General features: G+C 49.5%; 203 protein-coding genes, 5 tRNA genes and 1 rRNA gene. 55 read left to right on the forward strand and 154 right to left on the reverse strand.

The genetic code is table 11. The features are described 5' to 3' along the window. Positions 1 to 172 precede the first annotated feature (172 nt). Positions 173 to 1,180: a DsrE/DsrF/DrsH-like family protein gene (locus tag QOL41_RS03585; protein WP_283428681.1), complete on the forward strand. Its 1,008-nt coding sequence runs from the start codon at positions 173 to 175 to the stop codon at positions 1,178 to 1,180. 9 nt (positions 1,181 to 1,189) lie between these two features. Further along, positions 1,190 to 2,137, forward strand: a complete 948-nt coding sequence (gene bioB, locus QOL41_RS03590; RefSeq protein WP_283428682.1) for a biotin synthase BioB — start codon at positions 1,190 to 1,192, stop codon at positions 2,135 to 2,137. On the opposite strand, the gene pdxT is transcribed toward bioB, so the two are convergent. Further along, positions 2,126 to 2,725, reverse strand: coding sequence for a pyridoxal 5'-phosphate synthase glutaminase subunit PdxT (gene pdxT / locus QOL41_RS03595; protein ID WP_283428683.1), 600 nt, complete (start codon positions 2,723 to 2,725; stop codon positions 2,126 to 2,128). The two genes, bioB and pdxT, sit on opposite strands and share 12 nt — an antisense overlap. Then, entirely contained in the window at positions 2,725 to 3,603 is an 879-nt protein-coding gene (gene pdxS, locus QOL41_RS03600) for a pyridoxal 5'-phosphate synthase lyase subunit PdxS (protein ID WP_283428684.1), read from the reverse strand. The genes pdxT and pdxS overlap by 1 nt, the downstream gene beginning before the upstream one ends. A gap of 140 nt (positions 3,604 to 3,743) precedes the next feature. On the opposite strand from pdxS, the gene pdxR reads away from it, so the two are divergent. Continuing rightward, positions 3,744 to 5,168 (forward strand): MocR-like pyridoxine biosynthesis transcription factor PdxR, encoded by a 1,425-nt coding sequence (gene pdxR, locus QOL41_RS03605; RefSeq protein WP_283428685.1) that lies wholly within the window; start codon positions 3,744 to 3,746, stop codon positions 5,166 to 5,168. 6 nt (positions 5,169 to 5,174) lie between these two features. On the opposite strand, the gene thiF is transcribed toward pdxR, so the two are convergent. The 3 genes from thiF to QOL41_RS03620 are packed head-to-tail and all read right to left on the reverse strand — an operon-like array spanning position 5,175 to position 7,586. Continuing rightward, positions 5,175 to 5,984 carry a thiazole biosynthesis adenylyltransferase ThiF gene (gene thiF, locus QOL41_RS03610; protein ID WP_283428686.1) on the reverse strand — a complete coding sequence of 270 codons (810 nt, stop codon included), beginning with the start codon at positions 5,982 to 5,984 and terminating at the stop codon, positions 5,175 to 5,177. Positions 5,985 to 6,008: 24 nt separating this feature from the next. Further along, complete coding sequence (locus tag QOL41_RS03615) at positions 6,009 to 6,611, reverse strand: dimethylsulfonioproprionate lyase family protein (RefSeq protein WP_283428687.1); 603 nt, start codon at positions 6,609 to 6,611, stop codon at positions 6,009 to 6,011. A 15-nt stretch (positions 6,612 to 6,626) separates the two neighbouring features. Next, on the reverse strand, positions 6,627 to 7,586 hold the full coding sequence (locus QOL41_RS03620; protein ID WP_283428688.1) for a 50S ribosomal protein L11 methyltransferase: 960 nt from the start codon (positions 7,584 to 7,586) through the stop codon (positions 6,627 to 6,629). Positions 7,587 to 7,829: 243 nt separating this feature from the next. Between QOL41_RS03620 and metK the strand changes: the two genes are divergently transcribed. After that, complete coding sequence (gene metK / locus QOL41_RS03625) at positions 7,830 to 9,020, forward strand: methionine adenosyltransferase (RefSeq protein ID WP_088626771.1); 1,191 nt, start codon at positions 7,830 to 7,832, stop codon at positions 9,018 to 9,020. A 279-nt stretch (positions 9,021 to 9,299) separates the two neighbouring features. On the opposite strand, the gene QOL41_RS03630 is transcribed toward metK, so the two are convergent. From QOL41_RS03630 to QOL41_RS03650, 5 genes are all read right to left on the reverse strand, one after another. Next, positions 9,300 to 10,328, reverse strand: coding sequence for an ABC transporter substrate-binding protein (locus tag QOL41_RS03630; protein WP_283428689.1), 1,029 nt, complete (start codon positions 10,326 to 10,328; stop codon positions 9,300 to 9,302). Positions 10,329 to 10,394: 66 nt separating this feature from the next. Beyond that, positions 10,395 to 11,738: an O-acetylhomoserine aminocarboxypropyltransferase/cysteine synthase family protein gene (locus tag QOL41_RS03635; RefSeq protein ID WP_283428690.1), complete on the reverse strand. Its 1,344-nt coding sequence runs from the start codon at positions 11,736 to 11,738 to the stop codon at positions 10,395 to 10,397. Between the two features lie 152 nt (positions 11,739 to 11,890). Next, the gene (locus QOL41_RS03640; RefSeq protein ID WP_283428691.1) at positions 11,891 to 12,604 is read right to left on the reverse strand and encodes an ABC transporter ATP-binding protein; all 714 of its coding nucleotides are present in this window, start codon (positions 12,602 to 12,604) and stop codon (positions 11,891 to 11,893) included. Next, a complete protein-coding gene (locus QOL41_RS03645) occupies positions 12,601 to 13,821 on the reverse strand; it encodes an ABC transporter permease (protein ID WP_283428692.1) in 1,221 nt (406 codons plus the stop codon). Before QOL41_RS03645 ends, QOL41_RS03640 begins: the two co-directional genes overlap by 4 nt. After that, positions 13,808 to 14,218, reverse strand: coding sequence for a DUF4418 family protein (locus tag QOL41_RS03650; RefSeq protein ID WP_283428693.1), 411 nt, complete (start codon positions 14,216 to 14,218; stop codon positions 13,808 to 13,810). Before QOL41_RS03650 ends, QOL41_RS03645 begins: the two co-directional genes overlap by 14 nt. Before the next feature lie 221 nt (positions 14,219 to 14,439). Here QOL41_RS03650 and QOL41_RS03655 point away from each other — a divergent pair, with 221 nt between their 5' ends. Next, on the forward strand, positions 14,440 to 15,744 hold the full coding sequence (locus QOL41_RS03655) for an O-acetylhomoserine aminocarboxypropyltransferase/cysteine synthase family protein (protein WP_283428694.1): 1,305 nt from the start codon (positions 14,440 to 14,442) through the stop codon (positions 15,742 to 15,744). A 138-nt stretch (positions 15,745 to 15,882) separates the two neighbouring features. Here the strand turns inward: QOL41_RS03655 and QOL41_RS03660 are convergent, their stop codons facing one another. The 13 genes from QOL41_RS03660 to QOL41_RS03720 form a co-directional block, all read right to left on the reverse strand. After that, the gene (locus QOL41_RS03660) at positions 15,883 to 17,247 is read right to left on the reverse strand and encodes an aminotransferase class III-fold pyridoxal phosphate-dependent enzyme (RefSeq protein WP_283428695.1); all 1,365 of its coding nucleotides are present in this window, start codon (positions 17,245 to 17,247) and stop codon (positions 15,883 to 15,885) included. A gap of 108 nt (positions 17,248 to 17,355) precedes the next feature. Next, positions 17,356 to 18,156, reverse strand: coding sequence for an ABC transporter ATP-binding protein (locus tag QOL41_RS03665; protein WP_283428696.1), 801 nt, complete (start codon positions 18,154 to 18,156; stop codon positions 17,356 to 17,358). An 8-nt stretch (positions 18,157 to 18,164) separates the two neighbouring features. Then, positions 18,165 to 19,142: an ABC transporter permease gene (locus QOL41_RS03670; protein ID WP_283428697.1), complete on the reverse strand. Its 978-nt coding sequence runs from the start codon at positions 19,140 to 19,142 to the stop codon at positions 18,165 to 18,167. 63 nt (positions 19,143 to 19,205) lie between these two features. Then, complete coding sequence (locus QOL41_RS03675; RefSeq protein ID WP_283428698.1) at positions 19,206 to 20,252, reverse strand: ABC transporter substrate-binding protein; 1,047 nt, start codon at positions 20,250 to 20,252, stop codon at positions 19,206 to 19,208. An 85-nt stretch (positions 20,253 to 20,337) separates the two neighbouring features. Then, positions 20,338 to 20,892, reverse strand: coding sequence for a carboxymuconolactone decarboxylase family protein (locus QOL41_RS03680; protein ID WP_072801392.1), 555 nt, complete (start codon positions 20,890 to 20,892; stop codon positions 20,338 to 20,340). A gap of 160 nt (positions 20,893 to 21,052) precedes the next feature. After that, positions 21,053 to 22,213, reverse strand: coding sequence for an iron-containing alcohol dehydrogenase (locus QOL41_RS03685; protein ID WP_283428699.1), 1,161 nt, complete (start codon positions 22,211 to 22,213; stop codon positions 21,053 to 21,055). A 112-nt stretch (positions 22,214 to 22,325) separates the two neighbouring features. After that, positions 22,326 to 23,609, reverse strand: a complete 1,284-nt coding sequence (locus tag QOL41_RS03690) for an O-acetylhomoserine aminocarboxypropyltransferase/cysteine synthase family protein (RefSeq protein ID WP_283428700.1) — start codon at positions 23,607 to 23,609, stop codon at positions 22,326 to 22,328. Positions 23,610 to 23,981: 372 nt separating this feature from the next. Continuing rightward, positions 23,982 to 24,446, reverse strand: coding sequence for a type IV toxin-antitoxin system AbiEi family antitoxin domain-containing protein (locus QOL41_RS03695; protein ID WP_283428701.1), 465 nt, complete (start codon positions 24,444 to 24,446; stop codon positions 23,982 to 23,984). Between the two features lie 311 nt (positions 24,447 to 24,757). After that, positions 24,758 to 25,234, reverse strand: coding sequence for a hypothetical protein (locus QOL41_RS03700; protein ID WP_283428702.1), 477 nt, complete (start codon positions 25,232 to 25,234; stop codon positions 24,758 to 24,760). 123 nt (positions 25,235 to 25,357) lie between these two features. After that, positions 25,358 to 26,596, reverse strand: coding sequence for a Wadjet anti-phage system protein JetD domain-containing protein (locus QOL41_RS03705; protein ID WP_283428703.1), 1,239 nt, complete (start codon positions 26,594 to 26,596; stop codon positions 25,358 to 25,360). Then, positions 26,593 to 29,832 carry an SbcC/MukB-like Walker B domain-containing protein gene (locus QOL41_RS03710; RefSeq protein WP_283428704.1) on the reverse strand — a complete coding sequence of 1,080 codons (3,240 nt, stop codon included), beginning with the start codon at positions 29,830 to 29,832 and terminating at the stop codon, positions 26,593 to 26,595. The genes QOL41_RS03705 and QOL41_RS03710 overlap by 4 nt, the downstream gene beginning before the upstream one ends. Positions 29,833 to 29,834: 2 nt before the next feature. Beyond that, the gene (locus tag QOL41_RS03715; RefSeq protein ID WP_283428705.1) at positions 29,835 to 30,488 is read right to left on the reverse strand and encodes a DUF4194 domain-containing protein; all 654 of its coding nucleotides are present in this window, start codon (positions 30,486 to 30,488) and stop codon (positions 29,835 to 29,837) included. Continuing rightward, positions 30,475 to 31,878, reverse strand: coding sequence for a Wadjet anti-phage system protein JetA family protein (locus QOL41_RS03720; RefSeq protein ID WP_283428819.1), 1,404 nt, complete (start codon positions 31,876 to 31,878; stop codon positions 30,475 to 30,477). The genes QOL41_RS03715 and QOL41_RS03720 overlap by 14 nt, the downstream gene beginning before the upstream one ends. Before the next feature lie 163 nt (positions 31,879 to 32,041). On the opposite strand from QOL41_RS03720, the gene QOL41_RS03725 reads away from it, so the two are divergent. From QOL41_RS03725 to QOL41_RS03740, 4 genes are all read left to right on the forward strand, one after another. After that, a complete protein-coding gene (locus tag QOL41_RS03725; protein WP_283428706.1) occupies positions 32,042 to 33,004 on the forward strand; it encodes a metallophosphoesterase in 963 nt (320 codons plus the stop codon). Further along, a complete protein-coding gene (locus QOL41_RS03730; protein ID WP_283428707.1) occupies positions 33,001 to 33,234 on the forward strand; it encodes a hypothetical protein in 234 nt (77 codons plus the stop codon). The genes QOL41_RS03725 and QOL41_RS03730 overlap by 4 nt, the downstream gene beginning before the upstream one ends. Positions 33,235 to 33,412: 178 nt before the next feature. After that, positions 33,413 to 33,973 (forward strand): type IV toxin-antitoxin system AbiEi family antitoxin domain-containing protein, encoded by a 561-nt coding sequence (locus QOL41_RS03735; protein ID WP_283428708.1) that lies wholly within the window; start codon positions 33,413 to 33,415, stop codon positions 33,971 to 33,973. Between the two features lies 1 nt (position 33,974). Further along, positions 33,975 to 34,835: a nucleotidyl transferase AbiEii/AbiGii toxin family protein gene (locus QOL41_RS03740; RefSeq protein ID WP_283428709.1), complete on the forward strand. Its 861-nt coding sequence runs from the start codon at positions 33,975 to 33,977 to the stop codon at positions 34,833 to 34,835. A 68-nt stretch (positions 34,836 to 34,903) separates the two neighbouring features. On the opposite strand, the gene QOL41_RS03745 is transcribed toward QOL41_RS03740, so the two are convergent. The 4 genes from QOL41_RS03745 to QOL41_RS03760 form a co-directional block, all read right to left on the reverse strand. Further along, complete coding sequence (locus QOL41_RS03745; protein WP_283428710.1) at positions 34,904 to 35,815, reverse strand: PLP-dependent cysteine synthase family protein; 912 nt, start codon at positions 35,813 to 35,815, stop codon at positions 34,904 to 34,906. 1 nt (position 35,816) lies between these two features. After that, positions 35,817 to 36,977 carry a trans-sulfuration enzyme family protein gene (locus QOL41_RS03750; RefSeq protein ID WP_283428711.1) on the reverse strand — a complete coding sequence of 387 codons (1,161 nt, stop codon included), beginning with the start codon at positions 36,975 to 36,977 and terminating at the stop codon, positions 35,817 to 35,819. 294 nt (positions 36,978 to 37,271) lie between these two features. Continuing rightward, on the reverse strand, positions 37,272 to 37,943 hold the full coding sequence (locus tag QOL41_RS03755; protein ID WP_283428712.1) for a histidine phosphatase family protein: 672 nt from the start codon (positions 37,941 to 37,943) through the stop codon (positions 37,272 to 37,274). Next, a complete protein-coding gene (locus tag QOL41_RS03760; RefSeq protein ID WP_283428713.1) occupies positions 37,922 to 38,455 on the reverse strand; it encodes a phosphatase PAP2 family protein in 534 nt (177 codons plus the stop codon). The genes QOL41_RS03755 and QOL41_RS03760 overlap by 22 nt, the downstream gene beginning before the upstream one ends. A gap of 64 nt (positions 38,456 to 38,519) precedes the next feature. On the opposite strand from QOL41_RS03760, the gene QOL41_RS03765 reads away from it, so the two are divergent. Continuing rightward, positions 38,520 to 39,692: an acetate/propionate family kinase gene (locus tag QOL41_RS03765; protein ID WP_283428714.1), complete on the forward strand. Its 1,173-nt coding sequence runs from the start codon at positions 38,520 to 38,522 to the stop codon at positions 39,690 to 39,692. A gap of 141 nt (positions 39,693 to 39,833) precedes the next feature. Here the strand turns inward: QOL41_RS03765 and QOL41_RS03770 are convergent, their stop codons facing one another. After that, positions 39,834 to 42,554, reverse strand: a complete 2,721-nt coding sequence (locus QOL41_RS03770) for a cadherin-like domain-containing protein (RefSeq protein ID WP_283428715.1) — start codon at positions 42,552 to 42,554, stop codon at positions 39,834 to 39,836. 142 nt (positions 42,555 to 42,696) lie between these two features. Continuing rightward, positions 42,697 to 44,493 carry an ATP-binding cassette domain-containing protein gene (locus tag QOL41_RS03775; RefSeq protein ID WP_283428716.1) on the reverse strand — a complete coding sequence of 599 codons (1,797 nt, stop codon included), beginning with the start codon at positions 44,491 to 44,493 and terminating at the stop codon, positions 42,697 to 42,699. Positions 44,494 to 44,554: 61 nt separating this feature from the next. Here QOL41_RS03775 and QOL41_RS03780 point away from each other — a divergent pair, with 61 nt between their 5' ends. Both QOL41_RS03780 and QOL41_RS03785 read left to right on the forward strand, forming a co-directional pair. Continuing rightward, complete coding sequence (locus QOL41_RS03780; protein ID WP_283428717.1) at positions 44,555 to 45,583, forward strand: porin family protein; 1,029 nt, start codon at positions 44,555 to 44,557, stop codon at positions 45,581 to 45,583. Positions 45,584 to 45,698: 115 nt separating this feature from the next. Further along, positions 45,699 to 46,499, forward strand: coding sequence for an outer membrane beta-barrel protein (locus tag QOL41_RS03785; RefSeq protein ID WP_173654257.1), 801 nt, complete (start codon positions 45,699 to 45,701; stop codon positions 46,497 to 46,499). An 81-nt stretch (positions 46,500 to 46,580) separates the two neighbouring features. Here the strand turns inward: QOL41_RS03785 and QOL41_RS03790 are convergent, their stop codons facing one another. From QOL41_RS03790 to QOL41_RS03805, 4 genes are all read right to left on the reverse strand, one after another. After that, entirely contained in the window at positions 46,581 to 49,574 is a 2,994-nt protein-coding gene (locus tag QOL41_RS03790) for a spermine/spermidine synthase domain-containing protein (RefSeq protein WP_283428718.1), read from the reverse strand. Between the two features lie 79 nt (positions 49,575 to 49,653). Further along, positions 49,654 to 50,055, reverse strand: coding sequence for a P-II family nitrogen regulator (locus tag QOL41_RS03795; protein ID WP_173654255.1), 402 nt, complete (start codon positions 50,053 to 50,055; stop codon positions 49,654 to 49,656). Further along, positions 50,052 to 50,468: a hypothetical protein gene (locus QOL41_RS03800; RefSeq protein WP_088626750.1), complete on the reverse strand. Its 417-nt coding sequence runs from the start codon at positions 50,466 to 50,468 to the stop codon at positions 50,052 to 50,054. The genes QOL41_RS03795 and QOL41_RS03800 overlap by 4 nt, the downstream gene beginning before the upstream one ends. A gap of 8 nt (positions 50,469 to 50,476) precedes the next feature. Beyond that, positions 50,477 to 52,009: a DUF1538 domain-containing protein gene (locus tag QOL41_RS03805; protein WP_283428719.1), complete on the reverse strand. Its 1,533-nt coding sequence runs from the start codon at positions 52,007 to 52,009 to the stop codon at positions 50,477 to 50,479. A 62-nt stretch (positions 52,010 to 52,071) separates the two neighbouring features. Between QOL41_RS03805 and QOL41_RS03810 the strand changes: the two genes are divergently transcribed. The 3 genes from QOL41_RS03810 to QOL41_RS03820 are packed head-to-tail and all read left to right on the forward strand — an operon-like array spanning position 52,072 to position 53,727. Next, positions 52,072 to 52,671 carry an RNA polymerase sigma factor gene (locus QOL41_RS03810; protein ID WP_283428720.1) on the forward strand — a complete coding sequence of 200 codons (600 nt, stop codon included), beginning with the start codon at positions 52,072 to 52,074 and terminating at the stop codon, positions 52,669 to 52,671. 2 nt (positions 52,672 to 52,673) lie between these two features. Beyond that, positions 52,674 to 53,030: a hypothetical protein gene (locus QOL41_RS03815; protein WP_173654253.1), complete on the forward strand. Its 357-nt coding sequence runs from the start codon at positions 52,674 to 52,676 to the stop codon at positions 53,028 to 53,030. Between the two features lie 4 nt (positions 53,031 to 53,034). Further along, the gene (locus QOL41_RS03820; protein ID WP_283428721.1) at positions 53,035 to 53,727 is read left to right on the forward strand and encodes a Spy/CpxP family protein refolding chaperone; all 693 of its coding nucleotides are present in this window, start codon (positions 53,035 to 53,037) and stop codon (positions 53,725 to 53,727) included. A 164-nt stretch (positions 53,728 to 53,891) separates the two neighbouring features. On the opposite strand, the gene QOL41_RS03825 is transcribed toward QOL41_RS03820, so the two are convergent. Then, positions 53,892 to 54,998 carry a GTP pyrophosphokinase gene (locus QOL41_RS03825; RefSeq protein WP_283428722.1) on the reverse strand — a complete coding sequence of 369 codons (1,107 nt, stop codon included), beginning with the start codon at positions 54,996 to 54,998 and terminating at the stop codon, positions 53,892 to 53,894. Positions 54,999 to 55,006: 8 nt separating this feature from the next. Beyond that, a complete protein-coding gene (locus QOL41_RS03830) occupies positions 55,007 to 55,570 on the reverse strand; it encodes an HD domain-containing protein (protein ID WP_283428723.1) in 564 nt (187 codons plus the stop codon). A gap of 75 nt (positions 55,571 to 55,645) precedes the next feature. Between QOL41_RS03830 and pgi the strand changes: the two genes are divergently transcribed. The 4 genes from pgi (at position 55,646) to QOL41_RS03850 (ending at position 62,721) form a co-directional block, all read left to right on the forward strand. After that, complete coding sequence (pgi, locus tag QOL41_RS03835) at positions 55,646 to 57,310, forward strand: glucose-6-phosphate isomerase (protein WP_173654250.1); 1,665 nt, start codon at positions 55,646 to 55,648, stop codon at positions 57,308 to 57,310. Positions 57,311 to 57,589: 279 nt separating this feature from the next. Further along, on the forward strand, positions 57,590 to 58,894 hold the full coding sequence (locus tag QOL41_RS03840; RefSeq protein WP_283428724.1) for a hypothetical protein: 1,305 nt from the start codon (positions 57,590 to 57,592) through the stop codon (positions 58,892 to 58,894). A 12-nt stretch (positions 58,895 to 58,906) separates the two neighbouring features. Beyond that, positions 58,907 to 61,054 (forward strand): FISUMP domain-containing protein, encoded by a 2,148-nt coding sequence (locus QOL41_RS03845; RefSeq protein WP_283428725.1) that lies wholly within the window; start codon positions 58,907 to 58,909, stop codon positions 61,052 to 61,054. A 92-nt stretch (positions 61,055 to 61,146) separates the two neighbouring features. After that, the gene (locus tag QOL41_RS03850) at positions 61,147 to 62,721 is read left to right on the forward strand and encodes a glycosyl hydrolase family 8 (protein ID WP_283428726.1); all 1,575 of its coding nucleotides are present in this window, start codon (positions 61,147 to 61,149) and stop codon (positions 62,719 to 62,721) included. Positions 62,722 to 62,772: 51 nt separating this feature from the next. On the opposite strand, the gene QOL41_RS03855 is transcribed toward QOL41_RS03850, so the two are convergent. Then, positions 62,773 to 63,768 (reverse strand): bile acid:sodium symporter family protein, encoded by a 996-nt coding sequence (locus QOL41_RS03855; protein ID WP_283428727.1) that lies wholly within the window; start codon positions 63,766 to 63,768, stop codon positions 62,773 to 62,775. 90 nt (positions 63,769 to 63,858) lie between these two features. Here QOL41_RS03855 and QOL41_RS03860 point away from each other — a divergent pair, with 90 nt between their 5' ends. Both QOL41_RS03860 and QOL41_RS03865 read left to right on the forward strand, forming a co-directional pair. Beyond that, entirely contained in the window at positions 63,859 to 64,440 is a 582-nt protein-coding gene (locus QOL41_RS03860; RefSeq protein WP_283428728.1) for a xanthine phosphoribosyltransferase, read from the forward strand. Between the two features lie 12 nt (positions 64,441 to 64,452). Continuing rightward, entirely contained in the window at positions 64,453 to 65,757 is a 1,305-nt protein-coding gene (locus QOL41_RS03865; protein ID WP_173654244.1) for a nucleobase:cation symporter-2 family protein, read from the forward strand. A 99-nt stretch (positions 65,758 to 65,856) separates the two neighbouring features. Here the strand turns inward: QOL41_RS03865 and leuS are convergent, their stop codons facing one another. Then, on the reverse strand, positions 65,857 to 68,544 hold the full coding sequence (leuS, locus tag QOL41_RS03870; RefSeq protein ID WP_283428729.1) for a leucine--tRNA ligase: 2,688 nt from the start codon (positions 68,542 to 68,544) through the stop codon (positions 65,857 to 65,859). A gap of 471 nt (positions 68,545 to 69,015) precedes the next feature. Beyond that, positions 69,016 to 70,293: an O-acetylhomoserine aminocarboxypropyltransferase/cysteine synthase family protein gene (locus QOL41_RS03875; RefSeq protein WP_072800043.1), complete on the reverse strand. Its 1,278-nt coding sequence runs from the start codon at positions 70,291 to 70,293 to the stop codon at positions 69,016 to 69,018. A 214-nt stretch (positions 70,294 to 70,507) separates the two neighbouring features. Here QOL41_RS03875 and QOL41_RS03880 point away from each other — a divergent pair, with 214 nt between their 5' ends. Then, positions 70,508 to 71,422 (forward strand): DMT family transporter, encoded by a 915-nt coding sequence (locus QOL41_RS03880; RefSeq protein ID WP_283428730.1) that lies wholly within the window; start codon positions 70,508 to 70,510, stop codon positions 71,420 to 71,422. On the opposite strand, the gene QOL41_RS03885 is transcribed toward QOL41_RS03880, so the two are convergent. From QOL41_RS03885 to QOL41_RS03915, 7 genes are read right to left on the reverse strand one after another with little or no spacing between them, the layout of a single operon-like run. Beyond that, the gene (locus QOL41_RS03885; RefSeq protein WP_283428731.1) at positions 71,419 to 72,381 is read right to left on the reverse strand and encodes an FISUMP domain-containing protein; all 963 of its coding nucleotides are present in this window, start codon (positions 72,379 to 72,381) and stop codon (positions 71,419 to 71,421) included. The genes QOL41_RS03880 and QOL41_RS03885 overlap by 4 nt on opposite strands. Before the next feature lie 14 nt (positions 72,382 to 72,395). Continuing rightward, the gene (locus tag QOL41_RS03890; RefSeq protein WP_283428732.1) at positions 72,396 to 72,635 is read right to left on the reverse strand and encodes a DUF1653 domain-containing protein; all 240 of its coding nucleotides are present in this window, start codon (positions 72,633 to 72,635) and stop codon (positions 72,396 to 72,398) included. Position 72,636: 1 nt separating this feature from the next. Further along, complete coding sequence (locus QOL41_RS03895; RefSeq protein WP_283428733.1) at positions 72,637 to 73,506, reverse strand: patatin-like phospholipase family protein; 870 nt, start codon at positions 73,504 to 73,506, stop codon at positions 72,637 to 72,639. Then, positions 73,506 to 74,039 carry an NUDIX hydrolase gene (locus tag QOL41_RS03900; protein ID WP_173653308.1) on the reverse strand — a complete coding sequence of 178 codons (534 nt, stop codon included), beginning with the start codon at positions 74,037 to 74,039 and terminating at the stop codon, positions 73,506 to 73,508. The genes QOL41_RS03895 and QOL41_RS03900 overlap by 1 nt, the downstream gene beginning before the upstream one ends. Beyond that, positions 74,023 to 76,524: a response regulator gene (locus QOL41_RS03905; protein ID WP_283428734.1), complete on the reverse strand. Its 2,502-nt coding sequence runs from the start codon at positions 76,522 to 76,524 to the stop codon at positions 74,023 to 74,025. The genes QOL41_RS03900 and QOL41_RS03905 overlap by 17 nt, the downstream gene beginning before the upstream one ends. Further along, on the reverse strand, positions 76,508 to 77,605 hold the full coding sequence (locus tag QOL41_RS03910; RefSeq protein ID WP_283428735.1) for a BMP family ABC transporter substrate-binding protein: 1,098 nt from the start codon (positions 77,603 to 77,605) through the stop codon (positions 76,508 to 76,510). The genes QOL41_RS03905 and QOL41_RS03910 overlap by 17 nt, the downstream gene beginning before the upstream one ends. Continuing rightward, positions 77,602 to 80,238, reverse strand: a complete 2,637-nt coding sequence (locus QOL41_RS03915) for a hybrid sensor histidine kinase/response regulator (RefSeq protein ID WP_283428736.1) — start codon at positions 80,236 to 80,238, stop codon at positions 77,602 to 77,604. Before QOL41_RS03915 ends, QOL41_RS03910 begins: the two co-directional genes overlap by 4 nt. Positions 80,239 to 80,292: 54 nt before the next feature. On the opposite strand from QOL41_RS03915, the gene QOL41_RS03920 reads away from it, so the two are divergent. Beyond that, positions 80,293 to 81,366, forward strand: coding sequence for a serine hydrolase domain-containing protein (locus QOL41_RS03920; RefSeq protein ID WP_283428737.1), 1,074 nt, complete (start codon positions 80,293 to 80,295; stop codon positions 81,364 to 81,366). A gap of 17 nt (positions 81,367 to 81,383) precedes the next feature. After that, a complete protein-coding gene (locus QOL41_RS03925; protein ID WP_283428738.1) occupies positions 81,384 to 82,157 on the forward strand; it encodes a sulfite exporter TauE/SafE family protein in 774 nt (257 codons plus the stop codon). On the opposite strand, the gene QOL41_RS03930 is transcribed toward QOL41_RS03925, so the two are convergent. The 4 genes from QOL41_RS03930 to QOL41_RS03945 all read right to left on the reverse strand — a co-directional run bounded on the left by QOL41_RS03930 (position 82,158) and on the right by QOL41_RS03945 (position 85,971). Then, complete coding sequence (locus tag QOL41_RS03930; RefSeq protein ID WP_283428739.1) at positions 82,158 to 83,108, reverse strand: tetratricopeptide repeat protein; 951 nt, start codon at positions 83,106 to 83,108, stop codon at positions 82,158 to 82,160. 46 nt (positions 83,109 to 83,154) lie between these two features. Further along, positions 83,155 to 83,505, reverse strand: a complete 351-nt coding sequence (locus QOL41_RS03935; protein ID WP_283428740.1) for a GIY-YIG nuclease family protein — start codon at positions 83,503 to 83,505, stop codon at positions 83,155 to 83,157. Beyond that, a complete protein-coding gene (gene nhaA, locus QOL41_RS03940) occupies positions 83,505 to 84,851 on the reverse strand; it encodes a Na+/H+ antiporter NhaA (RefSeq protein ID WP_283428741.1) in 1,347 nt (448 codons plus the stop codon). The genes QOL41_RS03935 and nhaA overlap by 1 nt, the downstream gene beginning before the upstream one ends. 235 nt (positions 84,852 to 85,086) lie before the next feature. Continuing rightward, positions 85,087 to 85,971 carry a hypothetical protein gene (locus tag QOL41_RS03945; protein ID WP_283428742.1) on the reverse strand — a complete coding sequence of 295 codons (885 nt, stop codon included), beginning with the start codon at positions 85,969 to 85,971 and terminating at the stop codon, positions 85,087 to 85,089. A gap of 114 nt (positions 85,972 to 86,085) precedes the next feature. Between QOL41_RS03945 and QOL41_RS03950 the strand changes: the two genes are divergently transcribed. Further along, a complete protein-coding gene (locus tag QOL41_RS03950; protein ID WP_173653301.1) occupies positions 86,086 to 86,976 on the forward strand; it encodes a DUF58 domain-containing protein in 891 nt (296 codons plus the stop codon). On the opposite strand, the gene QOL41_RS03955 is transcribed toward QOL41_RS03950, so the two are convergent. From QOL41_RS03955 to QOL41_RS03975, 5 genes are read right to left on the reverse strand one after another with little or no spacing between them, the layout of a single operon-like run. Continuing rightward, on the reverse strand, positions 86,973 to 88,934 hold the full coding sequence (locus QOL41_RS03955) for a GTP-binding protein (protein WP_283428743.1): 1,962 nt from the start codon (positions 88,932 to 88,934) through the stop codon (positions 86,973 to 86,975). The genes QOL41_RS03950 and QOL41_RS03955 overlap by 4 nt on opposite strands. Before the next feature lie 6 nt (positions 88,935 to 88,940). Beyond that, on the reverse strand, positions 88,941 to 89,288 hold the full coding sequence (locus QOL41_RS03960) for a hypothetical protein (protein WP_173653299.1): 348 nt from the start codon (positions 89,286 to 89,288) through the stop codon (positions 88,941 to 88,943). A 34-nt stretch (positions 89,289 to 89,322) separates the two neighbouring features. Next, entirely contained in the window at positions 89,323 to 89,538 is a 216-nt protein-coding gene (locus tag QOL41_RS03965) for a hypothetical protein (protein WP_283428744.1), read from the reverse strand. After that, positions 89,531 to 90,919, reverse strand: coding sequence for a Y-family DNA polymerase (locus tag QOL41_RS03970; protein ID WP_349362389.1), 1,389 nt, complete (start codon positions 90,917 to 90,919; stop codon positions 89,531 to 89,533). The genes QOL41_RS03965 and QOL41_RS03970 overlap by 8 nt, the downstream gene beginning before the upstream one ends. A gap of 3 nt (positions 90,920 to 90,922) precedes the next feature. Then, positions 90,923 to 92,299: a sensor domain-containing diguanylate cyclase gene (locus QOL41_RS03975; RefSeq protein WP_283428746.1), complete on the reverse strand. Its 1,377-nt coding sequence runs from the start codon at positions 92,297 to 92,299 to the stop codon at positions 90,923 to 90,925. A 151-nt stretch (positions 92,300 to 92,450) separates the two neighbouring features. Here QOL41_RS03975 and QOL41_RS03980 point away from each other — a divergent pair, with 151 nt between their 5' ends. Then, positions 92,451 to 93,005 (forward strand): DUF1353 domain-containing protein, encoded by a 555-nt coding sequence (locus QOL41_RS03980; protein WP_283428747.1) that lies wholly within the window; start codon positions 92,451 to 92,453, stop codon positions 93,003 to 93,005. Here QOL41_RS03980 and QOL41_RS03985 read toward each other — a convergent pair. The 4 genes from QOL41_RS03985 to QOL41_RS04000 all read right to left on the reverse strand — a co-directional run bounded on the left by QOL41_RS03985 (position 93,002) and on the right by QOL41_RS04000 (position 96,821). Then, on the reverse strand, positions 93,002 to 94,075 hold the full coding sequence (locus QOL41_RS03985; protein ID WP_283428748.1) for an expansin family protein: 1,074 nt from the start codon (positions 94,073 to 94,075) through the stop codon (positions 93,002 to 93,004). The genes QOL41_RS03980 and QOL41_RS03985 overlap by 4 nt on opposite strands. 43 nt (positions 94,076 to 94,118) lie before the next feature. Beyond that, complete coding sequence (locus QOL41_RS03990) at positions 94,119 to 94,787, reverse strand: hypothetical protein (RefSeq protein ID WP_283428749.1); 669 nt, start codon at positions 94,785 to 94,787, stop codon at positions 94,119 to 94,121. Then, positions 94,787 to 95,524 (reverse strand): tetratricopeptide repeat protein, encoded by a 738-nt coding sequence (locus QOL41_RS03995; protein ID WP_283428750.1) that lies wholly within the window; start codon positions 95,522 to 95,524, stop codon positions 94,787 to 94,789. Before QOL41_RS03995 ends, QOL41_RS03990 begins: the two co-directional genes overlap by 1 nt. A gap of 94 nt (positions 95,525 to 95,618) precedes the next feature. Beyond that, on the reverse strand, positions 95,619 to 96,821 hold the full coding sequence (locus QOL41_RS04000) for a M18 family aminopeptidase (RefSeq protein WP_283428751.1): 1,203 nt from the start codon (positions 96,819 to 96,821) through the stop codon (positions 95,619 to 95,621). 96 nt (positions 96,822 to 96,917) lie between these two features. Between QOL41_RS04000 and QOL41_RS04005 the strand changes: the two genes are divergently transcribed. The 5 genes from QOL41_RS04005 to QOL41_RS04025 all read left to right on the forward strand — a co-directional run bounded on the left by QOL41_RS04005 (position 96,918) and on the right by QOL41_RS04025 (position 105,243). Further along, the gene (locus QOL41_RS04005) at positions 96,918 to 97,922 is read left to right on the forward strand and encodes an MlaD family protein (RefSeq protein ID WP_173653293.1); all 1,005 of its coding nucleotides are present in this window, start codon (positions 96,918 to 96,920) and stop codon (positions 97,920 to 97,922) included. Further along, a complete protein-coding gene (locus QOL41_RS04010; RefSeq protein WP_173653292.1) occupies positions 97,916 to 98,686 on the forward strand; it encodes a hypothetical protein in 771 nt (256 codons plus the stop codon). Before QOL41_RS04005 ends, QOL41_RS04010 begins: the two co-directional genes overlap by 7 nt. 324 nt (positions 98,687 to 99,010) lie before the next feature. Next, positions 99,011 to 101,581 (forward strand): amidohydrolase family protein, encoded by a 2,571-nt coding sequence (locus tag QOL41_RS04015; protein ID WP_283428752.1) that lies wholly within the window; start codon positions 99,011 to 99,013, stop codon positions 101,579 to 101,581. A gap of 9 nt (positions 101,582 to 101,590) precedes the next feature. Continuing rightward, complete coding sequence (locus QOL41_RS04020; RefSeq protein WP_283428753.1) at positions 101,591 to 102,562, forward strand: hypothetical protein; 972 nt, start codon at positions 101,591 to 101,593, stop codon at positions 102,560 to 102,562. 20 nt (positions 102,563 to 102,582) lie between these two features. After that, entirely contained in the window at positions 102,583 to 105,243 is a 2,661-nt protein-coding gene (locus QOL41_RS04025; protein ID WP_283428754.1) for a P-loop NTPase fold protein, read from the forward strand. 74 nt (positions 105,244 to 105,317) lie between these two features. Here QOL41_RS04025 and QOL41_RS04030 read toward each other — a convergent pair whose 3' ends face one another. The 10 genes from QOL41_RS04030 to QOL41_RS04075 all read right to left on the reverse strand — a co-directional run bounded on the left by QOL41_RS04030 (position 105,318) and on the right by QOL41_RS04075 (position 116,668). Beyond that, on the reverse strand, positions 105,318 to 106,166 hold the full coding sequence (locus tag QOL41_RS04030; RefSeq protein WP_283428755.1) for a hypothetical protein: 849 nt from the start codon (positions 106,164 to 106,166) through the stop codon (positions 105,318 to 105,320). A gap of 2 nt (positions 106,167 to 106,168) precedes the next feature. Continuing rightward, positions 106,169 to 107,062: an orotidine-5'-phosphate decarboxylase gene (pyrF, locus tag QOL41_RS04035; RefSeq protein WP_283428756.1), complete on the reverse strand. Its 894-nt coding sequence runs from the start codon at positions 107,060 to 107,062 to the stop codon at positions 106,169 to 106,171. Continuing rightward, the gene (locus tag QOL41_RS04040; RefSeq protein WP_283428757.1) at positions 107,062 to 108,300 is read right to left on the reverse strand and encodes a TrmH family RNA methyltransferase; all 1,239 of its coding nucleotides are present in this window, start codon (positions 108,298 to 108,300) and stop codon (positions 107,062 to 107,064) included. Before QOL41_RS04040 ends, pyrF begins: the two co-directional genes overlap by 1 nt. Further along, positions 108,297 to 110,165, reverse strand: coding sequence for a 1-deoxy-D-xylulose-5-phosphate synthase (gene dxs / locus QOL41_RS04045; RefSeq protein ID WP_283428758.1), 1,869 nt, complete (start codon positions 110,163 to 110,165; stop codon positions 108,297 to 108,299). Before dxs ends, QOL41_RS04040 begins: the two co-directional genes overlap by 4 nt. After that, on the reverse strand, positions 110,165 to 111,052 hold the full coding sequence (locus tag QOL41_RS04050) for a polyprenyl synthetase family protein (protein ID WP_283428759.1): 888 nt from the start codon (positions 111,050 to 111,052) through the stop codon (positions 110,165 to 110,167). Before QOL41_RS04050 ends, dxs begins: the two co-directional genes overlap by 1 nt. Before the next feature lie 137 nt (positions 111,053 to 111,189). Continuing rightward, entirely contained in the window at positions 111,190 to 112,887 is a 1,698-nt protein-coding gene (locus tag QOL41_RS04055; RefSeq protein ID WP_283428760.1) for a carboxypeptidase-like regulatory domain-containing protein, read from the reverse strand. Continuing rightward, positions 112,884 to 113,726: a TIGR02147 family protein gene (locus tag QOL41_RS04060; RefSeq protein ID WP_173653284.1), complete on the reverse strand. Its 843-nt coding sequence runs from the start codon at positions 113,724 to 113,726 to the stop codon at positions 112,884 to 112,886. Before QOL41_RS04060 ends, QOL41_RS04055 begins: the two co-directional genes overlap by 4 nt. A 46-nt stretch (positions 113,727 to 113,772) precedes the next feature. Then, positions 113,773 to 114,153, reverse strand: coding sequence for a hypothetical protein (locus tag QOL41_RS04065; protein WP_283428761.1), 381 nt, complete (start codon positions 114,151 to 114,153; stop codon positions 113,773 to 113,775). A gap of 41 nt (positions 114,154 to 114,194) precedes the next feature. Further along, on the reverse strand, positions 114,195 to 115,484 hold the full coding sequence (locus QOL41_RS04070) for a GGDEF domain-containing protein (protein ID WP_283428762.1): 1,290 nt from the start codon (positions 115,482 to 115,484) through the stop codon (positions 114,195 to 114,197). Between the two features lie 164 nt (positions 115,485 to 115,648). Beyond that, a complete protein-coding gene (locus tag QOL41_RS04075; RefSeq protein ID WP_283428763.1) occupies positions 115,649 to 116,668 on the reverse strand; it encodes a GDSL-type esterase/lipase family protein in 1,020 nt (339 codons plus the stop codon). Between the two features lie 187 nt (positions 116,669 to 116,855). Here QOL41_RS04075 and QOL41_RS04080 point away from each other — a divergent pair, with 187 nt between their 5' ends. Beyond that, positions 116,856 to 117,332 carry a c-type cytochrome gene (locus QOL41_RS04080; protein ID WP_283428764.1) on the forward strand — a complete coding sequence of 159 codons (477 nt, stop codon included), beginning with the start codon at positions 116,856 to 116,858 and terminating at the stop codon, positions 117,330 to 117,332. Here the strand turns inward: QOL41_RS04080 and QOL41_RS04085 are convergent, their stop codons facing one another. Next, a complete protein-coding gene (locus QOL41_RS04085; protein ID WP_283428765.1) occupies positions 117,333 to 119,186 on the reverse strand; it encodes a hypothetical protein in 1,854 nt (617 codons plus the stop codon). 69 nt (positions 119,187 to 119,255) lie between these two features. Beyond that, positions 119,256 to 120,161 (reverse strand): LysR family transcriptional regulator, encoded by a 906-nt coding sequence (locus QOL41_RS04090; RefSeq protein WP_283428766.1) that lies wholly within the window; start codon positions 120,159 to 120,161, stop codon positions 119,256 to 119,258. A gap of 116 nt (positions 120,162 to 120,277) precedes the next feature. On the opposite strand from QOL41_RS04090, the gene QOL41_RS04095 reads away from it, so the two are divergent. Together QOL41_RS04095 and QOL41_RS04100 are read left to right on the forward strand one after the other, a co-directional pair. After that, positions 120,278 to 120,844 carry an FISUMP domain-containing protein gene (locus QOL41_RS04095; RefSeq protein ID WP_283428767.1) on the forward strand — a complete coding sequence of 189 codons (567 nt, stop codon included), beginning with the start codon at positions 120,278 to 120,280 and terminating at the stop codon, positions 120,842 to 120,844. 20 nt (positions 120,845 to 120,864) lie between these two features. Continuing rightward, a complete protein-coding gene (locus QOL41_RS04100) occupies positions 120,865 to 122,547 on the forward strand; it encodes a putative transporter (protein ID WP_283428768.1) in 1,683 nt (560 codons plus the stop codon). A 113-nt stretch (positions 122,548 to 122,660) separates the two neighbouring features. Here QOL41_RS04100 and QOL41_RS04105 read toward each other — a convergent pair whose 3' ends face one another. From QOL41_RS04105 to QOL41_RS04125, 5 genes are all read right to left on the reverse strand, one after another. Beyond that, on the reverse strand, positions 122,661 to 123,416 hold the full coding sequence (locus QOL41_RS04105; RefSeq protein ID WP_283428769.1) for a hypothetical protein: 756 nt from the start codon (positions 123,414 to 123,416) through the stop codon (positions 122,661 to 122,663). A gap of 139 nt (positions 123,417 to 123,555) precedes the next feature. After that, complete coding sequence (locus QOL41_RS04110; protein ID WP_283428770.1) at positions 123,556 to 124,344, reverse strand: hypothetical protein; 789 nt, start codon at positions 124,342 to 124,344, stop codon at positions 123,556 to 123,558. A gap of 115 nt (positions 124,345 to 124,459) precedes the next feature. Then, a complete protein-coding gene (locus QOL41_RS04115; protein WP_072800029.1) occupies positions 124,460 to 125,626 on the reverse strand; it encodes a ribose-phosphate diphosphokinase in 1,167 nt (388 codons plus the stop codon). A 158-nt stretch (positions 125,627 to 125,784) separates the two neighbouring features. Then, positions 125,785 to 127,047 (reverse strand): diaminopimelate decarboxylase, encoded by a 1,263-nt coding sequence (gene lysA, locus QOL41_RS04120; RefSeq protein ID WP_163437957.1) that lies wholly within the window; start codon positions 127,045 to 127,047, stop codon positions 125,785 to 125,787. A 173-nt stretch (positions 127,048 to 127,220) separates the two neighbouring features. Then, the gene (locus QOL41_RS04125) at positions 127,221 to 127,670 is read right to left on the reverse strand and encodes a glycogen-binding domain-containing protein (protein WP_173653274.1); all 450 of its coding nucleotides are present in this window, start codon (positions 127,668 to 127,670) and stop codon (positions 127,221 to 127,223) included. A gap of 76 nt (positions 127,671 to 127,746) precedes the next feature. Between QOL41_RS04125 and rpe the strand changes: the two genes are divergently transcribed. Next, positions 127,747 to 128,397, forward strand: coding sequence for a ribulose-phosphate 3-epimerase (rpe, locus tag QOL41_RS04130; protein WP_283428771.1), 651 nt, complete (start codon positions 127,747 to 127,749; stop codon positions 128,395 to 128,397). On the opposite strand, the gene QOL41_RS04135 is transcribed toward rpe, so the two are convergent. The 11 genes from QOL41_RS04135 to QOL41_RS04185 all read right to left on the reverse strand — a co-directional run bounded on the left by QOL41_RS04135 (position 128,387) and on the right by QOL41_RS04185 (position 141,720). Next, complete coding sequence (locus QOL41_RS04135; RefSeq protein ID WP_283428772.1) at positions 128,387 to 130,066, reverse strand: DUF4832 domain-containing protein; 1,680 nt, start codon at positions 130,064 to 130,066, stop codon at positions 128,387 to 128,389. The genes rpe and QOL41_RS04135 overlap by 11 nt on opposite strands. 123 nt (positions 130,067 to 130,189) lie before the next feature. Further along, entirely contained in the window at positions 130,190 to 131,926 is a 1,737-nt protein-coding gene (locus tag QOL41_RS04140) for a glycoside hydrolase family 9 protein (RefSeq protein ID WP_283428773.1), read from the reverse strand. A 74-nt stretch (positions 131,927 to 132,000) separates the two neighbouring features. Beyond that, complete coding sequence (locus tag QOL41_RS04145; RefSeq protein WP_173653272.1) at positions 132,001 to 132,429, reverse strand: hypothetical protein; 429 nt, start codon at positions 132,427 to 132,429, stop codon at positions 132,001 to 132,003. Between the two features lie 23 nt (positions 132,430 to 132,452). After that, positions 132,453 to 133,448, reverse strand: coding sequence for an N-acetylmuramoyl-L-alanine amidase (locus QOL41_RS04150; protein ID WP_173653271.1), 996 nt, complete (start codon positions 133,446 to 133,448; stop codon positions 132,453 to 132,455). 141 nt (positions 133,449 to 133,589) lie between these two features. Beyond that, positions 133,590 to 134,402, reverse strand: coding sequence for an ABC transporter ATP-binding protein (locus QOL41_RS04155; RefSeq protein ID WP_173653270.1), 813 nt, complete (start codon positions 134,400 to 134,402; stop codon positions 133,590 to 133,592). Beyond that, positions 134,392 to 135,390 (reverse strand): ABC transporter ATP-binding protein, encoded by a 999-nt coding sequence (locus QOL41_RS04160; RefSeq protein WP_072800039.1) that lies wholly within the window; start codon positions 135,388 to 135,390, stop codon positions 134,392 to 134,394. The genes QOL41_RS04155 and QOL41_RS04160 overlap by 11 nt, the downstream gene beginning before the upstream one ends. Before the next feature lie 11 nt (positions 135,391 to 135,401). Beyond that, positions 135,402 to 136,247 (reverse strand): ABC transporter permease, encoded by an 846-nt coding sequence (locus tag QOL41_RS04165; protein ID WP_072800040.1) that lies wholly within the window; start codon positions 136,245 to 136,247, stop codon positions 135,402 to 135,404. A 2-nt stretch (positions 136,248 to 136,249) separates the two neighbouring features. Next, positions 136,250 to 137,608: an ABC transporter permease gene (locus tag QOL41_RS04170; protein ID WP_283428774.1), complete on the reverse strand. Its 1,359-nt coding sequence runs from the start codon at positions 137,606 to 137,608 to the stop codon at positions 136,250 to 136,252. A 35-nt stretch (positions 137,609 to 137,643) separates the two neighbouring features. Next, positions 137,644 to 139,467 carry an ABC transporter substrate-binding protein gene (locus QOL41_RS04175; RefSeq protein WP_283428775.1) on the reverse strand — a complete coding sequence of 608 codons (1,824 nt, stop codon included), beginning with the start codon at positions 139,465 to 139,467 and terminating at the stop codon, positions 137,644 to 137,646. A 404-nt stretch (positions 139,468 to 139,871) separates the two neighbouring features. Next, complete coding sequence (eno, locus tag QOL41_RS04180; RefSeq protein ID WP_283428776.1) at positions 139,872 to 141,272, reverse strand: phosphopyruvate hydratase; 1,401 nt, start codon at positions 141,270 to 141,272, stop codon at positions 139,872 to 139,874. A gap of 172 nt (positions 141,273 to 141,444) precedes the next feature. Beyond that, positions 141,445 to 141,720 carry a hypothetical protein gene (locus tag QOL41_RS04185; protein ID WP_283428777.1) on the reverse strand — a complete coding sequence of 92 codons (276 nt, stop codon included), beginning with the start codon at positions 141,718 to 141,720 and terminating at the stop codon, positions 141,445 to 141,447. Between the two features lie 132 nt (positions 141,721 to 141,852). Here QOL41_RS04185 and QOL41_RS04190 point away from each other — a divergent pair, with 132 nt between their 5' ends. After that, positions 141,853 to 143,001: a glycoside hydrolase family 26 protein gene (locus QOL41_RS04190; protein WP_283428778.1), complete on the forward strand. Its 1,149-nt coding sequence runs from the start codon at positions 141,853 to 141,855 to the stop codon at positions 142,999 to 143,001. A 131-nt stretch (positions 143,002 to 143,132) separates the two neighbouring features. Here QOL41_RS04190 and rpsG read toward each other — a convergent pair whose 3' ends face one another. The 17 genes from rpsG to QOL41_RS04275 all read right to left on the reverse strand — a co-directional run bounded on the left by rpsG (position 143,133) and on the right by QOL41_RS04275 (position 158,719). Then, entirely contained in the window at positions 143,133 to 143,609 is a 477-nt protein-coding gene (gene rpsG / locus QOL41_RS04195; protein WP_173821806.1) for a 30S ribosomal protein S7, read from the reverse strand. Between the two features lie 16 nt (positions 143,610 to 143,625). Next, a complete protein-coding gene (gene rpsL, locus QOL41_RS04200) occupies positions 143,626 to 144,015 on the reverse strand; it encodes a 30S ribosomal protein S12 (protein WP_072980597.1) in 390 nt (129 codons plus the stop codon). A 66-nt stretch (positions 144,016 to 144,081) separates the two neighbouring features. After that, positions 144,082 to 148,527 (reverse strand): DNA-directed RNA polymerase subunit beta', encoded by a 4,446-nt coding sequence (gene rpoC, locus QOL41_RS04205; RefSeq protein WP_283428779.1) that lies wholly within the window; start codon positions 148,525 to 148,527, stop codon positions 144,082 to 144,084. Between the two features lies 1 nt (position 148,528). Continuing rightward, on the reverse strand, positions 148,529 to 152,800 hold the full coding sequence (gene rpoB / locus QOL41_RS04210) for a DNA-directed RNA polymerase subunit beta (protein ID WP_283428780.1): 4,272 nt from the start codon (positions 152,798 to 152,800) through the stop codon (positions 148,529 to 148,531). A 131-nt stretch (positions 152,801 to 152,931) separates the two neighbouring features. After that, positions 152,932 to 153,303, reverse strand: coding sequence for a 50S ribosomal protein L7/L12 (gene rplL, locus QOL41_RS04215; protein ID WP_072980602.1), 372 nt, complete (start codon positions 153,301 to 153,303; stop codon positions 152,932 to 152,934). 51 nt (positions 153,304 to 153,354) lie between these two features. Continuing rightward, the gene (gene rplJ, locus QOL41_RS04220) at positions 153,355 to 153,891 is read right to left on the reverse strand and encodes a 50S ribosomal protein L10 (protein ID WP_072980604.1); all 537 of its coding nucleotides are present in this window, start codon (positions 153,889 to 153,891) and stop codon (positions 153,355 to 153,357) included. A gap of 8 nt (positions 153,892 to 153,899) precedes the next feature. Continuing rightward, positions 153,900 to 154,586, reverse strand: coding sequence for a 50S ribosomal protein L1 (rplA, locus tag QOL41_RS04225; RefSeq protein WP_072801176.1), 687 nt, complete (start codon positions 154,584 to 154,586; stop codon positions 153,900 to 153,902). A gap of 39 nt (positions 154,587 to 154,625) precedes the next feature. Next, a complete protein-coding gene (gene rplK / locus QOL41_RS04230) occupies positions 154,626 to 155,051 on the reverse strand; it encodes a 50S ribosomal protein L11 (protein WP_072801175.1) in 426 nt (141 codons plus the stop codon). Between the two features lie 29 nt (positions 155,052 to 155,080). Continuing rightward, complete coding sequence (gene nusG, locus QOL41_RS04235; protein ID WP_073322889.1) at positions 155,081 to 155,620, reverse strand: transcription termination/antitermination protein NusG; 540 nt, start codon at positions 155,618 to 155,620, stop codon at positions 155,081 to 155,083. A 5-nt stretch (positions 155,621 to 155,625) separates the two neighbouring features. After that, positions 155,626 to 155,814, reverse strand: a complete 189-nt coding sequence (gene secE, locus QOL41_RS04240) for a preprotein translocase subunit SecE (protein WP_072980610.1) — start codon at positions 155,812 to 155,814, stop codon at positions 155,626 to 155,628. 19 nt (positions 155,815 to 155,833) lie between these two features. Then, a tRNA-Trp gene (locus tag QOL41_RS04245) sits at positions 155,834 to 155,906 on the reverse strand. Positions 155,907 to 155,918: 12 nt separating this feature from the next. Further along, positions 155,919 to 156,071, reverse strand: coding sequence for a 50S ribosomal protein L33 (gene rpmG / locus QOL41_RS04250; protein ID WP_072801172.1), 153 nt, complete (start codon positions 156,069 to 156,071; stop codon positions 155,919 to 155,921). Between the two features lie 12 nt (positions 156,072 to 156,083). Next, positions 156,084 to 157,268, reverse strand: a complete 1,185-nt coding sequence (tuf, locus tag QOL41_RS04255; protein ID WP_072981006.1) for an elongation factor Tu — start codon at positions 157,266 to 157,268, stop codon at positions 156,084 to 156,086. A gap of 22 nt (positions 157,269 to 157,290) precedes the next feature. Beyond that, a tRNA-Thr gene (locus tag QOL41_RS04260) sits at positions 157,291 to 157,362 on the reverse strand. A gap of 46 nt (positions 157,363 to 157,408) precedes the next feature. Next, a tRNA-Tyr gene (locus QOL41_RS04265) sits at positions 157,409 to 157,491 on the reverse strand. A gap of 10 nt (positions 157,492 to 157,501) precedes the next feature. After that, a tRNA-Thr gene (locus QOL41_RS04270) sits at positions 157,502 to 157,574 on the reverse strand. A gap of 236 nt (positions 157,575 to 157,810) precedes the next feature. Next, positions 157,811 to 158,719 (reverse strand): hypothetical protein, encoded by a 909-nt coding sequence (locus tag QOL41_RS04275; protein WP_283428781.1) that lies wholly within the window; start codon positions 158,717 to 158,719, stop codon positions 157,811 to 157,813. A gap of 88 nt (positions 158,720 to 158,807) precedes the next feature. Here QOL41_RS04275 and QOL41_RS04280 point away from each other — a divergent pair, with 88 nt between their 5' ends. From QOL41_RS04280 to QOL41_RS04290, 3 genes are all read left to right on the forward strand, one after another. Next, entirely contained in the window at positions 158,808 to 159,215 is a 408-nt protein-coding gene (locus tag QOL41_RS04280; protein ID WP_173654678.1) for an acyl-CoA thioesterase, read from the forward strand. 205 nt (positions 159,216 to 159,420) lie between these two features. Further along, entirely contained in the window at positions 159,421 to 160,245 is an 825-nt protein-coding gene (locus QOL41_RS04285; RefSeq protein ID WP_283428782.1) for a TIGR02147 family protein, read from the forward strand. A 10-nt stretch (positions 160,246 to 160,255) separates the two neighbouring features. Further along, positions 160,256 to 162,079, forward strand: a complete 1,824-nt coding sequence (locus QOL41_RS04290; protein WP_283428783.1) for a hypothetical protein — start codon at positions 160,256 to 160,258, stop codon at positions 162,077 to 162,079. Positions 162,080 to 162,147: 68 nt separating this feature from the next. On the opposite strand, the gene QOL41_RS04295 is transcribed toward QOL41_RS04290, so the two are convergent. Beyond that, a complete protein-coding gene (locus QOL41_RS04295) occupies positions 162,148 to 164,136 on the reverse strand; it encodes a histidine phosphatase family protein (protein WP_283428784.1) in 1,989 nt (662 codons plus the stop codon). Between the two features lie 153 nt (positions 164,137 to 164,289). Here QOL41_RS04295 and QOL41_RS04300 point away from each other — a divergent pair, with 153 nt between their 5' ends. After that, positions 164,290 to 165,579, forward strand: a complete 1,290-nt coding sequence (locus QOL41_RS04300) for a replication-associated recombination protein A (RefSeq protein WP_283428785.1) — start codon at positions 164,290 to 164,292, stop codon at positions 165,577 to 165,579. 12 nt (positions 165,580 to 165,591) lie between these two features. On the opposite strand, the gene QOL41_RS04305 is transcribed toward QOL41_RS04300, so the two are convergent. The 9 genes from QOL41_RS04305 to QOL41_RS04345 form a co-directional block, all read right to left on the reverse strand. Further along, complete coding sequence (locus QOL41_RS04305) at positions 165,592 to 166,647, reverse strand: M48 family metallopeptidase (protein ID WP_349362388.1); 1,056 nt, start codon at positions 166,645 to 166,647, stop codon at positions 165,592 to 165,594. 24 nt (positions 166,648 to 166,671) lie between these two features. After that, the gene (locus QOL41_RS04310; protein WP_283428787.1) at positions 166,672 to 167,232 is read right to left on the reverse strand and encodes a LemA family protein; all 561 of its coding nucleotides are present in this window, start codon (positions 167,230 to 167,232) and stop codon (positions 166,672 to 166,674) included. 124 nt (positions 167,233 to 167,356) lie between these two features. Continuing rightward, on the reverse strand, positions 167,357 to 168,112 hold the full coding sequence (locus QOL41_RS04315; RefSeq protein WP_283428788.1) for a YggS family pyridoxal phosphate-dependent enzyme: 756 nt from the start codon (positions 168,110 to 168,112) through the stop codon (positions 167,357 to 167,359). Next, complete coding sequence (gene lon / locus QOL41_RS04320; RefSeq protein ID WP_173654683.1) at positions 168,112 to 170,466, reverse strand: endopeptidase La; 2,355 nt, start codon at positions 170,464 to 170,466, stop codon at positions 168,112 to 168,114. The genes QOL41_RS04315 and lon overlap by 1 nt, the downstream gene beginning before the upstream one ends. Before the next feature lie 80 nt (positions 170,467 to 170,546). Further along, positions 170,547 to 172,307, reverse strand: a complete 1,761-nt coding sequence (locus QOL41_RS04325) for a pectate lyase family protein (protein WP_283428789.1) — start codon at positions 172,305 to 172,307, stop codon at positions 170,547 to 170,549. A 218-nt stretch (positions 172,308 to 172,525) separates the two neighbouring features. After that, positions 172,526 to 173,839: an ATP-dependent Clp protease ATP-binding subunit ClpX gene (gene clpX / locus QOL41_RS04330; protein ID WP_283428790.1), complete on the reverse strand. Its 1,314-nt coding sequence runs from the start codon at positions 173,837 to 173,839 to the stop codon at positions 172,526 to 172,528. Beyond that, positions 173,839 to 174,429 (reverse strand): ATP-dependent Clp protease proteolytic subunit, encoded by a 591-nt coding sequence (locus tag QOL41_RS04335; protein WP_072799965.1) that lies wholly within the window; start codon positions 174,427 to 174,429, stop codon positions 173,839 to 173,841. The genes clpX and QOL41_RS04335 overlap by 1 nt, the downstream gene beginning before the upstream one ends. 12 nt (positions 174,430 to 174,441) lie before the next feature. After that, positions 174,442 to 175,701 (reverse strand): trigger factor, encoded by a 1,260-nt coding sequence (gene tig, locus QOL41_RS04340; RefSeq protein ID WP_283428791.1) that lies wholly within the window; start codon positions 175,699 to 175,701, stop codon positions 174,442 to 174,444. A 38-nt stretch (positions 175,702 to 175,739) separates the two neighbouring features. Continuing rightward, a tRNA-Leu gene (locus tag QOL41_RS04345) sits at positions 175,740 to 175,819 on the reverse strand. A 173-nt stretch (positions 175,820 to 175,992) separates the two neighbouring features. Between QOL41_RS04345 and QOL41_RS04350 the strand changes: the two genes are divergently transcribed. Further along, on the forward strand, positions 175,993 to 176,910 hold the full coding sequence (locus QOL41_RS04350; RefSeq protein ID WP_349362390.1) for an acyltransferase family protein: 918 nt from the start codon (positions 175,993 to 175,995) through the stop codon (positions 176,908 to 176,910). Here QOL41_RS04350 and QOL41_RS04355 read toward each other — a convergent pair. Then, complete coding sequence (locus QOL41_RS04355; protein WP_283428793.1) at positions 176,874 to 177,977, reverse strand: acyltransferase family protein; 1,104 nt, start codon at positions 177,975 to 177,977, stop codon at positions 176,874 to 176,876. The two genes, QOL41_RS04350 and QOL41_RS04355, sit on opposite strands and share 37 nt — an antisense overlap. A gap of 63 nt (positions 177,978 to 178,040) precedes the next feature. On the opposite strand from QOL41_RS04355, the gene QOL41_RS04360 reads away from it, so the two are divergent. Together QOL41_RS04360 and QOL41_RS04365 are read left to right on the forward strand one after the other, a co-directional pair. Further along, positions 178,041 to 179,117 (forward strand): glycosyltransferase family 2 protein, encoded by a 1,077-nt coding sequence (locus QOL41_RS04360; protein ID WP_283428794.1) that lies wholly within the window; start codon positions 178,041 to 178,043, stop codon positions 179,115 to 179,117. 41 nt (positions 179,118 to 179,158) lie between these two features. Next, the gene (locus QOL41_RS04365) at positions 179,159 to 180,634 is read left to right on the forward strand and encodes a lipopolysaccharide biosynthesis protein (RefSeq protein ID WP_283428795.1); all 1,476 of its coding nucleotides are present in this window, start codon (positions 179,159 to 179,161) and stop codon (positions 180,632 to 180,634) included. On the opposite strand, the gene QOL41_RS04370 is transcribed toward QOL41_RS04365, so the two are convergent. From QOL41_RS04370 to tuf (QOL41_RS04525), 32 genes are all read right to left on the reverse strand, one after another. Continuing rightward, entirely contained in the window at positions 180,599 to 181,885 is a 1,287-nt protein-coding gene (locus tag QOL41_RS04370; protein ID WP_283428796.1) for an O-antigen polymerase, read from the reverse strand. The two genes, QOL41_RS04365 and QOL41_RS04370, sit on opposite strands and share 36 nt — an antisense overlap. A gap of 15 nt (positions 181,886 to 181,900) precedes the next feature. Further along, positions 181,901 to 183,106: a GumC domain-containing protein gene (locus tag QOL41_RS04375; RefSeq protein WP_173654691.1), complete on the reverse strand. Its 1,206-nt coding sequence runs from the start codon at positions 183,104 to 183,106 to the stop codon at positions 181,901 to 181,903. 1 nt (position 183,107) lies between these two features. Then, entirely contained in the window at positions 183,108 to 184,271 is a 1,164-nt protein-coding gene (locus QOL41_RS04380) for a polysaccharide biosynthesis/export family protein (protein WP_173654692.1), read from the reverse strand. Between the two features lie 152 nt (positions 184,272 to 184,423). Beyond that, entirely contained in the window at positions 184,424 to 184,888 is a 465-nt protein-coding gene (gene rplQ / locus QOL41_RS04385; RefSeq protein ID WP_088626649.1) for a 50S ribosomal protein L17, read from the reverse strand. 2 nt (positions 184,889 to 184,890) lie between these two features. Next, positions 184,891 to 185,865: a DNA-directed RNA polymerase subunit alpha gene (locus tag QOL41_RS04390; RefSeq protein WP_072799957.1), complete on the reverse strand. Its 975-nt coding sequence runs from the start codon at positions 185,863 to 185,865 to the stop codon at positions 184,891 to 184,893. A gap of 18 nt (positions 185,866 to 185,883) precedes the next feature. Then, positions 185,884 to 186,324, reverse strand: a complete 441-nt coding sequence (gene rpsK / locus QOL41_RS04395) for a 30S ribosomal protein S11 (protein ID WP_083564584.1) — start codon at positions 186,322 to 186,324, stop codon at positions 185,884 to 185,886. An 11-nt stretch (positions 186,325 to 186,335) separates the two neighbouring features. Continuing rightward, positions 186,336 to 186,704 (reverse strand): 30S ribosomal protein S13, encoded by a 369-nt coding sequence (gene rpsM / locus QOL41_RS04400; RefSeq protein WP_072799956.1) that lies wholly within the window; start codon positions 186,702 to 186,704, stop codon positions 186,336 to 186,338. A 9-nt stretch (positions 186,705 to 186,713) separates the two neighbouring features. Then, on the reverse strand, positions 186,714 to 186,830 hold the full coding sequence (rpmJ, locus tag QOL41_RS04405; protein WP_014546097.1) for a 50S ribosomal protein L36: 117 nt from the start codon (positions 186,828 to 186,830) through the stop codon (positions 186,714 to 186,716). A 28-nt stretch (positions 186,831 to 186,858) separates the two neighbouring features. Then, positions 186,859 to 187,077 carry a translation initiation factor IF-1 gene (infA, locus tag QOL41_RS04410; protein ID WP_014546098.1) on the reverse strand — a complete coding sequence of 73 codons (219 nt, stop codon included), beginning with the start codon at positions 187,075 to 187,077 and terminating at the stop codon, positions 186,859 to 186,861. Then, entirely contained in the window at positions 187,077 to 188,438 is a 1,362-nt protein-coding gene (gene secY, locus QOL41_RS04415; RefSeq protein ID WP_088626648.1) for a preprotein translocase subunit SecY, read from the reverse strand. Before secY ends, infA begins: the two co-directional genes overlap by 1 nt. Further along, complete coding sequence (rplO, locus tag QOL41_RS04420) at positions 188,438 to 188,881, reverse strand: 50S ribosomal protein L15 (protein WP_072799954.1); 444 nt, start codon at positions 188,879 to 188,881, stop codon at positions 188,438 to 188,440. The genes secY and rplO overlap by 1 nt, the downstream gene beginning before the upstream one ends. Position 188,882: 1 nt before the next feature. After that, the gene (gene rpmD, locus QOL41_RS04425; RefSeq protein WP_072799953.1) at positions 188,883 to 189,062 is read right to left on the reverse strand and encodes a 50S ribosomal protein L30; all 180 of its coding nucleotides are present in this window, start codon (positions 189,060 to 189,062) and stop codon (positions 188,883 to 188,885) included. A gap of 13 nt (positions 189,063 to 189,075) precedes the next feature. After that, complete coding sequence (rpsE, locus tag QOL41_RS04430; protein WP_072799952.1) at positions 189,076 to 189,558, reverse strand: 30S ribosomal protein S5; 483 nt, start codon at positions 189,556 to 189,558, stop codon at positions 189,076 to 189,078. Between the two features lie 11 nt (positions 189,559 to 189,569). Continuing rightward, positions 189,570 to 189,941: a 50S ribosomal protein L18 gene (gene rplR / locus QOL41_RS04435; protein ID WP_072799951.1), complete on the reverse strand. Its 372-nt coding sequence runs from the start codon at positions 189,939 to 189,941 to the stop codon at positions 189,570 to 189,572. A 9-nt stretch (positions 189,942 to 189,950) separates the two neighbouring features. Continuing rightward, positions 189,951 to 190,490, reverse strand: a complete 540-nt coding sequence (gene rplF / locus QOL41_RS04440; RefSeq protein WP_072800078.1) for a 50S ribosomal protein L6 — start codon at positions 190,488 to 190,490, stop codon at positions 189,951 to 189,953. A 2-nt stretch (positions 190,491 to 190,492) separates the two neighbouring features. Further along, positions 190,493 to 190,888, reverse strand: a complete 396-nt coding sequence (gene rpsH, locus QOL41_RS04445; RefSeq protein ID WP_072799950.1) for a 30S ribosomal protein S8 — start codon at positions 190,886 to 190,888, stop codon at positions 190,493 to 190,495. Between the two features lie 13 nt (positions 190,889 to 190,901). Continuing rightward, positions 190,902 to 191,087, reverse strand: coding sequence for a type Z 30S ribosomal protein S14 (locus QOL41_RS04450; RefSeq protein WP_072799949.1), 186 nt, complete (start codon positions 191,085 to 191,087; stop codon positions 190,902 to 190,904). A 9-nt stretch (positions 191,088 to 191,096) separates the two neighbouring features. Next, positions 191,097 to 191,636: a 50S ribosomal protein L5 gene (gene rplE, locus QOL41_RS04455; RefSeq protein WP_073322857.1), complete on the reverse strand. Its 540-nt coding sequence runs from the start codon at positions 191,634 to 191,636 to the stop codon at positions 191,097 to 191,099. A gap of 9 nt (positions 191,637 to 191,645) precedes the next feature. Next, complete coding sequence (gene rplX / locus QOL41_RS04460) at positions 191,646 to 191,945, reverse strand: 50S ribosomal protein L24 (protein ID WP_072980634.1); 300 nt, start codon at positions 191,943 to 191,945, stop codon at positions 191,646 to 191,648. After that, positions 191,945 to 192,313, reverse strand: a complete 369-nt coding sequence (gene rplN / locus QOL41_RS04465) for a 50S ribosomal protein L14 (protein ID WP_072799946.1) — start codon at positions 192,311 to 192,313, stop codon at positions 191,945 to 191,947. The genes rplX and rplN overlap by 1 nt, the downstream gene beginning before the upstream one ends. Before the next feature lie 21 nt (positions 192,314 to 192,334). Then, on the reverse strand, positions 192,335 to 192,589 hold the full coding sequence (gene rpsQ, locus QOL41_RS04470; RefSeq protein WP_088626646.1) for a 30S ribosomal protein S17: 255 nt from the start codon (positions 192,587 to 192,589) through the stop codon (positions 192,335 to 192,337). 18 nt (positions 192,590 to 192,607) lie between these two features. After that, on the reverse strand, positions 192,608 to 192,799 hold the full coding sequence (gene rpmC / locus QOL41_RS04475) for a 50S ribosomal protein L29 (protein ID WP_072799944.1): 192 nt from the start codon (positions 192,797 to 192,799) through the stop codon (positions 192,608 to 192,610). After that, a complete protein-coding gene (gene rplP, locus QOL41_RS04480; RefSeq protein ID WP_072799943.1) occupies positions 192,799 to 193,212 on the reverse strand; it encodes a 50S ribosomal protein L16 in 414 nt (137 codons plus the stop codon). The genes rpmC and rplP overlap by 1 nt, the downstream gene beginning before the upstream one ends. A 2-nt stretch (positions 193,213 to 193,214) precedes the next feature. Then, on the reverse strand, positions 193,215 to 193,874 hold the full coding sequence (rpsC, locus tag QOL41_RS04485; protein ID WP_072799942.1) for a 30S ribosomal protein S3: 660 nt from the start codon (positions 193,872 to 193,874) through the stop codon (positions 193,215 to 193,217). A 5-nt stretch (positions 193,875 to 193,879) separates the two neighbouring features. Continuing rightward, a complete protein-coding gene (rplV, locus tag QOL41_RS04490; protein ID WP_072799941.1) occupies positions 193,880 to 194,227 on the reverse strand; it encodes a 50S ribosomal protein L22 in 348 nt (115 codons plus the stop codon). After that, on the reverse strand, positions 194,227 to 194,511 hold the full coding sequence (rpsS, locus tag QOL41_RS04495) for a 30S ribosomal protein S19 (protein ID WP_072980626.1): 285 nt from the start codon (positions 194,509 to 194,511) through the stop codon (positions 194,227 to 194,229). Before rpsS ends, rplV begins: the two co-directional genes overlap by 1 nt. Before the next feature lie 3 nt (positions 194,512 to 194,514). Beyond that, positions 194,515 to 195,345, reverse strand: a complete 831-nt coding sequence (gene rplB / locus QOL41_RS04500) for a 50S ribosomal protein L2 (protein ID WP_283428797.1) — start codon at positions 195,343 to 195,345, stop codon at positions 194,515 to 194,517. Between the two features lie 2 nt (positions 195,346 to 195,347). Continuing rightward, a complete protein-coding gene (rplW, locus tag QOL41_RS04505) occupies positions 195,348 to 195,656 on the reverse strand; it encodes a 50S ribosomal protein L23 (RefSeq protein WP_283428798.1) in 309 nt (102 codons plus the stop codon). Continuing rightward, the gene (gene rplD / locus QOL41_RS04510) at positions 195,656 to 196,276 is read right to left on the reverse strand and encodes a 50S ribosomal protein L4 (protein ID WP_283428799.1); all 621 of its coding nucleotides are present in this window, start codon (positions 196,274 to 196,276) and stop codon (positions 195,656 to 195,658) included. Before rplD ends, rplW begins: the two co-directional genes overlap by 1 nt. Beyond that, a complete protein-coding gene (rplC, locus tag QOL41_RS04515; RefSeq protein WP_072980618.1) occupies positions 196,276 to 196,893 on the reverse strand; it encodes a 50S ribosomal protein L3 in 618 nt (205 codons plus the stop codon). Before rplC ends, rplD begins: the two co-directional genes overlap by 1 nt. Positions 196,894 to 196,898: 5 nt before the next feature. After that, the gene (rpsJ, locus tag QOL41_RS04520) at positions 196,899 to 197,207 is read right to left on the reverse strand and encodes a 30S ribosomal protein S10 (RefSeq protein WP_088626645.1); all 309 of its coding nucleotides are present in this window, start codon (positions 197,205 to 197,207) and stop codon (positions 196,899 to 196,901) included. 9 nt (positions 197,208 to 197,216) lie between these two features. Beyond that, positions 197,217 to 198,401: an elongation factor Tu gene (gene tuf / locus QOL41_RS04525; protein ID WP_072981006.1), complete on the reverse strand. Its 1,185-nt coding sequence runs from the start codon at positions 198,399 to 198,401 to the stop codon at positions 197,217 to 197,219. Positions 198,402 to 198,955: 554 nt separating this feature from the next. Here tuf (QOL41_RS04525) and QOL41_RS04530 point away from each other — a divergent pair. The 4 genes from QOL41_RS04530 (at position 198,956) to QOL41_RS04545 (ending at position 204,873) form a co-directional block, all read left to right on the forward strand. Then, positions 198,956 to 200,455: a glycosyl hydrolase family 5 gene (locus tag QOL41_RS04530; protein ID WP_283428800.1), complete on the forward strand. Its 1,500-nt coding sequence runs from the start codon at positions 198,956 to 198,958 to the stop codon at positions 200,453 to 200,455. Positions 200,456 to 200,655: 200 nt separating this feature from the next. Next, the gene (locus tag QOL41_RS04535) at positions 200,656 to 201,966 is read left to right on the forward strand and encodes a hypothetical protein (RefSeq protein WP_283428801.1); all 1,311 of its coding nucleotides are present in this window, start codon (positions 200,656 to 200,658) and stop codon (positions 201,964 to 201,966) included. A gap of 204 nt (positions 201,967 to 202,170) precedes the next feature. Next, a complete protein-coding gene (locus tag QOL41_RS04540) occupies positions 202,171 to 203,796 on the forward strand; it encodes a glycosyl hydrolase family 5 (RefSeq protein WP_283428802.1) in 1,626 nt (541 codons plus the stop codon). An 84-nt stretch (positions 203,797 to 203,880) separates the two neighbouring features. Beyond that, positions 203,881 to 204,873, forward strand: a complete 993-nt coding sequence (locus tag QOL41_RS04545) for a GDSL-type esterase/lipase family protein (protein WP_283428803.1) — start codon at positions 203,881 to 203,883, stop codon at positions 204,871 to 204,873. An 11-nt stretch (positions 204,874 to 204,884) separates the two neighbouring features. On the opposite strand, the gene QOL41_RS04550 is transcribed toward QOL41_RS04545, so the two are convergent. Continuing rightward, the gene (locus tag QOL41_RS04550; protein ID WP_283428804.1) at positions 204,885 to 205,826 is read right to left on the reverse strand and encodes an alpha/beta hydrolase; all 942 of its coding nucleotides are present in this window, start codon (positions 205,824 to 205,826) and stop codon (positions 204,885 to 204,887) included. Between the two features lie 269 nt (positions 205,827 to 206,095). Between QOL41_RS04550 and QOL41_RS04555 the strand changes: the two genes are divergently transcribed. Continuing rightward, positions 206,096 to 206,413: a hypothetical protein gene (locus QOL41_RS04555; RefSeq protein ID WP_283428805.1), complete on the forward strand. Its 318-nt coding sequence runs from the start codon at positions 206,096 to 206,098 to the stop codon at positions 206,411 to 206,413. Here the strand turns inward: QOL41_RS04555 and QOL41_RS04560 are convergent. Further along, positions 206,410 to 207,006: a CAP domain-containing protein gene (locus QOL41_RS04560; RefSeq protein WP_283428806.1), complete on the reverse strand. Its 597-nt coding sequence runs from the start codon at positions 207,004 to 207,006 to the stop codon at positions 206,410 to 206,412. The two genes, QOL41_RS04555 and QOL41_RS04560, sit on opposite strands and share 4 nt — an antisense overlap. An 82-nt stretch (positions 207,007 to 207,088) precedes the next feature. Between QOL41_RS04560 and QOL41_RS04565 the strand changes: the two genes are divergently transcribed. Then, complete coding sequence (locus tag QOL41_RS04565; protein WP_283428807.1) at positions 207,089 to 208,957, forward strand: ABC-F family ATP-binding cassette domain-containing protein; 1,869 nt, start codon at positions 207,089 to 207,091, stop codon at positions 208,955 to 208,957. Between the two features lie 38 nt (positions 208,958 to 208,995). On the opposite strand, the gene QOL41_RS04570 is transcribed toward QOL41_RS04565, so the two are convergent. Next, the gene (locus QOL41_RS04570) at positions 208,996 to 209,388 is read right to left on the reverse strand and encodes a co-chaperone GroES (RefSeq protein ID WP_173654595.1); all 393 of its coding nucleotides are present in this window, start codon (positions 209,386 to 209,388) and stop codon (positions 208,996 to 208,998) included. Positions 209,389 to 209,430: 42 nt separating this feature from the next. On the opposite strand from QOL41_RS04570, the gene QOL41_RS04575 reads away from it, so the two are divergent. Continuing rightward, positions 209,431 to 210,366 (forward strand): lysozyme family protein, encoded by a 936-nt coding sequence (locus tag QOL41_RS04575; RefSeq protein WP_283428808.1) that lies wholly within the window; start codon positions 209,431 to 209,433, stop codon positions 210,364 to 210,366. On the opposite strand, the gene QOL41_RS04580 is transcribed toward QOL41_RS04575, so the two are convergent. Both QOL41_RS04580 and QOL41_RS04585 read right to left on the reverse strand, forming a co-directional pair. Next, the gene (locus tag QOL41_RS04580; RefSeq protein WP_283428809.1) at positions 210,367 to 211,197 is read right to left on the reverse strand and encodes a M23 family metallopeptidase; all 831 of its coding nucleotides are present in this window, start codon (positions 211,195 to 211,197) and stop codon (positions 210,367 to 210,369) included. It abuts the gene before it with no gap. Continuing rightward, positions 211,184 to 211,465 (reverse strand): hypothetical protein, encoded by a 282-nt coding sequence (locus QOL41_RS04585; protein ID WP_173654598.1) that lies wholly within the window; start codon positions 211,463 to 211,465, stop codon positions 211,184 to 211,186. The genes QOL41_RS04580 and QOL41_RS04585 overlap by 14 nt, the downstream gene beginning before the upstream one ends. A gap of 63 nt (positions 211,466 to 211,528) precedes the next feature. Here QOL41_RS04585 and QOL41_RS04590 point away from each other — a divergent pair, with 63 nt between their 5' ends. From QOL41_RS04590 to QOL41_RS04605, 4 genes are all read left to right on the forward strand, one after another. Continuing rightward, positions 211,529 to 211,681: a hypothetical protein gene (locus QOL41_RS04590; protein ID WP_173567060.1), complete on the forward strand. Its 153-nt coding sequence runs from the start codon at positions 211,529 to 211,531 to the stop codon at positions 211,679 to 211,681. Further along, positions 211,682 to 212,794: a DNA polymerase III subunit beta gene (dnaN, locus tag QOL41_RS04595; RefSeq protein ID WP_173654599.1), complete on the forward strand. Its 1,113-nt coding sequence runs from the start codon at positions 211,682 to 211,684 to the stop codon at positions 212,792 to 212,794. Between the two features lie 113 nt (positions 212,795 to 212,907). Continuing rightward, the gene (locus QOL41_RS04600) at positions 212,908 to 213,630 is read left to right on the forward strand and encodes a tRNA 2-thiocytidine biosynthesis TtcA family protein (protein WP_283428810.1); all 723 of its coding nucleotides are present in this window, start codon (positions 212,908 to 212,910) and stop codon (positions 213,628 to 213,630) included. Between the two features lie 58 nt (positions 213,631 to 213,688). Continuing rightward, complete coding sequence (locus QOL41_RS04605) at positions 213,689 to 215,134, forward strand: hypothetical protein (protein WP_283428811.1); 1,446 nt, start codon at positions 213,689 to 213,691, stop codon at positions 215,132 to 215,134. A 41-nt stretch (positions 215,135 to 215,175) separates the two neighbouring features. On the opposite strand, the gene QOL41_RS04610 is transcribed toward QOL41_RS04605, so the two are convergent. Both QOL41_RS04610 and QOL41_RS04615 read right to left on the reverse strand, forming a co-directional pair. Further along, the gene (locus QOL41_RS04610; RefSeq protein ID WP_283428812.1) at positions 215,176 to 217,983 is read right to left on the reverse strand and encodes an SbcC/MukB-like Walker B domain-containing protein; all 2,808 of its coding nucleotides are present in this window, start codon (positions 217,981 to 217,983) and stop codon (positions 215,176 to 215,178) included. After that, positions 217,980 to 219,167, reverse strand: coding sequence for an exonuclease SbcCD subunit D (locus tag QOL41_RS04615; RefSeq protein WP_283428813.1), 1,188 nt, complete (start codon positions 219,165 to 219,167; stop codon positions 217,980 to 217,982). The genes QOL41_RS04610 and QOL41_RS04615 overlap by 4 nt, the downstream gene beginning before the upstream one ends. Before the next feature lie 165 nt (positions 219,168 to 219,332). Here QOL41_RS04615 and QOL41_RS04620 point away from each other — a divergent pair, with 165 nt between their 5' ends. Continuing rightward, entirely contained in the window at positions 219,333 to 220,343 is a 1,011-nt protein-coding gene (locus tag QOL41_RS04620) for a tetratricopeptide repeat protein (RefSeq protein ID WP_283428814.1), read from the forward strand. A gap of 637 nt (positions 220,344 to 220,980) precedes the next feature. On the opposite strand, the gene rrf is transcribed toward QOL41_RS04620, so the two are convergent. Next, positions 220,981 to 221,064 (reverse strand): 5S ribosomal RNA (gene rrf / locus QOL41_RS14235); the annotation flags it as partial.

The following is a 221,064-nucleotide window of genomic DNA, read 5'->3' on the forward strand; positions in this document are numbered from 1 at the left end:
TGAAGTCGCAAATTGCGACTTCACCGCGCAGGGAGCAGCCTTACGCTATAAAAAGCTATAAAAAAATTGTATATCCCGAAATATTGCACCGTTTAGGTGCAATTTGTATTTTTGCTTGTCACACTTTTAACTCTGTGAGTCACCACCACTAAACACTTTTCTATACGACAAAATGTCCGAAGTCAAAAAAATTCTTGCAAAAGATTTCTACAAGATTGATTCCCAAAATTCAACGCTACTCGATGTCCGCGAAGCGAGTGAAGCCATCGTGCGCCCTGTGAACGGGGCGCTGCAGGTTCCGTTCTTTGAATTGTCCAAGAAGATAGATAGCATCCCGAAAGACAAGCCCGTTTATGTGTTCTGCTCCACGGGAGATCGTTCCGAAGAGGTTGCCGAAATTCTCGCCGACCGCGATTATGACGTGTACAATGTGGAAGGCGGGCTTGACGCCATCCCGAAAATTCACTTCGTTGACGCCAAGGGCCTCAAATGCCCGGGGCCCATCGTGAAGGTGGACGAAGCGGTCAAAAGCGTGTCCATCGGCGAAGAAGTCCAGGTGGAAGCGACCGAGAAGGCGTTCTTCTCGGATGTGGATGTCTGGTGCCAGCGTACCGGCAACGAGTTGAAATCGCTTGCCGAAAAAGACGGCGTAATCTATGCGACCATCGTAAAGCGCGACGCACCCAAATCTCTTGAAAATCGTGAATTTGAACACGGCAAGACATTTGTCGTTTTCAGCGGCGATTTGGACAAGGCGATTGCCTCGTTCATTATGGCGAATGGCGCTGCCGCCATGGGTCGCCCGGTTACCATGTTCTTTACTTTTTGGGGTGTAAGCATTTTGCGCAGGCCCGAAAAGGTGCGCGTCAAGAAATCGCTCATCGGGAAAATGTTCGGGTTCATGATGCCCCGCGGTTCCAAGAAACTCGGACTTTCGCGCATGAACTTTGGCGGAATCGGCGCCAAGATGATTCGTGCAGTCATGAAGCAGAACGGCGTTTCTTCGCTAGAAGAACTGATTGAAAGCGCAAGGCAGAAGGGCGTGAAGTTTGTCGCCTGCCAGATGTCGATGGAACTCATGGGAATCACAGCCGAAGAGTTGATTGACGGCGTGGAACTCGGCGGTGTTGCGACCATGCTCGGTTCCGCCGAAAAGTCCGACTTGACGTATTTTATTTAAGGTCCCGTTATGATAAACAGACAAACTGCTCTTGAAATTTTGAACGCGAACGCAGATTCGTTACCGAATCTTATTGAACAGGCATATCAGCTGCGTACCAAGTACAAAGGCAACCGCGTAAGCATTCAGTTGCTCACCAATGTCCGCAGCGGAAACTGCACGCAGAACTGCGCCTATTGTGCCCAATCGCGCGATTCTGCAGCTCCGATTGAAAAGTATCGTTATGTAGAAGACAAGAAACTTTACGGTGACAACGACCTCGTTGACGAAATGCATTTGGCGAGACATTGCATCGGGCTCAGCGGCATCCGTTTTGCGGATGGCGATATCGAAAAACTCGCCGAGCGCATCCGCAAGATGAAAAAGAACGACACGCAAATCTGTTGCTCTATCGGGTTCCTGACCGAAAAGCAGGCTTTGATTCTTAAAGAGGCGGGCCTCAATCGCATCAATCACAACCTGAACAGCAGCCGTCGTTTTTACCCGAGCATTTGCACCACGCATACTTACCAGGAACGAATCGACAACCTGAAAATGCTGAAGGGCCTCGGTTTCGAAATCTGCTCCGGCGGCATCATCGGCATGGGCGAAACGCCTGAAGATGTGGTGGACATGCTTTTTGAGCTGCTGGAGATTAATCCGGACTCGGTGCCCATCAATTTCCTGCTCCCGGTAGAAGGCACGCGCCTTGCGAAGCGAGATATTTCGGCGCTGACGCCCGAATACTGTATCAAGGTGCTTTGCCTTGCGCGCCTGATGCTCCCGAAATCGGATATCCGCTGCGCCGCCGGCCGCGAAGTGTATTTCAAGGGTCACGAGAAGACGCTCTTCAAGGTAGCCGATTCCATATTCGCGTCGGGCTACCTCACCGAAGGCGGCCAGAGTCTCGAAGAAACATTCCGTACCATCGAGGCTGCCGGCTTCACCTGGCAAGTGGAAAGTGAATCATCCCACTAATTTCAAGAAATACTGGTGAATGCTTGTGTCGCTATTGAGTTCCGGATGGAACGAAAGCGCAATCTGGTTCTTGTAGCGAACGGCAACGATTTGCTCGGGAGCATCTGCAGTATTTGAACTTGCCGTACGCGAAAGAACTTCGACGCCATCGCCGACCGATTCAAAGAAGGGCGCGCGAATAAAGGTCTGCGGGACCTTTCCGACGTGCGCGACTTCGTTTTCCGTAAAGAAACTGCCAAGCTGCCTTCCGTAAGCATTCCTGCGAATAATGGCGGGGAGTGTCGCGAAATGCGCCTTGTTTTCGCCGGCAATTTTTTCGGCAAGGAGGATTGCGCCGGCACATGTTGCAAGCACAGGCAGGCCTTCGACAATCTTTTTACGAAGAGGCTCGAAAAGCCCTAAGTCGTGGAGCAGTTTTCCTTGCACGGTACTTTCTCCACCGGGGAGTACGAGACCGTCTAAATGGCGGTCAAGGTCGCGTAACTGCCTGATTTCAAATACTTCGGCACCCAACGATTTGAGGATGCGTTCATGTTCAATGAACGCCCCCTGCACCGCGAGTACGCCAATTTGCGGTTTAATTTCCATTACTTTCCCCTTTCGGCCATCAGCAGCGCGATTTCCTGTTCGTTGATACCGACCATGGCTTCGCCCAAGTCTTCAGAAAGTTTGGCGATAAGCTTTGCATCGGTGTAATTGGTAACTGCCTGTACGATGGCGGCGGCACGTTTGGCGGGGTTGCCCGACTTGAAGATTCCAGAACCTACGAAAACGCCTTCGGCACCGAGTTGCATCATGAGGGCGGCATCGGCGGGGGTGGCAACACCACCGGCAGCGAAGTTCACCACGGGGAGTTTCTTGTTGTCGTGAACGAAGCGCACTAGGTCGTACGACACCTGAAGTTCTTTGGCGCGATTGAAGAGTTCATCTTCGCGCATGCTCGAAATGCGTGCGATTTCCTGGTTCATCAGGCGCATGTGTCGTACGGCCTGGACGATGTCGCCCGTACCCGGCTCGCCCTTGGTACGGATCATCGACGCGCCTTCTTCGATACGGCGCAGCGCTTCGCCCAAATCCTTCGCTCCGCAGACAAACGGTACGTCGAAATCGCGCTTGTTGATGTGGAAAATGTCGTCGGCAGGAGAAAGCACTTCGCTTTCGTCGATGTAGTCTATTTCAATCGCCTGCAAAATCTGCGCTTCGGCAAAGTGGCCGATGCGGCATTTTGCCATCACCGGAATAGAGACGGCATCCTGAATGCCCTTGATCATCTTGGGGTCGCTCATGCGCGATACACCGCCCGCGGCACGGATGTCGGCAGGAATGCGTTCCAAGGCCATCACGGCGGCGGCACCTGCGGCTTCGGCGATTTTGGCCTGTTCGGGGGTTGTCACATCCATAATGACGCCGCCCTTGAGCATTTGGGCTAGATTTTTATTGAGTTCGTAACGATTCTGGTCAGACATGTAAATCTCCTTGGTTGTGGAATGGTTTAATTTCAGGCTGTAATTTAAAACATTCGCTTGACCTGCACAATATTCAGTTTTTTACTATTTTTATAAGGTCAGTTAAATATCAGATTAGCAATACTAATAAGGTCAGTTTCATGTTCACTTACGATATGTCCAAGGCGGGAGCAAATAGCCTCTACCATTACCTTTACCAATGCATCAAAAAAGATATCGTAAGCGGAAACGTCCTTGCCGAAGAGCAACTCCCTTCCAAACGCAACCTCGCGCAGAATCTCGGCATTAGCGTCGTGACCGTTGAAAACGCTTACGCCCAGCTTTTGGCCGAAGGCTACATTTACTCGCTCCCTAAAAAAGGCTTCTTTGTTGCAGACATCAACGCAACAGCGGAACCTTGTGTTCAACGCAAACGCAAGATGCCGCGTACCCGCAGGCTCCGCGCAGAACTCACCGACGAGTCAGAACATATCAACCCGAAATACATTGCCGACTTTGCAAGTAACGGTTCCGATATCGAGGCGTTCCCCTTTACCACTTGGGCAAAAATCACTCGCGAGGTCCTTTGCGAAAGGCAAAATGATTTGCTGCAAGTTTCTCCGGGAATGGGCTCGCTAGAACTTCGCCGAGCCATTGCCCGCATGCTCCGCGAATTCAGAAATATCCAGGTATCGCCCGAACAGATTGTCATTGGCGCCGGAACTGATTACCTTTATGGCTTGCTAGTACAATTGCTCGGATTTGACAAGTGCTATGGCGTAGAAGACCCGGGATGGAGTAAAATATCAAAACTGTACAGCCAATACGGCGTCAAGGTGTGTCATATTCCCATTGCGGCAGAAAGTTTCGTAGACTCCGTCAAGAAATCCGACGTCGATGTCGTACATATTTCGCCAGCGCACCATTTTCCGACCGGGATGGTGATGCCTGTCGGCGAACGCTATCGCCTGCTCAGTTGGGCTGCCGAATCTCCCAATCGCTACATCGTCGAAGATGACTATGACAGCGAATTCCGCATGACCGGAAAGCCCATCCCCGCATTACAGAACATTGATGTTACCGAAAAAGTGATTTACCTGAACACCTTTTCCAAAACGATGACTTCTGCGATTCGCCTCAGTTATATGGTGCTCCCGCCGCATCTTGCCGAGAAATTCCATAACAAACTTTCGTTCTATTCGTGTACGGTTTCGAATCTGGACCAGTATGTGATGGCAAAATTCATCGATCTCGGTTACTACGAGACGCACATCAACCGCATGCGCAACCTGTACCGTGCCAAGCGCGATATGCTTCTGTCGACTATCCACAAGAGCAAACTTTCAAATGTCGCCCGAATTTACGAAGAAGATGCCGGGCTCCACTTTATCTTGGAAGTGGACACGAAATGTTCCGATATTGAATTCTGCAACCATGCCCGATTTCGCGGGGTAAACATCCGCGCCCTTTCGGAGTATTATTTTGAGGCGAAGCCATCGCAGCACAAGTTTGTCGTGAACTACTCGTCGGTAGATAAAGCGAGCATGCAAAAAGCAGTGCAGATACTCGCGAGCCTGTGCAACTAAAAAGTTTTAATGTTTCAAATCGCAAGCAGCCTGTTCGTAGTCAAAGAGCTGCGTAATGGTCGGGTGTGTTCCGCAAACGGCGCAGTCGTCGTTATGACTCGGGAGCTTCACCTTGCGGAATTCCGCCGTGAGTGCGTTGTAGGTGAGTAGGTAGCCTGTCAATAAATTGCCTACGCCAAGAATATACTTGATTGCTTCCATTGCCTGCAAACTTCCGATTACGCCTGCGATTGCCCCAATCACGCCTGCCTCTTTGCAAGTCGGCACAGAACCTTTCGGGGGCGGTTCCTCGAAAATGCAGCGGTAGCAAGGCCCTTGCTCCGGCACGTATGTCATCAGCTGCCCTTGAAATCCGACAATGCCTGCATGAGAAAAAGGCTTCTTCGCCATGACGCAGGCATCATTAATCAAGAACTTCGTCGGAAAATTGTCGGTGCCGTCAACGATAAAATCGTAATCCTTAATGAGGTCGAGAATGTTTTCACTCGTTACGAAAGTATGGTAAGCGATTACATTCACGTCAGGATTCATCGCTTCCATGGTTTCTTTGGCAGATTGCACCTTGGGCTTACCCACATCTTGCGAGGCGTGTATTATCTGACGTTGTAAATTTGAAAGGTCAACCACATCGGCATCGGCAATGCCGATCGTGCCCACGCCGGCGGCGGCAAGATACATAGCCACAGGAGCGCCAAGGCCACCCGCACCAATGACGAGTACTTTCGCGTTCAAGAGCTTCTTTTGGCCCTTTACGCCGACATCTTTAAGAATAATGTGGCGCGAATACCGTTCCAGTTGTTCGTTGGTAAAAGCCATTTTTCTATTGGATTTTCGGCCTCATCACACGTACTTCGAGAGCGTCACGACATCTTCGCCGCTCCATGTGTAAAGCGCAAGCAACGGCTCGTCTTTTGTTTGCATGGAATGGACGTGGTTCGATGGGTGCAGAATAAATTCTCCGGGACCGCGAACTTTTGAAACGCCGTCTAATGTCCAAACGGCAAGGCCCGAAAGCACCACATAAAGTTCCGTGGCAGGGTGATAATGCGCCGGGTACAAGGTATTCTTTCCGAGAAGCGTAAACCCGAAACAAAAATGTTCGTCGTGATACGGCGCTTCGGGCCCGAGGATTTCTCCCCAGCCCATACGGTTTCCCAAATCAGGCATATCGGCGCGCGGCTCGTAATTATACTTCCACGGCAAAAAAGGGAGTGCGGGCTTTAGCGCTTTCAGCAAATTTGCAGTCTCTGAACTTCCATGTTTTGCGGAGTCTTCAATCCAGCGAATCAACGGAGAATCGCTTTTTTCGAAAGTCCCACTCGGGGCAGGGATTTCACGCGCTACAAACTTGGCTGCCTCTTGACCGATATCATCGTCAATTTGGGCGCGTTCATTCAGAATTCGCTTCGATTCTTCAATTAAACGGGCGATAAAATCTTGCATCAAAATACACTCGTTTTACTTCAAGCTTGATTTCAGTACGGCAACCGTGTGGCCAATCACTTCGCCCTTTAGGAATGCTTCGTAAGCTTCTTTAGCAGTAAGCTTCGAAGATTCCAGCGACTTTTCGATTTCGAAAGCGTTCTTGCCGGATTCCTTCACCGAAATATCGGCGAATGCTTTTTGCAAGTCGCTTGCGCGGTAGAATCGGAACGGCCCGAGCCCCGCCTTTTCTTGTGCGGCATAACCCGAAATCACGTCTTCGGGTTCCGCCTGCACCTTCCAGGAATACGTGAAGATTTCAGAAGAAAGGCCCGCCAATTCGCCGAGCTTGATAAACGCACTGAGCGGCACGCGGCCTCCGAGTGTCGAATAGACCGCACCCTTGTCGGCCAGGTAATCGCGGGCCTGCTTAAGCGCCAGATAATGCAAATCCAGCATCTGTTCGTGCACAAATTCCGGAATCACTTCGGCGCGCTTTTCCAGGTAATGACCGCTATTTCGTTTGTCTTCAATCTTGGTATTGTCTGTCAGCGGAACGTTGGGCAGGTTTTCATAAATCACATCGTAACGGCGTTCGCCATTTTCAAGAGGTTGCAGAAGGTCGCCCGCACCATATTCAAGTTTCACCGAATCGGCATCCTTCAAATTCTTCTTGATGTTTTCGGCAGCGGCATCTACCACACTTTTCTGCAAATCGGTAAAGCCCACGCGCTTCGCGCCCAAGAGTTCAACACCCGTCAAGACATCGATACCGGAACCTGTACCAATCGAAGCGAATGCATCCACATCGTGCCCTAGGTTTTCACGAATCAGCTTGAATGCAGGGGCGGCAATATAGGCTACCCAGTCGCTAGTAATATCTTCGGTTTTTGGCAAATAGGCGTGATCCGTTACCGCCACAGAAAGATAATCTTGAACACGCTTCGGCGCACTATTTAAAGACAGATACTTTTTAACATCGACTAAAATACTCATTATAGTTTACCTCACTTTTTTTGAGTGCAAATATAGATGTGGACTATAGCCGCGTCCAATACAAAATTTCTAGCGCTCGCTATCAATTTTTTGTATAAGTAAAAGGCCGTTTTTCGCTTGACAAAGTTTATGCATTTATGTAGATTTATGCATAAGAAATTTAAACCACGTTTTTTCAGCGCTTGGGAATGCTCAAAAATGCGACGTTCTTTTCGGTGCTGTTAACAAAAGGAGCCTTATACAATGGCACATTATCTCTTTACTTCTGAATCGGTGTCCAAGGGACACCCCGACAAAGTTTGCGACCAGATCTCGGATGCAATTCTCGACGCCTGCCTCGCCCAGGACCCGAACAGCCGCGTGGCTTGCGAAACGCTCGCCAACACCGGTCTCGTCGTGATTTCTGGCGAAATTACCACTAAAGCAGTTATCGATTACCAACAAATTGCCCGCAAGACTATTAAGAGCATTGGCTATGTGAACCCGGAACTCGCTTTTGATTATAAGGGTTGCTCCGTACTCGTTGCAGTCGATAAGCAGTCTCCCGATATCGCTCAGGGTGTTGACGCCAAGGCTGCCGAAGGCAAAGAAGATGACAAGCAGGGCGCAGGAGATCAGGGCATGATGTTCGGTTACGCCGTGAACGAAACCAAGGAATTGATGCCGCTTCCGATTAGCCTCGCCCACAAGCTCATGGAAGAAATCCAGAACCTCCGCGAATCCGGCAAAATCAAGTGGCTCCGCCCCGATGCAAAATCTCAGGTGACTGTCGAATACGACGAAAACGACAAGCCCGTGCGCGTCGATACCGTGGTGGTCAGCACCCAGCACGATGAATTCGTGAACGGCAAGGAACTCAAGCATTCTACCATCGAAAAGGAAATCATCGAAAAGCTCATCAAGAAGGTGATTCCGGCAAAGCTTTTGGACAAGAAGACTCGATTCCTCATCAATCCGACGGGTAAATTCGTGATTGGTGGCCCGCATGGTGACTGCGGCCTGACCGGTCGTAAAATTATCGTAGACACCTACGGTGGCATGGGCCGTCACGGTGGTGGCGCTTTCAGCGGCAAGGACCCTTCCAAGGTGGACCGCAGCGCTGCTTACGCAGCACGCTATGTAGCAAAGAATATTGTCGCCGCGGGCCTTGCAGACCGTTGCGAAGTGCAACTCGCTTACGCCATCGGTTATTCCAAGCCGGTGTCCGTGCTGGTGAATACGTTCAAGACGGGCAAGATTGATGACCGCAAGATTGAAGAAATCGTGAAGAAGACCTTCGACCTTTCTCCGGCAGGCATCGTGAAGATGCTCGATTTGAAGAAGCCCGGCTACCAGGCAACTGCCGCGCTCGGCCACTTCGGCCGCACCGGCGCTCGCTTCACTTGGGAAAAGACGGACAAGGCTGCAACTTTGAAGAAACTCGCCAAAGCATAAGCGAATTCTCTCTAGCAAAAAGATTAAGGCTCGTCAAACGACGAGCCTTTTTTTGTACACAAAATAAAAATGCCCTAGATTCTTCCACATAGTGGATAACTCCACTTTGCCACTAAAGTGTCTAGTGTCGTATATCGACTTCGGCGTTTCACGCCTTCGCTCAGAATGACACTTTCGCTTCGAATGATGTCCGCTCTATAAAAAACACCCTCGGCAACTAATGCTGCCGAGGGGTCCCTGCGCGGAGAGTAGTGCACAGGAATTTAGGGGTACAAATTATTACTTATGCCAGTCGACTTCGCGATAGATTTTTTCGGTGAATTCGTCGGCATTCAGCTGCAAGTATCCGACTTTATGCAGTAGGTCTGCAAAGTAGTGCAAGTCGGCTTTCAGGTTGCGGCCACTCTTTGCCTTTTGTTCAGGGGACTGGTATTCATACGACTTGATGAGTGCGGTTGCGAATTCCTTGTCTTCGATAGCGGAGTGCTTGCCTGCCTGCATGAGTTCCACGGTTTCTTCCGGGTGTTCGCTGATCCAGGTGTGAGCCTGTTCAAGAGCGCGGAGGAGAGCCTTGATCTTTTCCGGTTCCTTTTCCAGAAGGATGCCCGAAACATAATAGAAACAGCAATAGCGGCCTGCAAAAACAGGGTCCGTTGCCAAATCCATCAGCACATCGGCACGGCCATCAACAGCGGCGAGGCTTCCCAGCGGGTCCCAAAGTGAAACCGCTTCGACCTGTCCGCGTTCCAAGGCTTCGAGCGCCAAGTTGCCATCGGCATAGGGCAAGAATTGAACATCGTTTATGGCAGAGACTCCGTTTGCTTCAAGCCAAAGCGTGGCGGCCTGGTGCGGGGTTGCCCCAATGGCGTTCACGGCAATCTTTTTGCCCTTCAAATCCTGCGCGGAGCGAATCGGCGAGCCCTTCTTGACGAGCAAATGAATGCATCCGACGTGGAATCCTTCGACCACCTTGATGTTCACGCCATTTTCGACGGACTGGAAAAAGGCGAAGTCGGAGTTCGTAATCGGATAGGTTCCGTTGTTGAGCCCGATTTTGCGGGTTTCCGCATTCGCCGACACGAATTTCACATCGACACCTTCCTTGGCGAAGAAGCCTTTTTCTTTGGCGACAAAGAACGGCGCAATGCAAAGGGTTCCATCGGAAACGGGAATTTCGACAGAACCGTATTTAAAAGCGGGTTCATTGGTAGCGGCGTTTTTTTCAGTTTTTTCTTCTTCGCAGGCGATGAGTGCAAATCCCAAAGTAAATGCGGCTGCGAAAGACAGTAATGTTTGAATGAATTTCATTTAAAATCTCCTATGATTAATTTTTTTAGATCCTTCACTGCGTTCAGGATGACACGATGAGGATGTTTAATGCTTTGTTGTACTTGCCTTAATTGCCTGTTCGAAATCGGCGATAATGTCGCGCGGATCTTCGATACCGACGGATACGCGAATCATGTCGTCAGGAATTCCTGCGGCAAGTCTATCCTTCGGTGAAAGCTGAGAATGTGTACTTGTTGCCGGGTGCAGCACGCTTGTGCGAGCATCGCCCACATGCACCACCAAGGCAGCAACTTTCAAAGCCTTCACGAACGAGCGAATGGCAGCCTTGCCTCCCTTGAGGCCAAAGGTCAGCACGCCGCTTCCGCCCTGGTAATCGAAATACTTGCGAATGCGCTTGTTATTCGGGCTAGATTTGAGCGCCGGATAGTTGACCCAGTTTACCGCCGGATGCTTGGAGAGGTATTCCGCCAAGGCCAAGGCATTAGAACTGTGCTGCGGCATGCGCAAATGCAGAGTTTCAAGACCCAAGTTCAAAAGGAATGCGTTGAACGGGCTCTGGGCGGCACCGAAATCGCGCAAAAACTGGGCGCGGGCCTTGACAATGTAGGCGGCACGGCCGAATTTTTCGGTGTAAGAAGTGTTTGCGTACTGCGCATCGGGATTGACGAGATCCGGGAACTTTCCATTATTCCAGTTGTAATTGCCACCATCAATCACGACACCGCCCAAGGCAATGGCGTGGCCGTCAATGTACTTGGTCGCAGAGTGAATGACGACATTCGCCCCATGCTTCAAAGGCTTCACCAAGAACGGCGTTGCAAGCGTGTTATCCACAAGGAACGGCACGTCGAATTCCTTGGCAAGCTTCGAGAACTTTTCGAAATCCAGAACGCCAAGCGCCGGGTTACCAATCGTTTCGCCAAAGACCAATTTTGTATTCGGGCGGAAAGCCTTGCGAAGTTCTGCAATAGGGGCTTCCGGGTCAATAAAAGTCGTTTCAACGCCGAGCTTAGAAAGTCGAACATCAAGCAGCGTGTAGGTTCCGCCATACACCGCCTTAGAGGCTACGATATGATCACCTGCCTTGACCAAATTCGAAATAGCGAGCAATACGGCCGACTGTCCCGAAGCCGTTGCGACAGCGCCCACGCCGCCTTCCAACTCGGTAATTTTTGCTTCAAAAGCCGCTACCGTCGGGTTGCCCGTACGCGTATACTTATTGCCCGACTGCTTGAGGGCGAAAAGACGTTCTACTTCGTCAACGTCTTCGTACTTGTAGGTGGTTGACTGAAAAATCGGCAAAACGCGGGGCTCGCCCACTTTCGGCTTCCAGCCCGCCTGCAGACACTTGGTGCCGAAATTCCAATTTGCCGGATTCGTAACATCCGCTGAGATTTTACTTGACTTTTTCGATGTTTTAATTGACATGTGAATCACTCTCCTTATAAATTTCAATGCGAAAAATAGAAAGGGACTTACAGTTTTTCTAATACTTTGTTTTTATGCTGAATTATCAAAAATTTTTATAACGAAAATGCCCCCGACCGAGTCGAGGGCAACATCACTTAATATTGATTTATTTATAATCCGCCGTAATCAGATTCACCGTTCGGCAAGAGTCTCCCCTTGTGCATGGTGTAAATGCGGTCGCCATACTTGAAGCCGCGAGGATCATGGGTAGCCACAAGAACCGACGTTCCCGACTGCGCAAGTTCCCCCAAAAGGTCAAAGACAATCTTGGCATTAGTTTCGTCAAGGTTGCTGGTCGGTTCGTCAGCAATCACGATATCGGGATTGTTGACAAGAGCGCGCACAATCGAGGCTCGCTTGAGTTCGCCACCCGAAAGTTCTGCCGGCATTTCGTTCACCAAATGGGCAATGCCGAGGGTTTCGAGTTTTGAATGAATATTGATATCGACCAATTCCGAAATATCCCTCACCTCAATCTTATTGCCCTCGCGAATCGCCCGCGGCAAGAAGATATTTTCAAGCACGGTAAATTGCGGCAAGAAAACGGATTCTTGCGGAATGTAGCCAATTTTATCGTTACGAATCGCGGAAAGTTCGGCATCTGTCAAACTTGCAAAATCAACACCATTAAAAATGATAGAACCCTGCGAGGGGCGATTGATTCCCGAAAGCAGCGACAAAAGCGTACTTTTTCCGCTTCCCGATTCGCCATAGATTACCGAGAAATCACCGGACCAGGCAAAAAATTCCACATTATCGACTGCGTTAAATTCTTCGCCGCGACGGATATAGGTTTTATATAAATTAGATACGTTTAAAATCAATGTTCTACCTCCCTCAAAGCGGCGTAGGCATCAATCTTGCTCACCTTATTTGCCACACCATAAACAGCCAACGGCCCCACCGAATGCAAAAGCAAAACTACCACAGCGTAAACAGCCGCGATTTCGGCATTTCCCGGAACAATGAAGGGCACGTTCACATGTTCGCCAATCCAAATTTTAAAAGTGAAAAATGCCACGCTCGAAAGCAGCAAGCCAATGTACGTTCCTACCGCCGACACCAGCAGCGATTCGCCCAGCACAAGAGTCCTCAAACGCTTGCGGGCATAACCCACAATTCGCAAAAGCGCATATTCACGCCTGCGTTCGCGAGTCGAAAGTGAAAACGAAATCACAATCGCGGCAACCGCAATCACCAGGAAAAGAGACACAATCGACCACACCACAATCTGCAAGAAGTTCGCCGACTTTTCAAGACCCGAGAACAAATCCTTGCGGGTGCGAATTTGCACGCCGTCAAAGCGGGTATGAATTTCTCGAGAGAGGCGCTCGATATCAGCCCCTGCGCGCAATTTAATTAAAACGCTGGAATAAATCGGCGAATCCGAACCTTCGGATTTGACATCCTGATGCAAGAAAATCACGCCCTTGGCCTTAGCTGCCTCGCGGATATCGGCAAGCGTCGCCACATCTACAAAAACGGCCTGGTCTAACTTGTTGCCGACCGGTTCAAGACTCGCTGCCACAGGGTATTCATGGTCAAAGAACTTGACAGTCTTTTTCTCGCCCACGCTAATGTCACCGCCCACCACGATAGCACCCTTAGGGAGGTTATCCGTAAGGACTTCGTGAATCCAAGGCTGAATCACAAAATCAGAAGCCGGCTCGAAACCGATAATCATGACCTTCTGATCGCAGCAGCTAGAACTCAACGTGGTCAAAAAATACTGCGGTGTCGCAATTTCTACGCCGTCAAGGCCACGAATAAATTCCAGCGAGCCCTGCGGCAAATAGGTGTACTTGGAATCGCCCTGCAAAAGTACAGTCTGGTCATTGATTTCGCTCCCCTGGGGAATCACGATTACGTCGGCTCCCAAGCGAGACGAAAGGCGATTCAGACCCTTCGAAAGCGAAAACGACAAAAGTCCGCCCACCAAAAGTACCGAGGCGAGCAAAGCGATCAAAAGCGAAAGCCCAAAACTACGGAAAGGGTTTCGCAAGTAATTTTCAATAATCAAATTCAAATCAGTCTTGTTCATTTCGTCTCCTCAATTTCAAATAAATCAAATTCAGCGCCGCAAAAAGCGCAATCAGCACACCAAAAACAGCAAGCACCGGGCCCGTAATCACGTGACATGCCATTTGAGCGTGTTGGCATGTTCCGACAATTACCGTCGGCACAAGCGAAACAAAAACACCGAGCACAAGCGTTACTACAGAAAGAATGACATGCGCGTTCTTTTTAAGGAGCCCCGCAGCAACGACGGCATTTGCAAGCAAAGCAAGTCCTAAAAAAGCATCTACCGTCGTCGAAATTTCACAGCTCATGGTTCCGCCATCAATCGGATGACAAACAGGCAAAATCAACTTGGTAAGCACAATCAGCAATACGCCGAAAATAAGATTAGCAACAACAAATACTTTGTACTGTTTCATGGCACTCTCCTTAAAAATTTTCGGTGCATAAATTAAAAAGGTATACCGAAAATGTCCAATACTATATCACTATGATTTGTTATAGGTTTTTATTATAACACAGGCAAATTCAACAGCGCCGCGCTTATAGAAAAAATCAATAATTCAGCATAAGAATTAAGTATTGGACGCTATCAAAAACCACATCTATATTTGCTTTCAAAAAAATTAAGGAGAGTATAATGTCAAATCAATTTTCTTTTGATACGCTTAAGTTGCACGCAGGCTATAATCCTGCTGAACACAACCACGCCGTTTCGGTACCCATTTACCAGACAACTGCTTTTACGCTCGACACCGTAAAGCGTAGCGACGATCTGTTTTATTTCGACAGCGCCGAAGCACTTTATACACGACTTTCTAATCCGACAACGGATGTACTTGACGCGCGCCTTACGGCACTCCACCCGGGAGCAACCGGTGCTGTCACGCTTTCTTCGGGCATGGCAGCGGTTACGTATTCGCTTTTGAACGCCACAGCAGGCAAGGGCAGAATCCTTGCAACAGCTCGTTCTTACGGCGGATCTTTCGATAGTTTCGAACAAATCTTCGGAGAGACGGGCGTCAAGTATGACATTGTAGAAAACCCTGACGATCCGGCAAATTTCGAGGCACTCGTCAAAGAAGACACCAAGGTAATCTACATCGAATCGATCACCAACCCGAACGCCACCATCCTTGACATCGAAGCGATTGCAAACATCGCCCACAAGCACGGAATTCCGCTGATTGTCGACAACACGGTGGCAACCCCCTACTTGTTGAATCCGTTTGATTTCGGCGCCGACGTAGTCGTTTATTCGGCCACCAAGGGCCTTACGGGTCACGGCAACGTGATTGCCGGTGCCATTGTAGAAAACGGCAAGTTCAACTGGAAGAACGGAAAATTTCCGCAGTTCGATGGTCAGCCGCATTTCTTGGTGTCGCAACAGGGCGTTCCCCGCAGCTTTTACGATGTTTTCCCCGACACTCCCTTTACGGGCCGCATTCGCGCCATTCACCTGAATTATCTGGGCGGCGCAATTGCCCCGTTTAATTCTTACCTGGTGCTGCTTGGCATCGAAACTCTTTCGGAACGAATTTCGAAATCGGTGAAGTCCGCTGAAAAGATCGTGGAATTCCTGGAAAACCGCCCCGAAGTCGCTTGGGTCAACCACGCCCACGCCAAAAACAGCAAGTACAGGGCTCTCGCCGCCAAGTACCTCCCCAAGGGCGCCGGCGCAATCCTCAGCTTTGGCCTTAAAAAGAAAGACCGCGCCAGCATCATCAAGTTCCTAGAAGCCGTAAAGGTATTCAGCTTCCAGGCAAACATCGGTGATGCCCGTTCGCTCATTATCAACCCGTCGACAACGACCCACATCGAGCTCCCGGAACATGCTCAGGAATTGGCCGATATCCATACCGAAACCATCCGACTTTCGATTGGTCTTGAAGATGTAAACGATTTGATTGCCGACCTGGAACAGGCCTTCGCCGCAATCCAATAGCGCGAAGGCGTTCCGCCTATTTTCGATCCATAGTAAAACCTAAAAGGTGGCTGCATTTAGCAGTCACCTTTACTTTATGGCACAAAGAAATTTAAATGGCGGACCCAATCGGGTCCGCCATGATAGAATTGGAGATGATTATTTTACTAAACCGTCGGCATATTCGGTTATCGCCTTGTCGAGACGAGCAAAGATCTCTTCGATTTGGGCTTCGTTGATAATCAGCGGAGGAGCCACAATAATCGTGGAGCCGCCGCCCATCGTGAGAATGCCGTAATCGTTGCGGAGCTTCGTGATAAAGTTTCCGAGGAACGGTTCGCCAGCCGCATTCTTGCGGATAACATCCTTGTGATCCTTACTGTAACTGAATTCAATCGCGCCGAACAAGCCTACAGAACGAACGTCGCCTACAGAGGGGTGCTTTGCCTTGAGTTCCGCAAGCTTTTTCTTCAAAATGGGTTCCTGTTTTTTCACATTGCCCTTGACATCCAAGCGGAAATATTCTTCGATACAGGCAATCGCTGCCGCAACGCCCAGCGGATGCGCATTATAGGTAAGCCCTGCGGTAAAGGCATTTTCCTCATAATAATTCGCAATCTTTTCGCTAATGAGCACGCCGCCGAGCGGAGCGTAAGCGCTGTTCACACCCTTTGCAAAAGTAATCAGGTCCGGTTCCACGCCATCGGCCTGGCAGGCGAACCATTCACCCGTGCGCAAGAAGCCACTCATGACTTCGTCGCACACCATCAAAATTCCGTACTTGTCGCAGATTTCGCGGACACCCTTCAGGTATCCCTTGGGGTAAAGATAAACGCCATTAGAACCGGTGACCGATTCAATGAACACAGCCGCCACCGATTCCGGGCATTCCTGCTGAATCTGATATTCCAGGCGAGAAAGGAAATGCTTGGTCGCTTCTTCTTCGGTCTTGAACTTGATATCGTAACCGTAAAGGTGCGGAGCCGGATACTTGATGAATCCGGGAATCGTCGGGAACAGCGAAGCGCGTTCGCTTTCGCCCGTCAAGCTCGACGCACCGTAAGTGCTTCCGTGGTAAGATTCATACTTCGAGAAAATCTTGTCGCGGCCCGTAAACGCCTTCACAAAACGGATGGCAAATTCATTCGCTTCGGAGCCACCCAGCGTAAATAGCACCTTCTTGAAATTCTTCGGGGCAATCTTTTCGATCAAGAGTTCGCTGAGTTCGCCCGCTTCGGCAAAGGCATGACGCGGAGCAATGTAGGCCAAGCGTTCCACCTGTTTTTGCACCGCTTCAATAATGTGGCGGTTATTAAAGCCGATATTCACGTTCACCAGTTCCGACGCGATATCGATGTATTCCTTGCCTGCACCATCGTAAACGTAGATACCGTCGGCATGGTCTACAAAGAACGGCTTGTAATCTTTATGGGGGGCATTTGCGAAAGAAAACAGGTTATACTTTCGTGCCTTTTCATATGAGGCGGCATTTTCTCCCGCCACATAACTAACGTTATTTGACATAGTACTCTCCTTAATTTTGTGAACAAATATAGGTGCGATTTTAGTCGCTGTCCAATACATTGTTTTTAGCGCTCGTTATCAATTTTTCCGATAACAAATCCATCTAGACTAAATGACGTATTCCGGCGCCGTATTGGAACGAGCAAGATTAAAGCGTTCCAAAATATTGCGGCGTTTTTCCAGGAACTGCGCCGAGCCTCTTTCACGCGGGAAGCTGTCGCGAATTTCAAGCACTTCGCTAATGCGCCCCGGACGCGGCGTCATGATGACGATACGGTCAGACAAATAAAGCGCTTCGTCAATATCGTGGGTCACCAGAATCATGGTGGTGTTGCGTTCCTTGCGAAGCTCCAAAAGCAAGTTCTGAATGTCTGCACGGGTAAACGAATCCAGCGCCCCCATGGGTTCATCGAGCAACAAGATTTCAGGATCATTAATCAACGCACGCGCAATTGCCACGCGCTGCGCCATACCGCCACTAATCTGGTGCGGGAAATTCTTTTCGAATCCGCCAAGACCGATTTTTTCGATAAAATCGTGAACCTTATCCTTATTTTGCTTATAAACGCCACGAATCTTGAGACCCATCGCGATGTTATCTTCTACCGTGAGCCACGGGAAAAGGCAACCCTGCTGGAACACATAACCGCGCTTGGAATCTGGCCCATGCACCGGTTCACCATCAAGAATAATCTTGCCCTCTTGAACCGGGTCGAGCCCCGCAATCAAGCGCAAAAGCGTCGTCTTACCGCAACCCGATGCACCCAGAATCGAAATAAATTCGCCCTCAAAAACAGAAAGATTGATATCTTTCAAAATCTGTCGCGGTTCGCCCGTGCGTTCATCGATAAAAGAGCGGTTTACATCGCGAATCTTCAAGATTTTTTCTTTATCTAAAATATCCATCATCACGCCTCCTATCGCACAACGCCTTTCTGCCAGCGAAGCACATAACGCTGTACCACGCCAACCACCTTCAAAATCGCCGAGAACAGCACAGCCATCACGACAATCGCCGCAAACACCTTGTAATAAGCGCTCCAGACTTTTGAAGTGTTAATGTAGTAGCCAAGACCGCCCGGCTGCCCCATCATTTCGGCCATCACGAGCGTAGTAAAGCCAAACGCAGCCGCCGTCATAATGCCCGTAAAAATCTGCGGCATTGCATGGGGAATCGCAATATGGAAAATCTGGTACAGCTGCCCCGCGCCAAAAGTGCGCGAAAGTTCAAACAACGACTTCGGCGTACCCTGCACCCCGTCGGCCGTCATGGTCGCCACCGGGAACCAGGAGCAAATCGCAATCAAGAAAGTCGCCGCCGCAAACGAAGTCGGAAAAAGCGTCAGCGCAAAAGGCATCCACGCCACCGCAGGAATCACACCGCAAATGTTGAGCACCGGCAAAATCCAGTAACGAGCCCTCGGATACCAACCGATCAGTACCCCCGTCAACACGCCTGTCACTACACCCACCGAAAATCCGGCCACGAAAAGGCGCAACGAGTAAAGCGTATTCTGCCAAATGAATTTGGTATCGCCAATAAAGGCGTCCATAATAATCGCAGGCCCCGGAAAGAACGGCTGCGGCAAAAACAGCAACTTGGTTCCGAGAATATCCCATGCCGCAAGAGCCAAGCCAACCGCGAAACGGAACTTCGCGCCCGCGAAAAATTTTGCCACCTTATCTGCACTCGCCTTGCGGGCAAACAGCACCACCGTATAGACCGCGTAATAGGCAATAATGGCAAGCAAAACTAAGCGGTATGCCAAATTGTCGTCAACTCTAAACCCGCCAAAAACATATTCCTTGATTCGCACATTTTCGGCCACCTGCGGAAAAAGCAAGTTTACCAAGAAGGCAATCAGGAAACCTGAAATCGTCAAAACAATGTTCATTCAACTCTCCGTAAAATTTTTAAAAATGCGCCCTTGCGGGCGCTAAGCAACAAGGAATTTCGATTACTTGTTCAAATCGACTTCTTCGTACAGGTTCGCGACAAACTGGTCGGGATCCTGCGTGAGGTAGCCAATCTTCTTGAGCTGTTCGCTAAAGTAACGCAAGTCGCCCTTCACGTCGCGGCCAAGAGTCTTGCGCTGTTCCAGCGAAGTGTACACATAGCTCTTGATCAGTTCAACAGCCAGCGGCTTGTCTTCGATTTCGGAATACTTGCCTTCGGCAATAATGTCAACCGTTTCTTCGGGGTGTTCAGCAATCCAGGCTTCGGCCTTGTGAATCGCACGCAGGAGTGCTGCAATCTTTGCCGGTTCTTCCTTCAGAATCTTGGCAGACACATAAATGAAGCAGCAGTAGCGACCGTCAAACACCGGGTCCTTCGCCACATCCATAATCACGTCGGCCTTGCCCGACTTTTCGTAAGCAGAAGCGAGCGGATCCCAAATGGCAGCGGCATCAATCTGGCCCTGTTCCAAAGCTTCAAGCGCAAGGTTACCGTCGGCATAAGGCAAGAACTGCACCTGATTATCTTCGGGTTTGGTCGAAACGCCACCCAGCGAGAGCCAAAGGCTTGCAGCCTGATGCGGCGTGCCACCGATTTCATCGACAGCAATCTTCTTGCCCTTCAAATCAGCAGCAGTCTTGTAGGGCGAACCCTTCTTTACAAGCACCTTGATGCAACCGATGTGAATACCATCGACAATCTTAATGTCTACGCCGTTTTCAATTGCCTGGAAAAACTGGAAATCAGAATTCGTGAGCGCATAAGTGCCCTTGCTAAGGCCCAGCTTACGCGTTTCGCCATCAGCGGCAATCAACTTGGCATCAATTCCTTCTTCGGCAAAGAATCCCTTTTCCTTAGCCACGTAGAAAGGCGCACCGCACAAGGAACCGTCCAAAATCGGGAGTTCCAAAGTACCGAACTTGAACTGGGATTTTTCTGCCTGCGGAGCTTCCTGTTTTTCCGCTTTTTCGTTACCGCATGCTCCGGCCAACAGGGCAAAGCCAAATGCGAGCAGGGCGGTCAAATAAACTTTGTAGTTGTTCTTCATCGCAAATACCTCTTTCAAAAAAAAGCGCCCCTGAAAATGGACTTCGAATATTTCCAGGAGCGCCGAGTTGTACGGAGAGTACAAATTACTTGATATTTTCTCTCCAAGTTGCCGGCTTGAACAATTCCTTCAAGGGCAACAGACGCTTGTCAACGTCGACACCCAAGACAGAATTGAAGTTGTTCGTCGCCTGCATCTGAGCGCCAAAGCCCACGATAATGATGATCTGTTCGTCGGTATAGAACTTGCGGAGACCTTCGAAAAGTTCGTCCGGAACCTTTGTCGGATCCTTCACAATCTGCTGACCCAGCTGCTGCAAAAGTTTCTCGTTTTCCGAAGTTTCGAAGTTGTTCGGATCGAGACCCAGAGCCTTCAAGTCGCTAATGAAGAACAGCGAGCAGAGAAGGCAGCCGTTCGTCGTAGAAACCGAGTGGGCAAAAATCGTTGCCGCACGCAGACCCACTGTCTTTTCGAGGCTTTCCCAAGCATCGTACCAGCCCATGAATGCCTTGTAGATGCCGTAATCCTGGAGCATCACCAACTTCATGTTGGTCACCTTGCCAGCAGCTTCCAACTTTTCGTAAGCGGCCTTTGCTTCGCCAGTCAACTCATTCGGTTGTTTTAAATGTACTCTAGCCATTGTTTATACTCTCCTTGTGGTGCGTAAGCACCGATTTTTTGTTTTTGATTTTTGTTGAAATCTTTTTTTTGATGTGCTAAATATAGAAGCGTATTTGCGCGCTGTCCAATACTTAATTTTTATGCAGAGTTATCAAATTTTTTGATAGCTCACAGGCTTTCTACAAAGCGATTTTCAAGATATCCTTGATCGCCGCAGCATCAAGCGGAACATAGTGTCCAACCTTGCCGTTACGCGTTGCGCGTGCAGCCATCGCGTCAAAGTCCTTGTTGTCAATCTTGAGTTCTGCCAGGCTCGTTGCGAGGTGCAGCTTCTTGAAGAATGCTGCCAACTTTTCAGACAAAATGTAAGCGCGTTCCGTTTCGCTATAGTTAAACGAATCCACGCCGAAGACTCTGCTCGCAAGGAGCGCAAGCCTCCAAGGCTTTTTCTCGGCCATGTACTTGGTCCAGGCAACAGTCACCACAGCCATGCCTTCGCCGTGAGTGATGTTGTACTGTGCCGAAAGTTCATGTTCGATTCGGTGCGATCCCCAGTCCGCGCGACGACCCGCATCCAGGAATCCACCGTGGGCTACACTGGCGAGCCACTGGATTTCACCACGGGCATTGACATCCTTCTGATCTTTCAAGAGTTTGTCCGCATTCACGAGCAAAGCACGAATCGCGCCTTCAATCAGGTAATCAGTCGTGTCGGAATATTTTTCGTCCGAGAAATAGCGTTCCAGCAAGTGCGAAAGAACATCTGCAATTCCCACGAAAGTCTGGTACGCCGGCAGGCCTACCGTGTATTTCGGGTTCATAATGGCGAATTTCGGAATGATTCGGTCATCTTCAAAACCAAGTTTCCATTCACCGCTCGAAAGGATTGCCGCGTTCGAAGTCTCGGAACCGCTCGAAGCTGTCGTTGCAATCACGCCAATCGGCAAAACCTGCTTGGGCGAGATGCCTTTTTCAAAGAAATCCCACACGTCGCCATCGTACGGAATGCCAAGCGCCACCGCCTTCGCCGTATCAATGGAGCTTCCGCCACCCACGGCGAGCACAAAGTCCACCTGATTTTCCTTGCCCTGTTTCACAAGTTCGCGTACCAGGTCAATCGAAGGATTCGGCACCACGTTCCCGTTTTCGGAAAAACGAATCCCGAGTTCCTTGACAGCGTCCTTGATCACGTCATAAATGCCGAGCGCCTTGATAAAGTCTCCGCTGTAAACAAGCTGGAGCGACTTCACGCCGTACGCAGCCAAAAGCGACTTTAACTTCTGTTCACTATGTTCGCCAAAAACAATCTTTGCTGGATTATAATATTCGAAGTCAATCATGTAATACTCTCCGTTACCGCCTTAGGAGGCGGCCTTCAAAAAAAGAATCCAGTCCGACGAACGTTTCCTAATGGTGAAAACGCGCTCGGAACTGGAAACTCAATGCAAACTATTAGATAGCTGCGAAACCGTTTTCGAGGTCAGCGATAATGTCTTCGTAATGTTCCGTACCGATAGACACGCGGATCGTTGCCGGGGTAATTTCGGCGGCAGCCAGTTCTTCCGGAGAAAGTTCGGCGTGCGTGGTGGTGTACGGGTGAATCACGAGGCTCTTCACGTCGGCAACGTTTGCAAGCAGACTGAAGATCTTCAGGCTATCGATGAACTTGAAGGCTTCTTCCTGACCGCCCTTGATGTCGAAGGTGAAAATGGAACCGCCACCATTCGGGAAGTACTTCTGATAAAGCTTGTGGTCCGGATGATTCGGGAGGCTCGGGTGGCTCACGCGGGTAACCTTCGGATGCTTGGTGAGGAACTCGATAACCTTCTTGGTATTTTCCACATGGCGATCCAGGCGGAGAGAAAGCGTTTCGACACCCTGCAACAGGAGGAATGCGTTGAACGGAGAAATTGCAGCGCCTTCGTCGCGGAGGAGAATCGTGCGAACGTAGATCACGTAAGCAGCGGCGCCCGTTGCGGTGAAAGGAATACCGTAGCTCGGGTTCACTTCGGTGAACTGCGGGAACTTGCCGGATGCAGCCCAATCGAACTTGCCGCCGTCCACGATGATACCGCCGAGAGTCGTGCCGTGGCCACCGATAAACTTAGTAGCGGAATGCACCACAATGTCGGCACCGTGTTCAAGCGGGCGAATCAGGTACGGAGTACCGAAGGTGTTGTCGATGACCAGAGGAATCTTGTTCTTGTGGGCGATTTCGGAAATGGCTTCGATATCCGGGATGTCGGAATGCGGGTTGCCGAGCGTTTCGATAAAGATAAGCTTCGTGTTGTCCTTCACGGCAGCTTCGACAGCCTTCAGGTCGTGCGTATCAACGAAAGTCGTTTCGATACCGAAGTCGCGGAGCGTGTGCTGCAGCAGGTTGAAGGTACCGCCGTAAACCGTACGCTGTGCAACCACGTGGTCACCCTTGCGGGCGAGAGCCGTGATGGCGTAGGTAATGGCAGCTGCACCGGAAGCGACGGCGAGAGCGGCAACACCACCTTCGAGGGCAGCGATACGTTCTTCGAGCACGCCCTGCGTAGAGTTGTTGATACGGCCATAGACGTTACCGGCGTCCTTCAGGGCGAAACGGTCAGCGGCATGCTGAGCGCTATGGAACACGTAGGAAGTGGTCTGGTAGATGGGAACTGCGCGAGAATCGGTTGTGGGATCTGCATGTTCCTGGCCAACGTGAACCTGGAGAGTTTCAAAATGGAGCTTATTCTGTGTTGTCATGGTAAAAATTCCTTTTAGGTTGCAGCAAGCAACGGGGTTTTTCGCTGACCCTTGCTTACTAAAATTTTTTCTGGGGTGTCCTTTAGGCTTGTTTTTCTAACCTGCAAAGCCTTAAGGACGTAAGACTTTCGGCTAGTTCGTTTTCAGAATGCCTCTCGGCATTCGACAGTCACTTATCATAGGCGCTCCTTCGAATGCTTAGGGTTCACAAACCATTTTGTTTTCCCTATCAATCTTGTAGGCAATAAGATAGAATAAGATTTTCCCCCTGTCAAGCCATAAACGCATACTATTTAACTATTGTTTGCTATAGAATTTGACTATAACTCAATAAATACAGGCTTTTAAGCCTCTTTACTGATTATGTAGGGATTAAAATACCTCTAACCGCAAGGCCTGTTCAATCATAGCGGCCTTGGGGTATTCCTGAATATAGTCTTGAATGGTTTGCAAGTCAAGGCTTTGAACTTTCCGTCGAAAGTTCAGCAAAATTTCTTTGTAGTAGTCAAACGGCAAGCTGTTTTTATTTCGCAGAAGTTCCAGCAACATGCGTTCCTGATTGTACATCACGACCTTGACACCACCGTAATCCACTTCGATTGCACCGAGATGCAAAATATTGCTGTTTTCGAATCTTTGGACTACACGACAATCAGTGATTTTCTTTGCGCCCCGCCCAGTCACCAAATAACACTTGTCCGGAATGACATCAGTCAACCCGTAATGATAAAACGCAGAATTCATCGTGAATACGGCTTGGGGATACTTGGCCGCAACAATCGCGATGTCGGAGACATTCTTCTTGTCCGAATAAACGCCTTTTTCAATCTTATACAACGCGCCCTCGGCCACTGCCTTGGACAACAGATAATTCGACCCGAACCTTTCTACGCCTTGTCTATGCGTTAATACCATATTTCACTAATTGCATGTAATTTTGTGCTTTTTACATACTTTTAGTCAAATATAAACACTTATATCCGAAATGTCAAGTTTTACGAATCACCCCTTGTGGAAATGGGCGTTTCCCGCGCCACTGCGCGGGCCGGGCTATATTGCAAGGCCCCGCGTGCGCACAATCAGCACGTCCGCGTGGCTCTTGCAACGGCGCCTTGCAAGCAAGTCGCCGCCCCAAGGGGTCATTATCCCTAACGCAAATGACTTCGATCACCCCATTGTTTCTGAAAAGAATGCAATGTATTTTGCATCATTTCATAATCTTCATTAAAAAACGCAAGCGCATTTTTGATGATTACGCATTTGGTCTTCAAATCTGCATAAGCCTTTTTGCACAATTCTTCGTTAGTCAAGTCACAATCTCTTGCGAAATAATGGACAAGATAATTACGAGCATCAATAAATTTTTTGAATTTAGTCTTTGCTCGACGATATCGACCTTTCCACTCAATTTTATAATCTAGTTTAAAAACAAAAAGATGCTTCCTTTCCGCAGCCTCTATATCTTTGTCACTCCGAGGAGTATAAATCGCTTCTAGCATTTCTTGACCTATCGGGCCTAAAGACACCTTATTTCCTTTCTGCTGTTGTTCTACAACCCTCTTCAATTTACCTAGGAGTTCTTCAAGAGTTTTACCCGTCCAAATACCACCAATATGCTTATGCATCCAGCGAAGTCTAAGTTCAATAAAGTTGCACACATACAGCGCTCTACCCAACAATTCGAAAATCTGGGATTGGGTGGGGGCATTTGTTTTCGAAGTCTTTTTTGGCATTTTACAAACGGTTAATTAAATAGATATTTCAGGATTCATCCAACTGATAATTTCCTGTTCTAGCTTGACCTTATTATTTAGCATATATGTTGCAATATCAACATATTTTTCAAGTGCAATTAAAGACTCCGCCTTTTTGAAGTCATTTGATTCAAAAGGCTTGGCGTAATTCCGATATTTTTCCAAATTTTCAACATCCATACAATAGGGCTTAAAATCTATTCCCGTCTTTTTCCTAAGATTTTCAAGAATATAAAACCCGTCGGGATCAATGTCTCCAAAATGATAATACGAAACATTTTTATGTTGATTTTGGTCGAATATTTTCTTCAGCAATATCTGTTTGACACTGTTATGATAACCACTCAAATACAAGAAGAATACATTTGTTCCACGAACCCGATTAAAAGAGGTCAAGTTTTCGACTGTCATCACAGATTTGTTGAGAATGTCAATTTCATCAATGGCGCTAACTTCTGTTGAGGGCAAGGCCAATGCCTTATTTTGCGCAACGTTTATTATTCTACCATCTGCAAACTTTATTTTCGCATTTCCTTTGAAATAGATATAAGAGGGATTTTTATAAACGTTCAAATTTTCCAAAATCGTGTCATAAATTTCTTTGGTTTCCTCCAAACCATCTATGATTTCATGAAAACTCCCGCTTTCTTGAAGAATTTTGCAAACTTTCGTACGATAGATTTTTTCCCATTTCTTGGAATCATGGAGAACTTCGATAGAAAGTTCTCGCTCTAGTATTTCAGGATGATCAGAAAGGATGTAATCAAGCAAATTTATGATATTAGCCGATTCTTCCAAAGGGTATGCGGCCTTTTTATCCGCCTCGATACGACTGATTTGCGTTTTGCAGAAATCGACAATCACAGAATTCTTTGAGAGAAAACTTCTGAAAAAATCAAGCTCTTCTTGTTGTTGAAGTTTTCTTTCTTTTACACCCAGAATATTGCGCACTTTTGGCCAATAATCATCGGTCGAATTGGCTATAATTTTTACAATATGCCGGTCCCTGCTTTCTGTAGAAATCAGGTTTTCAGATTCAAGATTCTTTAACTCTTTTTCAAAATCCTCTATTAAATTTACATCTTCAAAATCATCGTTATATTTGGGATAAACATCTGTCGGCAATATGGAAAACGTCTGACGAACAGAATTTTCGCCTTTATAGGTTTTGCTAGACTCATACTTATGCAAAAGCTTTTCAAGAATCAGTTTTTGGCGACTATTTAAATTCATACTACAGCCTTTTTCAGCCCTTCTTCAGCAATGGTATATTTTCCATCAGAATACAGAGCAACCGTATTATCAATATGGCTGCCAATGCTATCTATTTTTTCAGGTGGAGCGGCATAGAATACCTGGAAGTGATTTTCCTCTAGGAATCGGACCATTTGTTCAATACGTTCCTTAGACAATGCGGAGAACGCTTCGTCTATAAAAGCCAATCGAGCGCAATTTTTATCCTTTGGATAGAATTGCATCAAACTGGCGGCAAGAATGATGAAATAAGGAGTTTGCTTTTCACCTCCACTTGCAGAGCCCTGTTTTTGGGAAAGATTCATTTCTTCACCAGTTTTACGACGAATACTCATATCGTAAACAAAATAATTTCTATAGTCAGAATATTCCATTTCGTCGGAACCCTGTTGCAGAATATCATCTAGAAATTTCTGCACATCCGCATGGAACTTTTCTTGAGAAACCTTTTGTGGGTTGAAAATATCAATGTTGATATAGCTTTCAAGATTGTTGCAAATATCAAAGAAAATCTTTCGATCAGGCCGTTCTTCCATTTTGAATTGGTAATAGTCAATACCAAAAGGAATTTTTTTCAATTCCCTATTGATGATATCGATTTCTTCTTTGGCTTTTTCAATATTTTCTTTTAATTCTGCGATAAAATCGTGGAGAAAAGCAATGCGAAGCTTTTTAGACGCTTCGTCCAGTTTATTCTTTGCCTCATCAAGTTTTGCATTAGCAATGTCAAGATATTCTTCTCGATAAAACGAGATAAAGGCAACACCACGTTCATTCAGATCCTTTCCAACTAACTTATTGTATTCAAGCTGGATATTCTCTAAAAACTTTTCTTTATCATTCAATTCAAAACCGGCATTTTTTACCGTCTTTTCTGCAATAACGAGTGCATTATTTTGCTGTTTCGTTAACTGATTATACAAATCAAGCATTTCCTGCTCAAGTTCAAAATTCGCATGCACTAATCCGTTATACTCATCCGTTCGACTTTCTATGCTTTGATTCAGATTTTGAATCGACGAATTATTTGTTTCTTGAGCGGTTTCGTTCTTTCCCAATTCTCTGTCAATCCGAGAAAAAGTTTGTTCGAGGGTTTTGACTTTTTCCTCCGCCATTTCAATTTCTTGAATGGCACGAAGCATTTCAGGGCTATTCTTCAAAATATCAATTTCATTGGTTATCTTTCCGAGTAATTCCTTTTGTTGTTGTATTTTTTCAATAGCTTCAAAATCGTATTCTTCGGGGGCCCATTCAATGTTGTCACACAATTGTAGCAAATCTCCCAACACATTTATGTGATCGATAAATTTTTGCAGTTCTTTTTCAGTTTGTTTCCAATTTTGCTGTTTCAACGCAAGCTGCATTTCAATTGCATTTTTACCCAAGTAAGGCACAACATCACTAACTTTCATCATTGTCGCCGCATAGCTTTTGGCCAACATGCCATCCACCATCAAACCGCCTTTAGGATGCTCATGAAGTTCCTCGATACTATTACAAAGATATATCCCATTCAGCAAATAATTCGCATATTTTCGTGCAGCCTTATTTTTTATTTCGAGAATTTCAGCTGCAGAATTTTTTTCAATCTCACTTTCTGGGATTTTATCCGACAAAACAACGTTAGCATTGATAAGATTCTTTTCTTTCAAAATCCTTAAGGCCAATCCGCAATATTTATCGTCAACAATTAAATAAAAACGTTTACGCCCAAGGAAAGTTTCTATGGCCTTACGCCAACTTTCGTCCTTGATTTCTTCCACTAGTTCTGCAAAAAAACGAACATCAGCGTTTATGGAGCGATTTTCAAACTCCGCCTGAATGATGTGTTTGGCATTTTCTGCATCATGTGGAAATATGATTTTCTTTGCTGATAATTTCTTAATATCACTTTCGATATCCGCAAGATTTTCTCTGCATTTGTCTCGTTTGTCTTCTAAACGAACTTTATCTGCGGCATATCGCGTGCGAACTATTTCGATTTGATTTCCGAATTCAATAAAACGGCTCTGCTTTTCAGAAGGAGCTACGCCCTTTTCGGCTAGATTTTTAAGCACTTTTTGAGACTCGTTTGAAATCTGAATCTCGTCTTCTGTTTGAAGAATTAATTGCGTTATGGCAATCTGAAGTTCTTTTAATTTTCCAATAGAAGTTTCGCATTTTTTGATTTCATCGTTACACTTATTCAATTCTTCATTTTTATCTTTTAGCGAATCACTAAGCGTCCTGTTGGATTCCTTAACTTTTGTAAAATTGTCACGAGCCGTTTCTAATTCTGGTTTGACCTTTTCTTGTTTTTTTTCTAAGTTTCTCTTTTCAAGTTTAAGCGTTTCGGAACGAATCATACGTTGTTCCAAATCCTGCTTGTCTTTTTGAAGGAACTGATAGGAATACATCATCTTACGAATTTCCATGTATTTCAGTTGTTTTTCGTAGGCAGATGTTGCTGCTTCAATTCTTTCCAAAAGTTCCTTACGCTTTTGGTTATTTTCAAGCATCAGAAGAGCTTCGTTATAATGATTTTTTTGTTCTCTCAAAGATTGCAAAGAATTTACATCATTCTGTACAAGTACGGAATCCTTCACAAATTTTTCCACATTCTTTTCAGGCTTAAAGGCCATCATCTTTAAAATCTTTTCGACGTATTTTTTCAAGTCGCCATCACTAACTCGAAGCCCTAATGCTCTTGCAATTGCCGGTTTTGCCTTTTCGCGAGGCATCATTTCCGAAGATTTTACTGGCGCACCCTTTCTAGTGAGGTTTTTCCCACTGACAATACTTAGTTTCCCATTCTCAATAGACCTAAAATTAAAATCCTCAATTTTTGCATTCTGAAAAATAAACCATTTAGGTTCTGGAGGATCTTGTACAGACCGAGATTCGATATTCACGCCAACAACAAAATCACCTTCTGTCGGGGAATTAAATTCCATTACAATATAACAGACAACAGCATCTTTTCGGAGGTATCGGTCGGTTCCATTTGACTTTCTGTCACCATGAATATAGGCATTTACCGTTCGTTCCTTATCGTCGGCAGCACGATTAAACTGCGTATTGGCGAATAGCAAATACGACATTGCGTCAAGTATTGTAGTTTTTCCAGTACCATTAACGCCTGTAAACAAGGTGGAACTACCCAACTCAATGCAAACGTTCTGAAAGCAAGACCAGTTTACCAGCAGAAGTTTCTTTGCTGTTTTGCGGAATTCCATTATTATTCCTCCTCGCCTTCTGCATCAAAGCGTTCATCGACAACATCCTCGTTTTGAGAATCTGCATTTGACATTCTTTCTCTCACAACCGTAACAAATGCAGCGAATTCAGACTCATCTAAGGCAAATTGAATAGATGGATAAAGAACTATTACACGTTCATTGTCTGGCGCATTCCAGTTGACAAATATTAAATTGTACCTAGCAAAAAGTTGCAACGCTGTCTTTATATCTCTTTTAATATCAAATGCACCCTTGAATTCAAATTTTTCAAGTTCTGCATTCAATTCTGGGAACGATACCGTTATTTGTTTTGATAAAGATCCTGATTGAACCTTGTCCATGTACAACGTCCATAAACAGCAAAGAATGATACTTTGAAATTTACTGAATTTCTGCTTAGAAATAACAACATTGGAATCATTATTTTGAAGCATTACAATCCCATTGTCCTTCACCACAAGCTCAAAGCCCATTAAGTTCAAGTAATCCGAAAAAAGTGCTTCATTTGCTTTGATAAAGAAAAATAGTTTACGATTATCATCATCTTTATCACGGACAATGAAGGTTTCTTTCAAAAGTCGGCGACAACTTTTTTTAAACACTAACTGTTCAGAAGAAGTAAGGTCATCCCACATTTCATTAATTGTTGACATTTTTCTTCGCCCTCCAATGTCGAATCTTAAATTCGTCTGATTCGACAAAGTCTTCATCAATTTCTATCAAGTACCCATTTTCACGAGCATATGTCACTGCAGCCATAGATGCAAGAACATCTTTTTTCTCGTTCAGGCTAAGATTAGAACTATCAATTTTACCATTGATTTCTTGACTATCCAAGAATTTTCTCATCAGTTCTTTGGAATATGGATTATACGATTCCCTCTGCAATTGCCGTTTCTGGCGTTCTCGTTCTTCAGCGCTCATCTCGACAACCTCAGCCTCGATATTCGATTGAATACTCTGGTTCTTATGCGGATATTGCAGAGAAGTTTTGTCCACAAATTCGTAATCATGAATATGGAAAAGATACTGGATTTCTTCGTCTATCTTATTCAACCCATCTTCATCAAAATTTTGAACTAAATATCGTATAGTTTCTTCTACATTTCCACGATTATCCTTACCCTTATTTCGAAGAATACGTTCTCGCGCAACAGCAATTTTGATATACGCATTAATCTGGTCCTTAATACGTTTCATAATCTTATTGTAATCATCATGGATAAAACGCCTTGTACTATCTAGCATCCTTATAACCTTATCTTCCGCGTCAGCTCTGGCACAGCCATCTTCATCCATTACACTTTGCGTAAGAGCTCCAAAATATCCAATTCCCTTAAAGTCCTCTAACCGCCTAGATATTTTTTCTCTATACAAATGAATGTTTTGCTGCTGAACAAGGCGCGAATACTCCTTAATAAAGTCACCATCGCAATATTTGATGATGTTTTCTGTCAAGCTAACCAAGGAGCCTTCTCGAAGCATACCCTCAATTATTTTTTTGATAGAAGTGGCAAGTTTCTTTAGAGCTGAGGAAAGTTTGCGAGCTTCGTCATACACAGGCGTCAAAATTAACTTATAAGGATTTTGTTCCCCTTGAGCCCAATGTTCTATAGTATTAAAAATAGTATAGATGGAAACAGAAAATTCCAACCGAGTTGGACGCTTCAGTTTTTCAATAAATTGGGCCAAAGCAATGCCATTATCGGGCATAACAATCATCTTTTCAAGTGTTGTATCATCCGTATCTTCTTCTAACCATCCAGCTTGAACAAAACGCCTAATAACAAAATTTGCCTTTATATTCCAGTCAGACTCTAAACCCAATTCCGTGGCATCTTCGCCTTGAATTTCAATATGATTTTCCAACAGATATGCGGCAATCGTATCACGAACAATATCTCGAAGAATTCTATATGAAATTTCATTATCAAATAGGTTATAAATCTTTAGTAGCAATTCTGAATATACGGCTTGATTTCGGTTCTTGCTACCAAGAATCGTAAAAAAGTCGCTAGGAACAACATCAAAAACGCTAAGCATATTCACAAGAAAATATATGCAAAATTTTTGACACTTTAGTGACAAAAACCTTTTTTTTGACCGAATCCCCGTATTTTCACCTCCAAGCGCCGCATTTTTTTGCATAAATCGACCCGCAGTTCAAACGCTTGACGCCCAAAAACAGCGAGTATAGATTTAGGGCATGACTTACTATTTTATCAGTGATCTACATCTCGATTTCTATGTGTCGCCGGTATTCCGTACCATCGACATGCTGCGCATGGAATTTGAAGTATTCTTTGAACGAAATTTCTTGCCTGCGGATGCATGCTGCATCGCGGGCGATATCGCAAATGACTACTTCAATTACATGGAATTCCTGAAGTTCATTGCCGAGAAATACAAAACCGTTTATGTATGCCTGGGAAATCACGACATCATCACCGAACGCATTGGGGAATTCGGCTCCGATAGGGATTTTCTCACCTCCGAGAGCAAGATAAAATACTTTCTTGCCGAAACCAGAAAAATCCCGAATCTTCAACTGCTTGAAAACCGTATCGCAGATGGTATTGCAGGTTGCATGGGCATGTGCGACTTCAAGTATAAACATGTGCCTTCTGCATCCGAGATGGTGAACAAAATCCTTTGGGCTACGCGCTGGTTCGATGGTCGGCATTGGAACTACAAGTTGAATAATGCCGACAAACTCTGGCGACACTATGATAGGGTGTTCCGCAAGCTCACCGCGCTCCGTCCGAAAATCATGATGTCGCATTTTCTGCCGCTAGAATTTGGCATGGCCGAACGCTATAAACAAGACCCGTGCTCAAACTTTTTCTACTTCCACGGAGCTAAATACCTCAAAAACATGGATGATGGAAGTATTTGGCAAGCAGGGCACACGCACACCGCCATCAAGCGCGAATACACCGACAAACTCGGCAAAAAACACCTGTTGCTTTGCAATCCCGTTGGTTACCCCGACGAAAACCCCTATGCAGAACATGGACTAAAGCGAGAAGACTTTTTGATAGATCTCGACTCCCCCAACGACGAGGCCGTCGCCGCCATGACCGAAGCAAACAAAATCGCCAGCGGCAAGCGTAAGACCCGATCCTACAAGAATGCAAAGGCAATGATTAAAGACATTCTAAGCGAATGATAGAACCCCCCGAAATTAGCAACCGCTTTGATGCAGAAGATATTCGCAAACTGCGCGAATACAATTCCCTAAAGCATTCCAAGATGTCCCACAAAGAAATTCTGGAAGATATCCGACAGGGTGCTGAATCCTTTATGTCAGAATTCAGTAGTTGCGTTGCTGAAAAATTTATCGCCGACAAAATTCAAAATCGGCGACAAAGTGGCGATAAATTTGAAAAACGGCGATAAAAGTGGCGATAAACATCCCCAAAATCGACTCGCAGTTCAAACGCTTGACGCCCAAAATACGCGAGTATAGATTTGGGGCATGAATAATACAATCCAACAGCCACTAAACAGCATAAATAACGCAATCAACATGTACGAACCTACTACAATTATATATATTTGTAGTAGGTTCGTACAGATGCGCAAGAAGAATTTCATAACCGCAGACACAGTCTGCAAGCAAGGGCGAGCACAATACTACGCCACTCTACAAAAAGCGAAACAGGGTCAACTGGTTCGTGTTAAGCGCGGCGTGTACGCCAAAGAAATCGCGCTAGCCGACACCATGGTAGATATCGAAGCCCTGATTCCAGGAGGAATTCTCTGCATGTTCTCTGCTTGGGAGTACTACGGCCTCACAACGCAGGTTCCGCAGCAGTACGACATTGCTATAAAAAGGGGGCGCAAGATTGTTGTACCCCAATACCCAAATTTCAAGCTCCATAACCTCTCTGACAACGCCCTGAATCTTGGCGTTACAACAGAAACTATTTCTGGCTACAAGGTCAAAATTTTTGATCTTGAAAAATGCGTCTGCGATGCCGTAAAATTCCGCAACAAGATAGGCATCGACGTTTGCACAGAAATAATCAAAAACTACCTTAAACGCCCCGACCGCAATATCGCGAAACTCATGAAGTACGCGAAATTTCTGCGAGTTGCCAAGATACTAGAAATGTACCTGGCCATGGGGGTGTAATATGGCAAAAAACATTGCCCATTCCGTCCGGGAACGGCTGCTTAACACAGCCAAGAAACTCGGCGTGGATTATCAAGTGATTCTCACGCGTTATTTTCACGAGAGATTCCTATACAGACTTTCCCAAAGCCCTTACAAGGAAAACTTTTGCCTAAAAGGCGGCACGCTACTGTTCGCCTACGAAAAATTCTTGGCCAGACCCACTTTGGACATGGATTTCAGCGCAAACAAGATTTCCAATAACATGCAAAACATTCGTAATGCCGTTGCAGAAATATGTCAAATAGAATGCTCCGAAGACGGAGTCATTTTCGACACAGATTCTGTTTCTGCAGAATCAATTACAGAATTCAAAGAATACCACGGCGTACGCGTCCATTTTAAAGGATTCCTTGGTTCTATTCGTCAGCAAATTTCCATAGATTTTGGATTTGGCGATTCCATTTTTCCAGCACCACAGGAGCTGCCGTTTCCTAACATTCTGGCAGACACTCCAACCGCGACCCTCATCGCATATCCGCTAGAAACTGTTATCGCCGAAAAGTTTCAAAGCATGATAGAGCTTGCAGATCAAAATTCAAGGATGAAAGATTTTTTCGATATCTACAACATTCTGATAAATTACACTTTTGACCAAGACATCTTGGCCAGTGCAATTCAAAAGACATTCCAAAACAGGAATACCGTCGTGACCTCAGATAGTATTCTTTTTGATTCTGATTTTGGAAACAGCGAGAAAATGAACCGTCTGTGGAAAGCTTTCTTGGAAAAAATTCACTCTAAAGACAATCTTGAATTCAACGATGTTTGGAATTTTATCAAAGGACACCTATCCCGCTTTGTTGAAACAACTACACGATAGCTAGCTACTAAAAAAACTCCCCCAGCTGGAGGAGTTTTGAAGACAGAGGTAATATCAACTAGTGACTTTTACTCGTACAATCCTTTGCTAAAGTAGCGGTCGCCGCGGTCGGGGGCTACGAACACGATGTTTCCGCGGGCACCCGAGGCGATGAGCTTTTTGGCTGCGGTGAATGCTGCGCCCGAAGAGGAGCCTGCAATGAGTCCTTCTTTCTTGGCGAGTTCGCGAGCGCCGCCAAAAGCGTCGTCATCGTTAATCTTGATGACCTGATCCACAAGCGACATATCCATGGTGTCGGCGATAAAGTCATTGCCGATTCCTTCGATGTTGTAGTCGCCATGTTCGCCGCCGCCCATAGTAGAACCTACGGGGTCTGCGAGCACACCCTTGATGTTCGGATTGCGTTCCTTGAGCGCCTTGAGAATGCCGCTGAAGGTACCGCCACTTCCTGCGCCTGCCACCACGTAGTCGATTTGTCCGTCCAAATCTTCGTAGATTTCGGGGCCGGTGGTTTCGTAATGGGCCAGCGGGTTGGACATGTTGCGGAACTGCCTGAGCGAAACAGAGCCGGGAATTTGAGTCAAGAGTTCTTCGGCTTTCTTTTCGGCACCGAGCATGCCGTCTTCACGCGGGGTGTTGATGAGTTCTGCTCCGAGAGCGCGCATGAGCGTCTGCTTTTCTTGCGAGAACTTGGTGGGCACCACGAATATCACGCGGATGCCGCGGTTGAGGGCAGCGAAGGCGATGCCGAGGCCGGTGTTGCCTGCGGTTGCTTCGACAATGGTTCCACCCGGTTTCAGGAGACCCTTTTCAATCGCGTCGTTCACCATGTAAAGGCCGGTGCGGTCCTTCACGCTACCCGAGGGATTCCAGAGCTCGAGTTTGGCAAACAGGTTTACACCTTCGGGGAGTCCCACGTGCGTAAGCTTTACAAGCGGAGTCTTCCCGATTAAAGATTGCATTGATTCATAGTAATGCATATTATGCTTCCTTCGCGGCGTTAATACCGGCGTTCAAATCCAAGATAATGTCATCGACTTTTTCGATACCTACAGACAAACGAATCAGTCCGTCGGTAATGCCCACCTTTTCACGAATTTCCTTCGGAATAGAGGCATGGGTCATGGTAGCCGGATGGCAAACAAGGCTTTCGACGCCGCCCAAACTTTCGGCGAGAGAAATCAGCTGCAGGGCCTTGAAGAATTTCTTGATGTCGTAACCTTCGTACAGTTCGAACGAAATCATGGCGCCACCGTTCTTGGCCTGTTTCTTGTTGATTTCGTAACCCTGAGCGGTCGGAAGGCCCGGATAATAAACATGTTTCACGGCTTCGTGCTGTTCCAGGTAGCGGGCAATGCGTTCTGCGTTTTCGGTATGGCGATCGAGGCGCACACCAAGAGTCTTGATACCGCGAATCAAGAGGAACGAATCGAAGGGGCCGAGCACTGCACCCACGGCATTCTGGTTGAATGCGAGACGATCGGCAATTTCCTTGTTGTTGGTCACTGCAAGGCCAGCCACCACGTCGCTATGGCCGCCCAGATACTTAGTCGCAGAATGCACCACGATGTCGGCGCCAAGTTCCAGCGGACGCTGCAAATAAGGAGTCATAAAGGTGTTATCAACAATGGTCAGAATTCCATGCTTCTTGGCGATGGCAGCAACACCTGCCAAATCCGTCACGGTCAGGAGCGGGTTTGCCGGGCTTTCGATAAAGAAGGCCTTCACATCAGGCGTCACCTTGGTATCGAGCGCTGCCAAATCGGTCGTATCTTCAATAGAATAGGTAATGCCGAGGTTCTTGAAAACTTTGTCCAGAACGCGGAAGGTACCGCCATAAACATTGCTAGAGATAATAATGCGGTCACCCTGCTTAAAAAGCGAAAGCACCGTAGAGGTTGCAGCCATGCCGCTACCGAAAGCAAAGCCTGCTACACCGCCTTCGAGGTCAGCAATCAGCGCTTCGAGCGCTGCACGCGTGGGGTTCCCCGTGCGGGAATATTCCCAACCGGTATTTTCGCCGAGACCCGCCTGCTTGTAGGTAGAAGTCTGGTAAATAGGAACGTTGACAGCACCCGTAACGCTATCGCCATCGATACCACCGTGGATGAGTTTCGTTTCAATGTATTTTGAATTCGACATTTTTGAAGTCCTTTAGCGCCTTGCGCCTTTTAATGTTTAAATTCGAATAAAAAATCCCGCTCCGGAGACAAAACCGAGCGGGAATCTGTTTTAGATAAAAGCCTAAAAACTAGTCGCCCGTTCGACATCGACCCCAACAGCAACAACACATGTTCATCAAGTTTTGAGTCATTTCTTATTTTCCTATAATTTACGTAGGGATAATATAGACAAAAACAATAACGCTGTCAACCAAAAATGGGTTATTTGGTTATACTATTTTTCTTTGGTTCGTTATAGGTTTTAGCTATAAGTCTAAAATTCGAGCCAGCCGGTGTCAAGGCCAGTCACAGGCACAATACGCTTCACATTCTTCTGCGCATCAGTAACCACGGCCATTCCCGTCAGGTAATTCATCCAGCGCTGAGGCGTAAAGGTCATCTTGCAAAAGTGCGTGAGGCACGGAACCACCCAGGCATCATGCGTTGCAAAAATGTTGAAACGACAATTTCCCTTTTCAAGCATCATCGAAAGCATCTCTTCGGAACGGGCAGGCAGCGGAGCAAAAGCTTCTTTATCGCCACGCGGGTTACCCTCAGCCTCATTCTTTAGCCATTCGCAAATGCCTTCGTAAAATCCGGCGCGCAACACCTTGGTATATTCATCGTAATCTTGAACAAAGTATTCCGCCAAGCAATCGAGCTTTTCGATATGCGGATTTTCAACGCCACGGCCCTTGCCTATGAATTCAGCCGTTTCGACACAGCGACCTACCGGGCTTGAATAAAAGCAGATATCGCCTTCGGCAGGAATGCACTTACCCAGCGACAAAGCCTGCTCGCGTCCGCGCTCCGTAAGGCCAACATGCGCACCGAAGTCAGGATCGTTGGGTGTAATATGGTTTCGTTCACCGTGACGCACCAACAGGAACACACGTTCGTCAGACGCAAGCGAAGCAAAGAAATCTACAGCGGGAGTAAAATCCATACCGCATGTCCGATGACAAAACTCAAGATGCCAAGCAGGAATCCGCAAATAATATCAGTCAGCCAGTGCACGCCAAAGTACACGCGCAAAAGTCCCCATGTGAGCGGCAAGAGCATCATGATCCAGCCGTACTGCGGAACCGCATAAAACACCGCCGAGGCCACCGCCAAGTTGTTCATGGTATGGCCAGACGGAAAACTGTACTTGTCGAGAGGCGGAACTTCCGCCTTGATTTGCGGATTCGCCGCAAATGGCCTCGGCCGCTTGGTCGAAAGCTTAACGCCCTCGTACAAGGCGAGCGCCACCACCAAGGCAGCAAGCGCCTGCGCCAAAATCGGCCAAAAATTGGTCCAGCCCAAATGCAAAAAGAGCACCATCGCAAACGCACCCCAAATGTATCCGTCGCCCAGGCGCACGTAAAACTTGAGGAACTTATTCACCTTCGGCGAAAAATGCCGATTCGTCCAATAGACCGAAACCCGGTTGTCAAACTCTGCAATTTTCTTGAACATCGGCGTAAATGTAGTTAATAAAATTCCTATTTTATTAGCCGTTAAAACTAAAAAGGAAACTACAATGCGCGTACTCGTTCTTAATTGCGGCAGCTCCTCGGTCAAGTTCGCCGTTATCGACACCCAGACCAAAGAATCCATCTCCAGCGGCCTCGTCGAAAATATCGGCGTGAATGGCCATGTGAAGGCCAAGGGCCCGGAAGGCAATATCGATTTCAATTTCGATTGCCCGACCCACGCCGAAGCAGTTGCCGAAGTGCAGAAGTTCCTCGCCGAACAGAAGCTCACCGACACCATCGAAGCCATCGGCCACCGTGTGGTGCTCGGCGGCAAGTACGTCAAGAGCGAAAAGGTGACGCAAGAAGTCATCGACTATATCCGCAGCATCACGCTGTTCGCCCCGCTGCACGAACCCGCACACGCCACCGGCATGGAATGCGCCACCAAGTTCTTCCCGGGCCTCCCGCAGGTCGCCGTGTTCGACACCGCCTTCCACCAGACCATGCCGCGCAAGGCCTACCTCTACGGCATCCCCTACAAGTTCTACGAAGAAGACAAAATCCGCCGCTACGGCGCCCATGGCACAAGCCACCGCTTCGTGACCGGCGAAGCCGCCAAGATTCTCGGCAAAAAGCCGGAAGACTGCTGTTTTATTACTGCTCACCTCGGTAACGGTTCCAGCTGCTCCGCCATTTTGAACGGCCAGTGCGTTGACACCACCATGGGCTTCACCCCGCTCGAGGGCCTCATCATGGGCACCCGCTCCGGAAGCATCGACCCGGCAGTGCTCTTCTTCATCAGCAAGAAGTACGGTTACGATATCGACCGCCTCGACAAGCTCGTGAACAAGGAATCGGGCCTGCTCGGTCTCTCCGGACTCAGCAACGACATGCGCACCCTGACGCAGGCCGCAAGCGAAGGCCACGTCGGCGCACAGATTGCCCTCGAAACGTTCGCCTACAGGCTCACCCGCGAAATCGGCGGCATCGCCATGGCACTCCCGCGCATCGACGCCCTGGTGTTCACCGGCGGTATCGGCGAGAACAGCAAGCTTGTCCGCAAGATGGCCATGGACAACCTCAAAATTCTCGGCTACCAGATCGACGACGCCCGCAATGAAGACAACGGCAAGAACTCTGGCCACATTATTTCGAAGGACGGCACGCCGACCGCCATGGTCGTCGCCACCAACGAAGAACTCCTCATCGCCCTCGACACCGAAGCACTGGTGAAGTAAGCTAGGAATTCGGAGTTCGGAATTCAGATTTGATTTCCGAACTGAATTTTCAATATTTATAAATTAAATGCTCCGCTTTAGCGGAGCATTCTTTGTTAATCCTGAATTTTTAATTCCGAATTCTGACTTCTGAAATCTGAACTATTTAATCGTCCATGTCTGCTTGTTCACCTGCAGGATCTTTCTGCCCTGCACCTGAGCGGCAGCGTTACGCACGTCAGCTTCGCTTACCGGGAGCTTGGCCTTCCACATCACGCGGCCCTGCATATCGAACAGTGCCACAGCACCGCGGTTTGCAAGGATTGCGCTCTGCCAGCTGGCCTTCGGAGCAGCGGCAATCGTCGGCCTGATAGAGGTCTTCGGATCAGCACTCAAGATCAAGCGGATAACGCTAGAGCTGGAATCCGTGCCATCTTTTCCGATAAGAGTGAACTGGAACACCGAGCCAACATCGTGTGTTTGACCGGATTTCGACTTCACAATCATGAGGCTGTCCTTAATTTCCCATTCAAGCACCTTTTCGGCAGCCTTCGACAACATCGAGAATTCCAGAGTATCGCCATCGGGGTCGTACATATACTTCTTCAAGTTGATCGTATCGAGCACGACTTCCTTGGCGCCAACATACACCGTATCGATACTCTTGTTGGCCCTGGGCTTATCGTTAACGCATTCAATGCTTGCCGGAATCACAAGTTCAGTCGTAGCACCCTTGGTATCCGTCGCAACCAAAATCAGTTCGGCTTCACCGCAAGCATCTGCAACAGAATTCACCATCAAGTTTCCGCTGTTGAACGTCGGAGCAAGCAGGCTATCGTCGCTTCTTGCCGTAAACGTCAGCGCAGTCACCTTGTCGGTATCATCGGTAAACCAGCTCTGAATTTCAGCCTTGGTATACTTCTTGGCAATCAGGAAGTCTTCCTTGAGGGCAGCAAGGCGCGTGCCCACCGTATCAGCTACACCCTTTACAATAGACGGAGCCTTGTTCTTGTACACAATGGTCAAGTTCACAATCACCGGTTCAGAGGTATCGCCTTCGGCATTCACCACCACATAGACAAACATGTCTTCGCCTTCTTCTTCGGGAGCGGCGTAAGTGAAGGAGCCATCTTCAGCAAGTTCAACCTTACCGTATGTGGCATCTTCAACCAGAACTGCAGTGAGCAAGGACTTTGCGTTGTCGGGGTTCTTATCGTTTGCAAGCACGCCCTTCTTCGCGGTAATTGCATTCACGGTATCCTGCATGACTTCGTAAGCGTCAGCCACAGCAATCGGCGGGTCTGCCACCGGAGTTACCTTCACATAGAAGAACACACTTGCAGTATCCTTACCGTCTACAGCAAACATCGTCACCTTGGCAACACCGTTTGCATTTTCAATCGGTTCCAAATCAACCACATGGTCCGTACCAAATTCGGCATACGTCACTTTGATAATGCCGCTAGACTTCACCTTAACAGGCACGGTTTCGCCTGCAGCGACATCCGGATCAGCGAACTGAAGGTTTGCAAGCGGAATCATGACCGACACCGGATCGAAATCTTCGGCCACCACAAGGGTATCACCAAGCTTATACGAATCTTCGCCGAGAGTCAAGGTAGAATCAGCAATCACCACGGTGAGCGGGTCATCTACATTGGTCACCTTAATGGTAACCGTTCCAATGTTACCCGTTTTCGGGTCATCTTCCTTGGATTCCACAAGCTGGTAGGTAAACACATCTTCGCCAAAGAAATCCTTTTCCGGCGTATAAGTGAATCCACCCGTCTTTCCGTCAAACGTCAAGGTTCCGTGAGCCGTCGGTTCAACAAGTTCAGCCGTAAAGGCATCACCATCCGGGTCGTAGTCGTTAGCCATCACGCCTGTGATAACAGTAGCCTTGGTAAGCTTGGTTTCTTCCTTAACCGTATAGGCATCGTCCACAGCAACAGGGGCGTTTTCACGGTCCACCGTTTCAATGGAGAATTCATAAGCAACCGACTTTTTCGTGGGATCGGTAGCCGTAATGGTGACAGCCGTAGAACCTTCCGGATTCGACTTCGTAATCAAATTGAGAATCTTGGTCTTTTTGTAGAGCGTATCGGCAAACAAGACGAGCTTTGCGTTTTCAATTTCTACCGCATAGGTGAGCTCTTCTTCGTCGGCATCGACAAACACCTTGGTAAGGTCGAGTTTCAAGGTGTCGCCTTCGTTCAGAATCACTTCGTCACCAGCAGCATAACCGGTACCAAGTTCCGGAGCATGCTGTTCGCAATTAGAGCCCAGCCATACTGCAGAAACCGAAATGGTATTCGTTGTTCCGTAGTCAGCTACAAAGGCCTGCTTGTAACCGAACTGGAGAGCCTGTTGCTTGGTAAGGTCCAAGGCCTTTGCTGTACCCCAGCCTTCCTGTTCCAAATCTGCGAACGCGATAAAGGTCGTCGTCATTTTTGTCGCAGCCGGAACCATTGCTCCGTAAAAATCGTAATCCTTAATGGTCGACTGTTTGAATTCCAGTCTGAACGGGACTTCCGCGGTATAGGTCAAGCACACGCCCGCATAATCTTCGAGCGAAATCACCCCGTTGCTTTTTGCCCAGGCAAAGCCCATGCCGGCAGCGCTGCTTTCATTAGTCTTGCTCACAGACAAAGTAAGCACTTTGCTCTTGTCTGTCGCCGTTGTAAGCGTAGCCTTTGCGCCAGCCGCTTCAGTTGCGGTAGCCTTTGCATCGGGGTAAGAATACCATCCGTTCACCGGAGGCACCATACCGTTTCCATCAGCTGCACTCCACACCGTTGCAGAAGCAGCGTAGGCAGAACCTGCCAAGGCGCACAATGCACCCATCCACGAAATCATCTTTTTCACCATAATCGACCTCTTCATGATTCCCAATTCAATCCATCATTCCAAATCTATATTCTGTTAGTTAATAATGCAACTTGGAATAATATGATTTTAAGGCTTTTTTATCCACGAATGTAAACTTTCCGAAACAGACTAGAACCGCTAGTCCGCCCCAAAAACGTTAACCTAACGCGTCGAGTTCTTCGTAGCGTTCGTAGGCTTTTTCGAGTTCGGCTTCGCGGTCCGAAATTTCCTTTTGGAGTTCCACAATTCGGGCTGCATTGGTGAACACTTCGGGCTTGGAAAGTTCCGTCTGGCGTTCGGCGATTTCGGCTTCAAGCTTTTCGATTTTTTCAGGGAGGGCAGCGTATTCACGTTCTTCGTTGTAGCTGCGCTTTTTCTTTTTGGCAGGGGCCGCAGCGCTTGCAGGCGCAGAGGCTACAGTCTCTTTTTCAGCTGCAATACGGGCTGCGTTTGCGGCTTCTTTATCGCGGACTTTCTTTTTGGCTTCGTAGTCGCTATAACCGCCTACCGATTCAAACACGTTTCCGCCGTCTTCAATCGCCAAAATGCTTGTCGCGACAGAATCTAGGAAGGCACGGTCGTGGCTTACGGTAAGCACGGTTCCCTTGTAGTCGGCCAAGAGTTCTGCGAGCAGGTCAAGCGTTTCCATGTCCAAGTCATTGGTGGGTTCGTCAAGCACGAGCACGTTACTCGGGTGGCTAAAAAGGCACGCGAGCAGCAGGCGGTTGCGTTCTCCACCGCTCAAAGCACTAATCGGGCCACGGGCGCGATCTGCCGAGAAAAGGAAGTCTTGCAAATAACTTAACACATGGCGCTTGACACCGTTCAGCACCACGTACTGCTGTCCATCGGCAATGTTTTCAACAAGCGACTTGTCTTCGCGAAGGCGGGTACGCATCTGGTCAAAGTAGGCGATTTGCAGGTTCGTTCCAAGTCGCACATCACCTGTATCGGGCGTGAGTTCGCCCAAAATCAGGCGCAAGAGCGTCGTCTTTCCCGAGCCATTCGGGCCCACAATACCAATGCGGTCTCCGCGGGAAACTTCGGTCGTAAGCCCGCTAATCAGCGGCGTTCCATCGTAAGAATAGCTCACATCGCTGAGTCTTGCCACCAGGCGCCCCGAACGGTCCGCCTCGGTAATCTGCATATTCACATTGCCCGTTCGGGTGCGGCGCGCTGCACGTTCTTCGCGCATTTTAATGAGCGCGCGCACGCGGCCCTCGTTACGGGTCCGCCGCGCCTGGATTCCTTTGCGAATCCAGACTTCTTCTTCGGCCAAGCGCTTGTCGAAAAGCGCATTCGCCTTGTCCTCTTCGGCCAAGGCCTGATCGCGGAACTGCACAAACTTGTCGTACGGAAAATCCCAACTGCGAACACGACCGCGGTCCAAGTCAAAAATACGGGTAGCCACGCGGCGCACAAAGGTGCGGTCATGGCTCACAAAAAGCAAGGCACAATTCAGGCGGGTCACGATTCCTTCGAGCCACTGGATTGCCGGAATGTCCAAATGGTTCGTGGGTTCGTCCAGCAGCAACAAGTCCGGGTCTTGGGCCAAAGCCTGCGCAAAAAGAGTGCGGCGTTTCTGGCCACCGCTCAAACTGTCATAAAGAGCCTCAGGATCAATCCCCGTTTTGCCCAAAATCGCCTCGGCATGAGTATCGTGGGTGCCGTCTTGCATGACCCCCGCCATGACCACGTCGCGGACCGTGCCCTCGATATGGGCCGGAATTTCCTGAATCATGCGCGAAATCTTAAGGCCAGACTTCTTAACAATATCGCCCGACTGGGCCTCGGCCTCGCCCGAGAGCACTTTCAGCAAAGTGCTCTTGCCGCAACCATTGCGGCCGACCAGACAAATCCGGTCGCCGGCCTCGATGTCAAAGCTCACATTGTCGAGCAAAGGGGCGTTCGCCCCGATGCGTAAAAGAAGGTTCTGGGCAGAAAGAATCGGCATAACCCAAATGTAGAATTATATTTATCTACCTTTTTACTGATTTTTTATTATAATTAAAAGTATGAAAACATTTTCGTTATCGAATCGTTTCGCAATCGCACTTATCGCAGGTAGCCTCGCCGCCTCTACCGCACTTGCACAAGGTGAATTTGAAGGTTCAGGCGAAATTGCCGACCCGAACTGCGTTGGCGACGGTTGTGGCTATATCTCAGCAGACCAAGTCTCAGAAGACCAAGCAGCCGTTCCTAATGACGAAAACGCCGAAAGCTTCTCTTACAGCGAAAACGGCGCCACCTCCGAAGAAGCCTGGCCAGACACCACGGAACAAGCCGCTGCAGAACCCGCAGACGAAAGCGAACCTGCCGCAGAGACTGCCGAAGTCGCGACCACGAACATCGACGAAGAAGACGAAGAATCCCAGCACTACGTTGCCGAAAACGCCGCCGAATACCGCGCCCGCAAAGAAGGTTTTTCAAAGGGCGTTCAATTCGGTATTCGCGCTACTTTGGGCGTAAACAAGAACTTGGGTAAAGGCGCCAGCGACTGGAACATCGGCCCTGAAATTGGCGGCGGCCTCATGGCCAAGCTCCCCCTCGGCAGAACCTTTGCCATTTCAACCGAACTCAACTTCAGCTACCGCCTGTACAGCTACGAAGGCAAGTCCGAATACGGTCAGAAAGACACTGACAGCAAGGACAAGGCCTACAGCAATAACGAAGCTAGCATCAACGAAGCGCTTTTTGAAATTCCGGTCATCGGTCAGTTCATCTTTGACGAAGACGGATTCTTTATTGGCTTGGGGGTAAACCTCGGGCTAAAGATGAGCGGAGATTCCGAATACAAGCAGAGCATCGAATACGAAGGCGAAGTCACCGACGACAAGCGTTCGAACACCGTTCCTACTGTAGGAGTGGAAGTTGGCGGCCTCTTCGACTTGGGCTATTCCGTGAACCGCTGGCTCGTTGTGGACCTTCGAATCATCCAAAACTTCACAAATTTGCTTGATTTAGACCTGATTGCAGAATCTACCTTGATGAATTCCAAGCTCTATACGATGCACATCGGTGTCGGAGCCACACTCCTGCTTTAAAATCGGGGCGTTTCGTTACACCCCAACGTAAGTAAAAAAAATTTTCTGCACTATTTTTACACGTTGAATTTATTTTATAGCCGGTGTTCACATGCTCATTTATTATAATTAGGCTATGGATTTAAAGAGATTGAGTGTAATTTTCGCCATGGCGCTGGCATTTTCTGTGCCTGCCATGGCTCAAGATAATTCCGATGACGACGGTTGGGTTAGTTCTTCTAATGAGAATTCGACTTACGAAGGCTCTGCGGATAGCGAATTTGCTAACGACGAAGAATACGCAAGTGCCTACGCCCGTTATAAAGCGGAAACTACTAAAAAATCCGAAATCAACCGCCTAAGAAACGAAGGATTCCAGCGTGCCGTGTTGCTCGGCATTCGCGTTCAGGGTGGTATCAACACCTTCTTGGGCGAAAATTCCGACGGTTGGAAGATTGGTTACCAGGGCGGTGGCGGCCTCTTGCTCAAGATGAACTTCATGATCAAGAACTTGAGCCTTGTTCCCGAACTCACCTTCAACTACAGACATTACTCTTACGAACAGGACATGGATGCCTACACCAACGAAGCCAGCATCGATATCTTCATGTTCGAAATCCCGATTATTTTCCGCTACACCTTTGAAGACTACGGCTTTTATGTGGGCCTCGGCGTGAACATGGGCCTTAAGTTGAACGGTTCGTCTGAATTCAATACTAGCGGTGGCAAACGCGAAAATACGGTCGCAACCTCCGGTATGGAAGTGGGCGGCGCTTTAGACATCGGCTATATGCTTACTCGTTGGGTCAGCGTGAACATCCGCGTGGTGCAGTGCTTTACGAGCCTCTTGAACAAGACGCTTGTTGCAGAAGAAGCCTTCTATGATTCTTCGCTCAACACGTTCTATACCACTCTCGGTATCAACTTCATGTTCTAAAAAAAGCTTAATAAAAAAAGCAGCCCTGAACTTTAAAGTTCAGGGCGTTTTTGTTTAGGGCATTTGCATGCCCAAGATTCTCTACTTCTTTTGCTTGATGCCGCGTGCGCGCTGGATTTCGCGTTCAATCAGGCGCTTTTCAACCGCGAAGAAGTCTTCGTTCTTCTGGATTGCATTCTTGTAGATGACATCGGCAAGTTCCGGTTCGCCAGCAAGGAGCGAAATCACGATGCAGTTGCGCAGGAATATGTCACCCATTTCGTTGATTTCGTAATGGTCAAAGAAGTCCGCTATCAGTAGTGCAGCCTGCTTGTAGATCCCCTCGCGGGCAGCTTCTAGAATATTGAACTCATCGGCAAAGCTACGCGGGAAAGCATTCTTAGCAACAAGCTCGCCTACCCTGTTATAAACTTCGTCAGAGTCGCGGGCTTCCATCGGAATGGCACGAATCCATTCGACATAGTTTTCGCGGAACTTCTGGTAACCGATAGAGGTTTCAAGCGCGGCCAGGCGCGGATTTTCAGACACGACGCTATCCAAGATAATGCTGTCGCCCTGGACAATCGTATCGACCTTGACAAGCACGCGAGAGAACGAATCCTTGGCCGCAGCCGCTTCAAGTTCTTGCATGTAAGAGAGCAACGACGTTTTCTTGAAATCGTCCTTCGGTTCAGCAAGCATCGCCTTCACGCGGGCGGGGCGGCGAAGCGCATAGTCTTCGGGATCCAAGTACTGTTGCCAGCAGACTTCGCAACTGTCGAACACATTCACAATGTGCGCTTCGGAATGAACGAAGCGGGCTTCTTCGGCCTTGTTGTCAACCATCGGAATGAACAGGCTATTCGGCTTCACGCCTTCGAGCAGCGACTTCAGCATCTTGTTCGTGAACAGGAAGTTCCTTTCGCCAAAGAATTCCGGATCGCGGTGAATGCGGTTGAATTCAGCCACAAGTGCTGTATCAGTCGAGAAACGCCCAATGCCTTTCTGGAATACCGGCTGGTCACTTGCAATCATGATGATATCAGGTTCATCGGTCGACTTGTACAAGCTCACGTACGGGAACACCGTATCGAGCGCCTTCAGAATATTCAGGAACATCAGGTCGTTGAATTCATAAGTCTGAATCCACTGCACCCAGAGGGCACCCGGTTTCATGTAGCGGCGCATCTTGGCATAGAACTCATGAGCGAAGAGTCCTGCCACGCCACTCACCCACGGGTTGCTGGGCACGCTGATAATCATATCGTACTGACGGCGGTTCGTATGGAAGAACGTGGTCGCGTCGTCAATATAGATATGGATGCGCGGGTCGTCATAGCCGCGGTAGTTCCACGGATAAAAGCCCTTCGCCAAATCCATCATGGCTTGCTCGATTTCTACGCAGTCAAAGTCCTTGAGCAACGGGTCAGCGAGCAAGTAATGCGCGCCCATGCCGCTACCGAAGCCCACCATGGCGGCGTCGTACGGTTCCGTCTTCACAGCCATCGGCATGAAGGCGGTTGCGGCCTGCGTCAGTTCATCGCTTGAAATCGGAGATTCGCGGTCCTTGCTCATGCTCGCATCGGCCTTACCGTTCGTCTTCACGTAGTAATGCACCGGCGATTCGTGGAAGCTAATCGTTGCCGTCTTTCCATCAATCACTTGAATTTTTTCATTCGGGTGCATGTTCTTGTAACTGCGGAACACGCCAGACGTAATGAGCGACGGATCGAACTTCACAAAGATAGCCGGCATAATCATCACGCACACCATGATGTAGAACATCACGCTGTAGCGGAAACGCTTGCGGTAAATCACCAGCAGCAAGAAACCAATTGCAAAGTCAAGCAATGCAGCCGTCACAAGTGCGCCCTTGAGCTGCAGAACCGGCAACAGCACAAGTCCACCGCCTGCAGAACCAATGATAGAGCCCAGCGTATTCCAACCGTAGACCTTACCAATCGGGGCTTCGCTCTTGAAGGCGCGAGTCAGAATCAAGGTAATCAGCGGGAGCGTCATGCCTGCAAAGAAACTCGTGGGAATCATCCACAACATCGAAAGCGCATACTTGAACAGGCTCCAGCAAACGTAACCGTCAGAGGTCGGATTGAAAATCTGGTTTGCCTCATTCATCATGCCCCAGAAGGGCTGATGGAAGTACAGCGTGCAAAGTGCAAAGAAAGCCATGAAAATCTGCGCCATCGAAAGCACAATCAAGCTGTCTTTCTTAAGCAGCTTGCCGCTTACCGCAGAACCAAGCGCAAGGCCCAAGATGAAGGCCGAAAGCATCTGGTCAAAGCTATGGCTCGAAGAACCCAACAACAGCGACAGCAAACGAATCCAGACAATTTCATAGACAAACGAAGTAAGGCCAGTAATCGCCGCAATCCAGAACCAAGTGTTCTTCGGCGGCATGGCAAGCTTGTGTTCGGCCACGTAGTCTTCGTCATGAACTTCGGGCGCATCGTCATCTTTAGGCGGCACAGGCGAAGTCGCAATGCCGATAAAGCTAAACACCGCAGCCAGCAAGAAGTTGATAGAGGCGGCCACGCACAAGGTAGCGTGGTTACCGATTTCAGGAATCAACAGGTAGCTTGTCGCCAGAATACCGATGGCAGAGCCCAAGCTGTTGGTAAAGTAAAGCATCGGGAGCGAAACTTCGGCGCCACTCTTGCGCATAAGTCCCGCTGCAATAAAGGGAAATGTCATACCGACCGCAATCGCAATCGGGAGCGTCGAACCCGTGGCAAGCACGACCTTCGCAATTTCTGCACCGCGCGGCGTCAGCGAAGCCGTCCATGCAGAATCGTAGAATATTCCCGTAAGCCAAATGTACAGCGGGTGGTACGCAACACCGCCAATACCGATAGCCAATTCCACCAAGCCGTATCCCAAGAGCGGGCGCTTGGTTTTCTCGACCATCTTGCCTGCAATAAAGCTACCTATGGCAAGGCCGCCCATGTAAATGCAGAGCGTGAGCACTTGGCCGTAGCTAGAATGCCCCAAGAAGAGTTTAAGGTAACGAGCCCACGAGCCTTCGTAAATCAGGCCCGCAAACCCGGACAGGGCAAACAGGAAATAGACTAGGATATTCATATCCTAATTATAGTAAGAAGTAGACAGTAGGAAGTAGGAAGTATTTAGTTTGGTCGTATAACTTGAACAAACGCGTTTTTTACTTCTTTTCAGCTTTTTCGACGGCGACTTCGGCTTTTTCTGCCGCTTTTTCGGCTGCAGCCTCGGCAGCCTTGATTTCGGCCTTCCACGGGGTAAGGCCTACCACATTATCGACCGGGAGCGAAAATGCGATTCCCTGGCCCATGGTGTCAAGCCCCGCCTTCTGGTAAAGGGCGTGTAAAACGGCATCCTTGATCTTGGCATCCACCAAAATCATCACGATTTCCTTTTCAGGCTGAATCGCGATATGGAAAAACGACTCGGCTTCCTTGTTCGCCGTACCGCGGGCATTCAGAATCGTACCGCCGCGGGCACCGGCATCTTTCGCCGCTTCCATCACGGTTTCAGAGAATCCGGTATTCACAATGCAAAAGATGACTTCGTGATTGAATCCGCTCATTTTTCGTTTCTCCGTACCGCATCGCGGTTGTCGCTTAAAAAGTTAAAAATGGACTTGCCAATAATGCTTGCCATCGGAATCGTATAGGCAATACCCTTGCCGCCCACAATCGTATTGAACTTCTCGGCAAGGCTGTCAAGAGCTGCGCGCAGATTGTTCTCGCCAATAATGCTGATAATCACGGCGCGGTCCGAATCGGCAAGGCCCATGGCTGTTGCAATTTCACGCGGAGCAGTACCTTGGCCAAACAGCACCATCTGCATGTTCACGCCAAAAGACTGGATGTGGTCCATGTAAAAGTCCGCCTTGGCACGGCTCACCACCGTAATCAAAATCTTGAGGCGGTTCATGGAAACCTTGGCACGCGTGCTCCCGCGCAACACCCTGTTTCTTATTTTCTTTTCTACATCCATGGCGCCCCCTACATAAAGTCGATAATCTGTTCGTCGTCGGCATCCTGAATGCGACGCATCATCATGCGGTTACGGAGCGCCGTCGAAACGGTAGCCCTGAAACCGAGCACCTGTATAGTAATCAAGGGCGTCATCGCGACCATCGCGACAATACCGAAAGCATAATTCAAAATGGAATCGCCTCCGTCACGCAGGCCCGCGCATGCACCAATCGCCAAGGGCAGAATAAAGCTAGAAGTCAACGGACCGCTCGCCACGCCACCCGAGTCAAACGCAATCGCGGTATAAAGCTTAGGCACAAAGAACGAAAGTCCAAGCGAAATAAAGTAACCCGGAATCAGGTAATAAATAATCGGGAACCCGACAATAATGCGAATCATCGAAAGGCCAATCGAAATTCCCACACCCACTGAAAGTGCAATCAGCATCGAGCGCTTGGTCACCAAGCCACCCGTTACCTCTTCGACCTGCTTGTTCAACACATGCACCGCAGGTTCTGCAAGCACCACCACCAGGCCAAGCACAAAACCAGCCACCACAAGCGCACGTGGCATGGCACCCAGTTGCTTGCCCAATTCAAAACCAATCGGCATGAATCCGACCGCTACCGCCGTCAAGAAAACTACCAGGCCCACAAACGTGTACACAATGCCGAACGCCATCGGGATAATTTTGGCCCAAGAAAGGCGAAGCACTGTAATCTGGAGCAGCATAAAGAACACCACAATCAAGCCAAGCGCCACAAGCACTTCTTTTGCAACGCCTAAAATGACCGGCAAAAAGTTCATACCGAGACTTGCGTCAATCGAATACGCCGACTCCGAAAGCTGGTACGTCAAATCGCCCTTCGAAAAAATCACGAGCCCCATGAGCGCAATAATCGGGCCCACCGAGCAAAGCGCAATCAGGCCGAAGCTGTTTTCATTCGCGCTTTTACCGCCAATAGCCCCAGCCACACCCACACCGAGTGCCATAATGAAGGGAACCGTAATCGGGCCCGTGGTCACGCCACCCGAATCAAAAGCCAACGGCACGAACATGTCCTTCCCGAAGGAAAGCATGAGCATGCCAAACATGAAAAGCATCAAGTAAAAGAAGATAATAATCGTCGAAAGATCGCGTTTAAATACAATCTTGATAATCGAAAGCGCCAAAAAGCAACCCACGCCAACGCCAATTGTCGTAATCAAGAGTGTCGGTTCCACCGCCGCACGCACCTGTTCGGCAAGCACTGACAAATCGGGTTCTGCAACCGTAATGAGCACACCCATCACAAAGCACACCGAAACAAGCAGCTGCAGGCGCCTGGATTTGGTAAGACCCGACCCCACATGTTCGCCCATCGGGGTCATGGCAAGGTCGGCACCCAGGTTAAAAAGCCCAATGCCCACAATCAAGAAAATCGCACAAATCGAAAAAACAGCAAGTTGCTTAAAGGACAGCGTCACCAGCGGTGTGCATGACACCGCAAGTACAATCAGCGTAACCGGCAAGACCGAGCCAAACGCCTCTTTCAACTTGTCCAGCAAAATCTTAAACATTTGCGGGAAATATAGAAAAACGCAAGAAAACGCAGATTTTTATAATTATTTTTCTAAAAAACATGCAACCAATGCAACTTTCGGGGCATCTAAAGGGTACAATGGACGAAAAAGTGATTCTTCAACACCTTAAGAGCGGCAGCCGCGAAGCGTTAAGCCTACTTTGGCAGGCGCAAAGCGCGAATGTGCTGAATTTGGCATTCCGAATGCTGAAAGACCGCGACGAGGCCGAAGACATTATGATGGACATTTTTGTGCAGATTCCAAAGAAAATTCAGGGTTTTCAGGGGCAATCGGCACTGGCAACGTGGCTTTACAGGCTCACCGTCAACGAATGTCTTATGAAGCTCAGGGCACAAAAGCGCCACCGCGAACTCGAAGAAGAACACATAGACGTCATCGTAGAAGACGCTCTCGGCAAAATCGAGGGCTTTGACACGAGCGATTTCGATCCGGAACTTTTAGAAATGGGCCTGAACGCGCTCAACGCCGAAACGCGAAGCATGCTCTGGCTCAAAGATGCCGAAGACTTAGACGTGAAAGACCTGGCGGAAATTTACAAGAAGCCCGAAGGTACCATCAAGGCACGCCTCAGTCGCGCAAGAGCTTTTGTTCGCAACTACTTGAACGAACGCAAAGAAAACGCAAAAAAAGGAGCTTAACCATGTCTACTAAAATTGACTTTTCGAAAATGGAGCGGCTCACTCCTCGGGCAGACTCGTGGGACAAAGTTTGCGCCCGCCTCGACGCCGAAAACGCAAAGAGCAAGATTATCTCTATCAAGAGCTGGTACAGCGCTATTCCACTGGCTGCAAGTTTTGTGCTTGTGAGCCTGACTGCGGTTTTGCCGTCTTTCACCAGCGATATCGAACAAGAAAATTCTTCCGCCGAATATGTTTCGATCAACAATTCCGCACCGTCCGAAGTTTTGAGCTGGTATGAAAGCCTCGGCAATTCGGCAAGCGACGAATTCGAAACTTTGGAAGAAACTGTTGGCTTTAGCTATTTAATAAAGGAGTAACTCTATGAACGGAAACAAGCTCTTCGCGGCAAGCATTGCGATTCTTGCCCTCGCCCTGGGATTTTTCCTAGGAAACCTCCATATTGGAGGCTGTTGCTGTAGCGGCATGGGTATGTCTTGTTGTAAAAAAGGCGCCCCTTGCGAACACAGCGCCATGAACGCCCCCTGCGACTGCACCAAGGGTCTGCCCTGCTCTTGCGAAAAGAACGGACAGCCCTGCCATTGCCCGAACTGCGCCAAGCACGGCCATAAAGGTCCGCATGAAGGCCCGCACGGTGACTTTGACAAGGGTCCCGGCCCGAAATTCAAAGGCCCGAACTTTGAAGCAATTGATTCTCTGCTGCAGGTAACGCCGGAACAGAAGGCCGCCATCGAAGCTAACCGTGTGAAGGGTGATTCCATTTTCAAGGAACTCCGCAAGAACAAGCACGAAGCCGAAAAGGCTCTGGGCGCCGCCCTTGAAAGCAAAGATGCCGCAAACATCGATGCCGCCAAGGCAAAGGTGCTTGACGCCGACAAGGCTTTGCTCGAACACCGCATTAATGGAATGGCTGCCCTCGGCAAAATCTTGACAGCCGAACAGTTCGAAAAGTTCACTGCCTTCCATAAGGAACAGATGAAGAACTTCCGTGGGCATAGGAAAGGACCGCACCACGGCCCGCACGGCAACCCGCCTCCTCCGCCTCCGGCTAACTAAAATTTGACTCCCTCAAAAAGCAAAAAGTCCTCGGCATCGCTGTCGAGGACTTTTCTTTATTTCAGCTAGAGATCCTGCTCCTACGAACCTAATTCAACTATGGCTCTAAAGAGCCAAGTTTCATATATCGACTCGTTACACTCGCTCAGGATGACACGTTCGTGTCATTTCTTCATAAACGAGAGATTCTGCGCGACTCGGAAAATGCCTTCGGCGCGGTGCTTGTTACTGGCCGACACGCCGTTGAATGTTTCCAGGAACCTAGTCAGTTCAAACACGCCACCACCCTGCTTAAGCACATGGACCGCGCAAAGCGAAATAACGCCGAGCGAAGAGTTAATGATATCGAGGTCCGTATTTGCCAACTGGAATACCGCAAGCTGGTAGGCATCTTCGGTATTTCTCTTGATAAGCCTGTCGATATCACCCAGCGTCTTGAATCCAAACGAAGCGAATACGCTCAAAAATCGCGTCAGCGATGTCTCGTGGATTTCGGCCTGATTGATGGAGGCGATACGCTTGTTTAACATATCGAACGGACGCAATTCCAGATAGTTTCCGAAGGAATCACCGTTGAGTTCGACTTCGTCAAAACAACCCGAACTCACCAGGGATTGCACATGGCGGCGGTAATCGTTGATGCCTGAACGAATCAAGCAGAATTGTTCGTCAATCAATTCCAGCATTCCCGCCAAGCGGTTCAAGTTGCGCAGGTATTCCTTGGGAACTTCGAAGCCGGACTTGTAACCCGTATCGTGATCCAGCACCGCCCACACATGCTGTAAGGCCGTACGCATCTGCACTTCAAAACGGACCTCGTTCATTTGCGGATAGTCGGGATCAAAATATTTTTCTTTGGGCAAGCGGCAAATGTAATGCAGCGAATTATAGCCGAAACTGTCAATCTCGTGCATCTTGCGCTTATCGATACTATTTTCCCAATCGATTTCGAAAAGGCGGCCCACAAGGGCGGCTACTTTATCGACTTCATCGCTGTAGAACGTAATGACGCGAACGCCTAGAATATCCGTCAAGTCTGAAAGAGAATTGTACTTGCCCGACTTGCGTTCGAGTTTGCCCGCAAGGCTGTCTTCGGCCTTAACGCGACCTTCGATGGCGTTGATGTAGATTTTATTTTCTTCGATACTTTCGCGAAGAATGCGCTTGACTACCCGCAAAAGCTTTTCAAAAACGATATGCTGTTCGTGATATTCTTCTAGAATCAAGGTTTCTTTAGGCGGTAGACGATAGTCCTTCTTTTCTGCGTCCATGACTCACCTTACTTCTTGAAAACCTTGTCGATGGTTTCAGTGAACTCATCGTAAGCGAATGTTCCCTTGAGGCTAGCAAGAGCACGTGCAAGCCCGCGGAAATGCCATTCGTGCGAAGCCTTGTCTTTGACGCAGAACAAGTCCCACACCTTGTCGCCAATCGCTTGGTAGTCGCGATAGATAGCACGGATATTGCTTAATTTATCTGCAAGCGCTACAATTTTGACATCGTTCGTTGCCGTCGAGAGGCGTTCAATCGCTTCTTCTTTACGCAGGCGCCAACTTTCCTGACGGCTCTTGCCTTCAAATTCAATGTCGGATTCTGCCTCCACAAGTTCTGCAATGCGCTTGCCGAATTCGCGTTCGACATCCTTGAGCGTCACGTTGGTATCTTCTACCGTATCGTGCAACACTGCAGCGGCCAAAAGTTCCTGGTCGTTGGTCATGGTGGCAGCAATCGAGACCGCTTCCATCGGGTGAACAATGTAGGGGAACGCCTTCCCCTTGCGTTCCGCCCCCTGGTGAGCCTTGACTGCAAAAACAATCGCTTTGTCGAGAATTGAAGTATCCATGACACTAAATGTATATAAAAATTTTTCTAAATTTACCCTCGCAACAAATACCCGCGCAGCGGAAAGGATTAATCTATGTCGAAACTGACTGATTCTACGGAATGGAAGGCACTTGAAGCCCACGCCGAAGTCGCCAAGACCTGGCACATGAAGGAACTCTTCGCAAAGGACCCGGCTCGTGCCGACAAGTTCAGCGCCGAAGCCTGCGGCCTTTTCCTGGACTACTCCAAGAACATCATCACTGACGAAACCATGGCCAAGCTCCAGGACCTCCTGAAGTCTGCCGGTTTCGAAGACATGCGCAAGAAGTACTTTGCTGGCGAAAAGATTAACACCACCGAAAAGCGCGCCGTGCTCCATACCGCTCTGCGCTACAAGGGTAACGATCCGATCTGCGTCGACGGCAAGGACGTGATGCCCGAAGTTCGCGCCGTGCTCAAGCACATGGAAGAATTCACCAAGCTCGTACGTACCGGCAAGTGGAAGGGCCACACCGGCAAGTCCATCAAGTACGTGGTGAACATCGGTATCGGCGGTTCCGACCTCGGTCCGGTGATGGTGACTGAAGCCCTCAAGCCGTATGCTGAAAAGCCGGCTGCTGGCGAATACTCTCCGGAAGTCTACTTCGTTTCTAACATCGACGGCACTCACATGGCCGAAACCCTCAAGAAGGTGAACATCGAAGAAACGCTCTTCATCGTTGCTTCCAAGACCTTCACCACTCTTGAAACCATGACCAACGCCGAAACTGCTAAGGCTGCAGTTCTCAAGGCTTTCAATGGCGACGAAAAGTCCATCGCCAAGCACTTCGTGGCTCTGTCCACCAACACCGAAGCCGTGTCTGCCTTCGGTATCGACACCGCCAACATGTTCGAATTCTGGAACTGGGTGGGTGGCCGTTACTCCCTGTGGTCTGCAATCGGTCTTTCCATTGCTCTCCGCATCGGTTTCGACAACTACATGAAGCTCCACCAGGGCGCCTACGAAATGGATCAGCATTTCAAGACTGCTCCGGTCGACAAGAACCTCCCGGTTATCCTCGCCCTCATCGGCGTGTGGTACAACAACTTCTTTGGCGCTTCTAGCTACGCCATGCTCCCGTACGACCAGTACCTGCACCGCCTCGCAGCCTACTTCCAGCAGGCCGACATGGAATCCAACGGTAAGACCGTTGATCGCGATTCCAAGCGCGTGAACTACCAGACTGGTCCGATCCTTTGGGGCGAACCGGGTACGAACGGCCAGCACGCCTTCTACCAGCTGATCCACCAGGGCACCAAGATGATTCCTTGCGACTTCATCGCCCCGGCAAACAGCCACAACAAGGTCGGCGACCATCACCAGAAACTCCTCTCTAACTTCTTTGCACAGCCCGAAGCCTTGATGAACGGCAAGACCCTCGCCCAGGCTCAGGAAGAACTCCGCAAGGACGGTAAGTCCGAAGAAGAAATCGCATTCCTCGCCCCGCACAAGGTGTTCGAAGGCAACAAGCCGACCAACTCCATCATGATGGATTACGTTTCTCCGGAAACGCTCGGCGCCCTCATCGCCATGTACGAACACAAGATCTTCACGCAGGGCGTGATCTGGAACATCAACAGCTACGACCAGTGGGGTGTTGAACTCGGTAAGCAGCTCGCCAAGAAGATCCTCCCGGAACTTGCCAAGGCCGATGCCGAACTCAACCACGACAGCTCCACCAACGGTCTTATCCGCTGGTTCAAGGCTCACCAGAAGTAAGCTGAAGCAAAGCACTAGCCGTGACCCGAGACGACAAGTATTAACGAGTCGTTGAGGGGAGAGTGAGCGAGAGTCCAAAGGATCATCCTTGGACATCGAGCGAACGGTATGTAAGGCCGCGACATAAAAGTCGCGGTCTTTTTTATGTATTCGCCCCTAGCATTTTTCTTGTAATTTGTTATAATTTTTACATTGGGTTATCAAGAAAGGAGATTGCTTGCCATGTTTGCATGCAAAACATTTACCCCGCGAATTATTTCTGTATTAGCTGCTTTTTCGATGGCAGGTTTTTTCCTATGTTCCTGCGGCGACGACGAGACCAAAACCATTACCTCGACCGAGCCAATCAAAGAAGAACCTGCTCCCGACACAACAACAGCTTCTAAGGCTGATTCTACAGACAAAGCTTCTGCCGATTCCACCACAAGCACGCCTGATTCAGCAGCTACAGTCGAAACAACGCACACCATTTTCGGTTACGCCAACCGAGGCCAATACTTTATCGGGAGCGAAATCGTGCTGCGCGAATTAGACAGCACCCTTGCGCAAACCGGTATCGTCCACCGTTCAGTCATCGCAGACACTTTAGGCGCATTTATCTTTCCTGATGTCAAGCTGACTCAACCTTACGTCCATATCGAAGTCTTAGGCAAGTTCAATTCCGTTTGCTACGAATCTTCCTATAACGGAAGCAATTTCTTAGGATCAATCGAAACCTACGCAGACGTTCGCAAAGGCGACACGATCAACCTGAACGTTTTAACGCAAATGCAAGCCAAGCGCCTCCCTCGCTATATGGACAAAGGCTATTCATTCGATTCCGCCATGTCTACGCTTCAATCCGAAATTTCTGCGCTCTTAATGCTTGATACGTTGCATACAGAATTCAACAAACTGAACTTGGTAACAGAGCAAAGCGAAAGCTATTACCTGTTAGGCGCCACCATTCTTGCCGAAGCTTATATCCATGAAGACAAATACTTTGACCAAATGCTTGACCATGAGGTTCTAAACGATTCCGTTACGTCAGGATTATGGAAACAGGCATACAGCGCCGCCAACGACAAAGACTGTTGGAAAATTACGGAGAATTCTAGAAAATACGGCTACCACTTTATCATCACTGACGCCAAGAAATACCTCAACCAAGTTTGGGTTGCAAAATACGCTCTTGGTGAATGCACCGCCGAAAACCAAAACGAAATCAAATCCCCCGCATTCAGCAGCCACGCATACAGCTTAATGTATTGTGACTCTACCAAGTGGGAACAAAGCTCCGGAAATTGCGGCACACTCGATAAAATTGCCTTAAGGACTTTTGAAGGTGATACGATTGCCGGGCACCTGAACCCAGCTCCTTACTGTGAAGATGTTTATTACTACTGGGGTACTTTCCAGGGTGAATACATGTGGAGAAAAGCCGACAACATCGAAACAGGCCTTAATCTCGCCTGCGTCGATGGCACCCGCGGTCTTTACGGCAAGAGTGGCAAAAAGTGTTACTACTGCGACGGAAACTACTGGCGAGATAAAGAAATGACCGAATGCGATGAACACATTGTTTCTGTCGGGCATACAAATTAATTGGGGGACACGATGAAAAGATTGATCACAGGTATTCTTTTGGTAGGCGGCCTCCTGGCGGGCTGTGGCGAAGATTCTTCAAGTGAACCGCAAAACGAACCCACAAACGAACCTACACAGAACGATGAAAAGGGCAAAGACGAAAAGGATTCTAAATCTGATTCCTTGGCAACCTCCGATTCGCTTCCAACCGCAGATTCAATAACGCTGTTTAAAAAGGACAAGTTCACACTAATCACCGCACACTCAAAATGGACCGAAGCATCCATACTCGAATTGAATTCGGCGCTGGATCTTACAGGTCGCGAATTCATGGTCAAGGCAGAATGCGACTCTTGCGACTTTTTATTCAAGAACTTAAAATTGCAATCGCCATACGCTCTCTTGAAAGTCGAAAAAAGAACTTCCAACACCGTTCCCGAAATGAGTTTTATAGACCTGAGCAGAATAGATACAGCCTACGTCAATTTGCTCACCTTGTTCGAAAGCAAAAGAATCCTGAAGCTCATGAAGGACGGGCTCCCAGCAGATTCTGCAGAAAGAAAAGCCCAGCAAGAAGTCTTGAGTGATCTTCTCGGCGAGACATTCGATATCAAACTTTCAAATCAAATTTCTCGTAACGATAAAGATTCCCTAACCCAGAATATCGTAAAGGCATTCTCTATCGGCAACATCTATTACCATACCGGCCTTGAAAGCCTATTCGAAGAGACCGGCAAATGGGAAAAAGACAGCCTTAAACTCATATTCGCCGACTATGCAGCCCGATTCTTCGGATACCTGTACAATAATGAAGAACCCAAGCCCGAACGGAAAATCGGGTCGCGTATTTACGGCCTAATCTACGGCTTTGGAATATGCGACAGCAAAAACATCGATTCCGTAAAAGTCAATGCGGATTCCAGCAGCGAAAACTTCAAAGAAGCGTTCTTGTGCAGCGAAGAATATGGTTGGCATATACCTAGCATTTATTTCTCTAACACCTACGGCTGGGAACCTGGCTACGATGGAGAAATAAGACCCGGAAACGCAGATGACTTTTTTAGTTACGCCTACGATTCTATTCAAGGCAAATGGATTTCGCCCAGCATACAAAACGGCATAGCCTGCGTTACCTCAATCCTAGGAAAAGTCATAATAACAAGTGATTCATTAGTTGGTTTCTATTCTATGCCCTACAGAATATGCGAGGATTTAGGCTATCAGTTATTCTGGAACACGGCAACCAAAGAACAATATTACTCGCAGGGAATCGATTGCGACTCCGCCTACACAAGACGCCCGAGCCTCATCGATTCTACCGTACAGGTTCTTTGCTACGAAGGCAAATACACCGTAATCATGCCGACAGAACCTGATGAGCCGAAAGAAGAAACCTTGCTTGATAAAGAAGCAAAACTGATTTCCTGTGGCGAAGACGAAGAATCGTTCCATAAAGGCCAAATCGACACGACCATCTATTACTACTGTTACAAAGGCGACGTGGCCGTAGCAAACGAATTCGACATGATTATGGGGCACGGTTGCCACGCAGAACACAAGGGCTATTACACATACCAGAATTCTATTTATAACTGCAACGGCTTCTCTTGGAGATTCGCAAGCGATTCCTTGGTCACCGGCACTGTAGAAGACGAACGCGACGGAACCGTTTACGGGACCATCGGCATTGGCGACCAGATTTGGCTTTCGGAAAACATGAACCTGGCGATTGATTCTAGCTGGTGCCCCGAAGACAGTCTCGCAAACTGCAACAACTTCGGACGCCTGTACCGCTGGGATGTAATCCTCGGCGAAAACGCGCAGGTAGATAACATTTGCCCTGAAGGATTCCGCATTCCCACTAACGAAGAATTCGAAAAGCTCGAAAAATTTGGAAAGACTTGGTTCAAGAACAAGAGGGACACCCAGATTTTCCAGACCAATAATTTCAGGCCCGGCGAAGACTTGCTCGGATTCTCGCTTTATTTTGCCGGAAGCCGTAATCTTAATGGCAACTATAACGGATGGCGTTCTAGCACCAACTTGTGCAGCCAAAACCATTCCGATGCAGACTCAACCGCTTACGTTTACAGGCTTAGTAGCGACAACAGCGGAGATTTTATCCTCACCAAGCAAAAGCAGTACCTCAGCTGCAGCGTAAGGTGCATTAAAGACTAAGAGATTGAAATCACACAAAAGGAGCGCAGTTTTCTCAACTGCGCTTTTTTATATATATTTGCAAAGGGGAGTTTGAACATTCTGGAGATGTTATGAAGCTATCAAAGATTTTACCCCTTTGCATTGCCGGAGCATTCAGCAGTTCCTTTGCAGTGCTAGATCTCCCCAACGCACAACCGAAGGTTGACGAATCGTACTGGAAGGCAGCCCTCGACAGCACCTGGCAAGGACTTGTGCGCAGGAACATCAATCCCTATTCCGCAGGCAAAGGGCTCATTCACCGCCCCAAGAGTGAAACGCCGGGCGATGCCGTGAGCGAAGCCGTCGGATACGGCATGTTGGTCGCCTTGTATGCCAACGACCAGGAGCATTTCAACAGCATTTGGGACGCCGCCAACGAAAAGATGTGGGACGGTTGCTATTACAACTGGCAAATGGGACCCGACGGAAACATTAGCGGCGAAGGCGCCGCCACCGACGCTGAAGAAGACGTTGCGCTCGCCCTGATTTTTGCGGACAAGCTCGTTTCCGCCGGCAAATGGCAACCTTACACATCGACAAAGTTTAATTACGGCTACGCCGACCACGCCAAGAAAATTCTTGATTGCATGTGGAGTTCCCAGCAGATTACCAGCAGCGGAATTTTGGCACCGGGCGCAGGCTGGGGCGGCGACAATTTTGTGAACCCCGGCTATTTCTCACCCGCATGGTACAAGATTTTCGCCAAGTTTGACAGCAATGGCGATCGCTGGAACATGGTTGTCGACAAGACTTATGAGATTTTGTCAAAAAGCCCCGGCTACAGCATGGGCTTGATTCCTGACTGGATGCGCCCCGATGGCAATTGGGCCGGAAGCCTCGGCTACAATGCCTACTTTAACAGCCGCGCCTTCTTCAAAGACGCTATCCGTATCTTGTGGCGAGTGGCAATTGACGCCGTATGGTTCGATGAATCGCGCGCCAAGGACTTCCTCAAGAATTCGCTCGCCTTCATTAACAGCAAAGGCGGAGCCGCAGCTTCGAACTTCTACCAGATTGAAAAAGCGGGCGAACTTTTGCCAGCTGACGACATTTGGACCGATTTTAATGACAGCAAGAACGAAAGCACTTGGCGTTACCGCCGCGAACACAGCCACTTGACCGTTGGTATGTGGTCAACCGCAGCGCTTGCCGTAGGCGAATCTGCAGACCGTATCGCCTTCAGTGAAGAACTCGGTAAATTCTACGAAGGCGGAGATTTCTTTGGAAATGCCGTAGACCCCACCGGTGGAATCGAAGACACACTCCACAACGAAATGTACTTTGACCAGTTCCTCGCTTGGTTTGGTGCCTCTATGATGAGCGGAACTTTCATGAACGTGATTGACGCCATCGACAATCCCAAGGCAGCAACTGCGGGCGATTCGTCTTCATTGACCAAACCCGTAATCGGAATTGCTCACAGCCGAATCAAAGCAAGCGCAGACATCCGTTTAACCCATATGGGGAACGCCATTCTGTTCACGCTTCCCGAAGTCGCTGAATGGAGCCTTTACGACATGAACGGACACAAAATTGCAGAAGCCCGCGGCTCCAATTTCTTGTGGCAAAAGGGCAACCAAGGCGTCTATATTATAAAAGCCCGTTCCAAGGGAACGAGCTACATGCGAAAAGTCGCAGTCCGTTAAAAGGTTTTTCAGAAATCTCTCTTTGAATAGAACCGTGGTTTTGCCACGGTTCTATTTTTCCTTTTTCTTGTCGCGCCAAGCGAAGATATTCGCGAGTACCGTTCCGCTGATGGAATGGTAAGCGCAGCTCAAGGCGCAGGGCACCATGCAAAGAACGGCAGCTGGGTTCCTCGCCACATTTTCAGGGTTCGCAAAGAATGCCATGGCAAGCACCGTTGCCATGCCTGCATTCTGCACACCGACTTCGATAGCGATGGTCCGCTTCTTGGCGGTATTGAACTTGAAGAGTTTACCCACGCTGTAGCCAAGCACATAGCCCAGCGCATTGTGGCAGAACACCACTGCAAGCACCAAGAAAATCAGGCCGAGGCCATTTGCAAACAATTGCGGACGCACCGTCACAACGACACCGCCCACAATCATCATCAGGCCAATCACGCTCACTGCAGGCATATTCGACTGGATTTCTTTAAATACGGCGCGCTTGCCCAAGAAGTAGTTGCAAAGGAACCCGATGGTAATCGGCGCAATCGTCACATAAAGAATATTCAGGAACATCCCTTTCGCATTCACGTCAATGCTTGTGTCGGCAAGCCACAGCACAAGCAGCGGCGTCATGATAGGAGCAAGGAGCGTGCTGACCATGGTCATGCTCACCGAATAAGTCACATCGCCGCGGGCCAAGAAACTCATGACGTTACTCGAAACACCGCCCGGGCAGCATCCTACCAAAATAATACCCACAGCCAGATACGGATCCAGCCCGAACACCTTCGAAAGCCCGAAAGCGACAAACGGCATAATCGTGTACTGCGCAACCGCACCAAGCAAAATATGGAGCGGCTGTTTCATCAGGTTGCGGACATCGTCTGTCGAAATCGTGAGACCCATGCTCAACATGATGACACCGAGAATGATGGAAGATACATTCCCGTGAACCCAGCCGAAAGCGACCGGAACGAAGAATGCGACTACTGCGCTTGCGATAACAAAGGGGGAAGCGTAGTTAGAAAGCAGACAGCAAAAAGCCTTAATTACCTTAAACATGCTTTAAATATAAAAATACCCGTTCAAACGGGCAATTATGTAAGAAATTCAAATCCTTGCTAAAAATGGGTATTTTGCTAGATTTTTCACATGAACTTTCTTGAGCAGAAAATCCTTGCCGATGGTGTTGTCAAACCCGGCAACGTTCTTAAGGTTGACAGTTTCTTAAACCACCAGATTGACATTCGCCTGATGCAAAAGATTGGCGAAGAATTCAAACGTCGCTTTGCTGACGTGGAATTCAACAAGGTGCTCACCATCGAAGCAAGCGGAATCGCCATCGCGGCATTCATTGCATACCTAAACGATGTTCCGGTGGTATTCGCCAAGAAAGGCCAAACCGTCAACAGCACCGACGACAAATACGTCGCCAAGGCATATTCTTTCACGCACAAAAAGTTCAACGATATTTTCGTATCGCGCCCATACCTCAAGCCGACCGATAAAATCTTGATTGTCGACGACTTCTTGGCAGACGGCGAAGCAAGTAAGGCGCTCATTGACCTTGTAAAGCAAGCAGGCGCCGAACTCGTCGGCGTTGGCATCGCTATTGAAAAGGGCATGCAACCCGGTGGCGCAAAACTCCGCGCCGCAGGCATACGCCTGGAATCCATTGCCATCGTCGACAGCATGGACGCTGAAACCGGATTCATCAAGTTCCGCGAACAGTAATCGAGGCCCGCCATGAAAACTTCGAACAACATTTATCAGCTTGACGGACGCGTTCCCCTTTTGCAGGCAATTCCCTTCGGTTTGCAACACGTTCTCGCCATGTTCGTGAGCAACATTACGCCGATTATCATTCTCGCAAATGTCGTCGGAATCGAGAAGGGCCTTACTGCCTCGCTAATCCAGAATTGCATGATTATTGCAAGTATCGGCACCCTCGTGCAACTTTACCCCATCTGGAAAATCGGCTCTAGGCTCCCCATCGTCATGGGCATCAGCTTTACGTTCCTCTCCGTTTCCATTTCTATCGGCACGTCGCAAGGCATGGGCACCCTCATGGGCGCCGTTATCGTCGGCGGCATTGTCGAAGGGTTACTCGGTCTCTGCGCAAAATACTGGCTTAAGTTGATTCCGCACATTGTTGCCGCCACCGTCGTGACCTCCATCGGATTTTCACTCTTGCCCATCGGTGCAAACTCATTTGCCGGCGGCCAGGGTGCAGCAGACTTCGGCTCTGCACAGAACTGGATTGTCGGTAGCGTCACGCTCCTCACCTGCTTACTCACGCAAGTTTTCGCCAAGGGATTCCTCCGTTCGCTCTCTGTGCTGGTAGGCCTTATTGTTGGCTACATTCTCGCGCTCTGCATGGGAATGGTTGATTTCTCTGGGCTCACGAGCAACGGCATTGTCGCGCTCCCCCAATTTCTCCCATTCACTCCGGAATTTAATTTAGGCGCAATCCTGTCCGTTATCGCTATCTATCTTGTGTCCGCCACAGAAACCGTCGGCGATTCTAGCGCCCTTTGCAGCGGCGCCCTCAAGCGTCAAATTCACAAAGTTGAAATGGGTGGCGCCATCAGCTGCGACGGCTTTGTTAGCACCATCTCCGGACTTTTCGGCTGCACTCCGATTACATCGTTTAGTCAGAACGTAGGCCTCGCCTCACTCTCTGGCGTAGTGAACCGTTTCGCCATCGCCACAAGCGCAGGCATCATGCTTCTTGGCGGTCTCTTTCCGCCCATAGGCACGCTCCTCACAACCATTCCGCAAGCAGTTCTCGGTGGTTGCACCATTATGATGTTCGGTTCCATTCTCTTCGCCGGATTCGGCATGATTGCTAAAAGCGGATTCTCGCAGCGCAACATGATTATCGTCAGTTTGTCCTTAAGCACCGGCCTCGGATTCACTTCGGCATCTAAGATGTTCCAAATTTTCCCGCAGATTATTCAGACCATCTTCGCCGAAAACTGCGTCGCCGTGGTATTCATTCTCGCCGTCGTCTTGAACTTGGTATTGCCCAAAGAGAAAGAAGAGAAGTAAGCTTAAGAAGCAATCTTCCCATTTAAACAAAAAATCCTGTCTCTTTTTAAGGAGACAGGATTTTTTTAGATCCTTCGACTTCGGCGCAGTAGCTTGCGGCTACTTCACCACGATGTTCACGAGCTTGCCCGGAACGACGATGGACTTCACGACAGTCTTGCCGTTCATGAATTCCTTCATACGATCATTTTCCATGGCGAGTTTTTCCAGGGCGGCCTTGTCCATGTCCTTGGCGACACTTGCCTTGGCGCGGACCTTGCCGTTCACCTGGAACACGACTTCGACGGTGTTTTCCACGGCCTTGGAGTGGTCGGCTTCGGGCCAGGCGACGTTCGTGAGCGATTCGTTGTGTCCGAGGATGCTCCACATTTCTTCGGCGATATGCGGGGCAAACGGGTGCAAGAGCTTGACGAACGTTTCGCACGGTTCGCGGTAGCGCTTGTCCATCTTCATCATTTCGTTGTTGAAGATCATCAGCTGGCTAATCGCGGTGTTGAAGCTCATGTTCTCGATGTCGCTCGTGACCTTGATGACGGTCTGGTGCATCACCTTTTCGATAGCTTCCGGAGCGGTTTCGTCAACGTAAACCGGAGCAGCATCGTCATCGCCCACCACGGAGCGCCAAGCGCGGCCGAGGAAGCGGTTCATACCTTCGATGCCCTTGGTCTGCCACGGCTTCACGGCGTCCAGCGGGCCCATGAACATTTCGTACAAACGAAGACTGTCAGCACCATAGTCGCGCACGACGTCATCGGGGTTCACCACGTTCTTGAGGGACTTACTCATCTTCGCCACGATCTGCTTGAGCTCGATGTCGGTACCCTTCTTGAAGAACTTGCCGTTCTTTTCTTCGACTTCGTCGGTCGGGACCTTGGAGCCAGCGGCGTCTTCGTAAGCGAAGGCGAGAATCATGCCCTGGTTGAAGAGTTTCTGGAACGGTTCGTCGGTAGAGACGAGGCCGAGGTCAAACAAGACCTTGTGCCAGAAACGGCTGTAGAGCAAGTGAAGCACGGCGTGTTCGGCACCACCCACATAGAGGTCAACCGGCATCCAGTACTTTTCAAGTTCCTTTGCCACAAATGCATCGCCGTTGCAAGCGTCGATGTAGCGGAGGTAATACCAGCAAGAACCAGCCCACTGCGGCATGGTGTTCGTTTCGCGGATACCCTTGCGGCCGTTCTTATCGACGACCTGGAGCCATTCGGTAGCGTTGGCGAGCGGAGACTGACCGCCGTCACCCGGCTTGTAGTCCTTGAGTTCCGGCAAGAGCACCGGAAGTTCGGCATCATCGACGGTAGAGATTTCGCCATCTTCCCAGTGGATAATCGGGAACGGTTCGCCCCAGTAACGCTGACGGCTGAAGAGCCAGTCGCGAAGCTTGTAGTTCACCGTGGCCTTACCAATCTTGTTGGCTTCGAGCCATTCGATCACCTTGGCGATACCCTGCTTCTTGTTGAGACCGTTCAGGCAGAGCGTTGCATTTTCGCTATTGATGTAGGTGCCGTCGGCAGCCCAGCAAGCTTCGCCAGCGAGAACCTTCGGGCGAACATCTTCGGGGCAACTTGCATCCGGTTCCATAATGCAGATAACCGGGAGGTTGAACTTCTTTGCAAAGTCAAAGTCGCGAGTATCGTGAGCCGGCACAGCCATGATAGCGCCAGTGCCATAGCCCGTCAAAACATAGTCAGCAACCCACACCGGAATCTTCGTGCCGGTAAGCGGGTTCACGGCATAAGAACCAGTGAACACACCGGTCTTTTCCTTGGCAAGTTCCGTACGGTCGAGGTCGCTCTTCAAAGCGGCGGCGTGTACGTAGGCTTCTACAGCAGCCTTCTGTTCAGCAGTCGTAAGTTCCGGCACCATAGCGTGTTCCGGAGCCACCACCATGTAGGTTGCACCGAACAACGTATCGCAACGGGTTGTGTAGACGCGGAGTTTCTTTTCGGTCGGCTTGCCGTTAGCGTCGGCAATGGCAAAATCCACTTCGGCACCGAAGCTCTTGCCAATCCAGTTCTTCTGCATGTCCTTCACGCCCTGCGGCCAATCGAGCTTGTCGAGGCCCTTCAGCAAGCGGTCGCCATACAGAGGAATACGCATGAGCCACTGCTTGAGGTTACGGCGTTCCACTTCCTTGGTGCCGCACTTTTCGTGAGAACCATCGTTCAAAACTTCTTCGTTAGCGCAAACAATCTTGCAGTGCTTGCACCACCACACCTGAGCGTCGGCGTAGTAAGCGAGGCGCTTAGAATCCTTGTACTTGCGGACTTCTTCCTTGCCCTTTGCTTCCACGTCGGCAGGAATCGGGAGTTCTTCGATGGGGCGGCCCTTCTGCTGGTCTTCATCGAACCAGGTGCCGTAAAGGCGCTTGAAAATCCACTGCGTCCACTTGTAATACTTGGGGTCGGTGGTGTTGACTTCCTTGTTCCAGTCGTAGCTGAGGCCAAGGCGCTTGATCTGGCGGCGGAAATTGTCGCAGTTCTTCTTGGTGGTAATGGCCGGATGCGTACCGGTCTGGATGGCGTACTGTTCGGCAGGGAGGCCGAAAGCGTCCCAACCCATCGGGTGCAACACATTGAAACCGCGGCTGCGCTTGTAGCGGCAGATGATGTCCGTTGCGGTGTAACCTTCGGGGTGGCCCACATGGAGGCCTGCGCCACTCGGGTACGGGAACATGTCCAGGCAGTAATACTTGGGCTTGGACTTATCGGTGCCCGTCTTGAAAGTCTGATGTTCTTCCCAGTAGGCTTGCCACTTGGTTTCGATCTCTTGCGGATTATACTTAGCCATTTTTTATACCTCTAGTAGGAGCTGCAAGGTATGAGGTTTGAGGTCGCCGAGCCCATACCTCATAGCTCTATAATTTTTCGGGGGTAAAGATAGAATTTCTTACACATCGTTTACACATCCACACGGCAAAAGACGCCCATTTAACGGCTTTCTTATACTAAAAAAGGAGGCCCCACCACTTGCGCAGCAGGACCTCCCGAGGTGTTTGATGGACTCCTAACCCTCAAAACTTGTAAACAAAATTACAATAAAGGGTACCCCTTTTCAAGGGGTACCCTAGAATTTATTTTATACAAAAAACTTACACTTTGTCTAGCCTTTTTCAAGACTCTATTTTTCGCACAAATTAAAAATTTCACTTTTTTTGTACAAATAAAAATTTTTTTTGAGATTTGCTCAATTTAAAAGAAATTCTAGACAAAAGAAAAAAGTCCCTAGCACACTAGGGACTTTTTTCGTCTAAATCAGCTATTACACTTTGTCGAGAGCCTGAGTCAAGTCGGCAATAATGTCTTCGACATTTTCGATACCGACGCTGAAACGGATCAAATCAGGTGCAACACCAGCTTCAATCAACTGTTCGTCGCTAAGCTGACGGTGAGTGTGGCTTGCCGGGTGCAGCACGCAGCTACGAGCGTCAGCCACGTGAGTCACGATGCAAATCATCTTGAGGCTATCCATGAACTGGATAGACTTTTCACGACCACCCTTGATGCCGAACGTGAGAACGCCGCACGGGAGACCGCCCTTAAACTGCTTCTGAGCGAGTTCATAGTACTTATCGCCTTCGAGGCCAGCGTAGTTAACCCAAGCAACCTTCGGGTGATTCTTGAGGAACTTGGCGCAAGCGAGAGCGTTTTCGCAGTGGCGCGGCATGCGGAGGTGCAAGGTTTCAAGACCCACGTTCAGGAGGAAAGCGTTCTGCGGCGACTGAATGGAGCCAAAATCGCGCATGAGCTGAGCCGTAGCCTTCGTAATGAAAGCACCCTTGCCGAAAGCCTTCGTGTAAGCGAGGCCGTGATAGCTCGGATCCGGTTCAGTGAGGCCCTTGAAACGGTCGTGGTTTGCTTCCCAGTCGAAGTTGCCGCTATCCACAATGCAGCCACCCACAGCCATAGCATGGCCGTCCATGTACTTGGTGGTAGAATGCGTCACGATGTCCACGCCGAATTCAATCGGACGGCAGAGAATCGGAGTCGGGAAGGTATTGTCGACAATCATCGGAACACCGTGCTTGTGAGCAAGGTCAGCAAAACGCTTGAGGTCAAGCACCTTACCAGCCGGGTTTGCAACGGTTTCGCCGAAAACGCACTTGGTGTTCGGGCGGAAAGCCTTTTCGATTTCTTCGTCAGAGGCATCCTGGTCAACGAACGTGCATTCGATACCGAGCTTCTTCATGGTAACGCTGAAGAGGTTGCTCGTACCGCCGTAAATAGCGGAAGTGCTGATAAAGTGGTCGCCGGATTCGCAGATATTGAAAACGGCATAAAAGTTAGCAGCCTGACCAGAGCTCGTGAGCATAGCAGCAACACCGCCTTCGAGAGCGGCAATCTTGTTAGCGACAGCGTCGTTGGTCGGGTTCTGCAGACGGGTGTAGAAATAGCCCGAAGCCTTCAGGTCGAACAAGTCGGCCATATCGTTGGTGGTTTCGTACTTGAAAGTAGTGCTCTGATAGATGGGGAGCACGCGCGGTTCGCCGTTTTTCGGCTGCCAGCCGCCCTGAATGCACAAGGTTTCGATTTTAGACATTTTAGCCTCTTGTTAAAAACTCTTTTAAATATAGCCAGCAGCCCATTTTGCGCCGACTTACATATTTTTTATATAGGTAAATATAGAAAATCACTATTGCTTGTCAATGCGTTTATGCAAATACCCGCATACATAATTCCGATATCTACCTATAGTTTTTTACTATAACTAGAATTTCACTAATAAACACCATAAAAAGCTATTTTTGTGTTCAATGATCCCCTCTCGCAACAGTCTCGCCTTTTGGCATTTGCTCGCCATTATTACCATCACCTTTTGGGGCACGAGCTTCGTAAGCACGAAGGTGCTCTTGAATCATGGTTTTTCGGCAGTGCAAATCTTCTCGTTGCGTTTTGCGATTACCTACTTGATCCTTTTGGCGGCAAGTCACAAGCAATTCCGCAGCCAGAACTGGAAGCATGAACTGATTCTGTTCATCAGTGGCATTACCGGATGTACACTTTACTTTTGGACCGAAAATACGGCGCTTTCGTTTTCGCCATCAAGCAACGTGGCGCTCATTATTTGCGCGAACCCGTTACTCATTCTGATTCTCGGAAGCATTTTCTATAAAAGCGAACGACTCGGCAAGCGACAAGTTCTAGGCTGTCTTGTCACATTCGTTGGCATGGTATTGGTGGTTCTAAACGGCAAATTCGTCTTGAAGCTTTCGCCCGTGGGTGATCTGCTCGCCTGCAGCGCCGGAGTCATGTGGGCAATCTATTCGCTAGTCGTGAAGCAGCTGAACGGCAAATACAATTCACTGTTCATTACGCGCAAGATGTTTTTCTACGGCACCCTGATGTCTATTCCCGCCCTGTTTATCGAAGCGCGAGGCGATGTGTCGAAAGTGCTTGATATTCCGTGGCAGAACTTTATGGAACCCGTCGTCGCTTTTAACTTTTTGTGCCTTACAGTATGTTGTTCCCTGTTCGGATATCTTATTTGGAACAATGTGCTGAAACAGCTCGGCACAGTTCTTGCGAGCAACTACGGCTATGTAGCACCCTTGATTACCATGATTACGGCTGCAATTGCTCTTGGCGAACGCATTACGCCTATAGCCATCGTGGGTGCCGCCGCCATTATTGTGGGAATGCTTTTGGCGGAATTTAAGCGCAAGGCTTAATTCTTGATACAGCGGATAGAATAGGCGAAATAGCCCTTGCGGCCCGAATCCCTATCCAAATCATACTGGTTCGAAAGTATCCAAGCGTATGTAAGCGTGTTGCTACTTACTCCCCAGAAATAGGCCTTGGTGCCTTCGCCATCGCATTGACCGGTACTTGCGCGGTAACCACCCGGAACAGCAGAGAATCCAGTTGCATTCGTAGCGACAACATTGTCTCCGAAAATCGTATTTTCCCAAACATCGAGCGCACGCAGGGAACCGTTCTGGTCGCCGAATTCATCCTTTGCCGCATTGACCAAGTCCCACCAATCGCGTTCTGTGGGCAACGACCAGCCATCGGGGCAAGCCTCCTCGGCATCGAATTCTTGATAAAGGCGGCCATACTTCGTGCAGTTTGCGGGAATGTCATCATAGCAGAAGCTGGAATCCGTCACAAAGTTCAAGTTCTCGGCCATCCAAGTCTTGCCGCCGATAATGACAGTCTTGTAGCTCTTGCCGTCGCGGGAATCAGAGAGCGTGCCGTATTCTACAGCGGGGACTGTTACGGACGAACTTGATTCAGGCTCATCGATTTCGCAAGGAGGCATGTCGATTTCGATAAGCGCATCTCCTTCGCACTTGTATAGAATCTGCAAGTCGTAATCGTATATTGTGTTGCTATTCGGGCAGCTAATCGATTTACGTTCCATATTGCGCACGGTAATGTTTGCCATGCCATTCGTGAAGCATTCCTTCGCGGCAGAACTTGTAGGGAGCGTCGCAGAACTCGCGGGCAATGCCGCAGACGAAGAGGAAAGCGGTCCCGCCACATCGCCAGAACTTGCAGGCGTATTATCTTGTGAGTTTGTCGGCACCGGGTCGCTTTGCGGGCCAGAAGACGAATCCGAATCGCATGCGACAAGCGCAAGCCCCAAAGCAAGTGCTGCAGAGGCAGCAGAAAGTTTCTTGAAATCCATTTGTTTTCCTCCCTTTAAATTTCAGTAAAGCGGTCTACGACAGTGCCGTCAGAAAGCGTCACCTTGCTTTCAAAATCTTCGCGGTTGCGCACCCATAAGGTTCCCTTCGGGTGGTCAGGTGTTTCGTATTCACTGCGGTAAACCACAAGCGGTTTGACCGATTCACAATCGAGAGCGTCGGCGGTAACGACGGTGTAAATCATCGTTTCTTTTTTGTAATGGCGGTAGCGGTGATTGGCGATTGCTTTCGACATATTATTTCTCAAGGAACTCGAGCAGCTTGGGCATGAGCGCGGTCGCATCTTTTACGCCCATGTCGTAAAGTTCCACAAGCTTTGACTTGTCCTTTTCGAGGCGCGAAATCTTAAATTCGGCGCTCGGACGAATCATGAACGCAGAGCCCTGAGCGACACGTTCCTCTAGCGTGCGCAAGCACTGGTTGTAACGAATGTGGCGGTTCCTTGCCGCTTCGATAAACTTCGGGTACTTGCGGTAGAAAAGCTTGAACAGGGGAATCATGGAGTTCGGCTTCTTGACAAAGCCTTCGGGCTGTGTGACGATAACGACCTGCTTTTTGTAGCCCATGCCCGCAAATACTTCGAACGGAATGCTGTCGCCGACACCGCCGTCCAAGAGTTTCATGCCATCGACTTCTACGATATGGCTCATGAGCGGGAGTGAGGCCGAGGCGCGAATCTTGTCCATGTCTTCGGACTTATCCAAATCGCGGGTAAGCAAATATTCCGGGCCACCTGTTTCGAGATTCGTCGCGACTGCGTAGAATTTTGTTTCGGCTGTATTCTCGCGGAACTTTTCGAAGTCAAACGGATCAATGACACGCGGGATTTCGTTATAGCAATATTTGATTTCGAAAAATTCACCGGTGCGAATCAGGTTGCCCCAGCTCATGTAGCGCTTGCTCGCCGAATGAATGGTGTCGAGGCGCTTGTTGCGTTCGCGTTGTTCCGATAAATAGCTGCAAAGGTGCGTTGCACCTGCAGAAGTTCCGGCACATGCTCCAAACTTGATTCCGTTATCTAAAAATACATCCAGTACGCCAGCCGAATACGCACCACGCATGCCGCCGCCTTCAACAGCAAGCGCAATGTCCTTATACATCGCCATTAGGCATTCTCCATAAGCCACAAGAAATCTTTCGGATGTTCCACAAATTTTTCAGGATGCAACTTGTGCTTGGCAAAAAATTCTTCGCGAGTCATCCAGGTAAAGCTATCGACTTCGCCCGGCTGCGGCACAAGCGAATTCGCTTCGTCGTCGCTAAGGGAAATCTTGTAGACATCGTAGTATTCGTTGTCGAGGTAAGAGCCGCCGTTAAGCACGCTTTCGTGCTTAGCCTCGAATAAATATTCGAGGTCGCGCGAACTCTTGTGCACACCCAGTTCTTCGCGCAGTTCGCGCACGGCGGCATTCACGCTAGAATCTCCGGCCGAAATATGGCCCGCGCAACTTGTGTCAAAAAGTCCTGGATTGTTTTCTTTTACGCGACTGCGCAACTGGAACAGAATGCGGCCTTTGCTATCGAAAGCCCAAATATGCACCGTACGATGCCACAGCCCCTTGGCGTGAACTTCGGTGCGCCCGCGAGCATAGCCCGCCGGCGTTCCGTCCGCATTCAACACATCAATTTGTTCTTCCATTCATGACCTGTTCTTTAATCGCCATAACTATGCGTCTGTATTCGCGCATCAAGTCGTCATGACGCACACGCACATGGTCGTAATCACCTTCGTTGCAAGCATATTCCATCGACTTGGCGATACTTGCAATTTCTACCGCGCCAATAAACAACGACGCGCTCTTCAAAGCCTGCACCATCAAACGGTAACTTTCAAAATCTTCGTCTTTGAACAGCTTATTCAAAACAACGTCAAACTGCTTATCGACATAAGTCATCATTTTCTTGCGGTAAAGAGCTTCGTTGCGTTCGCAGCAGTATAGACCGACTGAAACATCCAATACATCGCTCGGCAAGTTTTCGTGTTGTTTTTTAGGCTCTTGCACCACAACCTTCTTGGCAGTCTTATCTTCAACCAAGGGCTGTACCGATATATCTTCTTTTTTCGGAACTTCATCGATACGGTGCACCAATTCCTTAGGCAAGTATTTCAGCAAAATCGCGAACAGCGCATCTTCATGAACCGGCTTTGTCAAGAAGTCCGCAAAGCCCATGGTTTCACAAATCGTCTTCGCAGAAGCGCTATCATCTGCCGTAAGCATCACAATCGGCGTATGCTTATTCGGATGATCGTCAAGCGTCTTCATAATCGTCAAAATATCCAAGCCATCGATAATCGGCATCGTATGGTCAAGGAATATCACATCGTAATGATTTCGTCTGAAGTTTTCGATTGCTTCCATTCCGTTCGAAACAGAATCGAACTTGGCAAGCGTTTCCTTCATAAGTCCGCTCATGACGCGCAAATTCATCGGAAGGTCGTCAATGGCAAGAATCGATGCGTTGGGAGCAAAGAAGTGAATGGATTCATTTTCAGTGGCCTGCACAAACTCATTATAACGAGTCTTGAAATCACCCATCAATTCATTCTTTACCACTTTCTGCGGGATAGCGATTTCTATTACCGGCAAACCATCTGCAATATGATCGCTCTTGATTGTACCGCCAAGTGCCACCACCAACATTCTAACAAGCGTAAGCGAAGCACCTGTCCAGCTGACACCTGCATCTGGGACATCAATTATCAGGTCAATCTTTTGCGTATTCTCTTCGCCATTTTCGTCTTCTGCCCAGCGGTAACCAATCTGGATAATATTCGCCCCATTCACCACAAGGCGTTCCGCATTGAACAAAATGTTGCTTATAATCTGCCACAGGCGCGATTCATCGCCTTCGAGCTGGGTCGGAATCGAAGAATCCACCAGCAATTCAAATTCCTCTGATTTCTTACGATGGCGTGCAGAACTATAGCAATCACAAAGAACCGCGAACAAATCATATTCCTTAATTGAAATGTCGAGACTGTTCGTGCGAATCTTGTTCATGTCCAAAATGTCATTCGACAGCAACAACAGTTCCTGACCAGACGCACGCATTTCAGAGACGTATTCATTCAAAGATGCATCCGAAGATTCTCTCAAGACTATCGCACCCATATTCAAGACATTCATCGCCGGATTGCGAATATCCTGACCTACGGATTCCATCATGCGCAAGCGATCCAGTTCATCGCTCAGCAAATGATTTTTCAAATTGTACTCGCGATGTTTGCGGACCAAGAAGAATCGAATACCAAGCCCTGTCAAGAACAGAAGCATCAAAAGGCCAACAACCCAGAACACCAAGAAAGACAGGCGATCTAGTCCGTTAGCAACATCTTCACCGGCAACCATTCCCACCAAGATAAAGTCATCTTGTTTAAGCTTGGCCATGTAGAAATAAAATACTTCATCGCCAATTTGAACATTCTTGGAAGTTGCAAGACCGCCACGGTCCATATCCTGGCGGAGCCAACCGTAAACTTTATCCACATCAAAATCGACCCAAGCAGAATCTTGCCGCCAGCTTCCAGTGTTATTCTGAATTAAGACCCTACCATCGTTATCGATAATCTGCGCAAAACATTTCTTTTCAAAGCAGTCTACATCAAAGAAATTTGTAATAGGAATATCGTTGTACTGTACGTACAATACATAGCGCACATTGTAGCGATTGTACACAGGCACGCCAAGCACAATTCCCATCTTGTCGCTATAGCAAATCGATTGATTGCCACGGAAAGATTCCATAATGCAACGGTAGCTTTCATCGGGCAAAGCAAACACTGATTTTTCCGTATATACCGTACCATCTAGCGCAATCAACCCGTAACTCGACTTTCCATTTTTCAAATCCGAAAGCGCCATAAAATCTTCGACATGTGAACCATCAGCCTCAATCTTACGGGCAATCATCGAAAGCGCATTCAAGCGCATGTGCAATTTTTCATTGGCAAGGTCTGCAATCAATTCCGCCTGCTGAGACACCTGCTTTGTCACATAGACATTCAAGAGTGCATCGAGCTTTACACGCAGCAAGACACAGACAAGGCACAGCACAAACACGACGATGGCAAGCCACACCACCATCTTGATGTTGATTCTTGTAGTTCTAGGGGTTAATTCCATCGACTACCCCCTCGACAAACCAATCGAACCGATGCAACATAGCATCATCTGTCATGCTTTCGCCCTCGCCCACGCGAACTTCGCCATGGTTATCAACAACCGGGCCATAAAACACATCGAACTTTCCTTGAAGGAGTCGAAGTTTTTCTTCTTCAACTACTTGACGAATCGGATCTTCTACATTTCGAGTCAATGGAGACAATTCCATAATTTCGCTTTCAAGGCCAAGCCAATAAGCCTGTCCTTCAAACTTATCCTGAATTACCTCGCGAATCTTCGGGATGTAGAAATTTTCCCAGCGCCAAACAGGAGCAGTCAAGAACCGATCCGGAAACCTCTTGGAATTGTCTCTGTTATAACCAATAATCCATATTTTATTATTGTCAGCAATTTCATACGGCGACAAAGCATCCACATGTGTCGTCATGACATCGATGTTGTGTTGTTCAAAAAGCGAGCGCGTCGCATCGGCAGACATCGACTCGTCGGTCCAAGAACCACTCCAACTGACATAAACTTTTGCATTCGGGTTTACTTTTTTCACGCCGAGCGTAAACGCGTTAATTCCACGAACCACTTCAGGAATATTAATCGCGGCGACATAACCGATTTCATTCGTTTTCGTCTTTAATCCAGCAACAAGCCCCGAAAGGTAACGCAGCTGGTACATACGGCCAAAAAAGGTGGAAAGATTCGTTGTCGTCTGCAATCCTGTCGCATGGAAAAATTTTGTCTCCGGATGGTTTCTCGCCTCAATCAACGCAGGCTCGCCATATTCAACAGAAGTTGCCACAACAATTTTCGCCCCATTCTTGATGGCCCGTTCCATCACTTCGCGCGCCGAATAATCGGTAGGGACATTTTCATAATAGGCGACTTCTAGATTCAGAACCGATTCGGCCTTCTGCAAAGCCTCGTAATGAGTTTCATTCCAGCTATGGTCATTGCGAAGCCCAGGCATAATCACAGCCACACGGACTTTTTTCTGTTCTTCCTGAAATTCCGTTTCCGGCCCGAACATGAGCAGAACGCCAACAATCATCAAAAGAGCAATCGTCGATGTTAGAACAACCCACCTCATCGATCCTCAAGCCCCCTCTGGATGTTTTCAATCAGTTCTGCATGCAAGGCCATCGCCAGTTCATGATTTTCCTGAATAACTTTCATTCGAGATTCGCGACTTGCATTTTCCAAATTGCGGAACTTGTCAGCCATCGACAATGCACCAATGGCAACAGACGAATCATAAAGAACATGCATGTAGAAACGGTAATTGTCCCAGTCCGAATTCTTGTAGCAGTTATCCACATTTCTGCACAACGGCGAACCCACATATTCCTGCAACATTTCTACATAAATTTCTTCGTCATCAGCGCAGTAATTCAAGCCAGCCTTCACATCCAAGAATTCTTCAAACTGTTTAAAGCGTTCGACTAATGTCGGGGCAGTAACAGAGCGCAATTCAATTTCATCATCGTCGTACACGCCTTTATTCTTTTGGTCAGGCGCAACCACGCCATCCATCATATTCGTAGAAGGCACCATAGGTTCCGACAAGTCTTCAAGCGTGAGTACAAGCTGCTTGGGCAAATACCACTTCATCGCACGGAACAAATCACGTTCCTTAAGCGGCTTAATCAAGTAATCCGCAAAGCCCTCGCCAAGGAACGAATCCTTCGTAAACGATTCCCCTTCCGACACAAGTGCAATAACAGGCGTGTCTTTATTCGGAGACTTCTCCATCATCCTCATTTTTCTATAGACATCTATACCGTCCATCACCGGCATCATGTGGTCCAAGAAAATCAAGTCGTAATGCCTAGATTCCACCAATTGCAAGCACTGGTGCCCGCTCAACGCCTCGTCAATTTTCATCTGCGAATTCTTCAAGAATCCACGGAACACCTTGAGGTTCAATTCCACATCGTCGACAATCAAAATGCGCGCTTCGGGAGCAAGGAACACATCGGCAAGGTCCTTATTCTTGCGAGTGGCATTCCTGTAACGCATTGCAAAGTCGCCCATGGGTTCGGTATTCAGCACCAGCTGCGGGATTTCTACCAAGAACGAAGAACCTTCGCCATAGCGACTGCTAACCGTCATCTGCCCGCCGCATTTTTTCAGCAGTTCCTGCGTAAGGCTGAGTCCAAGGCCCATTCCTTCGACGCTCTTATTTTCATTAGAATCGTCGGTAATGTATTTCCTGAAAATAGAGCCACGGTCTTCTTTTCGAATGCCAACCCCCGTATCCTTGACGGCGAGTTTCAGCATGATATAGTCATCTGTACGAAGCGAACCCATCGGAGGCAAGTTGTCAAAGCCCACCGACAAAGACACTCCGCCCACTTCGGTAAACTTGATTGCATTCGAAAGCAAATTGTTGATTATCTGGATAATGCGATTTTCATCGCCCCACAAGCAAGACGGAATATCCGGGTCGCAATCCACATGGAACGCAAGCCCCTTGGCCTTGGCCTTCGGTTCGTTTTCATTGAAACATTCCTGCAGAACCGAGAACACATCGTATTCCATTGATTCAATGCTCAAACGGCCCGATTCAATTTTCGAAACATCCAAGACATCATTTACAAGCGAAAGAATACTCTGTCCAGCACTTTGAATATTGTTGGAATACTCTTTCATGCTGTCGTCATGCAAATCTTTCTGCACAATGGTATTCATGCCAAGAATACCATTCATTGCCGAACGGATTTCATTACTCATGCTCGTAAGAAAAGCCGTCTTAGAACGGTTTGCGCGAATCAGCCTCATGTACTTTGAATACAGCGCCGTCAGCAACAATGCAATTAGCACATATATCAAGACAATAATCATTGCATTGCGCAAAATGGTCAAATGCAAAGGTGCCCAAAGCCCACGTTCTTCAACCAATCGGGCAACATACCATTCCCCTTGCACCAACGTCGAAAACACGCGATAGTCTTTGCCACGCAAATTGATTACAAACGGATCACCGCTCGCATACGAAATCGAATTGGCAAGCTTTTCTTCATCTGAGCCCCAGAAATCAGACGACTTGTAATTCCTACCGTTCTGGGCAATGTCAGTATGCGAAATAACCACGCCTTTTTTATCGATAATCACCAACATGTTAGACAAGTCGCTCTTCTTGACTTTAGCAAGCAAGTCCTTCAAATACATGTCTACAGCAAGAACACTCTTCCTATCCGAAAGGCGCAAGCTAATAGTCACCACCTGTTCGCCCGTATGCGGGTTTAAGTGCGTCGGAATCAATGCGACCTTGTCCTTTTCCATAGGAGCATTCTGGTACCAAGGACGATTCGAGGGCACATAACCTACGGCAGGAGTCCAACGCCCGCCATTAAAGAATTCTTCGCGCAGAATTCCGTACATATTGCACAAGGTAAAATCATCCGAGTGCTTGTAATATTCTGCTTCGGAAACGAGCAGAGATTCTATCTGCGCCTGCTTGGCACCATGATCCAAACTCTTTTCTGCAATGCGAGTAGTCACTCTTAATATAGATTCGCCCCGCGCCAAGAATCCATCGATCGCTTCGGCGTCTCGTTCATTCGAAAGCGAACCCGCATTCAAGATTTCTTGTTGAACCGTTTCGACGTAATCTCCAAAGACATACGCGCTGACTGCGGCAAAGGTTAGCCCCACTGCCACAAGAATTATCCCGTACAAAGCCCTTACGCGTTTTTCGCTTTCTATTGTCTTTGAGAACACAATCAAAATATAAGATATTTCGGGACAAAAATTCACTATGCTATATTTCTATACATGAAGTTCGAAAAAGATACATTGGAAGGCCTGCTCAAGACGGCAGAATCCGAGGGAATTTTCAACAAGGCGGTCGCCGGGTTTATTTTACCCGACGGTTCCCGCGAAATTTTGACGCTAAACACGCCTGAAAATACGGTTTTCGACATTGCAAGCCTTACCAAGGTATGCCCCACCTCCACACTCACCCTGAGTTACATTCTAGAGGGCAAGCTTTCGGTCGACACCAAGGTCATCGACTACATTCCAGAACTTCAGACCAATTTCCGCGAAGACATTCGCGTATTCCACTTGCTCACGCACAGCCTTGATTACCGCGTGCCCATGAAAACTTTGCGCACGCTGCCTGCCGAAGGAATTCTAGACGCCCTTTACACCTACCAGTTCGAAAAGGCGCCCGGCGCAGATTTTAATTACGGCAACCCTGCCAGCGTATTACTCGGAATCATCTTGCAACGCCTTACCGGCAAGGACTTGCAGCAGCAAGGCCGCGAGCGTTTCTTTATTCCGCTCGGCATGACACGTTCCGGCTGGGATCCGCTCACCCGCGACTGGAATCCCATCCCGAAGGCAGAAATCTCGCCCACTGAAATTTGCAGTTTCAGAGGTCGCGAAATCCAAGGCGAAATTCACGATGAAAGCGCTTGGGTACTACGAAAGCTGTTCCCCGTTGGTAGCGCAGGCATGTTCAGCTGCGTGCCCGATTTGCTAAATTTTGTACAAACTATTCTAAAAGACGGTATCGCAAACAATGGCAAACGCGTTATGCCCGCAGGCATTCTAAAAATGGTCAGCGAAAACGCCTTTGCGCTCGATTCGGCCAGCAAGTACTCTACCGCCAAGGACGCTTGCACCGCCCTCGGCTGGGAACTGAATAGCACCAAGTTCATGGGCACCAAGATTTCGCCACATACCTTCGGGAAAACGGGATTCACCGGCGCAAGCATTGTGGCAGACCCCGACAAGGGTGCCGCCGTCGTGCTGCTCAGCAACTTCACCTACCCGCACCGCGAAGCAAACGCCGATCGCATCCACGCCTTCCGCGCCAAGCTCTCCGACGCCTTCTTCGGATAATTCTATATTTGGGCGCGATGAATTTCGAGCCTACAGCACTTGCACTTTACGCCGCCTACTTCGTCTTAGGCGCAGTGGTAAGTCTTATCAACAGCATCGCGGGCGGCGGCTCTACCTTGAGCCTTCCTATCATGATTTTCCTCGGAATGCCAGCCACTGTTGCAAATGGCACGAACCGTATCGGGCTCATCATCGGAAATTTCAGTAGCGCATTCAATCTGGCGCGTCACGGCTATTTGAATAAGCGCATTTTCTTTCAACTGCTCACGCCCACCATCCTCGGTGCCCTTCTTGGAGCATGCTTCTTGGTACACATTGGCGACAAGCTATTCCAAGCAATTCTTGCAGTCGTCATCTGCCTTGTGGTTGTCATGAGCAACCTGAACAAGAATGTCCTGGGAAAACCGCCTGAAAATCCGCCTGAAAAGTTGACTTTCAAAGGAGCACTTGGATTTTTCGCCATCGCTGTTTACGGTTGCATCGTGCAAGTGGGCGTGGGTTTCGTACAAATTTTTGGGCTCACGCGCTACACCGGTCTTTCGCCCATCCAAATTAACGCCCTTAAAAATTCGCTCACCAACGTTTTCCTGGTGGTCAGCACTATTGCGCTCGGCGTGACCGGCAAAATTAACTGGCCCATCGCCGTGATTATGGCAGGTGGTGCCTGGGTCGGCGGCTATTTCGGTAGCTTCTTGCAGCGCAAAAAAGGCAACAAGTTCATCCAGCGATTCATTAGCGTTTGCAGCATCGGCATGGCAATTGCGCTTGTTGTGGACTTAATTGTGAAATAATCAACTCTTGATGTTCTTGTAGTGTTCGACTAGCTGCTTTAAGTTGAAAGCCTCTTTCTTTTCCTGTACGGTTTTCAATCCCGACATGATTTCGGCGAAGTAATTCGCCAAATCCGCATCGCCTGCCAAAAAAGCTTTTTCGCAATTCTCTTTCGCCACTGCGACAACATCTGGATTAAACCCGAGTGTAACGCCAAAGCGTTTTAAAGAGTCCGTCACGCTTTCGTCATTCGATTGATCATTTTCGACATCAACCATCTTGGCATAGCCCAAAATATCATCGACGATTTCATTGAGCACGCTGCTAGAATCCGTATAATTCAACCGCGCAAAACTGCAGTATACAGCTTCCAGATACATCTTTTTATACAAGAAATAATTGCGCAAGAATCTAAAACAGATAATCAAATCGCTCGCTCTGTAAGCCACCTTCAATGCAGTCACCGCGTCTTCGGCCACTTTTTCCCATTGCCCTTGGTCACTATGGATTCTCGCAAGCATCAGCCTGTATTTTGCCGAAGCCGGGTTCCACTTTGCCGCATTAGACATTCCCTTTTCTGCGTCAGGGTAATTCTCCAAATACAATTCCAAAAGCCCCGCCTGTCGCCAAATAAATTCCATCGGGCAACAAGAATGAACGTTCTTCACCAATCGATTTGACGGAGTCTCAAAATAATGGTGGTAAAGCGCGCGCTCCATTCTGCTAGAAATCGAAATATATTCAACAGAATCGTCAGAAACAAACGGATGATCTTCGGCCACCTTCGTCAAAGGCCTGATCATATCCAAAGCAGTTTGATAATCCTTTTCGCCAGTTTGCACATCAAGCGATTCCTGCAAAAGGCTCATCACGCCATCTCGGCCTTCAAAAACCTGGAGTTTTTTCCCAAAAATAGCCGCCCGGACACGAAACAAAGCTTCAGTCGTATTTGTTCTGTCAGCAAAAAACATATCATCCCCTATTTTGACAGATTCATTCTTGCAGAAATATACAATATCAATCGTCGTGAGAGGTAATGTTTTCCCGTTTTTCGCGACGCATGCGTGCACGACATTCTTCAAGTGTTTCGCCGAGGCCTTCAATTAATTGCGCCGCCAAGGCTTCGTCGCCGGCGGCGAGCAGTTCTTTTTGCGGGCGTGGCAGTTTCTTGATGCGTGCTTCCAGGCGCAACGCCTCTTCGTGGCTATTTAATTCAAATTTTCTTAAAATACATTCCGGCGGGAACGCCTTGGTAAACTTGGCTCCCTTGCCGGATTTATGTTGTTCAAAACGAGCTTCTACATCGACGGCATACCCCGTATAAATGCGGTCCCCCGCACAACGGAGCATGTACACAAAGTGCGGCATTACGATTCTTCGTGATGCGCCTTCGACACCAAGTTCATGTAGATGGTGCCAAGGATTGCGGCACAGAAGCTACCCAGCAGAATACCGAGCTTGGCGGAATCCTGACGGTCGCCCACCTCGAAGGCGAGGTTTGCCACAAACAAGGCCATGGTAAAGCCGATACCGGCAAGCATACCACCGCCCCACAAAACCTTCCAGCTGTAGCTCGGCTTCACCGACACGCCCACCTTTACGGCGAGCAGGCTGAACAGGAAAATGCCGATCGGCTTACCCAGAATCAAGGCCAAGGCCACCGCACCCATTACAGGCACTTCCACGCCACCAAGCTTGATTTCGACACCCGCGTTGCTGAGCGCGAACAGCGGCATGATAAAGAAGTTCACCCACGGTACGAGCGGCTTGAAGAAACGTTCCTGCATCGAGATACTTTCGCGAGCTCCGCGCTTCAAAAGCGTAAACACTTCATACTGTTCGTTGCGGTCCTTCGCTTCGCCCGAAAGAGCACCACCCACGCTGCCAGCGAAATGAGCAAGCTTGCCCTTCGCGAGCACAGGCTTTGCCGGCACCGAGAGTCCGAGCAACACGCCCGCAATGGTCGGATGCACGCCGCTCTTCACAAAGAAAGCCCACACCGCAATACCAATCACGCCATGCAACAGCAGGTTACGCACACCAATGCGGAACATCACGTTGATCAAGGCGAGCAGGGCAAATCCCGTACCAAGCGCAACAAAGTTCACGCCGTCGCCGCTCGGGTAACCGATCGCAATCACCAAAATTGCACCGATATCGTCGGCAATCGCCAGAGTCAAAATCATCACACGCAGGGCATGCGGCACCTTCTTGCCGAGAATGGCCATGCAACCCACCACAAACGCAATATCGGTCGCTGTCGGAACGCCCCAACCATGAGCCGCACTGTGTTCGCCATGCGGGCAAAGCAGCAAGTAAATCAAAGCCGGGAACAACATACCGCCAGCCGCCGCGATAATCGGGAGGCTCGCCGCCTTCGGGTTCCTGAGTTCGCCGTAGGTCATTTCGCCCTTGACTTCAAGCCCGATATTGAAGAAGAAAATCGTCATCATGGCGTCGTTAATGAGCCAATGCAAATCGGCCGAACCGACCCAACTGCCAATCGTCAAGGCAAACGGCATGTGCCAAACATGATGGTAAGATTCAGGACTGACATTCGCCCAAATCAGGGCCGCAATCGTCATGATAATCAAAACGATGCCACCGGTCGTTTCCACCTTCATCAACCGTTCCATCGGCGTGATGATTTTGCGGATGGGGGTTTCCGGGAACAAATCTTCAATCTTGTCGCTGCTCGTTACTTTTGCCGACATAGCTACCTGTAAATAGGGTTGTGTGATTCAGCCTTTCGCCTTACAAAATAATCATTTTTTTTGCGCGTGACCGCTCCAAGTTGCTTATTTTTCCATTTTTTGTATATGAAAGGGGGACGCCTCCCCCTCGTTCGCACCGCGCAAGCGCTGTTGCTCCCTACCCCCACTACGGGGAGGCCCCCGTAACGCCCCAAAAGTCGGCAAAACGACACTCAAGCGAATCGTTTCACCCTATTCAAAACAAGAATGAAGTCTTGCTTTCCAAATTCCAGATGTGTTCGCTAAAGGCATTGCCAAAATAGACTTTCGCACCTAGAGACTGCTGAATATGCTTTGTAAACAAATAACTCGCACCAAAATACTGGGCAAATATGTAGGGAAAATCAAACGCCAACGAACAATCTTGGGACCCGTTTTCATAGCACCTTATATCGCTATAAAGCCAAGGCGAAAAGACCGACGGAGCATAAGACAGGGAGAATTTCTTCGTCGGAAAAACATTTATATACGCTCCAAAATTTCCGTTCAATTTCCATTCGGAGCAATCGTCGCAATATAGACTATCAACCCACACGGAATTACCCCCCGCCATGTTACCTAGTTCCATATAGTTGACTTGGCTCACGGAGTAACTAACATTTGCATATCCAAACGAAACAAATCCTCCAACCTCGAAATAATCGCTATTGAATCCTACAGAGGACCGCATGCTAGGATAAGGGCTAAAGGCAACCCCAAATCCAATGAGGATACGCTTCACGTTAAGAAAATAATCCATCGCCCCCGTTACCGGGAAGGACTTGAAATGATAGCTTAGATCGGCCTTTATGTTTTCATCTTTAGGACATTCCTCACAATCTAAATAGAAGGAATTATTTTGTGTTTTATCATATCTGTTTTCCATTCCATGTAATTGCAGATGCCTATCGCTATAGTTGCGAACAGAAATATTCGCCTTCCAGACACCAGTCGAGTCATCCCCTATGGGGTATGCCAGTCCAGTAAATGTTTCAGGTACAAAGGCCTCAAAGGATCCTTTTTCAATATAACTGTAACTGCACCCCGCAAAAAGGAGAGCTAAAAACGAAAAAACAAGTCTTTGGAGCATTTTCACTGACATTTGTTCTAAAAATAACAACGTGATGCATCAATTTTCGCCAAAAGTCGAAAAAAAACGACTTTCTCCGGCATTTCATTTTTTTGTATATTCTTAGCGTAAAAAAGAGACTTTGAGATGTTAGATAAAGAAGTTTTAAAGACCGTCAGCCGCATTGAACTTAGCGTTCGCGGCACGCTCGACACCGTGATGACCGGCGCTTACCACAGTTCCTTCAAGGGGAACGGTATGGAATTTAGCGAGGTCCGCGAATACATGCCGGGCGACGACGTGCGTACTATCGACTGGAACGTGACGGCGCGTACCGGCACGCCGTATGTAAAAAAGTTTATCGAAGAGCGCGAAATGACCATGCTTTTGATGGTTGACGCCTCCAGCAGTTCGGAGTTCGGGTCCGGCAAGCAGATGAAGGGCGAAGTCATGGCGACTTTGACCGCACTCCTCGCATTCGCCGCCATCAAGAACAACGACAAGGTCGGCCTGCTGATTTACACCGACCAGGTCGAGCTTTTCATTCCGCCGGAGAAAGGCCGCAAGCACGTGCTGCGTCTTATCCGCGAAATTCTTTACTTCAAGCCGCAGCACCACGGCACGAACACTCAGGTGGCACTGGAATATGCCGGCAAGATTCTGAATCGTCGTGCCGTTGTCGTGGTGATGAGCGACTTCCTCGACGAAGGTTTCGAAAACGCCTTCAAGATTCTCCGTAAGCGCCACGACGTGCTTGCGGTCTCTGTCGTTGACCCGCGTGAAATGGAACTTCCGCCCGCAGGCCTTGTGGAACTTGAAGACCCCGAAACCGGCGAAACGCTCTTGATTGATACTGGTGATGCCACCTTCCGCGAAGCATTTGCCCGCGAGGCCAAGCGCCAAGGCAAGGCGACCAAGGAACTGTTCCAGCGCATGTCCATCGACTTCGTGCGCATCGAAACTCACGACGACTTCAAGGAAACAGTCGCCCCGCTTATCGAGCACTTCCGCCGCAGAGCGAAGGCCGCCCGACTCTAAACTGTCGCTGGTCTATACCCGAGCAACTTCATGCTATAAAGCGCAGTGCCCTTGCTGATGCTACGGACACCTGTAGCGTATCCGAAAATCTTACGCAGCGGGACTTCGGCCTTCAAGAAATGCGTCTTGCCATCGCCACCGATTTCTTTCACCTTACCGTCGCGAGACTGAATGTCGCCCGTCACAAGGCCTGCAAAATTCACAGGGCATTCCAGCGAAAGTTCCATCACAGGTTCGTACAACTGAACATCGGCAGGCTTGATAAGCTTGGTGACGGCATCGGCGCATGCCTTCTTGATCATCGGCGGCAAAGCGCCCTCGGTCCAAGTGAATTCATGAACTTCAAAGCACACGCCTACGAGCGGGCCCTTGCCGAGTACGCCGATTTCCGTAGATTCCAGAAGCGCAGAACGCACACCTGCCAAAATTTCGCGCGGGGCCGTTTCCAGGAATTCAGCCGAAAGGCGGATATCGTGAGCGTCGCTGTCGAGCGGTGTCGCCGAAAGCTTGATGGAAATCTTATGGGGCCCTAGCTGGAAGGTATTTTCGACCGGGCCCACGTTACGGCACAGGCGTTCTTGCCAACGGACTTCAGGTGATCCCGCCTTGACTTCGCAACCGAATTCACGCTTGAGTCGGGCTAGCAATACGTCGAGTTGCACTTCGCCTACCGTATGCAAATACCAGAATCCGCCATCGTCTTTTTGCACGCGGAAAGAGGGATCCATGCGGGCGAGGACATTCAAACTCTTTTCCACATGATGGTAATCTTCAGCCCCCAAGCATTCCACGCGAGTCTGCAAAAGCGGCTGGTACTTGTCACGGAGGGATGTTGATTCGTCATGGATTGCTTCGCCTTCGGCTCGCAATGACGTTCCGTCTAAATAAATCACCTGGCCAAGTTCAGTCTCAAACGGGCTACGCATGGCATAAATATCGCCCGAACGGATTTCGTCAACAGGCTGCAACAAGTTTGCTTTCAAGCGAGAAAATTCAAAACCAGCAGGCCATTCCTTGCGTTCCATATTCGTGTGGCTACGGAACAGCGAAATTTCGCCCACGCCTTTAAAATGTCGCAGTCGAATGACCTGGCCTAATTCATTTCCGCCAAATTCAGGTACATCGGGCAAGAAGAACGATAGCGCCGTTGTCAGGCTGCGTACCCCGAAGCCTTCGATAGCCGAACCTGCATAGCAAAGCGCATAGTCGCTATTCTTCGCCAGTTCTTTGAGCCCGCGCAAAAGCGTCTTGGGAGGAACCGGCTTCCCTTCAAGCGCAAGCTGCAAAACTTCATCATCAAAGTTGCTCGCGAATTCCACCGCCTCGGCGTAATGCTTCTTGATTTTCTCGGTGGAATCACTCACCTCACCCGATTGCGGCCAAGAATCGTCTACGACTTCTTCGCCCGAATCCGAATGAATCAAGCGACTTTTACTAAGCACATCGAGCACGCCCGACATGCGTCCGCCCTTGTATTCAGGGAGCGTCATGAGCACCGGGCGCACGCCCAGAACTTCTTCAATATTAATCAGCGTTTCGTCAAGGGAATAATCGGGATTGTCAAGCTTATTGACGAATAAAATCGTCCGCACGCCCGCTTCGCGCAGTTTACGGAAGGCGGCTACCGTTTGCGTTTCCACTCCGCTCGCGGCACTCACCACAAGCACCGCGCCCTCGACGGCTGTCAGCGCCGTGTCGACTTCGGCGCCAAAATCTACATGGCCCGGTGTATCGATAAAATTGAACCAGGTGTTCTTCCATTCGAAATGCGCCACGCCGCTTTCAATGGTAATGCCGCGCTCTTTTTCTTCGGGCATATAGTCCATGGTGGCAAGGCCTTCTTCTACCTTGCCTGGCCGGCGAACCTCACCCGCCGCAAAAAGAATACGCTCCGAAAGAGTCGTCTTTCCGGCATCCACGTGGGCAAGGATTGCAATATTTCGAACAGGCTGAGTCACGACGCCCTACTTTTTCAATTGTTCTTCAAGAGCGGCTACACGTTGCGACAATTCGGCACAAAGCTTTTCAAGCGCATCCAAACGAGCATCATGTTCACGGTCCTTTTCCGATTGACGGTGCAATTCTGAATCCTGCATTTTGTTGATGCTGTCTACAGAATTCAAGCGGAAATCGTGCTCTGCATCTTTGGCCACCTGAGCCTTCAATCTAAAATCTTGTTCGCGTTCCTTGCTGTACAATGCATCAATGCGAACATCATGTTCGTCATCCTTTTCCTTTTGCATATCCAGGCGCGCATCATGTTCCTGGTCTTTACGCTGCAGCTCGCGGATACGTTCTTCATCAAGACTCATGGTAACCTCGGGTGAAAGGATTTACATAGTTAATTTAGAAATTTTCGTCTAGCGTGAGCTCGTTCGCGACCGCCTCTTGCTTGCGTTCGGCTGTTGCATCAAGCGCTTCAGCATGCCCGCGCAACGCCGCAAACGGGTGGAAAATCTTCGCGCGGTCTTCCATGCTCATACGCGGATGCTTAATCAAGAAATTCCAATCGTTCCGCGGATACGGCAAATCAATAATATCGCTATAATCAAAATTAGGCACGATGTCCTCCGATTTGTCCGTTGCGTTCAATGGTAGTAGCACCCTCTTGCAAATCCATTCCCTTCACAATGGCGTTCTTGCCGAAGCGTTTCTTGATGAGGAGTTCTGCTTTCAGGCGTTTCTTTTCGCGCTCCTGCTTTTTCACATCGGTAAACAAGTCGTACTGTTCATGACTTGCATCCACAATGTCGGCGGCCACCAAGTTCAAACGACGCACTGTTAATTTCGGGTCCACAATGCGGTCAAAAAGTTTCATGACTGCATCCGCCATCACTTTTTGTGAGCTGGTATAATAACCAATATTTGCCGTGCCGTGCGCAGGCTTCGGAATCGTGCGTCCGTAAAAGTCCGTTACAGTTACGCCGTGGTAAATTCCCTTGTCCACGTTTTCGCGGTCGTAACCTACCGTGAGCACCATCGCATTTGTCACCAAGTCGTGGGCAATCAAGGTCATCGAAACCGTATCGACCATCTCGCGCACCACAAGACGCGCCTTGTCAAACGGATACGGATCTTGCAACACTTGGCCTTCGCCCGTGCTTCTGTTCCGCGGTTTCGCCTTCTTGATGTCCGCAATCGTGCAAGGCTCGTAACCCCAAGCATGGTCAATCAAAATCTCTGCGTTCACGCCGAAAAGCTTGTACAGCGCATCAGGATTCTTGACGCTTACGCGAGCAATGTCACCCATCGTGTAAATGCCGCGTCCCGCATTCAGCCTACAATTTTCCAAGCGCTCTGCTATGCCGCGACCCACTTGCCAAAAGCTCGTAATCGGTCTGTGTGACCAAAGTTGTTTACGGTAACTCATCTCGTCAAGTTCCGCAATGCGCACGCCATCATCATCCGCATCCACATGCTTCGCCATCACATCCATCGCAATCTTGCAAAGGTACAGATTCGTGCCGATACCGCCCGTGGCCGTGATTCCCGTAGTCGTAAAGACATCTTGGATAATCGTCTTCACCAGTTCACGGGCAGTCTTTTTATAAAGCTTCAAGTAGCGCGTCAAATCTAAAAAGCATTCGTCAATCGAATACGCATGAATATCTTCGGCACTCACATACTTCAAGTAAACGTTGTAGACCTTCGTGGAATATTCCACGTACTTCGCCATTTGCGGCTTTGCGATGGTGAATTCAATCTTTTCGCCCGTACGCCGCAGTACCTCGCGCACCTTCTGGTTCACCTCGAAAAGTCGCGCACGTCCTGGAATCCCGTAAGCTTTAAGAGCCGGCGTCACCGCCAAGCAAATCGTTTTTTCAGTACGACTTTCGTCAGCCACCACAAGCTTTGCCTTAAGCGGATCAAGACCTCGGAGAATACATTCCACCGAGGCAAAGAACGACTTCAGGTCAATCGCTGCGTATGTGCGTCCCACAATTTTTTACCTGTATTTTAATTCAGGGTGTTCGGCGTAGAAAAAGTTTTTATCGACGTACATTCGTTCGTCTGCAATATGCATTGCCCTACGAACATCAGGATCACCATAACAGGTGCCAATGGAGAATCTCACATTTTCAGACAGCTTCGCCATCGTGCGGATTTTAGCAATACGAGTATTCAATTCATCTTCCGTAATGTTCGAGGCAAGCACCATAAATTCGTCGCCACCGGCACGGTATACATCTTCTTCTGGGAAAACGTATTGCAAAATTTCTGCAGCCGAACGCAGCACCTTATCGCCAAAACTGTGTCCCTGTTCGTCGTTTGTATGTTTCAGTCCGTTCAAATCGGCAAATACAACGGCTTTAGGAGTCGGTTTACGACCTGCCACAATTTGATCGATACTGTGGTTCATCACATTGCGATTTTTTACACCCGTCAGCGAATCAATCGTACTCATCGTTTGAAGTTTGTTCAAAAGCAGGTAGCTTGAAATTTCAGACGCAATAAGGAACGTGGTGACTTCAAGCGTCTCCTTAATCTTCAGAGTATCATTGACGTTAAAATTAACCGTCCACAAGTAGCCGAGCAATTCGCCGCCATGACGCAGCGGGAAAAGCACAATCGTCTTTACACCCGAAAGGTCAAGCATCGAGCCCCAAATCGGATTGGCCAAGCGCAGCTTTTCCATATCGCGTTCGTCTTTCACAATAATGCATGTACTGCCGGCAAGCGTTTCCGGCCATGTTTCTGCAATCGCGTAAAAGCCTTCGACATATCGAGACATCGGCTGTACTTTCAGACCTTCTCGAGTCGATTCTACAAAAATGGAGCACTCGCGATTTTCAGCATCGGTGAGCAAAATGCAGCATTGATCGGATTCGCAAAAATTACGGATATCCTCGACCACTTCCTGGAAAGTCTGCTTGACATTGTCCGCACCGCGCAACTTGATACAAGCCTTGAGAACGTTCGAAGCCGTGTCTCCGGAAAGGTCTGCCATGGCCGAAGAATCAGCCTTGGGCGCCACATCGTAACAGTAAATGCAGTAACCGACATTTTCGCGGTCAGAGTCCAGCGGCATCAAGAACATGTTCAGCCAAAGGCCCATCATGTAAAGGTCAACATAGGCGTGGAGTGGCTTGCCCGACTGCACGCAGCGGAAACAGTGGTCTTCGAAGTTCTGGTTTTTCGGGAAGCAAAACTCATACGGACAATCCGGCACAAACGGGCGCCCCTGAGTCGATTCCATTTCTTCGCAATGAGCCTTGTTTCCTGCCACCACGCGAATGTTACCGTAAGAACCATCCGGATAGAGGTCCACGGACATCACGCAGGCATTCGCTCTATAATGCGACAGAATCTGATCAAAATCCATACAACTTTGCCCTCCCTCGGCATTTTGTATTCTTTTTTTACAATCAATTTAAAAAGATTATCAAATAATCACACAATTATCAATAAATTAATTACATAAATATTATCTTTTAAGAAGCACGCATCATCTCCGATGCGTCCAAAGGGAGCCTATGTCCATTTTAAAAAAATATATCGACAAACTGCAGAGTCGCAAATATCTGCAAAAAGACCGTAATTCCATTACCGTGGATGACATCACCATTGATTTTCCGCTCGTTTTTGACGGCAACGGAAAAATGTATTTCTTCAAGCTTGACCGTTACGTTTACCTCAAGGGTACACGCTACACCAAGGCCGACGGTAAAACCCGCGATTTCTTAATGACATGCCTTTTCAAAAGAGGTTTCATGTCCGATGGCGCATCGGCTCCGTCATTCGCCCAATGGCTCGTCCCCGATATCAAGAAGGGCAATGACGTCTATAACTCCGCACCGTTTATCCACGACGGGCTTTACATGTACAAGGGAACCATCAACGGCGCAGACCTCACACGTGAAGAATGCGATGACATCCTTCGTGGCATCTGGAGAATTTCCGGCATGGACCGCGTAGTAGCAGGCGCCGCAGACCTCGGCATCAAGGCTTTTGCAGGTTCATCAAGCCACTGGGGCAATGACTCCAACAACTGCAAGCACCTGTTTATCGCCAAGTTCGAATACCGCTAATCGCGGTGTTCGTACAGATACAGATTCGCCTCAGGCTCCGCAAGTTCGGAGCCTTTAATTTTCCATTCGTCATCGGTTCCGGAGCGGTACTTTACTACGATGCGGTAGCGATTGTCCGTCTGCAAAATTTCCGGCGGAACAGCCCAGAAGTTTTCGGTACCTACAACCATTTCAAGTTCATAAAAGTCACGTGTGTCAACGCCGTAAATCGTGATGGACTTGACCATATCTTTCGGATTACGCACATGGATGATGCTCCAGAATTCGCTGGCACCTTCCTTGACCCAAATCGAGGTGGAGTCGCCCCACACACCCTCAACGCCTTCGCAGCTCACGAATTCCCATTCGCCGTAGTAACGGCCCACTTGAATTCCCATGATGTCGCTAGCAGGAGCACCGCCCAAGTCCACGCCGCAATCCGCATCAGGGCAGCGATCAGTAATACGCACAGTCACCCTTTTCCAGCCATCGGGCGTTTTCGCTTTCACGCGCACGCAGCCACCGCAAGCGGCGCCACCATTCCATGGTCCCTTTTCATCGCCCGGCGAAACGTTCACGTGTATTGCAGCGTAATACTGAATATTCGTTTGTCCATAATTGCAGGCGCCGCCGAGACTCGTTTCCTTCGCCGTAATGCTTCCGTATGTGGTCACGGAACCCTTGCCACCGTTTTCGGTAAGTACGGGGTCTGCCGCAGTAAAGCTGTCGCAATTCGTGCACTTGCCGTCACCTTCATCTTCTTCATTACTCGAAGATGCCGGCACAGAATCAGAAGACGAAACCGCCGAAGAAGATGTCGCCGAAGATTCCGGCACCGTTTCAGAAGAAGTCGCAACCTTTTCAGAGGAACTAGATTTTGCATCAGATGAAGAAGGCTTTGAATCCGAAGACGTTTTTTCCGAACTCGAAGACTTGGCTCCGGCAGAGTTATCTACCGAAGAACTAGACGTTAGCGAACTTTCGCTCGAAGGCGTATCCGTGGCATTTGTCGACGACGAATCGTCACCGCAAGCGACAATGCCTGCGCCCACCAAGGCTCCAAAACAAAAAACAAGGGCAAGATTTCTCATACCCTTGAATATATATTATTTATGGAGAAAAAGACTATTCGGCTTACCAATCCTTAACCGGTCTTGCTTGGCCGCGGATAGGTTTCCAAGGCTTGCGTTCGCCGTTCTGTTCGTCGAAATCCTTCAACAGCTGTGCCGCGTCCTCAGGACTCATTTCACCCATCTGTGCAGGCTGTTCCTGTGGTTCTTCGCCACCATTGCTGTCGCTAGAATTTTCTTCAGGCTGCTGCGGCTCGGGCTGTTCACCAGCACCGCCATTGCTGTCGGAACTGTCTTCGCCTTGGCTGCTGCTAGACTGACCGTCTTGACCATTCTGCTGATCTTGATTCTGGTCCTGATTCTGCTGGTCCTTATCTTGATCTTGCTGATCTTTGTTCTGATCTTGGTTTTGCTGATCCTGATTTTGATCCTGGTTCTGGTCCTTGTTTTGGTCTTGGTTATTATCCTGATTCTGATCTTGGTTCTTGTCGTTCTTCTTGTTTTCGTTCTTCTGCTCGTCCTTGGCCTCGTGAATACGGTCTAGGAGCATTTGCAGTTTCTGGTCGTTCGGATAATATTGCAGACCTTCGTTACAAGTAATTTCTGCCGAGGGCAAGCGGTTTTCGATATACTGGAATGCCGCATCGCTATAATAAGCGCTCGCAGACTTCGGTGCCGCAAATGCCGCCACAGCAAGGAACAAGACCGCAACTATAGACATAATCTTTTTCATTAGATTACCTCCAAGTCGTTATCGGTGTTGCTGGCATCAATCTTTGCCTTGGGCTTGCGACCCGCCTTAATTTCAATGACGTCATCAATGCGCTGCACGTGTCCGCTGAGCTGACCAGCGGTTTCGTCTTCGGCAATCAGGTTCTCAAGCATTTCCTTTGCTTCGGCGTACTTGCCGTCTTTGCAAAGCTGCAAGGCGCGGGCCAGAACTTCCTTAGCCTTGTCACTCAAAGGCGGCTGCTTTTGGTCGTTATTCTGGTCCTGATTTTGATCCTGATTCTGCTTTTGCTTGTCGAGTTCTTCTTTCAGTTTGCGCTGAACGATTTCCACGTTCTTCTTCGCATTTTCGAAACTGTTGTCGAGATCAATCGCCTTCTTTAAGTAAGCGACCGATTCGCGCCAAGCGGCAATGCGTTCGCTGCCTTCGGCAGCTTTTTCACCCATGCGGAAATGCGTATTCGCCAAATTGTAGGCAGCCTTTGCAGCCATTTTCTTGTCGGGCATACGCACCGCACTTTCGAGTTCCTTTTTCGCTTCGTCGTAATTGCCAAGCTTGTACTGGCAAGTTCCGATGTTATAGAACAAGAGCGGGTTTCCGGGTTCCGCTTCACGGGCCTTCATGTACTTTTCGAGAGCGCCGGCATAGTCGCCGTTCTTAAACAATTTATTGCCGTCATTAATGGGGCGCGCCCACAGGGCCGCCGACAGCATGCACAACAATATCACAAACAATCGCATTTTCAAGCCTTCACATTAAGTTAGCTAGAATATACAAAACTAGACGCGAAAAAGGCCACCCTCAAACGGGCTACCTCCACGACTATCGAGATTTTCAGCCGTAAAATGCCTTCACCAGTTTCGTCATGCTATCGTGATCCTTGACAGCCGTCATTTCACGAATGCTATGCATACTGAGCATGGGTTCGCCAATGTCCACCGTCGGGATTCCAAGAGAAGCCGAAATTGCAGGGCCAACCGTCGAACCGCAAGGCATATCGTTACGCATTACGAATGTCTGGTACGGAATATTATTTTGTTCGCAAATCAGTTTAAACTGAGCATTCGAAAAGACATCGCTTGCATAGCGCTTTTGCGAATTCACCTTCAGAACAACTCCCCCGCCCAAAACAGGAGCATGGTTAGGTTCATGCTTTTGCACAAAGTTCGGATGGCAAGCGTGCGCCATATCTATGGACAGCGCAAAGCTAGAAGAGAGCGCGCTCGCAAGCTCGCTACTGGCAAAAGTCGAGACAGACTCCAGCACACTCTTCAAGAAATTGCCGGCAGCACCTTCGCGAGTTTCGGAACCAACTTCTTCGTTATTGAAGAACGCCGCAACGATAAAGTCCTTTTCAAGCGAACCAGCCTTGGCAAAAGCCTCTGCAATCGCATGGCAACTGCTCAAGTTATCAAGCCTGCCCGAATAAATCCACTCGTTTTCAAAACCGCCAAACTGCGCAGGTTGCGCATCAAACAGCTGGACATCGAAATCCAGAAGTTTCGCACCCGCAGGCAATTCCACCGCCAAAGCGTCTGTAAAGTTTTCCTTACCACCGACGGCGGTCCAAAGTGCATTCAAGTCTGTCTGCGGGTTAACTTTAAGACCGTCCTGATTCACGCCACGATTCAAGTGCACAGCAAGCTGCGGAATACGGAATAACTTATCGCCTCGAATCAACTTGGTCTCAACCTTTCCATCAAGCTCATAGGCCAGCAAACCCGCATAACCCAAATCTCGGTCCAGCCAGCTCGTAAAAAGCGGGCTTCCGTATACCTCGGGATGCAGCGTACGCACACCCGCAGCAAGGCCATCAGGGTTCGGAGTAATTCTCAAAGTCGGGAAATCCGTATGCGCAAGGGCAATCCTAAACCGCGAGTCCGAACAAACTTTCTTTGGGGTTCGCACGGCAATCAAAGCACCACCACGTTCAAAAAATTGGGCATTTTCGTCACATTCAGCCCCCAAAAGCGCCTTCAGGGTCGCAACAGTATGGTACGGAGTCACCGATTTATTCAAAAATTCAAAGTATTCCATGCTCTAAAGATAGATATTACAACGATTTACAACAATTTTGCGTGAAAATTTTTACCAAGTGATTTTATTATTACATCTATAATCTATATTCTTGACATGGCATTTAAACCATTAAAACGAATCAACTGGATGGAAATTTCCGGCCTTCTGGTCGGTGTCTTCTTTACCGTTGCCGTTATGGTTTTTGGCTTTGTACTTTATTGGAAACTATTCTCGTCGCACATGATTGGTGTCGAGGAATACCATCTGCAAAGCCGCTTCGAAAAAGCTTTCGGCCTACACATAGGCACCCGCGTTCAGATTAGCGGCGTGGACGTCGGCCAGATTGACAGTATGGAAGTCAAAGATTCTGGCGTTGTCATGCATTTCCTTATCCGTACACAATACCAGAACCTGATTACTGACAGCGCCCAAGTGTTCGCCATGCGCGACCAGAACATGATTTCGGCACGTATCATCAATATCGACATCCGCAAAAAAGGTAAAGTTCTTGAAGACGGAGCATTCCTGCCCCCCGGAGAAGCTCAAGATATCGAAACCGTTATCGAAACCGCCAACGAACTCTTAGGACGTGTTAACAAACTGATTGATGCCGCAGATACTATTCTCGGCATGGCCATGGATACGGGAACAACTATTGGCGCCCTATTTGGTTCCAGACTTTTGTATGACAACTTGAACCGACAGCTCACACGCTTGGACGACATTACCTACCAAGGCAAAAAAGTTTTGTACCAGGCCTCGGACTTGTTCGACACCATGCAATACCACATTCCCATCTTACTTGATAAAGTGGATACCATTGCATCGGATGTATCTGGCTTAATGGGAGATATCAAGCCCCTGCCGCAAAAGGTGGACAACCTCATGACCGGCGTCGACAAGATGATGGGCAAGGTCGACAATACGTTTGGACGTGTCGACGGGCTCCTGAACGAAGTAAGCCTTGTGACTTCGGGACTTTCAGACTTCATGGAAGCAACCGAACAAACCTTGCAGAATGCAGACGACTTGATGGCAGGCGTTTCGAACATGTGGATCGTCAAGCGTTCCATGCCTAACAAAGATTCCGTTCCGTTCATTGTGGAGACGCTATGGTAAGCAAGTTTAAAATTGCCATAACGACTTTACTTGCCGCAGGCGCCATTGCTTCGGCTTCGGATTCTGGCGTGTATTCTTTCCGCGCCCAGCGTTCTTTCGACAACGGAAAATTCGCCAAAGGTTACAACCAACTTGAACGCGCGCTAATTGCAAGCCGCAAAGAAGCAGACCTACTTTCAGAAGGTCGCGTGCTGATTGCCATGGCACAGATTCGTACCATGAGCCTCGACTTGGATTTTGCAGATTCGCTCTTGACCGTTGTCCGCAAAGAAGTTCTCGACAACAACACGATGGTGCAATTTTCCAAAGCAAAGATTGCGCTCTTGAATGCACGCAATAAATTCAACGACGCTGTAAAAGCTTGCGACGCCATCGATGAAAACATTCTCAAGAAAGCCGACGAAACCGCACAGGCTGCCTTCTATGGCGAATGCGCTATTGCCCAAGCCGCCACACGCGACTCCCGCGCCCAAGAATCTTTAAAGATGGCAGGCAAACGTTCTGACAAAAAAGGCGGCTTTTACGCCTTTACCGCCGCACGCATGGCAGACCTTTCCGGCAGCAGCGAAGCAGATTCCCTCTACCGCACCGCCGAAGAAAAAGCCATCAAGGCAAACAAGCCCTACAACACGGCAACCGTTCTTTACTACCGTTCACAACTCAAGAGCACCTCTAAAAAAGAAGCAGCAGATTTAAAACTCCGCTGCAAGAATGCCTTTGAACTGATGGGCCTCCCGAACAACGCCAAGCGCTGCGCGGAGTAAATTCTGAATTCAGATTTCGGAATTCGGATTTCGGAATTCGGATTTCAGAATTCGGAGCCTATGTCATTGGGCAAGGCGCATGACTACCAAGGTGGGGGTCTCCTTTTTTATATGACGAGAAAATTCGTATTCGCGCATTATTTTGCAAAAAATTCCTTGTGTAGTAGTCGAATGAAGCGTTCTGCAATTTTATTAAATCGAAAGTAAAATACAATGTTGTAAGAAATAAGTATGAATTATTTCTTGTTTAATTTGTTTTTCTTGAACAAAATAAAATAAATTGTGAAACAAGATAACAAATTTCAAAAATCGCGAAATATTTGAATGAACAATCTTAGCCTTATCCTCAATACCTATTTTGTCGATGCCGATTTTGACGAGATTATACATTCTTTCTGGAAACTTCAAAATTCTGCAAAAATCGGCATGGACGAAGAAAATTTTGCGAAGCGTTTTCTAAAACAGGAAAAAGCTTATGGCTATGATGTTGTAAAAAACATTAATCAGTTTGCTATGGATTGTTGGATAACGGACAAGAACGGGAAGAAAAACGTTTTCAACATTTGTGCCAAGGCGGCCGAAGATATGTTAGTTTACGAAAATGACGAACCCGTATGCCGTCAACAAGAATATTTGAGGTGGAATGAAATTTCAAGAATTGTAGGCGAAGATTTGTTAATTCTTTCTCATTTAGCAAAAAATATTTCTCGAACAAAAATTCATTCATTTGCTTGGAAACCTTTCATCAAATCCGATTCCATAACCATAAACAATATTCTAGAAAAAGGACTTCACGAACTTCATTCACATATGAATGGCGCGTCGCTCAACTTTGATATTAATTGGCTAGGAATAATGAATGCCGCCGAGTTCAATTCAAGCGATTTAAAAAAAGTATTAAAAGCTGGTTTTTCGACTGAATTGATGAATGCGGAAAAAGCGATTGCAATTCGACTATACTTGTATTCAAAAACAAATGGAATTACTAATATCGACAAGAAACAGTTATTCTCACTTTTGAAAAGCAATAATTTTTTAGAAATCCAAAGTCAACTCACGGACTTTAAACGCAGTATTCTGATTCAGAAACAAAATAGTTTTAAATTTGGGAATGGCAGAATTGATTACGCTATTCCCAAATGCATAACTTCTAAAGATACCTCGCGTTATTATAACGTTCCTTTAATTGGCGAACGAAAATTTTTATACGATGTCCTGCAAAAAATTTACTTTCCAGAATCTAATGACAATGAATACGGCGATCTTCTTTATGCGTATATCGTTGCAAAAAATAATTTCAGGAAAGTTATTGTTCAATACGATCAAATTAAAGGTTTTGGCTATTTTGACAAAATTCAAGATCGCAAAATGCTCCTTAAAGAAGGATCCATTTATGAACGTTTAAGCCCTTACATGGCCGTACATAACGTCGTTTGCAATCAGCCTATAAAAAGCATGGAAATGCGAATTGCTCCCAAAAAAGAATCTCAGGAGCTTTTAAAAGCCGTAAAAAGATATAACCGAAACGTAAATGAAGACAGCTTTCGTTTTTTTCAAAAAAGCAAGATTCAGGAAGGTGTCAAGTTAGGCTACATCCTGCACTTTATCAAACAAGAAGATAAGGAGTTAAATAAATTAAAAAAAGAAGACTGGTTCAATGGCGATTTGTATTGCCGTAACTACAAGGTCCGCAAAATTATTGACAAACAGGCGAGGGCAATTGAAACCCTAATTAAGGAAAGCAATCCCTATGTTATTGGTGGATATAAAAAGAAAAAAAAAACTCTTTTTAAGAACGCAAACCAAAATAATAACGTTCTTTGTCGCATAGTCGGGATAGATGCTGCTAATTCCGAATTTTTCTGTCGCCCAGAAGTCTTTGCTCCTGTTTTCCGACGTCTAAAACACGTCAATCGCCGAACACAACTAGATTTCCTAATAGAACACACCGATGCCCAACTTGGACGCACCTTCCATGCAGGAGAAGATTATTATGACATTGTTGACGGTTTAAGAGCCATCGACGAATGCATTACCTTTATGGAATTTGGAGAGGGAGACCGTATAGGCCATGGAGTCGCTCTTGGTACGAATGCAAAAAAATATTACGAAAATCGCCAAAATAGAATTATTTTGCCCAAACAAACATTACTTGACAATATTGTGTGGGCATACATAAAAATAGAGGAATTCGGTATTGAGGACCGAAGTGGTTTGAAAAGACGTCTTTTTGAACAATTTCATGAGTTGTATCGTGAAATTTATGCAGATGTTATAAAAAATGACAAAAAAATGTACCAATGCGTAAGCATTTCTGACTATTATGATTCTTGGAAACTAAGAGGTGATAAACCTAAATTCAATTCTAAAAGCCGCTATTTTAAACCATACGAGCAAAGAGTTGCAAACGGTTTAGATGAAATACGAAACACCCCAAAATTAGAGGGACTTTTCCGCGCATATCATTTTTCAGGACAAGCCAAGATAAAAGGAAACGAGAAAACGGAATATCGTCTTGAAGAAAAAGATTTTAAAATTATCGCAGAGCTTCAAGCAAATATGCGAAAAACTATTGAAAAGAAGCATATTTCCATAGAAACGAACCCGACATCGAATCTCCAAATAACAGATGTTGAGATGTATTGCGAGCATCCCGTTACTGTTATGAACGACACTTTCCTATCAACAAATCCAAAGTCCGCAATAGACGTATCCATTAACACAGATGACCAAGGTGTTTTTGCAACATCTCTTGAAAAAGAATTCACCTTGATGGCTCTCGCTCTAGAAAAAGAGACAGATGCGGATGGAAATCCAGTCTACAAGAGAACCGACATTTACCAATGGCTAAATATGATCCGCGCATCAGCAGAACCAAGAAGTTTTTTAGCATAGGAGTAGAACATGAAACCGGATTTTTCTCTACCATTTAATACATATGATTTTTTTGGTTATTTACTGCCAGGGACATTATTCTCATTAGGATTAGTGGGTATATTTAATGAGGAAGTTTTAAATATCCTAAAAAACAATCATATTCAAAATTTGCAGCCATATTTTGCCATTATTTTAGCACTAATTGTTTGCGCCGGATTATATTTCGTTGGCCAAATTATTGGTTGTATAGGACATATAATCTATGATAGATTAATTGTTCGAAATATATTAGGATACCCATTTTATACTATTCTAAATTGGAAACACAAAATGAATGAGATATTCCCATGGTTTTCTCATATAGTCATATTAACAAGTCTGTTCCTTATTTTATTTCCTTTTTTTATTTACACATCTATCATTCCAATTTGTTTTTGGATAATTTTTTCCCTTGTACTGTTTTTAAATAGGGAAAAATTAAAAAATTACAATCAAGACAACAAGAAAGAATTTGCTAAAGCATGCTTAAATAAACTTTCCAAAACATTCTGTAAGCTTACCGCAACCGATTGCAAAGTCAACGACAGTTTAAAAAAATTGTTTGAAAAAAAATTAGATGATCGTCTTCAACTAAAAGAAGATGATTTTCAAGAATATAATTCTGATATTTATTGGATTACATATATTGATTTAATGAAAATGAAAAATACATGTCATGAAAGAAAAATCAGCAATTGGTTGGATATGTATGGTTGTTTGAGAAATTACAGTTGCGTATTCCTTCTTTTAGCCGTCATAGAGTCTTTGCATTTGTGGAAAAATGTTTTCGATTATGGTTCGGGTAGTTTAGACGGCCGCAATTTATTCGTCTTGGTGTTTACGTTATTTTTTAGTCTTATTCTTTTTATGCGGTACTGGATCATGTATTATTCATACTATTCCAAATACATTATTCGAGCGTATGCGTTAGAAGATTTTAATTCGAATGAAAACAATTAAACAAAATAAAGGATTAAAGTATGTCTGAAAAAAAATTTAAGTTCTACATTGGCGACGAATCTCGCGTTGTAATCGAAGATATTGATAAAAGAAAGGAATCAATATTTAGCGAAGTATATGCCAAAACCTTTAAAGTTATGAACGACACCCTTGGCCTCATCTTATCCGACAAGAACCTGATAAAGAAAAAGAATCAAGAAGATAATACATGTCCTAGCAACATATATGCTTTTGTCGGGGATCGCGGAACAGGTAAAACCTCATGCATGCGCTCTGTCGCAGAAATGCTCAAAAGCAACAATTCTTTTGGCAAGCTACTCCCTAATTTTAGTGAAAAAGAATTTGAAGTTTTAGATTCAACCGACCCTTCTTTTTTCACTAACGATAGAAATATTTTAGACATTTTCATAGGAAGACTTTTTTCCAAATTTAAATACTATGTTGAAAAAAATGGTTCCGAAAAAGAATATGAAAAAAATGAAGTTTTCAAAGCATTTGAATGCGTAAAAGAATCCTTAACACGAATGAGTAAAAGGAACTTATGTGATGATGATACTGTTGATCAATTAATGGGATTGAGCGCTTCTGTTGAGTTACAAAACAATATACATAAATTAATCAATCTGTATTTAAGCTACATCAATAAAGATTTTCTGGTCATTCCTGTAGATGATATTGATTTGCATACCATTTACGCTTTTGATATGGCGGAACAAATTCGAAAATATTTGACACAAGAAAATACTGTTATCTTAATGGCGCTAAAAATCGAGCAATTGGAATATGCTATAGAAAGACATTATTTGAGGCATTATAAGGATATGATTGAAAAAGGATTTATTGATGGAACGAAGATATCCGACATGGCTTCAAAATATATGATAAAACTTATCCCACAAGCTCATCGATTTCCCTTAAAATCAGTCGAAGAACTTGTAAATGAGCCTGTGGAAATAATTGAAAACGGGAATATTATCCCATTTAAAGAATCTATTTTGAAAGATATTATAACAGCACTTATTTTTAAAAAAACTCGTTATCTATTTTATCATTTGCAACGAGGAAATAGCCCTATTATTCCTCACACGTTACGAGAAGTCCGTCACTTACTAGATTTTTTATATAGAATGCCTGATTATAATGAAAATGAGGACGGCAACTATAACAAACGGCAATTTGAGGATTATTTCTTTAACATATGGATTCCTCATAATTGCGGGGCTTACAATAGTAGCATTCTAGTAGAATTTTTTAAATGTCAAGAAATTGCTTCTTTCAATAGAAATGTTATTCAAAATCTAAAAAAAATATTTTTTGGTGATAATGATAACAATAGGGTCTCTCTTTATAGGACCATGATTGACGATGATGACGATGATGGAAATAACTTACACAAAATTATAAATGGATTAAACAATGCATACAATATTTCTATTGGAGATGTTTTCGCAATCATTCGCTATTGTGAGAATGTCTTTACGGATAAGTCTGCGTTTTTCTTTGCTTTGAAATTTATATATTCATTGAAATTATATAACAGTTACAATAGACTTGTTGATGAAGTTAGTGAAGGATGTTCCGAAAAGGAAGGCCTAAGAAAAAATTTAGCTAGAGATAGATTACCCGATTATAAAATACTTGTTGGAGGATCGTTCTTTAATTTTGATAAATTAAATGCGAATAATAGTACGAATCGTTTCGACTATAGGGCTATTAGTATTTTCGAAATTAGAAGTAAACTTGATTTATGCGTGGGAAAAATGCATGAAATAAAAAATGAAGATTTATTCCACGTGATTGAATTTTATGCTCTTTCGTTAAGCCGTAAATATTATTGGGAAAATGAAGCCTCTTTTAGAAAGTCAGAAGATTTTATATATGATAGTAAATACGCCATTGACGATTACGCCATCTTTGATACATTCAGCATATTTGCAAATATAACTGATGTGAAAAGGTGTTATGAAAAAATTAGTCCAATCTTGTGGGAAGCTGCTAAAAAAGAGACAAATAATTCCCTATATAATAAAATAAAAAAATATTGTGAGAATGATAGAACATCTCAAAATCCATTCCTTTCTTGTTGCTGTATTAGAAATGTTGACATTCTCGATAGTTTAGATGTATCTTTAAGAAAAATAGAACCGTCCTATCAAGATGAATTTATTGATAAAACATTTCTTGATTATCAAGTGCATGATGAACTTTGTTACAATTTAATAACTGATGCTTATGCCATAATAGCATCTTTTTCTAAAAAAACATATGATTTGAATAATAATGGAGAGTATTTTGAAATAAAGTTTTTGTTTGGGCCGGCAATATACGAGTGTCTTGTGCAAAAAAATGATAAAGATGAAATTGTCGGAGGAAATGAGAATTTTAAGAAAGAGTTTTTAAAAATTTATTCTGGAACAACTTTGGTAAAACAAAAAATAATAAATAAGATAAGCGAAATTTTAAAAGGAAAAATAGAATCAAATCCTGAAGTTCTTGATTCTAGAGGTGCGATGAGCTCGCTAATACAAGATATTCCTCTTCGCAGAAGTATGCCTGCATTGAAGAAATATATTCGAGAAGACGTGCCTTATTTAACAAGACTTCGTTCCATTGAAGCAAAACGAGACCGATTTGTCAATGATGTTGTCGGATTCCTTCAATCCCTCCCCGTAATAGACTAAAAACAAAACTCCTATAGAATTTTAATTCGATAGGAGTTCAAATATTGTATTCCCAATGTTAGTGCATTGGAATTTTAATTTTTTAAGGCAACGGAATCCGCAATTACTGTGGAACCCGCAGCCGTCTTGGCTTCTTCAACAGCCTTCTTTTCGTCTTGAAGCTTTTTCATGGCAAGCAGTTCACGATAGACAACTGCCGGATGGATTTTGCCATCGGCCATGCCATCGACGAGTGCTTTGATTTTCTGGTAATCTTCGTTCTTCTCTAGATCTTCGCCGAAGAGTTTGTAACCGAGCAACTTGGTAATCTTTGTGTAGAAGCTCTTGCGGAACTTCTTGAAGCGCGGCTGCATCACATCATTCAAGATTGTTTCGAGTGCGGTTTCCGTCTGCATGGAATCCAGTTCGAAACTGCGGTAAATCGTGCGAATGTGATCGGGAATGGTCGTATCCGGGCTATCGAAATACTTGCGCATCACGTTAGCAGCTTCAGTCCTGTTCGGGTAAGGTCCGCGAGCAAGGCGAAGCGCATAGTAAAGCGACAGGCGCCAATTCTCGGGGTAAACACGGCTTGCGCGACGCAGCACCGAGAAGTCAGACGTGTCGGGAGCATCAACCGGAGTCACACCACCGACAAAGTAATACGGCGTGTAGAACAGGGAATCGAGACTGGTAGAAAGTTCAGCCACGTGACCGAGGTAAGCATATTCCCTACCCGTCAAGTAGCTTTCGCCAAGTTCAGTCAGACCCTTAATCCAGAAAAGCCCTGCCACCGATGCGTCATGCCCTGCAGCCACATAATGCACCGTCGATGCCTTCGGCAAGAACGACTCGTCGAAGTTCGTACCGGGAAGCGGCTTTGCGAAATGGAAAGCCGCTGCGACAATCGCGATAGCAACGATGATGGCTGCAAGAAAACGCATACTTAAATCTGGCAGGCCTCTGCGAGTTTTTCGAGAGCGTCTACACAATCGCTTGCGAAGTTTTCAGGATGACCGCTGCGCTGGTAAGCAAAGTTCAAACCACTGGAGCTGTTGAGCACGTGGAACTTGCGCTTGCCACCGCCGTTGGCGATAGCCGTAAGCACGGTCTTTGCGTCACCGCCCTGACCGCCCGGAACACCAGGAATAGACACGCCCGGAATCAGGAACGGAATTTCGTGCTTGTGAGCAACCGTGTAAGCGGTAATCTTTTCGAGTTCTTCAGGATGCGTTGCACCGACAACGGCACCGAGGTAGCCGAGGTTAGCATCCCATTCCATAATCTTGTCTGCTACGGAATAGAAGGCTTCGGCAACATCGCGCGGGTCATCGCCACGGACAACCGGCAAATCCTGGAAGTCATGGGCACCCTTGTTGCTCGTGCGGAGCAAAACGTAAGCACCGTTTTCAGAATTTTCGCGAATGAACGGGCCCACGGAATCGGCACCCATCCAAGGAGAAACCGTCACGGCATCAGCCTTGTACACATCGTAAGCGGCGGTTGCGTAAGCAGCGCTCGACTTACCGATGTCACCACGCTTGGCATCCAGAATCACGGGAATACCAGCACTACGGTAGTCGGCAATCAGCTGCTGCAGCACGAGCATGGCCTGCACGCTCACGCATTCGTAGTAAGCGCTATTCGGCTTCACCACGGCGGGCGTCACGTTACGCTTGAGGCAGCTTTCCAAAATTTCAGAATAAAAACGCTTGATCTTGTCTTCGGCGCTACCTTCGGGGCAGCACGGGTCGATCAACTTCATGACCGGATCCATGCCGAGGCAAATCGGGTTACCGCACTTAGCGATACGTTCTTCTAAGCGAGCCTGAAAGTTCATTACTTAAGGTCCTCTTGAATCTGGGCTGCTTCGTAGCTAAGGATACCGTGAGCAACAGCGACGTTCAAGGATTCGAGCTCGCTGCTCATCGGAATCTTCACCGTTTCGTCGGCAAGTTCAATGAAGTACGGGTTGGTGCCTGCACCTTCGTTACCCACGAGGAACGCCATCTTGCGAAGCTTGTTCTGCGGAATCTGGCGCAGGGACTGCTTGGCGTGCAAGTCAGTTGCAATGATGGTGTAACCCTTGCTGCGCAAGAAGTTAATCTGGTCAACGAGATCGACATCGAATTCGAAAGGCACGCGGAGGAAGGTGCCCGAGGAACCGCGCACAACCTTCGGGTTGAACGGGCTCACGGTGCCGCGGCCAAGAATCATGCCGTCGGAACCAAAGCCGAGGCTCGTGCGGAAAATCGTTCCGAGGTTACCTGGATCCTGCACGGCGTCCACGAGCGTAATCACGCTGCGGCTCGATTCATAAACCGGCTTCTTGCTTGCAATGCGGGCAACGGCAATCACACCCTGCGTGGTCATGGTCGAAGACAGACGCTTCATCTGTTCGTCGGTAAGCACATTCAGTCTGATTTCGGCTTCGTTAATTTGTTCAACCAAGGCTTCGTCGTTAAAGGATTCCGTCACATAGACGCCCATCACGAGTTCGCGATGGTTGCTCACGAGTTCCTGCACCACATGCACGCCTTCGCCAAGGAACTTACCTTCGCGTTCGCGGCCCTTTTCGGTCGTAAGAGCCAAAAGCTTCTTGTACCAAGGCGGATTGAAGTTGGAATCTTCAGAAGCTTCTGCCTGAGCCACGCGGGCTTCGAGTGCGGCTTCGTCCAATACTTCTTCGACTTCTTCCTTCTGTTCTTCAGGGCGCTGGCGGTAAATCGGAGCGCCGGCAGATGCAAATTCGCGGCGCGGGCGACGGTCGCCACCAAAGCGACCCCTATCCCCCGAGCGTTCACCAAACGGACGGCGACCTTCGCGGCGACCAAAGGAGCCACGGTCATCACCGTCGCGACGCGGACGGCGTTCACGGTCAAAGCGGCCTTCGCGGTCACCAAACTTCTTGTCGCCAAACTTGCGGTCTCCACGGTCGCCCCTGCGATCGTCGAAAGAACGGCCACCGCGTTCATCGCGGTCATCGTCACGGCGCGGACGACGTTCAGGCTTTTCGCTCACTCCGAACTTACGGTCCAGAGTCATCTTTACGGTGCGTTTTTTATTTTCTTCGCTCATACTTTTTCCATGATTTGTTTGGCGACGGATTCTCCGTCAATTTTCAAAAGCTTGAACAAGGCAGGAATTTCGCCCTGTTCCACAAAATGATCCGGCAAGCCAAAGCGCAACAGGCGCTTATCGGTGTAACCGAGATCAGCAATGAGTTCAGCCACGGCTGAACCGAAACCGCCCACCAACGTGTTGTCTTCGAGCGTCACGATCGTCTTGTGAGCATCAAAGAGCTTGCGGTAAGCTTCGGTATCCAGCGGCTTGATAATGCGAGCATCCACGACTGTGGCGTTCTTCCCGTTTTCGCGGAGAACGGCAGCCGTCTTCTTGAGTTCGTTGGTCATGAAGCCTGCACCCAAAAGCAAGATATCCTTGCCTTCTTCCAAAACCTTCGGGAGCTTCACGTCCACGGTTTCGGGAGCGGGTTTCAGGTGTTCTTCAAGGGCGGTCCCGCGCGGATATCGGATCGCGACAGGTCCCTTCATGTCGATAGCCGCGCGCACCATGTCGCGCAGTTCGTTTTCGTTGCTCGGCGCCAAGATGGTAATACCCGGCACCGTGCGCAAGAATGACAAGTCGAACGCGCCATGGTGAGTCGGGCCATCGGCTCCGACCAGGCCCGCTCGGTCAAGCACCATCACCACATGCAAGTTCTGCAAGGCGATATCGTGCATAATCTGGTCATAAGCGCGCTGCATAAAGCTTGAATAAATCGCAACCACCGGAACCACGCCATCGCAGGCAAGGCCCGAGGCAAAGGTAAGCGCATGTTCTTCGGCAATACCCACGTCAATCACGCGGTCAGGAAGTTCACGGGCCACAATGTCCATACCGCAACCGGTAGGCATCGCAGCCGTAATGCCGATAATGCGGTCATCTTTCTTAGCGAGTTCAAGCAAAGTATTTCCGAACACATGCGTCAAAGACGGGTTCGGTTTTCCCGGAGAAAGCGGCAATCCACTTTCAGGGTCGAAAGGTCCAATGCCATGCCACTTGGTCGGGTTCTTGACGGCCGCATCCAGGCCGCGTCCCTTCTCGGTCAAGATATGCACTAGGCACGGGCCCGGCTGTTCCTTGACGCGCTGCAACAGCATAATGAGTTCGTTAATGTCATGGCCATCGATCGGGCCAAAGTAACGAATCCCCAAGTCTTCGAAGAATCGGCCCGGCTTCACCACCGTCTTCGCGGCATTTTCAGCCTGCAAGAACAAATCGCGGAAACGAGAACCCAAAATGCCCGGAAGACGCTTCATCAAGCGATCCAAGTCCGAACGCATCTTGTTGTAGACCGGGTCCGAAATCACGCGGTTCAGGTACTTGCTGAAGTTACCCACGTTCGGAGCAATGCTCATCTTGTTATCGTTCAAGATGATGGTCATGTTCTGCTTCGAAAGTCCTGCGTTGTTGATGGCTTCGTAAGCCATACCGCCCGTCATGGAACCATCACCGATAACAGCCACCACGCTGTTCTTGCGCTTAAAATGGTCACGGGCAACAGCAAAGCCAAGTGCAGCCGAAATAGAGGTCGTCGCGTGTCCTGCGCCATAGCAGTCGTATTCGCTTTCGTTCCTCTTCAAGAATCCGGAAATGCCACCCTGCTGGCGAAGCGTCTCGAAGCGGTCGAAACGACCCGTCAAAAGCTTGTGGACATAAGCCTGGTGCCCTACGTCCCACACAATCTTGTCGTCAGGAGCGTTGAACACATAATGGAGAGCGAGCGTCAGTTCCACCACACCCAGGCTAGAAGCCAGGTGACCGCCATGCTTAGCCACTTGACCGATGATGGTCTCGCGGATCTGCGACGCCAGGTTGTAAAGCTCCTCGACAGAGCAATGCTTTATGTCCTGGGGGGACTTGATATTCTTAAGGTCCATTAGTTAACCCTGGTAATGATGAATGCGGCAATGGAGCGCAGAATCTTGGTGTCGCACTTCAGGCCATCCAAAGCCTTGAGCGATTCCTGATACAATTCATGCGCACGCTCGCGGGACTTATCGAGACCCACGAGAGCCGGGTATGTTGCCTTACCCTTTTCGATGTCGGAACCGGCATCCTTGCCCAGTTCTTCGGTCGTAGAAACAATGTCCAGAATGTCGTCTACAATCTGGAACGCAAGGCCAATGGAACGGCCGTAATTGCGAATAATCTTAATGTCGTCTTCGCTTGCGTTTGCAAGGCGGGCACCCACTTCCAGCGAGGCTTCAATCAAGGCAGCCGTCTTGTGGTAATGGATGTAGTCGACAATTTCCAGGTCCACCTTCTTGCCTTCGCATTCGATGTCGATCATTTCGCCACCGATCATGCCGTAGGTGCCAAGCAAGTGAGCAAGGACTTCAATTGCCTTCGCGTTGCCGGTCTTGCCCATCAATTCAAAAGCGAGAATGCAAAGAGCATCGCCTGCCATCACAGCGGTAGCTTCGCCGAACTGCTTATGGCTTGTGGGCTTACCGCGCCTAAAGTCATCGTTGTCGATGCAGGGCAGGTCATCATGAATGAGCGAGAAGGTGTGGAGCATTTCGAGGGCGCTCATGGCGTAATCTACCGATTCGCCCTTGCCACCGAACATGTCAAATGCAGCACGTACAAGTGCCGGACGGAGTCTCTTGCCGCCCGCAAACATGGAATAACGCATCGCCTCGTGGAGCCTTTCCGGACGGTCGGCTACGGGCGGCAAAAATTCTTCAAACTTCTTTTCCGCTTCCTTAGAGATGCGGGACAGGTAATCGAGGGCAATAGCCGCTTCTTTTTCAAGGGTTTCCATATAATCCCAAAGATACTTAATTTCGTGATTGTATACAAGACTAAACAGACCGAAACAAGGCCGCAAGACGCGAAAAAGCACATAAAAAACCGCCCTTGCAAGGCGGCTTTTACTTGTAAGAAAATTGTATTTGTTCCTTAGAACAAGGCGCCGTACAGCGTCACGTCATCGATATAGAATTCGGTGCCGTCCTGCGGGAAAATATGGAGCTGCTTGACCAAGTACTTCACCCCACTCCAAGAGGTAAAGCAGGTTTCCGTCTTTGCATTTCCGACGCAGAGTTCTGCCGGATTCACGCTAATACGTTGCCAATCCTCGGACAGCGGCAACCATTCGGTAGCAGCCTTCAAGCTCTTGTTATCGTTGATGTAGTTTTCAAGCGAAAGACGAATGTTTCCATCGCCCTTGGCGTAGAACACCACAGAATCGATAGCAGAGAAATTCATCTCGTGTTCAAAAGTCGTACCGACAAGCACCCAGGCGTAATCGTCATCGGCAAGCTTGTATTCGCCATGGAACACCTTGGACTTACGAGTCGAATCGTACACAATGCCGTCAGCCACATTCTTTGCCGAAGGCGTGAGCGTCGTGCCCTTATATAGCGGGTCCGTATTCACATACCAGCTCTTGATTCCATCTTCGAAATCCTGAAGCACCATGACCGGGTTCGAGAACTTAGTGCTATACGGGTCGGCAATAGTTTTCCACTCTGCATAAAGGGTGTTGGCACTATCCGGCATCACAAAGTAGATGTCGAGCGAATCCTTCGCCGGTACGCTGGGCAACACGTAGGAACCAGCATTATTTGTCTTGACCAACAAATCGAGGCCATAAACGCCAACCCACAGGAATTCTTCGCCAGTACGGAGCGTTACTTTGCTCGAAATAGAGGCGGTAGCTTCCAAGCGGAGCGTGTCAAGCTTAGCAAGATCCTTGGCATTATAAACCTTGGAATAAGCAAAGCCATCCTTGGTAATCGTCAAGCGATATTCACCCTTTTCAGGCCATTCCATTTCGAATCGGCCGTTCTTGTCGGTACGCAAGTCAGATTCCACCATCGTGTTCTGCACGGCGTATTCATCGACCTTGGCATCGGCAGCACGCAGGGCAACCGTTGCATACGTTGCCGGAGTGCCGTCCTTAAGCAGAGCCAAGACTTGCAACAACTTTTCGGGTTCAACCGTATCTTCTGGAAGAGAATCTTCAGGAACCGAGGTGCGGTAATCCAGCATAACCGATTCCATCGGAGTAACAAAGATGTTCTTTTCGCCCAGACTCTTGTTGTATTTTTCGTTTTTGAAGTACAGCTGCAGGGTATCGTTTGCCGGGATAGACGACAGAGCAAACCAACCGGTTTCATCGGTCTTCACCAGGACATCGGTACCCACAATACCTACCCACACCGCAGACGAACCTTCCGGAATATCTACGACACCGGCAAGAACTGCCGTCGGTTCAAGGCGCACTGTATCGGGCTTTTCCGAAACGCCAACTTCAGCAAATTCGCTACGGGTCACCACCTTGGAATAAGCCACACCATCGTGAGCCACCGTCAAGCGGTACTTACCGTCGGCAGGAATATCTACCTTGAAGTTACCCTTTTCGTCGGCATAGGCATCAGCAACGACAAGTGCATTCACTTCGATTGCAGCAGATTCCTGATAGTCAACCTTACGGAGAGCCACTGTAGCATAAGATGCCGGCTTACCATCAACAAGAGCAAGGCCGTTGGTAGTAATGCTACCCGGACCGCCAGCGACTTCTTCATTGGAACAAGCCACAAGGCCCGCTACAGTAAGCGAGAGCAAAGGCAAAAGAAAGAGCGATTTTCTCATTTTTCTTTCTCCTTTTCCTTTAGAGGCTTGGTAAACGCTAACGGGAACATCTGGATGTTCAACTGGAATACAGTATCGTCATCCGTCCCTTCTTGAGATAAACGTAGTAAATCTTCACGGAAAGCGTTAATCTTTTCGCGCAAGAGTTGGATATCGTCCATGCAAAAAGTCATGGTAACCGTGCTGATATCCCTCAAAAACGGCTGATGTCTGTCCAGGGATTCGTCGGCGAGGCGGATTGTTTCGTGCTGGAAAGCACGTACAGCCTGAGAACGCCAGTTTCCCCCCGTCGAGACAAAGGTGTCGTTCACCTTCCAGTATCCGTCACGGTCGGTTGAAATCATATTGAGGTCCGCAAGCAGCTTCACGGCATCGCGGGCTTCTTTTTCGGTGATATTCGGGGTGCAGCTTTCAGCCAAGCCCTGGTAGTCATCCTTGAACTTGCAAATACCAATCACCGAACGTATTGCATTGTAATACCAATGGCGGTAGAACTCCAGTTCCTTCTTTTGCAACAACTTAAGAGAAACACCTTTCAAGGCCTGCATACGTTCATAGTGTTGCAGAGCATCAGCGTCAGTTTTGGCGCGGCCGAAATACACCATTTCGGCCCAGTAATCGGCTTCTTTACCTTCAAGTTCAAAGAATTCTGCTGCGGGCTGTATCAGACTAAGAGGCAAGTGAATCTTGCCCTGCGATACGCGAAGAAGGTTACCCGGATCGGCCCCCATTTTCATGGCCATGTAACGCCAAGAAATGACAGTCTTCCGCTGCTTAAAATCTTCAAAAGCATCCCTTAACCACTCGCGATAGTCCGTATATTCAAAAATCTTCTTCATAACAATAAAGATAAATCATTGACTATCAAAAGCCTATGCTGTAAAATCAATCTCCGTTGTGGAACTTTACAACGATTTTAAGGTCCTGGTCGCAGGTTGCAACCCAGCTACATTCGGGGGTGTCAGCTATAGATAAATCCTTGCAAATCCCTTCAAATTTAAGGATTTCAGGGTTTTCGGGACTGCGACTGTAGGTGACCTTGTAGCTCAGTTCGCCGGCGGTAGAGGCCTGCACCGGTGGTTCGGCCATCAAACGCGCTGTGAGCAAAATCACACAGTCGTCTTTGCGGGGCATTTGAGACTCGTCTTCACCCTGAGCCAAGACCCAATGCATCTGAAGAGGCCTGAAATCGGCTTCAAGCTCCTTCTTGACGCAGCTGGATAAAAGGAGAGCGATCGTGATGAAAACAAAAGCGTGTTTTAGCATCCTTTCGTCTCTCGTCTGTAGGGCGTAGCCCGTTCTCTCGACTACCTAGTATGGCGGAACGTCGCGCTCGTGACACGGTTACGGCCGTTTTCCTTAGAGGCGTAAAGGGCCTTGTCAGCACGTTCGAACAGGCGCTTCGGGTCTTCGCCGGCAATCATTTCGGCAATACCGAAGGAGCAAGTAATCTTTTGTTGCTTAATGAGCTGCGTATTTTCGATTGCCATACGGAGCTTTTCAGCAAGGAACTGAGCATTCTGGATCGGCGTATCACCGCAGAGAATCACGAATTCTTCGCCACCCCAACGCACCAAGGCGTCGGTATTACGAATCTTGCTCTGGATAAGCTTCGCGAGGTTCACCAGGACTTCGTCACCCACCATGTGGCCGTAAGTATCGTTCACATGCTTGAAGTGGTCAATATCCAGAATCACGAAGGACACCGGGCTATCGTTCTTGCTCAGGTTTTCTTGTTCGCGCATGAGCACGCTGCTAAAGCCAGCACGGTTGAGGCAACCCGTAAGCGGGTCTTCCTTGCTGGACTTTTCGTATTCGCTCTTCTCGATTTCGAGAGCGCGCAAGTTCTTTTCGAGTTCTTCACGCTTTTTCTTGCTGGCCGTACGTTCACGGCTGTAGTCAAAGAAGCGGATCATCAAAATCACGAAGAAGGTAATGAACCAGAGGGCAACAAGTGCCGTCGAAAGTTCAGCCTTCGAAATCTTCTTGCCCTTGAAGCAAAGGCCCTTGATTTCAAGCGTTCCGTAACCAAGCGGAGCGTTCGTACCCGTCTGGATTTCAATCAGCGGCACGTTCGACAGGTCGACCCTCGCATTGTGGACGTTAATTTCGTTCTGGGCAACCCACCAACCGGCCACACGGAATTCCTGCGGCACAAACACAGCCGGGTAGGTTTCTTCAAGCGGGAAAAATTCAATTTCGTTGAACTTGAGCGACAGTTCGTCGTCGGGGCGCGAGAAAGTGCTATCGTAACCGCGCATGTAAAGACGTACAGTTCCTTCACCACGGGGCTTCACCCACACAAAGATACTGTCGAACTTGGACAGGTCCTTACCACGGGTCTTGCCGTCACCCAAGAAAATCTTGACGCCCACATACGGGTAGGCATAGCCTTCCTTGAGTTCGTAGTCCACAATAATGGAAGAATCGGTACGGGAAAGCTTAACTGCAGAAGCACCACCATCGGCAGAGTCCGTCTCGGCAATGAGGTACGGATAATCGTGCAGGTACAGGGGCTCAATGACGTCTAGACCATTCTGATGCGCAAATAGTGCTATGACCGTAATAGCCAAAAGCACAAAAATCAGAATATTCATCCTGAACAGAACATATATCTTTTCAAGTATCCTAGACATGGGTTTACCCTATAGAAGACTAATTTTAAATATACAAAATTGACAAAAAACGCAATAATCACTTTTAAAAAGTGTGCGCTCCGTAACATAAAATTGTCCCAAAATCCCCCCTTTTTACGAAAATTTTAGCGAGAAAGCCATCTTCCAAGGCGTCCAACCACGGATCGGATCGCCTTTGTCATATCTTCATGCGAATGTATGTCGGGGTGTCCCAAGAGTCCGACATTTGCCGTAGTCAGCGTCATAAACTCCAAATCGGACTTTCCAGCCGCCTTCTGGGCGTCATAAATCGCCTTTACAGTCGGGGTCAAGTCATCGTTGGGCCATACCTTGGTCGATAACAGCAAGAACCTGACACCCGGATGGGCCTTGCGGAGCTTATCGAGAAGCTCCGCATAAGCCTTTTTGAACGCATCATGCTTTGCGTACGGCGGATTTCCCTGGAAATCGTTGATTCCAATGAAAAGGACTATGACTTGCGGATGGAATGAATTAAAATCATAGCGCAGCGAAGATTCCGAAACGCCATTGGCGATATCACCCGGAGCTTCTCCCGGAACCGTAAATTCATACAAGCGAGGAATCGGCCATTCCGGTACGATATTGTCATAATTACGTACTAGACCGCGTCCACTAAAAGCATTCACCTGAAAATCAGCCTTGAAACCGTCGGCAATCAAGAACGCGTAGCTCTTAGAGGCATTCGTCTTTTCGAACACCAGAGATTCGTCCTGACCGTTTTGGCCTTCGTTTCCAAAGCCCACTGTAAACGAGTCTCCAATGAATTCGATACGTCGATTAGATGCTTTCGGAGGTTCTTCAAACTTGCCCGATTTGTCGGTTACCACTCTAAAAAGGTGTACGCCACCCGGGTTGCTTTCGCTAATCTTAATTAGGCGATAAAGGTGCGGACCTGCACTGCCGGTCGTTTTTACTTTATACACATTCCGTGCATTTGTCGTAAACACGGCAATCTCTTTTCCATCTTCGTCGACACGGAATCTGGCTTCGCCTTCCAGTTCAAATTCCAACGACTTGGCCGTCGCCTTGAACTGCACCATGGCGGCAGGCGCACTGGTACGGCTATAGTCCTTGCCATGTTCCCAACGACCGCTGAACAACAGATTTTTAGAGAACTGATCCACGGAGACCTCCGCTCCAAAAGAAATTGTAGACATTAGGGCACAACCCACTAAAGTCGAGTAAATCCAATTCAAACAACGCATAAAGGAATAGTAGTAAAAAGTTGGCAGAGCTTAGTTAGTAGAACTTAGAAGAGTTATCTATGTTCTATAATCTAAGTTCTAAGATCTATTTTCTACATTGATTTACATGAAACTTGCTCGGTTGGCATCTGCGGGAATTTTGGCTCTAGCTGCATACGGAATGCTGCTGGGAGTTTCGGCATTTGCCGAGGGCGACAAGCCGACCGAAAAGACACCCGCAGTGCAAAAGCCCGAACCAGGTTCCCCTGGCGACACGCTCACGCGTGAAGATGCCCGCATGGCACTCCTCGTGTACAAGTTGCTCGACAAAGACGGCAAAATCAAGGGCGCCAACATTGAACGCGGCAAAAAGCTATTCATGCAAAACTGCAGACCCTGCCACGGCGACGACGGCAGGCGTTTCAACTTTTCGCTCTATTACGAAAAGCCCGCTTTTATTGGCGACCGCGCACGCGAAGAAATGCCCACCTTCTGGCACCAAATAAACTTTGGCGACAAGGAACGCGGCATGGAAGCCTACATCGATGAATTCACGTTGCAGGAACTCATCGACATTGCAGGCTTCGCCCAAACGTTGCCGTAATTACGGCTGGTGGCCGTTGTAGACTTTGACTTCTTGAATAAACGAAAGTTCCAAGAGTTCCGGAACTTCGCTTCCGTAAGGCTGAATCTCGATGGTCTGCGGAGACTTGGCAAGCTTAAGCGCATGCACAAAGAAGTTTCTTTCTACTTCGCTTTCGCCGCGCTTGGTCGGATTCTTGACCTTTGCCCCAATGAGTGCGCCCACGGTTTTTGCGTAACGCAACACTTTCACCAAGTCAAACGTGCTCAGCTTCTGGTAGTTGTTGCCGTACTTCGTTGAATTGAGCGCCGTCTGCAAGGTTTCCGAGTTGGCGGTATCCTTGAGTTCGTAGTCCGGAGCCTTCGCTTCAGGCCACACGACTGCAAAGTCCTTGCGCCATTCTTCGGTCGGAGCGTTTGAACGATTCACGTTCTTGCGTTCCACAAACGGGCAATAACCGTAGTTTGTCAAAATATCGAAGGCGCGAGACTCCATATCCGGCTTGAGCACGAATCCGTAGCCCGGAATATATTCGTTGGCGCATTCCATGAACTGCGGGAAACGGGAAAGTTCGCCGAGCACATCCAGGTTTTCAATCTTAAGCAGGCGGACCGTTTGCACGCGGGCGCCATAATAAGAAGAATTCCATTCGGCAATGGTCGATTCCACGTTGACCGGCGGCTTGATCCAACCCTTGAAGTTTTCGATTTCAGATTCGGCTATACCGCACTTGAGGCCTTTGAGATAGCTATCGCGATTCAGCGAAAAGCGAAGGTACACTTCGTCGTTTTCAACCTTGGTAAGGCAAGCAAGCATCAACAACACGCGCGGCGACGTTCCGGTAGATGCAATCAGTTCGAAGTTCGGTAAGCAAGAAATATTCTGCTCCGGAATCGAAGCAATCGAAGATTCAATCCAGTCGCGGCCAGCCTGTTCCAAGGATACCGCAGCAACCTTACCGCCCACCATGGTAAAGCGGACAAGGCCCAAGAGCCAAAGTTCACGAAGCGGACGAGGCAAGTATTCCCAAGCGATAAGCCCGTCTTTTTCTTGCAGACGGAACGTCGGATCCATCACCCAGAAAATGGTCGATGCAAACAAGGCCGTACGCGGCTTGTCAAGCATTCTCAAAAGACGAACGCAATGGCTACGGTCACCGCGGAAGCGTTCCTTGAGCCACCAGGACACCAGGTCCTGGTGCAGGCGGAAACCATTCTTACGAATGAATTCGAGAGCCTTTTCAGTCGGGACAAGGCATGCATCTTCTTGTTCCAGCCAACCATTGCCGGTAAGGAAGTTGAAAATCAGCGAGACTTCGTTTTCGGCAGTCTTTTCGGAAATGCGTCTTGCAGAAGTAAACGCTTCGGAACAAATCTGGTAGCTGCGACGATGCAGCAGGTTGCTATTGTTGACCTTGAGTTCGCCCGCCATGGCAAGAGCCAAGACTTCACAAATGTGCCAGTCAATCAAGTTCTGATAAAAAAGATCAGCACCCTTTACGGCCGGAGCGTCTACAAGCGGTTCATCAAAAATGCCAAGGAAGTTTGCAAAGCCATAATAAACCGACGTGTTGGTAGACGGACTACGCCAGAGCACGTATTCGCGGCACATTTCAAGCAAGAAATTCTGCAAATCACGACACTTGCTTACAGGAACCGTCAGTCGAAGTTCATTGAATGTAAGGCCCCTAGATGCACTATTGTAAATCAACGTCATACAATGGCGCTGCCAAGGCTCCATCTTTTGGAATAGGCCAACAACACGATCTTTGTCGTTATAAAAACCGAGAGTTTCATCTTGGATGAGGGCGTTATTCAACAAACCCTTGTGACCAAATGCCTTCGCATGCGCATTGCGAAGCAACGGCTTGGACATCCCTTCAAAAAAAGCATTCAAATCAAACATCAAATCAACCTTTATTGGGGAGCCAAATATAGTAAAAAATCACCTGTATGGCTTCTTACGTTTCTCGGTCCTTTTTAATAAGCCTGTCAAAAAACGGAAAAATCTTTCAGATCGCGAATTATCCTGCTTATTTCGGCGCAGCGTAATCACAATATCACGTTTAAATTCGGCATCTGTAATTTTTAAAAGACGAATTCGACGGTTATTGATACGCCCCCACGAAAACTCTGGCCAGAACCCTACACCGATTCCGCTAGCGATAGCATCTTTTACAGCAAGAGCGTTATCGCTTTCAAAAATGATATGCGTCTTGAACCCGACTCGTTCGCAATACTCGTTACAAATATTGCGCAACTGCTTGGAACCGTAAAGTCCGATAAAGTTCGTCTCTTGCAATTCCTTGAGTGAAATGCTATCGCGCTTGCGGTACTGCGCCACATTGGGAACAGCTAGGTAAATATTTTCGGTGCAAACAAAATTTTCTTCGTCCGAGTTTTCGCTATAGCTTTTGGCAGGCGCCTTGTAGCTTGCATAAGTGCGAACACAAATGTCGTAAAGAGTCGTCTCTTCGTTCTGCACCAGATTGAATCGCAGGTCCGGATCGTTTTGCTTATATAGAATAACTGCATTGGTCACAAACGTCGAAGCGGCAAGAACGTTCAGGTTTAAGGTCGCCGATTGTTCATTTTCCATAGCGCGGAGCTGTGCAGGAAGCGCTTCAATGTCTTCATAAAGTGGCTTCACTTTCTTATAAAAATATTCCCCAATTTCTGTCAATTTGATGTTTCTGCCCTGCGTCTTGAATAGTTTTACGCCGAGTTCGTCTTCGAGTTTATGAAGAGCATGCGTGAGCGCAGGCTGTACAATACATAGGGTTTTCGCACTTTGGGTTACATGTTCCGTGCGTGCAACTTCCAAGAAATATTTTAAATGCGTGAGTTCCATACAATTTTCTTATTTAAAATAACTCATCAAAAATATTGATGAATTAAATATAAATAATCTATTAGACAATATGAATAGGCAGTTCTAAATTTGCAGTCGAAATTCAAGGAGTACCTATGAAACGCATCATCAAGACAATTACAATCGCCGCATTCACCATCAGCACCGCCATTGCTTTTACCGCCTGCGAACAAGCCAACACTTGCAATTACGACGAAGCCGCAAACACGCTCGTATGTCCCGAAAAGACCTACAAGACTGCAAATCTCGGCGAAAAAGTCTGGATGGCTGAAAACATGGACGCCTATGTTCCCGATTCCAGCATTTGCTACGGCAACCATCATTCCAACTGCGAAAGCATGGGCCGCCTTTACACCTGGAGCGCTGCGACAAACGGCCTGTGCCCCAAAGGCTGGACGCTCCCTTCACAGCAAGATTTCAAGAACGCCTTTGGCGGAGCTTCTACGGAAGCGCTCAGGAAAAGCGCCGCATTCAACATGCAGTTCGCCGGCTTCCGCTACTTTGACGGCAAGTTCGCCGACAAGGATTCTAGCGCCAGTTTCTGGACAAGCGACAGCTACGACGATTCCAGAGCATACCTCGTTCGCGCAACAGATTCTATAATTACTTACGAACATTTCAATAAAAGCATTGCAGCTTCTGTTCGCTGCGTAAAAGAATAATTCAAGTTATAGGGGATAAAATGACTTGGTTAATCGACTTATTCACGAAGCCCTCGGTAGGGCAACAGGTGGTAGCGATCGCGCTCACCGCTGCAGTCGGCCTCATGGTCGGAAAAATCAAGGTCAAAGGAATTAGCCTTGGTGGCGCAGGAGCTCTCTTTGTAGGCATTCTGCTTGGGCACTTAGGACTGCGCGTCGAAGGAAACGTCCTTCATTTTATCCAGGAATTCGGCTTAATCCTTTTTGTGTACACTATCGGTATGCAAGTGGGGCCGGGCTTTATGGATTCCATTCGACGCCATGGCTTGGTACTCAACATTCTTTCGACAAGCATCGTGCTGCTCGGCGTTGTCGTAACGCTTTGCCTTTACTTCTTTACAGATATGCATAACAACGTACCCGTGCTCATAGGAATGCTTTGTGGCGCTGTCACAAATACGCCTTCCCTAGGAGCCGCTAACTCAGCCTTTGCCGCGGCCGGGGTGGACACATCCCTCACGGGTATCGGGTACGCTGTTGCATATCCGTTCGGCGTTATCGGTATCATCTTGGTCATGATTCTTGTGCGAATCATCTTTAGGCAAGACCCGGCCAAGGCCGCCGACAAATATACCGCCGAAATCGCCGCCCACAGCAAAGAGATTGAATCTTGCAGCCTGATGGTTGACAACCAGAATCTTTACGGCACAGCACTGAAAGACATTCCGAACCTGATTTCGAGCGGAGTCGTCGTTACCCGCCTTTTGCGCGGCGAAAGCATTTTTACTCCTAACGGAAAAACGGTGATTGAACAGGGCGACAAGCTGCATATCGTGGGTATGCCCGAAGCAGTTGCCGCCATGGAAAAAATCATCGGCAAGCGTCTTGAAAAGCCTATCACAACATTCGCCTCGGACACCGCAAAACCGATTCAGGTTAAAAGCATTCTCGTGACGAACAAGAAGATTCTAGGTCGCACGATTGGTTCCTTGGCTCTTGCAGAACGCTACGGCGTAAATATCAGCCGTGTGGTTCGCAGCGGATTCAAGTTTACAGGTCGCCTTGACCTGCGAATCAAATTTGCCGACAAATTGATGGTCGTTGGCCCTGCCGAAGGCATTGAAGCCGCCGCAAAGGAACTGGGCAATTCGCTGACAGCACTTGATCACCCTGAAGTATTGCCCGCGTTCCTGGGCATCTTCCTGGGAGTCATTGTCGGAAGCATTCCTATAGCACTCCCAGGGATGCCGACCCCGCTTAAGCTGGGTCTTGCCGGCGGCCCCTTGATTGTGTCGATTCTCTTAAGCCGCAAGCGTAAAATTGGTCCGCTGAACTTCTTTATGGCAAACAGCGCAAACCTAATGCTCCGCGAATTCGGACTCACACTGTTCTTAAGCTGCGTCGGTTTGAATGCAGGCATCAAGTTCTTCGACGTGCTCTTGAATGGCGACGGACTTTACTACATGGGACTTGCAGCCTTGATTACCTTCTTGCCGCTTGCAATTGTCGCAACAATTGGCCACCTGGTTTTCAAAGTCAACTACCTTTCGCTCTGCGGTGTACTTGCAGGCGCCACCACCGACCCCCCTGCACTCGCCTTCGCAAATGGCCAAGCCAACAGCGAAGCAGTGAACATCGGATACGCCTCGGTTTACCCGCTCACCATGCTGCTTAGAATTTTAAGTGGACAAGTGCTCGCAATACTCTTGCTGCAAGCGATGTAATCCACACCCGAAACTCCATCGAGTACTCCCTCTAGAACAAACAAGGCTCCCCTCATGCAGGGGAGCCTTTCCGTTGCTTTTATTTCTTGTTTGCCGAGCTTAGCTCACTTTTCTTATTCAGCGGGGCAAGCGTCAACGAGCTGACCTTCGAGCGTCGTCTCGCATTCACCAGCCATTGCTGCAGGGAGTGCTTCGCAGCCGCCCATGACACCCGGAATCACGCAGTAAATCACGTCGCCGCCAGCAGCAGGTTCCTCACCTGCACCTGGGCCAGCGGGTTCTTCACCTGCGCCCGGACCAGCGGGCTCTTCGCCTGCACCCGGACCAGCGGGTTCTTCACCAGCACCCGGACCGGCAGGCTCTTCACCTGCTCCCGGACCAGCGGGTTCTTCGCCTGCACCCGGACCGGCAGGTTCTTCACCTGCGCCCGGGCCAGCGGGTTCTTCGCCGCCACCCAGATCAATAGTTTCTTCGCCTGCACCTGGATCAGCAGGTTCTTTACCGGCACCCGGATTTTCGCCCGCGGGTTCTTCAGCAGCCGGAGTATCAGCATCCGGATTTGCGGGAGTATCTGCAGCCGGAGCGTCGTCACCGCAACCGTCAACCGGCTTGCCAAGCGTCATCGGAGCAAAGACATTTCCATTGCACTGCACGGTATCCTGAACATCCGCTTCTTCAACATAAACCTTGGCACACATATTCACGGTAGGCGTGCAAGTAAGATTAATCGCATCTTCAAGGGTTTTAACACTAGCCGGAACATTGCTGTTATCAGCAGCAGGGCTAGAAGAGGAACTATCGTCACCGCAAGCAACGAATGACGCCATTGCAAAAGCGGCAAAGGGAAGGATGATTTTTTTGTTAAGCATTTTGACTCCTTATAGAACTAAAAACCATAATAAACATATATCCGTTTTAAAATAAAACGGATATACGGCACTAGTAAAAAAAATTTTCTTATTGAATTATAAAACGTTGATATTACTTTTTGGAACTTTTTGTTACAATTTAAAATTCCATTTCTGCTTCTTGAAAGAGCATATCGCAAGTGAGGCCATCATATACATACATGGCAGCCCCAACTGCAGCAATCCCCATATAAGAAAGGTCGCATTTTTCACCCCCTGCAGGGCAAGCATTCATCAACTCACCATCACATTCCGATGCATCGAACTCGCCGGCAGCTGCTTGAGTGCAAATAGGACCAAAGGAACACGCGAGAGTCTTTCCATTAGGATCATAATTAGAAGGAGTTTGGCCGCCAGGCGTCACATCAACCACCTCATCACCATCATCTTCTACAAGTTCTTCGCAACTCATTGATCTAAATATAGAGCCATAATAATAGGTCAAAGCAGAATCATTACTAGTTTTACTTCTTGCGGCACAAATTTTCACGGCTCCCGACGGACAACCATTACCCAAAACAGCGGATCTTACCGCCCCTTCATATTCTTCATCATCAGCCGAACACATCTTTCTGACAGAATCTGCAAAAGCGATATCGGCTTCTACGCAAAAACGATTTCCAAAAAGATCGGCTGTCTGCATTTCACAAGAAATCAGATTAGACGAAGTCGTGTTCTGCGATACAGGATTGTCAGTCGACGGATTATCCACAACAGCATCCGACTGTTTCGAAACATAGACCGAATCTCTATTGTTATTTCCCGTCGGGTCAGAAGTCGCGGCTGGATTGTTCTCGGGGGTCGAATCAGCGCTAGAACTGCTGTCGCAACCGAAAAGGGCAAGCACCGCAAAGGCGGCGACAGACACGAAAATTTTTGATTTAAACATAAGAACTCCTTGTATAACTAGGGATAAATATATATCCAAATCTTTAAAAAGTATACAAGCACAAAAAAATCCCCCAGCTTTTCGCCAGGGGATTTAAAAAGTTGCTCAGAACTTATTAAAAAAACTGGGGCGGCCAACGCGGGTTCTTCGAGGACATATCGATCTTGTAGAAGTCCTTTTCGAAGCGGCCATCGTCCATGCCGTACATCTGCATCACGTGGCGAGCAATCCACTTACCGAGCTTGAGCACGGTGAGCTTCTTGCGCAGACGACCCTGGCAGTCGCGGTTCATGATATCCGGGAGGGTCGAGGTCGTGAGGATTTCATCGATAGCCGGGCTGTTGAGCTTTTCACGAGCTTCGGCACTGGTGTGGAAGTGGGTCACGCCGAAGCACACGCGGTTCGGATTACCCTTCTTGATGTGTTCGCAGCACTGCACAATCGTCGTACCGGTACGCACCATGTCGTCGAACACGATCACGTCCTTGCCTTCGATTTCTTCGATGCTGATGTCGGAAAGTTCCGGGTTGAAGGTCATGCTGATTTCACGTTCGCCGGTACGGACCTTGTCCATCACCACGCGCTTGCATTCGGGGAGCTGCAAAGCGTCGAACACAGCGTTCATGAACGGGCGTGCGCCCTTGTCCGGAGAAACGATCACGAGGTTGTTGCCGTCCTTACCGGTCTGAACGAAGTTGCTGCTCTTGATGTAGTGAGCGTAAACGTCGGTCGGAATCAGATTATGGAAGTTGCCTTCGAACACTTCGTTAAAGAGGTTCTGGACCTTGACACTGTGGTTGTGGCAGGTCACGACGGCATCCACGCCGGCGGTCTTCAAAAGTTCAGCATAGAGGTGGCTTGTGAATGCCTGGCCGTCGAACTTCTTGAGGTCGATATCCGGGCGATCTTTTTCGAGCGGGCCGACGCGGTGCGGGCCACGGTCCTGGGCACTGTAGAACAAATCGGGTTCCACGAGCACCACCTGTTCGGCACCGTTGTCCTTAGCGGCGCGGGCCAAAATGCAGTTACGCATGGCGTAGTCGTTACGGCTGCGTTCATGGTTCGAAACCGAGCAAATCAAAACGATCTTGCCTTCCAAGCGACGGCCGATATGTTCCATATCGTCCACATCGAGCATGTAGCGGGGGCAGAATTCGGAGTTTGCGAAGGTCTTCAAGGAGACCACGTCGGAAATATCTTCACGGAGGCCGATGTACTGGGCCATGTCGATGGCGAACGGATCATCAGTGAAGTTTCCGGTCACGATAAAACGATCAGACATATTTACGCCTTGATGTTGAGGTTGAACCATTGGTTATGGGCAAATATAGAATAATTCAATACCCAAATTCAAGGTCGTCATACAATAGGCAACGTATCAAAAAAGACTTTCGCCATTTCTGACGAAAGCCTTAAAATCATAACGACGCTATGCGAAGCTTATAGATCGATAATGCGGTCGTTCTGCATGAGTTGCTCAAAAGTCTGGCGTTCGCGCACGACCTTCAGTTCACCGTTGGTGTACATGGTTTCGGCAGCATAACGGCGGCTGTTGTAGTTGCTGCTCATGGCGGCACCGTAGGCGCCAGCGTCATGGAGAACCAGCAGGTCGCCCACCTGGGCCTTCGGGAGTTTGCGGGTCACCACGAAGCCACCTTCTTCCTGCGTGAACACGTCACCGGATTCGCAGAGCGGGCCTGCGACAACGGCGTCCACCGTTTCGTTCAGTTCGCGACCGTCGCGGGCGATAATCGAGATGGCATGATAGCTACCGTAGAAGCTCGGGCGAACGAGGTCGGTAAAGCCGGCATCCACCAGATAGAACAGGTTGTCGCCCTGCTTCTTGACGGCGCGGATTTCGGCCATCAGGTAACCGCTTTCGGCCACCAGGTAACGACCCGGTTCCACTTCCAAGTGAACCTCGTGGCCGATGCTCTGCTGAATGCGCTTGCGGGCATCATCCCACAGCTTGTAGTAAGCGTTCACGTCGATGCGGTTTCCCTTGTCTTCTTCGTGATACGGAATCGGGAGGCCGCCCCCTGCACTGATGGTGCGCAAGTGAGAGCCCAGGCGACGGCTAGCGTCGACCATGGCGTCGCAAACCTGTGCGAGGTGTTCAAAGTCCGTGCCGGAACCGATATGCATGTGCAGTCCCGTAATCCACATGCCATTCGCCTGCGCGAGCTTGATGCAGTCCTTGATCTGTTCGTGCCAGATACCGTGCTTGCTGAGGTCGCCACCGGTGTTGGTCTTGCGGGAGTGTCCATGGCCAAAACCCGGGTTCACGCGGATGGTGAGTTCGGACTTCACGCCGAAATCAGCAAGCTGCTGGATCATGTCCGGCGAGCCCACGTTCACGGCGATGTTGTGTTCCTTGACAAGCTCCAAAGCGTCCTTGTCGAAGATGTCTGCGGTGTAGACAATTTCAGGAGCCTTGCCCTTCTGCTGGCCGCCCTTGAATCCGGCCTTGAGAGCGCGAACAATTTCGCCGGCAGAAACTGCATCGACGACGCAGCCGAGCTTACGGATAAGCGAAACCACGGAAAGGTTCGGGCATGCCTTCTGGGCGAAGCGAACGGTGTCAAATACCTGGACATCCTTCACGCACTTTTCAATCGTAGCGCGGTCATAAATCCAAAGCGGGGTGCCGTACTGTTCGGCAGCCTTCACAAAAACGTCTTGAGGAATAGAATAGTTTGCCATACGGGGGTTAAATTTAGAAAATGAGTATGAGGTATGAGGTCGCACTGACGTGCTTTGAGGTCGCTTCGCTTTGGGGAAAGAGAATTGGGTGGCGTGGGATTTGTGCCGACTTTACACAAAATGAAAAACGCCGAGCGATTTGCCCGGCGTCATTTCAATTGCTATAAAAGCGATTAGACGTGTTTGACCTTGTTGTCGCCTTCGTCCCAGTACTGGCCATCGCAAACGAACTTGTATTCGTAATCGCCAGAATCGAGGGTGATCTTGCCAGTCCAAAGACCAGTCTTCTTGTCCTTCTTGAGCATGTCCTTGTCAACAGCCCAGTTGTTGAAGGAGCCTGCAACGGACACGGTGGTGGCCAGCGGGCAGTTGGCTTCGAACACAACCGTCACCTTCTTGGGAGCCTTAGCAGCGGCCTTCTTTTCAGCAGCAGCCTTCGGGGCGGCCTTCTTAGCAGCCGGCTTAGCGGCAACAGCTTTCTTTTCTGCAGCCGGCTTTGCAGCGGTCTTGCAGGCAGCCTTCTTGGCCGGGGCCTTCTTTTCGGCGACAGCCTTCGGAGCAGCCTTAGCGGCAACCTTCTTGGCAGCGGCCTTGGCAACTACAGTTTTTGTTCCTTTAGACATACTTATCTCCTTGCTTTGTTTGTGCACAAAGATAGTAAAAAAAAATCAACTTGTCTAATTTTTCTATATTTGGACTATGCTCAAGCAAATTATCGCCCCTAGCGTTTTAAACGCAAACTTCCTCGAACTCGGCAACGGTCTTAAGGCTATCGAAAACGGTGGCGCAGGCCTTGTTCACCTCGACATCATGGACGGACACTTTGTCCCAAATATCAGCTTCGGCCCGGGAATTTCTGCCTGCGTGGGCAAGGGCACTAAGCTCCCGCTCGATTGCCACCTGATGATTGAAAATCCTGAAAACTACGTGGGTGAATTTGCAAAGGCCGGCGCAAGCCTCATCAGCGTGCATGCAGAAACCACGAATCACCTCGACCGCCTGCTGCACCAGATTAAGGAACTCGGTGTCAAGCCCGCAGTGGCCATTAATCCGGCAACTCCGCTCGAAAGCATCAAGTACGTGCTCGATATCGTAGACATGGTTTTGGTGATGTCAGTGAACCCGGGATTCGGCGGCCAGAGCCTGATTCCTTACTGCCTCGACAAGATTCGCGAACTTCGCCAGATTAAGCCGGAACTCGACATCCAAATTGATGGCGGCGTGAAGCTCGATAACATTCTCGCCTGCAAGGAAGCCGGAGCAAACGTGTTCGTGGTCGGTTCCGCGATTTTCGGCAAGCCCGATCCTGAAGCCGTTTGCCGCGAGTTCGTGAAGCTCGTTAACGGCTAGTTGCACCATTGGCGCGGTAGCGTTTTTCGCCATCGCGGATAATCGCATTGTGGCGCTCCCTCTGAACGAAGGGGGCGTTTTTCTTTTGTGCTGCAGCTGGGAGGGCACGCGGAATCGATGATTTGACATTTTCGTCATAGTAGATTTTGCCCAAATAGGCGGCAGGCTGCTCGTCGCCACATGTTCCGCCACCCACACGCTTACTGTTGGCAAATTGAACCTCGCCCACCTTCAAGAACACTTGGTAACGTCCTTTGCCTCGTATATTTAATTTGGTCAAAATTTCAATTTCGTTATTTCCGTCGAACGTCATCACAGTATCGCCACCTGCAATCGATATAGTTCGGCTATGGATATCACGGGAATCAATGTCCGGCAGGTCGTAATAAGTCGGCATAGGGCACTCCAACAAACCGGTACCTTCCAGGTCTGTTAAAATGGCAAGCCTTACCGGAGCGTTCCATGTCAAATTGCCAAAGCCCACGTTCTGAATGCGGAGTTTCGCACGTAAAATTCCGTCGTCCCCTACGGTATCGCTCATCCACGATTCGCGCAGTACAAAACGATAGCCCAAGTGGTCATTGATGTACTTGAAACCCGAAAGCGAATCAACACGCGCTGGATCGTAATCAAAATCTTTCTGCTTAAACGGGGTCTTTTTCCAACTGTCAATCAGCTTGTTGTTCCACTGAATGTTCAGGTAACTTGTATGTGTGCGGAAGCCTTCGTATGCCAAGAACTCTGGTGTATTGATGACCTGATAATTTTCTGCTGTCGTAAGCGCCTCGCCGCCGTAAGGCGTGTTGATGCTGTACTTTTCGAGCCAGGCCACCCCTTCTTCGCGGCAGATAGACGTCGCACAATCCGCGCCCCAAGTGCCATAATCGTACTGCGTTCCTAAATAGCCGTCGTTGAACATTCCCACGCGATACATGGTGTCGCCCTTCGCCTTCGCGATTTCTTTGAATTTATCGCCGTCGATATTAAAATCAACACCCCAGTTGTCAAAGCCCAAAACCTTCGCCGAATAGTTACCCGTGCGCGTAAGAATTTTGAGTTCGGTGGGAGTGTTACGGAGCATCAAGTTTACCGCCTCGGCCACACGGTCATAGGTGATATTCGTATCAGAGTGCATTTCACCGTAGGCGCCATGCATGCCCATTTCGAGAGCAACGATTACATCGGTATTTTTCGAAAGCACCGGCGCAAGCTGTTTCACATGCTTAAGCACCCATTCATGATCCGGCGTCACATTGCTACGGCCATTGTACCACGGGTCGTAACAGATACGCACAATCACGTGTCCACTATTCTTGCGGATATTGTCAAAGGTCTCCTGCAAAACATTCAGAGCATCTTCAGTCAAATCTTGGTTCTTGCCCCAGGTGGTATCCTTCTTGCCTCCGGTTGTGTCGATTCCTAACCAAGCGTGGCTACTGAATTCCGAAATTTCAGCTCGCAAGTGCAGCAATTTGCTATAGGGATTTTCAATCGGCTTACCGCCCGAAGGCTTGAGGTGCAACACCTGCGGTGTATAGAATCCGCGATCGAAATTTTCAAGAGTCGCCATCGCATCAGTCGTGTCAATGTTCCGCTTCACAAGACCTGCCGCAAAAAGCGGCGTATGCAAAAGTACCGCAGCAATCGCCCAAATAACAAACTTCTTCATGGAGCCCCCTTCACAAAAAAACGGATACGGCATCAAGCCATATCCGTAATATATATTATTCGGGGGTCAGGTTTAAGAAATCAATGAAAAAAACTAAAACCTGTGACCAATGAAACTCAAAAACTACTTGTTATAAATCGCTTCGAGAGCGGCTGCAAGGTAAGCGAGGGGTGCGTTCCAGTTGATGGCCACTTCATTGGTCGCATAGCTGCAGCGGTCATCAATATAAGCAAGGGCCGGCTTGTCGGCAGCAGCATAATTCGGGCATTTCCAATTTTCCTTGCCGTCCAGGTTAATGTCCTGCTTGCCGAGGTGCGGACCACCCACAAGCATTCCCGGCACCGGATCGTCCACCATATCCGATTCGCTCGGGCGGTGGTGCGGATTGCGCGGGCTCCTGTAACCGAAACCGGTCACGTAGGTAATGTCCTGCGGGTTCTTGCCGAGCAAATAGTCGAGGCACTGTTGTGCGCCATCCAAATAGCTCTTGTCACCGGTGAGCAAATAAGCGTGAACCAGCACCATGCCGTTATTTGCCATGGCACTATTGCTACCCCAGTTCCAGCTCCATGGGAATGCAGGCAGGCGGTAGGCACTCGTGTCGCCCACAGCACGGAGGTTATTCGCTTCGTTAAGCACAGTCTTCTTGGCAGCGGCCACCACATCCTTATCGAAGTCGGCAGAGTCAAGAGCCACGCGGAAGGCGGCAAGCATATTCACGTTGCCCCACCAAGCGCCATCGGGCGTGAAGAGGTTGTTCTTGAGATCTTCCTGATAATAGGGCTTCTTGGTCGCGCGGAAAAGTTCTGCAGCAGCCCAACGGAATTCATCCTTACCGTCTTCGCCGTCATGCATGTAGTTACCCGTCTGCACGTCAGCAGGCTGCTTGTAGAACTGCTGCGGGTGCATCTTGGCCCAAGCATAAGCGCTTTCGGCGGCCTTGAGCATCTTATCGGAATAAGCCTTGTCCACATTCTTGTAAACGACACTTGCCTGCGCCATTACAGCAGCAAAGTCAAGCGTTGCCGTTACATTCTTGAGAATGGCGTAACGCGGAGCGTCATCCTTTTCAGGGAGCACGCTACCACCGAACTTGAGAGTCGTCACCTTGTGATAAACGGCGCCATCCTTGTCTTGCATGGAAAGCATCCAATCCAAGTTGTAACGCACTTCTTCAAGAATTTCAGGATACTTTGCAAATTCGCGCGGAATATTCCATGTCAGCGAATCCAAATACTTCGGGAAGTTTTCATAAGCCTGCAACAGCGTGAACACGGTAATGCCCGAATTCACAATGTACTTGCCATAGTCACCGGCATCGTACCAGCCGCGATCGGACTTGATAGTCTTTCCATTGCCCTTGCCGCCAGTCACCTTGTCAGAACCATAAATAATGACCTTGTCATCTTTATGGCCTGCGGCGCGAGCCCACTTGCCCGCATACTGCGGTTCGAGCGGCATACTGGCACGCTGGTAGTAGAACCACTTGAGGCTAGCCTTCACCAAATCGTTATAGACATTCTTGCCCACGACAATCGGGGTGCCTACATATTCACCGCCGCGGAACAAGCGATAAGTTCCCGGAGTTTTCAAAGCAGAAATATCGAAAGTCTGAACTTCTTCGCCACTGTATTCCCAATCATAGACCATGGGGGCCTTCAGCTTCAGAACCGTTTTACCCTTGAGGTCGCGGACTTCGAGCCCGTTGGCATCGCTACCGGGGTAAACGACCGTCTTTTCGGCATTGGGGGCAAAACCCAGCTGGTTTACAAGGGGGCCTGCCACAGCGCCTGCTGCCGACAATGAAACAGTTGCCGAAGCAACAAGGAATTTCCCGAAAAAAGCTCTTTTTGTTTTCATACCTAGAATATACTTAAAAACGGGCTCCTTGAAGCCCGTTTAATCGTTTTTTCCGTTTTCAGCGGGAAACAGCCCTATTCCTTGTCCTTGTCGCCCACGGAAAGCTTTGTATCGCCCTTCGAAATCGAGAATCCCTTCTTGAGGGCAATTGCCGTGATAGCAATAATCAGAACAATCAGAACAGCGCAACCGCTCGGCGATGCAAGAGCAGCAACAGGAGACTGCTGCTTGATTGCTTCCTGCAATTCGGTCTGCAACTTCGCTATATCAGTGTTCAACGAATCATTTACGCCCTGCAGATGTTGCACGTCCAATTTCAATTGAGCAACCTGTGTAGAGCAAATCTGCAAATCCTTTGAGAGTGTCAAAGAATCCCTCTGCAAGCCCAAAATGGTCTTGTTCACACTGTCCCTATGCTGCTTGAATTTCTTCATCAGCTCCATTTTGTTGAGTTTGGCGTTTGCATTGTCGGTAGAATCCGTTGCTTTAGTTACTTGAGGCATGTTTTCTTCTTCCTATTTGGGGGTTAATGCTTCTTGTTGACGAACAATTGAATAATCAGGGAAATAACGCTTTCAAAAAGCGATTTAGATTTTTTGGCAGGCGCCATTCTAGGAACCACCTTGACCGCAGGCTTTGCTGCAGGTTTCACTGCCGCAGGAGTCTCCGCCGAAGATGTATTTTCGGATGCAGGGGTTTGCGGCTTTGGCGCATCTGTTTTCGGAGTTTCGGGCGTAGTCGTTTCGACCTTAGTTGCGTCGGCCTTCGCTTCGGTCTGGGGCGGATTCGAGCTAGAACACTTTGCAATTATGGCCTTGAGCGACGGCGTAAACGGCCAGTCAAACTTGTCCTTGCGCACGTTCGTATGGTAGAACACTCCCTTAAAAGAGATAGCCTCTGCATTATTTGCAAACGGGGCGTCATCGCTCTTGAAATTCATCGGAATATCATGAGTTCGACCAAGGTACTTGATTAAAGCGGAAACTGCATCTATCTGGACATCCGTCATAGAGGCGAAATAATCGTAGCCCCTGTAATTCTGTTTGTCGTAAAATTGGTTTTCAGACACATTGCAGTAAACACTGCCGTAGGCATCGACAAGATTTTCACCAGAAAGTTTTAATTGGCCGTAGTTTGAAATTTCGATACCAATAGACTGCTTTGACATGCTGCCGTTACCGCCAATGGCGCCACTTCCTAAATGGTAGCTCCATTCGGCATCAGGGAACATCTCATAAATACGGCCCGAGCGGTCAACCAAGTACGAAACAGACACAAAATTGTCCTTGGTTGAAAGAGCGGTCACATCGGACTTGATATAGCCTACGGTAAAGTGCAGGCAAATGCTTTTCTTGACAGTCTTGGTCTTGTAGTAATAGGAATTGTAATTCGGACGAATTGAATAAATCTTGACGCCGTTCCCGATATCAGTTGTCGTGGTCAACTTGTACTTGACCCCAGCCGAATTTGTCAGGTCTTTAAAGAAATCATCTTCTTTTTTCTGGATGCTTTCCGGCCTCATAATTTATTTTCCTTCTTATAGATAAAGTACAATATAGATTTTTTATCTTGTTTTCATTATTCAAGAACAAACTTTTACATACAAAAACAAAAAACCGCAGCGGGTCTCGCTGCGGCTTTTCGTTTTAAAGGGTGTAAGCTATTAGCCCTTCTTGCTTCTGTGGCTGTTCTTGATCCATTCGGTCTTGTGGACTTCCGGGATATCGTCGAGCAGCTTGAGCGTGTGCGGTTCATTCGTGTTGTCGAGCACTTCAGCAGGAGTACCCTGGTTCACAATCTTACCGTCGTGCATAATGAAGATACGGTCAGAAACGTAGTTTGCAAGACCGATATCGTGGGTCACGAACACCACGGTCATCTTCAGCTCGTCTTTCAACTTGCGGAGGTAATCGAGGATGTTTGCACGCACGCAGGCGTCCACCATGGAGGTGGCTTCGTCAGCAATCAAGACCTTCGGACGGAGCGCGAAGATACGAGCCAAAAGCATACGCTGCATCTGACCACCGGAAAGTTCGAACGGATACTTGCCTTCGATGTCTTCGGGCTTCACGTTCACAGCCATCAGGCCTTCGTCCACGCGGCGGCGGACTTCTTCCTTGGAGGGCTTGTCCTTGAGGATGTTCAGGGCGTCTTCCAGCTGGCTACGAATCGTAAAGAACTGGTTGAAGCAGCCGAACGGATCCTGGAATACGGACTGCACTTCGTTCCAGTGAGCCTTCAGGTTCTTGATGGGCTTGTCGCGATACAGGAACTGGCCACGAGTCGGCTTGTAAAGACCGAGCATGATCTTTGCGAGCACGGACTTACCGCAACCCGAACCACCCACGATCGAGATGAATTCTTCGTCATAAATGTCGAAGGACACGTCCTTCACGGCGGTCTTCAGGGTCTTACCGGCACCAAAGTCCTTGCTGATGCGCTTAGCGGAAAATACAATGGGTTTATCAGACAGCATAATCGCACCTCACTTGACGGTCGCCTACAATGCGGATGTTCTGGGTATTCTTCTTGCAGTCGGGGCATGCCTTCTTGCAACGGGGTGCAAAGCGGCAACCCACGATCTTGTTCTTGAGGCTCGGAGGAGCACCTTCGATAGCCACCGGATGACGGGTACGCTGAGAAGCTTCGGTAGAAAGCATAGCGCCCATCAAAGCCTGCGTATAGGGGTGACGCGGGTCCTTAACAACCTGGTCAGCCGTACCGTATTCCACGATTTCGCCGGCGTACATGATGGCGATATTGTCAGCCACATGGTACAGAAGCGGAAGTTCGTGGGTAATGAAGATCATGGTAGAGAAGATGCCCTTGTCAAGAAGATCAAAAATCATCTTGATCACTTCCTTCTGGGTAGAAACGTCCAGAGCGGAAGTCGGTTCGTCAGCAATCACCATCTGCGGGTTGAGAAGCGTAGAAATACCAATCACGGAACGCTGGCGTTCACCGGCGGTGAGCTGAATCGGATAAGAGTTCAGCACGCGCTTGGTGTCCATACCGAACAAGTCGAAACGTTCGCAAAGACGGTCGTAGATTTCCTTGCTGTCGAGTTTCTTGCCCGGCTGCTGGTGAGCGGCGATCACGTCGGCTGCGATGTCCTTGATTTTACGAACCGGGTTCAGGGCGTTGAATGCACCCTGCGGGATCATGGAAACCTGCTGAGCCAAAACGTTGGCGCGCACGTCTTCGAGCTTGCGGTGCATCAGGGATTCCATGTGGTCGCCCACGCGCACACGCACGTCACCCTTTTCAGGATAAAGCGGCGGAATGCACATGCCCATAAGGCCAGACACCAAGGTGGACTTACCGCAACCAGATTCACCTGCGATACCAAGGATTTCACCCTTCTTCATGGAGAAGGACACATCCGTCACGGCATGAGTCTTGTCGCCGAAACGGCCAAGGTAATAGAGGCCGAGATTTTCTACTTCAAATACATTTTCAGACATTTCGTTACCTCTTATTTGCGCAGACGCGGGTTAAAGACGCCTTCCATAGAAGTATTGATGAGGTAAAGGGCAAACACCGTAAGGGTCACCACGAGGGTTGCTGGAATGAAGGCAATCCAGATGGAGTCGGCCAGAGCGCCGTTGTCCTTTGCCTGGTTCAAGATGATACCGAGGCTAGTCGTATCGACAGGGCCAAGGCCGATCATGGAGATAGAAGCTTCGGAAAGAATACCCGAACCCACCTGCATGATGAACACCATGAACACATAAGAGAGCAAGTACGGAAGCACATGCTTGATCACGATCGTGAGCGTGGATGCACCATTGATGCGAGCGAGTGCGATATGGTCGCGGCTACGCAGAGAAGATGCCTGGGCACGCACGGCACGAGCAGACCAGCTCCATGCGGTAAGACCGATGATGAGGCCGATCAAGGTGAGGGAACGACCGTCCTTCACGGCAGAGCTGATGAGCACGAGAATCACGAACTGCGGAATCACGATGAAGAGGTTCGTGAACATGTTCAGCACTTCGTCAATCCAACCGCCGCGGAAACCACCGAACAGACCGATAAGCACACCGATCGTCGTTGCGATGATACCAGCCACAAAGCCCACATAGAGAGAACTGCGGAGGCCAGCGATCAACAGAGACACATAGTCACGACCAAGGTGGTCAGTACCGAGCAAGTGTTCAGAAGAAGAACCTGCATACGGACCAGCGAGAATGTCACGGGCGTGAGTATCGACACTGTAGAAGAGAGGTCCAAAAAGCGCGATCAGGAGCGTGAGCACGAAGATCGAGATACCGATGACGAACATCGGGGACTTGAGAAGGTTTCTTAAGAGTTTCAACATAATTACTTACCTCCCATTTGGAGACCGGCCTTCACGCGCGGATCGAACACGGCGATGAGCACGTCAACGGCGTAGTTGGCGACGAGCACGCAGGTCGAAATCATGAGCGTACAACCCTGAATCGTTGCGTAGTCGTTCTTCTGGATGGCGTTAAGCATAGCCATACCGAGGCCCGGATAAGAGAAGATCATTTCGGTAATGAGTGCGCCACCCACCATGGCACCCAGAGACTGAGCAAGACCGGTGAGCTGCGGGAGCATTGCGTTACGGAACACGTAGCTGATGATCTTGCCTTCGCGAAGACCAAGCCACTTGGCATACTTCATGTAGTCAGTACCGAGTTCATAAATCGACATGGAACGCATACCCGTTGCCTGACCCGAAAGAAGAATCGGGAAGCAGCTGAAGAACGGGAGGATGTAGTACCAAGCGACGCTCTTGATGCAAGTCCAGGAGAAGGTGAGTTCCGGAATGTCGGAGCTGTAAGCACCCATAGCCGGGAACCAGCCGAGCGTAATGGAGAACATAGCCACCAAAAGCATACCGAACACGAAGTACGGCACACCGTTCAAGAACATAGCGCAGGGGAAGAATACCTTGTCAAAGATGCCGCGCTTGTAAGCAGCGAAAGCACCGAGCAAGTTACCGATAATCCAGCCGAGCAAAATAGTCGGAGCCTGGATAAGGAGCGTCCACGGGAGGGACTTCTTAATCACGTTGGTCACCGGTTCGTTGTTCTGGTAAGAGAGACCAAGGTCACCCTTGAACACGTTGGCAATGTAACGGAGGAACTGAGAGAAAGCGGAGCTGAGCTTCGGGTCGGTCTTGAGGACGACTTCGTCAACCATCACGGTGTCCTGACGTTCGGCCTGAACCTGTTCCATAACAGCAACCTGTTCGATCTTCTGGACCTTCTTCTTGCCCTTCTTTTCCATCACGGGCTTGCCCTTGGCATCAACCACAGGCTTTTCTTCGAAGACCAGCTTGCCGTCGGCGTCAACCTTCTGGCGGTCCACCATCTTCGGGGTACCGTCTTCGTTGACTTCCTTCACGGTCACGAGTACCGGATTGCCAGCGTCGTCAAGCTTGGGAACCTTGCGGGTAACCATCTGACCATTTTCGTCGACTTCCGGTTCATAAATCACGTTGCCCTGATCGTCGAGTTCGGCCATACCGAAGGACACCAGGAGTTCGGCTTTCTTCTTCTGAGCTTCAGTCGGAGAAAGACCCTTACCGGCTTGACCCATGATAATGTCGACCGGGTTATTATCGCCAAGACGCGGCAAGGCGAAGTTCAATGCCACTGCAAAAACGAAGGTCAGGAGATACCAGAACCCCTTCTGCAGGACATAGCGTAGCATAGGATATTGTTTAAGCATTTGTATTCCTTTAACCTTTATTTAGCAAGCTTTAAGTTCCAGAGGATCTTGGTGCCCGAAGCCACCCACGGCAGCTGTGCCGGAGCGTACGGGTTTTCAGCGGTGGGCCAGTTCGTCCACACGCGGTCGCTGAATTCGTAGAACTGTTCAGGCAGGTAAACCAGCGGAATAGAGGGCTGGTCTTCCATGAAGATCTTGTTGAGTTCGCGGTAAGCCTTTGCGATTTCCACAGAATCCGTCATCAGAGGAATAGCGGAAAGGAACTGGTCCACTTCAGGGCGGAAGCCTTCGGTACCCGGCTGGTTGTAACGGCCGATGTTCACGCCGGCCCAAGCGCCAAGCGGCTGCCAGTCGCGGCTTGCCATGATTTCGTTGAAGCGGCTCCACGGAAGAGACGGAGTCACGTCTGCAACCGGCTTGTGCATCACGAGGTCAAAGTTGCCAAGACCCATAGCCGGCCAGTAAGAACCGCCGTCCACGAAGCCTTCGCGAATATCGATACCAGCCTTGCGCATACCTTCGACAGCGATGGTCACCATGGCTTCCCAGTCAGTCCAGCCGTTCGGGCTAGTGATGTAGAGAGTCGGGAGCTTTTCGCCCTTGGCATTTTCCATGTGGTCCAGGGTACCGTCGTCGTTGAACACGGACTTGAAGCCAGCTTCGGAAAGAATCTGCTTCACGGCGGCGAGGCGTTCGGCTTCGTCGCTGATGCCGAGGTTCACGCCATACTTGTCGAGGTCTTCGTCGACAATGTACTTGCCTTCGAGGTCCGTCGGCATGATGAGGCCGGCCTTCAGGGTAGAGGTGTAGTTAGAAACAGCGAACTGACGCAGAGCGTTGTAGTCGATTGCCGTAGCGAGGGCGCGACGGAAACGCTTGTCGTTCAAGGGTTCCTTAAGGGTGTTGATCACGAGCATCGGCATTGCACCCGGGCGGAAGTAAGGCGGTTCGTTCCACCAGGTGTGGACGCCGGCCGAAGCCTTACGGGCAATACGCGGAATGAAGCTCTGGGAGGCATCGAGGTTGCCTTCACGCATAGCAATCGTGTTGTGTTCGTTGTTCTTGTAAATCGGGTGAACAATGAACTTCGGAGCCGGGAGCTGGCCGTTATGGAGGGCGGCGTTGCCCCAGTAGTCGTCGCGGCGTTCAAGAATAATCTTGTTCGGGTCAGCACTACGCAGGTTGTACGGACCGGAAACCACCGGATTCTGATCCATCGGGAGCTTCTTCGTTTCGTCGAGGCCCTTTTCCTTAATCAGCGGTTCAAACACGTGAGACGGAGCGATACGCGTTGCCTGCAACATGTCGCGCACGGTCAACGGGTTGTTACGCTTGTCTTTTGCAACCATGAACGAAAGACGTTCGGTAATGACGCCATCGGCACCCTTCAGGGAGTCGATATGGATTGCAGAAATCTGTTCGGTAGAGTTGATGGAACCGCGCAGGAACATGAAGGTCACGTCCACAGAGGTCACCGGCTTGCCATCGCTCCACTTGGCGGCGGGGTTCAAGTCCACAACGATAGAGTCGTTATTGGAGAGTTCCTCGACCAAGGTACCCAGAAGGGGTTCAATCTTACCATTCAGGGAGTTGTACGTAATGAGCGGTTCGTACATCAGGTTGAAACGTCCGCCCACCGGCCAGGAAGCCATCCAGCTTTCGGCTAGCGGGTTAAAGGAACCCGGAGCGTCGTTCTGCTGGCCCGACAAGTATAGCGTCTGTTGACGGGGAAGCGCTCCACCCAGATCACCTTCCGAAGAAGCGTCGCCGCAACCCGAAAGGAGTGCACCGGATGCCGAGAGCGCGAGCGCCGTCCTGGCAATCGATTTAAGTCCAATCATGTGTGTCCTCTTTTATGAGCTGTAATAAGCTTTATGTGAAAAAATTCAATCGTAATATAGATTTAAAAAAAAATTTTGTTCCTGCGATTTTCAAAAATAGTGTTTACAAAGGGCGTTTTCCACATCGTCGGCTTCCCTAGGCACCGCCGCTGTTTATAGAAGTTTACACAGTACGTACCTACATGGCGCCACACCACATTTTGCACAAATTAATTATCATTGCATACAAAAGAAAAACCGCCCCAGTCGTTAACCAGGAACGGTTTCTCTTAGTAACTCTATTGTTTTAAGAAATTACTTTTTGCAGCCCTTTTTGCAAGCCTTCTTAGCAGGAGCGGCCTTCCGTGAACAACAAAGCCCCTGGTATTAACCAGGGGCGGTTGCGAGAGCTTGCGCTCTAGAGACTACTTCTTCTTGCAGGATTTCTTGCAAGCGCAAGCGGTCTTAGTAGCCTTGCGCGGGTCACCGGCGTAGACAGCAGCCTTGCCGAGTTCTTCTTCGATGCGGAGCAAGCGGTTGTACTTGCAAACGCGGTCCGTACGGGAGAGAGAACCGGTCTTGATCTGGCCAGCGGCGGTACCGACGGCGAGGTCAGCAATGAAGGTGTCTTCGGTTTCGCCAGAGCGGTGAGAAACGATCGGAGCATAGCCTTCGTTCTGAGCGCGCTTGATAGCAGCGAGAGTTTCGGACACAGAACCCACCTGGTTCACCTTGATGAGGATAGCGTTGGCGATGCCAGCCTTGATGCCTTCGTCGAAGATGGTCGGGTTGGTAACGAACAGGTCGTCACCCACGAGGTTGATCTTGCCACCGAGCTTGTCGGTCATGACCTTCCAGCCAGCCCAGTCAGCTTCGTCGAGACCGTCTTCAATGGAGAAGATGGAGTACTTGTCGATGAGCTTTTCGTAGAGCTTCACCATGTCGGCAGACTTGACAGTCTTCTTGGTGCTCTTCTTGAAGGTGTAGGTTTCCGGCTTGCCAGCCTTGGTGTTCTTGTCGCAGAATTCAGAGGAAGCAACGTCAAGAGCGATCTTGATGTCAGTGCCGAACTTGTAACCGGCATTGGTGGTTGCAGCCTTCAAAGCGTCGAGAGCCTTTTCGAGGGTCATCACGCCAGTGATTTCGTAACCGAACTTATTCTTAGCCGGCTTGATAGAAACGCCAGGAGCGAAGCCACCTTCGTCACCAACGGTGGTGTCGAAGCCGGCCTTCTTCAGCACAGCCTTGAGGGCGTGGAAGATTTCGGTGACCATCTGGAGGCCCTTGGAGAAGGTCTTTGCGCCAACCGGAGCGATCATGAATTCCTGGAAGTCGATCGGAGCGGAGGAGTGAGCACCGCCGTTGATCACGTTGCACATCGGGCACGGGAGCGTGAGCTTCTTGGTGCCATGGAGCTTGGCGATGTACTGGTAAAGCGGAAGGCCAGCGTCCTTAGCAGCAGCAACGCAAACAGCCATGGAAACGCCGAGGATAGCGTTTGCACCGAGCTTGTTCTTGAGCATGCGGTTGCCGTCGAGAGCGATCATGGCGTCGTCAACTTCAGTCTGCTTGGACGGATCCATGCCGATGATCTTCTTAGCAATCTTGGTGTTCACGTTCTTCACAGCAGTGAGCGTGCCCTTACCGCAGTAAGTCTTCTTGTCACCGTCGCGGAGTTCGCAAGCTTCGCGTTCGCCGGTGGAAGCGCCGCTCGGAACAGCAGCGTGACCAACGATACCGTTGTCAAGAGTAACATCGACTTCGAGAGACGGATTGCCACGGGAATCCAGGATCTGACGAGCCCAAACTTTAGCGATTTTAGCCATTTTATTAACCTTCTGTTAAAGTGAAAAAATTTTTGTGCTGTAAATATAAAAAAGTAGGAAGTAGGAAGTAGACAGTCGGAAGAAAAAATGTGAAGATTTAGTGATTAATGGTTAGCAGAAAAAACCGTCATTTTTCCACGACATGCCCCGAAAGCTCCCTAAAATCGTCTTTTTATACAAAGTAACACCAGGGGATACTAGGCGGAATCTCTTTCACCAGCTTAAGCAAAATACGGTTAAAAAGTTCATGCGCCCCCTTCTCCTGCATAAAATCAAAATGGCTCGCATCGGTCGCTTCGATTACCTCGAGCCCCACCGCGCGCCCCGGGAAATCACCAAAAGCCAAATTGAAGAACGCGTAGCGCTTTTCTTTTTTTAACGCGCGGGGAATGTCGTACAGCGGGTGTTCCAAGCGTTCTATCCACTTGCAAAATTCATCGACAGTCATGGAGCCTCCGTTATAACACTAGATACACTTTAATATAAATATAAACAATTAGATCGTCTTCCATAAATTCCCGAACATATCTTTAAAAACGTAAAACAACATCACCGGCGTTTAACGCCAATCGGGGTTTATATGAACAAGAAACTATTCCTCTCCATGTGTATCGCTCCCGTAGCGGCCATGGCTTTCCAGGTCGGCGCATGGGTCGGTGGCCCGGGTCAGTATCCGCAGCCCACGCAAGAAAACGTGCAGGCATTCCAGGATTTGCAGGGCACGCACCTCGACCTTATCAGCTACTTCGCGCTCTTCAACATTAACGACTGGAACGCAACCGAAGAATACGCCAATGTCGCCAAGAACAACGGCTCCACGCTGGTGGTCACCTGGATGGCTAACGGGTACGGCGCCCAGGATCTGGTCGACGGCAAGGCCGACGAATACATCCGCGACTACGCCAAGGGAGTCAAGAACTACGGCGAAGAAATCTGGCTCAGGCCTCTCCACGAAGCAAACGGAGACTGGTACGACTGGGGCGTGGGTAAAGAAGGCGCCGGCAATACCGACGCAAATGTGGCCGAGGCATTCCGGCACATCGTAAAAATCTTCCGCGAAGAAAATGTCGAAAACGTCAAGTGGGTCTGGACCACTAACGCCTCGAACGCAGGAAAGGGCTCCACGCTCACCGGCAACTACCCCGGCGACGAATACGTCGACTACATCTCCATCGACGGCTACAACTGGGGCAAATGCCAGAGCTGGTCCAGCTGGCAGACGTTCACGCAGGTATTCAAGAAGGCCTACAACGCTCTCGCGAATATCGATAAGCCACTCTTCATCGCCGAAATTTCGAGCTCCGAACTAGGCGGCAACAAGGCCGAATGGATTACCGACATGTTCGAGCACTTCGCCACCGACTTCTCCCGCGTATTTGCGGTGATGTGGTTCAGCCAGAGCAAGGAAGCCAACGAAGGCGACTGGGCGCTCAACACCTCGCAGGCCGCCGTTGACGCCTGGAAGGCCGGCATCGCCAAAATGAAAGCTTTGGAGAGTAACACGGCTATCAAGCCTACCGGGAGGGCCGCCGGCAACTCCTTTCGCCTGCAAGACGGCAAACTCTACATGCAAACCGACAAAGCATTAAAGGCAAGCGTCGTGCAGTTCGACTACCAGGGGCGCATTTTGTGGCAGAGCGCCGTACAGCACTTCACCCCGGGCGTACACGCTATCGACGCACCCGAGGCAAACTCACGGAGCATTTACAAACTTTCTATTAAACAATAATCATCACTCCAACCCAAACAACCAAAAATCCCGGAAGGTTTTCCTTTCGGGACTTTTTGTCTTAAAAAAAGAAAAGGCTCGCTGTTTACAGCGAGCCCTTCCTCTAGGATAATTCTGTGCTAATGCAAGAATTAGAAACGGAAGTGGGCGAAAGCCTTGTTGGCTTCGGCCATCTTGTGCGTGTCGTTCTTCTTGCGGACAGCGTTGCCTTCACCGTTCTTGGCAGCAACGAGTTCGGCAGCAAGGCGGTCAGCCATGTTCGGTTCGTTGCGGTTACGGGCGGCATCAAGGAGCCAGCGGAGAGCGAGAGCCTTGGCGCGGTCCGGTGCAACTTCCATAGGAACCTGGTAGTTAGCACCACCGATACGGCGGGACTTCACTTCAAGACGCGGCTTGATGTTTTCGAGGCAGAGTTCGAACTTTTCGAGCGGGGATTCCGGGCCTTCGAGCTTCTGGCCGAGGTTTTCGAGAGCAGTGTAGACGATCTGTTCAGCGATGGTCTTCTTGCCCTGCTTCAGCACGACACCGACGAGTTCGGTGACGAGCACAGACTTGTAACGCGGATCCGGGAGGATGGAGCGATGGAGAGCCTTTCTTCTTCTAGACATAGATTACTTCCTTTCCTTACTTCTTGGCCGGAGCGGCACCTTTCTTCTTAACACCGTACTTGGAGCGGCCGTTCTGGCGACCGTTCACAGCCTGGGTATCCAAAGTACCACGGATGATGTGGTAACGAACACCGGGGACGTCCTTCACACGACCACCGCGGATGAGCACGATGGAGTGTTCCTGGAGGTTGTGGCCTTCACCAGGAATGTATGCGGTCACTTCCATCTTGTTGGAAAGACGCACACGGGCGATCTTACGAAGAGCAGAGTTCGGCTTCTTCGGGGTGCTGGTGTACACGCGGGTGCAAACGCCGCGCTTCTGGGGGCAGGACTTCAAGGCCACGGAAGCGGTCTTGTTGCTGATCTGTTCACGTCCGTTACGGACGAGCTGTTGAATAGTTGGCACTGTTAATCTCCTAGATTTTGGAGTGCAAATATAGTTTCTTTTCCAATTTTTTTCAAGTATCTCGGGTTAATTATCCGAATCTTCCTCGTCATTGATACCGATTTCGTTATCCAGCATCTGGATTGCGCTATCGTCGGATTCGGTGTAATCGCCCTGGATACCCATAGGCCGAGCCGCGGCATCCAGTTCGGCATCGGCATCCACCACCTGGACGTTCCTCAGGTGGCGTGCGCCAGTACCGCACGGAATAAGACGACCCATAATCACGTTTTCCTTAAGACCCAGGAGCGGGTCAACGCTACCTTCGATGGAAGCGCGGGTAAGGATCTTGGTGGTCTCCTGGAACGAGCAGGCAGAAATGAAGCTGTCTGTCGCCAAGGATGCCTTCGTGATACCAAGGAGCATCGGCGTGAAGGTCGCCGGAGTCTTGCCGAGTGCGACCAAGCGGTCGTTCTCTGCGCGGAGACGGGCCTTGGAAATTTCTTCGCCCGGAAGCAGTTCGGAGTCTCCGGAATCCTTGACCTTCACCTTACGCATCATCTGACGAACGATACATTCGATGTGCTTATCTGCGATAGCCACACCCTGCAGGCGGTACACCGCCTGGATTTCGTTCACCAAGTGACGCTGGACCTCTTCAGGACCAAGGACGTCGAGGATATCGTGGGGATCCACGCTGCCTTCACTGATCTTCTGACCAATGTGGACACGGTCACCTTCGTTGACCGCCAGATGGACGCCGCGGGGAACCAGCACTTTCTCTTCCTGGTCATCCATCTTAATATAAACTACCTGGTTGTTGCGGACTTCTTCGATCTTTTCGACGAGACCGTCGATCGGAGCGATGAATGCCTTGTTCTTCGGAACGCGAGCTTCGAAGAGTTCGGCCACGCGCGGAAGACCACCCGTAATATCGCGGGTCTTACCGGCAGCGCGCGGAAGTTTTGCAACAGTCTGACCGATGGTCACCATGTCGCCAGCCTTAACGGTAAGGATAGCGCCGTCCGGAAGCATGTAGTTACCGATCTTCGTGTTAGAAGAATCGACGATGGTAACTGCCGGGTGGAGGTCCTTCTTGCCGTGCTGCTTGTCGCTAATCACGGTCCAGGTTTCCACGCCCGTCACTTCGTCAGTTTCGGAACGGTAGGTGCGGTTTTCAACCATGTCCGTAAGAACAACCTTACCAGAAACGTTACTGATAATCGGGCTGTTATACGGATCCCATTCGAACATTACCTGGCCAGCTGTAACAGTGGCGCCGTTTTCGACATGGAGGATAGAGCCGTACGGAATCTGGTAACGACCCTTGTTGATGCCGGTCTTGTCAAAGATAACGAGTTCAGCCATGCGGCTGGTAACGACCTTCTGGCCTTCGTGTTCGACAGTTTCGACCTGTTCGAGTTCGATGTGGCCGTCGACGGTTGCCTTCTTGTCACTTTCGACAGTAAGACGAGAAGAAGCACCACCGATGTGGAAGGTACGGAGGGTAAGCTGCGTACCCGGTTCGCCGATGGACTGTGCAGCGAGCACGCCAACAGCTTCGCCCAGGTCAACCGGGCGACCGGATGCAAGCATACGGCCATAGCACTTGGAGCAGACACCATTGCGGGAATCGCAAGTAAGCACGGAACGCATCTTGATGTGTTCGAGACCCGTAGCGGAAATCTTCGGAAGATCACGTTCGGTCACGAGTTCGCCGGCCTTGACGATCACTTCGCCAGTCACCGGGTGCTTGATGTCGTCCACCGGTGCACGACCGAGGAGACGTTCTTCAAGAGCGATCACGGTATCGTCGCCGTCCTTGAATGCGGACACTTCGATGCCGTTCGTGGTACCGCAGTCTTCTTCGGTAATCACGAGGTCCTGGCCCACGTCAACGAGACGACGGGTAAGGTAACCAGCGTCAGCCGTCTTAAGAGCGGTATCTGCCAAACCCTTACGAGCACCGTGAGACGAGATGAAGTATTCCATCACGTTCAAGCCTTCACGGAAGCAAGACTTAATCGGGTTTTCAATAACTTCCTGACCACCGAGCTGCTTGATCGGCTTCTGCATCAAACCACGCATACCGGACAGCTGCTTAATCTGTTCACGGCTACCACGAGCGCCAGAGTCGGCCATCATGTAAACCGGGTTGAAGCCGTCGCGGTCGCTGGAGAGCAAGTCCCACTGCTTGGCAGCGACTTCGGACGTGGTCTTGGACCACACGTCAATGGTCTGGTTATAACGTTCACCGTCGGTAATCACACCGTCTTCGTAAAGGCCGCGGATGCGGGAAACCTGTTCGGCAGCCTTGTCGAGCATTTCCTGCTTTTCCTTCGGAATCACCATTTCGGCGATAGCCACAGAAGAACCGGCGCGAGTTGCCCACTTATAACCGTTAGCCTTCAAGTCATCCAGGTAATCCACGGTCACGCGGTTACCGGTGCGGCGGTACAGGTCATCAATGGACTTGGCGATCACCTTCTTGCCGAAGGTTTCGTTGGCGTAGCCAAGTTCCTTCGGAACGAATTCGTTGAAGATGATACGACCGACGGTCGTCTTGATAACATTGTCTTCCTTAAGGGTAAGGAACTTAATCTTTTCACCGGCCTTCACAGCCTGTTCGATGTTGCCGTTATCGTCGGCAGCTTCGCGGAGGCACACGGCATCCTTTTCGAGGGCGCCCATGTAGATCTTCTTGCCGGCCTTGAGCTTCAAGTAAACGATTGCGTTCAGGTCAACAACACCGTTTTCGTAAGCGCGCACAGCTTCAGCGGAATCGAAGAAGTGCATGCCTTCACCCTTACGAGCCGGACGCGGCTTAGTCAGGTAGTACAGACCGAGCACGATGTCCTGGCCCGGCACAGCGATCGGCTGACCGGAAGCCGGGTGAAGAATGTTGTTGGAAGAAAGCATGAGCACGCGGCATTCGAGCTGCGTTTCGAAAGACAGCGGAAGGTGGCATGCCATCTGGTCACCGTCGAAGTCTGCGTTAAATGCAGTACAAACGAGCGGGTGGAGGCGGATTGCGTTACCTTCGATCAGGCGCGGGTAGAAGGCCTGAATACCCAGACGGTGAAGCGTCGGAGCACGGTTCAGCATCACCGGGTGGTCTTCGATAATTTCTTCGAGGATGTCCCAAACTTCCGGACGTTCGGCGTCCACGTACTTCTTAGCAGACTTGAGGGTATAAACGATACCTTCTTCTTCCAAGCGGTGGATAATGAACGGCTTGTAAAGTTCGAGAGCCATGCGCTTCGGGAGACCGCACTGATGCATGCGAAGTTCCGGGCCCACCACGATCACGGAACGACCGGAGTAGTCCACGCGCTTACCGAGCAAGTTCATACGGAAGCGGCCCTGCTTACCCTTCAAGAGTTCGGCGAGGCTCTTCATCGGACGTGCAGAACCCGTACGGGCAGTGCGACGGCCGCTGTCGAACAGCTGGTCAACGGCTTCCTGCAACATACGCTTTTCGTTGCAGAGAATCACGTTCGGTGCACGGAGGTCGATCAACTTCTTCAAACGGTTATTACGGTTGATGACACGGCGATAAAGTTCGTTCAAGTCAGACGTTGCGAAACGGCCGCCTTCGAGCGGAACGAGCGGACGAAGATCAGGCGGAATCACCGGAAGCACATCGAGGATCATCCAAGACGGCTGGTTTGCAAGAAGACGAGCTTCGCTCGGGTACATCTTGCGGAATTCTTCGTAAGCGTCGGCCACGACAAAGTTGTCGTGCTTGGTTTCGTAGTTAGCCTTGAATTCTGCAACGGCTTCGGCGAGACCACGGAGCCAGGGCTGCTGGCTGTCGGCCTTCATGGCCTTGACCGGATCTTCGTAGTAGCTACGGAAGCTGTCGCGCTGAGACTTGAGGAAGGAATCCACGACCTTGAGGCGCTTGAGAGCGTCTTCCTGCTTGGTCTTGGACTTGGACATAGCCTGAGTGCGGAGTTCTGCAGAAAGGGCGGTGAGGTCAACGCGGTCAAGCAACTGCTTGATAGCGGAAGCACCCATCTTGGCATCGAACGTACGGCCTTCGTTGGTGAGGTCCTGATACTGGGCTTCATCGATCAAGGCATTCGGTTCGAGGTCAGCGTCACCCGGATCAATCACAACATACTTTTCGTAGTAGATGATGTTGTCGAGATCCTTGGTGGAAAGGTTCAACAGAGCACCAATGACGCACGGCTGGTTACGAACGAACCAAGTGTGAGTCAGAGGAATAGCAAGTTCAATGTGGCCCATGTACTTACGGCGCACGTTGGAGTGAGTCACTTCCACGCCGCAACGGTCGCAAACGACACCCTTGTAACGGATACGCTTGAACTTACCGCAGTTACATTCCCAGTTCTTCACCGGTCCAAAAATCTTTTCGCAGAAAAGACCATCCTTTTCAGGCTTGAAGGAACGGTAGTTGATGGTTTCGGGCTTGGTCACTTCACCATGAGACCAGCTACGGATCATTTCCGGAGCGGCGAGGTGAATCGAAATATCGCCAGAATTGTCGCGTTCAATTTCTTCGACCATATTACTTATCTCCATTGGTCTGAATATTGAGACCCAAAGAACGAACTTCGCGGATCATAACGTTGAAGGATTCAGGAACACCCGGCTTCGGAGTGTTCTGACCGTGCACGATAGCGTCGTACACCTTAGAACGGCCCTGCACGTCGTCAGACTTGACGGTGAGGAGTTCCTGCAGCGTGTAAGCGGCACCGTAAGCTTCCATAGCCCACACTTCCATTTCACCGAAGCGCTGACCACCGAACTGGCTCTTACCGCCAAGAGGCTGCTGCGTCACGAGCGCGTAGCTACCGATAGAACGGGCGTGGATCTTGTCGTCCACCAAGTGACCGAGCTTCAGGTAGTACATGTAACCGATAGTAACCGGGTTCAAGAATGCTTCACCGGTACGGCCGTCATAGAGCTTGGCCTTACCGATAATCTTGTTGTTGTCCGGATCCATTTCGTAGTTCACGATCGGGTTCTTCTGGTAAGCCTTTTCGAGTTCCTTGCAGATGTCTTCGAACTTGGCACCGTCGAACACCGGAGTGGAAACCTTGAAACCGAGGGTCTTGGCAGCCCAGCCCAAGTGGACTTCGAGCACCTGACCGATGTTCATACGAGAAGGCACGCCCAGCGGGTTCAGAAGAATCTGGAGCGGACGACCGTCTTCGGTGAACGGCATGTCTTCAACAGGCACGATCTTGGAGACCACACCCTTGTTACCGTGACGACCTGCCATCTTGTCACCGATAGAGAGGCAACGCTTCTTGGCGATGTAGACCTTCACGCTCTTGAGGACACCCGGCTTGAGTTCGTCACCCTTAGTAACCTTGTCGATTTCCTTTTCCATGGTACGGGTAAGCGTATCCAGGTTGTCGCGTGCAACGAGCACGAGCGAAAGAACCTTTTCCTGGAGTTCGTCGTCGCCGACCACGAAAGTGGAAGCCGGAGAAACCTTCGTCACGTCGATGACGGAGAGGTTCTGTTCAGTATAAGTCTGGCCTTCGCGAATAAGGAGTTCATGGGTTTCGTTGTCCATGACCTTACCGGCAGCCTTGCCGCCCAAGAGTTCGAACAAGTGTTCGGAGCAAGAAGCCTTGATCTTGTCGATCTGAGCCTGGAAGTTGGAACGGATTTCGTTGATCGTTTCCTGATCCTTTTCCTTGCTGTTCTTGTCGGCCTTGTCCTTCTTGCTGAAGATACGGGTTTCGAGCACGACGCCCTTCATTCCCGGAGGAGCCTTCAGAGAAGAATCGCGCACATCGCCGGCCTTTTCGCCAAAGATAGCGCGGAGCAAACGTTCTTCCGGAGAGAGTTCGGTTTCGCCCTTCGGCGTCACCTTACCGACGAGGATATCGTCAGCGGAAACTTCGGCACCCACGCGGATCACGCCGTTTTCGTCGAGGTTGCGGAGAGCATCTTCGCCGACGTTCGGAATTTCACGAGTGAGTTCTTCCGGACCGCGCTTGGTGTCGCGGACTTCCAATTCGTATTCTTCGATATGGATAGAAGTAAAGGTATCCTTGATGGCGAGTTCTTCCGAAATGATAACGGCGTCTTCGTAGTTGTAACCGTTCCAGGGGAGGAAGCCGATCAAGATGTTCTTACCGAGAGCCAGTTCGCCGTGGTCGGTAGACACACCGTCTGCGAGCACATCGCCAGCCTTGACGAAGTCGCCCACATCCACGATAGGCTTCTGGTTGATGCAGGAATCCTGGTTGGAACGTTCAAACTTGCGCAGAACGTAGTTGTCAATCGGATCCTTGCCGAGGAATTCGTAGTCTTCGCCGAGACCGGTGAGCGGCACGAAGTTGCCGTCGACCATGTTGCCACGCTGCACGGTGATGTTGCGAGCGTCAACGAAGGTCACCTTACCGTCGTGCTTTGCACGGACGACCGTACCCGAGTCGAGAGCGGCGCGGCGTTCGAGACCCGTACCCACGACCGGAGCTTCGGCGCGGAGCAGAGGCACAGCCTGGCGCTGCATGTTAGAACCCATCAATGCACGGTTAGCGTCATCGTGTTCAAGGAACGGAATAAGACCAGCAGCCACAGACACGATCTGCATCGGGGCCACGTCCATGAGGTCGATACGTTCGGTTTCGGTGTCGTCGAGTTCGAAGCTGTCCTGACGCATGAGGTGCGGATATTCGCTCTTGTCGCGAACGATCACGTAGCCGTCCATGTCGCCCTTGAAGCGGTTGTCTTCGGTGAGTTCGGTAGAAGCCGGAGCCACCTTGAATGCGTCTTCTTCGTCGGCGGTGAGGAAGGTGATGTAGTCAGAAACGATCTGTTCGACCACAGTGCCAACCTGTTCGTAGTCGGCCTTGCCGTTGAAGTCATCAACGGTGAAACCGTTACGGTAGTAAGTCACGTTGCCTTCGGCATCCTTGAACGCAAACACCTTGTTCACGAAACCTTCGAAGAGGTCGCGCTGCTTGATGTCGAGGTTCATGCGCACGGAATCGATCTGCTTCTTGGAAAGTTCGAGTTCCAGGAAGAGGTGCGGGTCATGCACGAAAGCCTTGAAGATACCGAAGTGCCACTTGGCTTCCGGAATCTTCACAATGTTGCCCTTGGCATCCTTGAAGTCAATGAGACCCACAATACGGTACGGGGTTTCGATAAAGCCGAAGTGGTTCACCACGGCGAAAGATGCGAGGGAGTTGATAAGACCGATGTTCGGGCCTTCCGGAGTTTCGATCGGGCAGAGACGGCCGTAGTGCGTGTAGTGCACGTCACGGACTTCGAAGCCTGCGCGTTCGCGGGAAAGACCACCAGGACCAAGAGCAGAGAGACGACGCTTGTGAGTCAATTCAGAAAGCGGGTTCATCTGGTCCATGAACTGGGAAAGCTGAGAAGAACCGAAGAAGGACTGCACCGTGGAGCTGACCATACGGGTATTCACGAGGTCGCGCGGAGTGGTCTGTTCGTCTTCGCCGTGGAGGTTCAGGTTCTCGCGGATAACGCGAGACATACGAGAGAGGCCCACGGAAATCTGGTTAGCAAGGAGTTCGCCCACGGAACGGGTACGACGGTTGCCCAAGTGGTCGATATCGTCGAGGGTGTAACCTTCGGTATCGCTGTAGAGGCCAACCATGTATTCGATGATAGCAAGGAAGTCTGCCTTGCTCATAGTCATCGTGGTGAGAGACGGAATCTTGAATTCTTCGCCCTGTTCTTCGAGGACCTTCAAGATTTCGGGCTTGCTGTAAATCTTAGCGTTCAAGCGATAACGGCCAACTTCGCCGAGATCGTACTTGTGCGGGTCGGAAATGAACTGGCTGTCGAAGTAAAGTTCGGCAGTGCGCATATCCGGAGCTTCGTCCTGCTGCTGGTGAGTCACGGAGTAGATAGCCTTGAGGGCGTCTTCGCGAGACTTGGACTTGTCGGCAGCGAGGGTGTAGTGGATGAGGAGGTTGTCTTCGTCCTTGGAGAGGAGCACAACCGTTTCCACCTTGTTTTCGATGAGGCATTCGAGCTTCTTTTCGTCGATCACGTCGTTAGCGTGGACGATCACTTCGCCAGAATCCTTGTCGATCACGTCTTCGAAAATGATGCGGTCGATGAGAACGCAAACGCCATTTTCGTCAAATTCCTTGGAGAGGTCGCTAACAGAAACTTCTTCGGTCTTCTTGTAGAAGAGCTTCAAGATTTCCTGAGTCGTTTCGAAACCGATGCAGCGGAGCATGGTCGTAGCAGCGAGCTTCTTCTTGCGGTCGATAATGAGATAAAGGGTGTCGCCTTCGGTATTGAATTCAACCCAAGCGCCGCGGTGCGGAATAATACGGCTCTTATAGTCGGAACGGCCGCTCGGCTGGAGTTCTTCGTCAAAGCTAATACCGTAAGAACGGTGCAACTGGGAAACGACAACGCGTTCAGCGCCATTGACGATGAACGTACCGTTTTCAGTCATGATCGGGAGTTCGCAAATAAGGACGTCGTTCTTGACTTCTTCCTTGAGCTTGCGGTCTTCGCCATCTTCTTCGAAAATCTGAAGAGAAAGAGTGGCGTAAAGCTCCATGGAATACGTGAGACCACGCTCACGGCATTCGGGGATGCTGTACTTCGGGATACCGAAATAATAACCTTCATAATTAAGGGAATAAAGACCCTTGACGTCAGTGATCGGGAAAATATCCTGGAACACGCGTTCCAGCCCTACCTTGAGACGTTTTTCTGGCGAGATTTCCTTCTGGAGGAATTGCTCGTACGAAGCCTTCTGGACTTCGATCAGGTACGGGAGTTCCAGCTGGAACTTATTGGAGGAATAGCTTTTTCGCTCCGTGGTCATTTGAAATACCTCATCCGGTGAAGAGCTTTTTTATCTAAAAATAGCAAAAAATATTGACAAACATTATACACCAAAAGCCCGCACATATAGTGCAGGCAGTTGGCATATAATAAGTCAATGAAGTGAAAGCATTACTTCAGAGCGACCTTTGCTCCGAGATCTTCCAGGTCCTTCTTGAGCTTTTCAGCGTCGGCCTTCGGCATTGCTTCCTTAACCACGCTGTTGGCCTTTTCGACCAGGTCCTTAGCTTCCTTGAGGCCCAGACCGGTGATAGCGCGAACGGCCTTGAGGACGTCCATCTTCTTAGCGCCGCATTCGACGAGGATCACGTCGAATTCAGTCTTTTCTTCAGCAGGAGCGGCAGCAGCGGCGGCCATTACGACGGCGCCACCGGCAGCAGCTTCGATGCCGTGGGTTTCTTTAAGGTAGTCAGCCAAAGCCTTGGCTTCGAGAAGGGTAAGACCAACGATTTGATCGCCCAGTGCCTTGATATCAGTTGCCATGATGTGTTTCTCCGATTATTCCGTTTAAATTTTTTGGTTTGTGGTTTGTTGTTAAGCTTCCGCAGCGGCTTCGGGAGCAGCTTCGGAGCCCGATTCTTTTTCCAGCTTTTCCTGGAGTGTCTTGATTTGACCGGCGATCGTGGAGCCAGGTCCGAGAGCGATGGAGACGATCTGAGCGATCATACCCTTACGATCCGGGATCTTGGAGAGGTTCACGACTTCGGAGCCAGGCATCGCCTTGCCATCAAGGTACACGCTCTTGGCAACCAAGAAATCGGGGTTTGCTTTGTGGAATGCTTCAATTTCGCGAGCAGGCAGAAGCGGATCTTCTTCGAAGCCGACCATCACAGAAGTTGCGCCGGTCAGCAAATCGTCGAGACCTTCGACCTTAAGAGCAGCGAGCACGCGCTTGAGAAGAGTGTTCTTCACAGCGTGGTACTTCACACCCTTAGATGCGAGTGCCTTGCGAAGGGCATTGTCCTTTTCTACGGTCATGCCTTGATAATTGAGCAGATAAACGGCGGTAGCGCCATTGAAGGACTCGACGAGCGCGTCCACAGTCTGTTGTTTTTTAACTACAGCTTTCATGGTGTCTCCTATCGCGTCAGTGCCATATCAAGTTTGATGCCCGGAGCCATCGTTGCAGACAACGTAAGGCTCTTAATGTAGGTGCCCTTAGAAGATTGAGGCTTGTTCTTGACGACGGAATCGATCACAGCCTTGGTGTTTTCAACCAGCTGTTCGACGCCGAAGGAGAGCTTGCCTACGGGGGCATGGACGTTGGCGCCCTTGTCAACGCGGTACTGAATCTTACCAGCCTTGAGTTCCTTAACCGTCTGGGCCACGTTAACCGTAACCGTGCCGGCCTTCGGAGAAGGCATCAAACCGCGAGGACCGAGGACCTTAGCGACCTTACTAATCACCGGCATCATGTCGGGAGTAGCAACGACGGAATCAAAGTCCAGCCAGCCTTCCTGAATCTTCTGAACCAAGTCAGCACCACCAGCGTAGTCTGCGCCTGCGTTCTTTGCAACTTCAAGATTATTGTCCTTGCAGAAAACCAAGACGCGGACCTGACGACCGGTACCATGCGGCAGCACGACAGTGCCACGAACCACTTGGTCGGAATGTTTTGGGTCCACACCGAGATTGAAGTGGATTTCGACCGTCTGGTCGAACTTCAATTCGGACTTTTTAAGGATTTGGACTGCTTCGGCAAGATCGTAAGCCTTGTTACGGTCGATGCTTTCAGCAATCTTCTTGTATTTTTTTCCTCTGAACATGGTGTTTCCTGTCAGATACGTAACGGTGAATTACCTGCCTCAGTCAACCACTTCAACGCCCATGGAGCGAGCAGTACCCGCGACCATGCGCATAGCGGCTTCGAGGTCGATTGTGTTTAGATCCGGCATCTTCTTTTGGGCGATATCCTGGACCTGGGCCTTGGTGAGCTTACCAACTTTCTTACGGTTGGGTTCGCCAGAGCCGCTTTCAATGCCGGCAGCCTTCTTGATGAGGGCCGGAACCGGCGATACCTTCGTGATGAAGGTAAAGCTCTTATCGGCATAGACCGTGATAACGACCGGGATAATCATGCCCTTGTCGTTCTGGGTCTTAGCGTTGAACTGCTTGCAGAATTCCATGATGTTCACACCCTTCTGACCAAGGGCGGGACCCACCGGAGGAGCCGGGTTTGCGGCGCCTGCAGGAATCTGGAGCTTAATATAACCTGTGATTTTCTTTGCCACTGTGTTATCTCCGTTTCAAAACCGTAGTCTTAAGCGATGTCGGACTCAACCTGGTTGTAGGAAAGTTCGACAGGCGTAGAACGACCGAAGACAGTCACCATGACCTTGATCTTGGTCTTGTCTTCCATGATTTCGTCTACGACGCCCACAAAGTCCTTGAAAGGACCTTCCTTGATGCGGACATTTTCGCCAATTGTGTACGGATTTTGGATCTCGCCTTCCGCGGAGCCACTAGGATCAACTCCAAGAAGACGATCGACCTCGCTCTGTTGTAAAGGAATAGCCACCCTCTTGGTGGGTGTCATTCCTAAGAAATGGGTGACGCCATTGATGTTCATCACCAAATGCTGGGTGAGCTCGTCCAGCACCATTTCGATGAAAACGTAAGTGGGCATTGCGTTCTGCACCGATACATGACGACGACCGCGAACGGTGGAAACCACTTCGCGGGTCGGAACAATGATACGGCCGAACTTTTCCTGAACGCCTTCGCGTTCAATCATCTGCTCGATACGTTTCTTAATGTTATTTTCTTGACCGGAAAAGGTGTGAATGGCATACCAAAGCATACTAGTTAACCTCTTCCCATAATCTTGTCAATGATCCAAGAGAAACCAACGTCGAGTCCGGCAATGTACAGACCCATAATGACGCTAAAGAGCATCACTACCAAAGTCGAACCCTTAAGTTCTTCCCAAGTAGGCCAAGTAACTTTCTTCAGTTCCTCGATGGATTCCTTGACATATTGCTGGATCTTGCGCATAATGACTCCAGGAAGTGAGCAGGTCGGGAGGGACTCGAACCCCCAACCAACGGTTTTGGAGACCGTGACTCTACCAATTGAGCTACCGACCTATTCGGACTTCCTTACTTGGTTTCCTTGTGAACAGTATGCTTGCGGCAGAACGGGCAGTACTTCTTGTACTCCACGCGGGAGGGGTGAAGACGCTTGTTCTTGTCGCAGTCATAGTTGCGCTGATTGCATTCGGTGCATTCGAGCGTGATGAGTTCTCTGGGCATTTTATTATCCGATTACTTGATGATTTCGGTTACGGAGCCAGCGCCAACGGTACGGCCACCTTCGCGGATTGCGAAGCGGAGCTGCTTTTCCATTGCCACCGGGGCGATCAGGTTCACGTGAATGGTCACGGTGTCACCCGGAGTCACCATTTCAACACCTTCCGGCAGCTGGATCGTGCCAGTCACGTCGGTGGTGCGGAAGTAGAACTGAGGACGGTAGCCGTTCATGAACGGAGTGTGGCGGCCACCTTCGTCCTTCGTGAGGACGTAGATTTCTGCCTTGAATTCGGCGTGCGGAGTCACGGACTTCGGAGCTGCGAGCACCTGGCCGCGGCTGATGTCCTTCTTTTCTGCGCCGCGGAGGAGCAAACCGACGTTGTCGCCAGCCTGGGCGTCGTCGAGGAGCTTGCGGAACATTTCAACGCCGGTAACCACGTATTCGGCGGTTTCGCCGAGACCAACGCGTTCGACCTTGTCGTTCAGGTGAACAACGCCGCGTTCGATACGACCGGTAGCGACAGTGCCACGACCAGTGATGGTGAACACGTCTTCGATCGGCATCAGGAACGGCTTTTCGGTTTCACGGGCCGGAAGCGGGATGTAGGTGTCGCAGGCGTCCATGAGTTCCATGATCTTGTCCTGGTAGGCAGGGTCGCCTTCGAGGGCCTTGAGGGCGGAACCGCGGATGATCGGGGTGTTGTCGCCGTCAAATTCGTACTTGGACAGAAGGTCACGAACTTCCATTTCCACGAGGTCGAGGAGTTCTTCGTCGTCCACCATGTCGACCTTGTTCATGAACACGACGATCTTCGGCACGCCCACCTGGTGAGCGAGGAGGATGTGTTCACGGGTCTGCGGCATCGGGCCGTCGGTAGCTGCAACAACGAGGATAGCGCCGTCCATCTGGGCAGCACCGGTCACCATGTTCTTGACGTAGTCGGCGTGCCCCGGGCAGTCGACGTGAGCGTAGTGACGGTTTGCAGTGGTGTATTCCACGTGGGAGGTGTTGATCGTGATACCGCGGGCCTTTTCTTCGGGAGCGTTGTCGATTTCGTCGAAACGCTTGGCGGCGGCGAGACCGCGTGCAGCGAGAGTCGTGCAGATTGCGGCGGTCAGAGTGGTTTTGCCGTGGTCAACGTGGCCGATGGTGCCGATGTTGCAGTGCGGCTTGCTTCTGTCAAAATGTTCTTTTGCCATGATTCTATCTCCAATTAGTGAGAGCCCAGATCGGGAGTCGGACCCGAGACCTCTTCCTTACCAAGGAAGTGCTCTACCACTGAGCTACCTGGGCTTAATAGCCTGCTGAAGCGCTCTCTGCTTCAGCAGGCTTTTTATCGTGGGCCGTCGTGGTTTCGAACCACGGTAGGCGTAAGCCAACGGATTTACAGTCCGTCCCCTTTAACCACTCGGGCAACGACCCATTATGTCTAAGCCAAAGATAGGAATCGAACCTACGACCGGCTGATTACAAATCAGCTGCTCTACCAGCTGAGCTACTTTGGCACTGTCTAAATTCATTACTGAACATAGAAGTGTGCCAAATTTAATAAGATTTAACCCGACTTGTCAACGAAAAACGTCAAAAAAAGCAAAAATTTTTCATTTTTTTCAAGAAACCTGTCTACATCATAGATAAAAGAGTGTGAATAAATTGTGAATAGTTTTAAAAAGTCAAAAAAGAACCCCTTTTCGGCGGAAAAGGGGTCTAAATTATTCAACCACAATTAGTTATAAATTGATTAATACCACAAGTCTTCCATACCGAGAGACCCGTCCAAAAAGCCCGCGCAAACGTCCTTTTTCAGGTACACGGCCATATCTTCCAGGGTCAAGGTCTTACCATCCTGCGTTTCGGGGACCAAATAGGTTATAGTCGAGCCATCACAATACACGCCAGAAACGTCGGATTCTCGACGATAAGCGCTGCAAACATTCGCAAGCGTATCCAAAGACACTCCGGTATAGGCTTCTGCTATATAGAACGATCCTGTTGGCACACCAGCAAAGTCATATTTCATAACTAGCATGGACATGGCCTTCGTTGGAAATACCGCAGTCATAATAACGGTATCGGCAGTAAGATTGACATCGCAACTCAGGGCCGGTTCGCTAGATTCAGCATTGCCATAGATCCATTTCCCGGGTATTTCGGACATCATATCCTTATAGGTATCATAAAAGTCGTCGCACTGGCTCTTAAAACTCGGGACCATGTTGCCAAGCATCAGCGATTTCGAGAATTCGTTCACAGAACCAAGTTCCGCCTTGCCTCTAACACGAGAGTTAGAACAAGACGTTTCTATACCTTCTATAGACTCCTGTATACTTTCACAAGCATCTTGTGACTCACCCTGAAAAACGCCTGTCATCATGACATCGACATAGTAATACGAAGGATCTCCCGCTTCGACATCGTATATCACATTCAGGTTGGCGTCATACATCGCCAAGTCATAAATCATTTCCAAAGTCACATGATCACCCTGAGAATACACATAGCAATCAAATGATGCGTTGGAGCCCTTTTTCAAATGACGTTCGTGCAAGGGCGTGCCATAGTCATCGGAGCGTTCTAGCCATCCAGATTCTTCCGTTGTACAAGCTGCAAATACAAATGGCAAGAGCAAAGCACCCAAAACATATTTCATAATTTCTCCTTATTGGTCGTTGTACAATATAGTCTTTTTTTTGCGAAATTGGCAACAAGTTAACCAAATGAGTTTTTATATTTAGGGCATGGAAATTTGTACATATAAACACACCGCAAGAATTGAAGTCCGCTACGCAGAGACCGACCAAATGGGCATTGTCCACCACTCCGTTTACGCAGTATGGTTCGAACAAGCCCGCACCGAATACTTCCGCACCGCAGGTGCAAGTTACGCAGACATGGAAGCTGAAGGCTTCGGAGCCCCAGTACTTGAACTCAATATCAAGTTCAAGCAGCCGACCCGCTATGGCGAATTCGTAGACATCGAAACCACTATGTACCGCGAAGGCCTCAAGGTGCGGTTTGAATACAAACTATACGTAGACGGCAAGCTCTGCACCCTCGGGACCTCGCTCCACTGCATGCTGAAAAACGGCAGACCCACCCGCGAACTACCGAGCAGCTTCAGCAAGTTCGAATTCGTAGAAGCATAGACTTTTCTCGATACTGCATACAGAACGACCGGCTTTTTGTCCGGTCGTATTTCTTTTATAGGATTTGGCTCGATAAGGCGCCAATATGTGACGCAGGTATCATAATTTTGACTTTTTTTATTTTGTATCATTAAAAACTTGTTTGATGATACAAAATTATCTATATTCAAAATGCGGGGGTAATTCACCCGTGTTAGGAGAATCTATGAAACCAATAACTGAATATCGTGATTATCGCTGCTGCATGCAGGACTTTTACGATGAACGCAAGAGGACGGGTTCGTTCACTTGGCGAGAGTTTGCCCGCTTGGCGGGCTTCACATCGCCAACGTACTTGAAGCTTGTGTGCGAAGGGAAAAGCAGCCTCAGCGAACTGGGGATCGAAAGAGTCGCCACGGCCATGAATCTGGGGGGCTTCGAATACAATTATTTTCGCTATCTGGTGCGGTACAACCAAGCCAAGGATGACGAAACAAAAAAGAACGCCTTCGCAAGCATGAAGGATATCGCGAAAGCGAACAAGATTCGAGTGGTCGATGCCGACGCCTTCACGTATTTTGAATCTTGGAAAAATCCAGTCCTGCGTGAACTGGCGACCATGATGCCAGGCGCCACCCCCGAAGCAGTCGCCGAGATGTGCTGGCAGCCGGTTACAGCAGAAGAAGTTCGCAAGTCACTAGACTTTATGGTGAGCGTCGGAATATTACAGCGCAAGTCGAAAAACGTCTATGTACAGACAGACAAAGCATTGGTCGGCAATTCCGAAGTGATGCCCCTAGTAGTGCGCTCCATGCTCCGCGAAATGGCCGGCTTTGGACAGAAGGCTATCGACGAGTTCGACACCAATGAACGCGATGTTTCCGGCGTGACCATGGGAATCGACCGAGAAACCTATGAACAAATTGTGCGGGAACTAGAATCCTGCCGCAGAAAAATTGTGGCTATCGCCAACACGAGTAAGGAACCGTGTCAAGTTTACCGCTTAAACTTGCAAATGTTCCCATTGTCAAAGAATACACAAAAAAAATAGCGAGGAGTATATGAATAATTACATAAAGACAAACGTTTTATGCTGTGGGTTGTTGGGTGCCCTCGCATTGACGGCCTGTTCAGATTCCAGTACCGCCCAAAACTTCGGTACCACCGAAGAGAGGAACGCATTCTGGGATGAATCATCCAATCTTGTAGCATGGAAAGTCATGAAGGGTTCCGACATTCAGTTGGAAAACACCAAGAAAGCACTACTCGGTCGCGTTTCGCTGGAAAAATCCGGCGCAAACGGCCTTGCCCGCGCAGGCATTGCCTACGACGTTTCCAACTCGGATGGTTCTCCTGCAGATCTTTCTGTGGGTAACGACGGCCTTTGCATTGCATACCAGTCTGATTTTGACGTAGAAGTCCGCCTCGATACGGAAGACTACGCCAGCTCTTCTGTGGACAAGGACGTGCCCTATGTCAGCTTGAGCATGAAGGATGGTGGCAACGAAAGCCATTGCGCTAGCTGGAAAGACTTTAGGACGAAGGATTCGGACGACAAGGACGGTTCTAAATTCGCCACGAAGGTGCGTTCCGTGCAGTTGGTCTTTGTGGGTGCATCGGGTTCGTCGGGTGAATTCAGCATTCAGCGACTGACTCCGTATGTTCGCTCGGACTTGTGGTTTGGCAAATCAGATGGCGCTCATGTAGAGACTGGTTTTGCTAAAGGCGATGAAGGAACCTCGGGCCAATTGACTTTCTTTGGAGATTCTTCCGAAGCCTATTTCGAATGGGGTTACCCCCACGATGATACGGAACTGGACGAAAAAATCGATAACAATGAAGGCATTGATGGCAACGTTGTCTTCGAGGGTTCCAGTCCCAATCCGGATGTCGGTTTTGAATTCCTTGTCGCAGGCAAAACCACTAAAAACGACAAGGACTTTATTTACACGGCAAACGTGTCTAACCTGTGGAAAGGCATGTGTCTGGAATACGATTCGCAGATGGATATCGTCATGGAACTCGTTCCCGGAGATTCCTCGGCAGGTACCCTTGAAAACGATGTCAAGACAATGACCTTTGCGAAGAACTACGACATGGAAAAGAACTGTGTGGTATTCGCAGACGTTCTGGATGGTTCCGACGATATCCTGAAGCATTTGGCAAAGATCCGCGTGAAATTCGCAAAAGAAAACAAGGCTGGAACGGCTGTCGAAATCAGGCGAATCAGCGCCTTGGTACCGGAAAATCTTTCTGTCAAGGAATCTGGCGAATTAAAGGTAGTGACGCCGACGCAGTCTTCTAACTACAAGTCGGGAACAAGCTTCTTGTGGGACGGCTCCGTTGACGGCGACCATGTGGACCTCGGCATTTCCGGTGCAACGGCTGGCGGAGTTTGGACCAATTCTCCCGAAGAAACGGATAGATATACCTTCGGGTTCCCCAAAAATCTTAAAACTGACGATAACGGATACGTCATTGCGTCCTTGGTAAGCAAGTATCACAAGTTTACTGGATACGTGAAATCTGACGAAGATGACAACAATATTGCAACGATTAGCCTCAACACCGTGAGCTCGAACTTGGAACCAGCCGACATTAGCGCCTGGAATGGTTTCTGCATCCACTACGAGGCGGATAGCGAAATCAGAATCACGATTGTCACGGACTCTGCGGCACACAAATACTGGTACGCCGAAGTGCCGTACTCCGACGATATGGTTTGGGGCAAGGTTTCTTGGGACGCCTTCCAGAATATCGACGAAGAATCCGATGAAAAGATCGAAGATGTCATTGGAGTAGTTTCTCAGGTTCAGCTCCGATTCCCCTACGATGGCGGATTTACCGTAGACAAGTTCGGTTCTTACGACCAGTGCGGTAAGTAAAAGAAGTTTGGTGGTTAAAGAGGAAATAGCCGCGAGAAATCGCGGCTATTTCTGTATGATACTTCCATCTAGTTCGCATACCCAGACTTGAGACCGCGAACCGCGACATAGCGGCGATTTCCCTTCTTGTCAATGATAATCGCAACGCCTGCTAGGTTGTTAATCCACTTGCCGCCATCATATTTCTTAAGTTCAATCTGCAAGTTTGAACAATAAGCCACAAGCGGAACCATCACCTTGTCATGTGAACTCAAAAGGACGAACTTTTCTGTCGGGTACTTCTTGAGAAGAACATCCTCGATAAGCTCCACGGAACGTTCGGCGAGATTGTAGTATGCGGCATTATCACCCGTCGAATAAGCACCCGTGTAGGCGTACTTAGAAGTCACTTCCCAGCCACCGCCACACTCGCTCTTCGCCTTTTCGAGAGCCTCATTATTCTTGGCATACCAATCATCGTTCAGCTGCGGAATCGTATCGCGCTTGTCGTAAGACTGCCCACGCCCCTTCGCAATCGATTCCACCGTCTGATGGGCGCGCAAGAATTCAGAAGCACCAAGGACAAAGTCCTCGCTGAACTTCGTGAGTCGAGCGCCAAGTTCTTCGGACTGTTTTTTGCCATTATCCGTAAGCGTCCCACCCTTGCTCGTATCGTCACCACGTTCGGCATGGCGGATCACAAAGATGACGCGTTCATCGTCCTTGATACTTTCATAGACATCCTGGATATCCACAAATTCCTTTGCATCAGACTCCAAGACAAAATAACGGTCTTTTTCAAGAGCTGTCGCCTCACGCCATTCCTTCTTTGCACCATCGTACGTAAAGAAATTGCCCGAGTACGCACCACGACGGACTTCGCCATCTTCGGCGGGTATTGTATCACCAATGAAGTCCTTCAAGCTATCCGGGATGAGCACCCATCCATCCTTTTCATTACAGATAAAGCGGTAAAGTGAATGTTTCAGATCGTTATACGACTCTGCATAAAAACGACTAGCCTTATTCTTGACAAAGAATATTTCCCCCGCAGAACTGCCATCGCATTCCGGGAATTCCAATTCCTTCATGGTGAAGTTCGTGAGGAACTTATCAAAGTCTTTATTCTTAGGGAAACGTTCTTTGACGTATTCGCAAGTGAGATCATAACCACCAGATATTTTCAATCCAAGAGCATTATCGGCAGCTTTAATCCGAGTCTCTTCGTCGTCCCACTTACCATCCTTTGCGACATCGGCAACTATAGCCTTAAACGTTCCTACAAAATCGTAATCATCGAATAAAGCAGAACCAGCAGTAATCTGCAACAAGAGCGTTGCCGCCACAAGAGCAGTCCCAGACTTACTAGCCTTAGAAAGATCAATCGTCTCGGTTTGGTCAAAATCAATAGCATCCAAGTGGAACATATTCCACACATCTTCAGCAGCCTTGCTCTTTGCAGCTTCAAAAGAAAGCTTGTCCTTCCCTGCCAAAAGTACAAGAGCACGTTCCGTTTCAAGAGTCGTCAAGAGACCCAAGTTGAACTTTTCATTCGAGGAAACATCCCCTAAGGCAGAGAATGTAATCGGATTAGACTTTCCATCGAAAAGATTTGTAAAGGTTACTTCAGCGGAGACTTGAACAAAAGACTGAATCAAGTTGACATTCTTGAATTCATAAGCGCCGTCCTCGCCAATTTCTGCCGAGAAAACATTTTCCGTTTCACCATAGTCATCAGCGGAATCCAACTCCACCATTTTGACCTTTTGGACACTGGTATAGCTATCCAAATCAACAACACCAGAAACGCCGACACTAGAAACGGAATCAATAACGCCGAGATCTTCGTCAGGATCAACCTCTTTTAAGCTAGATGAAGAGCCAAGTTCTTCAACGCTACTTGACGAAGATGTCTTTTTTGAGATTGAACTTGATGACTCAACAACATTTTCAGAACTAGACGATTCTAATTCGTCTTGAGCATCTTCCTTCTGATTACTGACAGAATCATCTCCACATGCAATCAAAAAAGCTGCTACTAAAGTAGAAAGCGAAATCTGCTTAAAAAAGGTCCCCATAAATCGTCCCCCTTATCTTCAAGTTTTGGTGAACCCAAAACACCCATAACAAAATTATATTTTTTTGGGAAATCTTGTTGTAGCGGCCCCAAAAGGCTTGACAGGATTTTCAAAATAGTATACATTTGTACACAAAAATAAAGCATTTGGATTATGGATCAGCCGCTCGCCGAAAGATTACGCCCCAGAAACTTAGATGAGTTTTTAGGCCAGAACAAGATTCTGGGCGAGCAGAGCTTGTTGCGCAAGAGTCTCGAAAACGACAGCGTGCCGAGCATGATCTTTTGGGGCCCTCCGGGCTGCGGAAAGACGAGCCTCGCCCACGTGATTCGCCAACATACCAAGAAAGCGTTTGTCGCCCTGTCGGCTGTGGCCAGTGGCGTCAAAGAAGTCAAGGAAGTCTTAGCAGATGCCCGCAGAATGAAGGGCATGTTCAAGGACACGATTCTTTTTATCGACGAAATCCACCGCTTTAACAAGGGCCAGCAGGATGCGCTGTTGGGTGCCGTCGAAGACGGCACGGTGACGCTTATAGGCGCCACCACCGAAAACCCGGGGTTTGAGGTCAACAGCGCTTTACTTAGCCGCTGCCAGCTGATTCTTTTTGCGCCCTTAAGTAAAGACGACTTGCGCACGCTGATTTTCAGCGCCTTGCGCGATCATCCTCGTGGCTTGCAGCTGAAGGATGTTGAAGTCGAAGACGCCGTCGTCGATAAACTCATAGCTCAGTCCGACGGTGACGCACGATTCCTGCTGAATCAGATTGAATGGATAGGCAAGAATCTAGGCGACAAGAAAGTCATCGACGAAAAACTCCTCGAAGAATTTCAATACAAGAAGCCCCTGCGCTACGACAAAGGCGGCGAAGAGCATTACAATTTAATTTCTGCCTTGCATAAGTCCGTTCGCGGTTCGGACCCTGATGCCGCCCTCTATTGGCTGCACCGTATGCTGCAAGGTGGCGAAGACCCGCGATTCATTCTGCGCAGACTCATGCGCATGAGCATGGAAGATATCGGCCTCGCCGACCCGAACGCTTTGTTACTTGCTACGAGCGCCCGCGAAGCCTACGACTTTATGGGAATTCCCGAAGGCCTGATCGCCCTCGACGAACTTGCGATTTACCTTTCGCTTGCCCCCAAGAGCAACAGCGTGGAACTCGCAGGAATGAAGGCCGACTCAATCGTGAAGCAGACAGGCACTCTCCCTGTACCACGCGCCTTCCGCAATTCGGTCACGAAGGTCGGCGAAAAATTGGGCTACGGAATCGACTACCAGTACGATCACGACAGCCCCGGCGCTTACTCCGCTCAAGAACACCTGCCCAAGCAACTCGAAGGCACCGAGATTTACCAGCCCAAGCCCTACGGCAAGGAAAAGCAACTCGGCGAAAGACTTGCGCAGCTTAAGCAGATTAAGCGAGAGAAGAATAATCAGAAATAAAAAGCAATTCCCTTAGAACTGCTTCAACAGCCGAATTCTCTCTGGTGTGTCGGGATGGGTGCAGAACATGATGTTTGCTTTGGCAATCCAGCCCTTGAGTTTCATGTTGTTGTCAAATTCTTCGTCGGGGTGAATAATGTAGAGCTGTGCCACGTCGCTACGGCGAACGCTATCAAGGCCCGGTTCATCTGAAATCTTCTGCAAGGCAGAGGCTAGCGCCCAAGGGTCGCCACAGAGTTCAGCACCGCCGGCATCGGCCACGTATTCGCGGGTGCGAGAGATTGCAAGACGCGTAAACCAGCTAAAGATATAACCGACAGTACTCCAAATAATAACCAGCATCAGAATAAAGATGATAATGACTCCGCCGCCATTGCCCCCACCACGTCTGTTGCGCGGACGCCGACCCGCTCCACGGAGCATTGCCGAAAGCAGCTTTATAGAAATCGTCTGAAGGGTCGCAAAAATGCCCACGAACACAATGCACACGACCATGAGTCGCGTGTCACGGTTCTTGATATGCGTGAGTTCGTGGCCCACAACAGCAGAAAGTTCAGCGTCATTCAGTTTTTCAATAAGGCCGGTCGTGAGCGTAATGGTAAACGAGGGCACGTCAATGCCGCTCGCGAATGCGTTCAGGCCAGAGTCCTCCACAATGTTGATTTGCGGCATTTCGATGCCGCCCGCAATGCAGAGGTTTTCGACAATATTATAGACGCGCAGGTTATCTTTGCGTTCAAGAGGCTTGGCATGCGTCGTATGGCGAATAATAGCGGTATTTGCGCAATAAGCGATAATGAACCACACACCTACAATCTGGAGTGTATACGGGAGCACAGTCCAAAAGGCATCCCACACTTCGGGCCAATGCATTAGGCCGTATTTCATGTGCGTCGTATGGTCAGCAGGACAACCACCCTGCATCAGGGGGCAGAGCGCCCCAAAATAATCCATAATGACGATTGTCGCAAAGACCATTCCCAAAATAATAAGGGGGAACATGCACAACAGCAAAACACTGTTGCGGTTGTTCCGCCAAATCTGGGTTTGAAGGCCTACGTATTTCATTGAAGGCGTTTGCGCCCCACTGCCTTAGAACTTTATTTCGGGAGCTTTGTTGAGCGTTTCGCGGCCTTCGGTAGCTTCGTACATGGGTGCACGCTTGAAGCCGAACATGCCTGCTACAATGTTGCTCGGGAATACTTCGCAAGCGTTGTTGAGTTCGCGAGTCGTCGAGTTAAAGAAGCGGCGTGCGGCAGAGAGCTTGTTTTCGATATCGGCAAGTTCGTTCTGCAACTGCAAGAAGTTCTGGTTGGCCTTAAGTTCAGGGTAAGCTTCAAGCGAAATGCGGAGCCCGGCAAGCGCACCAGAAAGAGCCTTGTCAGCCTGAACCTTTTCATCAACGGTCGTTGCATTCATAGCAGCGGCACGGGCCGAGGTCACCTTATCAAGCGTCTCTTTTTCGTGAGTGGCATAACCCTTGACCGTACTCACCAACTGAGGCACCAAATCAAAACGCTGCTTGAGTTGCACATCGATGTTTGCAAATGCATTTTCGCGGTTATTGCGGAGTTTCACCAGTCCGTTATACATTCCGATGAACCAGGCGATCAGCACCACCACGACAATGCCGGCAATAATCCCAATAGTCATATTTTACTCCTTTCTGTTTTCTTAGTTAGAAATGTATATAAAAAAAAGATGCCCGAGCAAGTCGGGCATGACAAAAAAGAGTATGAGAATGACTAATAATAGCGTAAAAATGACTATTTAAACGCTAAACAGGGTCGTTTACCGGCTTGGAATAGTCGCGTTCGCCGAAAAGGGCCGTTCCCACGCGAATCATGGTGGAACCTTCTTCAATGGCGACTTCCAAGTCACCGGTCATACCCATTGAAAGCTGGTCAAAGTTGGCGAATACACCGCCCTTGGCCAAGAACTTTTGCTGCAGATTACGGAGGAATGCAAAGCATTCACGGCTATCTTCGGCAACACCGGTATTCTTGCCGATGGTCATGAGCCCACGGAAACGCAAGTGCGGATATGCGGCACCGCGCGATTCCAAGTCAGCAAGGAAAGCCTCGGCTTCGTGCACATCGAGCCCGCTCTTGGTTTCTTCTTCACCAGCGTTAATCTGAAAGAGAATGTCCAAAATCTTGTTTTGGGCAGCGCAGACTTTTTCGAGCTTTTCAACCGCTTCGATGCTTGCGATGGAATGAATACAGTCGGCAACAATCGCCGCTTTCTTGAGCTTGTTACTTTGTACAGGACCAATCACGTGGCAACGCACGCGACTGCCATCTTTTGCAGTTCGCGGCTCAGAGAACTTGAGTTCGGCTTCTTGCACGCGGTTTTCACCGAAATCGGTGGCACCGAGCGCAATCGCATTCTCCACAGCTTCTGCTGGGTGGAACTTGCTCACCCAAACAAGCTTTACCGAGTCGCGGCTACGGCCCGCAATCTTGCAGGCTTCGGCAATCCTTGCTTCGAGAGCAGCAAGGTGCTCACGCATTTCATCAAGTGTGAATTCCATTACTTCTTTTCTTTTTTCGCAGAGTCTGTTTTCGTTTCCTTGAACAGCACCTTGATAATTTCGTCAATGTGCTTGTGCGTGAAAATCTTGAGGCCTTTCTTTGCAGGCGCCGGAAGTTCGTTCACGTCCTTCTGGTTCTGCGCCGGGAGTCGCAAGGTCTTTACGCCGGCCTGGAGGGCTGCAAGCGCCTTTTCGTTCAAACCACCAATTGCAAGGCATGCACCCGTCAAGCTCACTTCGCCAGTGAATGCAATTTCAGGCGAGACAGGCTGCTTGGTAAATGCAGAGAGCAAGCAAAGCGTGAGGGCAATACCGGCAGAGGGGCCATCCTTGGGCACAGCGCCTTCGGGCACGTGAATATGGATGTCTGTCTTTTTCACGATATTCGGATCGATACCAAAGCGGCTCAGGCGTTCGCGCACAAGGCTGAGTGCTATCTGTGCCGATTCCTTCATCACGTCGCCGAGCTTACCCGTCATCAAAAGCGTACCCTTGCCAGGCAAGAGCATGCATTCAATCGGCAAGATTTCGCCACCGACACTTGTCCATGCAAGGCCAACGATAACACCCGGGCGGCCTGCAGCAGGCAGCTGGTTGTCGAGGTAACGTGGAGCGCCCAGGTAATCCTGCAAAGTCTTTTCCGTCACTTCGGTCGTGTACTTCTTGCCCATCACCTTGTCTTTTGCACGGTGACGCACTACGTTTTCAAGAGTACGTTCCAGTTCGCGCACGCCCGCTTCACGCGTCCATTCGCGAATTACCTTCGAAATAATGCCATCTTCAAAAGCGACATCCTTGCCGTTTTCGATACCGGTGCGTTCGCAAATGCGCGGCACCAAGTACTTGCTTGCAATCTGCAACTTTTCGTGCGGATAATAACCGGGCAGGCGCACCATTTCCAAACGGTCGCGCAAAGCTTCGGGGATTTCGGCTTCGTTGTTTGCCGTCGCAATAAACAGCACGCGACTAAGGTCGAGGCCCACTTCCATAAAGTGGTCGGTAAAGTCATGGTTCTGTTCGGGGTCCAAAACTTCGAGCATGGCGCTGGCGGGGTCACCGCGGAAGTCGCTTGCCATCTTGTCGATTTCGTCGAGCAAGATAATCGGGTTCATGCACTTGGCACGGCGAAGCGCCTGGATAAAGCGACCCGGCATAGCACCAATGTAAGTGCGGCGGTGGCCACGAATTTCAGCTTCGTCACGCACGCCACCCAGGGTAATGCGCACAAAGTTACGCTGCATGGCATTCGCAATCGATTCCACAAGCGTCGTCTTACCCACACCCGGAGGACCAACCAAGCAAAGAATCGGAGCACGGCGTTCAGTACCCGTCAGTTTCAAGACCGCCACGTATTCCATAATGCGTTCCTTGACCTTGTCGAGGCCAAAGTGCTTGGAATCGAGTTCGCTCTTCACCTTTTTCATGTTGAGCACGGTGTCGGTGTATTCGCCATACGGGAGCGTCAGGAACCAGTCCAAATAGTTACGGCTCACGGCATATTCCGGAGACGTCGGCTGCATCAGCTTCATGCGACCAATTTCATCTTCAAGCTTTTCTTGAATAGCGGCCGAGAACTTTTTCGCCTTGATTTTCTTGAGCAGCTGATCCGGTTCAGATGAATTTCCATTTTCGCCATCGAGCTCATCTTGCAACTGGCGAATCTGTTCCGAAATAAACCATTCCTTCTGCTGCTGGGCCATCTTCTGGCGCACGTTCTGCTGCACCTTGACCATCATGGTGTCGGTATCGGCAGCCACCTGCATAATTTCAATCAGGCGTTCGGCAAGCTCATCGATTTCACCGATTTCGAGCAAACGCTGGCGTTCGTCCATCGAAATCTGCAAGAACGGAATCATGCCATAAAAAGCGTTAATCTGGCTATCCATGGTAAACAGGGCGTCTACCATGCCTTCAGAAATGTTCCTGTGCAGCGAGTATTCCTTGAACTGCGTGAGCACCGTTTCAAAGCGCGGGCTCTTGTCGGAATTTGTAATCGCAGGCTTGTGTGCCGAAACAGTCACCATCAAGAAGTTGTCCTTGGTGGTAATGGAACGCAAGTCCACCACGCAGTCGCCATCGAGCACCACCTTCACGCAACCGTTCGGGAAGGGAGTCACATTGCTTACATGCGCCAGAATGCCCACCGAGTAAAGGTCGAGCATCGGGTTTTCAATTTCTTCCTGTTCAATATTCTTTTGAGCCGAAAGAATAATCTGTCCATCGTGCGATTCAGCGTATTCAAGTGCGCGCAAAGAAATATCCCTGCCGACCAAAATGCGGCGGGTCGTGTGCGGAAATACAACAGCATCCCTCAGAGGGAGCAACGGATACGATTTCGAAGTGTCTAATGCCATACGCTACAAAGATAGTATCTTTAAAAAAAAGCCAGTCTGCATTTAGTTGCAAACTGGCTTTTGGTTTGGTTAGGAGGTCACTATCGAATTCGAACAGTGTGGCTCTCGGAGCCCACGCGCACCAGGTAGCCGCCAGCGCCGGGGAGCGGCACTACCAGCTGATTGCCAGTCGCAATGGTCTTGCGAATCAAGCGTCCCTGCATATCGAACACTGTAACAGGCTTTGCGTTTGCGCCTTGAATCAGCAAGTCGCGGCCCGAGACAGAAAGGTTAATGCGAGCGGCAGTCACAGCCACAAAGCCAGTCGAAGTCTCGCTGCTCGAAGAAAGTTCTGCAGTCTGCGAGGAACTGGAGGCGACTGTTTCGCTAGAGCTAGAGGCCACGCTGCTGCTAGACTTCGGCTCAGTATTGCCGGCGCCCGTCACGGTAATCGATCCGCTCTTGGATGCATTCTTGGAAGCGCCCGTCGTCGTCACGGTGAATTTATATGCGCCCGGTGCAGCTGTAGAAGCGACCGTGCCCGAAATGTAGTAGTCAAGACCCTTGAGCGTACCCGTCACACCCTGCGGAAGGCCCGTTACGGTGGCACCTGTTGCGCCTTCAATCGTGTAGTAGAATTCCACGATAGAGGCACCTTGGGCCACTTCCTGATTTGCGCTGCCCGAGCCGTGCTTGGTGAGGCTAGCCTCGCCCGCGACAGGCGTCTGCGACGAGCTGGACTTGGCAGAAGAACTCGATGCAGGCACAACACTGCTGCTGGACTTTGCCTGCGAAGAACTCGACACCACTACGCTAGAAGAAGAAACCGGAGTCACCTGCGAGCTACCCGGAGCCGGGAGCGTTGGGCCAGCGTAAGCCTGGATGGAATCACGGAGCGCGTAAGCTTTTGCCTGATTACTCACATCGGTAACGCTCATTTGGTATGGCGGCGTGAACGCAGTTCCTTGGCCTGTTGTGTTGCCGGAGGTCTTTTCGTAATAGTTGTTAATCATCGAAACTTTGGCATCTTCTTTGGACTGATTGTTGTAATCCAAAGGATTTTTTACACCAATGAACACATTGCTTTCGACACGGATGTTTGCCTTCATGCCGGCACGAACGCAATAGCTTGCGGCAGAGCTTGTGTAGAGGTTGTTAACCACATGAACCTGGCCAAATCTCACGCGGGGCATACGTTCCTTTACACCATCGCCCCACCAGTTATGGTGCACGGTAATCTTCAAGGCGTTAGCATCTGCAGTTTTTGAATCACTATTGCCGAAAAGATTGGAAAATTGATGGTTCTTGGATTTGGACGTATAGGTGAACTTGCTCCACGAGACTGTAATATAATCAGACTGGTTTACAATGTCCATGTTACCATCGTGCCCGTCGTAGACATGAACATGGTCAATCCAAATGTTTTTTGCTTCATGATTTATTTGTAAGCAGTCTTCATCATCTTCATCGACCGCACCAACACCTTGCACAGAAATGTTTCGAACAATCACGTTCTTGGAGCCGGAAATCTTGATACCGCTTCCTTTGGACGGCTGAGTGATTGTGACTCCAGGATAGCCGTAAAGGGTAACGTTGCTACCGACTTCCACGGTACCTGCATAAGTACCAGGCTTGATGTAGATTGTTTTGTTGCCCGCTTTGGCGTAGCTTTTAAGATCGCTGACGTTGTCAACGGTGACTGTGCCGTAATTGGCTCCGCCAGTGGTGCTGCCGTTTTGGGTCGCCCAGCCCGTCAGCGGAAAATCAGGTGACGTGGCCGCAATCGCGGAAGTTGCGAGGGCTGCGCCCAATGCTGCGCCTACGGCAAGAGTTCTAGACCAGTTTTTCTGTGTTTTAACCATATCATCCATCCCTTATTTTGTCATTTCAAGCCACCACGCTCGAAAATGTTCTCAAATTTCTTCTCAAAATTTATATTCAAAAACGACTAAAGTCAATAGGTCCAGATAAGCAAAAATGTATTTTTATCCTTATTTTTATGGCAATAAATAAAGAAATGGCGAATTTTATTCAAATTCGCCATTCATAAAATGTTCTCAAAAATTTATTTTACAATTAACTAAGATGCCTTTTTGCGACTTTTCTTTGCCGTTTCGGCACCAGCATTAAGAGCAACAGTCTTGTCCGCAGACTTTTTTTCGGGAGCCTTGAGACCGTTCTTCACGATTTCAGCGGTCACCACGAATTCCTTGTTGCCAGAACCCGGCATTTCAAACATGGCCTTCTGCAAAGTCTTTTCCATTACGGAGCGGAGCCCGCGGGCACCTGTCTTGCGGACCATGGTTTCGCGAACAATTTCCTTGAGAGCGTCGTCTTCGAACTTGAGCTCGATTCCGTCCATTTCGAACAAGCTCTTGTACTGTTTCACAAGGGCATTCTTCGGCTGGGTCAGAATATTCAGGAGCGCAGCCTCATCGAGTTCTTCGAGGGCGACAGCCACAGGCAAGCGGCCCACGATTTCAGGAATCAAACCGAACTGAATCAGGTCATCGGGTTCCAAGAGCTTGAAGAGTTCGCTGAGCGAGTTTTCTTCGGCGCTACGGATGTCGGCGCCAAAGCCCATGCCACCCGTATTCACGCGGCGAGAAATAATCTTGTCCAGCGTTTCGAAGGCGCCACCGCAAATGAACAAGATGTTCTTGGTATTCACCTGCACCAGCGGCTGTTCCGGATGCTTACGGCCACCCTTCGGCGGAACTGCAGCAACCGTACCTTCCAAAAGCTTCAAAAGACCCTGCTGCACGCCTTCGCCACTTACGTCGCGAGTAATAGAGGGGTTGGCAGTCTTACGGGCAATTTTATCAATTTCATCGATAAAGATAATACCGCGTTCGGCGCGGGCCACATCGTAATCGGCAGCCTGCAACAGGCGCACGATAATGCTGTCCACATCTTCGCCCACATAACCAGCTTCAGTCAGCACGGTCGCATCGGCAATAGTAAAGGGCACATCCAAGAAACGCGCCATGGTCTGAGCCAAGAGCGTCTTACCCGAACCAGTCGGACCCACCAACAGCAAGTTCGATTTTTCGACTTCTTGCGCATCGGGGTGAGCCTGCTTGTAGCGCAGGCGCTTGTAGTGGTTGTACACCGCCACAGAAAGGGCGGTCTTCGCCTGATCCTGGCCAATCACGTATTCGTCCAGGTGCGCCTTGATTTCGGTCGGGAGCGGGAGCGGTTTCGAAGAAGCTTCGGCAGCAGCAGATTCCTGCTTGGCGCGCACGCGGTCTTCTTCGATAATGCGGTGACACATCGCAACGCAGTCGCTACAAATCTGTACGCCTGCGCCCGTAATCATCTTCTCGACGCGTTCTGCGGGCTTGCCGCAAAAACTACACGTAACCGTCGGGTGATTTTTCCCGCTACGATACATTAAATGCCCTCTTTACGCGGAACAAAAATTTCATCGATGACACCGAAGGCCTTTGCTTCTTCGGGGCCCATATAGAAATCGCGGTCGGTCTTTTCGCGGACTTCGTCAATCGACTTGCCGGTATGCTTGGCAACGATTTCGGCCAAGGTTTCCTTGGTGCGCACGATTTCTTTTGCGGTAATCTGGATGTCGGTCGACTGACCGGTAGCAGCGCCAGACGGCTGGTGAAGCATGATGCGGGAGTGCGGGAGCGCGTAACGCTTGCCCTTGGTACCTGCCGCAAGCAACACTGCAGCCATCGAAGCGCAGTTACCAATGCAGATGGTCGCAATGTTCGGGCGAACATGCTGCATGGTGTCATAAATGGCAAGCCCTGCCGACACGTAACCACCCGGGCTGTTGATGTACAGCGTGATATCCTTTTCCGGATTCTCGTATTCAAGGAAAATCAACTGGGCCATGACGTTGTTCGCCACTTCGTCGTTAATCGGAGTGCCCAAGAAGATAATACGTTCCTTAAGGAGACGGGAATAGATATCGTAGGCGCGTTCACCGCGTCCGGTGGTCTCAATGACGGTAGGGATGATCATTCAGTATACCTCTTACTTGTTTTCTTCAGCAGCCGGGCGGATACCAACGATGAAGTCGGCAGCCATCTGAACACGGAGTTCGTCGCGGAGCTGGTTGATACGGCCGGACTGACGGAAGTGGCCCTTGAGGGTTTCGAAGTCCACGTGGTAAGCGTCAGCCATCTGCTTCAGGCGAGCATCGACGTCAGCCTGTGCCGGCTTGATCTTTTCCTTGGTAGCGATGAAGTCGAGAATGCGGTGCTTCTTGATTTCGCGGATTGCTTCCGGAGTAAGGCCGTTCAGCTGTTCTTCGGTCGGTTCCACCACGTCCTTTTCGCTCTGGGCATTGCGGTTCAGCGTCCACTTGATGAGGTCATAAACGCGGGCCTTCGGCACTTCGAACGGGTTAGCTTCGATGATCTTGTCGATAGCTTCGTTGATAGCCTTGTTCTTGGCGCTGTCCTGCTTCTGGTTAGCGAGGCCTTCGGCGAGGTTGTTCTTCAGGTCTTCGACATCCTTCACGCCAATCTGCTTGCAGAATTCTTCGTCCATGGTCGGCGGAACAATTTCGCGCACGTCGGTGACTTCGACCTTGAACTGGGCGGTCTTGCCGCGATAGCGTTCGTCCTTGTGGTCATCCGGATACTTGAAGTTGATTTCCTTGGTTTCGCCAGCAGAAGCACCCGTGAGGCCTTCGTCGAATCCCGGAGAGGCAGATTCGCCGAGGAGAGAACGGAATTCCTTGTTTTCCGGGAGTTCCTGCTTTTCGCCGTCGATCACGACTTCGATGTAGTTGCCGACAACCACGTCGCCCTTCTTGGCAGCGCGGTCCACATGTTCGTCCTTGCTCCACATCTGAATCAAGCGGTCATATTCGGCCTGGACTTCTTCTTCATGAACGGCGGTTTCCGGAACGGTGATACCCGTGTCAGCATAGCCCTTGATGTCGATTTCCGGATCCATTTCGACTTCGACCTTCAGTGCGATGTCTTTTTCCTTGTCGTCGTTGAATTCAACGACCTTCATCTGGCCAACGGGGATAATATTTGCGTTCTTGAGCGCTTCCTGAACGAGCTTGTTCACGACTTCATCCACAGCTTCCTGACGGATTGCGCCGCCGAACTGCTTCAGGATCATTGCCTTCGGCACCATGCCCTGGCGGAAACCCTTCATGGAGACCTGCTTCTTGTATTGACCCAGTTTCTTTTCGAAGGGAGCAGTGAGGTCTGCCTGCGGGATGGTGATTTCGAGGGTGCGCACGGTTGCGCTTGTTTCTTTGATTTCTACGCTCATATGAACTCCGAGAGTCGGTTAAAAAGTATTGAAAAACATGCGAGAGGAGGGAGTCGAACCCTCACACCGAAGTGCCAGATCCTAAGTCTGGTGCGTCTGCCAATTCCGCCACTCTCGCGATTTTGCACCCAAAGATACAAAATTTTTCATTTCCCGATATCCCCATTTACCTTATTTATCGTTAGGAAGGGCGATTTTGTAAAAGAAAGATGCTAATTTTAAGTTATGGAAATCACACCGACCAAAAGACAGCTCTATCCCGATATCGCTTGCGGTTTTCTGATTATCCATATGGTATTCGGCCACATCACGCAACATGCGGGACTATGGCAAGGGCAACAAACCCTGTACTCTTTTTGGTGCAGCCTGATATTTTTCATGATGCCCTGGTTTTTCTTTAAAGCCGGAATGTTCTTTCGCGAAAAGCCCACCCTTGTCGAAATCAAGGCGTCGGCAAAAAGACTCCTAATTCCCTTCGTGCTATTTTCACTCTGCGGTGCATGCCTCGAATATGCTGCCAAAATGAGCCACGAAGGCTTTACAACCGCCGGATTCATTCGAGATAACCTGCACGCCCTACTTATGGGAGGCGCCCTTGAAAGCAACCCGCCGCTTTGGTTCCTGTTCAGCCTCTTTTTTGCAAGAATTATTTTCAACATTCTCTTTAAAAAACTGCCCGACTACATCATCGCCATTATCGGACTTGTTGTAGCATGCGTCCTTATGCAAGTTTCCCTAAACTTGCCCCATTATTTCGGGAATGTATTTGCAGGCCTATTTTTCCTTGCAGCAGCCCATTTCTTAAAAGACAAGCAATTCAAGTTTCCAATCCTGATTGCCGCCATCGTGACATTCATCGCCGTTTATGCTGTTGACTTTCCTCAAGTCGACATGCACCTCCACAAAATCTTTAGCGGCACCTATCTCCTATGGCTCCCGGCATCTCTTGCAGGCATCGTTATTCTCGACCATATCGCGAGAATCCGCCTGGTCGAAAAAATAAGACTGCAAGTTATCGGCAAAGATTCCATGACCTATTACGTGTTGCACTGGCTCGTAATAGTATGCGCCTCAATTGTCGTTAAAAGAATATGGCCCGAGGCATCCCCAGAATTAAAGGTCGCGCTCTACACAATCGCCTGCGTTATAACGCTCCCCCTCGCAAGCTCAATCTACAAGCGTGCAAGCAAGCGATTCCATAAGGAATAGGCTTTTTCCGAAATCCAGATTTCAAGCGCCGATACATGCAGCAGCTTGAACAGCAGCCTGCGAACCCATTCCAAAAGAGAACAGCCCAAGTAGACCGATACAACAATCGCTACAAACCAAGGCGCCGCCTTATAAAGCGGGAGTTCTACCAAGTAGGCAAAAGGAGCTTCACCAAACAAGGTCCAAAGCATCGGCTGCATGTGTATCAGGTACACACCAAAAGCAAGCGGCGAGAGGAACTTCACAAGAGTCAAAGCGACCTTGCCCAAGTTGATTCGAGAGAACAAAATCAAAAGCATTACCGAAGCTACAATAATCGTCGGCGAAGTATATTCCAGCAGCACATTGGTATGCGCGTTTTCGGCACCTGTCAAGCGGACCGACAAATAAGCAAGTCCAAATTTCACAATCCAGTTGCACGCAATTGCACCGCCAAAAACGGCCACGTAAAAGCGGGCGCACCTATTCTGCAACAACCCATGATGGCGAATCGCCGCCCCGAGAATATACATCACGATTAGCCACAAGGCGCTATAACCGTTCATCGTATAGAAAACATCACTATCGACAAGTGTCGGCAAAATCGAAAGCAGCACAAACACAATCGCAAGGAACTTCACAACAGTCTCTTTAGAAACGCCAAGCACAAAGCGCTGCATAAACGGCATAAAGAAGAACATCAGGAAATACGCCGAGAAATACCAATACCGCTCAAAAAGAACCGGAAGCCCCGACTTTAAAATATCGCCAACACCGAATACACCCGGGCACAAGAAATACAACAACAGCGCAATGCCCAAAGAATAGAATTCCACCTGGAACCAGAGCGCCACAATATTTTTAAGCTTAAAAGTCGAATAGATTCCCACGTAACCCGAAATCAGTGCATAACAGTTGACCGCACAAAGAATCAGGTTTTCAAGTCCCCACGCCGCATAGTAATTCGGCGAGCCATAGGGAGCATGTCCTAAAATGCCGCCGGCCCCCAGCACATGGAGCATGACGATCATCTGCATCGAAACAATGCGCAATAAATCAATGCCATAATTCCTTTTGTTTTCAGTCATCGTCAATCTTTCTAGGGGTTTATTTTTGTAAATTGCTTCTATAAATATAATAGAAATTTCGCTATGCCTAAAGTCAGTGTCATTGTTCCCGCCTACAATACGTGCGATTCCTTTTTCAGGAAGTGTATTGAAAGTCTTGTAGGCCAGACACTCAAGGATATCGAAATCATCGTTATCGATGACGGCTCCACCCCGGAACAAGGTAGCGACGCTCCCTGTGTGAGGCTCGCAAAGCAATACGCAAGCGCCGATTCGCGAATCAAGTTTTTGCAGCAAGACCACAAAGGCGTTTCCGAAGCCCGCAACCTGGGCATTCAAAAAGCCACTGGCGAATACACCGTATTCCTCGATTCCGACGATTGGTTCGACACAGACGCTCTAGAATCACTCTATAATTTCGCGAGCACGCAAAAATCCGATATCACGATATTTGAAAACTATCGCGACACCGAAAATTCATGCCAAGCATTCAAGGCATTCGACAGCGACATCAAACTTTTTGAAAACGACAACCTTGCCGAACTCATCAAGAACGCAGTCCAAACAAATCCCCTGCATTGTGGCATTATCATCGGAGTATGCTGCAAGTTCTACCGCAGCGATTTCCTGAAAAGCAATAATCTGATTTTCCGCAAGGGAATCTCGCTCGGCGAAGATAGATTGTTCTTCTTAAACGCCTTATGCAAGCGCCCGAGACTTTCGTATCTGTCTAGGCCATTCTACCATTACCGCGAATCCGAAGGCTCTCTGTCGCAGGCGCTCCGCAAAGATTTCGGCGCCCTTGTAGCCAACAGCGAAAAACTCATTGGCGAGCTCCCCCTCTGCGATATTTACGGTATCGACAGAACCCGCTACCTTTCGTGGCTATACACGGATATGTCGCGAATCGTATATGCATCGCTCATTCAATATTACTTGAATCCGCAAAACAAGGAATCGTTCTTTGAGTCGCGCAAGAACTTCCTTGAATTTATAAACCTCGATGCAACCCAAAGGGCCCTCGAAAATTATAATCAGGACGCTTTCACGCAAAGAGACCGTTTCAAGTTCTTCCTCTGCAAGCATAAACTGTTCTCAGTCCTATACCTATTCAAGGTCAAGCTTTCGCTGCAAAGAAAAATTCTATGCCGTCACAAGTAAACAAACGTATCGCGAAGAATACCCTGTTTCTTTATATACGCATGGCGTTCACGCTTGTGGTGTCCCTGTACACCTCGAGAATCGTGTTGAAGTACCTGGGTATTTCGGACTTTGGTATTTTTGAAATTGTCGGAAGCATTACCGCATCGTTTTCGTTCCTGATTGCCTCGATGACACTTGCCACGCAGCGCTACCTGAATTTTACACTCGGGCAAAATGACAGCGCCAAGGTATCTAAAGTATTTTCGACCGCGCTGAATATCCACATCGGAATTTCTCTCGTGCTTTTGCTGCTCGCCGAAACGGTCGGGCTCTATTTCTTGAACTATCACTTGAATATTCCCGAAGGGCGAATGACGGCCGCCAATATCGTCTACCAATTCTCAGTCGGCAGCACACTTCTTGGAATCGTCTTCATTCCCTATAACGCCCTGATTATTGCTCACGAAAAAATGTCCTTTATCGCAGGCATCAGTATCGTGAACGCCATCCTTCGCTTGATTATCGTCTACCTGCTTGTTGTCATCGATTCCGATAAACTTACCGCCTACGCCGCCCTCGCATTCGCCGTCGCCATGACGGTGCAGGCCTCGTATGCCTTTTACAGCAGGCGCCACTTCAAGGAACACTGTACCTATAAATTGGAACGCGACAAGGCGCTCCTCAAAGAAATGGTATCGTTCTCCGGCTGGTGCACTTTCGGTGGCGTCACGGCCATCTGCAAGTCGCAGGGCATCAACTTCATCTTGAACATTTTCCACGGCGTCACCTTGAACGCCGCCATGGGTATTGCCAACCGAGTGGCTGAAGCAACCAACCAGCTTGTCGCAAGTTTCCAGACCGCAAGCAATCCGCAAATTGTCAAGCAATATTCGTGCGGTGAATTCGATTCGCTTTCCACGCTCGTCATCAGGGTTTCCAAGTTTTCGTATTTCCTGATGCTGCTCGTATCAATCCCCCTGATTCTCAATACCGAATTCATCTTCAAGATTTGGCTTGTCGAAGTTCCCGAATACGCGCCCGAATTTGTCAAGTGGATGATTCTCTTTGTCTTGACCGATTCGATTGCCGGGCCCCAATGGATGTCCATTCTCGCTACAGGCAAAGTCCGCAACTACTACCTGATTGAAACCGCAATTACAGCACTCAACATTCCGCTCTGCATTCTGGTGCTATACTTCCACTATTCACCGGTGTACGTTTTCATTGTGCGCTTTGCCGTGAACCTGGTCGTTCTCTTTTGGCGCGCCGTCTACATGCAAGACAAAATCCAATTGCCCTTCAAGCGCTATCTGAAAAAAGTCATGGCCCCGATTATCGCCGTCTCTATTTCGGCAGGCGCCATATCGATTGCCGCCTCGAACATTCCTGTTCAAGGCGTTGTCAGGTTCTTCGTTCTTTCGGCAATTTCAGTTCTTGCGGTCACAGCCGCGACATGGATTCTCGGGCTCGATTCCAACGAACGCAAGTCTTGCAAGTCACTAATTCTGGCTAAGCTCGGGCTCTCTCGCCAGTAGGCGTTTCTTGCAAATCAGTCCCATCATGACAGCGATATAGACCCACAGCCACACGTGGGCAAACTTGAAGCCGGCCGCAAAGAAACTCCAGCCGACATAGTAAATCGAAAACGACATCAGCATGAACATCTGCGGCGTGCAACGGCTGCACATTCTTTCGTACAAGAACGACATCAAGAACGATACCGCAAACGGGAAAAAGATACAGCCTGCCATGCCGAAGTTTTTATAGACTTCCCACAAGTAGCTCACCGTATTATAGCCATACACTTTTTGAATGCGGCTATTGAACATATCGTCCCAGCCGTACGATTTTCTGAACGAAGCCGGAATGCCGGAATATTCAATAAAGACACCCGCCATATCCAGGCCATACGTATATGGGTGAATTTCCCTATCAGACGGTGGATTGATAGCATAGTCCAAATTCCAGTAGTTGTTCGCTACGTAGTCATAGGGCAATTTCATCATGTATTCCAAGCCCATGCCTTCGAGTGAATCGTCGGCATACTGTGAACGCATCATGCCCACCACCACAAACGACGACACCGCAAGCAACAGGACCGTTACAACCGCTTTCACGGGAATCTTCTTTTTCAAATAGTTGAAAAGAATGAAGCTAGAACCCAAGCACAAAAACAGCGAGTTACGGCCCGGGTAAACGCAAACCGAAAGCGTAATTACACCGACAGCCATAATAAACGAAAGAATGCGAATCCATTTATAAGGGTTAATCGACTTGAAAGATGCCACCATGAGCGCAACAACCACAATCGGCGAACTTGCATACGAAACGTTGGCAAATACAGAAGTTTCAGTATTTGCTTCAAGCGTTTTCTTGCCAATGCTAAACAAGTAAAAACCGCCAATGGCTCGCGCCACAAGAAGCGCACCCATCACGAATAAAATCGTGAGCAAAATCGATATCGCAAAATGCAGTTTCCAGTTATACGTGGCAGAAATTTCTTGCAAGCGCGACCGTTCTATCTTATGCCTCTCGGGGCTTACAATGTAGTAGACCGTTGACCCTAAAATAAAGGCAACAAGGGCGCCAAGCCAGACAAACCACGTTACCGCGGTAAAATCAGTCATGGCACGACTAATCTTGAGGTAAGCAATCCCCAAGGTCATCGATTGACAAAAGACATAGAAAACGGTCGGATGAAAGAGATCCCTCTTGAGTATCCCTACATAGAGAATGCAGAGCAGCGCAATAGACGCACACGCAATCGAAACTAAATAGTCTTCCACCGGCAACCTTGTGGATTACGATTTAAATCTCACTTTCCGGGAAAACTTCTTCATTTCCACGCCCAAGGAAGATTCCGGATTCACACCGCGGCAAAATTCCAAGAAGCAGCAAAGGAATACTGCGACAATAAAGCTAATAGAGAATACAAATATCAGCGTCACGCCTCTCAAGGGCTTAATCTTCTTGTCGTTTTCCCAAGGCGGCTGCAACACAATCAAATTGGACATCAAGTTGCTTTCTTCAATATACAGGCGTTCGCTTTCCTGTTTCAAAAGCGTATAGATTACGGCCTGCAACTTCAGTTCCTTTTCCATTCTCGCATACTCGGCCGAAAGTTTCGGCACCTTGTTCAATGCGACCACACCAATGTTGCTGTGCCTGCCGCCCAGTGTCTGGTGCTTTGCAATATCGATATCCTTCAAGCGATTCTGGAGATCCTGGAACTGCCTTGTGTTTTCACCATGCTCTTTACGTTCCTTCGAAAGGGCCATGTAAATCGCATCGCGGTCCACCTGCAATCCAGACAAGTACTTCATCGTACCTTCGGTCTGAACATTAGGATCGTAGATATGATTGGTCTCTTGGAAGTTCACAAATTCACTTTCCAGAGAATCGATTCTGTGTTCAACTTCGGCCAGACGCTGATTCATGTAGGTACGGGACTGACGAGCCTGAGTCGTCTTGAAGTTGTTGTACATCGAGTCCACTTGATCCAGCATGAACGTAAGCACCTGCGAGGCAAGCTTGTAATCTTCGTCTACGAAAACGATATAGAACATGTCTTCATCGTTTTGTTCCAGCGAGAAATTCCTTCGGAACTGCTTGAGCAAATCCGCATGGAATTTTCCATCGAACTCGTAGTGTTCGGCCAGATGGAATTTTTCAATAACCTTGTTATGCAATTCCCAAGAATTGAAATAAGTCCAAACGATATTGATGCCTTCGTCCTTGTTGCCCATAAGCGACGAAAAAGACGACAAGCCGCTGGTACCTTCCAAGAGCTTACCAAGACTGCCAGAAAGGCCGCCACCACTGGCAGGTGGCGTCACAATCGCTTCGGCCGAATATGTCGGCTTGATGACCCACATGACCATAATAAAAGCCACCAATACCGGAACAAAAATCGTAAGCACAAACAAGCGCTTGTGAGAAAGACAGCTGTTGACAACCTTCAACAGGCCTTCCAATAAAGTCATATCATGTTGCGTTTCTGAAGCCATATTACTTGTAGTTCACGTAAATAATGAATGCCGAAGAAATCACCGTCAAAAGCGATGCAAGGAACAACGTGAAATCCTTGAAGGATTCGTAGTGACTCTTAGGAACTTCGATATAATCCCCCGGCAAAATCTGGTCTTCGGTCACGCTCAAGTAAAGCGGTTCGGGCTTTTTGCCACGCCACACCTTAATCTGTCTCCACGTACCCGTAATGGTGTTGATACCCGCAGCAGCCGCGTAGTCCAAGGCATGCCACATCGGATCGTAAGGGTAACGGCCAATCATTGCGACGGCGCCACCCACATACACATACATTTCCTGCACCGAGAATTCAACCTCGGCATTAGGAGCGACCTTCGTCTGCTTCATTTCAGAAAGGGCAATCCAGCGCGGCGGCACGCCCGGTTCGCGAATGCACACCGTCTTGTAGCCAAAGTTATGCATGCGAGCGCCACCAGCAAGGTCAAAGTAATCCTGCACAGTACGGCCTTCTTCGTAAGCCACACTCGTTCTGTATCCCGGGAAAATCAATGCAATATTGTCGCCCATCTCAACAAAGGGAACATAAATCTTGTCACCCTGTTCGAGCATGATATCGTCATCGAACATACCCTGCGAAGACATGGCCGTATAGTTCACATGCAACGTATCCTTGCCGCGAATCACCATCACATCTTCGGTATTGGCATTCGGAAGAATTCCACCGATCAAGCGGATAAAATAACTCAAACGGGTTTGCGCATCGACCATGTGCTGGCCAACCTGCATCACGGCACCCAAGGCATTCACCTTGAACTTTTTCAATGCGACAAGTTGGACAAAACAATATTCACGCTTGTAGCGCTTAGACACAAGGTCCAAAATCATTTCACGTGCTTCGGCAAGCGTATGACCACCCACTGTAACGGCACCGCATTCCTCGATAGCAATCATTCCATCAGGAGACACCTGCACCGACAAGTAGTTTTCTTCAAGCATCAAGTCCAAAAAATCACCAGGACCCAGCACATAGCTAGAATCAACCGCAGATTCGGCAGTTGCCGGCTGCAAGGCAATATTGCTACGCGAAACAATACCGGTATTCTGCGAAAATAACGATGCCTTAACCGCATCATCAGCAAAAAGGGTAACGCAAAGTAAAGCTATGAATAGTATAAAGTTACGCATGTTTCTATAAAATACAAAAATAACGACAGAAGATTCAAATTGTGAGCTAATTGTAGCTTGGATTTTTTATCTAAGCCGCCAATGCCCAACTACAAAAAAACAGGGCCCGATTCTCATCGGAACCCTGCTTTAATCTTTTGCACAAAGATCAATTATGCCTTGCTTTCGCCTTCGACCATGCTCACAGCTTCGGACTTGGCAGGTTCGCTAGCCTTCTTGGCCTTCACGACGATTTCGTCTTCGACGAGACCGACAAGAGCCATTTCGGAAGCGTCACCAGCGCGGTTCGGGCCGAGCTTGATGATGCGGGTATAGCCGCCGTTACGGCCAGCATAGCGCGGACCGATCGTTGCGAACAGGTCCTGCACAGCCTTCGGGCTCATCACGAAGCGAGAAGCTTCACGACGTGCAGAAAGGTCACCCTTCTTTGCATAAGTGATCATGCGATCCACGCAGCTGCGGACGAGCTTAGCCTTGTGGAGAGTAGTGCGCACGTAGCGGTTGCTCTGCTCGGCTTCCATGCCCTTCTCAAGAATAGAAGTGGTAAGAGCGCGGAGGATGGCACGCTTGTGCTGAGCGTTAACGCCCAATTTCTTGTTTTTTACACCGTGTCTCATGTTTAATCCTTCAAGTAGTCATCGACGTCCATGCCAAAAGAGAGGCCCATGGAGGTCAATACCTCGTTAAGTTCCACCAAGGACTTCCGACCGAAGTTCTTGTATTTAAGCATATCGTTTTCCTTGTTGCGCACAAGTTCGCCAACGGTATGGATGTTAGCCATACGGAGGCAGTTGCTGGAGCGAACGGAGAGTTCCAGATCGTCCACGCGGGTGCGCAGGAGCTGGGCGATACGCTGACGTTCTTCATCCATTTCAAGTTCTTCGGGGCTTTCGAGATCGCCTTCGAAGTTGATGAAGATTTCCAAGTGGTCCATGAGGAGCTTTGCAGCGTATGCAAGAGCGTCTTCCGGATCAATGGAACCGTCAGTCGTGATTTCCAGTTCCAGACGGTTGTAGTCCGTCTTCTGGCCAACGCGGGTATCGCTGATGTGCATCGCGACTTTCTGCACCGGGTTGAAGTTGGCGTCCATGGCGATCACGCCAATCGGAGCGTCCTTGTCCTTCAATTCGTCGGCAGTGACGTAGCCGCGACCGCTGGAAATCTTCACTTCCAGGGAGAGCGATGCGTTACCGTTCAAAGTAGCGATATGGACGTCCGGAGTCAAGATGGCGACATTCGGATTGTCCATGAAGTCCTTGGCCGTGACTTCGCCTTCGCCGGACATGTCCAAGCGGAGCGTTTCGTCGTGGTCAGACAGGAGCTTCACGCGGATGCTCTTGAGATTCAGGATAATGTCAGTGACATCTTCCTTCACACCCGGAATCGTCGAAAATTCCTTATCGACGCCTTCAATTTTCACGGAGACAATAGCCGCACCCTGCAGAGAGGAAAGGAGCGAGCGACGGAGGGCGTTACCGAGGGTAATACCCCAGCCACGTTCCAAAGCCTCTACGACAAACTTGGCGTAGCGACCATCTTCGCCGGTTTCCACTTTCTGGAAGCTGCGCGGCATCTGAAGTGATTTCCACATCATTGGCGATACCTCTTTTAATTAGACTCTTCTCTTCTTTTTAGGACGGCAACCATTGTGCGGAACGCCCGTCACGTCTCGAATAGAGAGAACTTCGAGGCCCGCATTCTTGATAGCACGGACAGCGGATTCACGACCGCCACCTGCGCCCTTGACGCGGACATCTACCTTGCGCATACCGAGGTCGAAAGCCTTGTGGGCAGCGACTTCAGCGGCGAGCTGGGCAGCAAACGGAGTGCTCTTGCGAGAGCCCTTGAAACCGGAGTTACCCGGAGAGCCCCAAGCGACCACGTTGCCGCGAGCATCGGTGATAGAAACGATTGTATTGTTGAAGGAAGCGAACACGCAGGCGATGCCCTGGATGTCAATACGCTTCTTGCCCTTCTTGACCTTTTCTTCTGTAGCAGCAGCGACCGGAGCTTCGGCAGCGGCAGCAGTTTCCTTAATTTCTTCTTCAGCCACGATGAATCTCCTTACTTCTTCTTGTTAGCCACAGTCTTCTTGGGGCCCTTACGAGTGCGGGCATTGGTACGGGAGCGCTGACCGCGAACAGGGAGACCCTTGCGGTGGCGGATGCCGCGATAGCAGCCAATATCCTGCAGACGCTTAATGTTCAAGGTGATTTCTGCGCGGAGCTGACCTTCCACAGAGTATTCGTCTTCGAGGAGATGACGAATCTTACCTTGTTCTTCTTCAGTCAGGTCGTCACACTTCTTGTTCTTGTCGATGCCCAGCTGAGCACAGACCTTATTAGCGGTGAACAGACCGACACCATAGATTGCCGTCAGACCGTATTCAACAGTCTTGTTTTTCGGTAAATCGACACCAGCGATACGTGCCATACGATCTCCTTATCCCTGCTTCTGCTTGTGACGGGGGTTCTTCGAACAGATGATGCGCAATACACCCTTACGGCGGATGATCTTGCAGTTTTCACATCTGGGTTTGATGGAGGCTTTGATTTTCATAGGTTTGACCTTTCTTTGAAAATACCTATTACTTGTAACGGTATGTGATTCGCCCACGATTAAGATCGTAGGGAGAAATCTCTACCAACACTTTGTCGTCCGGCAAAATTCTAATGAAATGCCGACGCATTTTTCCAGAAACATGAGCGAGAATCTCGTGGCCATTTCCGAGTTGGACACGGAAGAAGGCGTTGGGAAGTGCTTCCAACACAACACCTTCTACTTGTATTCCTTCTTCTTTAGCCACTAAGACGCCATCCTGCCGCGAATGCGGCCATGCTTGAGGAAACCTTCATAATTCTTGGTATGCAACTGGGCTTCGAGTTGACGGAGCGTATCCAGCGCCACACCGACCACGATAAGTACCGAGGTGCCCCCAATATAGAAACTCATATTGAGTGCGTCTTTGAGATGGAGCGGACCAACACTGATTAAAGCGAGGAAAAGCGATCCAGGCAAAGAAATTCTCGTGAGAACGTGGTCTATGTACTTTGCAGTTTCGTTACCCGGACGGATTCCCGGAATAAATCCACCACTTCTCTTGAGGTTTTCGGCAATGTCGTTAGGGTTGTACTGGATTGCCGTGTAGAAGTAGGTGAAGAATATAATCAGGAGAGCGAAGATCACACTATAGGTAATGTGACCCGGGATGAACGCAGCCGCAAAGGACTGCATCGCAGAAACGTTCGGGAACCAGGAAGCGATCATGGCCGGAATGAACATGATGCAGCTTGCAAAGATCACGGGGATCACGCCAGCGGTATTCACCTTGAAAGGCAGATAGCTGGACTGGCCGCCCACGACCTTGGAACCTACAGTCCTGCGAGGACTTTGGAGTGGAATGCGACGGTTCGCTTGCTCGACGAATACGATAAAGCCGATAATCAGGATCACGACAGCGAGAATAAAGATCTCGATGGCGAGAGGCTGGATATCTTCCTTAAACATTTCAATTTCTGCAAGGGCAGCCCGCGGAAGGCCGCCGACGATACCGGCGAAGATGATAAGAGAAATACCGTTACCCACACCGTGCGAGGTAATCTGCTCGCCCAGGTACATCACGAAGATCGTACCGGCGGTGAAGGTCAGGGTAGCTAGTAAACGGAAACCGATGTTTCCGGCACCAGAGGAGAAGTCATCAGCCAAGACAGACACTCCGGCACCGGTAGCGGTTGTCACCTTAAGGGACGAAAGCCACACAGAAATGCCCCATCCCTGCAAGGCAGCGAGAGCTACCGTAAAGTAACGGGTATATTGGTTCAGCCTGGCGCGCCCTTCCTGACCTTCCTTCTGAAGCATCTGGATAGCGGGAATCACGGAGCCCATCAACTGGATGATAATGCTCGCGCTGATGTACGGCATGATACCCAGGGCAAAGATGGTCGCCTTAGCGAATGCACCGCCCGTAAAGGAGTCATACAGACCGAACAAATTATTCGAGTTACGGAAGAACTCCGCCAGAACGGCAGAATTCACTCCGGGGATAGTGATGTGTGCGCCAAGGCGATAGATAATCAGAACACCAAGCGTAAAAAGAAGCTTTTTACGCAGGTCTTCAATCTTAAACGCATTAGCGAACGCATCAAGGGCTTTCTTGAGAGCTTCCATTAGACGATCTCGACTTTGCCGCCAGCAGCTTCGATCATGGCCTTAGCCTTTTCGCTGATGGCGTTAACCTTTACATTGATTGCCTTGTCGATGGTACCAAAAGCGAGGACCTTGATAGGCAGTTCGATGTTCTTGATGAAACCCTGGTCAAACATTGCCTGGGCGTCGAAGTCCGTCACGCTGCAAGAAGCGAGCTTCTTGAGGTTAACGATCTGCGTGTCCTTGGCGAAGTGAGACTTGAAGCCACGCTTCGGGATGCGACGGTGGATCGGCATCTGGCCGCCTTCGAAGGCGACGCGACCGGCCTGTGCACTCTTACGAGCGCCGGCACCCTTCTGGCCACGGCCAGCGGTGGTGCCCCAACCGGAACCCGGACCGCGACCAATGCGCTTGCGGCTCTTGCCCTTGGCAGCCTTGCCAGGATTGAGAGTATTGAGTTCCATCTTAGATCTCCTCGACCTTCACCATGTCAGCCACGGCATTGATCATGCCCTGGATGCTGGGGGTCAAAACGTGTTCAACAGACTGTCCGATCTTGCGGAGGCCGAGAGCAGCCACGTTAGCGCGGTGCATCGGGAGACGGCGGACAGTACCCTTAATCAAAGTAATACGAACTTTCTTCATCGTGTATTACTCCTTAGGCATTGGCACCGCGGAGAGCGGCGCAGTCCTGTTTGTTCTTCTGAGCCAAGAGACCTTCGAGGCAGGCGCTCACGACAGTGCTCGGGTTGGAAGAACCGTGAATCTTGGTGAGGATGTTGCGCACACCGGCCAGTTCGAGAACGGCACGGGCAGCGGCACCGGCGATAACACCAGTACCCGGGGCAGCCGGCATCAAGAGGATGCGGGTTGCGCCGCTCTTGACTTCGATGTCGTGGGGAATGGTGCCGTCGAGGAGCTGCACTTCAACGATGTTACGCTGGGCGGCTTCGGTACCCTTACGGATAGCTTCGGAAACTTCCTTAGCCTTACCGAGACCAACACCGACCTTGCCGTTCTTGTTGCCAACGACAACGAGAGCGGAGAAGGACATACGGCGACCGCCCTTGACGGTCTTAGCGCAACGGTTGATGTGTACAACCTTGTCTTCAAATTCAGAAACTTGAGCTTCGCGTTCCAAAGTGTACCTCACTAGAATTTGAGTCCGCCTTCACGAGCTCCCTCAGCGAGAGCCTGAACGCGACCGTGATAGATGTAACCGCCGCGGTCAAAGACCACGGATTCAATGCCCTTGGACTTAGCGACTTCAGCAATCTGGATACCGAGCTGCTTGCTCTGTTCCGACTTCGTCATTTCACCGAACTTTGCCTGGAATTCCTTAGCAGTGGTGGTGAGCTGAACGAGAGACTTGTTGTTTTCGTCGTCGATAATCTGGGCTACCATGTGGGACAAGGAACGGCGAACAGCCAAACGAGGGCATTCTGCAGTTCCGACAACAGACTTGCGTACGCGTTCGTGGCGTGCGATTCTGGACTGGATTCTTTTCTTAGCAATTGCAGTCATAGTTTACCCTTATTTACCTGTCTTCTTACCTTGCTTACGACGGACAATTTCGCCTTCGTACTTGATGCCCTTGCCCTTATACGGTTCAGGCTTGCGGTACTTGCGGATTTCTGCCGCAGCTTGGCCGACCTTCTGCTTATCGATGCCCTTGATGGAGATCTTCAGCGGGTCAACAGCCTTGAGTTCAACGCCTTCCGGGGCCTTGAAGATAACCGGGTGAGAGAAGCCGAGAACCAAGTTGAGGTCCTTGCCCTTCTGTTCGACACGGTAACCAACGCCGACGATTTCGAGCGTCTTCTGGAAACCCTTGGTCACGCCTTCGACCATGTTGGCAACGAGAGCGCGAGTGGTGCCGTGGATGGCACGGGTGAACTTCTGATCGTCAGGACGAGAGAAGGAAAGCTGGTTGCCTTCGAGCTTGATTGCAATCAGTTCATGAACGTCAGTCTCGAGCTTGCCGAGAGGACCTTCAACCTTGATGTTCTGACCATTGACGGCGACTTTCACGCCGGCCGGGATATTGATAATAGCTTTACCGATACGGGACATCTTTACCATACCTTTGCGATGACTTCACCACCCACGTTTTCCTTGCGGGCTTCGTGGTCGGTCATCACGCCTTTAGATGTGGAGATGATAGCATAGCCAAGGCCATTGCGAACGCGCGGAAGCTTTGCGGCGTCAACGTAGTGACGGAGACCCGGCGAAGAAATGCGCTGGATGCCCTGGATAGCGGATTCGCCCTTCGTGTAACGGAGGAGGACCTTCAAAACGCCCTGCTTACCGTCTTCGACGACGACGAACTTTTTAATGAAACCTTTTTCCTGCAACACGCGAGCGATTTCACGCTTCAAGTTGCTGGCAGGAATGTCCACCACGGGGAGCTTTGCCGAAGCGGCATTGCGGATACGGGTGAGCATATCGGCGATAGGATCTGTCATTGCCATGAGTATACTCTCCTTACCAAGACGACTTTGTGATACCGGGGATTTCGCCGGCGAGTGCCATTTCGCGGAAGCAAATACGGCAAAGGCCAAAGCGGCGCATAAAGGCGTGCGGCCTACCGCAACGCTTGCAGCGGTTGTACCCACGAACGGTATACTTCGGGGTGCGCTTGCATTTTTCAATCATTCTTGTGCTTGCCATGGTATTACCTTACTTCCTGAAGGGGAGTCCAAGTTCTTCGAGCAGGGCGCGGCCTTCTTCGTCCGTCTTTGCAGAGGTCACGAAGGAGATGTCCATACCGAAGGTACGAGAAATCTTGTCAATGTCGATTTCAACAAAGATCGTCTGTTCCTTGATGCCGAGGGTAAAGTTACCCATGCCATCAAAGCCACGACGTGCGAGACCACGGAAGTCACGGACACGCGGGAGGTCGATGTTGATGAAACGGAAGAGGAAGTCCCACATGTTGTCGCCGTGCAGGGTGACCTTAGCACCGATGCCGATGCCTTCGCGCAGATGGAACTGAGCGATAGCCTTCTTGGCGTTGGTGACGACGGCCTTCTGACCGGTAATAGCGGTCAGGGTGTCAACGGCTTCATCCAGGATCTTGCGGTTAGAGGCGGCAGCGCCGACACCCATGTTGAGCACGATCTTCTGGAGGCGGGGAATTTCCATCACGTTCTTGTAAGCAAACTTCTGCTGCAAGGCCGGAACTACTTTTTCGAGATAAAATTGCTTCATCTGGTTCATGTGTTACCTCTAGATAGCCTTGCCGGACTTGACGCTCACGCGGGAAGCCTTCTTGCCGGCTTCGCGCACGATACGGGTACGGACAGGAGTGTTGCCTTCGAGGAGCATCACGTTGGAAATGTCGATCGGCAGTTCCTTTTCGATGATGCCACCAGTCTGATTGGTCTGAGACGGCTTTTCATGACGCTTGCGGACGTTCACGCCCGAAACGGTCACCTTACCGTCCTTGACACTAATCACGGTGCCGGTCTTGCCCTTGTTGGCACCGGAAATCACCTTGACGTTATCATTCTTCTTGATGTTTGCCATTAGAGAACCTCAGGTGCGAGGGAGATGATCTTCATGTATTTCTTGTCGCGGAGCTCACGAGCCACCGGTCCAAAAATACGGGTTCCACGAGGTTCGCCATCCTTGTTGATGAGAACCACGGCGTTGTCCGAGAAACGGATGAACGTGCCATCCGGACGGGCAATTTCTTTGCGAGTGCGCACGACGACGGCGTCAGCTACGGAACCCTTCTTCACCTTGCTCTGGGGGATTGCGTCTTTGACGGCAACCTTGATGACATCACCGATGCTGGCATAGCGACGGTTGGTGCCACCCAAAACGCGGATGCAGGCGACTTCCTTGGCTCCACTGTTATCGGCCACGACGAGTCTGGTTTCTTCTTGAATCATATTCGCCTTACTCCAAAACGATTATTTCTTCTTAGCTACAACGCGAACGAGGCGCCAGCGCTTCGTCGCGGAGAGCGGACGAGTTTCCATGATTTCAACCAAGTCACCTTCACCGGCTTCGTTGTTTTCATCGTGAGCCTTGAGCTTCTTGGTGGTGGTCATGATCTTGTTGTACACCGGGTGACGCTTACGGTTTTCAACTACGACGGTGATGGTTTTGTCCATCTTGTCAGAGCTGACGACACCCTGTCTTACCTTACGAAGGTTTCTATCCATTTCCTGCTCCTGCCCGGCTTATGCCTTGGCCTTTTCGGTGAGGATGGTCTTGACCCTAGCGATATCCTTGCGGGTATTGCGGATCGAAGAGGGTTTTTCCAAGTTACCGAGCTTAGCAGCCATACGGTAATTGAACAAATCGAGATTCAACTGAGCCAGTTTTTCCTTGAGCTGGTCAACGCCCAGTTCCTTTAATTCACGTGCCTTCATTAGATCTCCGATTCTTCGATGATTTTGCACTTGAGGGGGAGCTTCTGTGCTGCGACATGGAGAGCTTCCATGGCCAGTTCACGTTCAACACCACCCATTTCGAAAATGATGCGACCCGGGAGGATAACGGCTGCCCAGAATTCGACGGCGCCCTTACCCTTACCCATACGAGCTTCTGCCGGGTGACGGGTAATCGGCTTATCGGGGAACACGCGGATCCAGACGCGGCCACCGCGCTTGATCTTACGGGTCATGGCGATACGAGCGGCTTCAATCTGACGAGCAGTCAGCCAGCACTTTTCAAGAGCCTGAATGCCGAATTCGCCGAAGGCGATGGAGTTGCCGCGGGAGGCAATGCCCTTCATGCGGCCTTTCATCTGCTTACGATGTAATGTTCTTTTAGGACTCAGCATAATTACTTCTCTCTCTTGTTATCGTTCATGACGTCCTTGCCAATCTTTTCGCCGTGCATGATCCACACCTTGATACCGATGGAACCATAAACGGTCTTAGCAATGGCAGTCGCGTAATCGATGTCGGCGCGGAGAGTGTGCAGAGGCACGCGGCCTTCAGCATACTTTTCGACGCGGGCAATTTCGGCACCACCGAGGCGGCCACCGCACTGCACCTTGATACCTTCAACGCCCATGCGCATAGCGGACTGGATAGCGCGCTTCATGGCACGACGGAAGGAAATACGCTTTTCGAGCTGACGAGCGATGTTTTCGGCAACCAGCTTGGCATCCGTTTCCGGGCGCTTGATTTCCTGGACGTTAATATAGATTTCTTTACCGGTGAGGAACTGGAGTTCGCCCTTGAGCTTTTCCAATTCTTCGCCCTTACGGCCAATCACGATACCCGGACGGGCGGTAAAGAGGTTCACGTTCACCTTCTTGACGGTGCGTTCGATGCCGACCTTGGAAAGGGAGGCATGTTCAAAACGCTTCATCAAGTAGCGACGGAGCACGATGTCTTCATAAAGAAGATCGGCAAACTTGTCTTCGGCATACCACTTGGATTCCCAGCCGCGGATAACGCCAAGACGAAGACCATTCGGATGAGTTTTCTGACCCATTTTAATTACTCCTTGTTGGCCACAACGACTGTGATGTGAGAGAGCGGCTTTTCGATACGGAAAGCACGGCCCTGGGAACGCGGGTGGATACGCTTCATGATGGTACCACCGTCGGCAGTGATGGTCTTGACGACCAGTTCTTCGGCGGCAACGGCACCAGCGGCCTTCTGCTTGAAGTTAGCAACAGCGGACTTCAGAGCATTTTCGACCAGCGGAGCACCCTTGGTCTGCGTGTGGAGAATAGAAAGCATTGCGAATGCTTCTGCAACGGACTTGCCGCGAACCAGGTCGACAACGCGACGGAGCTTGCGAACGCCGTAACGGACGTTTTTCACTTTAGCAACAGCTTGCATTATTTCTTTCCTCCAGCAGCGGTTTCAGTCTTACGGTGACCGCGGAAAGTGCGGGTCATGGAGAATTCACCCAGCTTGTGGCCGACCATGTTTTCGGTCACGTAAACGGGGATGAACTGCTTGCCGTTATAGACGGAGAACGTAAGTCCGACCATATCAGGAATGATGGTGGAACGACGGGACCAGGTCTTGATAGCCTGTTTCTTGTCGGAACCGGCCATCGCCTGGGCTTTGCTCAAAACGTGGGAATCCACGAAAGCACCTTTCTTAAGGGATCTGGACATGAATTAGGCCCTCTTCTGACGACGACGTACGATAAACCTATCGGTACGCTTATTGTTACGAGTTTTGGCACCCTTAGAGTTCTTACCCCAAGGAGAGCACGGATGACGACCACCAGAGGTACGACCTTCACCACCACCAAGGGGGTGATCGACCGGGTTCATAACGACACCACGGACGGACGGGCGAATGCCGAGCCAGCGAGAGCGGCCTGCAGAACCCGAGGATTCATTCATGTGATCGATATTGGAAACCTGACCCACGACGGCGAGGCAATCTTCCGGAATGTAGCGAACTTCGCCACTCGGGAGCTTGACCTGGCAGAGCTTGCCGTCTTTAGCGACGAGTTCTGCACCTGCACCTGCGGAACGAGCGATCTGAGCGCCCTTGCCCGGTTTCATTTCGATGTTGTGGATAATGGTGTTCAGCGGAATATCGCGGAGCGGAAGAGCGTTACCAACGCGGAATTCGGCACCTTCGCCAGAATTCAGCACGTCACCAACCTTGATTTCGGCCGGAGCGACGATGTAGCAGCGCTTGCCGTTCTGGTACTTGACCAGAGCGATACGAGCAGAACGGTTCGGATCGTATTCGATCGTTTCAACGGTGCAGGGGATGCCTGCAAACTTGCGCTTGAAGTCGATGATACGATACAGTTTCTTGTGACCACCACCGCGACGGCGGGAGGTGATTTCACCGGCGTTGTTACGGCCGGAGCTACGCTTGATGCCTTCGGTGAGCGGCTTGTACGGCTTGTCCGCAGTGATTTCCTTGCGGTCACCAATCTGCTTGTAGCGCAGCGTCGGGGTAAGCGGGCGATAAGACTTCAGACCCATGATTATACTCCTTCGAACTCGGCAATCTTTTGCCCGGCCTTAAGCGTGATGTAGGCCTTCTTCCAGTTGGACTTCTTGCCGGCGACCATGCCCATACGAACGCGCTTCATCTTGCCGCGGTTGATAAGGGTATTGACGGAATCGACCTTGACACCAAAACGCTTTTCGATAGCGTCCTTAATCTCGGCCTTCGTTGCGGTCTTGGCAACCTTGAATACATACTTGTGCACGTCATTACGGACAGCAGCCATCAAACGGGCGGTAGCTTCGGTAATGTGCGGTGCAACGAGAATTTCGTGAAGTTCACTCATTAGCGGCCTCCTTCCAGTTCGGCGAGAGCTGCCTGGGAGATGACGACGTTGTTGGCGCGAACGATGTCGTAAGTGTTGACATCAGCAACGCGTGCGCAACGGCACCAAGGAATGTTGTTAGAAGACAGGTAAAGGTTCTTGTCAGCTTCGCTCACCAGGAAGAGAGCGTTGCGCTGTTCGAGACCGGCCTTGTTGAGGACGGCGAGGAGATCCTTGGTCTTCGGGGCGTTGAAAGCGAGAGCTTCGAACACCTGCACCTTGCCTTCGGCAGCCTTAGCAGCGAGAGCAGAGCGGAAGGCGATCTTCTTGACCTTCTTGTTCACCTTTTCAAAGTAGTCATGGGACTTCGGACCGTGAGCCTTAGCACCGCGAACCCACACAGCGGAGGTGTTCTGACCGGAACGTGCACGACCCGTGCCCTTCTGCTTCCAAGGCTTCTGACCACCACCGCTAACGGAGGACTTGTTCTTAGCCTGGGCAGTGCCCTGACGGTTGTTGTTCAAGATAGCCTTGATATGCAAGTACATGCAGACCTTGTTGACTTCCTGATCGAACATGGCCGGGAGCTGAATATCATTCTTAAAATCGCCAGTAGCGGCGAAAAGCTTTGCTGTAGCCATTAGTCTTTCCTCACCACGATGATGCTGTTCTTTGCACCGGGAACTGCGCCGCGGACAAAGATCAGGTTGCGGTCGCCGTCAACCTTGACGACCTGGAGGTGCTTCACGGTCACTTTCTTGTTACCGAACTGACCGGCCATACGCTTGCCCGGGAAAACGCGACCCGGATAAGAGTGAGCGGACGTACCACCCGGTTCGCGCATGTTGTGCGTACCGTGAGAACGAGGACCGCTGTGGAAGTTATGGCGCTTGATGGTACCGGAGAAGCCGTGACCCTTGGAGAGGCCAGAGACATTCACCATCTTCACATCGGCGAAGTCAGCTGCACCGAATTCCTTGCCAACCGGCCAGGCTTCGAGATCAGCGACATCGAATTCAGCGAGGTGTTCACGAACAGCAACGTCAGCCTTCTTGAAGTGGCCGATTTCTGCCTTGTTGGCACGCTGTTCTTTCTTGAGACCAAAGCCGATTTGGACAGCAGTGTAACCGTCCTTCTCTTCTGTCTTATGGCAAACGACCACGCACGGACCGGCTTCGAGAACCGTTACAGGAACGCGTTCGCCCTGTTCCGTGAACACTTGGGTCATTCCCAATTTCTTTGCGAGAATACCGTTCATTGTTATTAAACCTTAATTTCGACTTCAACGCCTGCCGGCAAGTCAAGTTTCATGAGGGAATCAACAGTCTGCGGCGTAGCATCAAGGATGTCGATAAGACGCTTGTGCGTACGGGATTCGAACTGTTCACGGGAAGTCTTGTCGATATGCGGAGAGCGAATCACCGTATACTTCTGGATCTTCGTCGGAAGAGGGATGGGGCCGGCAATGCGTGCCCCAGTGTTCTTAGCTGTATTCACGATGTCTTGAGCGGAGCGGTCGATCATACGATGATCGAAGCTCTTCAAGCGAATACGAATGCGTTCACCAGCCATGATAATTCCTTACTTGATGATTTCGGTTACGGAGCCAGCGCCAACGGTACGGCCACCTTCGCGGATTGCGAAGCGGAGCTGCTTTTCCATTGCCACCGGGGCGATCAGGTTCACGTGAATGGTCACGGTGTCACCCGGAGTCACCATTTCAACACCTTCCGGCAGCTGGATCGTGCCAGTCACGTCGGTGGTGCGGAAGTAGAACTGAGGACGGTAGCCGTTCATGAACGGAGTGTGGCGGCCACCTTCGTCCTTCGTCAGGACGTAGATTTCTGCCTTGAATTCGGCGTGCGGAGTCACGGACTTCGGAGCAGCGAGCACCTGGCCGCGGCTGATGTCCTTCTTTTCTGCGCCGCGGAGGAGCAAACCGACGTTGTCGCCAGCCTGGGCGTCGTCGAGGAGCTTGCGGAACATTTCAACGCCGGTAACCACGTATTCGGCGGTTTCGCCGAGACCAACGCGTTCGACCTTGTCGTTCAGGTGAACAACGCCGCGTTCGATACGACCGGTAGCGACAGTGCCACGACCAGTGATGGTGAACACGTCTTCGATCGGCATCAGGAACGGCTTTTCGGTTTCACGGGCCGGAAGCGGGATGTAGGTGTCGCAGGCGTCCATGAGTTCCATGATCTTGTCCTGGTAGGCAGGGTCGCCTTCGAGGGCCTTGAGGGCGGAACCGCGGATGATCGGGGTGTTGTCGCCGTCAAATTCGTACTTGGACAGAAGGTCACGAACTTCCATTTCCACGAGGTCGAGGAGTTCTTCGTCGTCCACCATGTCGACCTTGTTCATGAACACGACGATCTTCGGCACGCCCACCTGGTGAGCGAGGAGGATGTGTTCACGGGTCTGCGGCATCGGGCCGTCGGTAGCTGCAACAACGAGGATGGCGCCGTCCATCTGGGCAGCACCGGTCACCATGTTCTTGACGTAGTCGGCGTGCCCCGGGCAGTCGACGTGAGCGTAGTGACGGTTTGCAGTGGTGTATTCCACGTGGGAGGTGTTGATCGTGATACCGCGGGCCTTTTCTTCGGGAGCGTTGTCGATTTCGTCGAAACGCTTGGCAGCGGCGAGACCGCGTGCAGCGAGAGTCGTGCAGATTGCGGCGGTCAGAGTGGTTTTGCCGTGGTCAACGTGGCCGATGGTGCCGATGTTGCAGTGCGGCTTGCTTCTGTCAAAATGTTCTTTTGCCATTTTTTCCTCTTCTTCAGCAGAAGGTTTATCGCTTCGAATCCTAGGAACGGCGCGGGTTAAACGCATATTCCTGTTATTTCGCAAAGCATAGGAAGCGGTACTTTGCGAATTTTGCCGAACAAATTTAGCAATTTCAAGGAATTTTTCAAGGATTTTTTTTTGCTTTTTAGCCCAAAAACGCGGATTTCAGCCATTTCGGTGACAAATTCCGCCATCTGGATATTGACACACCGCCATCCGCTTGTTTTACAAAAAATGGCGAATTTTGCAAAATTTAAGGGGTTCAATATTTTAATCCGGCACTAATTCCAACTTATCAACAGTTTAAAAACACTCCCGGCAAACCCCGTACGGCAAATTCAACTTATCAACAACTTTTTTGTAAAAAGATTTTTACTTTATGAAATTTTACATTTCGAGGGGCCTTGTAAAATAATCCACACTTTTAGGAACACGCAAGGAACACTAATTCTTTGAACTATATAATTTTACATTGAAAGCTCAAATAATTAGCTATCTTGTCCCCCTGAGTGTTTCGGGCGCACGAGGATCCTATGAAGAAGACTTTATTCACATTTTTGCTGTCTGCAGCTGCAGTCGCCTTTATTTGTAATTGTGGCGACGACGGCGTCATTGACGCCAACAGTAATAACACTACCCCCATTGTAACCCAAATTTCCTACCTGTATAAGGATGGTTCCACAAGTTACATTATTGACCCCAACGGCGTTGTCACCAACGTTGACGGTGATATTGTAGGTCTCGCCGACATTCAAAACGGCGTTATCTACGCTTCGGACAATTCCATTATTGCCGACGGCATCGATTTCTCACAGCTCGATCTTTTGACACCGCCCGTCATTTCTTCTTTGGCATGGGTCCTTTCTGCAGACCAGATTTATGTCATTTATCCTGACGGCAGCGTCACTGATGCAAACGGCATTGCCCTTGGCGTCATGATTTACTACCCGGACGAAACTGGATCTCCGACCACTGTCGGAAATATTGTCGGCATGGACGGCAACGCTATCGTTGAAAACGTAGACGTCGCCACATTGAAAGTCTACCAGCCCAATATCAATCCTAACCCGAACCCGGTTCCCGTCTACAGCTCCTCTTCCGAAAGCCCCAATCCGGGCCCGGGACCTGTGCTGTCTTCTAGCTCCAACCCGAATCCCGTCTATTCGAGTTCTTCGATGAAGCCGCAGAGTTCGTCTTCGGCAAAGTCCTCTAGCTCTAATGCAAAGTCTTCCAGCTCCGAAGTAAAATCTTCTAGTTCTTCTGCCCCCAAGAGCAGCAGTTCTTCGCAAGGCGGAAACGGCAGCTGCCCGACGATCAAGACCAAGAGCGGCGGCAGAAGCGGTTCTGGCTTCGCAACCCGTTACTGGGACTGCTGTAAGCCTCACTGCTCTTGGCAGCAACACGCTGGCGGAAACCTTTCCAAACAGTGCACGAACAAGGGTAGAACCAACGATACCAACTGGGGCAACGGCAGCGTTTGCGACGGCGGTGGTTCTGCAATGACATGCATTAGCCAGATTCCGTTTACAATCGATGGCTGCTCTGATATGGCATTCGCCTTTGCAGCCGTGCCCGCCTCTGACGGTGGCTCTTGCGGCAAATGCTACCAGCTCACTTTTGATGGTACCGGAGCATCACAAACAAAAACGAAAACCACCGCAAACCACAAAGCGCTCAAAGGCAAGAAGCTTATTGTCATGACGACAAACGTCGGTACCGATGTGCAACAAGGGCAGTTCGACATTATGATCCCGGGCGGCGGCGTGGGTATCTTCAACGGCTGCTCCAGCATGGGCTGGGGTAACCAGGGCGCCCAATACGGCGGTCTTCTCGCTGACTGCGAAAGCGAAATCAAGGACCTCCCGAGCAAGGTCGTTACCTGCCTGAAGGACAAGTGCAACAGCGTATTCAGCAACGACAGCGAAGCCAAGAAGGGCTGCCTGTTCCTCGCTGAATGGTTGCATGCAGCAAATAACCCAGCTCACAAGTATACCGAAGTGGAATGCCCCGACGTGCTGAAGCAGAAGTATTAATCTGATTCAAAATTTCAAGAATCTTAATCCCGGCTTTCAGCCGGGATTTTTCGTTTCAGAAAAAATGTGACGAATATCCCGCAAGCGTTTGCCTTCCAAAAATTTACGTGCTTTTCACACCCGTTTAGATTATCTTATAGCGTGGATGGAATTGGAGGACTTTCAAAAGGAAGTCTCGTTTTATTGTTATGAGGAGATTTATGAAAAACCGATTCCTTAAATCCGTGCTAGTTTTAAGCACCGTATTGGCCATGGTCAACTGCTCCGATTCAGGAGAAAGTACAATCAACAACGGAAATGGCACCGCCCAAGTCGACCCGAATGAAGGTGCATGGCTCATGAACATCGGCCAGAATATCTTGATTTATCCGACTGGTTCCGTAGCCGATGCGAACGGCAACATTATCGGATCCGTCATTTTCATCGAAGGGACACTTTTAGGAACAATCTATGCCGCAGACGGCACAGTTCTTATTGAAAACGTAGACGTTTCCCTCTACCCCATCACCACTCTTGAACAGCTGAATGCAGGCATTCCGACTTCTTCGGAAACTGTGCTCCCGCCCGCTCCGGAATCTTCGGCAGAAACCTTGCCGGAAATCTCTTCCAACAGCAATATTCCTGTTCCCACCTCCAGCGAAGTACAAGGCGAAAGCTCTTCTTCGCAAACAATCAACAACGATAAATCTTCTAGTAGCAAGGCAAAGTCCTCCAGCTCCGCCAAATCGAGTAGCTCTGCCAAGTCCTCTTCCAGCGCAAAAAGCAGCTCCTCCAGCCAGCCGACCGGCGGATGCCCAAATATCAAGGTGGTAAATGGCGGTCCCACCGGAAGCGGTTGGGCAACCCGTTACTGGGACTGCTGTAAGCCCAGTTGCTCTTGGTCAGAAAACGCCCATGGAAACCCGGCAAAGCAATGTACGAACAAGGGCAAGGATTCTAGCACCGATTGGGGCGCTCAAAGCATTTGCAGCGGCGGCCAGATGATGACTTGCACCAGCCAGATTCCCTTCACTATCGACGGCTGCACCGATATTGGCTTCGCATTTGCAGCCGTACCAGCCGCGAACGGAGGTCAGTGCGGCAAGTGCTTCCAGCTTACCTTCACTGGCGAAGGTCATTATAATTCTACAAACGCTAATACCAGAGCCATCAAAGGCAAGAAGCTAATTGTAATGGTGACTAACATTGGTGGCGATGTGAACCAGGGCCAGTTTGACGTGATGATTCCGGGCGGTGGCGTAGGCGCCTTCGACGGATGTTCCAATGCCATGGGATGGGGAAACCAAGGCGAACGCTATGGCGGCCTTCTTTCCGACTGTGAAAAATCTACCAACTACGACGCCGGCAAGATGCTATCCTGCCTGAAAGACAAGTGCAACAGCTCTTTTGGTAGCGATACCGAAGCCAAGCAGGGGTGCATGTTCCTCGCTGAATTCATGCATGCTGCAGGCAACCCCGAACACAATTACGTGGAAGTGGAATGCCCCGACGTGCTGAAACAGAGATACTAATCTGATTCAAATTTTCAAAATATCAAATCCCGGCAGCGCCCGGGATTTTTTGTTTCAAAAAAAAGAATGTGACAAGCATCTCGCAAGTATTTGTCTTCCAAAAATTTACGTGCATTTTTTCGCCAATTAAACTATCTTTAAGCGCGGATGGAATTGGAAGGACTTTCGGAACGAAAGTCTAATCGTATTTGTTTGAGGATGCATATGAAAAACCGATTCCTAAAATCCGTGCTAGTTTTGAGCACTGTTCTAGCACTTGTCAACTGCTCCGAAGAAACCGCGGATGCAATCAATAACCTGGACCCCCAAGCTAACCAGCCCACAGAAGACAATCCCAACACGCTTCCGGCAGATGAACCTTGTTGGCTTTTGAATGCCGGCAGTGATTTTCTCATTTATTCTGCAGGCATTGTCACCGACGTTAACGGCAACGTAGTGGGCACCATCACCTTTATCGACGGAACTCTTACTGGTTCTATCGTCGCTATCGACGGCTCTGTGATCGTAGAAAACGTCGATGCCAGCGCACTCCCCCTCGTAACTCGCGCTACGGTGAACGCAACGACAACGCCGACGACTCCCGCTTCGTCTGCCGGCACCTCTACAACTCCCACGCTGTCTAGCGCAACGGATCCCACGCCGACGCTTTCTTCTGGCAGCAACCCCACTATTCCTGTGGCAAGCAGCTCTTCCGAAAAGACCGCTGTAACTTCTTCTGCCACAAACCCGCAAGTCCAAAGTTCTTCTTCGAATCAGCAGCAGCCGAAGTCCTCTTCTGCTACATCTAGCAATCAGTGCGACGGAAAATGCCTTGACAGCGCTTCGGGCAAGTGCGTCGATCCGCACACCACTCTCAAGGGTTCTCACGACGAACAATACGCCTATGACGAATCTTGCAAGATTAACTGCTATTACGATCCGACCAATCAAAATTGCAAAAACCTCGGCGGCGGCAGCGCAGCTCCGGCAAGCAGCACTTCTCAGCCGAAATCTAGCTCCAGCGTAAAATCTTCGAGTAGCCAGCAACAACAGCAACCGAAATCTTCGAGCTCTGCCAAGTCCTCTAGCAGCCAGCAGCAGATAAAGTCTTCGAGTTCGCAGGCCACAAATCCCAACGCCTCTGCAGAAGAAGCCAAGTACCTCAATGCAGGTGCAGGTGGACAACAGGGCTTTGCAACCCGTTACTGGGACTGCTGTATGCCCCACTGCGCATGGCCCGAACACGGCGGCAAGGCCAAGACCTGCGACGCCAAGGGTAAGACTCCTATCGGTAACAACAACGGCAGCATCTGCTCTAACGGCCAGGGCACCACTTGCACGAGCCAGACCCCCATTATCGTGAGCGAAAAACTCGCCTACGCTTTCGCAGCAACGCCGGGTAACGACAATACTTGCGGCAAGTGCTTCGCCCTCACCTTTACCGGTCAAGGCAAGTACGAAACAAAGGCTAACCACCAGGCACTCAAGGGCAAGACCCTCGTGGTGATGGCCTCGAACATCGGCTACGATGTGCAGGGCGGCCAGTTTGACGTGATGATTCCGGGCGGCGGCGTGGGAGCATTCAACGGTTGCGCCAACATGGGTTGGGGCGATCAAGGCGCTCAATACGGTGGTCTCCTCTCCAAGTGCGAAGACGAAGTCGGCTATGACGGCGACCTTCTGACCAAGCGCAAACAATGCCTTACCGAAAAGTGCAACAAGTCCTTCGCCAACGACGCCGAGGCCAAGGAAGGCTGCCTCTTCCTTGCCACCTGGATGGAAGCCGCAGGTAACCCGCTGCACACCTACAAGGAAGTGGATTGCCCGCAGGCCCTTATACAGAAATTTTAATTCTGTAGCATTCTAGAACATGAAATATTTTGCCCCGATTCGTCGGGGCTTTTTTATATTATAGACATAAAGGAGTGTTTTCGGATGTTTGGAAAATTATCGATAGCAGCCTCTTTGGCTATGGCCGTTTCTAGCGCCCTAGCCACCACAAATGTCGCCTGCGTAGGCAACAGCATTACCGAAGGCTACGGAATCTGGGCCGACAAGAAATACCCCGATCACCTGCAAGAAATGCTCGGGAACGATTACGCCGTCACAAACTTTGGCGTGTCTTCGATGACATTTGCAGGTGAGAAAATCAAGGGCGGCGACAATAATTCAAGCTACTGGAAAACCGATAAGTTCAAGGCGGCTCTTGCCTCTTCGCCAAACATCGTAATCATTGAACTCGGCACCAACGACAGCAAGTACTTTATGGAAAGCGAGGGCGCCAATTACAATTACCTTTACGGGCAATGCGAAAAGTCCCAGTTGTACGCCGATTACGAGGCGCTAATCGACACGTTTGCGCACCTGCCCACCAATCCCGAAATTTACGCGACGCTGCAGCCCTACAGCAACAACGTGGGCTGGGCCATCATGGATACGGCTATCGTAAGCCAAATCAACCCGATTATCAAGGAAACCGCCGTCAAGAAGGGCGTCAACATCATCGATCTACATACGCTGTTCCAGACCCCCGCATGGTTCTTGGACGATAGCGTCCACCCGAATGCGACAGGCGCTCAAGAACTTGCGAAAATCGTGAACAAGTACATGACGCTTGCAAAACCCACACTCAAGCAAGAGCAGGCCACCTTGCAAGTGAGCGGCACGAATTACGGAATCCGCTGGTACAAAGACGGCAAGTTGATTGAAGGCGCCGACAAGACAACCCTTACGCTGACCGAAAAGGGCAAGTACAAGGCTCTTGTAAAAGTCGAAAACGACAACGATTCCTGGCTTTTGAGCAATGAAATCGAAGTGAACGATTTGAGCGGCACAACAGGAATCGCTCCGGACCGCAACAAAAAAGCGCAGCCGAAGCTACGCAAATTACGTCATAAAGTCGATGTGAAGGGAAGATGGGTCAAGTAACCCCGGCACCCTTACTTTATGTTATCGTTCAAGAACTTGAATATCTTTTGATAAGCGTTGTCACGAGCAGGTTTATGTGAAAGAATAAGGTCGTGAAGGCCACCTTCAATTTCTTCAAGTTGCACACTCGGACCCAAATTGGCCCCATATTCACGGATGTGTTCAACATTCAGCACACCGTCGCAATGGGTGTATTCTTCGTTCCAGTCGTCGTCGCGGAAACTGCAACCGCTACGCATCACCAACACGGGAGGCGCGAGATGTAACCCCTGTTGGACACGGACATGCCCCTGGTGAATCGCATGGAGCCAGCCCAAATCAATCGGCAGGCTACCTGGGATTTTAAGACTATGGTCGTAATCCCATTCTCCGCCCTCGGACTTGTGCAAGCTTTTGTCGTAGTTCAAATTTTCGCTCCGCGGAATCCCGATATTCGGGAATACGCTTCCCAATGCAGAAAGCATCGGGGCGACGATATGACGCATAGGCCACACATAATTCATTTCGAGAAACGGACTATTCAAGACGATAGCAGCAATATCTGCACCGTTATTCCGGTCAGATGCATACAGGCATGCGATAAGCCCGCCGGTGCTATGCCCCATTAAAATGAACGGTATGGAATCCCCCTCTAGGCCGCGAATTTTGGCGATAGCGGAATCAATTTCGGCGTAATACTCCGAAATATCGCGAAGTTCGCCAATCATTTCGCCTTCGCGTAGAGACCTACCGTACTTGTGCAAGTCTATTGCATAAAAGGAATAGCCTGCGGAATCAACCTTTTGGGCAAGTTCCTTTTGAAAGAAATAATCGTTAAACCCGTGTATGTAAAGAACTGTCGCTTTAGGAACACGTAATGATACAGAATCTTTTGCATAGAAAGCCGATTGCCCCAAATAATGAACAAGTGTTGCATGATATTGCGCATTTTCACCGGCATCATAACGATGCATAATGAACGGTTTCCCAAGGAGGGTGTCCTCCCGAAACAGGGATTCTCCCCTGCCACAACGTTCCGCAATATGGCTTGACGATGTAAAAAACTGCGCGAAGAGAATAGAAATAGAAACTAGAACAATAAAGCAGCACTTCATATAATGAGGCAATATAATTTTTTGTACCGACAGTCAATCATAAATTTTTCATACATAGCCATTTTTTTATACGAAGTCGCAAACTTTAGTTGGCGTGATTTTCGTGGTTCTGTTTTTACAATTATAATATGTTCGATGAAGACGTCCACAAAAATGCTCTAAAAGCGTTTATCGCGTTTTTGAGGACGAAGACTACCCAGAAGAACATTGCCTTTTTTAGCGATATTTCCAGAGAATACGTAAGGCATCTCGGAAAAGGCGAAAAGATTCCCACCATCAAGGTATTCTTCAACATTATCGAAGCCGCGGGTTTGGATCTGAAAGAAGGTCTCGGAATCTATATCGACTATCTCCAGGAACAAAAATTATCCCTCGCCGCCGACAGGAGCAAGGGATTGGAATACGTCAAGAGATTAAAGTCAAAGACGTCCAAAAAGAACGACTAGAAAAAGTCTACGTTGAACCAACCTTTCTTGCCATCGGAAGATAAGGCGATTCCGCAAGCGACCTTGGTGTAACTCTTGTTACGCATATTCTTGTAGTGGCCAATCTTGCCATAATCGGCGTCGCTATTCAAGTCCGCCTCGCCGCTTTCAACGAGTTTCTTTTCGTTCCACATCATTTCTAAATAGTAGTCCGCTACGGCCGAGGCATTCTTCTGGAAACTTCCATTGAAATTCGGCCCGCTGTTCTGCGCCCATTCGCCACAGTCGCCAAAGTGACCATGAGCCTTGCCCGACTTAAGATCGTCGGCAGATTGTTTATCGGCACAAGTCTGCTTTTCCTCGGAGGCGAGCGTGAGCGGTTCCAAGTCTTCTGTCGCGCGGTATGCGTTGATTTTCGCGAGGCAGTCTTCGCGCCAGCCCTCGTTGATAAAGGCATTATCCGATGTTCCTTTGTCCGAAACGGGGATGTTGATTTCGTTGCCGGTGTCGATATTGGCATCCGCGCCCGAAGACGAATCGCCGGAACAGGCGGAAAGGCCGAATGCCATGGCAAACGCGCAAGACGCTGCAATTGAATAGAATTTCTTAGTCATCATCAAACTCCTTCGGGGTGCGACACCCCTATAATCTTAAAGTATAATTTTTTTTGAAAAAACGTTTTCTAAATTTACCCTCGTGATTCAAATTCAGAACATTTCGAAGTCTTTTGGTGAGCAGGTGCTGCTTGACGGCGCCTCTATGCTTGTAGGCGACCACGAACGCGTGGGCCTTGTGGGCCGCAACGGTTGCGGCAAATCTACCCTTTTCAAGATGATTCTCGGCCAGGAATGCATCGATGGCGGAAGCATCGACATTCCCAAGAAATACACGCTGGGTTACCTGCAACAGCACCTGAACTTTACGCACGCCACGGTTCACGAAGAAGCCTGCAGCGTACTCAAGCCCAATGAAGACGGCTGGATTGAGGAGCATAAAGTCGAAGCGATTCTGTTCGGTCTGGGTTTCGATGAAGAATCCATGCACAAGAGCCCCGCACTCCTTTCGGGCGGTTTCCAGATTCGCCTGAACTTGGCGAAGGTCTTGGCCTCTGAACCCGACATGCTGTTGCTCGACGAACCGACCAACTATCTGGACATTGTGTCGATGCGCTGGCTCAGCCGCTTTTTGCGCAGCTGGAAAGGCGAAGTCCTTTTAATTACCCACGACCACCATTTTATGGACGAGGTCTGCACTCACACGGTGGGCATTCACCGCCACAAGATGCGTAAGGTCAAGGGCACCGTAGAAAAACTCCGCGAAACGATTGCCGAAGAAGAAGAAGTCGCCCAGCGCACACAGGAAAACGAGGCGAAAAAGAAGGCCCAGCTGGAACAGGTCATCGAACGTTTCCGCTACAAAGCCGCAAAGGCCGCCATGGTGCAATCCAAGATTAAGGCGGCGGCAAAGCTTGCCACTGGCGAACGCCTCACCCACGAAAGGAACCTCGACTTTAGCTTTACCGAAGCAGGGTTCCCCGGCAAGCGCATGCTCCAAATCAAGGAACTGCACTTTGCCTATGGCGAAGGCCCGGAACTGATTACCGACCTCACCATGGAAGTTTTCAAGGGCGACCGCATCGCAATCATTGGCCCGAATGGTCGCGGTAAAACAACGCTTTTGAACTTGATTGCCAAAGAACTGCAACCGACCGCCGGCGAAATCAGCCACAATCCGAATTTGCAGATTAACTACTTCGGCCAGACGAATATCAACCGCCTGAACCTCGACAACACTGTTGAAGAAGAAATCGCCTCGGCCATCGAAGAAGTGGCACAGAAGAGCCGCGCCCGCGGACTTGCCGGCCTCATGATGTTCAGCGGCGATGCAGCATTAAAGAAGGTGAAGGTGCTCAGCGGTGGCGAACGTAGCCGCGTGCTCCTCGGAAAGATTCTTGCAAGCCCCTGCAACATGTTGCTGCTTGACGAACCGACAAACCACTTGGACATGGAATCCATCGAAAGCCTGATTGACGCCCTCGAAGATTACGAAGGCACGGCGATGGTGGTGACCCATGACGAAGAATTGCTGCACGCATTCGCTACAAGGCTCGTGGTATTCGACGGTGGCAAGTGCCGCGTGTTCGAAGGCACCTACGCCGACTTCCTCGAAAAGGTGGGCTGGGCTAGCGAAAAGAAACCGGGCGGTTCCGAATCAGCGAACATCAAGGTTTCCAACATCGACGTGAAAACGGATGCACCCACCAGTGCTCCCCGCGCCAAAGAAGACCGCAAGGCTCGCGCCGATTACATCGCCGAACGTAGCAAGATTATCAAGCCGCTCGAAAAGAAACTCGCAAAGCTCGAAGAAGACATCGCAAAGGCCGAAGCCTTGGGCGGTGAACTCGAAGCCAAACTCGTGACCGCCTCTGAAAGCGGCGACGGCAATGCCATTACCGCCATCGCAAAGGACATGGACGACAACAAGAAGAAAATCGACCAGCTCTACGAGGAATGGGAAAAGGTATCCGCCGAGCTCGAAGCCGCCCGCGATAAATATCCTATATAAAAAAGCTGATGCTGACCTTCGTCAGCATGACATCTGGATTACAAGTTCTCGATTCCGGCAACGTCGTCGGGGACGTCTTCGCGCATGACCATGAGCACGGCGTTCTGCGAGATAATTATATAGCGCTCGCCGTCTACTTCGATTTCATGACCGTTTGCATGCAGGTAAAGGGCCTCGTCGCCTTCTTTGACTTGCAGCGGCAAGTACTTGACTTCGTCCGGAGATTCACCGCGGAATACGGCATCGCTATCCTGCGTCACAGGGAGCGGGTAACCAGGCCCCACTTTGACAACCAAACCCGTATGCACGGAATCATGTTCGCGAACACTCGGAGGCAAATAAAGGCCGCTTCCGGTCTTGTTCGATGCTTCTAGGGGCTTAATCAGGATTCGGTCACCAATGACCACGACATTCTTTAGCGGATTCAGCATAGCTAAAAGATAGAATTTGCACGCTTTGCTATAATGTAATCCGTGATATTCGTTATCCTGTGGACAATCATTTTCGCCTTCTTGGCTATTTACCTTGGGAAAAGTCCCAGGGTACGTAGCTGGCTTAAATTGATTTTCAAGGCTCCCAGGGTCTGGCGTACCATTGTCGCGAGCGTAGCACTTGTTACAGCTATTGTTGTCACGTATCTCATGGTTCCAGAATCAAGCAAACCCAGTACTAACGAAAGAATGCTTTTCGAAGACTACGCCGCTACGGCGGTCATGAAGCTGGATTCCTTGCAGGCGCTCAAGGTCGATATCGATTGCAACTTGCAACACCCAGAACCGGAACTGGCTTACGTATTGCCACTGATTCTCGGTGCCTACAATGAGATTGTGGAAAAGCCCACACTCCCTATTGTGACGCGACTCGACGATACCTTGCACTTGGCGCTGAAAGGCTACAAGCAATTCAAGAACAGGGGCATTCGCTTGAACAGGCTTTTGCAGAAAAAGTTGGGCAAGCGTTACAAGACCAAAATCGAAAGCGAAGGTTCGACACACACACTTATCGTGACATACAACGATGAACCTTGGGATATCGAACAGCTCACGGCACTCCCCGTTATGGAGGCCGCCCAAAGAAACCAGTTGGACCCGGCCCTTTTGATGTCGCTCATACGACATGTGTCAAACTTTAATTTTGACTACCGCGGCCGCAAAGATTCCAGGGGAATCCTTGCTCTCAAGGAAGGCGAAGGTCTGGAACAAATCTTTATTGGAGCGGAACGCCTTGGCAAAATGCTTCAGGTGGGCGTAAGCCATGAAAACGCGGTCGCCACATTCTACCCCAATCCCGAAATCAATTCAAAGCCCGAAAACTGGAGCAAGTCGCCGCTCACCAAGAGCTGGGTCGACCAAGTGCTTTCGGATGTGGAATTCTACCACGCAAACGGGCTCGCCCATTTCGTGCGCTAACTATCTTGTCAGATAAAAGCTTTCCGGATTGATGGAAACGCCGTCAATGCGGATCTCGTAATGCAGGCCGATACTCGACTGCGTGCCGCTTTCGCCAATGAGCGCAATGGGCTTTCCGCGTTGAATCTGCTGCCCTTGCTTTACCAAGGCCTGGCCCAAGTGGGCGTAGAAAGTACGCACTTTATGCCCGTGGTCAATCTTGACAGAAAGCCCAAAACCGCGATGCTTTCGGACTTCGGACACGATGCCCGCGCCAGTTGCATAAACGGTATCGCCTTCGACTGCCACATAGTCGATACCCCTGTGCGGAAGTTCGCTATCGGTAAACGGGTCGTACACCATTTCAAAACGCTTTTTAACGGCATGGTTGTTGCGCATCGGGTGCAGCACCGGAATCTTTTCGGCTGTCGCAGAATCGCTTTCCAAAGCCGCGAGCAACTTCTTGAACGAGGCTTCCACTTCGTTCACGCTCTTGCGCTTTTCCAAAATCGAATCGTCCATTGCAGAAACGGTTTCAAGCACAAAACCAAGGCCGCCCACCATCAAGGCGCTATCGCGAAGCACACGGGTTTCTTCGGCTTTCAAAATAGATTCGTCAACCGAGGCGCGGATTTCTTTAAGTTCCTTTCTGATGGCCGCATTTTGCTTATAGACGTTAGTGATATTGCCACTCGTTATGTTGTCTAGAATCTGCCCTGGCGAAAACAGGATAAACCCTAAAATAGCAGCCACCACACCCAACACGGCAACAATGGCACCAATCAACGAAAACTCGTAACTTCTACCCGACGTTGTCTTGGTCGGGAATACATGCACCTCAAGCTTCTTCACTTTCAGACCCAGGGTTATCGATTCGCTTGCGTAAGGATTCTATGACGCGCTTTTCTTCTTCAATCGCGCCCAGGATTTCGACGACCGACGGATCGTCCTTGATTGCGGCCAGAAGGTCGTCACGAACGGCTCCATGGAGCTTTTGTCCGAGCGCCTGGAAGCGTTTTTTGAGCTTAGATTCCTCGGCTGCCAGTTCCACCCTCAAAAGGGCAGTGGACGCATAATTCAATGCCGTATTTTTAATCTTATTTAGCGTTTTTTCAGCCATGCTTAATTCCTTTTGTCCGTAAAAAAATTAGTTTTTTACGCGTATAAAAAATGGAGATTTCCTATGAGCCGTAGCGATCGTAGACGCGCAAAGCAAAATGCAAAGCAATTTACACCGAAAAAGGCCAATGCGCTGGACCCGAAGATCATTGTAGTCCTCGGCGCTATTGCCGTTATCTTCTTTGTTGGAACCATGCTTATCCAAAGAGGCGCATAAATGAAGTTCAATATCAAGAAATCCGTATTGCAGGAAGCGCTCCAGATTGCTATCAGCGCCATCCCCAATAAGTCCACCCTGCAAATCCTTAACGACTATTCGCTGCGTCTCGAAGGAAACACTCTCGAAATTTGCGCTACCGACTTGAACCTCGGTGTGAGGATTAAGCTAGAAGTCGAAGGCGAACGCGATGGCGAAGCCTTGATCAACGCCCGCAAGTTCTCCGACCTCGTTAAGGCCCTCGTGCCTAGCTGCGAAAACGTAAGCATCGACGTGCAGGATCACTTGACCCGCATCAAGTGGAGCGAAAAGGGCCAGGCCTCCATTACGAGTTTCGACGCCAGCGACTTCCCGCCGTTCCCCGAAGTCGAAGGCAGCACCCTTACTCTTGCTGCAAGCGAACTTGCATTCCTGGTTGAAAAGACCGCATTTGCCGTTTCTACCGACAACACCCGCCAGAACCTGAACGGCGTGTTCATGGAAGCCAAGGACGGCAAGATCTCCATGGTCGCTACCGACGGTCACCGCATGGGCCGTGCAAGCATCGAACAGGAAGGCGCAAACCTTGAATCCGGCGTGATCGTTCTCCCGAAGGTTCTGCAGCTCGTGCTCCGCCTCGCCAAGAACGAAGACTCTGTCGAAATCTGCACCACCGAAACTCACGTGCTGTTCCGCATTGGCGCAACGCAGATTATCTCCAAGCTTATCGAAGGTCCGTACCCGAACTACCGCGCCGTGATTCCGCAGAATTTCGAACGCACCGTTCAGGCCAACGCTACCGAACTGTTGGACAAGGTTCACTGTATCTTGCCGATGGCCAACCCGCGTACGCACCAGATCCGTTTCCAGATGGACGGCAACAACATGGAACTTTCTGCTACCGACCCGGATGTCGGCGGCGAAACCCGCGAAGCCTTGGCTGTGACCCACAATGGTGAAGGCAGCTTCAGCATTGGCTTTGACGGCCGTTACTTCTACGAAATCCTCGGCATGTGCAAGAGCGAAGAAGTGGTGCTCAAGATGAACACCCCGATTGGCGCCTGCATCATCGAACCGGTTGGTGACGACATGGGCTTCAGCTTCTTGCTGATGCCGCTCCGCCTCGCCGACTAAGGATTGAACGGATTACAGACAAATTAAAAAGGGCTTCGCACTCGCGAGCCCTTTTTTCAAAGCCCCTATCATCTTCCACTTCCTACTGTCTACTTCCTACCGCCTACTACTATATGTCCAACGCCATCCGTAAACGCATCAGCAAAAAAATCACCAAAGCATTGCACGACTTCAACCTGATTGAAGACGGTGACAAGGTGCTGATTGCGGTGAGCGGCGGCAAGGATTCCAGCGTTCTCCTGATGGAGCTTGCATCCCGCATGGGCAAGTTCCTGCCGAATTGCGAAATCGGGGCAATCCATATCCAAAGTGACTTTGCCGACAAGGCTCCGCGCGAATTCCTGCAGCGCATGGCCGAGCAGTATCCGCAGATTCCGTTTTTCTTTAAAGATGTCGCTGTAGAAGGCCGTCTCAAAGAAGGCCGCAAGCTCAACTGCTATTGGTGCAGTACTCAGCGCCGTACCGAACTCATCAAGTTTGCCCGCGAAAACGGCTACAACAAAATTGCGCTCGGCCACCATATGGATGACATCGTAGAGACCCTTTTGATGAATATGCTGTACAAGGGCGAATTCAGCGGCATGCCGCCGATGGTTCCTTACGAAAAATACCCCTGCAGCATTATCCGCCCGCTGTGCTATTGCGAAGAATCCGAAATTATCGAATACGCTGAAGATGCCGACATTCGCAAGTTCACTTGCACTTGCGAATTTTCTAAAGCGTCGCACCGCAAATCCATTCGCGAAGAAATCAAGAATTTGACCAAGGGAAATTCCACCCTGAAGGCAAACCTCTTCGAAAGCATGCGAAATATCCGCATGGACTACTTGCTATAAGTAACTCGTGTATGACAAAGTAAATAAATTATTTTATTATTAAGGGAAAGGAGAACTTATGCGTATTTCAACTAAGTTATACAAACGCATTTTTAATGCGAGCCTCATCACCATTCTTTCATGCCTTATGCTTACTGCATGTTCTGGCGAAGACGGCAAAGACGGCATTGCCGGTGCTAAAGGCGAAAACGGCATCGACGGAAAAGATGGCAAGGATGCCAAAGAAGTCAACGTTGATTCGCTGGCTAAAGTCCTGCGCGAAGAAATCACAGGCACGCTTTGGGACAGCCTGTATGCCGAACCCTATGTCGATACGGTCTACAAGATTCTTTTCGACAATGCCTATGGCACATCTTGGATGGATTCAACACGTCAGGCACTTATCGATAGCCTTAATCAAGCCAACTACGATTCCCTTTACAAAAAGCTGTACGATAGCGTCTATACCGATATCTATTCAAAAAATGCAATTCGCACGTTAGACGCCTTTGTATGGACCTCTAAAGAAAACATCTATGGCGCATTTGCAAACCAATATCCCTTAATGTATAAGAACTTTGCCGCAAGCGATGGTACCGAATATCCGATGCCGCTTTCGGTCATGGTCCGCAATACATGCGAAAGAGGCAATGCTAATGTGCCCTGCCGATGGAAAAAGGTTTTGCTCAAATCATGGGTTGAAGGCTTTAGCGATACCGCTTCGGTTACAGGCATTGTAAACCCTGACACAAGCGTTGTACTCGCCCCCTCCTTCAAATTCAACAACAAGGCATTACTCGCTCTTACAGCACCGCAATCTGTGCAGTTCCAAATTCGCGTATATGCCCTCGAAAACGATCAGGAAATTCTTTTCTACTCCTCTTCGAAAGCAACGAAAATATACCCGATGCAAATTAATGGAGGCGAACTCGTCGGCATTGCAAATCCTCATTTCTGGGAAGCCGTATGGGTAACACCGGGCATGGATTCAATCAGCACTATCTTGAACGAACTTAAGGGCGAATTACCCGACAGTACGGTAAAGATTTACCAGAAATACGCCGATGACGAATCTGTCCCCTACAGTTCTAGACGTGTCGCAAAGGCCATCTTCAATGTTTTGCACAAGCGCGGAATCCACTATGTGCAAAACAACGGAGCCGGAACGACTGCCCAAAAAATAAACTACCCCATCGAAGTATTGCGCAGCCGTGATGGTCTCTGCATCGAAACAACCATGTTGTTCGCATCAATTCTCGAAGCCCTCGGTATGCAAGCCCTTATCATTGAAATCCCCGGACACGCCTTTGTAGGCTGGCGCGTCGAAAAGGACAGCAAGATTCTTGACTTCATGGAAACCACCATGCTCGGCAACCCGGACGCAACAGCAGATCAAGCAAACCTCAGCGCTCAATTGAAATATGCCGATGAAGTCGAAGACGGCCATTTTGATTCCGGAGAATCTAGAGTCATCGATATCAGTAAAGCCCGAGAATTCGGAGTTCTTCCAAACGATATCCCGTAAAAATTTCTGCAAAAATGAAGGCTCCTTTAAGGAGCCTTTTTTTATATCTCGATTGATACGCGACTGATTTTGTTTTCGTCTTTCTTGACGCGGACAATTTTATCAATCTTGTGTTCGAGCTCGTTCACGTGACTGATAATGCCTACCAGGCGGTTTTCGCCGGCAAGGCTTTGTAGCGTATTGATAGCGAGCTTCAAGCTTTCATCATCAAGCGAGCCAAAGCCTTCGTCCACGAACATGGTATCAAGTTGAATTCCGCCGGCAGAACTCTGCACTTCGTCGGCAAGGCCGAGCGCAAGCGATAGCGATGCCAAAAAGCTTTCGCCACCGCTGAGCGTTTTGACTTCACGCTGTTTGCCGCTGGAATGGTCGAGCACATTCAAGTCGAGGCCACTCTGGCTTCTATTATTGGCCGCCTCGATACGGCGAACCAGTTCGTACTGGCCGTTCGAAAGAATGCGGAAGCGAATGTTTGCGCGACTCACGATGCGGTCAAAGTAAGACGCTTGCACGTAGGTTTCAAGCATCACTTTGCCCTGGCCCGAAAGCCCACCGTTTGCAGTATCGGACAGATTCTTGATCCAAGCGCGTTTGCGGAGCTGCTCGCCGAGCGCACCCACCGTCTTGCCGATTTGTTCAAGATTGCGCGTGTTTTGGGCAAGACGGGCAGAAACTTCGTTCTGCGAATGCGCAAGCGCATTGTGCGCCTCGGCGGCTTGATTACGGCTCGCCTGCAATGCAGCAAGGTCATATTCCGGAGCGCCTTCCAACTGAGATGCAAGCGTTGCCTTGCCTGCATTCAATTCATTCACACGCTTTTCGCATTCGTTAAATTCCTTTGTCGCCTTTTCCAATTCACGCTTGGAGTTATCGAGCGCGGCCTGCGTTTCACGAATTTGCTTTTCGGCGACCGCCTTGCTTTCAAAGGCAAGCTTTTTCGAAAGCTCTTCTGCCGATGCCGTGCAAGATTGCACTTCGGCCTTCAAGCCCGAAATCTGTTTTTCAAGTTCAGTCGATGAAGTTTGCAACTTCTCTAGTTCTGTACGCTTTTCTGGAATATTCTTTTCCAAGAAAACCTTTCGCTTTTCGCGATCTTCTTCCTTGGAAATCGCCAAAGTAAGCGCAGCCATCTTGTCGCGATTTTCGGCATATTCCGTATTGCCACGTTCGCGAGCCTCTTCTAGAGTACACTCGCCAAAAAGTTCCTGCACCAGCGACTGCACCGCCAATTGCTTTTCTTCGAACTTACCCTTTGCCTGCGAAGCTGCCGCACTCTTCTCGTTACGCTCCGTTTCTGCCGTCGAAACCGCCTTCTTGAGCCGTTCCAATTCAGCCTGACTCGGAGCCTCTACCGACTTGCAAGCCTTATGCGGATGGCTTGTAGAGCCACATACCGGGCAAGGTTCGTTTTCCACCAAAGTTTCAGCAATGATTCCCGCCTGTTCATTCAAGAAGGCGCGATTCTTCGCTTCGTAATCGTCACTGATTTTCTGATAATCGCTATCGGCCGCAAGATACGCTTTTTTCGCCTTTTCAAAGTCTTCGCTCAGCGTAGATAATTCCTTGACATTCCGACCCACCTTCTGCAAGTCATTTTGCCTTTTCGAAAGATTATCATTTTGCGCAATCAGTTCCTGCTTCTTGCCTCCAGCATCGCCCAAGGTCGACAATTCATCTTCAAGGCTTGTAATTGTCGCCTTAAAGTTATCTATGGTATCACGATTCTCTTTCAGCTTTGTTTCAAGGCCCTTAATCTCACCATCTTTCAGCTTCGCCTGTGTACGGTACGATTCCAGTTTGTCGTATTCAGAAAGCGAATTCCTGAGCGTTGTAATACTTTCTTGCAGGCTATCGCGTTTCGGCTGTTTACCTTCGGCGGCAAGCTTCGCTTCTTTCAGCGGAGCAAGCGTCGGCAGAATTTTTTCAAGCTCTTCGCTAGCCTTCTTGAGTGCAGCGCGAGTCTTTTCGAAACCTTGCGCGCGACCCAGTTCCTTGTCCATGTCGGCAAGGCGCTTTCCACTTTCATCAAGATTGAGCTGCAACTTTTTGAGCGATTCGCCGTCTTCAGTAATAACAGCCTGCACCAAATCGCAAACGCCCTGCCAATCTGCAATCTGCCTTTGAGCCGCCAAATTTTTTTGCTGCTCCAAATCTTCTAACTTGGTAGATTCTTCGCCACACTGGATTTGTGCAACCATCGTGCATGCAGTAGATTCGCTATCACTGCAAAGCTTATCCATTTCAGAGGCACGCTTCTTGAGAGCATCTTGCAAGGCGTTGAACTTGTCCGTCTTGAAAATCTTGCGGAAAATCTTCTTGCGTTCATCGGTCGACGAAAGCAACACCTTCATGAAATCGCCCTGAGCAATCATTGCGATTTTGGTAAACTGGTCGCGGTCAATTCCGATGATTTCTTGCACCGCGGCGGCAACATCCTTTTCCTTGCTTACCGAACGGCTCGTTGGCCCTTGCTTGCCGCTAGATTCAGGATAATAGAACGTGACAGAGGCAGCTTCTTTCGTAAAGCCTTCTCCACGGGCTTTCGGGCGCATGTATTCAGGATTACGGCAAATGCGGTAAACCTTCCCCGCATACATGAATGTCAAATCGACTTCCGTCTTCGTTTCAGGCTTTGCATTCAAGCAACGGAACAGCTTCGCGTCATCGCGGCTGTCGCCACTCGCACGCCCGAACAGGGCATACGTAATTGCATCGAAAATCGTCGTCTTTCCGGCACCGGTATCGCCCGAAATCAGGTAAAGCCCGCTCACGCCGAGCTTGTCTAAATCAATGACAGTTCTGTCTGCATAAGGGCCAAAGGCCGAAATCACAAGTTTAATCGGTCTCATTTTTCCTCCCAAATGCTTTCAATCATGTCACGCACGAATTCTCTTTCTTCTTCGTTCAGTTCACGCTTGGTCATGTCGCTAAAGAATTCCCCGAACAATTCCATCGGTGTTTTCTGTTCCGCCTTGCCTTCACCAACCACAATCTTTTGATTGCGAGTACGCTCGTTGTCGTAATCGAGCATCATCAAGTTCGGATATATGCCGCGCAGCTTTAAGGCGGCATCAGGCACGTCGTTTTCGTCGGTGAGCTTTACGTAAACGTAATCGTCGAGCTTAAATCCATCGGCCAGTTGCTTTCGCTGGAATTCCGGCGAAACAAGCTCCGCGAAAGTCCCGCGGATTTCACGCACATCATGTTCCGGCGTCAAGGGAATCTCGCGCACATGGATATTGGCAAGCCCGATTTCCGCCTTCACGCCTAGCTCGATAACCGTTAAAGACTTCTTGTGGCTAGCCTCTGACAAGGAATACTTGAGAGGCGTTCCGCTGTAACGCACACGAGCCATTCCGGCTTCGTCTTTCGCTACATTCTGCGGCTTATGGATATGCCCAAGCGCCACGTAATCAAAGCCCTCGAAAACCGAGGCATCTACATTGTCGAGGCCGCCCACGTTTTCTTCGGAATCACTTCGTTCGGCACCCGTCACAAACTGGTGTGCCAAAAGCACATTGCGGCGGCCAGCAGTCAATTTCATCTGCGCAATCGCCATACGCATGGCAGAGGTATAATCCGTTACCTGAGCACGGTCCTCATCGCTTTCAAGGCAGGCACGCACCGTCGCAGGGCGCACAAAAGGAAGCATCCATACATCCACCTCGCCCGACTCATCTTTGAGCGTTACAGGCGTAAATGCACCGCTATAAACCGGCGACATGTACACACCGCGATCGGCCATAAGACGCCCACCAAAGGCAATTCGCTCGGCAGAATCGTGATTCCCGCTCAGCACGAACACCTTCGTGCCCGTCTCGGAAAGTCGCACCAGAAAATCGTCCAACACGGCGACCGCCTCGGCCGAGGGCACCGACTTGTCATATACATCGCCCGCCACCAGGAAAGCATCCGGCTTTTCGCGCTTGACCACATCCAAAATACTCGCGAGGATAAACCTCTGTTCGTCGAGCATCGAATGTTCGCAAACACTCTTGCCGATATGCAGGTCTGCCGTATGGATAAACTTCACTTTAAATACCTCTTAAACAGCTACATCTCTTATATCGTCACAATATAGATTTATGTATAGTACAAAAAATGACATTTTTCGATTTTCTCTCATTTGCGAATAAACAAAAATTTCTATTATACTCCTGTAAAACGCGTAATGTAAAAGATTTTATAAGAGGGCAAAATGCAATTGGATACATCGAACATCCCCAGCTATTACAGCCGCCTTGTCATGGCCAAGAACCAGGGACATTTTTCCATTGCACGCGCACTGCTGAACATTATCGAAAACGCACCCGCCCCCGATACCTCGACTGCGGCCGGCCTCAAGGCTCTTGAAAAGATCAATCAGGCCAAGGGACACGCCGACGCCGTGAATGCAGGCAACGACTCTACCGCCGTACCGCCCGCAGGCGAAGTCGAAGAATGGGCTGGATACGTAATGCAGACGCCGCCCGTGACCAAGCAGCTCGCACTCGCGCTCGCACAGTATTTTAGACAAGCTAATAGCTACGATGCCTGCTACGAAATGTACCAGAAGGCAAACGAATTTGAAATCGGCGACACGACTGCTGCCGAAAGTGCCGCATTGCAGGAAACCGCAAATGGAACGCTCGCAAATCAGTTCGGACAGTCCTGTGAAAACGCAGGCGACTATGCCCGCGCCGCTGAATGGTACAAGAAGGCAAAGGCAGCCGGCTGCACCTGCGCAAACGAATCTCTGGAGCGCATGAACGCCCTCTATGGCATGGCACGCTATTACGCCCCCTGGATCAAGATTGCAACCGCTACGGGGCGCAAAGGGCTTGCAGAAGCCATTCAGAACATCGTGAAGTCCGACCCGAAGCTTTCTACCGCAATGGTCGAAGAAATAAATGTAGCAGAGTCGGCCGTGCCGCCCTGCTACGAAGAAATCGATTACTGGGAACAAGAATTCGAACGCTTTGCCAAGTTCAGTGACTGCGACAATGCAGCCTTCGCAGGCCTCTATGTCGCTATCGGAAACATCCTGGAACGCGCACACATCTACAATCTGGCCCTGCGCTGGTACAAGAAAGCCGTCGTGAATCATCCGACGGCAAATCAAGACGCACACCGTATGCTTCCGCTCAAGAGCAAATCTGAACCCATGCGCGACGCAGAAGACATCTACGATGCACAGAGCCCGATTCCCTCTCTCTGGAAATCGAATTAAGCTAGCTGCCTACAAACAGCAACACAAGTGTCGATACTAAAATTAGGACGCCCCAAATAGTTTCAACAATAGGGCTCAGTTTCCTGATTTTGATTTCATTGTTTTCCATAACACACCTCGCTTTGCAAAGGGCGCACCCTATTGCTTTGCCAACCATTTATTAAAGTACAATATGCACTAGACAAAAACCCATGCGATACAAAATTGCAATGGACATTTTGTCAAAGTTCCAACCTGGAATATTCCACTCTGTATTAATTTGTAAGTAAAAAGTATTCAGCAGCGATGCCGAATGATTTATAAGGGAGAAGGCTCTCCCTACTTCCAGCCACAACTCGGCCCGCTCCGCACGCAAACAGGGATTCGGCCTGCGGCCTCTAATGTTTGCTTATCGGCCAGTCTCTCACCGGGTCTTCCATTACCCTCTCGCCTAGGGCGGACAGCACTTAGCGACTTGTCGCTTAGTGCGCATGGCCACCAGGGTGGGGCCAAGCCCCTAAGACCCCGTACAATCCATGAAAAAACAACGGTGCAGGCACGAGAAGCAGACCCTGAAACGAGTTCAGCATGACGCGGGCGGGAAATTCGGTATAAAAACAAAAAGCCCCTTCCACTGTTTACAGTGAAAGGGGCGTGAATCCAGCGGCGACCTACTCTCCCGGGCCCGTAGGCCAGGTACCATCGGCGATGAGGGGCTTGACTTCCGTGTTCGGAAAGGGAA

Origin of the sequence: Fibrobacter sp. UWB10 (assembly GCF_900182935.1) — a bacterium.
Taxonomy (GTDB): domain Bacteria; phylum Fibrobacterota; class Fibrobacteria; order Fibrobacterales; family Fibrobacteraceae; genus Fibrobacter; species Fibrobacter succinogenes_O.

Coding starts and splice junctions, on each gene's coding strand:
- QOL41_RS03775 (WP_283428716.1), bottom strand. CDS start 44,493: ATGCCGATTCTTTCTGCCCAGAACCTTCTTTTACGCATCGGGGCGAAC.
- QOL41_RS03715 (WP_283428705.1), bottom strand. CDS start 30,488: ATGTCAACAATTAATGAAATGTGGGATGACCTTACTTCTTCTGAACAG.
- QOL41_RS04005 (WP_173653293.1), top strand. CDS start 96,918: ATGGCATTTAAACCATTAAAACGAATCAACTGGATGGAAATTTCCGGC.
- QOL41_RS03985 (WP_283428748.1), bottom strand. CDS start 94,075: ATGAGAAATCTTGCCCTTGTTTTTTGTTTTGGAGCCTTGGTGGGCGCA.
- bioB (WP_283428682.1), top strand. CDS start 1,190: ATGATAAACAGACAAACTGCTCTTGAAATTTTGAACGCGAACGCAGAT.
- QOL41_RS04000 (WP_283428751.1), bottom strand. CDS start 96,821: ATGGAATACTTTGAATTTTTGAATAAATCGGTGACTCCGTACCATACT.
- QOL41_RS04115 (WP_072800029.1), bottom strand. CDS start 125,626: ATGTCTGATCGTTTTATCGTGACCGGAAACTTCACTGATGATCCGTTC.
- QOL41_RS04335 (WP_072799965.1), bottom strand. CDS start 174,429: ATGATCATCCCTACCGTCATTGAGACCACCGGACGCGGTGAACGCGCC.
- QOL41_RS03680 (WP_072801392.1), bottom strand. CDS start 20,892: ATGGCTAGAGTACATTTAAAACAACCGAATGAGTTGACTGGCGAAGCA.
- QOL41_RS04100 (WP_283428768.1), top strand. CDS start 120,865: ATGACTTGGTTAATCGACTTATTCACGAAGCCCTCGGTAGGGCAACAG.
- QOL41_RS04540 (WP_283428802.1), top strand. CDS start 202,171: ATGAAAAACCGATTCCTAAAATCCGTGCTAGTTTTGAGCACTGTTCTA.
- QOL41_RS04610 (WP_283428812.1), bottom strand. CDS start 217,983: ATGAGACCGATTAAACTTGTGATTTCGGCCTTTGGCCCTTATGCAGAC.
- QOL41_RS04390 (WP_072799957.1), bottom strand. CDS start 185,865: ATGATGTGGAAATCACTTCAGATGCCGCGCAGCTTCCAGAAAGTGGAA.
- QOL41_RS03830 (WP_283428723.1), bottom strand. CDS start 55,570: ATGGATACTTCAATTCTCGACAAAGCGATTGTTTTTGCAGTCAAGGCT.
- QOL41_RS04375 (WP_173654691.1), bottom strand. CDS start 183,106: ATGGCTTCAGAAACGCAACATGATATGACTTTATTGGAAGGCCTGTTG.
- QOL41_RS03875 (WP_072800043.1), bottom strand. CDS start 70,293: ATGTCTAAAATCGAAACCTTGTGCATTCAGGGCGGCTGGCAGCCGAAA.
- QOL41_RS03725 (WP_283428706.1), top strand. CDS start 32,042: ATGACTTACTATTTTATCAGTGATCTACATCTCGATTTCTATGTGTCG.
- QOL41_RS04160 (WP_072800039.1), bottom strand. CDS start 135,390: ATGTCTGAAAATGTATTTGAAGTAGAAAATCTCGGCCTCTATTACCTT.
- QOL41_RS04325 (WP_283428789.1), bottom strand. CDS start 172,307: ATGGTTAAAACACAGAAAAACTGGTCTAGAACTCTTGCCGTAGGCGCA.
- QOL41_RS04530 (WP_283428800.1), top strand. CDS start 198,956: ATGAAGAAGACTTTATTCACATTTTTGCTGTCTGCAGCTGCAGTCGCC.
- tuf (WP_072981006.1), bottom strand. CDS start 198,401: ATGGCAAAAGAACATTTTGACAGAAGCAAGCCGCACTGCAACATCGGC.
- QOL41_RS04305 (WP_349362388.1), bottom strand. CDS start 166,647: ATGAAATACGTAGGCCTTCAAACCCAGATTTGGCGGAACAACCGCAAC.
- rplF (WP_072800078.1), bottom strand. CDS start 190,490: ATGTCCCGTATCGGTAAAGCTATTATCAATATCCCGGCCGGCGTGAAA.
- rpmD (WP_072799953.1), bottom strand. CDS start 189,062: ATGAAGAAAGTTCGTATTACTTTGATTAAGGGTACTGTCCGCCGTCTC.
- QOL41_RS04050 (WP_283428759.1), bottom strand. CDS start 111,052: ATGGAAACCCTTGAAAAAGAAGCGGCTATTGCCCTCGATTACCTGTCC.
- QOL41_RS04275 (WP_283428781.1), bottom strand. CDS start 158,719: ATGAAATATGTTTTGGGTGCTTTGCTCTTGCCATTTGTATTTGCAGCT.
- QOL41_RS04285 (WP_283428782.1), top strand. CDS start 159,421: ATGAAACCAATAACTGAATATCGTGATTATCGCTGCTGCATGCAGGAC.
- QOL41_RS03885 (WP_283428731.1), bottom strand. CDS start 72,381: ATGGATTTCAAGAAACTTTCTGCTGCCTCTGCAGCACTTGCTTTGGGG.
- QOL41_RS04015 (WP_283428752.1), top strand. CDS start 99,011: ATGAACAATCTTAGCCTTATCCTCAATACCTATTTTGTCGATGCCGAT.
- rplR (WP_072799951.1), bottom strand. CDS start 189,941: ATGACTGCAATTGCTAAGAAAAGAATCCAGTCCAGAATCGCACGCCAC.
- QOL41_RS04105 (WP_283428769.1), bottom strand. CDS start 123,416: ATGCTTAACAAAAAAATCATCCTTCCCTTTGCCGCTTTTGCAATGGCG.
- rpsJ (WP_088626645.1), bottom strand. CDS start 197,207: ATGGCTGGTGAACGCATTCGTATTCGCTTGAAGAGCTTCGATCATCGT.
- rpsM (WP_072799956.1), bottom strand. CDS start 186,704: ATGGCACGTATCGCTGGTGTCGATTTACCGAAAAACAAGACTGTTGAA.
- QOL41_RS03790 (WP_283428718.1), bottom strand. CDS start 49,574: ATGAATATCCTAGTCTATTTCCTGTTTGCCCTGTCCGGGTTTGCGGGC.
- tuf (WP_072981006.1), bottom strand. CDS start 157,268: ATGGCAAAAGAACATTTTGACAGAAGCAAGCCGCACTGCAACATCGGC.
- rplB (WP_283428797.1), bottom strand. CDS start 195,345: ATGGGTCTGAAGTCTTATCGCCCGCTTACCCCGACGCTGCGCTACAAG.
- QOL41_RS04545 (WP_283428803.1), top strand. CDS start 203,881: ATGTTTGGAAAATTATCGATAGCAGCCTCTTTGGCTATGGCCGTTTCT.
- QOL41_RS03935 (WP_283428740.1), bottom strand. CDS start 83,505: ATGCCGCACTTTGTGTACATGCTCCGTTGTGCGGGGGACCGCATTTAT.
- QOL41_RS03805 (WP_283428719.1), bottom strand. CDS start 52,009: ATGTTTAAGATTTTGCTGGACAAGTTGAAAGAGGCGTTTGGCTCGGTC.
- QOL41_RS04140 (WP_283428773.1), bottom strand. CDS start 131,926: ATGAAAACAAAAAGAGCTTTTTTCGGGAAATTCCTTGTTGCTTCGGCA.
- QOL41_RS04570 (WP_173654595.1), bottom strand. CDS start 209,388: ATGCTGAATCCGCTAAAGAATGTCGTGGTCATTGGTGACCGAATCCTG.
- nhaA (WP_283428741.1), bottom strand. CDS start 84,851: ATGTCGGCAAAAGTAACGAGCAGCGACAAGATTGAAGATTTGTTCCCG.
- QOL41_RS04560 (WP_283428806.1), bottom strand. CDS start 207,006: ATGACTAAGAAATTCTATTCAATTGCAGCGTCTTGCGCGTTTGCCATG.
- rpmG (WP_072801172.1), bottom strand. CDS start 156,071: ATGCCCAGAGAACTCATCACGCTCGAATGCACCGAATGCAATCAGCGC.
- QOL41_RS04290 (WP_283428783.1), top strand. CDS start 160,256: ATGAATAATTACATAAAGACAAACGTTTTATGCTGTGGGTTGTTGGGT.
- QOL41_RS04010 (WP_173653292.1), top strand. CDS start 97,916: ATGGTAAGCAAGTTTAAAATTGCCATAACGACTTTACTTGCCGCAGGC.
- QOL41_RS03785 (WP_173654257.1), top strand. CDS start 45,699: ATGGATTTAAAGAGATTGAGTGTAATTTTCGCCATGGCGCTGGCATTT.
- metK (WP_088626771.1), top strand. CDS start 7,830: ATGGCACATTATCTCTTTACTTCTGAATCGGTGTCCAAGGGACACCCC.
- QOL41_RS04155 (WP_173653270.1), bottom strand. CDS start 134,402: ATGCTGTCTGATAAACCCATTGTATTTTCCGCTAAGCGCATCAGCAAG.
- QOL41_RS04620 (WP_283428814.1), top strand. CDS start 219,333: ATGCAATTGGATACATCGAACATCCCCAGCTATTACAGCCGCCTTGTC.
- QOL41_RS03720 (WP_283428819.1), bottom strand. CDS start 31,878: ATGCTTAGCGTTTTTGATGTTGTTCCTAGCGACTTTTTTACGATTCTT.
- QOL41_RS03800 (WP_088626750.1), bottom strand. CDS start 50,468: ATGGATGTAGAAAAGAAAATAAGAAACAGGGTGTTGCGCGGGAGCACG.
- rplD (WP_283428799.1), bottom strand. CDS start 196,276: ATGGCTACAGCAAAGCTTTTCGCCGCTACTGGCGATTTTAAGAATGAT.
- QOL41_RS04365 (WP_283428795.1), top strand. CDS start 179,159: ATGGCGTTCACGCTTGTGGTGTCCCTGTACACCTCGAGAATCGTGTTG.
- rpsQ (WP_088626646.1), bottom strand. CDS start 192,589: ATGGATAGAAACCTTCGTAAGGTAAGACAGGGTGTCGTCAGCTCTGAC.
- QOL41_RS04350 (WP_349362390.1), top strand. CDS start 175,993: ATGGTATTCGGCCACATCACGCAACATGCGGGACTATGGCAAGGGCAA.
- QOL41_RS03585 (WP_283428681.1), top strand. CDS start 173: ATGTCCGAAGTCAAAAAAATTCTTGCAAAAGATTTCTACAAGATTGAT.
- rplV (WP_072799941.1), bottom strand. CDS start 194,227: ATGCAAGCTGTTGCTAAAGTGAAAAACGTCCGTTACGGCGTTCGCAAG.
- rplO (WP_072799954.1), bottom strand. CDS start 188,881: ATGGAACTCAATACTCTCAATCCTGGCAAGGCTGCCAAGGGCAAGAGC.
- QOL41_RS03825 (WP_283428722.1), bottom strand. CDS start 54,998: ATGGACGCAGAAAAGAAGGACTATCGTCTACCGCCTAAAGAAACCTTG.
- secY (WP_088626648.1), bottom strand. CDS start 188,438: ATGGAAGCTCTCAAGAAAGCCCTTGATGCGTTCGCTAATGCGTTTAAG.
- rpmJ (WP_014546097.1), bottom strand. CDS start 186,830: ATGAAAATCAAAGCCTCCATCAAACCCAGATGTGAAAACTGCAAGATC.
- QOL41_RS03620 (WP_283428688.1), bottom strand. CDS start 7,586: ATGAGTATTTTAGTCGATGTTAAAAAGTATCTGTCTTTAAATAGTGCG.
- QOL41_RS04315 (WP_283428788.1), bottom strand. CDS start 168,112: ATGGAATTCACACTTGATGAAATGCGTGAGCACCTTGCTGCTCTCGAA.
- rplQ (WP_088626649.1), bottom strand. CDS start 184,888: ATGAGACACGGTGTAAAAAACAAGAAATTGGGCGTTAACGCTCAGCAC.
- rpe (WP_283428771.1), top strand. CDS start 127,747: ATGCTCAAGCAAATTATCGCCCCTAGCGTTTTAAACGCAAACTTCCTC.
- QOL41_RS03995 (WP_283428750.1), bottom strand. CDS start 95,524: ATGCGATTGTTTGTGATATTGTTGTGCATGCTGTCGGCGGCCCTGTGG.
- QOL41_RS03810 (WP_283428720.1), top strand. CDS start 52,072: ATGCAACCAATGCAACTTTCGGGGCATCTAAAGGGTACAATGGACGAA.
- QOL41_RS03705 (WP_283428703.1), bottom strand. CDS start 26,596: ATGAATTTAAATAGTCGCCAAAAACTGATTCTTGAAAAGCTTTTGCAT.
- tig (WP_283428791.1), bottom strand. CDS start 175,701: ATGAGCGTAGAAATCAAAGAAACAAGCGCAACCGTGCGCACCCTCGAA.
- QOL41_RS04190 (WP_283428778.1), top strand. CDS start 141,853: ATGAACAAGAAACTATTCCTCTCCATGTGTATCGCTCCCGTAGCGGCC.
- QOL41_RS04135 (WP_283428772.1), bottom strand. CDS start 130,066: ATGAAGAAGTTTGTTATTTGGGCGATTGCTGCGGTACTTTTGCATACG.
- QOL41_RS03990 (WP_283428749.1), bottom strand. CDS start 94,787: ATGAAAAAGATTATGTCTATAGTTGCGGTCTTGTTCCTTGCTGTGGCG.
- QOL41_RS03630 (WP_283428689.1), bottom strand. CDS start 10,328: ATGAAATTCATTCAAACATTACTGTCTTTCGCAGCCGCATTTACTTTG.
- secE (WP_072980610.1), bottom strand. CDS start 155,814: ATGCGCAAGATCCAGCAATATGTCAAGGAATCCATCGAGGAACTGAAG.
- pgi (WP_173654250.1), top strand. CDS start 55,646: ATGTCGAAACTGACTGATTCTACGGAATGGAAGGCACTTGAAGCCCAC.
- QOL41_RS03920 (WP_283428737.1), top strand. CDS start 80,293: ATGAAGTTCGAAAAAGATACATTGGAAGGCCTGCTCAAGACGGCAGAA.
- QOL41_RS04165 (WP_072800040.1), bottom strand. CDS start 136,247: ATGTTGAAACTCTTAAGAAACCTTCTCAAGTCCCCGATGTTCGTCATC.
- QOL41_RS03670 (WP_283428697.1), bottom strand. CDS start 19,142: ATGAACATTGTTTTGACGATTTCAGGTTTCCTGATTGCCTTCTTGGTA.
- QOL41_RS03925 (WP_283428738.1), top strand. CDS start 81,384: ATGAATTTCGAGCCTACAGCACTTGCACTTTACGCCGCCTACTTCGTC.
- rplC (WP_072980618.1), bottom strand. CDS start 196,893: ATGAACGGTATTCTCGCAAAGAAATTGGGAATGACCCAAGTGTTCACG.
- QOL41_RS04175 (WP_283428775.1), bottom strand. CDS start 139,467: ATGATTGGACTTAAATCGATTGCCAGGACGGCGCTCGCGCTCTCGGCA.
- QOL41_RS03975 (WP_283428746.1), bottom strand. CDS start 92,299: ATGGATTTTGATCAGATTCTGTCGCATTATAGAGCGAATGCCTGCGTG.
- dnaN (WP_173654599.1), top strand. CDS start 211,682: ATGAAGTTCAATATCAAGAAATCCGTATTGCAGGAAGCGCTCCAGATT.
- QOL41_RS03900 (WP_173653308.1), bottom strand. CDS start 74,039: ATGGAAGAACAAATTGATGTGTTGAATGCGGACGGAACGCCGGCGGGC.
- dxs (WP_283428758.1), bottom strand. CDS start 110,165: ATGGACCTTAAGAATATCAAGTCCCCCCAGGACATAAAGCATTGCTCT.
- rplE (WP_073322857.1), bottom strand. CDS start 191,636: ATGAACCAGATGAAGCAATTTTATCTCGAAAAAGTAGTTCCGGCCTTG.
- QOL41_RS03840 (WP_283428724.1), top strand. CDS start 57,590: ATGGCAGGTTTTTTCCTATGTTCCTGCGGCGACGACGAGACCAAAACC.
- QOL41_RS04555 (WP_283428805.1), top strand. CDS start 206,096: ATGTTCGATGAAGACGTCCACAAAAATGCTCTAAAAGCGTTTATCGCG.
- QOL41_RS03905 (WP_283428734.1), bottom strand. CDS start 76,524: ATGGAATTAACCCCTAGAACTACAAGAATCAACATCAAGATGGTGGTG.
- QOL41_RS04295 (WP_283428784.1), bottom strand. CDS start 164,136: ATGGGGACCTTTTTTAAGCAGATTTCGCTTTCTACTTTAGTAGCAGCT.
- QOL41_RS03815 (WP_173654253.1), top strand. CDS start 52,674: ATGTCTACTAAAATTGACTTTTCGAAAATGGAGCGGCTCACTCCTCGG.
- QOL41_RS03690 (WP_283428700.1), bottom strand. CDS start 23,609: ATGACAACACAGAATAAGCTCCATTTTGAAACTCTCCAGGTTCACGTT.
- QOL41_RS03930 (WP_283428739.1), bottom strand. CDS start 83,108: ATGTTTTTTGCTGACAGAACAAATACGACTGAAGCTTTGTTTCGTGTC.
- rplA (WP_072801176.1), bottom strand. CDS start 154,586: ATGTTCAGAGGAAAAAAATACAAGAAGATTGCTGAAAGCATCGACCGT.
- QOL41_RS04280 (WP_173654678.1), top strand. CDS start 158,808: ATGGAAATTTGTACATATAAACACACCGCAAGAATTGAAGTCCGCTAC.
- QOL41_RS04040 (WP_283428757.1), bottom strand. CDS start 108,300: ATGAGCGAAGAAAATAAAAAACGCACCGTAAAGATGACTCTGGACCGT.
- QOL41_RS03755 (WP_283428712.1), bottom strand. CDS start 37,943: ATGGATTTTACTCCCGCTGTAGATTTCTTTGCTTCGCTTGCGTCTGAC.
- QOL41_RS03980 (WP_283428747.1), top strand. CDS start 92,451: ATGTCCATTTTAAAAAAATATATCGACAAACTGCAGAGTCGCAAATAT.
- QOL41_RS03700 (WP_283428702.1), bottom strand. CDS start 25,234: ATGCATAAGCATATTGGTGGTATTTGGACGGGTAAAACTCTTGAAGAA.
- QOL41_RS04535 (WP_283428801.1), top strand. CDS start 200,656: ATGAAAAACCGATTCCTTAAATCCGTGCTAGTTTTAAGCACCGTATTG.
- QOL41_RS04020 (WP_283428753.1), top strand. CDS start 101,591: ATGAAACCGGATTTTTCTCTACCATTTAATACATATGATTTTTTTGGT.
- rplN (WP_072799946.1), bottom strand. CDS start 192,313: ATGATTCAAGAAGAAACCAGACTCGTCGTGGCCGATAACAGTGGAGCC.
- QOL41_RS04360 (WP_283428794.1), top strand. CDS start 178,041: ATGCCTAAAGTCAGTGTCATTGTTCCCGCCTACAATACGTGCGATTCC.
- rplP (WP_072799943.1), bottom strand. CDS start 193,212: ATGCTGAGTCCTAAAAGAACATTACATCGTAAGCAGATGAAAGGCCGC.
- QOL41_RS03865 (WP_173654244.1), top strand. CDS start 64,453: ATGAAAACTTCGAACAACATTTATCAGCTTGACGGACGCGTTCCCCTT.
- QOL41_RS04095 (WP_283428767.1), top strand. CDS start 120,278: ATGAAACGCATCATCAAGACAATTACAATCGCCGCATTCACCATCAGC.
- QOL41_RS04355 (WP_283428793.1), bottom strand. CDS start 177,977: ATGACTGAAAACAAAAGGAATTATGGCATTGATTTATTGCGCATTGTT.
- QOL41_RS04170 (WP_283428774.1), bottom strand. CDS start 137,608: ATGCTACGCTATGTCCTGCAGAAGGGGTTCTGGTATCTCCTGACCTTC.
- QOL41_RS04125 (WP_173653274.1), bottom strand. CDS start 127,670: ATGTCTAAAGGAACAAAAACTGTAGTTGCCAAGGCCGCTGCCAAGAAG.
- QOL41_RS04030 (WP_283428755.1), bottom strand. CDS start 106,166: ATGCGTTTTCTTGCAGCCATCATCGTTGCTATCGCGATTGTCGCAGCG.
- QOL41_RS04605 (WP_283428811.1), top strand. CDS start 213,689: ATGCGTATTTCAACTAAGTTATACAAACGCATTTTTAATGCGAGCCTC.
- QOL41_RS04585 (WP_173654598.1), bottom strand. CDS start 211,465: ATGGCTGAAAAAACGCTAAATAAGATTAAAAATACGGCATTGAATTAT.
- QOL41_RS04380 (WP_173654692.1), bottom strand. CDS start 184,271: ATGCGTAACTTTATACTATTCATAGCTTTACTTTGCGTTACCCTTTTT.
- pdxR (WP_283428685.1), top strand. CDS start 3,744: ATGTTCACTTACGATATGTCCAAGGCGGGAGCAAATAGCCTCTACCAT.
- rpsC (WP_072799942.1), bottom strand. CDS start 193,874: ATGGGTCAGAAAACTCATCCGAATGGTCTTCGTCTTGGCGTTATCCGC.
- QOL41_RS04310 (WP_283428787.1), bottom strand. CDS start 167,232: ATGACTATTGGGATTATTGCCGGCATTGTCGTGGTGGTGCTGATCGCC.
- QOL41_RS03675 (WP_283428698.1), bottom strand. CDS start 20,252: ATGAAGAACAACTACAAAGTTTATTTGACCGCCCTGCTCGCATTTGGC.
- QOL41_RS03745 (WP_283428710.1), bottom strand. CDS start 35,815: ATGCATTACTATGAATCAATGCAATCTTTAATCGGGAAGACTCCGCTT.
- QOL41_RS03645 (WP_283428692.1), bottom strand. CDS start 13,821: ATGAACAAGACTGATTTGAATTTGATTATTGAAAATTACTTGCGAAAC.
- QOL41_RS03845 (WP_283428725.1), top strand. CDS start 58,907: ATGAAAAGATTGATCACAGGTATTCTTTTGGTAGGCGGCCTCCTGGCG.
- QOL41_RS04300 (WP_283428785.1), top strand. CDS start 164,290: ATGGATCAGCCGCTCGCCGAAAGATTACGCCCCAGAAACTTAGATGAG.
- QOL41_RS04065 (WP_283428761.1), bottom strand. CDS start 114,153: ATGCTAAAACACGCTTTTGTTTTCATCACGATCGCTCTCCTTTTATCC.
- QOL41_RS03710 (WP_283428704.1), bottom strand. CDS start 29,832: ATGGAATTCCGCAAAACAGCAAAGAAACTTCTGCTGGTAAACTGGTCT.
- pdxT (WP_283428683.1), bottom strand. CDS start 2,725: ATGGAAATTAAACCGCAAATTGGCGTACTCGCGGTGCAGGGGGCGTTC.
- QOL41_RS04085 (WP_283428765.1), bottom strand. CDS start 119,186: ATGTCCAAGCCGTTGCTTCGCAATGCGCATGCGAAGGCATTTGGTCAC.
- QOL41_RS03890 (WP_283428732.1), bottom strand. CDS start 72,635: ATGTCGAAAGCAATCGCCAATCACCGCTACCGCCATTACAAAAAAGAA.
- thiF (WP_283428686.1), bottom strand. CDS start 5,984: ATGGCTTTTACCAACGAACAACTGGAACGGTATTCGCGCCACATTATT.
- QOL41_RS03660 (WP_283428695.1), bottom strand. CDS start 17,247: ATGTCAAATAACGTTAGTTATGTGGCGGGAGAAAATGCCGCCTCATAT.
- rpsS (WP_072980626.1), bottom strand. CDS start 194,511: ATGTCCAGATCCCTTAAGAAAGGTGCTTTCGTGGATTCCCACGTTTTG.
- lon (WP_173654683.1), bottom strand. CDS start 170,466: ATGGCATTAGACACTTCGAAATCGTATCCGTTGCTCCCTCTGAGGGAT.
- pdxS (WP_283428684.1), bottom strand. CDS start 3,603: ATGTCTGACCAGAATCGTTACGAACTCAATAAAAATCTAGCCCAAATG.
- rpmC (WP_072799944.1), bottom strand. CDS start 192,799: ATGAAGGCACGTGAATTAAAGGAACTGGGCGTTGACCAGCTCAAGGAA.
- QOL41_RS04590 (WP_173567060.1), top strand. CDS start 211,529: ATGAGCCGTAGCGATCGTAGACGCGCAAAGCAAAATGCAAAGCAATTT.
- QOL41_RS04055 (WP_283428760.1), bottom strand. CDS start 112,887: ATGAGAAAATCGCTCTTTCTTTTGCCTTTGCTCTCGCTTACTGTAGCG.
- QOL41_RS03880 (WP_283428730.1), top strand. CDS start 70,508: ATGATCCCCTCTCGCAACAGTCTCGCCTTTTGGCATTTGCTCGCCATT.
- rpsH (WP_072799950.1), bottom strand. CDS start 190,888: ATGGCAATGACAGATCCTATCGCCGATATGCTCACCCGTATCCGCAAT.
- QOL41_RS03765 (WP_283428714.1), top strand. CDS start 38,520: ATGCGCGTACTCGTTCTTAATTGCGGCAGCTCCTCGGTCAAGTTCGCC.
- QOL41_RS03950 (WP_173653301.1), top strand. CDS start 86,086: ATGTTAGATAAAGAAGTTTTAAAGACCGTCAGCCGCATTGAACTTAGC.
- QOL41_RS03780 (WP_283428717.1), top strand. CDS start 44,555: ATGAAAACATTTTCGTTATCGAATCGTTTCGCAATCGCACTTATCGCA.
- QOL41_RS03740 (WP_283428709.1), top strand. CDS start 33,975: ATGGCAAAAAACATTGCCCATTCCGTCCGGGAACGGCTGCTTAACACA.
- QOL41_RS03685 (WP_283428699.1), bottom strand. CDS start 22,213: ATGATTGACTTCGAATATTATAATCCAGCAAAGATTGTTTTTGGCGAA.
- QOL41_RS04150 (WP_173653271.1), bottom strand. CDS start 133,448: ATGAGGCCGGAAAGCATCCAGAAAAAAGAAGATGATTTCTTTAAAGAC.
- QOL41_RS03860 (WP_283428728.1), top strand. CDS start 63,859: ATGAACTTTCTTGAGCAGAAAATCCTTGCCGATGGTGTTGTCAAACCC.
- QOL41_RS03655 (WP_283428694.1), top strand. CDS start 14,440: ATGTCAAATCAATTTTCTTTTGATACGCTTAAGTTGCACGCAGGCTAT.
- QOL41_RS03665 (WP_283428696.1), bottom strand. CDS start 18,156: ATGATGGATATTTTAGATAAAGAAAAAATCTTGAAGATTCGCGATGTA.
- QOL41_RS04185 (WP_283428777.1), bottom strand. CDS start 141,720: ATGACTGTCGATGAATTTTGCAAGTGGATAGAACGCTTGGAACACCCG.
- rplJ (WP_072980604.1), bottom strand. CDS start 153,891: ATGAAAGCTGTAGTTAAAAAACAACAGACTGTGGACGCGCTCGTCGAG.
- QOL41_RS04090 (WP_283428766.1), bottom strand. CDS start 120,161: ATGGAACTCACGCATTTAAAATATTTCTTGGAAGTTGCACGCACGGAA.
- pyrF (WP_283428756.1), bottom strand. CDS start 107,062: ATGAACTTTCAGGCTCGCTTAGAAGAACGTATCGCTAAGTGCGGTAAC.
- QOL41_RS03855 (WP_283428727.1), bottom strand. CDS start 63,768: ATGTTTAAGGTAATTAAGGCTTTTTGCTGTCTGCTTTCTAACTACGCT.
- rplW (WP_283428798.1), bottom strand. CDS start 195,656: ATGAGTGAACTTCACGAAATTCTCGTTGCACCGCACATTACCGAAGCT.
- QOL41_RS03945 (WP_283428742.1), bottom strand. CDS start 85,971: ATGTCAGTGAAAATGCTCCAAAGACTTGTTTTTTCGTTTTTAGCTCTC.
- QOL41_RS03615 (WP_283428687.1), bottom strand. CDS start 6,611: ATGCAAGATTTTATCGCCCGTTTAATTGAAGAATCGAAGCGAATTCTG.
- QOL41_RS03795 (WP_173654255.1), bottom strand. CDS start 50,055: ATGAGCGGATTCAATCACGAAGTCATCTTTTGCATTGTGAATACCGGA.
- QOL41_RS04450 (WP_072799949.1), bottom strand. CDS start 191,087: ATGGCAAGCACAAGAATGATTGAAAAATGCAAGCGCACCCCGAAGTAT.
- QOL41_RS03735 (WP_283428708.1), top strand. CDS start 33,413: ATGCGCAAGAAGAATTTCATAACCGCAGACACAGTCTGCAAGCAAGGG.
- QOL41_RS03960 (WP_173653299.1), bottom strand. CDS start 89,288: ATGAGTCTTGATGAAGAACGTATCCGCGAGCTGCAGCGTAAAGACCAG.
- rpsG (WP_173821806.1), bottom strand. CDS start 143,609: ATGTCTAGAAGAAGAAAGGCTCTCCATCGCTCCATCCTCCCGGATCCG.
- QOL41_RS03820 (WP_283428721.1), top strand. CDS start 53,035: ATGAACGGAAACAAGCTCTTCGCGGCAAGCATTGCGATTCTTGCCCTC.
- QOL41_RS03770 (WP_283428715.1), bottom strand. CDS start 42,554: ATGAAGAGGTCGATTATGGTGAAAAAGATGATTTCGTGGATGGGTGCA.
- rpoB (WP_283428780.1), bottom strand. CDS start 152,800: ATGACCACGGAGCGAAAAAGCTATTCCTCCAATAAGTTCCAGCTGGAA.
- QOL41_RS03750 (WP_283428711.1), bottom strand. CDS start 36,977: ATGTCGAATTCAAAATACATTGAAACGAAACTCATCCACGGTGGTATC.
- rplL (WP_072980602.1), bottom strand. CDS start 153,303: ATGGCAACTGATATCAAGGCACTGGGCGATCAAATCGTTGGTCTTACC.
- rpoC (WP_283428779.1), bottom strand. CDS start 148,527: ATGGTCGAAGAAATTGAACGCGACAATTCTGGCGATATTTCGATTCAC.
- rplX (WP_072980634.1), bottom strand. CDS start 191,945: ATGGCAAACATCAAGAAGAATGATAACGTCAAGGTGATTTCCGGTGCC.
- QOL41_RS04550 (WP_283428804.1), bottom strand. CDS start 205,826: ATGCATCGTTATGATGCCGGTGAAAATGCGCAATATCATGCAACACTT.
- QOL41_RS03760 (WP_283428713.1), bottom strand. CDS start 38,455: ATGTTCAAGAAAATTGCAGAGTTTGACAACCGGGTTTCGGTCTATTGG.
- lysA (WP_163437957.1), bottom strand. CDS start 127,047: ATGGCAAACTATTCTATTCCTCAAGACGTTTTTGTGAAGGCTGCCGAA.
- QOL41_RS03650 (WP_283428693.1), bottom strand. CDS start 14,218: ATGAAACAGTACAAAGTATTTGTTGTTGCTAATCTTATTTTCGGCGTA.
- eno (WP_283428776.1), bottom strand. CDS start 141,272: ATGGCTAAAATCGCTAAAGTTTGGGCTCGTCAGATCCTGGATTCCCGT.
- nusG (WP_073322889.1), bottom strand. CDS start 155,620: ATGCTTTGGTATGCCATTCACACCTTTTCCGGTCAAGAAAATAACATT.
- QOL41_RS04080 (WP_283428764.1), top strand. CDS start 116,856: ATGAAACTTGCTCGGTTGGCATCTGCGGGAATTTTGGCTCTAGCTGCA.
- QOL41_RS04110 (WP_283428770.1), bottom strand. CDS start 124,344: ATGTTTAAATCAAAAATTTTCGTGTCTGTCGCCGCCTTTGCGGTGCTT.
- QOL41_RS03635 (WP_283428690.1), bottom strand. CDS start 11,738: ATGTCAATTAAAACATCGAAAAAGTCAAGTAAAATCTCAGCGGATGTT.
- QOL41_RS03910 (WP_283428735.1), bottom strand. CDS start 77,605: ATGAGGTGGGTTGTTCTAACATCGACGATTGCTCTTTTGATGATTGTT.
- clpX (WP_283428790.1), bottom strand. CDS start 173,839: ATGTATCGTAGCGGGAAAAATCACCCGACGGTTACGTGTAGTTTTTGC.
- QOL41_RS03895 (WP_283428733.1), bottom strand. CDS start 73,506: ATGGCGATGTATAAGGACATTGCGCTTGCTGTTGAAGGCGGCGGCATG.
- QOL41_RS04600 (WP_283428810.1), top strand. CDS start 212,908: ATGTCCAACGCCATCCGTAAACGCATCAGCAAAAAAATCACCAAAGCA.
- leuS (WP_283428729.1), bottom strand. CDS start 68,544: ATGGCTAAGTATAATCCGCAAGAGATCGAAACCAAGTGGCAAGCCTAC.
- QOL41_RS04025 (WP_283428754.1), top strand. CDS start 102,583: ATGTCTGAAAAAAAATTTAAGTTCTACATTGGCGACGAATCTCGCGTT.
- QOL41_RS03850 (WP_283428726.1), top strand. CDS start 61,147: ATGAAGCTATCAAAGATTTTACCCCTTTGCATTGCCGGAGCATTCAGC.
- QOL41_RS03730 (WP_283428707.1), top strand. CDS start 33,001: ATGATAGAACCCCCCGAAATTAGCAACCGCTTTGATGCAGAAGATATT.
- QOL41_RS04060 (WP_173653284.1), bottom strand. CDS start 113,726: ATGAAGAAGATTTTTGAATATACGGACTATCGCGAGTGGTTAAGGGAT.
- QOL41_RS04070 (WP_283428762.1), bottom strand. CDS start 115,484: ATGAATATTCTGATTTTTGTGCTTTTGGCTATTACGGTCATAGCACTA.
- QOL41_RS04145 (WP_173653272.1), bottom strand. CDS start 132,429: ATGCCTCAAGTAACTAAAGCAACGGATTCTACCGACAATGCAAACGCC.